Source organism: Pararhodobacter sp. CCB-MM2 (assembly GCF_001691415.1).
Lineage (GTDB): Bacteria > Pseudomonadota > Alphaproteobacteria > Rhodobacterales > Rhodobacteraceae > Pararhodobacter.
Genome location: NZ_LRRR01000007.1, coordinates 1 through 174,336 on the forward strand (window position 1 = coordinate 1; position 174,336 = coordinate 174,336).

Sequence of the window (174,336 nt, forward strand, 5' to 3'; positions counted from 1 at the left end):
CGATTTCGTCGAACGGGTTCATCGACATCTTCACGTTCGCAAGATCGACACCAGAACCGTCCGCCTTCACGCGAACCTTCACGTTGTAGTCGATCACCCGCTTCACGGGTACGAGCACTTTCATGGGAACCCCCTTGGCTGATCCAAATTTCACCACGACTACCTGACAGGGCGCGTCCGGACAGGCAAGAAATCATCGACAATCGAAAGCAATAGTTTTCTGTACGCCGCGCCTCTATGCGCCGATGCCTGAGGATTGCGCGGCGCGCGGACAGCGCCTAGCCTGCCACCATGCACCGCCTCCGCGCCAGCCTGCCTTCGGCCAATGTCCTCTTCACCTTCGAAGCCGCCGCGCGGCGACGCAGCTTCACCGCCGCGGCCGAAGAGTTGAACGTCTCGCAACCCGCCGTGTCGAAGATGATCCGCCAATTCGAGGCGTCCTTAGGCTTTCGCCTGTTCCACCGCGACACCCGCCCGCTGGAACTGACAGCCGAGGGCAAGCGCCTGTTTCAGGAGGTCGAGCGCAGTTTCGACAGCCTGCATGGCACGATCCAATCGATGCGGCAGGGCGTCCGGCGCGAGACGGTTCGCGCAGCGTTTTCGGCCTCGTTCATCCAGCTTTGGCTCTTGCCGCGCTTGCCGGACTTCCATGATCGGCACCCCGGTATCTCGCTGTCTCTGGAAGAGAGCAGTCAGGAAGATTTCGACCTGTATTCAGAGGGGTTGGACCTGTCCTCGCGCCTCGGTTTCGGGGAATGGCCCGACCTTGAGGCCCGGTTTCTGGTGCCCGAGGTGATCTTCCCCGTCGCCCATCCGTCGCGCGCGACGGAGGCGGAGCCGAGGCTTCTGCATTTCCGCGAACGGCACCGGGTTCGCTTCGGTTGGGGGGATTGGTTCGCGCAGGTTGGCGGGGCGCCGGTGCGGGACGAGGAGAAGGTGGTCTTCGCGGATGCGCTCGGGTCGCTGGGGGCTGCGGCCTCGGGGCACGGGATGGCGATCGGCTGGGCGCATCTGGTGCTGGATGCCATCCGGCAGGGGCGGCTGGCCCCGGTCGGCGAGCGGCGGATCACCACCGGCAAGGCGATCTGGCTGGTGAACCCGCGCAAGCGCCCGTTGGGCCCCGCCGCTCAAGCCTTCGCCGATTGGGTGGTGCAGCGGATGCAGGCGGATATGGCGCAGGATGCCGCGCTGTTCCAGACCGAAGCCTGAGGAACCAACCGGCCTGCACCATGACTTCAGGTTATGCTCCGCGGCATATTTTCGAGACTTCCCACAGCCCCGCCGCCGGTCGCACACTGTTGGGCAAAGGAGAGCCTCATGGAAAAGCAGTGCAGGGTGGTGGTGATCGGCGGCGGTTGCGTGGGGGCGGGGATCCTCTATGGCCTTGCCAAGCGCGGTTGGACCGATGTGGTGATGCTGGAGCGCACGCAGCTCACCGCGGGATCGACCTGGCATGCGGCGGGTCTTATCCCCAGCTATGCCCGCCACCGGCCCATCGGCACGATGATCCAGAAATCCATCGAGATCTATGAGGGCTTGGAGGCAGAGACCGGCCTTTCGGTCGGTTGGCACAAATGCGGGCAGCTGCGGATCGCCAAGACGCAGGATCGGCTGGACGAGTTCCGCAGCTACCTCGATACGGCGGATACGCAGGGCATCCGGGCCTCGCTGCTGGACAAGGCCGGGGTGCATGCGCTCTGGCCGCTGCTGCGCGCGGATGAGGAGATGCTCGGCGCGCTCTATCATCCGGACGACGGGCATATCGCGCCGGCGGATGTGACCATGGCCATGGCCAAGGGCGCGCGGGATCTGGGCGCGCGGATCTACCAGCAGACCGAGGTGCGCTCGGTGCGCCGCTCTCCCTCGGGCGAGTGGGTGCTGGAGACCAACCGCGGCGAGATCACCTGCGAGCATGTCGTCTCGGCCACCGGGAATTACGCGCGTCAGACCGGGGCGATGTTCGGGCTGGACCTGCCGGCGATCCCGATCCTGCACCAATATTGGATCACCGAAGCCGTCCCGGCCATCCGCGCGCGCAAGGAGGCCGGCCTGCCCGAGATGCCGATCCTGCGCGACGAGGCCTTCGAGGGCTACATCCGCGAGGAAGGCGACGGGCTGATGTTCGGCCCCTACGAGCGGACGGAAAAGCTGAAGTTGTTCGCCGAGAACGGCGTGCCCGACTGGTTCGGGGCCGATCTGGTTGAGGAAGATTTCGACGCGGTCGAATGGAACTGGGAAGCAGCGATCGAGTCGGTGCCGGTGCTGGGCGAGGTCGGCATCAAGGCCAATGTCCGCGGCCCGTTCCAGATGACGCCCGATGAGCTGCCGCTGATGGGCAAGGCCTGGGGCGCGCCGAACCTCTGGCTGGCCGAGGGCGTACCGGGCGGCATCCTGTGGGGCGGCGCGATCGGCCATTACCTGTCCGAACAGATCGTCGAGGGCGGCAACGCGCTGGATACCTCGGCGCTGGACCCGCGTCGCTATGGCGATCACGCCAACAAGAACTGGCTGAAGCCGAAGATCCTGGAAAGCTGGGGCACGCATGGCCAGCAGCATTATCCCGGCGAAGAGCGTGAGGCCTCGCGTCCTGCGAAGACCGCGCCGTCCTATGATTTCCTCGATGCCAAGGGTGCGGTCTGGGGGGTGTTGAACGGTTGGGAACATCCGAACTGGTTCGCGCCCGAAGGGATGCCCAAGGTCAATCAGGCCGGCTGGCGCTGGACCGAGAAGGGCGTGCAGGTCGGGCGCGAAGTGAAGACCGTGCGCGAGGCTGCCGGGCTGATCGAGATGAGCTTCATGGCGAAGTTCGAGGTCTCGGGCCCCGGGGCGGGGGCGTGGCTGGACGGCATTCTGGCCAACCGGCTGCCGCGTCCGGGGCGCGCGAACCTCAGCCACATGCTGTCGCCGCGCGGGACGGTGATTGCGGAATACACGGTGTCCTGCCTTGGAGAGGACCATTATTTCCTGATCGGCACGCCCTCGGCCGAGCGGCTCTATTTCGACGAGCTGGAGCGGGTGAAGCCCGACGGGGTGAGCCTGCGCAATGTCTCGGGGCAATGGGCGGGAATGACCGTCGTCGGCCCGCAGGCGCGTGCGATACTGCAGGGCCTGACCGAGACTTCGCTGGAGACGGCGGATTTCCCGTGGTTCGGCGTGAAGGAGGTCAACCTCGGGCTGGCCAGCGCGGTCCGGATGCTGCGTCTGAACTATTCCGGCGAGCTTGGTTGGGAGCTGTATTGCCCGATGGAGTACCAGCGCGGCCTCATCGCCCAGATCTTCGCGGCGGGCGAGCCCTTGGGGCTGAAACCGGTCGGAACGCAGGCGCTCGAGAGCCTTCGGTTGGAGAAGAGCTACCGCGCGATGTACCGCGATATGGGGCCCGAGCTGACGGCGTGGGAAAGCAGCCTCGACCGGTTCATCGCGCTGGACAAGGGGCCGTTCACCGGGCGCGAGGCGCTGATGGCCGCCAAGCCGACGCACCGCAGCGTGACGCTGTCGATCCCGACGGACGGCGTCAGCGTGATCGGCGGCGAGGCGCTGTATCGCGAGGGGCAGATGGTCGGGCGCGTGCTGTCGGGCAGCTATAGCTATACCCTCGGCCACGACATCGCCATCGCGCTGCTGCCGGTGGGCACGGCGACCGGCGACACGGTGACGCTGACGCTGCTGGGCCAGCCGCTGGAAGGAACGGTGATCGCCGAGTCGCCCTATGATCCGACATCGGCCCGCGCGCGGGTTTGATGCCTCCCCGGACTGCGGCGGGATTATTCAACGGTTTTATACAATCCGATGCACGTTGATGGGCGACTGTCCTGCCGGGATAGTCGCCCTCAGACCGTCACATCTGGTTTTGGGAGGAACCGCATGACCATCCTGTCGCTTTCCCGTCGTCACTTCGCCGCGCTCGGTGCCTCGGCCGCCGTTCTGGCTGCGCTGCCGCTCGCCGGCCATGCGCAGAGCTGGCCCAATGGCTCCGTCCAGCTGATCGTGCCCGCGCGCGCCGGCGGCGGTACCGATGCCATCGCCCGTGTCGTCGGCGCGGCCATGCAGGAGGCCCTCGGCGCCCCGGTGGTGGTGGTGAACAACGCGGGCGGCTCGGGCGCCGTCGCGGCCGAGCAGGTGCGCACCGCGCGGCCCGATGGCCAGACGCTGTTCTTCGGCAATTCGGGCCTGTTCGCGGTCTATCAGACCGGCGGCTATCAATTCGACCCGACCGGCGATTTCACCTCGATCGCCGCGCTGACCTCGCCCGTGACCTATTCCGTCGTGGTCGCGGCGGATAGCGAATACCAGAGTGTCGCCGATGTCGTCGCCGATGCCGAGGCGCGGCCCAATCAGGTGGTGTTCGGCATCCAGCCGCGCGGCACCACGCATTTCATGGCAGGCCTGCTGCAGCAGGATACCGGCGTGCAGTTCCGTCTGGTCGATGCCGGCACCGATGCCGACAAATGGGTGCAGCTGCAGGGCGGGCAGATCGACGTGACGCTCACGAACAGCCCCGGCACGATCCAATATGTCGACGCTGGCGCGGTGCGCATCCTCGGCACCATCGGCGGCGAGCCGGGCCGCGATCCGATCCTGCCCGATGTGCCCTCGCTGGTCGAGGCGGGCTATCCGAACGCGACGCTGCCGGTCGACCTGATCGTGCTGGGGCCCGAGGGCATGGACCCGGCGGTGGTCACGGCGATCAACGCCGCACTGGCCGAGGCCGCGCAGGATCCGACCGTGATCGAGCGTCTGACGCAGATGAACACCTCGGTCACCGCCCTGTCGGTCGCCGACAGCACCACCCGCATGACTGAAACCAACGCCCGCATCGGCGAGACCGCGACCGCACTGGGTCTGCGCTGACCTGCCGGGGCGCGGCTGCGGCGGCGCCCCCCTCACCCGGACATCCCATGACTATCGATTGCACCCTGACGGCCGGCGCCCGCGTCGCGCTGGCCGAGGAGATGCGCGCAACGCCCGTGCCGCCGCTCGCGCCCGAGGCCGAGGCGCTGATCGCCCGCTGCCAGCGCACCGAGTTGGCCGTGCCCACCCGCCACGGCCCGGCCCGCGTCTACCGGCTGGACCCGCCCGGCCCGGCGCGCCAGCGTCCGGTCTATGTCAATGTCCACGGCGGCGGCTTCGTGCGGCCGCACCGCATCCACGACACCGCCTTCTGCGCCGAGATCGCGCTGGCGCTGGACTGCACTGTCTTCGACCTCGATTACCGACTGGCGCCCGAGCACCCTTTCCCCGTGGCGATCGAAGAGGCGCATGACCTGCTGGGCTGGCTCACGCAGGAGGCCGAGGCGCTGGGAATCGACGCCACGCGCATCGTCCTCGGCGGCCACAGCGCCGGGGGCAATGTCGCCACCGTCGTCTGCGGGATGCTGGCACAATCCGCCGCGGCGCGGGTGATCGGGCAGCTCTTGGACTATCCGTTTCTCGATGCCGTGACGCCGATGGCCGACAAGGTCGAGCCCGGCAGCACGCTGCCTCTGCGCCGGATGGAGGCCTACAACGTCCTCTATGCCGCCACAGAAGACCGGCTCTCGGATCCGAGGATCTCGGCCGTGCTGACCCCGCCCGCGCTGCTGGCACTGATGCCGCCGGCGCTGGTGATCATCGCGGGCCTCGACCCGCTGCGGCACGAGGCGCGGCGCTATGCCGGGCAGCTGATCGACGCGGCGGTGGATTGCGAGGTGCGGCAATTCGCGGCCTCGGACCACGGGTTCACCAATCTGGGACAAGCCGAACACGCGGAGGCCCGCGCGGCGATCCGCGACTGGCTGTCCCGCCGTTTCAAGGGAGAGCGCGCATGACCCGCGACCGTATCCTGGGCCTCGGCCTGATCGTGCTGGGCGGGATCGGCGTTGCCCTGTCGCTCGGCATCCACGCGATGACCTTCAACAATGACCCCGGCCCGCAACTGTTCCCGATCTTCGCCTGCACGATCCTGGGATTCTGCGGGCTGATGATGCTGCTCACCGGCAAGAGCACCCCTAACACCGGCCCCGCCTTCACCGCCGAAACCGCCCGCGCCGGCATCATGGCGGCGTTGATGGTGGCCTATGGCGTGGGGCTCTGGCTTCTGGGTTTCGCCCCCGCCACGGCGCTGATGGCCTTCGCGGTCTATTGGGTCATCGCCGGCCCTAAACGCCACGAGGCCTGGATCGGCGCGCTCTATGCCCTGCTCGTCACCGGCGCGATTTGGCTGCTGTTCGCCAAGCTTCTCAACGCCTTCCTGCCGCAAGGCATCCTGTTCTGAGGTCCCGCGATGAGTGACATCCTGACCGCCCTGACCACGCTCCTGGCACCGGGCACCTTCCTGATCATCCTCGTGTCCTCGGCCCTCGGCATCGTGTTGGGCGCGATCCCCGGCCTGTCCGGCGCGCTGGGGGTGGCCCTGCTGCTGCCCCTGACCTTCGGCATGCCGCCCGAGATCGGCCTCGCCATGCTGGTGTCGATCTGGGTCGGCGGGGTTTCGGGCGGCATGGTCGGTTCGATCCTGCTGGGCATCCCCGGCGCGCCGTCCTCCATCGCGACGACCTTCGATGGCTACCCGATGACCCGCAACGGGCAGGCGGTGAAGGCCCTCGGCGCTGCCATCGTTGCCAGCTTCATCGGCACCTTCCTGTCGATCCTGATCGCCATGGTCGCCTCGCCGCTGATGGCCCGCGCGGCGCTGCTGCTGGGTCCGTGGGAATATTTCGGCCTCGGCATCTGCGCGATCTCGCTGGTGGCGGCCCTGTCGCGCGAGAAGGTGTTCCACGGCCTCGCCGCGGCGGCGATCGGCCTGATGCTGGCGACCGTGGGTTTCGCGCCGATCGACGGCTCGCCGCGCTTCACCTTCGGCTTCGTGCAGCTGTCCAGTGGCTTCGACCTGATCCCGGTGATGCTGGGTCTGTTTGCGATCAAGCAGATCGTGCAGGATTTCGGCCGCGGCGAACAGCAGGTACCCAAGATCGACGTCAAGGATATCAAGGGCTTCGGCGTCACCATGCGCGAATACCGCGACAACGCCTGGAACATCACCCGGTCCTTCCTGATCGGCCTCTGGATCGGCTTCCTGCCCGGCATGGGCGCGGCATTGTCCAACATGGTCGCCTATGCGCAGGCGAAATCGGCCTCCAAACACCCCGAGCAATTCGGCAAGGGCTGCGTCGACGGCGTCTTCGCCTCCGAGACCTCGAACAACGCGGCCGTGGGCGGCGCGCTGATCCCGATGATCGCGCTGGGGATCCCCGGCGATGGCACCACGGCGATCCTGCTCGGCGGGTTGATGATCCACGGCATTCAGGCCGGCCCCCTCCTGTTCACCAACAACGCCGAGGTGGTCTACGCCCTGTTCCTGACCGCGCTCATCGCCTCGGTCGTCGTGCTGGCGCTGCAATTCTTCGGCATGCGGCTGTTCCCGGCGATCCTGAAGGTGCCCTATCACTTCCTCTATCCCGCGATCGTCGCGCTGGCCTTCATCGGCGTCTTCGTCGCCAACGCCTCGCCCTTCAACTTCGCGCTGATCCTCGGCTTCGCGGGCCTCGGCCTCGTGATGGACAAGGTGGGACTACCGACCAGCCCCTTCATCCTCGCCTTCATCCTCGGCCCGATGCTGGAGCTGAACCTGCGCCGGGGCATCACCTACACCGACGAGGGGCTTCTGCCTTTCGTGACCCGCCCGATCTCGGGTCTGCTTCTGGCCTTCGCCGTGCTCAGCATCGCCTGGCCCTATCTGAAACCCCTGTTCCGCCGGACTGCCCGATGATCATCACCCGTATCGCCACCCGTGAGGCCGGCCCCTATCTGTTCACCGAAGTCGAGACCGCCGACGGAAGCATCGGCATCGGCGAGGCCGGCGATTGGGCGCATCTCGACGCGGTGAAGACCGAGATCGGCAAGCTGGCCGCGTATTTCATCGGCAAGGACGCAAGCCGGATCGAGCATCACTGGCAATATATCCAGCGCGCGACCTTCTTCCGTTCCTCGGTGCTGCTGAGCGCGCTGGCCTCGATCGACATCGCCTTGTGGGATCTAAAGGCCCGCGCGCTGGGGGTCTCGGTGGCGGACCTCCTGGGCGGACGGACCCGCGACCGGGTGCGGACCTATGCCGTCGCCCATGGCGAAACGCCCGAGGAACTGGCCGCCGCCTGTCTGCGCGTGCAGGCTCTGGGCTTTGATGCGGTGCGGGTGATCCTGCCCTCGATGCGTCATCCCGGCATGAAGGCCGAGGAGCATATCCATGCCCGGCGAGTGGGAAGCGCCATCGACAAGGTTCTGGCCTGCCGTGACGCCGTCGGCCCCGATTTCGACCTCTGTGTCGAGGCGCATCGGGCGTTTTCCGTCACCGAGGCCGTCGCCATCGGTCGCGGCATCGAGGAAGCCCGCCCGCTGTTCTTCGAGGATCCGATCCCGCCCGAAAGCCCCGAGGCCATGGCCGAGGTCGTCCGCCGCGTGCCCGTACCGATTGCCACCGGTGAACGCGCGGTGTCGCTTCAGGAATTCGCCACGCTTCTGCGCATCGGCGTTCAGGTGCTGCGCCCAGATGTCTGCGCCATCGGCGGGCTCACCCCCTCGATCAAGGCCGCGCATCTGGCCGAGGCCGCAGGCGCGACCATCGCCCCGCACAACCCGCTGGGGCCGGTGTCGACGGCGGCGTGTCTGCAGCTCGATCTGATGTCCTCGGCCTTCCTCATTCAGGAATTCCCCAGCTTCAACATCGACGGCTCCGAGAATTCGATGCTGACCGAGCCCCTGTCCCTGTCTCGCGGATACCTTGAGGCGCCGACCGGCCCCGGTCTGGGCATCGCCCTTGCCCCCGACATGGAGGCACGGTTCCCGGCCAAGCAGCGCGCGCTGTATCCCGCGATCGGCTACGACGGCTCGGTCGTCGGCCGCTAAGCCGTCGCGGCAATCGCATCGAGATGGCGGTCCAGCACCGCCATCACCGTATCCCGGCGCGGATCGCGGGTGCCGCGGGGCCAGACGGCGGTGATCACGCTCTGCGGCCATTCCGCGCTTTTCGCCGGGTCCAGCGGCAGGAAGATCACCCCCGGCGCGGCCATCCGCTCGGTCCAGCGCGGCAGGATGGCGAGGCCGGTGCCGGTGCTGACCAGTCCGACGATCGTGTGCTTCTCGGCCGCGTATTGCATGATCTTCGGCTGCATCCCGGCATCCGCGAACAGCTTGATCGTCAGGTCATGCGAATAGCGGCGCGAGCGGCGGTCGGGCAGGATCATCGGCTGGTCCCGCAAATCGCCCAACTCCAACCGCGCGCGGCCGGCAAGCGGATGGGTGACGGGCAGGGCGACGACCATCGTCTCGTAGAACAACGTGCGGAAATAGAGCTTCGGATCGCGCACTTCGGGCGGGCGGCAGAAGGCCAGATCCAGCCCGCCGCTGAGCAGCTTCGGCAGCAGGATGTTGGTCTTGTTCTCGATGAGTTCGATCTCGTAATCTGGCGCCTCGGCGCGCAAAAGCGGCAGCAGCTGCGGGATCAGCCCAGTCGCGGCGCTGTCGATGGCCCCGATCCGCAGCACCTGCGATTCCGCGCGTCTCAGGCCCTGAAGCCGCGCCTCGAAGGCGTCGAAATGGCCGACCAGCGCGCGCGCCTCCTCAAGGATCTCGCCCCCCGCCTCGGTCAGCGCGACCTGCCGGGTGGTGCGGTCAAACAGCCGCCGGTCGAGCTGTTCCTCCAGCAATCTTATGTGCCGCCCCAACGAGGCCGGCAGCATGTCGAGCGACTGGGCGGCCTGCCCGAAATGTAGCGTGTCGGCGACGGCAAGGAAGGCGCGGAGCTGGATGATGTCCATGTCTGACAAGGGCTTGAGGGGCAGGGGGCCAGCATAGCGTCTGGCCCCCTTTTGCCAAGCGCCTAGCGGTAGGTGGCGACGCGGATGTTGTTGGTGCTGCCCGATTGGCCGAAGGGGACGCCGGCGAGGATGACGAAGCTGTCGCCCGGCTCGGGGCCGATCAGCCGCGCGCTTTCCTCGCGCGCCATCGAGACCATGCTGTCATAGTCCAGCGCGGCGCTTTCCAGCACCGAGCGCGCGCCCCAGACCAGTGCCATCCGGCGCGAGACGCGGGCGTCGCGGGTCAGCACGATCAGGGGCAGGGCCGGGCGGCGGGCGGCGACCCGTTGCGCCGTGGCCCCGCTCATCGAATAGGCGACGAGGCAGCGCGCGCCGATCGCGCAGGCCAGGACCGCGCCGCTGTCGGCGATGGACAGGGCCGTGCCCTCGGCGTGCGAGCGGGTGGCGGCGATGGTGCGCGCATAGGCGCCGTGACCCTCGGTGCGGCGGATGATGCGGTCCATGACTTCGACCGCCTCGGCCGGATAGGCGCCGGTCGCGCTTTCGGCGGACAGCATCACCGCATCTGCGCCGTCATAGATCGCGGTCGCCACGTCCGAGGCCTCGGCCCGGGTCGGCGCCGGGGCCGAGGTCATCGATTCCAGCATCTGCGTCGCCACGATCACCGGGCGGCCGAGGTTGCGGCACAGCGCGATGATCTCCTTCTGCCGGGCGGGCACATCCTCGGGCGGGATCTCCACCCCCAGATCGCCCCGCGCGATCATCACCGCATCCGAGCGCGCGGCGATGGCGTCGATTTCCTCCAGCGCCGAGGGTTTCTCGATCTTCGACACAAGGCCCGCACGGCCGTCGATCAGCCTCAGGATCTCGTCCAGATCGGCGGCCCGTTGCACGAAGGACAGCGCGACCCAATCGACGCCCTCGGCCAGCCCGAAGGCCAGATCGGCGCGGTCCTTTTCCGTCAGCACCGGGAGGTCCAGCACCGTATCGGGCAGGTTCACGCCCTTGCGGTTGCTGAGCATGCCGCCCTCGGTGACCTCGGCCTCGATCCGCTCACCGACCGAGACAACCCGCAGCCGCACCCGCCCGTCATCGATGAACAGCCGGTGGCCGGGGGCGATGGCGGCGAAGATCTCGGGATGGGGCAGGGGAAGGAGGGCCGGATCTTCGCTGCGATCGGCCTGCACGAAAGTGACGCGCTCATGCCGGTCGACGGGGCGGGCGCCGCCGGGCAGCCGGCCGAGGCGGATCTTCGGGCCCTGCAGGTCCTGCAGGATGCCGATCGGCACGCCGACCTCGGCCTCCAGCGCGCGGATGGCCCGGAGGACGGCGGCATGGGTCGCGTGGTCGCCATGGCTGAAGTTCAGCCGGAAGGTATCGACGCCCGCGTTGAACAATTTGCGCAGCATGAAGGGCGCGGCCGAGGCCGGGCCGACGGTGGCGATGATCTTCGCCCGCCGGGTGCGGATCATGGGATGTTCCTTGGCTCAGCGGACCAATATGGCCCGGAAATCGTTGACATTCGTCAGCGTCGGGCCGGTCTTCACCAGCGCGTCCAACTGGTCGAACAAAGTGTAGCTGTCGTGGGTTTGCAGGGCATAGGCGGGGTTGAGGCCGGCCCGGCGCGCGTTCTTCAACGTGTCCGGGCCGATGATCGCGCCGGCGGCGTCCTCGGTCCCGTCGATCCCGTCGGTGTCGCCGGCGAGTGCATGGATTCCGGGATGACCGTCCAGGGCCAGCGCCAGCGACAACAGGAATTCGGTGTTCCGCCCGCCCCGACCCGGCGCGGTCTGGCCGATGCTGACGGTGGTTTCCCCGCCCGAGAGCAGCACGGCGGGTGCCTTCACCGGCGTGCCCTGCGCGGCCGTAGCGCGGGCGATGCCGGCCATGAGGATGCCCGCCTCGCGCGCCTCGCCCTCCAGCGCGTCGCCGAGGATCAGGGGGGTGAGGCCGGCCTTCAAGGCGAGTTCGGCTGCGGCCAGCAAAGACATCTGCGGCGTGGCGATCAGGCGGAAATCGGGGGTGAAATCCTGCGCCGGAGAGGGTGTTTCGATCAAGCGACGGGCTGCATCGGGCAGGTCGGGGAGCTTTGCCAGCAGTGGCGTCAGATCGTCCGAGGACGAGGGGTCCGGCACCGTGGGCCCCGAGGCGATGGCAGCGGGATCATCCCCCGGCACGTCGGAAATCGCCAAGGTGACCAGCCGGGCAGGGGCCGCCGCCAAGGCCAATCGCCCGCCCTTCACCGCCGACAACCGCCGCCGGATGCGGTTCATGTCGTCGATGGCGAGGCCGGATTTGAGCAGCGCCTTGTTCACCGCGATCTTGTCGGCGAGCGTCAGCCCCTCGGCGGGCAAGGCCAGCAAGGACGAGCCCCCGCCCGAGATCAGCGCCAGTACCAGATCCTCGGGGCCGGCGGACTGAGCCAGCGACAGGATCTCGCGCGCCGCTGCCTCGCCCGCCGCATCGGGGACTGGATGCGCGGCCTCGCGGATGGTGATCCGTTCGCAGGGGACGGCATGGCCGTAGCGGGTGACGACCACGCCCGACAGATCGACATCGGGCCAGGCCCGCTCCACCGCCCGCGCCATCGCCGCCGAGGCCTTGCCCGCGCCGATGACCAGACAGCGGCCCTTGGGTTTTTCGGGCAGATGGCGGGCCAGCACAACGGCGGGATCGGCCGCCGCGATGGCCGCGTCGAACAGGGCCCGCAACAGGGCCGCCTCGCCCGCCATGTCAGATGTTCTCGCCACGGATCGCGTCGCAGACGGCCTCGGTCACCTGCACCGTCGTCGCCTTGCCGCCCACATCCGGGGTCATCACGCCATCGGCGCAGACCTTCTCGACCGCGCGCATCAGACGCTCGGCCGCCGCCGGTTCGCCCAGATGCTCCAGCATCTGCGCCGCGGTCCAGAAGGTGGCGACCGGGTTGGCGATGCCCTTGCCGGTGATGTCGAAGGCCGAGCCATGGATCGGCTCGAACATCGAAGGATAGCGCCGCTCAGGGTCGATATTGCCGGTCGGCGCGACGCCGAGGCTGCCCGCCAGCGCGCCGGCCAGATCCGACAGGATGTCGGCATGCAGGTTGGTGGCAACGATGGTGTCGAGGCTGCGCGGGTTCTTCACCATCCGCACGGTCATCGCGTCGACCAGCATCTTGTCCCAGGTCACATCGGGGAATTCCTTCGACACTTCGGCGGCAATCTCGTCCCACATCACCATGCCGAACCGCTGAGCGTTGGATTTCGTCACCACCGTCAACAGCTTGCGCGGACGCGACTGGGCCAGCCGGAAGGCGTAGCGCATGATCCGCGTGACGCCGACGCGGGTGAAGATGGCGACCTCGGTGCCGACTTCCTCGGGCAGCCCCTTGTGCGCGCGGCCGCCGTGGCCCGAGTACTCACCCTCGGAATTCTCGCGCACGATGACCCAGTCGAGATCCCCCGGACCGACGCCAGCCAGCGGCGACTGGATGCCCGGCAGAATGCGGGTGGGGCGGACGTTGGCGTATTGGTCGAAGCCTTGGCAGATCGGCAGGCGCAGGCCCCAGAGGGTGATGTGATCGGGCACATCGGGCGCGCCGACTGCGCCGAAGAAGATCGCGTCGAAGGCACGCAGCTGCGCCGGGCCGTCCTCGGGCATCATCGCGCCGGTGGCCTTGTAGCGGGCCGAGCCCCAGTCGAATTCCGTCACATCAACGGAGAAACCTCCGTCACGGCGGGCGGTCGCCTCCAGCGCCTGAAGCCCGGCGGCGATGACCTCGGGGCCGATGCCGTCGGCGGGAATGGCGGCGATCTTGTAGTGTTTCATGGCGCTGTGATCCTCCTCGATCCCCGCCCGGACGGGGCAGGGTGCCTTGCATGGGCCCACGCTATCCGCGCCGCTCTGGACGGGGCAACGCGCCGATGATTATATACAATTCCGCAATGAAAGGGTCCGGCATGGATATCGCGCAGCTCAGGTGCTTTCTGGCCGTGGCCGAGGCGATGCATTTCGGCCGGGCCGCGCAGTCGCTGGACATGCTGCCCGCGTCCTTGGGGCGGCAGATCCGCAGCCTTGAGGATCGGCTGGAGGTGAAGCTGTTCCTGCGCACCACCCGCAGCGTGTCGCTGACCGAGGCCGGCTCGGCGATCCTCGAGGACGCGCGCGCGCTGGTCGCGCAATCCGACCGGCTGGAGGAGAAGCTGCGCGGCATCCGCAAGACCGAGATGCCGGTGCTGCGCGTGGGCGCCATCGACAGCGCGGCGGCCGGGCTGATGCCGCAGCTGTTGCAGCATCTGCGGGCCGAGCATCCGGATATCGAGGTGCAGCTGATCGAGCAGAAGACCATCCACCTGCTGCCCAAGGTGCTCAGCGGCTCGATCGACGTGGCCTTCTGCCGTCCGCCCGATGTGCGTGACCCTCGGATCGCGTTCCGTACGCTGTTCTTCGAATCTGCCGTGGTCGCGCTGCCGACCGATCATCCCTTGGCCGGACGGGCCGAGCTGGACATCGCCGATCTGGTCGATGCGCCGCTGATCGTGCCGGACCGACGCTCGCGCCCGCATTCGCATGACCTGACGATCAAGCTGTTTACCGAGGCCGGGCTGACTGCCCGCGTCGCGCAGGTGGCCGAAGAGAAGCACACGATCGTCAACCTCGTCGCCACCGGCACCGGCCTTGCCATCGTGCCGCGCTGGACCAGCCGCATCGCCATTCCCGGCGTCGCCTATGTGCCGCTGGCGATCCCGCCGGGGGCGACGCGCTCGAAGCTGATCCTCGCCGCTGCTTGGGCTCGGGGCACGCGGGACGCACAACGCGACGCGCTGCTGGAGGTGCTGGAGGCGCATCTGGAGGGCATCGAGGCCTCTGCCTGACTATATCGACATAGAATATAATGTCTGGCGCATTGAGCCGCGCCGTCCTTGCCGACACTCTCCCCCTTCATGGGAGCCCGCATCGCCGGGTTCGGAGGTTCTTTTGGAGGAGAGACCATGAAACTGACGCTTCTGGCCACCCTGGCCGCCACCGCGCTGGCCGTGACCCCCCTGGCCGCTCAGGACCGCGCCGGCTGGCCGGACAATCTGCGCATCTCGACCGGCTCGCAGGGCGGGGCGTATTTCGTCTGGGGCTCGGGCCTCGCGACGCTGATCGGCGAGGCGCTGGGGCAGGCGGCCTCGGTCGAGATCACCGGCGGCCCGGTGCAGAACGTGGCGCTGGTCGAGGCCGGCGAGACGATGATGGGCTTCACCACCACCGGCCCGGCGCAGGAGGCGATGCAGGGCGAGAGCGAACTCATGCCGGGCGTCGAATTCACCCAGCTGCGCGCGCTCTTCCCGATGTACCAGACGCCGCTGCAGGCCGTGGTTCTGGCCAACAGCGGCATCGAGACGATCGAGGGGCTGGACGGCCACCGGGTCAACATGGGCCCGGCGACCGGAACCTCGGCGACCTATTGGCGGCGCTATTTCGCGGCCAATGACATGAACGTCACCGAAAGCTACGCGGGCGCCTCGGACGGCGCGGGCCAGCTGGCCGACGGTCTGATCGACGCCTTCGTCTATGCCGCGGGCCTGCCGACCGGCGCCTTCAGCCAGCTCGCCATCGAGAACGAGGTGACCTTCCTGCCGCTGAGCGAGGCGAACATCCAGTCCTTCCTCGATGCCGTGCCGTCGATGCAGCGCTTCACCATCCCGGCCGGCACCTACAACGGGCAGGATCAGGATGTGGCCAGCGTGGCAATGTGGAACTTCGCCATCGCCAATGCCGAGATGCCCGAGACGCTGGCCTACGAGATCACCAAGCTGGTGCTGGAGAACAACGAGCGGATGCGGCAGGTCCATGCCTCGGCCATCGAGGCTTTGGCCGAGAATTGGGACACCAACAATTTCGTGCCCTTCCACCCGGGTGCCGTGCGCTACTACGCCGAGATCGGCATCGAGATCCCGGCCGAGCTGCAGTAACCGCCGCTCCTCCCCCGGCGCCCGCGTGTCCTGCTCCCGACGCGCGGGCGTTTTTCATCCGCTGACCAGCCCGGTGACCCGAATGTCCGACACTCTCGATCCCGACCGCGCCGCCCCCGACCATGCCAGCGACGCGCCGATCCTTGCCACCGAGGCCGTGGACGAGGATCCGCCCTCGTCCAACCAGCGCCGCTTCCTGTCGGCGGGGCATTGGGCCTTCGCCTCGGCCTGCGTCGCCTATTCGCTGTTCCATCTCTTCGTGATGAACGTCTACCCGCTGGAAACCTGGACCTACCGGCTGCTGCATCTGGGCGGCGGATTGATCCTCGGCTTCCTGCTGTACGCGGCGCATGGCGTCGACGAGGCCGCCCCGGCCCCGCGCCGGTCGCTGGCGAGCGTGGCCTTGCTGGCGCTGGCCGCGGCGGGGGTGCTCTATGGCGGGATCGCCATCGGCGCGGTCTGGGTCAACGGCGTGGTTCTGGGCAATGCCCGCCCGCTGGGCTGGGCGGTGAGCAGCTTCGGAGTGCCGCTGACGATCGGCACGGCGGCGGCGGTCGCGCATGGCTGGATCTTCGCCGATCATCGCATCGGAAGGGTCACGCTGTCGGATCTGCTGCTGGTCGTGGCGACCCTCGCCTCGGTCGGCTACACGATCTTCTTCTCGCGCCAGCTGCAGATGCGGGCCGGCATGCCGATGGCACAGCCCGGCGACATGTGGGCGGCGGTGGCCGGGGTGATCCTGATCCTCGAGGCCGTGCGGCGGATGGCGGGGCTGGCGCTGGTGATCATCGCCGGCGTCTTCGTGCTCTATGCCTTCGCGGGGCCGTGGCTGCCGGGGATCTTCGCCCATGCCGGCTACGCGCCGCTGCGCTTCTTCTCATATATCTTCACCGACAACGGCATCCTGTCCGCGCCGATCGCGATCTCGTCGACCTATATCATCCTGTTCGTGATCTTCGCGGCCTTCCTGCAAGCCACCCATGTCGGCGCCTATTTCGTCAACGTGGCCTTCGCCGCGGCGGGTCACAAACGCGGCGGTCCGGCCAAGGTGGCGGTCTTCGCCTCGGGGCTGATGGGCATGATCAACGGGACCTCGGCGGGCAACGTGGTCGCCACCGGGTCGCTGACCATCCCTCTGATGAAGAAGGTCGGCTACAAGGGCCAGACTGCCGCCGCGGTCGAGGCCGCCGCCTCCTCGGGCGGGCAGATCATGCCGCCGATCATGGGTGCCGGCGCCTTCATCATGGCCGAGATCACCGGCATTCCCTACACCGAGATTGTCTGGGCGGCGGTGATCCCGGCGGTGCTGTATTTCGCCTCGGTGTTCTTCATGGTCGACCTGATGGCGCAGCGTTTCGCCATGGTGGGCCTGCCGCGCTCGGCCCTGCCGAAATTCGGCGCGCTGATGAAACAGGCCTATCTGTTCGCGCCGATCGTCGTACTCGTCTGGGCGCTGTATTCGGGCTATTCGGTGATCCGCTGCGGCACGCTGGCGATGATCACCGCGGCCGTCGTCTCGTGGCTGACGCCGAACCGCATGGGCCCGCGCGCGCTGTTCCACGCGCTGGATCTCGGCGCGCGGATGGCGCTGCAGCTGGTCGCGGTCTGCGCAGCGGCGGGCATCATCGTCGGCGTCATCGCGCTGACCGGGATCGGCACGCGCTTCTCGGCCCTGCTTTTGGGCATCGCCGATCAGTCGCAGCTGCTGGCGATGGCCTTCTCGATGCTGGTGGCGGTGGTGCTGGGCATGGGGATGCCGACGACGGCGGCCTATGCCGTGGCGGCTTCGGTCATCGCGCCGGGCCTTGTGAACCTCGGGATCGAGCCGCTGACCGCGCATTTCTTCATCTTCTACTTCGCTGTGATGTCCGCGATCACGCCGCCCGTGGCCTTGGCCGCCTATGCCGGCGCGGCCTTGGCGGGGTCCGATCCGATGAAGACTTCGGTCGAGAGTTTCCGCATCGGCCTCGCCGCCTTCGTGGTGCCCTACATGTTCTTCTTCTCGGATTCGCTGCTGATGCAGGGGGACTGGCTGGACACGGCGCACGTCCTCGCCTCGGCCCTTCTGGGGATCTACCTGCTGTCGGCGGGGATCATCGGCTGGTACTTCGGGCGGATCGGCTGGGCGGCGCGGGTGCTGCTGATCGGGGGCGCCTTGGCGATGCTGGACGCAGGGCTGGTGACGGACCTCGTGGGCTTGGCTATCGGCGCCGGTCTGTTCGCGGTGCAGCGGCGGCTGGTCCGGCCTCAGGACGTAGCGCGCGGTGCGGATTGAGGGACCGCCACCGAATTGCGCAGGCCATCGCTGATCCGAGCGATGGCCCCTATCCAGCAGCCGGTGTTATCGCTTAGAAATCCTCCAGCCCCTGTGCCTGAGCTGGAGGATTTCGCGTGCTCGACAACAAACCCAACGACCTTTCGGCCTTCTGGATGCCGTTCACGGCGAACCGGCAGTTCAAGCAGAACCCGCGCATGCTGGTCGGCGCGAAGGACATGCACTACACCTCGGCCGACGGTCGTCAGATCCTCGACGGCACCGCGGGCCTGTGGTGCTGCAACGCCGGCCATTGCCGCCCGAAGATCGTCGAGGCGATCCAGAACTCGGCCGCCGAGCTGGATTATGCCCCCGCCTTCCAGATGGGCCATCCGGCCGCTTTCGAGCTGGCCAACCGGCTGGTCGAGATGTCGCCCGAGGGCTTCAACCATGTCTTCTTCACCAACTCGGGCTCGGAATCCGTCGATACCGCGCTGAAGATCGCGCTGGCTTATCACCGCGCTCGCGGCGACGGCGCTCGCACCCGTCTGATCGGGCGCGAGAAGGGCTATCACGGCGTCGGCTTCGGCGGCATCTCGGTCGGCGGTCTGGTCAACAACCGCCGCGTCTTCGGCTCGCTGCTGAACGGCGTCGACCACATGCAGCACACCTATCTGCCCGACGAGAACCGCTGGGCCAAGGGCCTGCCGGACCATGGCGCCAACCTCGCCGATGAGCTGGAGCGCATCGTCGCCCTGCACGGCGCGGATACCATCGCCGCGGTGATCGTCGAGCCGGTCGCGGGCTCGGCGGGTGTGATCCTGCCGCCGAGGGGCTATCTGCAGAAGCTTCGGGAAATCACGAAGAAACACGGCATCCTGCTGATCTTTGATGAGGTCATCACCGGCTTCGGTCGCCTCGGTACCGCCTTTGCCGCCGATTATTTCGGGGTGATGCCGGACCTGATGACGACGGCGAAGGGCCTGACCTCGGGCACGGTGCCGATGGGCGCGGTGTTCACGACCTCCGAGGTGCACGACACCTTCATGAACGGCCCCGAGCATATGATCGAGCTGTTCCACGGCTATACCTATTCGGGCTCGCCCATCGCCTGTGCGGCGGGTCTGGCGACGCAGGCTCTGTACAAGGAAGAGGGCCTGTTCGAGCGCGCGGCCGAGATCGCGCCCTATTGGGAAGAGGCGCTGCACTCGCTCAAGGGCGTGAAGCATGTGATCGACATCCGCAACCTCGGCCTGATCGGTGCGATCGAGCTGGAGCCCATTCCGGGCGAGCCGACGAAGCGGGCGTTCTCGGCCTTCCTGAAGGCCTTCGAGAAGGGGATCATGGTGCGCACGACGGGCGACATCATCGCCATGTCACCGCCGCTGATCATCGAGAAATCCCATGTCGACCAGCTGGTCGGCACGATCAAGGACGTGCTCGAGACGCTCGACTGACCAACAATCCGGCGCGCGGGGACTGCCCGCGCGCCGATACACTTCTAGGCGATTAAGCGCCCTGGAACTTCGGGTCGCGCTTGCCGGTGAAGGCGGCCACCCCTTCGGCGAAATCCGCCGTGGCGGTGGTGCGGATGAAGGCGGCGCGTTCGGCCTCCAGATGCTCGGCGAGGCCCATGTCGCTGTCCATCAGCGCCTTGAAATGCCCGTAGGCCTGCGTCGGACCCGAGGCCACGCGCAGCGCCAGCGCCTCCAGCTCGGTGTCGAACGCCTCGGCATGGGCGGTGCGGTCGACGAGCCGGCAGGCGAGGGCCTCGGGCGCGGTGATGACCCGGCCGGTGAGCATCATTTCGAAGGCCATGCCGCGCCCGACGCGCCGGGGCAGGAACCAGCTCATGCCGCAATCGGGCGGGGCGCCGACGCGGTCATAGGCGACGACGAAGCGGGCCTTCTCCTCGGCGAGGATCAGGTCGCCCGACAGCGCCAGCGACAGGCCAGCCCCCGCCGCGACGCCCTTCACCGCAGTGATCACCGGCGCCGGGTGCTGGCGCAGCGCGATGATCGCGGTGTTCAGCGGGTCCAGCAGGGCATGGATGACCTCGGGCGCGCGCTCGATGCCGTTGGCGGTGAAGGTCGCAACATCGCCGCCCGCCGCGAAGGCCCGGCCCGCGCCGGTCAGCACGATGCAGCGCAGGCCGGGTTTGGTGGTCAGCGCGCGCACGGCCGTCAGGAAGTCCTGCGCGGTCGCGGCGTCGAGGGCATTGAGCACCTCAGGGCGGTTGAGGGTCAAGCGGCCGATGCCGGTCGCCGGGTCGAAATCGGTCAGGACGTTGGACATCTCAGGCCTCCAGCAATTCGACGCCGACAGCGGTGGCTTCCCCGCCGCCGATGCAGACCGCCGCGACGCCGCGGGTCTTGCCGGCGCGCCGCAGGGCGTTGAGCAGGGTCACCACGATCCGCGCGCCCGAGGCGCCGATCGGATGCCCCAGCGCGCAGGCGCCGCCCAGCACGTTCATCTTCTCATGCGGGATCGACAGGTCGCGCATCGCCACCATGGGCACGACGGCGAAGGCCTCGTTCACCTCCCACAGGTCGACATCGGCGACGGTCCAGCCGGTGTTCGTCAGCAGCCGGTTGATGGCCGAGACGGGCGCCGTGGTGAACAGCCCCGGCTCATGCGCGTAGGAGGCGTGGCCGGTGATCCGGGCGAGGGGTTTGAGGCCCCGTTTTGCCGCTTCCGATTCCGTCATCAGCACCAGAGCCGCCGCGCCGTCCGAGATCGACGAGGAATTCGCCGCCGTCACCGTGCCGTCCTTGCGGAAGGCGGGTTTCAGCGTCGGGATCTTGTCGGGGCGGGCGCTTTTCGGCTGCTGGTCCTCGGCCAACGTCACCGTCGCGCGGCCCGAGGGCGCCTCGACCGGCACGATCTCGGCCGCCGCGACGCCATTGGCCGAGGCCTCCAGCGCGCGTGACAGCGAGGCGAGGGCATAGGCATCCTGCTCCTCGCGCGTGAAGGCATAGGAGCCCGCGCAATCCTCGGCGAAGGTGCCCATCAGGCGGCCGCCCCCGTTTTCACCGCGGTCATAGGCGTCTTCCAGCCCGTCGAAGAACATGTGGTCGATGACCTGCTGATGGCCTAGACGGGCGCCCGCGCGCATCTTCGGCAGCAGGTAGGGCGCGTTGGTCATGCTCTCCATCCCGCCCGCGATGGCGACGGTGGCAGAGCCCGCGCGCAGCTGGTCATGGGCCAGCATCAAGGCCTGCATGCCCGAGCCGCACATCTTGTTCAGCGTGGTGCAGACGGTGCCGAGCGTGAGCCCGGCCTTCAGCGCCGCCTGCCTCGCCGGGGCCTGCCCCTGACCCGCGCCCAGCACGTTGCCCATGAGCACGGTGTCGATATCGGCGGGTTGAAGTCCGGCCTGATCGACCGCGCCCCGGATCGCGGCGGCGCCGAGGTCGCTAGCGGGAAGGGACGCGAAATCGCCGAGCATCCCGCCCAAGGCGGTGCGTTTGGCGGCGACGATGACGATGGTTTCACTCATGGCAGCACTCATTGGGCAAGAGATCGGGCGATGACGAGGCGCTGGATGTCGCTGGTGCCCTCGTAGATCTGGCAGACGCGGACATCGCGCCAGATGCGCTCGACCGGGAAATCGCGGGTATAGCCGTAGCCGCCGAAGGTCTGGATTGCGGCCGAGGCGACGCGCTCGGCCATCTCCGACGCGAACAGCTTCGCCATCGAGGCGGCCTCCAGCGCGGGTTGCCCCGCATCCTTCAGGGCGGCGGCGTGCAGGACCATCTGGCGACCGGCCTCGACCTGCGTGGCCATGTCGGCCAGACGGAAGGCGACGGCCTGATGATCCATCAGTTTCTTGCCCATGCTCTCGCGCTCCATCGCATAGGCGACGGCGGCCTCCAGCGCCGCGCGGGCCATGCCGACGGATTGCGCGGCGATGCCGATGCGCCCGCCTTCGAGGTTCGACAGCGCGATGCGGTAGCCCTGACCCTCCTCGCCCAGCAGCGCCTCGGCCGGCAGCTTCAGATCCTCCAGAGCGATCTGCGCGGTGTCGGACAGATGCTGGCCGGTCTTCTTCTCGATCGAGGCAACGCGCCAGCCCGGGGTCTTGGTCGGCACGATGAAGGCCGAGATGCCCTTCTTTCCCGCCGCCGGATCGGTCACGGCAAAGACGATGGCGATGTCGGCGTTCTTGCCCGAGGTGATGAACTGCTTCACGCCGTTCAGCACCCAGCCGTCATTCGTGCGCACCGCACGGGTCTTCAGCGCCGAGGCGTCCGAGCCGGCATGCGGTTCGGTCAGACAGAAGGCGCCGAGCAGCGCGCCCTCGGCCATCGGCTGGAGGTATTCCTGCTTCTGAGCTTCCGTCCCGAAACGCAGGATCGGCACGCAGCCGACCGAATTGTGCACCGACATGATCGTCGAGATCGCGCCGTTGCCGGCGGCGATTTCCTCCAGCGCGCAGGCATAGGCGACGGCATCGGTCATCGCGCCGCCCAATTCCTCGGGCACCAGCATTCCCATCAGCCCCAGCGCACCCATCTCGGCGATGACCTCGCGCGGGAACTCGCCCGTCTCGTCCCAGCGGGCGGAATTGGGCGCCAGTCGCTCGGCCGCGAAGCGACGCGCCATGTCGCGCACCATCGTCTGGTCTTCGTTCAGGATCATCGGGCTCCTCCTCCAGTCGCCTTCGCATCGGTAAAAATACGTCTTGCTGGTAATCTCTATACTCGCTAGTAAACAAAAGACGCAACAGTAATCCTTCGAGTCGCATGCCCCGCAAAGCCGCCCAGATCGACGCCTCGCCCTGGTCCCAGCCGGGGGATCGCGAGCGTGAGCGGGCGGCGAAGCGTGAGGCGGTGCTGCGCACGGCGGCGCGGTTCTTCAATCAGAAGGGCTTTCACGCGACCTCGCTCGATGATGTGGCGACGGCGCTGAACGTGACGAAGCCGACGATCTACCATTACTTCGCGAACAAGGATGAGATCCTGTTCGAATGCACCCGCCGGGGTCTGAGCGCGATCATCGATGCCTCGCGTGAGGCGGCGGCGCAGGGTGGCACCGGGGCCTCGCGGCTGCGCAGCGTGCTCATGGCCTATGCGATGGTGATGCTGGATGACTACGGCATCTGTGTCGCCCGCACGCAGGATTACAACCTGACCGAGGCGAGCCGGAAGCAGTTCCGCGCCCTCAAGCGCGACATCGACGCACTGATCCGGCAGGTGGTGGCCGAAGGGGCCGAGGATGGCTCGCTGAAAGTGCGCGACGTGCGCATCGCCACCTTCACCGCCGCGCAGGCGCTGAACGGGATGGGCAATTGGTATAATTCGGACGGGCCGGTGGGCAAGGAAGACACCGCGCGTCAGGTCGTCGAGACACTGATGGACGGGTTGTCGGGCTAAACGTGGCGTGCGCCGGGGCGAGGAGGCCTTGGGTGCCGCGCCGGGACTGAAAAGGGGAGGAGCCGTCATGGCCACCGGATCGATTGACACGCTGGACGCGCTGCCGGTCATCGCCGCGACCGCGCAGGCGAGCCTGTTGGACCTCGGCGACGGCGTCGCGCTGTTCCGTGCGCGGAGCAAGATGAACACCTTCGCGCCCGAGGTGCTGGACCTTCTGGAAGAGACCATCGCCCGCGCCGGCAAGGATTTCTCGGCGCTGGTTCTGGGCAATGATGACCCGCGGGCCTTCTCGGCCGGAGCGGATCTGGCGTTCTTCTGCGCCATGCTGGACGGCCCCGACGGCCCCGCGCGCATCAACGCCTACGGCGGCCGGGGGCAAGCCTTGTTCGTCGCGATGCGGCAGGCGCCGGTGCCGGTCGTCGCGGCGGTGCACGGCTTCGCGCTTGGTGGCGGCTGTGAGTTCCAGATGCACGCGGACGCCACGGTGGCGCTGGACACGGCCGCCATCGGCGTGCCGGAAACCGCCGTGGGTTTGTTGCCCGGCTGGGGCGGCTGCACTCGCTTGCTGGCCCGTGCGTTGGAGCAAAGTAGCGACCCGATTGCCGCCGCACAGCAGGCTTTCGCGACGGTGCTGGCGGGGCGGATCTACCCCTCCGCCGCCGAGGCACAGGCGGCCGGCCTTCTTCGCGCCACGGATGGCATTGAAGCCAACCGCGCCGCGCTGATCCCTGCCGCCAAGACCCAAGCCTTGGCCCTTGTTCCGGGCTACGCCGCGCCCGCTGCCCGCACCTTGCAGATCACCGGGGCCGAGGGGCTTGCCGCGCTCATGGCGGCCCCCGATGCCGACCACGCTGCCGGGCGCATCAGTGAGGTCGATCACCATCTGGCGCAGACCATCGCCTCGGTCCTCACCGGCGGTGGCGAGGGTCCGGCCCGCGCCCTGCCCGAGGCCGAGATCATGGTGCTGGAGCGCGAGGCGCTGACCATGCTGGTGCAGCGTCCGACCACGCGGGCGCGCATCGACCACATGCTCGCTACCGGCAAACGCCTGCCCAACTGAACCCTTGCGGGCCCCTTTCCCAAGGGGCCTCGTGCCGTCACGTCAAAAATTAGGTCACTGTATGATTTTCTTGGAACCTGAGCGCGAAGCATGGCAGGGTGGGCCCCGGAGCGTGGCAGCAAGCCATGAGGGAGGACCCCGCGATGGGCTTTGACTACCAGCGCCGCGACGATGGAATCGTCGTGGTGACGATGGATATGGACGGCCAGTCCGCCAATACGATGAGCCAGGTTTACCATGACCTGATGGGCGCCACGGTGGCGCGGCTGGAGGGCGAGGCCGGGCTGAAAGGCGTGGTCATCGCCTCGGCCAAGAAGACGTTCTTCGCGGGCGGCGATCTTCATGCGCTTCTGGCCAATGAGGGGGCGGATGCCGCCTACCGGGCGTGGTTGAACGAGGACAAGGGCTTCCTGCGTCGGTTGGAGCAATTGGGTGCGCCGGTCGTCGCCGCGATCAACGGTGCGGCCTTGGGTGGCGGGTTGGAGATCTGTCTCGCCTGTCACCACCGGGTGATCGTCGAGGACCGCGCCGCCGTGACGGGCTTACCCGAGGTCACGCTGGGGCTGTTGCCCGGTGCCGGTGGCTGCGCGCGTCTGCCGTGGCTCACCGGCTTGGCCCCGGCGTTGGACCTGCTGCTGAGCGGCCGGATGATGGCCCCGGCCGAGGCGCTGGACTTGGGCGTCATCGATGAACTCGTGCCCTCCCGCGAGGAGTTGCTCCCGGCCGCGTTGGCGTGGATCCATGCGCAGACCGAACCGCCAGTGCAGCCGTGGGATCGCCCGGTCGCACCCCGCTCGGAAGTCGAAATGGCCAAGGCGCGGACGCTGCTGGCCGAAACCCGCGCCCGGATCATGGCCGAGACCCGTGGCCTGTTGCCCGGCCCGTTGAAGATCGTCGAGCTGGTCGAGGCGGGCTTGGTGATGGAGGTCGATACGGTTCTGGCACTGGAGTCGCGGCTGTTCTGCGACCTGCTCGGCCTGCCCGAGACCCGTGCGGCCATCACGCTGAACTTCTTCGCGGCCAATGCCCTGCGTTCGGGCAAGCTGCGCCCGGACGGCCCACGCCACCGGATCGAGGCGCTGGAGATCACCGGCGACGGGGCCGACGCCCTGACGGCGCTCGCCCACAAACGCCGGATCACCGTCGGCCCCGCGCCGCTGAAAGCGCAGGTCGCGGGGGACGAGATCCTGCTGGGTGAGGCCGGTAAAGACCCGCTGCGCCTGCACCGCTCGGGTCCCGTGGTCGAGATCCACGCCGGCGCACCCGCTGCCACGGCACGGGCCTATGACCTCGTGCAGCAACTCGGCCTTATGCCGTTGGTCGTCCGGGGCGCCTTCCTCGACCGGCTCCGCGCCGCGCTGCAAGACGAGGTCCAGCATCTGCTGACCGAAGGCAACGCACCCGGAGCCTTGGCCGCGCGAGCCCATGCCGCGGGGCTGGACCTGACACTGCCCGAGGGCGATGGCCCCGTGGCCGACGACGCCACTGACCGGCTGCTCACCCGCCTCAGCCTCGCGGCGCTGACCTGCCTCGCCGAAGGCGTCCTGCAGCATGAGGCCGAAGCGGATCTGGCAACGGTCCAAGCCGCAGGCTTTCCACGCCACCTTGGCGGGGCGGTGCAATACGCGCGGGAGCAGGGGCCTGACGCCTTCCTCGCCCGTTGCGACGCGCTGGCCGACCGGCTGGGCGACCGCTTCCGCCCCTCCTCCGCCCTGCGCGCGTATCTGCGTGACGCCAAGTCCTACGCCGCCTGACAGGAGCCGCCATGATCCGCCGCCGCCTTTTCGAGCCCGAACACGAGATGTTCCGCGACACGGTCCGCCGCTGGGCCGAGGCCGAGGTCTATCCCCATGCCGAGCGTTTCCGCGAACAGGGCATGGTCGACCGCGCGGTCTGGCTCAGCGCCGGCGCGCAGGGGTTCCTCGCCATGTATGCCGATGAGGAATACGGCGGGCTGGGGCTCGATGATTTCCGCTATGACATGGTCCTGTCCGAGGAGCTGTCGGCGCGCGAGAACGGCCTCTATATCCCGCTGCACAACCGCATCGTCGCGCCCTATCTGCACAAGTTCGGCACTGATGAGCAACGCGCGCGCTTCATGCCCGGCATCACCTCGGGCGAGACGGTGCTGGCCATCGCCATGACCGAGCCTGACACTGGCTCGGACCTCTCGGGCATCCGCACGCGGGCCGAGGACAAGGGCGATCATTGGCTGATCAACGGCGCGAAGACCTATATTTCCAACGGCATCCTCTGCGGACTGGTGCTGGTCGCCGCGCGCACCGGACCGAACCGGCACGACATCGGCCTGTTCTGGGTCGAGGCCGACCGGCCCGGTTTCTCGCGCGGGCGGAAGTTGGCGAAGATCGGCTTGAAGTCTCAGGACACGGCCGAGCTGAACTTCGACAACGTGCAGATTCCCAAGGAGAACGTGCTGGGTGATCCCTTGGGCGGGTTCCGGATGATGATCCACAACCTCGCCGAAGAACGCCTGATGGGCGCGGTGCAATTCCTGTCGCATGCCCAACGCGCCTTCGCCATCACGCTCGATTTCGTGCGCGAGCGGAAGGTGTTCGGCAAGCCTGTCGGCACCTACCAGAACGCCCGCTTCAAGCTGGCCGAGATGCGCACCAAACTCGATGCCGCGCAGGCCTTCGTCGACCATTGCGCGCAGGAGCATCTGGAGGGGCTGCTGACCCCGGAATTGGCGGCTGAGGCGAAGCTTCTGGCCTCCGAGACCGAGGGGTTCGTCGTTGATGAATGCGTACAGCTGCACGGTGGGGCCGGTTTCATGGAGGAATATGAGATCGCCCGCATGTACACCGCCGCGCGCGTCAGCCGGATCTATGCCGGATCATCGGAAATCATGAAGGAAATCATCGGTCGGGGCCTTGGCCTCGACGACCGGAAACCGCCAGCGGCCCGTTGACGGGTCGCCTTGCGAGGAGGAGCGCATGAAACACCTGTCGTCTTTCGCGACCATCACCCCCGACAAGCCCGCCTATCGCATGGCGCGCTCGGGCGAGGTGATGACTTACCGGCAGCTTGACCGGATCTCGAACCAGGGCGCGCAGGCCTTTCGCGCGCTGGGGGTGGAGCAGGGCGGCAATGTCGCGCTGATCTTCGAGAACCGTCTGGATTTCCTCGGCCTGTGCTGGTCCGGGCAGCGCGCGGGCGTGTTCTACACCGCGATCAGCCACCATCTGAAATCGGCCGAGATCGCCTATATCGTCACCGATTGCGAGGCGAGCGTCTGCATCATCTCGGATACCTACGCCTGCCTCCTGCCCGAGCTTCAGGCCGCCTGCCCGGACTGTCGGTTCTTCATCGCCGGCAAGGTTGACGATCCGGCGCTGGATTGGAACGCCTTTCAGGCCGGGATGCCCGCGGAACCCATCGCCGATCAGGCGGCCGGGGCGGACCTGCTCTATTCCTCGGGTACCACGGGGCGGCCCAAGGGGATCGTGCGCAAGTTCACGCCGCAGCCCGTCGACACGGTGATCCCCGCGCTGATGACCGTGCTGTGCGAGACGATGGCGGGGATGGGGCCGGATACGGTGCTGATCACGCCCGCGCCGCTCTACCATGCGGCCCCGCTGCGGTTTGCGATGATGGCGGTGATGTTCGGCGGCACGGCCCTCATCAGCGAGAAGTTCGACGCCGAGGAAACGCTCGCCTTGATCGAGCGATGGGGCGTGACGCATGGCCAATTCGTGCCGACGCATTTCGTCCGCCTGCTGAAACTGCCGGATGACGTGCGCGCCAGGTACCGCCACGACAGCCTGCGCGTCGTCTTCCATGCCGCCGCCCCCTGTCCGCGCGACGTGAAGCAGGCGATGATCGACTGGTGGGGCCCGATCCTGTGCGAGTTCTACGCAGGCTCGGAGGCGAATGGCGTGACCTTCTCGACCTCGCAGGATTGGCTGCGTTTCCCCGGCACCGTCGGCAAGTCGCTGACCGGCCCGATCGTCATCGCCGACGAGGACGGGAACGAGCTGCCCGCGGGCCAGATCGGCGGGGTCTATTTCGACAGCGGTGTCGAATTCGCCTATCGCAACGATCCCGAAAAGACCGCCGCCGCCTATCTGCGCCCCGGCTGCGCGACCTTCGGTGACATCGGTTATCTGAATGACGAAGGGTTTCTCTTCCTCTCGGACCGGAAGGCCTACACGATCATCTCGGGTGGCGTGAACATCTACCCGCAGGAGACCGAGGACCTGCTGATCACCCATCCCGCCGTCGCGGATGCCGCCGTGTTCGGCGTCCCGAACGAGGAAATGGGCGAGGAGGTCAAGGCGGTGATCCAGCTGGAGCCGGGCATCGCCCCGAACCCCGAGACCGCGCGCGAGATCATCGACTGGTGCCGCGAGCGTCTGTCGAACCTGAAGGTCCCGCGCAGCATCGACTTCCGCGAGACCCTGCCGCGCACGCCCACCGGCAAACTGATCAAGCGCAGCCTGCGCGATGAATACTGGCCCAAGGCCAGCTGACCTGAAGGAGAAAGACATGGATATCAAAGGACATGCGGCGATCGTGACCGGCGGGGCCTCGGGCCTTGGCGGGGCGACGGCCGAGATGCTGGCCAAGGCCGGCGCGAAAGTGGCGATCTTCGACATGAACGAGGATCTGGGCCGCAAGCACGCCGAAGCGATCGGCGGCGCCTTCTTCAAGGTCAACGTCACCGATGAATCCCAGGTTGAGGAAGCCGTCGCCGCCGCCGAGGGCCTGCATGGCAAGGCGCGGATCCTCGTGAACTGCGCCGGCATCGGGCCGCCCGCCAAGGTCATCGACCGCGAGGGCAAATCGATCCCGCTGGCCTCGTTCGCGACGATCATCAACGTGAACCTGCTGGGCTCGTTCAACGTGCTGTCGAAATTCGCAGCCGCCCTGCACACCGCCGATCTGGTCGGCGAGGAGCGCGGCGTGGTCATCAACACGGCCTCGGTCGCGGCCTATGACGGGCAGATCGGGCAGGCGGCCTATGCCGCGTCCAAAGGCGGCATCGTCGGCATGACCCTGCCCATCGCCCGCGAGTTCGCGCGTTACGGCATCCGCGTCATGACCATCGCGCCGGGCCTGTTCCTGACCCCGCTGATGGCGACCCTGCCGCAAGAGGCGCAAGACAGCCTCGGTCGTCAGGTGCCCTTCCCGCCGCGTCTGGGCGATCCCAACGAATTCGCCCGCATGGTCGCTGCCATCGTCGACAATACCATGCTGAACGGCGAGGTCATTCGTCTCGACGGAGCAATCCGGATGGCGCCGAAATGAGCATCCTGAACCGCACCGGCATCAGCGACCGCGCGCTGGCCCTCGCCGACCGGGTCGAGGCCTTCGTGCGCGAGACCGTCGCGCCCTATGAGAAAGACCCGCGCCGCACCTCGCATGGTCCGACCGATGAGTTGGCGATGGAGCTGAAACAGAAGGCGCGCGAGGCGGGCCTTCTGACCCCGCATATCCTCGGGGGTGGCGACCACCTGACCCAGCGCGAAACGGCCGCCGTGCTGATCCGCTCAGGGCTGTCGCCTCTGGGCCCCATCGCCTGCAACACCGCCGCGCCCGACGAGGGGAACATGTACCTTCTCGGCAAGGTGGCGAGCGCGGATCTGAAGACGCGGTTCCTCGATCCGCTGGTGAAGGGCGAGAAACGCTCGGCTTTCTTCATGACCGAACCGGCCGAGGATGGCGGCGCGGGTTCGGACCCGTCGATGATGCTGACCACTTGCCGGCCTGATGGCAACCACTGGGTGATCAACGGTCGCAAGACCTATATCACGGGGGCCGAGGGCGCGGGCGTGGGCATCGTCATGGCCAAGTCCGAGGACGGCGCCTGCATGTTCCTTGTGGACCTGCCGGACCCGGCGATCCGCATCGAGCGGGTGATGGACACGATCGACAGCTCGATGCCCGGCGGCCATGCGGTCGTCACCATCGACAATCTGCGCGTGCCGGCGGATCAGATGCTGGGCGACAGCGGTGAGGGCTTCCGTTACGCGCAGGTCCGCCTGTCGCCCGCGCGGCTGTCGCATTGCATGCGCTGGCTCGGCGCCTGCGTCCGCGCGAACGAGATCGCCACGGATTATGCCAACCGCCGCATGGCCTTCGGCAAGCAACTGGTGGATCACGAGGGCGTCGGCTTCATGCTGGCCGAGAACCTGATCGATCTGAAGCAGGCCGAGCTCATGACCTATTGGTGCGCCGATGTCTTGGACACGGGCGCGCAGGGCACGGCGGAAAGTTCGATGGCCAAGGTCGCGGTGTCCGAGGCGCTGATGCGCGTGGCCGACCGCTGCGTGCAGGTGATGGGCGGGCAGGGCGTGACCGGCGATACGATCGTCGAGCAGGTGTTCCGCGAGCTGCGCGCCTTCCGGATCTACGACGGCCCGACCGAGGTGCACAAATGGTCGCTGGCAAAGAAGATCAAGCGCGACTGGAAGAAGGCTCAGGAGGCATGAGCGAGGCCACCGACGCCAGCCTTAATGCCGGTGCCGAGCCGGTGCGCGAGGGGTTTCACTTTGACGAAGCCGCCCTCGCGCGCTGGATGGCGGAGCATGTCGAGGGGTTCGCGGGCCCTCTGACGGTGATGCAGTTCAAGGGCGGCCAATCGAACCCGACCTACAAGCTGCTGACGCCCACCCGCGCCTATGTCCTGCGGCGCAAGCCCCCCGGCCCCCTCGCTGCCGGGGCCCATGCCGTCGACCGCGAGTTCCGGGTGCTGAAGGCGCTGGGGCAGGCCGGGTTCCCGGTCGCGCGGGTGCACGGGCTTTGCACCGATGACAGCGTGATCGGCAGCTGGTTCTTCGTCATGGACATGGTCGAAGGGCGGATCTTCTGGGACGCGAGTTTCTCGGATCTGCCGAAGGAACAGCGCGGGGATTACTTCGCCGCGATGAACCGGACCCTGGCGCAACTGCATGCGATCGACCCGGATAGCGTGGGTCTGGGCGATTACGGCAAGGCCGGGAATTACTTCCAGCGCCAGATCGGCCGCTGGACGAAATCCTACCTCGCCGACACCGACGCGGGCCGCGATCCCGGCATGGACCGGCTGATCGACTGGCTGCCCGGCGCGATCCCCGAGGGCGACGAGACCTCGATCGTGCATGGCGATTTTCGCTGCGACAACATGATCTTCCACCCGACCGAGCCGCGCGTGCTGGCGGTGCTGGATTGGGAGTTGTCGACGCTGGGCCATCCTTTGGCCGACTTCGCCTATCACGCGATGATGTACCGCATGCCGCCCGACATCGTGGCGGGGTGGGGGGGAATGGACCCGCGCGCATTGGGGCTGCCCAGCGAGGCCGAGTCCCTCGCGCAATATTGCGCCAACACCGGCCGCGCGGGCCTGCCGCATTACGACTTCTACCTCGCGTTCAACTTCTTCCGCATGGCCGCGATCTTTCACGGGATCAAGGGGCGGGTGGCGCGTGGACAGGCGGCCTCGGCCCATGCGGCGGAGCGGGCGAAGGCCTTTCCGCGGCTGGTGGCCTTGGCGCTTGAGGCGATGGAGGCCTGCCGCTGACAGGCGGCGGGCAGGGAAATTCAGGGCCCGAAGCGGGCCGCACAGGAGGATGACATGGCCGAGGCCTATCTCGTGGAACTGGTCCGCACGGCGGGCGGCAAACGCAATGGCGCGCTGGCGGCCTGGCACCCGGCCGATCTGGGCGCCGAGGTGATCGACGCGCTGATCGCGCGCTCGGGCATTGATGGCGCGGTGGTTGACGACGTGATCGTCGGCTGCGTGACGCAGGCCGGCGAGCAGGCCTTCGCCTTTGGCCGCAACTGCGTGCTGGCGTCGAAACTGCCCGACAGCGTGCCGGCGGTGACCATCGACCGGCAATGCGGCTCGTCGCAGCAGGCGGTGCAATTCGCGGCGCAGGCGGTGATGTCGGGCACGCAGGACGTGGTGATCGCCATGGGCGTCGAAAGCATGACGCGCGTGCCGATGTTCTCGAACATCAAGTACCACCTGAAGGAGGGCCTCGGGATCGGGCCGTTCTCGGACCGGATCGAGGCGCGCTTCGGCACCCGCGATTTCAGCCAGTTCAAAGGCGCGGAGATGATCGCCCGTAAGCATGGCTTTCACCGCGACACGCTTGACCGTTTCGCGCTGGAGAGCCACCGCCGCGCGCAGGCCGCCAGCGACGCAGGCGCGTTCGACGCCGAGATCGTGCCGCTGGCCATCGACGGCGGCTTCCACACCCGCGACGAGGGCATCCGGGGCGATGCCTCGTTGGAGGGTATCGGCGGGGTGAAGCTGCTCGAGGAAGGCGGAATGATCTCGGCCGCCAATGCCTCGCAGATCTGCGACGGCGCGGCGGGGGTGCTGGTCGTGTCCGAGGCCGCGCTGAAGAAATACAACCTCACGCCCAAGGCGCGGATCGTGAACCTGACCGTCACGGCCGGCGATCCGGTGATCATGCTGGAAGAGCCGTTGCCCGCCACCGTCAAGGCGCTGGCGCGCGCAGGCATGAGCATCGACGACATCGACCTCTATGAAGTCAACGAGGCCTTCGCTCCGGTTCCGCTGGCTTGGGCAAAGCACCTAGGCGCCGATCCGGCCAAGCTGAACGTCAACGGCGGCGCGATTGCGCTGGGGCATCCCTTGGGCGCCTCGGGCGCGCGGCTGATGACGACGCTGGTGCATGCCCTGCACACGCGCGGCAAACGCTACGGGCTGCAGACCATGTGCGAAGGCGGCGGCATCGCCAACGTCACCATCGTGGAGGCGCTGTAAATGGCCCTGAAGACGCGGATCACCGAGATGCTCGGCATCGAGCATCCGATCGTGCAGGGCGGGATGATGTGGGTGGGCACGGCCGAGATGGCCGCCGCCGTCTCGAACGCGGGCGGGCTTGGGATCCTCACCGGCCTGACCCAGCCCACGCCGGACGCCCTGCGCGCCGAGATCGACCGCTGCCGGGCCATGACCGACAAGCCCTTCGGCGTGAACCTGACGATCCTGCCCTCGGTCAGCCCGCCACCCTATGCCGAATACCGCCGCGCGATCATCGAGAGCGGCGTGAAGATCGTCGAGACCGCCGGCGGTAAACCGCAGGAGCATGTCGAGGATTTCAAGGCGCATGGCTTGATCGTGCTGCACAAATGCACCTCGGTCCGGCATGCGCTGTCGGCCGAGAAGATGGGCGCGGATATCATTTCGATCGACGGGTTCGAATGCGCGGGCCATCCCGGCGAGGATGACGTGCCGGGGCTGGTGCTGATCCCGGCGGCGGCGGATCAGGTCACGGTGCCGATGCTGGCCTCGGGCGGGATCGGGGACGCGCGCGGGCTGGTCGCCGCGCTGGCTTTGGGGGCCGAGGGCGTGAACATGGGCACGCGCTTTTGCGCCACCAAGGAAGCGCCGATCCATGACAGCGTGAAGCAGTTCCTCGTGGCGAATTCCGAGCGCGATACCAAGCTGATCTTCCGGGGCTTCAAGAACACCGGCCGCGTGGCGAGGAATTCCGTGTCGGAACAGGTGGTCGAGATCGGCACCCGCCCCGGCGCGGTGTTCGAGGATGTGCGCCCGCTTGTCTCTGGCGCAAACGGGCGGCAGGCGCTGAGCACGGGCGATCTGGATGCCGGGTTGATCTGGGCCGGGCAGGTGCAGGGGCTGATCCACGACATCCCGACCTGCGCCGAGCTGATCGGCACCATGGTGGCCGAGGCGGAAGCGATCATCGCCAGCCGCCTGCGCGGGCTGGTTGCCTGAACACGACGCGACGCCGGGCGGGGGGCGGGGGGCTTGACGCGCCCTCCGCCCTGATCCACGGTTCTCCCATTGTCTCATCCCTGAAAGATGAAGCTCTCGCGGATCGGTCGTGTCACCGACGGGGAATGTCCTTCTTCAGCTCCCTGAAAGAGGACCCCTCATGAGTATTCAACTGACCATCCTCGTCGTTCCCGGCCGCTATGCCGTCTGTCGTCTGCAGGCCGAGGCCGCCATCCCCGACTGGCTGCAGGGCCCGGGATTCAAGGCCGTTGTCTATGCGGATGACGAAGTGACCCTGGTCTGCCTTGACGAGCGGGTGCCCCTCGGCACCCCGTCGGAACCGGGCTGGGCCTGTCTGCGCACGGTGGGTCCGTTTCCGTTCGACGCAGCGGGGATCGTCAAATCCCTGATCGATCCTTTGTCCGGCAATGGTATCGGTGTCTTTGTCCTCTGCACCTTCGATGGCGAGCACGTCTTGATCCCGGCAGACCAACTCGATGCGGCGCGACAGCATCTGGAAGCCGCCGGGCATGAAGTGCTCGCGTAGGCGGGCGATCACACCTGCCGCTCGGCCCCTTGCCAGAACCGGGCGCGCAGGGCCTTCTTGTCGATCTTCCCCAGCGCGGTCATCGGCAGGGTCTCGACCACCTCCAGCCGCTTGGGCTTGCTGATCGAGCCTTTCGCCGCCTGCACCGCCGCCAGCAGCACGGCTGTATCCGGCACCCGGCCGGGGCGCGGGACGACGAAACCCACGACCGCCTCGCCCCATTTCGCGTCCGGCACACCGATCACCGCCGCGGCCGAGACGCTGTCGTCGGCGGTCAGCACGTCCTCGATCTCCTTCGGATAGACGTTAAAGCCGCCGGTGACGATCATGTCCTTCAGCCGGTCGACGATGGTCAGCCGTCCCTCGGCATCGCGGATCGCCACATCGCCCGTGTGCAGCCAGCCGCCCGCCAGAGCCTGCGCCGTTTCCTCGGGCCGGTCCATGTAGCCGCTCATCACCATCGGCGCGCGCACGCAGATCTCGCCGGGCTCGCCCCCCGGCGCTTCGCTGCCATCCGCGCGCATGAGAACCACCTGCGCCGAGGACACCACCCGCCCGCAGGAGGCCAGCGTCCGGGGTTGCGTCGGGTCGTGATCCGCCCGGTCGAGCAGCGCGATCGGATAGCATTCGGTCTGGCCATAGAGCTGGGCGAAGATCGGGCCCAGCCGAGCGATCCCCTCGGCCAGCCGCGCAGGCGACATGGGCGCCGCGCCATAGAGCAGGAGCTGCAACGACGACAGATCCTGCGCCGCCCCCTCCAGCCGGTCAAGCAGCGCGTAGATCATCGTCGGCACCATCAGGGTCATGGTGATCCGCTCGCGCGCGATGGTGGCGAGGACCGCGTCGGGGTCGAAGCTGGTCATCAGATGGACCGTGCCGCCCTTCAGCAGCACCGGCACGATCTTGGTGCCGCCGACATGGCTGATTGGCGCGACGGCGAGGTATCGGGGGGCCTCGGGCAGGCCGAAATCGGACAGGATGGTGCGGGTGATCGCCGCGAGCGCCCCCGCGCTGCGCGAGACGGGCTTCGGCCGGCCGGTCGTGCCGCCGGTGAAGTTCAGCGTGCCGGGCAGGTCGGGCTGAGACAGGTCCAAGGGGTCGGTGGCGGTCTCGCGCGCGGCCAGCGCCAGCAGGTCGTCGCCCCCGCCGCCCAGCCGCAGATGCCGTGCGCCGGGGCAGGCAAGCGCCAGTTCTTCGGCCCGCGTGGCATGGGACAGGCCGCAGACGATGACAAAGGCGGGGCAGAGCTCATCTACCTGCAACGCCTGATCGGCCAACGCGCCCAAGGGGTGCAGGTTGCACACCCCGCCGCCCAAGGCCTGCACGGCGATCACCAGGCACCATGCTTCGGCCCGGTTCGACGACAGAAGCGCCACGCGGTCGCCTCTCCCAAAGCCCTCGACCTGCAGCACCGCCTGCATCCGGGCGATGAGGGCCAGACCTTCGGCCCGGGTCATTGCGCCGCCGTCCCAGCGGAAGGCTTCACGGTCGGGCCAGGCCCTCAGCGCGCGCAGGGCGAGGGTGGCGTCGGTCGGGCCATCGTGAACCGCGTTCATCATCCGATTGCCCCTCCGTCACGCAGAGCTTGCAGTCGGTCGGTAGTGAAACCGAACCGCGCCAGCACCGCGTCGGTGTGCATCCCGTCGTGCATCGCCGGCGCCACGGTCGGGCTGTGCGAATAGCGGGGCGCGGGGGCGGGTTGGGTGATGCCACCCGCCACCGGGAAAGCCGCGCGCGAGAGGCCGTGGGCGTGGCGCGTCGCCTCCTCCAGCGACAGGACCGGGGCGTAGCAGGCGTCCGAGCCGAGCAATACCGCGTCCCAATCGTCGCGCGGGCGGGTCAGGAACAGCGCGGTCAGGCGTTCGTGCATCCGGGGCCAGCGCGCGCGGTCCATCTGGGCGACGAAATCCGGGTCGCCCGTCAGGCCCAGCCGGTCCAGCAGGACGGCGTAGAATTGCGGCTCCAGCGCGCCGATGGTGACGTATTTGCCATCCGCCGTCTGGTAGCTGTCATAGAAGGGCGCGCCTCCGTCCAGCAGGTTCACCCCTCGCTCATCGCGCCACAGGCCGATCTGGCGGAAGGTCTGGATCATCGACGACAGCAGCGCCGCGCCCTCGGTCATCGCGGCATCGACGACCTGTCCCTGTCCGGTGGCGCGGGCATGGTGAAGCGCGGCCAACATCCCGAAAGCCAGAAGCATCCCGCCGCCGCCGAAATCGCCGAACAGGTTCAAGGGTACGACGGGCTTGTCGCCGGCACGGCCGACCGCATGCAGCGTGCCCGACAGCGCGATGTAGTTGAGGTCATGCCCGGCCATCTGCGCCATCGGCCCGGTCTGGCCCCAGCCGGTCATCCGCCCGATCACCAGCGCGGGATTGGCCTGATGCAGCACCTCGGGCGACAGACCAAGGCGCTCCAGCACGCCAGGGCGATAGCCCTCGATCAGCCCGTCGGCTTTGGTGACGAGATCCAGCAGCACCGCACGCCCCTCGGCGCTCTTCAGGTTCAGCTCGATCGTCCGGCGCGAGCGGAGCAGGATGTCCTTCTCCGCCGGGATCTCGGGCCCGGCCTTGCCGGCGCCGATGCGCTCGATGCGGATCACCTCGGCGCCATGGTCGGCCAGCATCATGCCGGCGAAGGGGCCGGGGCCGATGCCGGCGAGTTCGAGGATCGTCAGGCCGTGCAGGGGGGGCTGGGTCATGCGGGGGCTCCCTCATGGACGGTGACGACGATCTTGCCCACGGCCTTGCGCGAGGCCAAGAGTTGCAGCGCCTCGATCCCGCGCTCCAGCGGGAAGCGCGCCTGGATACGGGGGCGGATCCGGCCTTCAGCATGCAGCGCACAAAGGGCGGAGACGACGCGCTGATGGGCCTCGGGCTCGCGCAGGATCCATTGCGCCCAATAGACGCCGCGGATGTCGGCGCTTTTTAGCAGCGGCAGGTTCATCCGCAGGCGAGCGATCCCGGCGGCAAAGCCGATCACCAAGTAACGCCCGCCCCAACCCAAGGACCGGAACGCCGGCTCGACCAGAGCACCGCCCACCGGGTCGAGGATCACAGACACGCCGTCGGGCCCCGCCAAGCGTTTGAGGTCGCTGGTGAACGCGCGCTGTTGGTCGCGGGTCAGCGGCGCGCCGGAGGGGTAGGGCAGCGTCTCGTCCGCGCCAGCCTCACGCGCGATGGCCAGCTTGTCGTCGCTCGACGCCGCCGCGATCACCCGCGCGCCGAGGGCCTTGCCCAGCTCGATCCCGGCCAAGCCGATCCCGCCTGAGGCGCCGGTCACCAGCAGGGTCTCGCCCTCGGCCAGCCCGCCGCGTTCGGTCAGGGCGTAATAGGTCGTGGCATAGGTCACCAGCAGCGCCGAGGCCTCGTCGAACGGAATGCCGTCGGGCAGGTGCGAGACCTTCCCGGCCGGGCAGAGCGCGTATTCCGCCAGCCCGCCCGAGCTGGTCACGGCGATCACCCGCTGGCCCGGCGCGAAACCGGTCACGCCGGCGCCGACGGCATCGACGATCCCCGCCACTTCCGAACCGGGGGCGAAGGGACGGGTCGGGCGATCTTGGTATTTGTCCTCGATCATCAACAGGTCGGGCAGGTTCAGCGCCGCGGCATGGACGCGGATGCGGATCTCGCCGGCGGCGGGCTCGGGGATCGGCGCATCGGTGCGATAGACCAGCGTTTCGGGCCCGCCGGTGGCGGTGCTCAACAGGGTGCGCATGGCGCGATCCTCCTCCCAAAGGGCTCCATTCCCGTCTTGGGTAGGGGGCGTGGCGGGGTCTGTCAACAAAATTAAGCCAGTGACCTAAAAAGCTGGAAAGGGCGCGGCGAGGCTGTTATCCCGGTGCCGAGGATTGGAGGACATCATGCATCAACCCCGCCCCTTGCCGGCCCCGCTGGACCGTTTGCGCCTGCCGGTGATCGTGGCGCCGATGTTTCTGACCTCGACCCCGGACATGGTGGTTGAGGCCTGTCGCAATGGCCTGCTCGGCGCGATTCCGGCGCTGAACCAGCGCAGCAGCGAGGGGTTCGAGGCGTGGCTGACCGAGATCGATGCGCGGCTCACCGCATACCCTGACGCCGCGCCGCATGCGGTGAACCTGATCGTCCATGCCTCGAACCCGCGGCTGGAGGCGGATCTGGAGATCGTCATCCGCCACCGCGTGCCGGTCGTCATCACCGCCTTCGGCGCGCGGCCCGAGGTGATTGACGCGGTGCATTCTTACGGCGGGTTGGTGTTCCATGATGTCGCCACGCGTCGCCATGCCGAGAAGCTGGCTGACTCAGGTGTCGACGGGCTGATTGCTCTGGCCTCGGGCGCGGGCGGGCATACCGGGCATCTGTCGCCTTTCGCCGTGCTGGCGGAGATCCGGCAGGTCTATGACGGGCTGCTGATTCTGGCGGGTGGCGTGACCAACGGGGCCGAGATCGTGGCGGCGCGGGCGATGGGGGCGGATCTGGTGAGCATGGGCACCCGTTTCATCGCGACGCAGGAGGCCGCGGTGCCTGAGGCGCAGAAGCAGATGATGCTGCAGGCCGGCGCGGGCGATGTTCTGGTTACGCCGAACCTGACCGGCGCGGCGGCATCGTTCCTGATCCCCTCGATCCGCGCGGCGGGGTTGGATCCTGCGGCCTTGCCGGCTGTCGGAGCCCCAGACGCCAAGCGCGAGAGCAAGGCCTGGCGCGACATCTGGTCGGCGGGGCAGGGGGTGGGCGGCATCCAAGACCTGCCGACAATCGCCGAGCTGACCGAGCGGCTGTCGCAGGACTACCGCGCGGCGGTGGCGCGGATCGCCGCCGATCCCTTCGCAGGCTGAGAGTTAGCCGGCGCGGTCGCGGTCCACGGCGGCGCGGGTTTCCTCGGTCACCGGGGCGGTGATCATGCCGGCCATCACGTCGGCAAGGTTGCTCTTGGCCGATTGCTGGCCCCAGAGCCGCGCCCAGTTGCGATGATCCTCCTTGCCGGATTCCATCGAGGCCCCCGCGGACAGCGCGAACAACAGCATCAGCTGCAGACGCTGACGGATGATCTCGCGTGGCATTTCCGGCGCGAGGCGGACGATGTGCTGGAAGCAGCGCCGCGTCGCCCGGTCGGCGCCCTCGGTCGCTTCGAACAAGAGGTCGCGGCGGGTGATCAGCACCGAGGTGAAGAACTGAAGCTGATACTGACCCTCGGTCGTATCCTCGCCCTCGCGGTCGACGATGGGGAGCAGGATCTCGGCCACTTCCCGCACCGAGGCCGGGCCGCCCCGCGCTTCCAAAGCATCGAGGCGCCGGTTGTTGTCGGCATCGAGGACCGCGGCGACATCGCCGACGATCTCGCGGATCAGGGCATCGCGGGACGAGAAGTAATAGGTGATCGAGCCGTTGTTCTTCTGACCGGCCGCCGCCTGAATGTCGCGGACCGAGACATTCTCGATGCCGCGCTGCGCGAAGAGCTTCAGCGCGGTCTTCTTCAGCCGCAGCCGCGTCCGCTCACCCTTGCGAAGCTGGTCGTTCTCCGTCGCCGTCATGCGGCCTCGCTCTCTGTCCGAGATTTTCAGCGGTTGTAGAAATTGCCGCGCGCTCGCGCAAGCGGGAGTGACGGCGAATCCCTGCGGGACGGCGGGGCGTTGCGGAAGGAAATCGCAATGGCCTTGGGGGGCGCCAATGCCGGCAGTTCGTCAACGCATTGAAAATATGAACATAAATCCAAGATTCCAAAAAATAGTGCATCGCCCTAAAAATGTTGATCGGTCCCGATGCTTTTGCTACGTTGTCCTAGATCCGGCTCGGGAGCAGTCCGCTGCGGCCGCCGGAACGGGAGGATACCGATCGACCGAAGGCCCCATGCCGTCGCCCCGCTGGCGACGTCCGGAGGCGTTTGGCCGACGCAAGGACAAGCGGGCCGCGGGAGCATTCCGTCGGCGCGGGGAGGGGACAGACATGCAACACCGCGAACCCGAAAACGGGGCGGCGCAATGAAGCGCGCAAGGGACTGGCTGGGCCGGTTGCTGACCTTCTGCGGCGGCGCGGCGCTGATCGTGATGATGCTGCATATCACCGCCGAGATGCTGCTGCGCTCGGCCTTCAGCTACACCATCCCCGGCACCATCGAATTCGTGTCCTTCTACTACATGGTCTGCGCGGTCTTCGCCGGGCTGGCGATGGTGGTGCTGGTCAATGAGCAGGTGATCGTCGAGATCTTTCTCAACTGGATGTCGCCGCGCGCGCTGATGGTCGTCGATGGCCTCGCCGCCCTGCTGACTGCGGCTTATGCGGCGGTCATCGCCTATGGCGCGTGGCTGGAGGCCAAATCCTCGACCCGCTACGGCGAGATGGTGCCGGTGCATGGCTTCGACATGCCCACCTGGCCCAGCCGCTGGGTCGCCTTCGCCGCCCTCTCGTTCATCGTGCTGGCCTCGTTGGGCCATGCCATCGCCTATCTGCGCGGCAAGAAAGTCGACCCGTCATGAGCAATCTGGAAATCGGCTTCGCGGCCATGGGCGTCCTCTTGGCGCTGCTGGCCTTCCGCGTGCCCATCGGCGTCGTGCTGGGCGGCGTCTCGCTGGGCGGGATCTATGCCATCATGGGCGAGCGCGCGACGATCGGTGTGGCCAAGACCATGGTCTTCGAATTCGTCGCGAAATGGGAGCTATCGGCCATCCCGATGTTCCTGCTGATGGGGGCGGTCGCCTTCCGCTCGGGCCTGACCAAAGGTCTGTTCGACTGCGCGCGCCTGTGGCTGAGCCGCCTGCCGGGCGGTCTTGCTGTGGCGACGAACTATGCCTCCGCCGGCTTTTCGGCCGCGTCGGGTTCCAGCCTTGCGACGGCGGCGGCGATGGCCCGGCTGGCCGTGCCCGAGATGCTGCGCTACCGCTATGACCCGGGTCTCGCCACGGCGGTCGTCGCGGCCTCGGGGACCATCGGCACGATGATCCCGCCGAGCATCCTGTTCGTGCTCTATGGCATGTTCACCGGCCAATCCATCGGCCTGCTGCTGATGGCCGGTATCCTGCCCGGCCTGCTGACCGCCTTCGTCTATGGCGCGATGATCATCATCCGCTGCTGGCTGAACCCGCGTCTGGCCCCGGCCATCGACGAACAGGTCACATGGGCCGACCGGCTGGCCGCGCTGAAGGATATCGCGCCGCTGCCGCTGCTGATCCTTGCGGTGATCGGCTCGATGTATTCGGGCCTTGCCACCGCGACCGAGGCCGCCGGGTTCGGCGCCTTCGCCTCGATGGTGATCGCCGCGGCGCGGGGCGGGATGAGCCTGCGCGTTCTGGCCGACAGCATCAACGATACCCTGCGCTCGACGGGTTCGATCTTCTTCATCGCCATCGGCGCCACGCTGTTCTCGCGCTTCCTGACCTTCGCGGGCGTGCCCCAGTTCATGAGCCAGCTGGCCGAGAACTTCGCCTATGACCCGATGCTGCTGCTGGCGGTGATCGCCGGGGGCTATCTGGTGCTGGGGATGTTCCTCGATCCGATGGGCCTGCTGCTGCTGACGATCCCGATCTTCCTGCCCTTCTTCGAGGCGGCCGAGCTGGACCTGATCTGGATCGGCGTGCTGGTGGTGAAGATGATCGAGATCAGCCTGATCACGCCGCCTGTGGGCCTCAATGCCTTCGTTGTGCGGGGCGTGATCGGCAACGCGGTGACGCTGGGGACGATCTTCAAGGGGCTGGTGTGGTTCCTTGCGGCCGAGGTGCTGATCGTCGGCCTGCTGGTGGCCTTTCCGCAGATCAGCCTGTGGATCCCGATGTCCATGCAATGAGAAAGGCGCAACCGCGCCGCCCCATCACTTCGATCATGTCTTAGGGAGGAAACCATGACGACGATCATCAAGACGACCGCTGGCGTTCTGGCGCTGAGCCTGCTGCCGCAACTCGCCGCAGCCCAGACCGAGATCAGCTATTCCAGCTGGTTCCCGGGCTCCAGCACCCTGCACACCCGCGTGCTGACCCCGTTCTTCGAGCGCGTCACCGCCGAGACCGACGGTGCGCTGACCTTCAACGTCTTCACCGACGGCACCGTCGCGGGCGGCCGGACCACCCTGCCGGCGATCCGCGATGGCGTGGCGGACATGGGTCTGCTGGCCACCAGCTATCACCCCGGCGAGCTGCGCACGGCGGCGTGGTTGTCCGAAGCCTCGATCCTCGTGAGGGACGCGCTGGTCGGCGCGGGCGCCTATAACGAGATGATCTTCCTCAACTGCGACGCCTGCATGGCCGAGATGGCCGAGCAGAACATCGTCCCGATCGCCTATCACGCGACCCCGCCCTACGAGATGATGTGCAACCGCCCGCTGGAATCGGCGGCGGACATGCAGGGTTTGCGCGTGCGGACCATCGGCAGTTGGGCCAGCTGGGTCGATGCCGCGGGCGGTGTCGCCGTCAACATGACCGTGCCCGAGGCCTATGAGGGGCTGGAGCGCGGGCAGCTCGATTGCGTCGCCGGCAGCCCCGCTTGGCTGATCCAGATGTCGCTCTATGACGTCGTCACCCATGTCAGCACCATGGGCATCGGCACCTTCGCCGGCGGCATCCCGATCAACATGAACGCCGACACCTGGGCCGAGCTGACCCCGGAACAGCAGCAGGTTCTCTACCGCGAGGGTGCCTATGCCGCCGTTGACGTGGCGCTGGAATTCGCCGCCGAGGACGAACAGGCGCTGGCCGAAGCCGGCGAGCATGACGTCACCCTCGTCGATCCGGCCGAGGATCTGAGCAGCGCCTTCGCCGCCTTCTCGGCCGAGGAGCGCACGCGCATTCTGGCGATGGCCGAGCAGCGTGGGATCGAGAATGCCGAGGCCCTGTTCGACCGCTACATGGAGCTGCTGGCGAAATGGGAAGGCATCGTCGACGAGGCCGGCGGCGACCGTGAGACGATCGCCGAGCGTCTGTACACCGACGTGACCTCTCAGATGCACTAAGGCGCCAAGACGCGCCACCGGGCCCCTAGCGGGCCGGGATCGAGGTTGCTCCCGCCTCGAATCGAAGGGCTCCGCGATGATCGCGGGGCCCTTTTCCGTATTCAGTTTCGATTGAAACTCATCCGGATGGTCGAAAATCGGGGCGGAAAGCGGCGCCCGAGGTGAACTAATGGGCGACTTTGGGCGCATTTCGCCTGCAATTTGGGCAAAAACTTTTACTTGTTTTATGACGCTTCAAGCTTAAAGAATACAGTTGTGTCGAATTTCGGCTTCGTCTTAGCTCGATCTCACGGATTCCGGCACCACGACTCCGGCCTACCGAACCCAGTCCAGCCATGGAGACCCTGATGACCTTTTCCCGCAGCCTGATCGCCGCCAGCCTCGGCTTGTTGACGGCGTTTCCGGCCCTCGGCCAGCAGGCCGACAACGCCGTCCGTTTCGCCTATGGCCAGGCGCTCGAGAACCCGAACCCCTATTACACGACCCTGCGTCTGGGCGTGATCCTGGGTCGCAACGTCTGGGATACGCTGGTCACGCGCGACCTCGATACCGGCGAGTTTGCGCCGCTTTTGGCCACAGAATGGACCTGGATCGACGATACAACGCTGGAAATGACGCTGCGCGAGGGGGTGACCTTCCATGACGGCACCAGCTTCGAGGCCGATGACGTGGTCGCCACGCTGACCTATGTGTCGAACCCCGACAACCGCATCGTGTCGCAGCAGGTGGCCTCGTGGATTGCCTCGGTCGAGAAGACCGGCGAGCACACGATCCGCATCCACACCAACGGCCCGGCCCCCTCGGCGATGGAGTTCCTGTCGACCCAGCTGGCGATCTTCCCGGCCGAGTATTTCACCGGCCCGGCCGGCGAATCCGCCGCCGCGCTGCCGGTCGGAACAGGCCCGTTTCAGTATACTGAATACAGTCCGGGCGGTGTTATCGTCCTGTCGCGCTTTGCCGACTACACCGCGACGGACGCCAAAGGGGCCGCGTCGCTGGACCGTGTGACCATCCGCACGATCCCCGATATCCAGACGCAGGTGGCCGGCATGCTCTCGGGCGAGCTGGACTTCCTGATGGGTCTGCCGCGCGATCAGGCCGACCAGCTGGGCACCCTGCCGATGGTCCATGTGGAAAGCGGCGAGACGATGCGCATCGTCTTCCTGCAGATCAACACCACCGAGACCAGCCCGAACGAAGCGCTTCGCGATGTCCGCGTCCGTCAGGCTCTCAACTTCGCCATCGACAAGGAAGCGATCTCGACGAACCTCGTGGGCGAGGGCTCGACCCCCATCAACGCCGTGTGCTTCATCGACCAGTTCGGCTGCACCGAGGAAGGCATTACCGCCTATCCCTACAACCCCGAGCGCGCCCGCGAATTGCTGGCCGAGGCGGGCTATGCCGACGGGCTGACCATCGAGCTCGCTGCCTACCGGGATCGCAACCTGTCGGAAGCGATCATCAACTACCTGAACGAAGTCGGCGTGACGGTGACGCTGAACTACATGCAGCCGGCCGCGCTGCGGGACGGGATGCGCGCCCATACGACCGAATTGGTGCAGATGGCTTGGGGCTCGTATTCGATCTACGATCTCTCGGCGTCGACCCCGGTGTATTACGGTGGCCAGCCCGACGACAACAACAACGACCCCGAGCTGATGGCGATCCTTGATCAGACCGCGCAGACCGTCGATGCCGAGGAGCGCGCCGCGCTGTTCCAGCAGGCGCTGGCCCGGATCTCGGAGCAGGCCTATGCCGTGCCGATGTTCTCGCTGCCGATCTACTACGCCGGCGCCGAGGGTCTGAGCTACCAGACCTATCCAGACGAAATCCTGCGCTTCTGGGAATACAGCTGGCAGTAACCGCCTGACTTTGCGGGCCGGCTCACGGGCCGGCCCGCCCCCTCCTGTGACGGAGCCCCCATGCTCATCTATCTTGCGAAACGCCTCGGCCTCTCGGTTCTGGTTGCGCTCTTCGCCTCGATCCTCGCCTTCTCGCTGCTGCGCCTGCAGGGCAATGCCGCCACCGCTTTGGCGGGCGAGGGTGCCCGGGCCGAGGATATCGCGTTGATCATCCAGACCTACGGCCTCGACCGGCCCATCGTGCTGCAATACCTGTCGTGGCTGGGCGATGTGCTGCAGGGGGATTTCGGCACCTCGTATTTCTTCCGCACCCCGGTGGCCGAGCTGATTGCCTCGAAGGTCGGCAACACCGTCATTCTGGCGATGCTGTCACTGGCCATCGCGCTGGCGCTGTCGATCCCGCTGGGCGTCTTGGCCGCGGTCTATTCCGGCACCTGGATCGACCGGCTTTGCGCCACGATCTCCTTGCTGGGACAGGCGCTGCCGTCCTTCTTCCTCGCGCTCTGCATGGTCATGCTGTTCGCGATCAAGCTGCGCTGGCTGCCGGCCTCGGGCGATGCGACGTGGCGGCATTTCGTGCTGCCCGCGCTGACCCTGGGCTATTACATCACGCCGCCCTTCATGCGGCTGGTGCGCGCGGGCATGATCGACGCGCTCGGCAATGATTACGTCCGCACCGCCCGCGCCAAGGGGCTGCCGGCAAGCCGCGTCGTGCTGAAACACGCGCTGCGCAATGCGCTGGTGCCGGTCGTCGGCCTCGTCGCGGTGCAGCTGGGGCTGCTCATCGGCGGCTCGGTGGTGATCGAGAGCATCTTCGCCCTCGATGGCCTGGGCTACCTTGCCTACCAATCGATCGGCTATCGCGACTTCCCGGTGCTGCAGGCCGTCGTGCTGCTGCTCGCCGTCGTCTATGTCGTCCTCACCCTCGTGGCCGACCTCGTCAATGCCTGGCTCGACCCGCGGCTGCGGGTGAGCTGAGGAGATCCCATGACCGACCTCGCCCCTCCCGCCGCGCCCGGCCGCTATTCCTGGACCCGCCTGAAGGAGCATCCCTCGCTTCTGCTGGGCGGAGGCATTGTCCTCGTGATGGTGCTGATGGCGATCTTCGCACCGCTGATCGCGCCGCATGACCCGCTGACGCAGAACATCACCGCCCGCACGATCCCGCCCGTCTGGTACGAGAACGGGACCTGGGAGCATATCCTCGGCACCGATCAGCTGGGGCGGGATTACCTGTCGCGGCTGATCTACGGCGCGCGGATCTCGCTGTTCATCGGATTTGCCGCCGTCGCCATCGCCGGGGTGATCGGCACGGTGCTGGGCCTGTTGGGCGGCTATTTCGGCGGCCGGATCGACATGTTCGTGACCTTCGTCACCACGATCCGCTTGTCGCTGCCGGTGATCCTGGTGGCGCTGGCCGTGGTCGCGGTGTTCGGCGGCTCGATCACCATCGTCGTCATCGTGCTGGGCCTGTTGAAATGGGACCGTTTCGCCGTGGTGATCCGGGCCACGACCTCGCAGATCGCGCGGCTGGATTATGTGCTCTCGGCGCAGGCGGCGGGGGCTTCGACCTTCTACATCCTCACTCGCGAAGTGCTGCCGAACCTGATCCCGCAGCTCATCGTCATCGCCACGATCGAGATCGCCTCGGCGATCCTGATGGAAGCGGCGCTGTCGTTCCTCGGGCTCGGGGTGCAGCCGCCGACGCCCAGCTGGGGGCTGATGATCTCGGAGGCCAAGGCCTACATGTTCTTCTCGTTCTGGCTGATCGCCATTCCGGGGCTGGCACTGGCGCTGCTGGTCTTTGCCATCAACATGGCGGGGGACGGTCTGCGCGACCTCGTCTCGCCCGAGCGGAGGGGCTGAGCATGACGCTTCTGACCGTGGACAATCTGAGCGTCGATTTCGGCCGGGGCGCCAAGGCGCTGCATGCCGTGCGGGGATTGTCGTTCAGCGTGGCCGAGGGCGAGACCCTGTGCATCGTCGGCGAATCCGGTTGCGGCAAGTCGATGACGTCGCTGGCGATCATGGACCTGCTGCCGCGCATCGCCCGACGCTCGGTCGACCGGCTGACGATGGGCGAGACGGATCTGACCCGCGCCGCCGGCATCCGTGCCGTCCGGGGCAACCAGATGGCGATGATCTTTCAGGAGCCGATGACGGCGCTGAACCCGGCCTTTCCGATCGGCGATCAGATGACCGAAGCCTACATCCACCACACCGGCGCCAGTGCCGGCGTGGCCCGCGCCCGCGCGATCGAGATGCTGGCCGAGGTCGGCATCGCCTCGCCGGAGAAGCGGCTGGGTCAATATCCGCACCAGCTGTCAGGTGGCCTGCGCCAGCGGGTGATGATCGCCATGGCGCTGATGACCTCGCCCAAGCTGCTGATTGCCGACGAGCCGACGACCGCGCTCGATGTGACCATTCAGGCGCAGATCCTGCGACTGCTCCGCGATCTGCAGAAGCGGCTGGGGATTGCCATCATCTTCATCACCCATGATCTGGGCCTCGTGTCGCGGATCGCCGACCGGGTGGTGGTGATGTACGCGGGCACCCGCGTCGAAGAGGGCACGGCGGCCGAGATCTTCGACAAACCCCGCCACCCCTATACCCGCGCGCTGATCGACTGCATCCCGCAGCCCGGCAAGACCGAGCGCGGGGCGATGCTGGGCACGATCCCCGGTGTTGTCCCGGCCATGGTCGGCGAGGTCCGGGGCTGCGCCTTCCGCACCCGCTGCGCCGTGGCCACGCCCCTCTGTGACGGCGCGATCCCGAAGCGCAGGGCGGGCAGCCACAGCTGGGTCTGCATCCACGAAACCTCTCCGGTGGAGGCCTCGGCATGAGCCAACCGATCCTTGAGACCGTCGCCCTGCGCCGCCGCTTTCAGGTGAGCCAAGGGGTGTTCAAACCCAAGGCCACGCTCAACGCGGTCAACGGCGTCGATCTGCGGGTCCATCGCGGCGAGACGCTGGGCATCGTCGGCGAATCCGGCTGCGGCAAGTCCACGCTGGCGCAGATGCTGCTGAACCTGCTGCCGCCCTCGGACGGCGAGGTGATCTTTGACGGCAAGCCGGTGTCGCAGACCAGCCGCGCGGCCTTTGCCCGCCGGGTGCAGCCGGTGTTTCAGGACCCGTTCTCGTCGCTCAATCCGCGCAAGACGATCCTCGATATTGTCAGCGTGCCGCTGCGCGTCCACGGCATCGGCTCGCGGGCCGAGCAGGACAAGGCCGCCCGTGCGATGATGGACCGGGTAGGCCTGCCCGCGCGCTTTGCCGACCGCTATCCGAAGGAGCTGTCGGGCGGTCAGCGGCAGCGGGTGGCGATCGCCCGTGCCTTGGTGATGCGGCCCGAGGTGGTGATCTGCGACGAGCCGACCTCGGCGCTGGATGCCTCGGTCCAGAGCCAGATCCTGAACCTGCTGATGGAGCTGAAGGCCGAGTTCAACCTCACTTATGTCTTCATCTCGCACAACCTCTCGGTCGTCGAACACATCGCCGACCGGGTGGCGGTGATGTACCTCGGCCGTGTCGTCGAGATGAACGCGACCGACCGCATCTTCGACGCGCCGCAGCACCCCTATACCCGCGCATTGCTGGAGTCCGTCCTGACCGTCGCGCCGGGGCAGGGGGTGCCGGACCTCGCGCTGGGGGCGGGCTTCCCCGATCCGCTGCATCCCGCGCCCGGCTGCACCTTCCATCCGCGCTGCCCGCTGGCCTTCGACGCCTGCCGCAGCCGCGTGCCCGAGGCCGTCAACGTCGTCACCGGCGGCGCGGCCTGCCATCTGACCGAACGTGAGACTGCCCATGCTTGAGCCCACCCGCGACCAAGCCATCGCCGCCGCCCTGTCGCATCTGGAAACCGGCCGGTTCGAGGCGGATCTGCGTCGCCGTGTGGCGATGCCGACGGAATCGCGCAACCCGGCCCGCAAGGCGGAGCTGGAGGCCTATCAGACCACCGAGATGATCCCGCTCTATGAAAAGCTGGGCTTCACCTGCCGTCTGCTGCCGCATGACAGGGCTCCGGGCCCCTTCCTGCTGGCCGGGCGGATCGAAGACCCCGCGCGCCCGACCGTCTTGATGTACGCCCATGGCGACGTGGTCACCGGCATCCCCGAGCAATGGTCGCCCGGCCTTTCGCCCTTCGAGATGACCGAGCGCGACGGCCGTTGGTACGGGCGCGGCACGGCGGACAACAAGGGCCAGCATTCGGTCAACCTCGCCGCGCTGGAGGCGGTGCTGGCATTGCGCGGGTCGCTGGGCTTCAACCTGAAGTACCTCGTGGAGATGGGCGAGGAATCCGGCTCGCCCGCCTTGGACGCAATCTGCGAGACCTATCGGGACGAGCTTTCCGCCGATCTGCTGATCGCCTCGGACGGGCCGCGCATGACGCTGAAGGACCCGACGATCTTCCTCGGCTCGCGCGGCGGGATCGACATCCATATCGAGCTGACCGCGCGCGAAGGCTACCACCATTCCGGCAATTGGGGCGGGCTTCTGGCCAACCCCGGCGTGGAGCTGGCCCATGCCATCACCGCGCTGATCGGGCCCAAGGGCGAGTGTCTGGTGCCCGAGCTGACGCCCGGCGTGATCCCCGATAACGTGCGGGCGGCATTGAAGGATTTCGTCATCGAGACCGCGCCGGGCGATCCCGATCTGGATCCGTGGTGGGGCGCGCCGGGTCTCACGCAGCCGGAACGCGTCTATGCCTGGTCGACGCTGGAGGTGATGGAGATCGAGGTCGGCAATATCCCGAACCCGCTCTATGCCATCCCGCCCAAGGCCCGCGCGCGGCTGCAATTGCGCCATCCGGTCGGTGTCGATCAGTCCCGCGTGAAGCCCGCGATCCAAGAGGCGCTCGATGCCGCCGGCCATGGCCGCGTGCGCGTGGTAATGGATGACACGCCGGGTTTCCCGGCGAGCCGTTCCGATCTGGACGGGCCCTGGGTGCGGTTCGTCGCCGCCTCGATGCAGCAGACGGCGGGACGGGCGCCGGTGATCCTGCCGAACCTCGGGGGTTCCTTGCCGAACGCGCTGTTCACCGATGTGCTGGGCCTGCCGACGATCTGGGTGCCGCATTCCTATCCCGGCTGTCGTCAGCATGGCGCGGATGAACACCTGCCGATCTCGATCGTGCGCGAGGGGCTGGCGCTGATGGCGGGGATCTTCTGGGATCTGGGCGCGGCTTAAGCCTTGTCGATGTTCTGCGCGCGGTAGCTGGCTTCGCCCGCAAAGACATAGCGCAGGGTGCAGTTCGCGGCCTCCAGCGCATCCTTGCGGGTGATCGCGTCCAGCAGCGCCTTCTGGCCGGCGATCACAGCGCGATGGGCGGCCGGGTCGCGCATCGTCATCAGCCGGACGGTCTGCACCTGACCCGACAGCCGATGGATCGCCGCGCGCAGCTCGGGGTTCGGGACCTCGCCGAGCCAGAGGTTGCGGTAGAGTTCCGAGGCGCGGAGGAAAGGCTCGAACTCGCCGTTCTCCAGCGTCGAGGCCGAGGCGGCGACGGCCTCCTGCATCTGCGCCAGTGCCTCCTCGCTGCGGGCCTGCGCGGCGCTGGCGGCGGCATGGGGTTCGAGGAGGCGGCGCAAGAGATAGATGTCCAGCACCCGCTCATGCGAGAGGCTGGGCAGCGAAAACCCGCGTGAGGTGCCCTCGAGGTAGCCCTCGCTCACCAGCTGCATCAGCGCCTCGCGCACTGGCATGCGCGAGACGCCCATCTCGGCGGCGATGACGGTATCGACCAGCCGGTCCTCGGGTCCGATCTCGGCGCTGAGGATGCGCGCGCGGATGGTGTCGTGGATGCGTTGACGGTGGCTGGTGCGGGACATTCAGAGGCTTTCTGCGGTCAGATCGGGCGCTTAGAAGTATACTGTTGATCTATGGCTTTGGTCGAAGATCGTGCATTTCGCGCCAGCAATCAAGCCATTGCCGTAAAAATCCTTTGAGTTTGAAAGATTATCCGTTGACAAAAGAATACAGTTTTCTAGCCTCATGGTCAGACCACAAGGGAGTCGCCGCAGGGAAGGAAGCCCCGGCACCCCCTCTGGCGCCTCGCCCCGATCGGGGCCGCGCAACGAGAAGGACAGGGCATGACCCGCAATACCAAGGCCGCCGGCTATTTCCTATATCACTCCATCGGGCTCTATCCCGGCAAGGAGGAAGATATGGCGCAGGCGATGGCCGAGTTTTCCTCCGTCTGGGCCGCCCCCGATGACAAGCAATGGGGCTATGTCCTGCGCAAGCGGCAGGATTTCTGCGAGGCCTGGGGCCGGCTGATCAACGCGCCGAAGGGCTCGGTCACCCATGTCGACAACGTCACCGAGGCACTGCACAAGCTGGTGCGCGCGCTGCCCGAGGGCTGGCTGAAAGGGCGCAAGATTCTCGTCGGCGCCGATTGCTTCCCGTCGTTGCATTTCATGCTGGCGGGGCTCGCGCCGAAGATCGGCTTCACGCTGGTCACGGTGCCCCTGTCCGACGGCAAGGCCTGGGTCGAGACCGAGGATTTCCTCGCCCATTGGGACCGCGACGTGGCGCTGTCCCTGCTGACCTGGGTGACTTCGACCGCCTCGGCCAGGATGGATTACCCGGCGCTGGTGGCGCATGGGCGGGCGATGGGCAGCCTGATGGTCGCCGACATCACGCAGGCCGCGGGGCTTCTGCCCTTCGACGTGACGGAACCGCGGGTGGATTTCGTCATCTCGACCAGCCTGAAATGGCTCTGCGGCACGCCGGGCGCGGGCATTCTATACGTCGATAAGGGCATCGTCGCCGAGTTGCAGCCCGAGGCGCGGGGATGGTTCAGCCAGAACAACCCGTTCTCGTGGGATCTCGACAAGTTCGAATACGCCCCCGATGTGCGTCGCTTCGACAGCGGCACGCCGGGATCGGTGGCGGCGATCGCCTCGTTGCCCGCCTTGCGCTGGTTCACGGCGCAGGATCAGGCACAGATCGCCGCGCGCAACCGGGCGATGGTCGATCAGATCATCACCCATGCCGATGACCTCGGTCTGCCGCTCCTTTCCCCGCGCGAGGTCGATCGGCGCGGCGGCGCGGTGATGCTGCGGATGCCGTCCAAGGCCGAGGCCGCCGCCATCGTCGGCGCGCTGGGGGTCGAAGGCTATTCCGTGGATTTCCGAAATACGATCCTGCGCCTGTCGCCGGGCATCGTGACGGAAGACAGCGCGATTGAAACGGTGTTCGATATCACCCGGGCCACGATGAACCGCCGCAAGGCGCGCTTCGCGGGGCAGGGGGTCAATCTGGAACGAAAGGGGCAGGCGATGGACGGAACGCTTCTGGGGAACCTCGGGCAGGCGCTGCTGACGGGCGCGGTGCGCATCGTCGATTGCACCGCCGTGCTGGGGCCGGACACGCCGCTTCTGCGTCTGCCGAAAGATGTGGCGAAGAACACGCCGCAGGTGAAGATCCACAAGATCAGCGAATACGACATCGACGGGCCCTATTGGGCGTGGAACTGGATGGAGCTAGGCGAGCATTCCGGCACCCATTTCGACGCGCCACATCATTGGCTCAGCGGCAAGGATTTTCCCGACGGCTTTACCGATACGCTGGACGTCCAACGCCTGATGGCCCCGGTCAACGTGATCGACTGCACCGCCGAGGCCCAGGCCGATCCCGATTTCCTGCTGACCGCGCAGCGGGTCAAGGAATGGGAGGCTCAACATGGCGAGATCGGGCCGGGCGAATGGGTCGTCATGCGTACCGATTGGGACAAGCGCAGCCATGATGTGGAGCTGTTCCTCAACGAGGATCCCGACCCGCTTGAGGACGGCTCGCATTCGCCGGGGCCCTCGACCGATTGCATGGATTACCTGTTGTCCAAGGGCATCGTCGGCTGGGGTACGCAATGCGTGGGCACCGACGCGGGCATGGCCGGCAAGTTCAGCCCGCCCTATCCCGCGCATAACTTCCTGCACCGCGACAATTGCTTCGGCCTCGCCAGCCTGTGCAACCTTGACCAATTGCCGCCCAAGGGCGCGATCCTGATCGCCACGCCGTTGAAGATCCAGAACGGCACGGGCTCGCCCATCCGCGCGCTGGCCTTGGTGCCGCAAGCCTGACCCTTCATCCCTGTTGTATCGAGACATTCCATGACCGAGCCAAAGATCCTCGCCGAGATGGTCCTGCCGACGCAGGAGCTGCGCGACGACATTCCCTTCTTCACCAAGACCCTCGGCATGCGGCTGGAGAATATCTATCCCGCCGACAGCCCGGCGGTGGCCAGTTTCTCAGGCCACGGGCTGCGGGTCCGCGTCGAGAAGGGCGCACAGACCTCGCCGGGCCTGATCCGCATCCTGACCGATGATCCGGGCAGCTTCGCCGGCGGCCAGCGCCACCTGACCGCGCCCAATGGCACGCAGGTCGAGGTCGTCCCCCTGACCCCGCAGGTCGAGACCTTCACCACCGAACACAGCTACACCGTCCGCCGCCTGCGCGACGGCGCGCCTTGGGTGATCGGTCGGGCGGGGATGCATTACCGCGACCTGATCCCGACCCGTTTGGGCGGCTCGGTCATCGCCAGCCACATCCGCATCCCGGACGGCGGGCCGGTGCCGGACATGGTCCATTACCACACGGTCGGCTTCCAGCTGATCTTCTGCTATCGCGGCTGGGTCGATGTCCTCTACGAGGATCAGGGCGAGATGATCCGCCTGCATGCGGGCGATTGCGTCAACCAGCCGCCGGGCATCCGCCACCGCGTCGTCCATGCCTCGCCCAATATCGAGGTGATCGAGATCGGCGTGCCGGCCGAGCATGTGACGACGATCGACCATGCGATGACCCTGCCCAACGGCAAGGGCGATCCCGACCGCGAATGGGACGGGCAGAAATTCGTCCATCACCAGAAGGACAAGGCCCATTGGGCGCCGTTCCGCGTGCCGGGCTTCACCGCCCGCGACACCGGCATGAGCACGGGCACCAAGGGCGTCGCCGGCATTCAGGTCATCCGCAAGGGCGAGGGGCAGCCGGTGGCTCATGCGCATGACGCCGACATCCATTTCACCTTCGTCATGGACGGCACGATGCGGCTGGAGGCCGAGGGTGAGGCGCCGCGCGATCTGGAGGCGGGCGATGCCTTCGTCATCCCGCCCGGCATGAAGGTCCGCTACGAGGCCGCGTCCGAGGATCTGGAGCTGCTGGAAGTCGCCTTGCGCGGCGATTTCACCACCACGCTGGAAGCCTGACGCCGGCTTTCTGCCGATCGAGGGGCGAAAACGGTGGCAGCCGGGGACGGATGCGCTATGTCAGCCGAAGGTGGCCGGGGCCTGCGCGTGTGACGCCAACCCCTTGGCCAGCATGAATCCGGGACGTCGCCGTCGGGTGGCGTCCCGTTCCCATGCTCGCCCCGCCCAACGGATTTTGGAAACGAACGTGGTGACATGACCTTCCTACGCACCCGGATCGCCCTGATGCTGATCCTTGCCCTGGCGTCGCTTGGCGTCCTGCCCCCCGCGAGCCTTCAGGCGCAGACCGGCCTGCTGCCCTCCTCCTCGACCACCAGCGAGACTGATGCGACGCCGGCCACGGAAACGGCCGCGCCGAGCAGCCTCGATCTGCTGCTGAACGTCATTGAGGACGATCAGGCCCGCGCCGCCCTCATCGACGAGTTGCGCGCCGCGCAAGGTGCCGCGGCACAGACGCCGGCCGATCAGGTTGTCGAAACCCTCGCCGGTGACAATGCCGTGCCGCCGGAAAGCCTGTCGTTCAGCCGCCGCGTCGCGCTGATCACCCAGCAGGCGGTCGAGGATATCTCGACCCGCGCGGCGACCCTCTGGACCCAGCTGACCCGCACGCAAGACGCCCTCGACGGCCTCAGCGGGCGCGAAGCCGGGGTGCTTTGGACCGCCTTGCAGGAACTGGCGCTGATCATCGTCAGCACCGTGGCCGTGTTCCTCGTGCTGCGCCGGATCGGCAAGACGATCTACGCGCGTATGGGCGCGAAGGCGGCGGAGAGCGGCTTCATCCGCACCGTGGCGCTGTTCCTCGGCTCGGCGCTGATTGATGCCTTCATCGTCATCATCGCCTGGGCCGTCGGCTATCTGATCGCCACGCTGTTCATCGGGCAGGTCGGCACGATCGGCATCCGTCAGACGCTGTATCTGAACGCTTTCCTGCTGGTGGAGCTGGCCAAGGTCGTGGTGCGCATGGTGCTGTCGCCCTCGACCCCCAGCCTGCGGCTGATCCGGATGTCGGACGATGCCGCGCGCTACACGACGGCACGGCTGAACCTGATGGTCGGTCTCATCGGCTATGGGCAGCTGCTGGTGGTGCCGATCATCAACCAGAATGTCTCGTATGCGGCGGGCAGTGCCGTGTCGGTCCTGATCGCCCTGTTGGTGATGGGGCTCGCCTTCTGGCTGGTGCTGCGCAACCGCAAGCCGGTCGCCGAATGGCTGGAGCGCGGTGGTCAGAGCGAGGCCGACTACCAGCGCACGCAGGAGATGGCCGCTCAGGCAGAGCGCGAAGCCGCCGAGGAAGAGGCCGCCCAAGCCGCCGCCGCGCAGGAAGCGGCCCGTGCCTTGGCCGAGCGTCAGGCAGAAGCCGGCGGTGCGCCCAACGAGTTCACCATGAGCGATACCGCCGCCGAGGAAGCGGCCGAGGAGCAGGCGTTGGTGGCCGAACAGGCCGCTGCCGATGAGCGCGCCGCCCGCGAAGCCGCCGCCGAGCAGGAAGCCGCGCGGATCGCGGCCGGCCCGGCAGTGGTCGAGGGGCCCGAGAAGAAGCGCGGCCCGCTCGCCTTCCTTGCGCGCAACTGGCACTGGCCGGCGATGCTGTACCTGTTCTCGATGACGGTGATCGTGCTGTCGCAGCCCGGCAACGCGGCCTTCCGCGCCATGGCGAACTCGGGGCAGATGCTGCTGGCGGTGCTGATCGGCCTGATGCTGTCGGGCGTCCTGACCCGCGCCATGGTGCGCGGCGTGCAACTGCCGGACAACGTCACCGCGCGTCTGCCGCTGCTGGAAAAGCGCCTGAACACCTTCGTGCCCAAGGCATTGTTCGTGCTGCGGATGGTGATCTTCGTGCTGGTGGTGGCCTTCGCACTGAATGCCATCAGCCTGATCGACCTGCGCGGTTGGTTGGCCAGCCAGATCGGCCTGCGACTGACCAGCACGCTGTTCTCGGTCGCGGCGGTGCTGCTGGTGTCCTTCGTGGTCTGGGTCGCGCTGACCTCGTGGGTGGATTACCGCCTGAACCCCGAATTCGGCACGGTTGCCACGGCCCGCGAACGCACCTTGCTGACGCTGCTGCGCAACGCGGCGACCATCGCGCTGATCATCATCACGCTGATGTTCGTGCTGTCCGAAGTGGGCCTCGACATCGCACCGCTGCTGGCTTCAGCCGGGGTGCTGGGTCTGGCCATCGGTTTCGGTGCGCAGAAGATGGTGCAGGACATCATTACCGGCATTTTCATCCAGTTCGAGAACGCGATGAACGTGGGCGACGTGGTGACCGTCAGCGGCACCACCGGCGTCGTCGAGCGTCTGACCATCCGCTCGGTCAGCCTGCGCGACGTGACCGGGGCGTTCCATGTGATCCCCTTCTCGTCGGTCGACATGGTGACGAACTTCATGCGCGATTTCGGCTATTTCGTCTGCGACATGGGCGTCGCCTACCGCGAGAATATCGCCGAGGTGAAGCAAGCCATGCTCGACGGCTTCGAAGAGCTGCGCCGCGATGCGGATCACCGGGGCAACATCCTTGGCGATCTGGAATGGTTCGGGATCAACAGCTTCGGCGACAGCGCCATCGTCTGCCGCGCGCGCATCAAATGCGTGCCGGGGACGCAATGGGGCGTGGGCCGGGCCTATAACGGCGTGCTGAAAGAGATCTTCGACGCCCGTGGCATCGAGATCCCCTTCCCGCACCAGACCCTCTATCTGGGCGAGTCGAAGAAGGGCGAGACGCAGCCCTTCCGCCTGCTGGTGGAAAAGGACGAGGCTGGCCTGACGGGCTGATCGTCGCTGTACGAACACGGGAAGGGGGCTGGACCGAGGGGTCCGGCCCCCTTTGCCTTTGCGCTCGGGCGGTTGCGGCAGACCGACGCCACGACTATCCCTCAAGGGGGACGCGCCGGGGGATGACATGCGGTTTCGACAGCTCGACCTGAACCTGCTGGTGGCACTGGATGCGCTGTTGGACAGCCGCAGCGTCACCGCCGCCGCGCAGCAGATGAACCTGTCGCAAGCGGCTATGTCGAATGCTCTGGCCCGTCTGCGCCGCCATTTCGACGACCCGCTGCTGGTCCGGGCCGGGCGCGAGATGGTGATGACCGCCCGCGCCCAATCCCTGCGCGGCGAGGTGCGCGAGCTGCTCGACCGGATCGAGGCCAGCGTCTTTACTCCGGCGCCCTTCGACCCGGCACAGCGGGCGCGTAACATCACCTTGCATGCCGCCGATGCCGCCGCCATCGGTGTGATCGCGCGGCTGGGTCGCCACCTGCATCGCCACGCACCGGGGATCACCCTCTCGCTGCGGCCCCTCTCGGATGACAGCTGGCGCGCGCTGGACCGGGGCGAGGCCGATCTGCTGCTGGTCCCGCGCCAATATGCCGCCACTGACCAACCGATGGCGCAGCTCTATACCGAGCCCTTCCGCGTCCTCGCCTGTCGCGAGGGAGCCTATGCCGAGGGGCCGTTGACGCAGGCGGCTTACCTCACGGCCGAGCATGTCACGGTCGAGCTGGGCGGTGACCGCAAGGTGCCCGTTGACCGCGCGATCATCGAGCATGGCCATGGCCGCCTGCGCGCCGGGATCACCGTCTCCAGCCAGGCGATGGTGGCCTGGCATGTGACCGGCACCGACCGTCTGGGTACGGTTCCCGCGAGCCTCGCCGCGGAGCAATGCGCGGTGCTGCCCTTGGTCTCGCACCCCCTGCCGCTGGAGGTGCCGCCGTTGCAGATGGTGCTGCAATGGCGCCGTTTGGCCGAGGGCGATCCGACGCTGGAATGGCTGCGTGGAGTGTTGACCGGGTTGCTGGATCATTCACCAGACTGATGCGGGCCCTTCCGAACAATCAATTTCCCTTGTGACTGCGCCGGGCGCATGATGCCGGCAAGACGACCGCTGCCGGGAGGGCGGTGGCTCTGTAGACGGGGGGATTCCCAGCGATGGACTTCAATATTCTGCCGGGTCAGCCCGGTGCCTATGGCATTCGCAACGGGCAGGGGCCACGGCACCTGTTGGGCGGCATGGTGGCCTCGGCCTATGCCACGGGGGCGGAGACGGACGGCAGCTTCGGGCTGACCATGCTCACCGGCGGGGCCGAGGCGGGCCTGCCGATGCTGCGCCACGCCGAGGCACACGCCGGGCTCTATGTTCTGGACGGTGTGGTGGCGCTGACGCTGAATGGTCAGCGGTATGAACTGGTGCGCGGCGATTATGCTTCGATCCCGGCGGGGACCGATTGGGGCCTGTCGATGCAGCGCCTGCGCAATGTGGCGATGCTGTTCCAGACCGGCGGCGCGGCTTGCGGGGTGTTCCCGACGCTGGGCCGCCCGTTCGACGGCCATGTCCAGCCGGACAAGGCCCCCGGCAGCTGGCGCGATCTGGCCTCCGGCCCCGTGCCGGGATGCGACACGACGATCCTCGGGCCGCTGCCCAAGGGGCTGCCGCTGGCTCAAGGGCGGCGCGATCTGCCCGAGGGGACCGAGCCCTTCGTCATCCGCGCGGGCGAGGGCGATCATGTCATCGTCGGCGAGCAGCTGTTCACCTATACCTCGCGCAACCGCAACACCGGGGGCGAGTTCTTCACCCTGCTGACCGAGGGCCCGGAAGGTCCGATGATCCCCCCGCACAAGCATCTGCGCCATGACGAGATGTTCTTCTGCGTCGATGGTGCGGTGCGGATGAAGGCCGCGGACGAGATCCTTGAACTGGCGCCCGGCGACTTCCTGTTTGTGCCGCGCGGCACACCGCATGCCTTCCAATTCCTGCGCCCCTACACGCGGCTGATGGGCTGGCTGAAGCCCGGCATCTTCGAGCCCTTCTTCGAGATCCTCGGCGATGCGGCCGAGGCGACGGTCTATCCCGAGCAGCCGCTGCCCTTCCGCTTCGACCGGGTGTTGGCGCGGTTGGGCGAGCTGGACATCGTCCCCCTCGGCGCGCCTCCGGGGGCGGGCAAGCCGTGAGCCAGATGCGCGTCCTTCCCGATCAGGTCTATTCGCACGCCGGGGGCATCGACCGGCTGGCCGATGTCCATCTGCCGGCGGGCGAGGGGCCCTTCCCGGTGCTGATCTTCCTGCATGGCGGGGGCTGGCGCTTCGGCGACCGGCGGCTGGGGCCGGACCTGTCGCGCCATTTCGCGGCGAAGGGCTTCGCGATGGTCTCCATCGACTACCGCCTGTCGGGCGAGGCGATCTTCCCGGCGCCGGTCCTCGATACCGTGGACGCCGTGCATTGGGTCCGGGCCGAGGCCGCGCGCTATGGTTTCGACGCGGGGCGCATTGGCCTGTGGGGCTCCTCCGCCGGGGGGCATCTGGCGGCTCTGGCGGGATTGGCGCCAGAGGGAGAGTACGGCGCCGGCGCTCCGGCGCAGGCGATCTGCGCGGGCTATCCGCCGGTGGCCTTTCTGGCGATGGACGACCAGCGCGACCCGATGATCCAGCCGGGCGACGACCCGGAATCGGCGCATCTGCCGACGCCCCGCCCGGTCTCGGACCCCGAGGCGTTGGAGAGCCTGTTCCTCGGCGGGCCGGTGCCTGACCGCGCGGATGTGGCGGCCGAGGCCGATCCGCGCCGCTTCGCCCGCGCCGAGGCACCGCCGATGCTGCTGATGCACGGCACCCGCGACGCGGCCGTTCCGTCAGCGCAAAGCCGGATGCTGTTCGACGCCTTGGCCAGCAAAGGGGCCGAGGTGATGCTGATCGAGGCAGAGGGTCTGGGCCACGGCTTCTTCAACCGGACGGATCTCGATGACCGCGGCGCGCTGCCGCTGACCGAGATCCGTCCGGGCGCCGCGGCGATCCGGCGCGAGGGTTTTATCTTCGAGACGGTGGCTGCGTTCTTCGCGCATCATCTGGGCTGAAGCGCCGCGTTACCGCCGGGGAGGGCGGTGCGGCACAGGGAGGATATCATGGACAGAAGATTGGGAGCGCTGGCCCTCGCCGCGCTGGTGATGGGGCATGTCGTCGGCATGGTGGACCTTGTGGCCCTACCGGTCTGGGTCGGCGCGCTGGTCGACCGCTACGGGTTTCAACCGCAGCAGGCGGGCGCGTTGGTGACGCTGTTCCTGCTGGGCGCGGTGGCCGCCAGCGTAACCTTGGCCCGCCGCTTTGGCCGGGGGAACGGGCGGGCCGTGGCCTCGGGCGGGTTTGCGGTGGCGGCGTTGGCGTTTCTCGCGGCCACGACCCAGACGGACTTCGTGCCGCTGGCGCTGTGTCACGCGCTGGCAGGGGTCGCGGTCGGCAGCGGGTTGTCGATGGTGCATGGCGCGATCGGGCGCAGCGCCAGGCCGCATCGCAACTTCGCGCTGGCCAACGTCATGCTGGGCTTCTTCGCCATCGCCTTCCTCGGCGGGGTGCCGCAGCTGATGCTGGCGCAGGGGCCGCAGGCCTTGTTTCAGGTCTATGCCGCGGTCATGGCCCTCGCCGCACTGGCGTTGCTTTTGTTCTTCCGCGATCCGGGCGCGGGTCAGGCCGCTGCTGTGGGCGGTCCCCTGCCGCGGCCAGTGAAGCTGCTGGTCGCCGGGGTCTGCCTGATGACCTTCAACCAAGCGATGATCTTTTCCTTCGTCGAGGTGATCGGCGCCGCGCGGGGCTTTGCGCATGAGGCCGTCTTGGGCGCGCTACTGGCACTTGGGCTGGTGAATGCCCTGCTGGCCGGACCGGGTGCTGCGCTGCTGGAACACCGCTTGCCCGCCTTCACCGTGATCCGCGCAGGCGCCGTGGTGCAGGCGCTGTTGGCGCTGGTGATGGCGACGACGGGCGCCTTCCCGCTCTGGGCCGGGGTGACGGCGGTGTTCGTGGGGGTGCAGATCTTCACCCATCCCTTCGCCTTTGGGCTGTTGGCGGGCATGGACCGCTCGGGCCGGGTGGTGGCGGCTACGCCGGCGATGCTGATGATCGGCTCGGCCTTGGGGCCGGTAGTCGGCGGGGCGCTGGGGCAATCCTTGGGCTTCGGCGCGCTGGGTGTCGCGGCCTTGGCGCTGGGGGCGCTGGCCTTCACCTGCTTCACGCTGGCCCGCCGCGCGGCGCCCGAGGCGGTTCCGGCCTGAAGGGTCAGGACAGCGCGGCCAGTTCGGCGGCGCTGTCCGGCATCCGCGATAGGCTGGCCTCGATCCGCTCGCGCCAGCGCGGTCCGCGTGAAAGGGCGTCGGCATGGGCCTCGGCCAGATCGTCGGGCCGGTCCTGCGCCAGAATGCGGATCAACAGCGCCGCCTGCGCGCGGTCCTTCTCTGCCTTCAGCTGGTCGGGGCCGCCGATCCGCCGGTCGGCCACAATCAGCTTGTGGATCGCGTAACGCTCGGGCCGCGGGATCTGCACCAACACGCCCGAGCGGTAGAGGGCCACGGCATGGATCGGTTCGGCCAGCAGGAAGTTCAGATAGTTCAACGCCTGCGCGCTGACGCCGAGGGCGGGCAGGGGCTTCACCCGCTCGTCACCGAAGGCGGGCGTGAGGAATTCGACCATCGCCGTGCCCCGGTTCTGACGCCATTTCCAGACCTGCCGGTCCTGCAACCCCGGCACTGGGTCGAATTTCAGCGCCTGCAGGATGTCGCCGGGATCTTCCTCGACCCGGTCGCCCAGAGCGACGGAAAGACGTTCAAAACTGGCGAAGTCGATGTCGCCGGTCTGCGCGAGGTCATCGGCGCCGAAGCGGACACCCAGTTCGCCCTGATACAGCGCGAAGGCGCCGGTGCCGATCAGCGTGCCGCCCAGTCGGAACAGCCCCGCGCGGGCAAAGGCATAAAGCAGCGAGCCGGTATCCCGGTCGGTCGCGACATAGCCCTCGGCCCGCAGGATGCGCGCCAGCCGGGTCATCGCGGCGCGACGTTCCTCGGCCCCGGCGCGGATCTCGGCGGCACGGGCAAGGCGGGCGCGCAGCTCGGGCGTGGCCTCGCCGAGGTACCGGCTGCGCATCTCGGTGCCGAGCCGGAACTTGTCATAGAGATAGACCCGCCCGTTGCGCGCCCGTTCCTCGAGGCTGCCCAGAAGCGCCGAGGCCTGTTCATCCAGATGCAGGCGCAGCAGGTCGGCATAGGCCACCTGCGCGATGCGGGAATGCGAGACGGGGGTCGGGGTCATAGGTGGCTCACGGCTGTGTGCAGCAAGTATATCCTTGCTGCACATCGACGCAAGTGCAGCAAGAAATCATTTGCTGCACATAAGGGCAAGCACCTGGTTTCAGGCCGAAAAATGCTGCCGGACCAGCTCCAGCGTCTCGCGCAGTTCGACCTCGACCGTTTCGCGCATCGACAGGAAGCGCGGGGTCGGCACGGGCACGGAAATCGCGTGGATCTCGCCGTTGCGATCCCGGAACGCGCCGCCAAGGGCAGAGATCCCGATCGTATGCTCGTCGGCATCCTCGGCGATGCCGCGCGCCCGGATCTCGGCCAGCAGCGCCGCGAAGGCGGGCCAGTCCGCCTTGTGGTGCGCGCGCTTCCATTCGGCCTCGACCAGCGGGCGGGCCTCGGCATCGGGCAGCAGGGCCAGAGCAGCGCGACCGTTGGCGCTGGTGGTCAGCGGGAAGACATCGCCCACGGCCGAAATGGTGCGCAGCCGATGCGTGCCCGGCACCTGATCGAGGAAGATCATCCCCGCGCCGCGCAGCACCGACAGATCCGCCGTCTCGCCCAGACGACGCGAGAGTTCGGACAGGTGCAGCCGGCATTCCTCGACGACGTTATAGCGCGTGGCTTCGGACAGCGCGGTGATCTCGGGCCCCAGACGGATCGAGCCGCCGGTCGAGGTGGCGATCACCAGCCGCTCGGCCTGCAGGGCGCCGACGATGCGCTGTACCGTAGAGCGAGGCAGATCGACCCGTTCGGCGATCTGGCCGAGGCTCATCCCCTCGGTGTTGTCGCGCAGCACGCGCAGGATCGCCGCGGCGCGCGCGATGACCTGGATGCCCGATCGTCCCTGATCGCTGTCGCTCATGCCGTCCTCCCGTTCCTTGCCCGCATAGCAATACAGCAGAACAGGGCTGATCTGCAATGCGATACAGGTGTCCCAGAATCTTGTTGACGAGTCGCGACTTGCGTGTGTACCGTCTGGCGAACCGAACGCACCATATTGCGGTGCAGCATCGGGGAAACGCATCGGAAGGGAGGAGCCGATATGGTCAAGGTCCGCGGCATCGAATTCGAGGGGAACCTCGACAACAGCATGGGTCTGGAATTCTACAACCTGAGCCACCGCTTCGGTTTCCAGAACCCGAACTGGCCGTATTTCGAGGATACGAAGATCGAGCGTATCCACTACATGGCGAAGTCGGGGGTGTTGTCGCAGCGTATCACGACGACCATGCATGCGACGACTCATATCGACGCGCCGGCGCATGTGGTGCAGGGCACGCCCTTCATCGACGAAGTGCCGCTGCCGCATTTCTTCGGCTCGGGCATCGTCGTGTCGATGCCGAAGAAGAAATGGGAGCCGATCACCTATGACGATCTGGAAGCGGCCTGCGGCAAGTCGATCCGCAAGGGCGACGTGCTGATCATCAACACCGGCTGGCACAAGCAATACGAGGACGGCGATTACTTCGCCTATTGCCCGGGCTTCGTGAAATCGGCCGGCGAATGGATGGTCGAGAAGGGCGTGAAGGTCGTGGGCCATGACACGCAAGCGAACGACCACCCGCTGGCGACCGCGATCGGCCCGCAGCGCAATGGTCCGCTGCTGCCGCACCTCGCCGAGGAGTACAAGGAATGGTCCGGCGGCGTGGACTGGAAAGACGCCTTCCCTGAGTGGGAGCCGGTGCACAACATCCTGTTCAAGAACGGGATCATGGGCATCGAGAACGTCGGCGGCGATCTGGATGCCGTGACCGGCAAACGCTGCACCTTCGCCTTCTTCCCCTGGAACTGGGATCGCGGTGACGGCTGCATCGTCCGCCTCGTGGCGATGATCGACAAGAGCCAGAACTTCCGCATCGAGCGCGGCGACGCGATCTGACTTGGGAACCGGGGGCTTCGCGCCCCCGGACCCCCGCGGAGTATTTCTGACAAGGTGAAGCACAGCCGGAAGGGGAGGTCTGGCCGATGTTGATCAAGCGTTTTCAGGACGCCCAGCCCTATGAGGCGCCCAATCATTGGGGGGTCTCGGGCCTGCGCCTGCAGGGTTTCGAGGCGGGCGGGCCGACCAACCAGTGGATCGGCTACAGCCAATTCCTGCCGGGGGGCGGCGCGGGGCCGGATTCCACGCCCTTTGAGAAGGTCTATGTCGTGCTGGAGGGGGAGATGACCCTCGAGTGGGACGGCCGCACCGAGGTCCTGCGGGCGATGGACAGCTGCACCATCCCGCCGGGACAGGTGCGCCGCATCGAGAACCGCGCGAACCACGTCTGCAAGATGCTGGTCGTCATCCCCTATCCGCCAAAGCCGAAAAGCGAGTGAGGCCATGAGCCTGATGAATCCCCTGTCGATGTTCGACGTGAAGGGCAAGGTCGCGGTGATCACCGGGGCCTCGGGCGCCTTCGGCATGGTTGCGGCCCGGGTGCTGGCCGGTGCCGGTTGCCGTCTGGTGCTGGCCGCGGGCAACGCGAGCGCGCTGAACGAGATCGCCGAGGAATGCCGCGCGGGCGGTGCCGAGGTGCATGAGGCGAATGTCCGCCCCGATAGTGAGGCGGCGTGTGAGGGACTGATCGCCTCGGCCGTTGAGGCCTTCGGTGCCTGCGATATCCTAGTGGTCGCGTCCGGCATGAACAAGGTCGCCAAGATCGACGAGATGACGCCCGACACCTTCCTGTCGGTGATGGACGCCAACGTCACGCAGAGCTGGCTGATGGCCCGCGCCGCAACGAAGCAGATGAAGGCGCAGGAGACGGGGGGCAAGATCGTGCTGGTGTCCTCGGCCCGCGGGCTTCTCGGGCATCCGGCGGGCTACACCGCCTATTGCGCGTCGAAAGCGGCGGTCGATGGCATCACCAAGGCCTTGGGTTGCGAGTTGGGGCCGACCGGGATCACCGTCAACGCCATCGCGCCGACGGTCTTCCGCTCGCCGCTGACCGCATGGATGTTCGGCGAGGACGACAACGCCAAGACCGTGCGCGCGGGCTTCCTCGCGCGGGTGCCGAAGGGGCGTCTGGGCGAGCCCGAGGATCTGGCGGGGCCGCTCCTGTTCCTGTCGTCGAAGGCGTCGGATTTCTACACCGGCCACATCCTCTACGCCGATGGCGGCTATACGGCGGGCTGATCCATGACGCAGGACCGTATCATCGGGGTGATCGGCGCGGGGCTCATGGGCCATGGCATCGCCCTGGTCATGGCGCGCGCGGGGCTGCGCGTCGCGATCACCGATCCCATGGCCGAGGCGCGGGCCGCCTTGCCCGCCCGCGTGCGCGAGTCGATGACGCTCATGGGTCATGACGAGGCCACCATCGCCGCCGCCCTGTCGAGGATCGAGGTGCATGAAACCCTCGCCTCGACCGTGGCGAAGGCGCATGCGGTCTTCGAGGCCGCGCCCGAGAAGATGGCGCTGAAACAGTCGATCTTCGCCGAGATCGAGGCTCATGCGCCGCGCGATTGCATTCTGGCGTCGAACACCTCGGTCATGCCGATCACCGAGATCATGCAGGGCCTGAAGCACCGCGACCGCGCGCTGGGGACGCATTGGTGGAACCCGCCGCACATGATCCCGCTCGTTGAGGTCATCCGCACCGAATGGACGGCCGAGCCCGCCATGGCCACGATGATGGCGCTGCTGGCCGAGGCCGGAAAGACCCCGGTGCGCGTCGACAAGGACGTGCCGGGCTTCATTGGCAACCGCTTGCAGCATGCGCTCTGGCGCGAGGCGGTGAGCCTTGTCGAGCGCGGGATCTGCGACGCGGAATCCGTGGATACCGTGGTGAAATCCTGCTTCGGGCGGCGGCTGTCGGTGCTGGGCCCGCTGGAGAACGCCGATCTGGTGGGCACGGATCTGACGCTCGCCATCCACGAAACGGTTCTGGCCGACCTCGAGAACCGCCAGGGCCCCTCGCCCTACCTTCAGCAACTCGTAGCCGACGGCAAGCTCGGCATGAAGTCGGGCGAGGGGTTCCGTACCTGGACACCCGAGCAGGCCGCCAAGGTCCGCAACCGGGTCACCACGCATCTGAAGAAACTGGACACGATTCTGGACGACTGACGCTTTTCAACATCTCGAACTGGGGAGGACGAGACGATGAAGACCCTGAACAGACGCAACTTTCTGACCGGAACCTCGGCGCTGCTGGCGGCCCCCGCGATCCTGCGGGCGACCCGCGCCTATGCGCAGACGCCGACGATCAAGGTGGGGCACGTGAGCCCCCGCACCGGCCCGCTCGCGGGTTTCGCCGAAGCCGATGACTATATCCTGCAGGCGATCACCGAGCGTTTCGGCGCGGGGATCGAGAACAACGGGCGCAGCTGGCAGATCGAGATCATCTCGAAGGACAGCCAGTCGAACCCGAACCGCGCGGCGGAAGTCGCCAGCGAGCTGATCCTGTCCGACGAAGTCGACATCATCGTCGCCGCCTCGACCCCCGACACCGTGAACCCGGTCTCGGATCAGGCCGAGATCAACGAGGTGCCCTGCATCACCACTGACTGTCCGTGGCAGCCGTATTTCTTCGGCCGCGGCGGCAATCCGGCCGAAGGCTTCCTGAGCACCTACCACTTCTTCTGGGGGCTGGAGGACGTGATCGGCGCCTTCCTCGCGATGTGGGACGGCTCGGGCGTGGCGAAGAAGGTGGGCGGGCTGTTCCCGAACGACGCCGACGGCAACGCTTGGGGCCATCCCGAACTGGGCCTGCCGACGCCGCTGGCCGCCGCGGGATACGATCTGGTCGATCCCGGTCGCTACCAGCCGATGACCGATGATTTCTCGAACTACATCAACGCCTTCAAGGAAGCGGGTTGCGAGATCGTCACCGGCAACATGATCCCGCCCGACTTCGGTACCTTCTGGAGCCAGGCCGCGCAGCAGGGCTTCAATCCGAAGATCGTCACCATCGGCAAGGCGCTTTTGTTCCCCTCGGTCATTCAGGGGCTCGGCGACCGGGGCATTGGCCTGTCGTCCGAGGTCTGGTGGTCGCCCTCGCATCCTTTCTCGTCCTCGCTGACCGGGGCCTCGGCTGGCGATCTGGCCGGTGGCTACAGCCAGGCGACGGGGCGGCCCTGGACCCAACCCATCGGCTTCAAACACGCGCTGTTCGAGGTCGTGGCCGACGTCATCGCCCGGGCCGAGGATCTGGAAGACCCCGAGGCGATCATCGCCGCCATCGCCGCCACCGACATGAACACCATCGTCGGGCCGGTGAACTGGGCGAACGGGCCGGTGCCGAATGTCACCAAGACCCCGCTGGTCGCCGGTCAGTGGCAGCGCGAGGGCGACGGCATCGATCTGAAGATCGTCGCCAATGCCACCGCGCCCGAAATCCCCACGACCGGCGAGCTGATGCTGCTGGCGTGAGATCAGTGGGGGCTGCCGGTTGGCGGCGGCCCCGAACCTGCGGGAGAGACCATGTCTCCGATCCTTGAACTTCAGGGCGTGAAGAAGGCTTTCGGCGCCGTCGTGGTGGCGGACGACCAGTCGTGGTCGCTGCAGCCCGGCGAGGCGCTGGGGGTGCTCGGGCCCAATGGCGCGGGCAAGACCTCGATGTTCAACCTCGTGACCGGCACTTTGTCGACGGATGCGGGGTCCATCCGCCTGGACGGGCAGGACATCACCGGCTGGTCGGCGGCGAAACGCTGCCGCGCCGGCATCGCCCGCAGCTTTCAGGTGCCGCAGCCCTTCGCGCATATGACGGTGTTCGAGAATGCCTATGTTGCCGCGACGCAGGGCGCGGGCCTTTCCGGTCGTGCGGCCGAGGCGCATTGCCTCGATGTGCTCGATCGCACCGGGCTCGTCGCCAAGTCCAACGTGCAGGCGGGCGGGCTGACGCTTCTGGAGCGCAAGCGGCTGGAACTCAGCCGTGCGCTCTGTGCGAAGCCCCGGGTGATCCTGCTCGACGAGATCGCCGGGGGTCTCACGGAGCACGAATGCCAATCGCTGATCCAGACCATCCGCGATGTGCATGCGACCGGCGTGTCGATCGTCTGGATCGAGCATGTCGTGCACGCGCTGCTGGCCGTGGTCAGCCGCCTGATGGTCATCGATTTCGGCCGCAAGATCGCCGAGGGCGAGCCCCATGCGATCATGCAATCGCGCGAAGTGAAGGAAATCTATCTGGGGATCGAAGCCGATGCCTGACGCCCTTCTGAGCCTTCAGGCGCTGAACGCGCATTACGGGGATTTTCAGGCGCTCTATGGCGTGAACCTGAAAGTCGAACCCGGCGAGGTCGTGGCCGTGATCGGCGCGAATGGCGCGGGCAAGACGACCATGCTGCGCTCCATCGCCGGCCTTTTGCGCAACGCCCCCGAGGCGATCCGCTGGAAAGGCCAAGCCATCGGCGCGCTGCGGGCCGATCAGGTCGCGGCCCTCGGGATCGCGCTGGTGCCCGAGGGGCGGCTCCTGTTCCCCTCGCTCAGCGTCGAGGAAAACCTGATCATCGGCGGGCAGTTGGGGCGCAAGGGGCCGTGGTCCTTGCCGCGCGTCTACGAGCTGTTCCCGATCCTCAAGGAACGCCGCCACCAGCAATCGACCTCGCTGTCCGGGGGCCAGCAGCAGATGGTCGCCATCGGCCGGGCGCTGATGGCGAACCCGGAACTGGTGCTGATGGACGAGATCAGCCTCGGCCTCGCCCCGGTCATCATCCGCCAGATCTACGAGGCCCTGCCGGGCATCGTCGGCGAGGGGCTGACGGCGATGATCGTCGAGCAGGACATCGCCAAGGCGCTCTCGGTCTCGCAGCGGGTCTATTGCCTGCAGGAGGGCCGGGTCTCGCTGGAAGGCCAATCGCAATCCGTCCCGCGCGAGGAGATTACCCGCGCCTATTTCGGAGTCTGACGCATGGATTGGCTCAACGCCATTCTTCAGGGGACGCTGCTGGGCGGGCTTTATGCCCTGTTCGCGGCGGGGCTGTCCCTGATCTTCGGGGTGATGCGCCTCGTCAACATCGCGCATGGCGATCTGATCGTGCTGTCGGCCTATGTCGCTCTCAGCTTCGGGGTCAGTCTAGGGCTGAACCCGCTGGTCGCCCTGCTGCTGGTGGTGCCGAGCATGGCGCTCATCGGCTATGCGCTGCAGCGGCTCATCCTGAACCGCACGATGGGCGAGGACCTGCTGCCGCCGCTCTTGGTCACCTTCGGCCTTTCGGTGATCCTGCAGAACGTGCTGCTGATGGGCTATTCCGCCGATCCGCAGAACCTGCAGGCCGGCACGATCGAGACGGCATCGGTCAACCTCGGGCCCGTCGCGGTCGGGGTGATGCCGGTGCTGGTCTTCATCACCGCCGTCGTGGTGATCGCCGCGCTGCAATGGATGTTCTACCGCACCGCCTTGGGGCGGGCCTTCCGGGCGACCTCGGACCGGCAAGACGTGGCGCAGCTGATGGGGCTCAATCGCGCGCATGTCTTTGGACTGGCGATGGCCCTGTCGCTGGCGGTCACGGCACTCGCCGGCGTGTTCCTCGGCATCCGCACGGCCTTCGACCCGGCGGCGGGCGGCGCGCGGCTGATCTTCGGCTTCGAGGCGGTGATCATCGGCGGGCTCGGCAACCTCTGGGGCACGCTGGCGGGCGGGGTGATCCTCGGCGTCGCGCAAACACTCGGGGCGAAGATCGACCCAGGCTACCAGATCCTCGCCGGACATATCGTCTTCCTGATCATTCTGGCCCTGCGTCCGCGCGGCCTGTTCCCGAGGATCGACGGATGACCCTCATCGTCACACGCCGCACCCGCCTCTCGACCGCCTGGCTGATCCTGCTGGTGCCCATTGTCCTGCTGCTGATCGCCGCGCCCTGGTGGGCGGGACGGGCCGATCTGCGGCTGATGGGCGAGATCGCGCTCTACATGTCGCTGGCCGTGCTGTGGAACCTGCTCGCGGGCTATGCCGGCCTCGTCTCGGTGGGCCAGCAGGCCTATGTCGGTTTCGGCGGCTATCTGTTCTTCGCGCTGACCATGCTGGCGGGGCTGCATCCCTATGCCGCGCTGCCCTTGGTGGTGCTGGCGGGCTTCGTGATCTCGGCCCCGGTCGCGGTGCTGATCTTCCGCCTGCGGGGCGCCTATTTCGCCATCGGCACCTGGGTCGTGGCCGAGGTCTTCCGGCTGTCCTTCGCGCAGGTCTCCGCGCTCGGCGGCGGCTCTGGCACCTCGCTCTCGCCCAATATCGTCCGCTCGCTTGCCGATGGCCGCGACGCGCGCGAGGCCGTGGCCTGGTGGCTGGCGCTGGGGGCGGTGTCGCTGGTGATCGGCGCGGTGGTCTGGCTTCTGCGCTCGCGCCAAGGCGTCGCGCTGACCGCGATCCGCGACAACGAGCTCGCGGCGCGCTCGCTCGGCATCGACATCTGGCGCACCAAGTTCACCGTCTATGTCCTGGTCTCGGGCCTGACGGCACTGATCGGCGCGCTGATCTTCCTGCAGAAGCTGCGCATCTCGCCCGATGCGGCCTTCAGCGCCAATGACTGGACCGCCTTCGTCATCTTCATCGTCGTGATCGGCGGGATCGGCACGCTGGAGGGCCCGATCCTCGGGACGCTGGTGTTCTTCGCCCTGCGCGAGACGCTGGCCGATCTCGGCACGGTTTACCTGATCGCGCTCGGCATCGTGGCGATCGTCATCATGCTCTTTGCCCCGCGCGGCCTCTGGGGGTTCCTGCGCGACCGCTGGGGTGTCGAACTCTTCCCGCTCAGCCGACGCGTGAGCGGCCTTGCCAAGAAGGAGGCCTGAGTTGGCCCGCAAACCCAAGACCATCATCACCTGCGCCGTCACCGGGGCGATCCACACGCCCACCATGTCGGACGCGCTGCCCTATACCTACGACCAGATCGCCGAACAGGCGATCGCGGCGGCCGAGGCCGGGGCCTCGATCCTGCACCTGCACGCCCGCAACCCTCAGACCGGCGCGCCCTCGATCAACCCGGACGATTTCGCGCCCTTCCTTCAGCGCATCAAGCAGGCCACGAATGCCGTGGTGAACATCTCGACCGGCGGTTCGCTGACGGCTTCGATCCAGCAGCGCATCGCGCCGGCGAAGACCTTCTCGCCCGAGATGTGCTCGATGAACATGGGCTCGTTGAACTTCAGCTTCCACGGTTTGGCCGCGCGCTACACCGATTGGAAATTCGACTGGGAGAAGGACTATGTCGCCGGCTCCGAGGGCAACATTTTCCGCAATACCTTCAAAGATATCAAGGAAGCGGCCGAAACGCTGGCCCCGCACAAGATCAAGTTCGAGCACGAGATCTACGATGTGGGCCACCTCTATAACCTGAAGTTCATGATGGATCAGGGCCACTTCAAAGCGCCGATCTTCCTGCAGTTCGTGCTGGGGATCCTCGGCGGGATCGGCGCGGATGTCGAAAACCTCGTGTTCCTGAAGCGCACCGCCGACAAGCTGTTCGGCGATCAATACCGCTGGTCGGTGCTGGCCGCGGGGGCGGCGCAGATCCCGCTGGCGGTCACGGCCAGTCAGATGGGCGGGCATGTGCGCGTCGGTCTGGAAGACAGCCTCTTCATTTCGCGCGGCGAGCTGGCGGAGTCGAACGCCCAGCAGGTCGCCAAGGTGCGCCGTCTGGTCGAAGACCTCGGCCACGCCATCGCGACGCCCGACGAGGCGCGCGAGATCCTCGCGCTGAAAGGCGGAGATCAGGTCGCGTTCTGAGGCGCGGCCTTGAGGGAGAATGACAGGGCGACCGGCGGCGGGAACCGGCGGCGCCACACCCAGACCATGTCAAACAGGGGAGTGACGACATGAGACTGATGACCACCACGCTGGCCGCGATTGCGGCGCTGTCGACGGGATGGAGCGGCATGGCCTCGGCCGAGACCCTGCGCGTTTCCAGCTTCCTGCCACCCAACCACACCTTCAACCGCGCCATCGAAGCCTGGGGCGAGGAACTCAGCGAAGCCACCAATGGCGAGCTGCAGGTCGAGATCTTCCCGGCCGGGCAGCTTGGGCCGCCCCCGCGCCAGTTCGACCTCGTACGCTCGGGCGGTGCGGATATCGCCATCATCCTGCACGGCGCGACGCCGGGCCGGTTCCCGATGACCGAACTCGCGGGCCTGCCGCTGACCCACCCGTCCGCCGGTTTGGACAGCGCGATCACCTCGCGTCGGCTGACCGAACTCGCGCCCGACTACCTCGCGGCCGAGCATGAGGGCACGCATATCCTGTGGATGGCCGTCACGCCGCCCCTGAAGATCCACCTGACCAGCGCCGACCCGTCCGATCTGTCGAACCTGAGCGGCCTGCGCATCCGTTACGCGGGCACGATCTGGCAGCAAATCATCGAGGCCATGGGCGCCTCGCCCGTGCCGGTGCCGCCGGCGGAATCGGCGGATGCGATGAGCCGCGGCATCGTCGACGGCGCATCCTTCCCCTTCGAGGCGACGCAGGCCTTCGACCTCGCGCCGGTGACGCAATACTCGATGGAGCCCGGCCTCGCCTCGGCCACCTTCGCGCTGGTGATGGGCGACGCGGCCTATGACCGCCTGACGCCCGAGCAGCAGGCCGCCGTCGATGCCACCACCGGCCCGGACCGTGCCCAATGGTACGGCGCGCGCTGGGACGAGGGCGAGACCGCCGGCCGTCAGTACATGGTCGATGCGGGCGTCAATATCGTCACGCTGTCCGACGAACAGGTCGGCAGCCTGACCGAGGCCTTCTCGGGGATCGTGTCGCAGGCGGTCGAAACCGTCGGCGGCCAGGCGCAGGCCTTCGTCGACGCCTATACCGAGTAAGAGGGTAGCGGCCCGCTCAGGCGCGGGCGGGCCGCTATTCGCCATCCTTCGAGGAATTTCGAATGAACAGCCCCTCCGGGTCCAGACCCACCTCACGCCTGAGCCAGCTCTTCCTGTGGATCGCCTCGGGCGCGCTGGTCCTGATGATGCTGGTGGTGACCGGCGACGTGATCCTGCGCGCCGCTTTCAACACGCCGGTGCGGGGCGCCTATGACGCCGTGTCGATCCTTTTGCTGATCATGGTCGCCTTCGGCTTTGCGCCGGTACTGGCCAACCGCGGCGAGATCGTCATCGACATCCTCGACGAAATCCTCGGCCGCCGCGCGGTCCGGGTCCTCGCCTCGCTCGCGGCCCTGCTGACGATGGCCGTCATGCTGTTCTTCGCCTGGTCCGCCGTCGACCCCGCCCGCAACGCCTGGCGCTATGGCGACCGCTCGCTGGAGCTGGGCATCCCGCAATGGGCTATGTGGGCGGTGCTGGCCTTGGGGGTGCTGGGCATCCTCTGGGCCGCCTTCGTGCAGGTCCTCTCCTATTGGCGGGAGGGCTCGGAATGAGCGCCTTCGCCCTCGGGCTTTCGGGCATCGGCGTGATGTTCGTAATGCTGTTCCTGCGCCAACCCGTCTGGCTGGCGCTGGCGATCACCGGGATTGTCGGGAACATCCTGCTGAACAGCCTCGGCATGGCGCAATACGTGGCAGGGACGGTGTTCTTCGACACGGCGTCCAACTACAACCTCTCGGTCATCCCGCTCTTCGTGCTGATGGGCGAGGTCGCGTCCAATTCCCGCATGTCGGCCGAGCTGTTCCGCGCCGCCCGCGTCATGCTCTCGGGCGTGAGGGGCGGGCTGGCGGTGGCCTCGCTCGCGGCCTCGGGGGCCTTCGGGGCGATCTGCGGCTCGTCGGTGGCAACCGCCGCCTCGATGACCCGCATCGCGCTGCCCGAGATGCGCAAAGCTGGCTATGACGACGGCTTCGCCGCGGGCTCCATCGCCGCCGGCGGCTCGCTGGGCATTCTGATCCCGCCCTCGATCATCCTCGTGATCTACGCCTCCATCGCCGAGCAATCGGTGGCCCGCCTTTTCGCCGCCGCCTTGTTCCCCGGCATCGTGCTGATGCTGATCTATATCGCCGTCGCCCTTATCGTCGCCCGCCGCGACGGCTCGACCCCGCGCGAAGCGGCGGCGTCCTTCATGGAGCGCCTCCTCGCCCTGCGCCACGCCTGGCAATTCGCGCTGCTCTTCGGCCTGACCATCGGCGGCATCTATGCGGGCATTTTCAGCCCCAACGAGGCCGCCAGCATCGGCGCTTTCGGGGCCATCGTGCTGGGCACATTGCGCCGCTCGCTCAGCCTGCAGGGGCTGGTCAAGGCAGTGCAGACCTCGGTCATCGTCAGCTGCGCGCTGTTCATGATCATCCTCGGCGCCACGCTGTTCTCGCAATTCATCGTCCAGACCCGCCTGCCGGTGACCCTGCTCGCGCTGGCGCAAGAGGCGAACCTCTCGCCCGCGCTAGTCATGGCGCTGATCATCGTGATCTACATCGTCATGGGCTGCTTCCTCGAGGGCATCGGCATGGTCCTGATCACTGTCCCCGTCTTCCTGCCGGTGCTCACGGGCTACGGCTTCGACCCGATCCTGTTCGGGGTGCTGGTGGCGATCCTTGTGGAACTCGGCCTGATCACGCCCCCCGTCGGCATGAACCTGTTCATCATCCGCGCGCAGGTGCCCGACATGCCGATGGCCGCGCTCTACCGGGGTATCCTGCCCTATCTGATCGCACCGCTGATCCTCGTGGTGCTGATCCTCGCCTTCCCGCCCCTGACGCTCTGGCTGCCCGAGGTCCTGTATTGATGAAACCCAAGGTTCTGATCTTCGACAGCGAGGCGCCGTTCTACGCGCGCGAATTGGCGGCCCGGCTGCCGGAGGCCGAGTATCTCGCCACCAACGACCCCGCCGAGGCGGTTGCTCTGGCGCCCGAGGCGAAGGTGATCATCGGCCTCGCGCCCTTCATCCCGGCGCCGGCGATTGCCGCGGCCAAGGGGCTCGACTGGGTGCAGGCGTTGACCACGGGCATCGACAACCTTCTGACGAACCCCGGCCTTAAAGGCGTCGCGCTGACCAATTGCGGCGGCATCCACGGGCCGCAGATGTCCGAACTGGCGATCCTGTCGATGATGGCTCTGGCGCGCGATTTCCCGGCTATGCTGGCGAACCAGAAGGCGGGTGTCTGGGACCGGCGCAAGCAGTCGCTCTTGATGGGCAAGACGCTCTGCATCATCGGCCTCGGCGCGATTGCCGAGACCTTGGCCAAGGTCGCGCGCCCCTTCGGGATGCGGGTCACCGGCGTCTCGGACGGTCGGGCCGAGGTGGCGGGCTTCGACCGCATCCACCGCCGCGCCGATCTGCCGACAGCGATGGCCGAGGCCGATTTCACCGTGGTTCTGGTGCCTTACAGCCCCGCGACCCATCACATCATCGGCCCCGAGGCGATCGGCGCGATGAAGCCCACGGGCTATCTGGTCAACCTCTCGCGCGGGGGCTGCGTCGATGAGCAGGCGCTTCTGGCCGCGCTGACCGAGGGGCGGATCGGCGGTGCCTCGCTCGATGTCTTCGCGCAGGAGCCTTTGCCCAAGGACAGCCCGTTCTGGCACGCCCCGCGCTGCATCGTCACGCCGCATATCGGCGGCTTTTCCGACACCTACCACGAACAGGCCCTGCCGGTCGTCGCGGCGCATATGGCCGAGTATCTCTCGGGCGGGGTCGCGGCGCTCACGCATCGTCTGGACCGGGAGTAACCCATGCAGACCAATTCCCCGATTTCCGACGCCGAGATGGAGCGCCGCTGGGCCATCGCCCGCCGCGTCATGGCCGAGCTGGGGCTCGATGCGCTGGTGATGCAGGCACGCGAGGATTGGATCGGCGGCTATGTCCGCTGGTTCACCGATGTGCCCGCCAACAACGGCTATCCGCGCACGGTCGTGTTCTTCGCCGACCGGCCCATGACCGTGATCGAGATGGGCGCCTTCGGCACCGACCGCGCGCCCGAGGCCGGCGATCCCGCGTGGCGCGGCGTGGGCCGGGTTCTGGGCACGCCCTCCTTCCATTCCATCGTCTACACCGTCGATTACGACACGGCGCTGCTGCTCGACGCGCTGAAAGGCTGCAAGCGGATCGGCGCGCTGGTGCCTTCCGCGATGCCCCACGGCATGATCAAGGCGCTGTCCGAGGGCTTCGATCTGGTCGATGCGACCGACACGCTCGATCCGCTGAAGGCGGTCAAAAGCCCCGAGGAAATCGCCCTCATCCGCCAGATCGCCCATCTGCAGGATCAGGTCTTCGCCGAGGTCTGCGACTTCATCCGCCCCGGCGTCACCGACCGCGAGGTTTCGAACCATGCCGAGGCCGTGGGCCGCAGGCTGGGCTCGGATCAGGGGATCACTTTGGGCCTCTCGGCTCCGGTCGGGCAATCGAGCCGCTTCCTCAACCGCCCGTTCCAGACGCGCGAGATGCAGAAGGGCGACCACCGCGCCATCCTGATCGAGATCAACGGGCCGGGGGGGCTGTATCTGGAGATCGCGCGCACCATGGTGCTGGGGACGGCCGACGATCACCTGCTGTCGACCTTCGCGCTTATGAAGGAGGCGCAGGATCACACCCTCTCGCTGATGAAGCCCGGCGCGAAGCCGGCCGAGATCGCCGCCGCGCATGACGCATGGATGCAGGCCCATGACCTGCCGCCCGAGACCCGCCTCTACGCCCATGGCCAAGGTTGCGAGATGGTCGAGCGCCCGCTCATCCGGCGCGACGAGACGATGCCCTTGGCCGAGGGCATGTGCCTCGCCGTGCATCCCGGCTTTGATGATGGCCGCGTCTTCGCGGTCATCTGTGACAATTACCTGATCGGTGCGCAGGGGGCGTCCGCCTGCCTGCACGCGACCGAGAAGAAGATCTTCGAACTCTGACGGAGCCAGACCCATGACCCATACCCCCAAGATCGCTCTCGAAGAGCATTTCATGCACCCCGACTTCTTCGAATACTTCGGGAAGACCGCCGGCAATATCTCGCCCTCGCTGTTCGGCAAGGCGCGCGAGGCGCTGCTGGATTTCGGCGACCGGCGGCTTGAATCCATGGATGTGATCGGCGTCGAGAAATCGATCCTGTCGCTCGCCGGTCCCGGTGTTCAGGCCGAGAAATCCGTGGCGACCGCCACGAAGAAAGCCCGTCAGGTCAATGACTTCCTCGCCGAGGAAATGCAGAAGCGTCCGACCCGTTACGGCGGTTTCGCCCATCTCGCCGTGCAGGACCCGAAGGCCGCCGCGGACGAGCTCGAGCGTTGCGTGCGTGACCTCGGGATGCAGGGCGCGATGATCAACGGTCAGACCGGCGGCACCTATCTCGATGACGCCCGCTATGCGCCGCTGTGGGAGCGGGTCAGCGATCTGGGCGTGCCGATCTACATCCATCCCAACAACCCGCCCGAGCAGGTGGCGATGTATCACGACCACCCCGAGCTCTGGGGCCCGGTCTGGTCCTGGACCGTCGAGACCGCGACCCATGCGCTGCGGCTGGTGTTCGCGGGCACCTTCGACCGCTTCCCCAACGCCAAGCTGATCCTCGGCCATATGGGCGAGACGCTGCCCTATCTGCTGTGGCGTCTGGACAGCCGGTGGGAGATCTCGAACCGCGGCGCGATGACACTGTCGATGGCCCCATCGGCCTATTTCCAGCGCAATGTCTGGGCCACGACCTCGGGCGTCTGCGCCGATGCGCCTTTGCGCTGTGCCTTGGACACCTTGGGCAAGGATCGCGTGCTGTTTGCCGTCGATTACCCGTTCGAGACGCCGCAGGAAGCGGGCGAATGGATCGAGGCCGCACCGGTCTCGGACGCGGAACGTCTCGCCGTCTGCAAGGGGAACGCGGCGGCGCTTTTGAAGCTGTAAGTCGTTTCACTCAGGGAGGATGACATGAAACGAATGATCCTTGCGGCGGCCCTCGGGCTCGCCGCGCCGATGGTGCATGCCCAGATCGCCAACACGCCCGAGATCGCGGCGGCGCTGCCGGGGCTGGGCAATGAGCTGACGCGCGAGATGGTCGGCGGCACGATGCAGCTCTACGGCCCGCTGCACGCCGCTGAGACGAATGATGGCCTCACTGTCACCGCCGATCAGGCTTACGGCGAGCACGAGCGTCAGCGACTCGACGTCTATGCGCCCGAGGGGGCGACGGGTCTGCCGGTCCTGCTGTTCGTCCATGGCGGCGGCTTCGTGCGGGGCGACAAGGCGGGGGCCGCGAATATCGGCCGCTGGTTCGCCCGGCACGGCGTGGTCGCGGTGGCGATGAACTACCGCTATGCGCCCGAAAGCACCTTCCCCATGGGGGCCGAGGACGTGGCCGGCGCGCTGGCGTGGATCCACGAGAACATCGCGGCCTCGGGCGGCGATCCTGCGCGGATCGTCATCGCCGGCAATTCGGCGGGTTCGGTCCATGTCGGCGATTATGCCTTCCATGAGGAGCTGCAGGCCGAGAATGACGGCGTGGTCGGCGCGATCCTGATCTCGATGCCCTCGGCGAACCTGTCGGACCACGACCTCGATCCGATGCGCGATCTGCTCTATTTCGGCGAGAACGGTGACCGCGCGGCGCAATCGATGCTGAACGCGCTGGACGGTCGCCCGATGCCGGTGATGGTGGCCTGGGCGCAGAATGAACCGGCGTTGATCGCCTCGCAAACGCGTCAGCTGGTCGAGGGGCTGATTGCCCGCGACGGCGCCCTGCCGGCGATGGCGACGGCGATGGGCCATAACCACATCTCGATCGTCGAGCATATCGGCACGGCGGACGAGACGCTGGCTCCCGACATGCTGGAATTCATCCAAGCGGTCAGCCGCTAAGACAAAGGGCGGGCCGATCCACCGGCGCGCCCCGATCTCATGTCCTTTCCCGATGGCAGGTCAGTGGGCCATCCAGCTCTGATCGTACCAATCCGAAATATCGCCTGGCCATGCCAGCGCCGCGCCATCCGCTCCGCGCAGGACACCGCTGTCGAACAGGAACTGCGCCATGCGCGCGATCCGCGCGGGGTCGATCTGTCCGACCGGGGTGTCGCCGTCGCGCAGATAACCGCCCTCGACGATCGCTTGCATCGAGCCTTCGACCAGCGCGGGGTTGGGGAAATCACCGGCGGCGAGCATCAGCGCGGCGGCCTCTTGCGGGTGGTCGGCAGCCCAGGCGTAACCCTCCTGCGTGGCGCGCATGAAACGCTCGATCAGCGCGGGGTTGGTCTCCAACAGCGCGGATTGCGCACCGATATAGCCGCTTTGCTGGTCCGGGATGCCGTAATCCGCAAAGGCAAAGGCCGATTGGCGGCGGCCCAGAAGCTCGCTGTTCACACCCTCCCAAGTGACGACCTCCAGCGTGAAATCGACGGCACCGGTGGCGAGAGCCTCGTAGGCGCCGGTGCCCAAGGTCACGGTGTCCCATTCCGGGGTGCCGCCGTCCGTCTCGATCATCGTCGAGATCAGCGCCTGTTCCCATTGGCTGCCGAAGCCGGCGTAGACCTTGCCGGTCAGATCGGCCGGGCGGGTGATCTCGGCATTGTCGCTGTTGTAGACCAGCCGCCCGGTCTCGTGCTGCATGGTGACCCAAAGGGCGGTGATTTCCGCACCGCCGGCCCGCGCGCTGAGGAAGCCCAGCGAGGTCATGTAGGCGAAGTCCACCGCCCCCGCGGCCAGAAGGGCGGTGGAGCTGGTCTCGGAATAGGGCAGCAGCTCGACCTCAAGCCCGGCGGCCTCGTAAAGACCGCGATCCTGGGCGACGACCATGCCGACGTGGTTGGTGTTCAGCGTCCAGTCCAGCGCCACGGCGACATGGTCCTGAGCAAGGGCAGTGGTGGTGAGGCCGGGCAGCAGCAGGGCGGCAGCCATCAGGTTACGCATGGGGATCTTCCTCCAGTAGCAGGGATTTCAGGGTTTGACGGATCGGGGCCAGCGCCGGGTCACGACGCAGGTGTCGGGGGGTGTCGAGCGTCAGATCGGCGAGGATCCGGCCCGGCCGCGCCGACATCACGAGGATCCGGTCGGCCATCTGCGTCGCTTCGAAGAGGTCGTGGGTGACCATCAAGACGCCGCGCGGGGCCTCAGCCAGACGGGCGCAGAGCCAATCCTGCATCCGCATCCGTGTCACCGCATCGAGGGCCGAGAAGGGCTCATCCAGCAGAACGAAGCGGGTGTCCTGCACCATGGTGCGCAGGAAGGCCGCGCGTTGGCGCATCCCGCCGGACAGCTGGTCGGGGAACAGATCCTCGCAGCCTGACAGGCCGAAGGTGGCGAAATAGGGCCGGACCTGCGCGCGGGCCGCCCGGTCGGAGAGCCCGCGCAGGCTGAGACCCAGCGCGGCATTCTCCGCCACGGTCAGCCAGGGGAACAGCGCGTCCTGCTGCGGCTGATAGGCCAGCGCGGGGGCGGGGCGGGGCATCGCCGCGCCGTCCAGCAGGACCAAGCCCTCGGCTTGCAGGCCCGGCGCCAAGACCCCGGCCAGCCATTTCACCACCGAACTTTTCCCGCAGCCGGAGGGGCCGATCAGGCAGGTCACCTGCCCGTCGTGCAGCTCCAACGACAGGTCGTCGACCAGCAGGCTGTCCCCTGTGCGGACAGTCAGGCCCTCAAGCGCCAGCATGGGTCACATCCATGCGAAAGCGGCGGGCAGTGAGGCGCTGGACCAACGCAATCAGGGCCAGCAGACCCAAGGTCAGCAGGGCCGAGGCGACGACCCCGGCCAGCACCAGATCGGCGCGGAACGAGTTCTTGGCGGTCAGAATGAAGATGCCGATCCCGCTGCGGGCGCCCGCGTATTCGGCAAAGATCGTCGCGACGATGGCATAGGTGGCCGAGATCCGCAGACCGGTGAAGAACGACGCCCGCGCCGAGGGCAGGCGCACCCGCCGGAACCGGGCCCATTGTCCCGCGCCCATCGAGGCCAGCAGGTCCAGATGCGCGGCCTCCGCCGCCCTGTAACCCGACAGCAGGCTCAGCAGGATGGGGAAGAAGGTCACCAGAATGACCAGCAGCACCTTGGGCAGCAGGCCGAAGCCGAACCACAGGATCATCAGCGGCGCGAGGGCGACGAGGGGGATGGTCTGGCTGGCCACCAGCAAGGGCATCAACCCGCGCTGCAGCCACGGAACGAAATGCAGTGCCAGCGAGGTGGCGAAGGCAAAGGCGATGGACAGCGAGAACCCCAGCGCCGTGACTTGCAGCGTGCTGAGGGCGTGCCGTCCGAGGCTCTCGCGTTCGGTCAGCAACGCGCGCAGCACCCCGCTGGGGGGCGGCAGGATCAGCGCCGGCACCTCGGCAAGGCGGCAATAGGCCTCCCATCCGGCCAGCAAGAGCGCGGCCAGCAGAAGGGCAGGGGCAAGGCGGAAGAAAGCGGACATGGCTCCTCAGTCCGCGCCCGAGGGGGACGCGGTTTCAGATCAGGCGATCAGCAGGGGATCAGCGTTTGCTGGGCGAGTTGGCCGAGGCGGTCAGGTCGATGGTGACATGCCCCTCGGCGGGGCCGAAGCGCAGGAAAGCCTGACGCAGGGTTTCGAACACGGCGCCTGCATCGCCCCGAAGCCGGGTGCAGAAGTTCTTCGATTTCAAGAAGGTGCCGGATTCCTTGAGGAAATCGATGCAGCCGTAGATCTCGTCCATATGCCGGTCCTGACCCAGCACATAGAGCGAGAATTGCACGTCGATCTCCACCCCCAGAACGGGCGCGCCCTTGACCGCCTCGCGCGCCTCCGCCCCGCGGACGGCAAGCGATTGGTCCTGCGCGCGGGTCAGCGTCTCGCAGCGGCAGGAGGGGTCGTCAGGCTCGCCGGGGCAACCGCGCGAGAGGGTGACATGCATCGTCACATGCTCGGGCCGGCGGGCGGCCGAGGCGAACAGGTCGCGGATCGCGTCCAGAAGCGGGCCGGGCGCGCCGACCATCAGGGTCGACATGTCGTCGGTCTCGATCCGCAGCTGGTCGCGATAGGGATCGAGGCCCTTGAGCCCGGCAAAGATAACCTCCACGAAATCGGACGTCATCGGATACAGCGACACTTGCGCGCCTATGAACATGAGAAACCTCGCTCCGCTGGCATGACCCAGATCAGCTGTGAAGGGTTCGCGCCACCTGCGCATCTCAGCCCCTTGCGGGACACCCCTGGTGATATGCGCGGAACATCCGGGTTTCCGCGCGGGGTGTCAATGGGGATCGGCGGGGATTTCTGACGGCGCGCCCGCCAGCGCCAGTCGGGCCAGTGCGGCGATCAGATCGGTGCGGGTGACGATGCCGATCAGCCGGGTTCCGTGCAGGACCGGAACGGCATCGGTCGCGCCTTCGGCCATCATCGTCAGCAGCACCGGGATCGGCGTCTGAGCCTGCGCGCGAGGCCCGGCGACGGCCATCAAATCGGCGGCCACCGGTGGCTTCTCGCGGCTTGGGTCGATCAGCCGGCGCAGCGCGGGCAGGAAGCCGCGCCCCAGCCGCTGCGCATCCTCGGCGGCGCGGCCGATCAGGTGGCGCTGGAAGATCACGCCGAGGAAGCGCCCCTCGCCCTCGACCACGGGGATCGAGGTGAAGCCGTGGCGGCGGAACAGATCGGCCAGCGCGGCGGCGTCCGTTTGCGGCTCGACCGTGGTCAGATCGCGCGACATGATCGCCCCGGCGCTCAGATCGTCCAGCGCGGGACGGTGGGTCGCGGCTTGACGCTCGGCCGCGCCGACCAGCCGGGCCAGATCCGCCGCACCAAGGTTGAACGATTGCTGATACCGCTCGAGGATCGATGTCAGCTCGTCAGAACTGAGGCCCAGACCGTCGGGCGCGGGCTCATCGCGGGCGGGTAGCTGGCGGAACGGGTAATGCCGGCCGGTCAGCCGGGCATAGAGAGCCGCGACCGCGACCAACAGCACCGTGACGCTCATCACCGGGGTCAGCACGAACCAGACGCCCAGCCGGTCGATTGCCTCGGGGCTCATCACCGCGACCATCGCCACCGCGCCAGCCGGGGGATGGACCGCCCGGCAGAGCAGTGTGAGCAGGATCGCCAGCCCCACCGCTAGCGGGATATGCAGGGCGGCCTCGGGGACCAGCCGGTAGACCGCGACGCCGACCAGCGCGGCCAGGCCGTTGCCGGCAATCGCCGAGAAGGGCTGCGCGAGCGGGCTGTTGGGAACAGCGAACAACAGGACCGAGGTCGCCCCGAAGGGCGCGATCAGGAACAGGCCTGCCTCCGTCGGCACCAGTGGCGAGGCGATCAGCAGTGCCGCGACGCCCAATCCGACAAAGGCACCCAGCCCGGCGCGAATCGCCTCCGTCGGTGCGGCGGCGGGCATGGCGGGTCGCAGCGCCTGCCAAAGGGCCTGAAATGCCGACATTTGCGCCTCTCCCGTCCGCGATTTGCGCAATCTTTCAGCGTCTCGCTGAATGCGCAAGCAGTCAGGGGCTCACGCGCCGTGCTGACGCTGCCTCTCGGCCTCGAACAGATCGACCAGCAGGTTCACGGCGGGCGGGGCATCGTGGCGGGCCTTGTAGAGGTAGTAATTGACCATTGGCAGCGGCGGCAGGCCCCGTTCCTCGCCCAGAATTCGGACGGGGAAGGTGAAGGCGCTTTGCGTCCGCGCCGTGATCCCGAGGCCCGAGGCCACGGCCAGTCGCACCCCCGCCAGCGACGGCGTGGTGACGCGCTCGACATAGGACAATCCGTTCACATCCAGCGCTGCAAGGGCGATGCGGCGGAACATGCTGGGCTCGTCGGCAAGGATTAACGGCACCGGCAGGTTGCGGTCCCAGTCGAAATTCGGCGCGGCGATCCAGCAGGCCTTGAGCGAGGCGATCAGCCGGCTGTCCAGCACATCCGAGCGCCGGGTGGATATGGTCGCATCCAGCCGCCCCTCCTGCACCATGGTCATCAGCTCAGGGCTGCGGCCAACGTTGAGGATCAGCCGGACCGAGGGCATGGCCTCGGCGAACCGGGCCAGAACGGGGGGCAGAAGACCATCGGCCACCTCGGGCGGGGCGCCGAGACGCAGGACCCCGCGCTCGTCGGCCTGTTCCATCGCGGCAAGGGCGTAGCGCGACATCGACAGGATCTCGCGGGCATAGACCACCAGCGTTTCCCCGGCCGGAGTCAGCAGCCGGCGCCGCCCGTCCGTGCGGAACAGGCTGGTGCCGCTTTGGGCCTCAAGCTTTTGCATTTGCTGGGTAACAGCGGATTGCGTGCGGCCCACACGCTCGGCTGCGGCCTCGAAACTGCCGGTGTCGGCAATGGCCAGAAGGGTGCGCAGATTGGCGAGGGTAAAGTCAGGTGTCATACGGCGTTCACATTAGAGAATATGAAGGATATATGAAAACTTCTAAATAGACCTAATGTTTTTTGCTGGCTAGCGTCGCCTCACAAGCAAAAACCCGGTGCCCCAAGGGCCCCCGACACAACCGACGACAGGAGACCCGATCCATGACCCCCATCCTTTCCCCGCTGAAGCCCGCTGCCCTGGGTGTCACCCTGTCGCTGGCCGCGCTGGCCCCGGCTTTCGCACAGGATTACCCGACGCAGAACATCGACCTCGTGGTGCCCTTCGCGCCGGGCGGGGCCGTGGACACCACCGCGCGGCTGATCGCCGATGCGGCGAATGCCCATCTCGACGGTGTCGAGATCCAGGTCTCCAACCGCGCTGGTGGCGGCGGCATCGTCGGCCAGAACTATGTCGCCCAAGCCGAGCCCGATGGCTACACCGTGCTGGCGATCACCAGCTCGGTCGTGACCAACCCGCGCCTGTCGGGCGCGCCCTATGCGATCACCGATTTCACCCCGGTCGCGGCCTATAACCTCGACCCGCAGGTCATCGCCGTGCCGGCCGACTCGCGCTTCGCCTCGATCGAGGATTTCGTCGCCGCCGCCACCGAAGCCCCGCTGACCATGTCGGTCGCCGGCATCGGCACCTCGCACCACATGTCGGGCCTCGCGCTGGAAGCGGCGGGCGACATGCAGTTCACCTACCTGCCGTCCAACGGTTTCGGCCAGCAGCTGCAGATGGTGCTGGGTGGCCATGTCGACGGCGCCTTCTGGCCGCTGGGTGAGGCTGCGAGCCATGCACAAGGCGGCACCGTTCGCCTGCTGGCCGTCGCCGCCGAGGAACGCGATCCGAACTTCCCGGATGTCCCGACCTTCGAGGAAGCCGGCCTCGGCCTGCCGCTGTGGGCCACCTTCCGCGGTCTGGCCGTGCCCGCCGGCACCCCGGACGAGGTCGTGGCCTTCCTGTCGGACCTGATGCAGACCGTGGCCGAGGACGAGGGCTTCCAGCAGCGCTTCACCGAGGCGGGCTACACCGTCAGCTTCCGCCCGGCCGCCCGTTTCGCGGAAATCATCAACGCCTATGACGCCACCTCCTCGGCGATCATTGAAGAGCACGGTCTGGGCCAGTAACCGGACCGCGACGCCCCGGCCCCCTGCTCCCGGGCCGGGGCGCTCGCCTTTCTCGACTTGCTGACCCATTCCGGAACGACCATGTCCTCCTCTCCCTCCGCGCGCTGGCGCAACATTGATCTCTGGACCGCCCTCGCGCTGATCGGCGTGGCCGCCTATGCCGCCCTGCAAGCGCTGTCCTTCGACGCGGGCTCGCGCCCCTTCCCGCTGGTCGTGGCTTCGGTTCTGGGCCTTGCCGCCGTGATGCAGCTGGTGCTGTCGCTGCGCGAGGACCCGAAGGCCCCGCTGGGATCCGCCGACCTTCTGCCCGCCGGCGCCTGCGTCGCCCTGATGGCCGGATGGGCCACGGCGCTGTCGATGGGTCTGGGCTTCGGCCTGTCGACCTTCGTCGCGCAGCTGGGCTTCCTCGCCCTCGCCGGGATGCGCCAACCGGTGAAGATCGCGGGCGTCGCCCTGCTGATCACTGCCGTCAGCTACACCATCTTCGTCCTGCTGCTGGAAGTGCGTCTGCCGCGCTCGATGCTGCAGGCCATCGCTCCGGGGCTGTGAGACCATGGACCTGATCCTTCTCGGCTTTTCCGTCCTGCTGCAGCCCTCGGTGCTGATGATGCTGGTGCTGGGCGTGTTCGTCGGCCTCGTCGTCGGCTCGATCCCCGGCATCAACGACAACATCGCCTTTGCCGTCTTTATCCCCTTCTCGTTCAGCCTGCCCGTCGAACAGGCGCTGGCGCTGATGGTCGGCGTCTATTGCGCGGCCGCCACGGGTGGGGCCATTCCTGCCATCATGCTGCGCGTCCCCGGCACCGCCGCCGCGCTGCTGACCACGCTTGACGGCAACGCCATGGCCCGCCGCGGTCACGCCGGTCGCGCGCTGTCCATCGCAATGACCTCGTCCGTGGTGGGCGGCATCCTCAGCGCGCTGGTGCTGCTGATCTGCGCCCCGTTGCTGGCGCAAGTTGCCCTGCGCTTCGGCTATGTCGAGAACGCGGCGCTGACCGTTCTGGGCCTGTCCTGTGTCGTAGGCCTGCTGAAGAACAACATCCTCAAGGGCGTCATCTCGGCGGCTCTGGGTCTGTTGGTGGCCATGGTCGGCTTCAGCCAGTCCACCGGCTTCCCGCGCTATACCTTCGGCAACGTCAACCTGATCGAGGGCATCCCCTTCGTGCCGCTGCTGGTCGGCCTGTTCGGCGTCGCCGCCGCGCTGGAACTGATGCGCGACATCGTCAAGGAACGCGGCGATGAGAGCGCCCAGACCGGCCTGCCGAAGATCGGCTCGATGCGGCTGGAGGGCAGCCTGCTGCGCCGCCTGATGCCGACCTGGCTGACCGCTTCGGCTATCGGTAACTTCATCGGCGTCCTGCCCGGTGCGGGTATGCTGATGGCAATCTACCTTGCCTATGACCAAGCCGCGCGTCGCTTCCGCCGCCGCTTTGCCGGCCAGCCCGGCGAGCCGGAATGGGGCCAGGGCACGCCCGAGGGCATCGCCGCGCCCGAGGCCGCCAACAACTCGGTCACCGCCTCGTCGATGGTGCCGCTGCTGTCGCTGGGAATCCCCGGCAACTCGACCTCGGCGCTGTTCATCGGCGCGATGGCCCTGCACGGGCTGGTCCCGGGCCCCCTGCTGTTCACGCAAAACAGCGGCATCGCCTGGATGATCATCGTGGCCTTCCTTGCCTGCAATCTGGTGATGTGGCCGCTGGCCTTCGTGGTGATCCGCCTCGTCTCGGGCACGGTCTTCGCCATCCCGCGCAGCGTGATGGTGGGGGTGATCCTGCTGCTCTGCGTGCTGGGCGCCTATTCGGACGGGAACAACCTGTTCAACGTCTGGGTCGCACTGGTCGCCGGGGTCGTCGCCTATGTGATGAACCGGGCTGGCATCCCGCTGGGGCCGGCCATCCTCGGCCTCGTGCTGGGCGCGCAGATGGAAGCCTCGTTCGCCAATTCGCTGCTGATTGCCCGTGGTGACTGGCTGGTCTTCATCGACCCGGTCGCCCACCCGATCTCGGCCGCGATGATCGCCGTCTCCGCCCTAATGTGGCTGGCCCCGATGCTGGGAAGCCTCGGCCGCCGCATCGCCAAGGCCCGCTGATCCGGGCCCCCGACATACCGTCGCGCGGGGCAGGGGCCCCGCCGACCCAAGACCTTAAGTGAGTGAAAGGAAACCCCATGTCCGCCAATGATGCCGTCGCCGCGCGCCGCGCCGAGATCGTCTCGCGCCTGATCGCCGACACCCGTGGCCGCCTCGATGCGGCCGCGCTGGACCGCGACGTGCTGGACCGGATCCGCCAGGATGTGCAGGTGCTGGCCGAGGATGCGAGCCTCTGGGCCGAAGCCGATTTCCCGCCGCCCGACGCCGACGAGAAGCAGGCGCGCTACCGGATCGGTGGCGAGGGCCCCGAGGGGATCACGCTGTATCTGAACGTCATGCGCTCGGGCAAGAAGATCCCGCCGCATGACCACACGACCTGGGCCTGCATCGCCGCTGTCTCGGGCTCCGAGCACAACACCGTCTACCGCCGCGAGGATGACGGCCAGACCGAGGGCGTCGCCCGTCTGGGCGTGGACCGCGTCGTCGAGATCGCGCCGGGCCAATCGCTGGGCCTGATGCCCGACGACATCCACAGCGTCGAGATCCGGGGTGACCAGATCATCCGCCACCTGCATTTCTACGGCCGCCCGCTGGAGACCCTGACCGAGCGCAAGGCCTTCGACACCACGGCCAATACCTACAAAATCATGTCGGTCGGCGTGAAAACGCGGACCTGATCGGAAGGACCTTCGATGAAACGGATCGATGCGAACGCGCTCAAGCAACTCTTGAGCGCGAACGGGGAAATTGCATTCCTCGACATCCGCGAACATGGCCAATACGGCGAGGGGCATCCCTTCTTCTGCGTGAACCTGCCCTACAGCGTGATCGAGACCCGCGCCCCGGTTCTGGTGCCGCGCAAGGCCACGACCTGTGTGCTGATGGATGACGGCGACCGCGTGGCCGATCTGGCCGCCGCCCGGCTGGAGGCCATCGGCTATACCGACGTGCAGGTTCTGGACGGCGGCGCGCCGGCCTGGGTTGCCGCAGGCTATACGCTGTTCAAGGGCGTGAACGTGCCGTCGAAGACCTTCGGCGAGCTGGTCGAGCATGCCTTTGACACACCCTCCATCTCTGCCGAGGAGCTGAAGGCCTGGCAGGAGGACGGCACCGAGATGGTGGTGCTGGACGGACGTTCGCCGGCCGAGTTCCACAAGATGGCGCTGCCGGGCGCGCAGTCCTGCCCCAATGCCGAGCTGGGCTACCGCTTGCCGACGCTGGTGGCCGATGCGCAGACGCCGATCGTCGTGAACTGCGCCGGCCGCACCCGGTCGATCATCGGCGCGCAATCCCTGCGCAACCTCGGCCTCCCGAACCCGGTCTATGCGCTGCGCAACGGCACGCAAGGCTGGCGTCTGGCCGGGTTCGAGCTGCGCTACGGCGCCGAGCCGGGCCAGCTGGCGGCGCTGGACGCGAAGGGCGAAGCCATGGCCAGCGAGCGCGCTGCCGAGCTGATCGTGGCGACCGGCCAATCCGTCGTCTCGCCCGAGACGGTCGCGGAGTGGCTGCGCGATGACAGCCGCACGACCTATCTGTTCGACGTCCGCACCCGCGAGGAATACGAGGCCGCGCATTGGGCCGGGGCCCGTCACGCCGCCGGCGGCCAGCTGGTGCAGGCGACGGATGAATACCTCGCCACCCGCCGCGCGCGGATCGTGCTGTCCGACGATCTGGGCCTTCGGGCGATGACCACCGCCATCTGGCTGCGCGGCATGGGCCATGAGGTGCATTTGCTCAACGCCGATGCGCGCAAGGGCCGTGAACAGGGCCAGCCGGTCGCGGCGGAACCCAACCTCTGCCCCCGCGTGCCGCCGTCGGCGCTGGCCGGGGCCACGCTGCTCGACGCCTCGCGCGGGCTGGACTACCGCGCCGGCCATGTCGACGGCGCGCGCTGGGTCACCCGTGCCCGCCTGACCGAGGCGGACGCGCAGGGGCGGATCGTCGTGCTGGGTCGCTCGGCCGCGCTGATCGCAGGCGTGATGCAGCGCCTGAAAGAGCTGGGGGCCGAGGATGTGGTCGCCGCTCCGGGCGGTCCGGCCGATTGGGCCGAGGCCGGTCTGACCGTGGTCGAGACGCCTGACACGCCTGTACAGGAAGATTGCATCGACTATCTGTTCTTCGTACATGATCGTCATGACGGCAATCTCGAGGCCGCGCGGCAATACCTGAGCTGGGAAATGGGCCTGCTGGAGCAGCTCGATGCTCAGGAACGCGCCGTGTTGCAGCCCCTCCCCCTGAACGCGGCGGAGTAAGTCATGCATCGCGACACCAAGCTGTGCCATTACGGACAGGCGCAGCGCCCCGGCCCGGCGAACCCGCCGGTGGTGCGGGCCTCGACCATCCTGCATGACACGGTCGAAAGCTACAAAGCCGTCAAGGCCGCACGCGAGAGCGACGAGTACATCCTCTCCTACGGCCGTCGCGGCACGACCACGGCGCATGCGCTGATGCAGGCGATTGCCGATTTGGAAGGCGGCGAGGGGGCATGGCTGTTCCCCTCGGGCGTCGCGGCGATCTCGGCGACGTTGATGGCCTTCCTGCGGCCGGGCGATCACCTGCTGCTGGTCGACACCGTGTTCGGCGCGACCCGCACGTTTTGCGACGAGGTGCTGGCACCGCTGGGCATCACCTACGACTTGTTCCCCTCGGACGCGGTGGACCTGTCGGCCTATGTGACGCCGAAGACCAAGCTGGTCTGGGTCGAAAGCCCCGGCTCGCAAACCTACGAGGTCATGGACCTGCCCGCGCTGACCCAATGGGCACGCGGCGCGGGCTTGGTGACGATTGCCGACAACACCTATGCCTCGGGCTGGCTGTACCGCCCGCTGGAGCTGGGTTGCGACGTTTCGGTCGTGGCGGGCACCAAGTACCTCGGCGGCCATGCCGATGTGATGATGGGGGCCGCTGCGGCCAAGGGCGAGGCGGCCGCCGTGCTGCGCCGCGCCGTGCATCTGACCGGCCAGACGCTGGCCCCGGACGAGGCCTATGCCACCCTGCGCGGCATCCGCACGCTGGGTCTGCGGCTGGAGCGTCACGGCCAGAACAGCCTTGCCCTGACCGAGTGGTTTGCCACCCGGCCCGAGGTGCTGCGCGTGCTCCATCCGGGGCTGCAGGACCATCCCGGCCACGCCCTGTGGCAGCGCGACGGGCAGGGGGACAACGGCCTTCTGACCGTGGTGTTCAAGCCCGGCTTCGACACCACCGCCTATCTGAATGCGCTGCAGCTGTTCGGGATCGGCAGCAGCTGGGGCGGATTCGAGAGCCTCGCCATGCCGATCGAGCCCGAACGGACCCGCGCCTCCCTGCAAGGCCTGCCCGAGGAGGCGCCGATGGTGCGTTTCCACGCCGGTCTGGAGCATGCCGACGACCTGATCGCCGACCTGTCCGCCGGGTTCGAGAGCCTGTCATGACGGCGGGCGGGCTGGTGGGATCCCTGCGCGGTCTGATCGCGACACAGGGGCGGGGGCTGATGGTCGTGGCGCTGGTGGCGTTGGCGGCGAAGTTCCTGTCGCTGACCTATGGCGCGCCGGCGATGCTGATGGCGCTGCTTCTGGGCATCGCCGTCAACTTCCTGTCCGAAGACCCCCGCTGCGCCCCCGGCATTCAGGTCGGCGCGCGGGCGATCCTGCGCATCGGCGTGGCGCTTCTGGGTGTGCGGATCAGCGTCGACATGCTGCGCGACCTCGGGGCCGGGGTGATCGGTCTGGTGATCGCCGGCGTGCTGGCGACCATCGCCTTCGGGGTGCTGCTGGGCTGGATCTTCCGCCGCGACACGCAGTTCGGGCTTCTGTCCGGCGGGTCGGTGGCGATCTGCGGCGCCTCGGCCGCCATGGCCTTGAGCGCGATCCTGCCCGACCGCGACAAGGCCGAGCGCGACCTCGGGGTGACGATCCTCGGCGTGACGATCATGAGCACGCTGGCGATGGTCCTCTATCCGGTGCTGGCGCGGCATCTGTCCCTTGATGACATGACCAGCGGCATCTTCCTCGGGGCGTCGATCCATGATGTGGCGCAGGTGGTCGGCGCGGGCTTCTCGCTGTCGGAGCCGGCAGGCGAGGTGGCCGTGCTGGTCAAGCTGATCCGCGTGGCAATGCTGGCCCCGGTGGTGGTGATCCTGTCGCTGTGGTTCCGCCGCCGTCGTACCACCTCGGCGGGCGAGCATCCCCCGGCAGTGCCCGGCTTCCTGCTGGCCTTCGCGGTTCTCGCCATCATCAACTCCTTCGGCCTGATCCCCGAGCTTCTGCGCAGCTTCCTCGTGCAGCTGTCGGGCTGGGCACTGCTGTTGTCGATGGCTTCGGTCGGTATCCGCACGGCACCGGGCGCGATGATCCGCATCGGCGGCTGGCCGCTGTTGATGATCCTTGCGCAGACGCTGTTCCTGCTGCTGTTCGTGCTGGGCGGGCTGCATTTCGTCACCGCCTGACCAAGGCGCTGGCGGGGTCTATCCCGCCAGCACCCGACGCAACAACTGGATGCAGTCGCGGATCAGCCCGTGATTGCGGTCGCCGGGACGGTGCACGGCCCAGACCGGAAAGCTCAACGCCGGTTCGATCGGGATCACCCGACAATCGCCCAGACGCCGATCCCCGACCGAGAAATTGTCGAGGATATGCGGAATGCCCAGATGCGCCGCAATCGGCAGCGCCAGTTGCAGATTGCGCAGGATTACCGTGTCGCGCCCATCCTCGGCAAAGGCCGGGAAAGCCGTGACCACCGGCAGCGTCATCGGGCTGTTCTGTGGCAGCGAGGCCAACTCGTGCCGCGCCTCCAGCAACGCCTCCCATGTGAGCGAGGCCTCGGCGTGAAAACGGTGGCCGGGCCCGGTGACCAGTACGTAATGGCCTTGGCCGACCTTCACCTTGGTCAGGTCGTTGCAGCTGACCTCGCCGATCATCACCCCAAGGTCGATCACGGATTCGCGGATCTTGCGGATCTGCTCGGCCGCGCCGGCGACGGCGATGTCAAAGCGCTCGTCCGGGAATTTCTGGATGCGCGCGGCGATAACGCCCGAGAGGACCTGCTCGGCCAGACCCGCCACACAACACAGGGACAAGGGACGGTGACTGCCCCGGCGGATCGCCTGAAGCGTCTTCTCCACCCGGTCGGCGCCTTCTCGCAACAGATCGCTTTCGCGGTACAGAACCCGCCCGGCCGAGGTGGGTTGCATGCGGCCATCGATGAACACGAAGAACTCCGTATCCATCGCCGCCTGAAAATCCTTGAGGTGACGGCTGACCGTCGGCTGTGACAACCCCAAACGCCGCGCTGCGCCCGAGATGCTCTCGGTCTCGAAGATCGCCCGGAAGACTTCCATCCGCTGAAGGGTCACGCTGCGCATGCGATGGGCATAGAAATATGCTATGCAGAACGCAAATAGTTTCTGTTTCCCGATACCCATCGTCGCGCTTACCGTCACGGAAACGATAAGAACGACAGGGTCGCCCTTCATGTATCTCTTCTTGCTGCCCTTTCTGGGCATCGCCTTGGCTGCGGGGGCGGCGATCGCCTTCGTCATCGGGGCGGGCGCGGTGCTCAGCTTCGTGGCTTCGGACAACCTGCGCTATCTGGCGGTGCTGCCGCAGCGCATGTTCAGCCAGCTCGATGTCTTCGCCTTTCTGGCGATGCCGCTGTTCATCCTTGCGGGCGACCTGATGAACCGGGGCGGGATCACCAAGGCGCTGACCGATCTGTCGATGCTTCTGGTGGGCTGGCTGCGCGGAGGGCTGGGGCATGTGAACGTGCTGACCTCGGTGTTCTTCGCCGGTGTCTCGGGCTCGGCCATCTCGGACGCGGCGGCGCTTGGCAGCGGCTTGGTCCCCGAGATGGAGCGGCGCGGCTATACCCGCGATTATGCGGCGGCAATCACCGCGGCCTCGTCGATCATCGGGCCGATCATCCCGCCCTCGTCGATCCTGATTTTCTACGGCGCGCTGATGAACACCTCGGTCGCGGCGCTGTTCGCGGCGGGGATCGTGCCGGGGTTGTTGCTCGCGGCGATGCTGATGGGCATGAACGCCTTCTACGCCCACCGCGACAACCACCCGCGCGGCATCGATCCCACCGCCCCGCGAGAGCCCGCCGCCCGCGTCGTCCTGCGTGCCCTTCCGGCCCTGCTGATGCCGCTGATCATCCTGGGCGGCACGGTTCTGGGCGTCGCCACCCCGGCCGAGGCGGCGGCGCTGGCGGTGATCGTCGCGCTGGTGGTCGGCGTGTCGACCCGGCACCTGAACGCCGCCGCGATCCGCGAGAGCCTGATCCGTTCGGGCACGCTGCTGGGCGCGATCTTCCTGATCCTCTGCGCGATTTCGACCTTCAGCTACCTCGCCGCGCTGCTGCACTGGCCCGAGGCGGTTCTGGCCGTGGTCGAAGGCTGGGGCCTGTCGCAGACCGGCTATCTGCTGCTGATCAACGTGATCTTCCTCGTCGCCGGGATGGTGATGGACGTGAAGGCCGCCGTGGCCCTGCTGGCCCCGATCTTCGTGCCCGCCGCCGTGGCGCTGGGGGTCGATCCGGTGCAGCTGGGGATGATCATCTGCCTCAACATCACCGTGGGCCTTTTGTCGCCGCCGGTCGGCGGGGTGCTGCTGATCCTCGGCACCACGGTGCAGCTGGATTACTGGCGCCTCGTGCGGGCCACGCTGCCCTTCCTGATCGCCGAGATCATCCTGCTTTTCGTCATCACCTATGTGCCGGCCCTCAGCCTCGCGCTGCCGCAATGGCTGGGCCTGATCTGACCCGAAACAACAACAAACCAACAGGAGTAACCCCATGACCCGTCCTTTCCGTACCCCCCTTGCCGCGCTGCTTCTCTGCTCGACCGCGCTCGCCGCGCAGGCGGCCGAGATCAAGCTGGCGATGAATGGCGTCAATGATCCCGTCCTGAACGCCGAGGCCGCCTTCGTCGCAGGCTTTGCCGAGGCGCTGGAAGGCACCGAGTTCACCGTCACCGTCTTTCCCAACGGCACGCTCGGCGGTGAAAGCGAGGCCTTCGATCAGGTGAGCCAGGGCCTTCTGGAAATCGACCTCGCGGCCTCGCCGACGCTGTTTCGCGTCTCGGATTACGCCAAGGGGATCTTCCTGCCCTTCCTGTTCGACGACGAGGCCCATTTCGACCGCGCCTTCGCCGGCTCCGACCTGCGCGGCCAGATCAATGCCGAGCTGGAGCGCACGGGCGTGGTGCTGGCCGGGTTCAACATGATCGGCGTGGGCGTCGGTATCCACACCACCGACCGCGCCGTCACCCGGATGGAGGATTTCGGCGGCCTGCGCATCCGCGCCCTGAACCCCGAGCAGCTGGAGCAAATCGAAGCCATGGGCGCGACGGGCACCATCATCGCCTGGTCCGAGGTGGCGAATGCCATCCAGACGGGTGTGGCAGACGGCTATCTGAACGCGCCGAATTCTGCCTTGCGGACGGGCCACACCGAATTCCTGCACAACTTCACACAGCTCGACATGTCGCCCTCGGCCCGCAGCATCGTGCTGTCCCTCGATTGGTACGAGGGCCTGTCGGACGATGAGCGCGCCCAGATCGACGCAGCGCTGGAGGCCGGGATCGCCGCCAACCGCGCTTGGGTCGACGCCTGGCGTCCCGAGGTCCGCAGCCGTCAGGAAGCGGCCGGCGTCACCGTCAGCGAACTGGCCGAGGGCGAGCGGGACCGTCTGGTCGGCGCCATCGCCACCGTGCTGCCCGATCTGGCCGCGCCGCAGGTGATCGAGGCCTATACCGCCGCCGCAGAAGCCGCCCGCGATGAGTGAGACGCGGCATCCGCTGGTCCGGTTCAGCGACGGGCTGGACCGGGTGGCGAGCCTCGCCTGCCAATTGGCGCTGGCGCTTCTGGTGTCGGTGGTCTTCCTGCAGGTCGTGGCGCGCTACGTCTTCGCCAGCCCGCCGCCCTGGACCGAGGAACTGGCGCGTTACTGCATGATCTGGGCGGGCCTCATGGGGGCGACGCTCAGCTTCAAACGGCGGTTCGACCCGGCGCTGATGACGGCCAGCCTGTCGTCGCCGGTTCTGGCGCTGCTGGCGGGCCTCGTGCGGGGGGCGGTGGTGCTGATCTACCTGCTGCCGATCCTGTGGTTCAGCGTCTTCGGGCCGAACCTGCGCGTCGAGCGCGGCTACCTGATGCGCAACTGGTACGCCGCGGCCGACACTCTGCCGTTCTCTCTGGTCTGGGTCGCGGTGGCGGTGCCGCTGATGATCCTGATCCTGCTGGCCCACCTCGCCGCGCGCGCCGCGGGCGACAGGGGACCGGCCAAGACGGCCTCCGGCGACGATGCCGGGGGCACCCCCCTCAAGGAAACGACCTGATGCACGCCGATACGATCCTCCGCAACGCCCTTCTCATCGACGGAACGGGCGCGCCCCGCCGTGCCGGCGACCTCGCCATCCGCGATGACCGTATCGCGGCGATCGGCGACCTCTCGGGCTGGGCGGCCGGGGTCGAACACGACGCGGGCGGCAAGGTTCTGGCGCCCGGCTTCATCGACGTGCATGTGCATTACGACGAGGCCGTGCTGGTCAATCCGCAGCTGGAATCCGCCCTGAGCCAAGGCGTGACCACGGTGGTGAACGGCAATTGCGGCTTCTCCATCGCGCCTTTGACCACGGATGCGCCGCTGCCGATGCCCTTGGGCGCGGTGGTCAACGACGCCTTCCCGCGGTTTCGCACCTATGCCGCCTATGACCGCTTCCTGCGCGACAACCCGGCCTCGGTGAATGCGGCCTGTCTGATCGGCCATTCGAACCTGCGGGTGAACATGATGGCCGACCTGTCGCGTCCCGCCGACCGGGCCGAGCTGAAGGCTATGTGCGCGCAGCTGGATCAGGCGCTGGCCGAGGGCGGCAAGGGTCTGTCGACCGGCCCGTTCTACCCGCCCGCGCGCGGCTCGGATACCGACGAGTTGATCGAGGTCACCCGCGTCCTGCGCAACCATCCGGGCAAGATGTACGTCACCCATATGCGGGACGAGGGCGACCGGGTGATCGAGGGTCTGCAAGAGGCCATCGACATCGGCCATGCGACCGAGGTGCCGATCCATATCTCGCACCACAAATGCGCGGGGTTGGCGAACCATGGCAAGTCCTGCCAGACCCTGCCGATGATCGACGCGGCCCGCGCCAGCCTCTCGATGGGGCTGGACACGACGCCCTATATTGCCTCGTCGACGATGCTCAACTCGGGCCGGCACAAGCAGGCCAGCCGGGTGATCGTCGCGGGATCGAAGCCGTACCCGGAGATGTCGGGCCGGGATCTGGAAGACGTGGCGCGCGAATGGGGCGTCGATCTGGACGCCGCGATGGAGCGGCTGCTGCCGGCCATGGGCGTGTTCTTCATCATGGGCGAGGACGATGTGCAGCGCATCCTGACCCATGACCTGACGCTGATCTGCTCGGATGCCATCGCCGAGGGCAACCATCCCCACCCGCGTGTCTGGGGCACCTTCCCGCGCGTTCTGGGCCATTACGCCCGCGACAAGGGCCTGTTCCCACTGGAAAATGCCGTGGCGCGCATGACCGGCATGTCTGCAGACCGCTTCGGCCTGACCGATCGTGGCGTCCTGCGCGAGGGGGCCTTCGCCGACCTGGTGCTCTTCGATCCCGAGACGATCATCGACCGCGCGACCTATGAGGTTCCCAAGCAGACCGCCGCCGGGATCGAGAAGGTCTGGGTCAACGGCCGCCTGACATGGCAGGACGGCGCCCATACCGGCGCGCGCGCGGGCCACACGCTGTAACCCCGATCACGCGACCTTGCAGCCGGCGGCGATTGACCTTGCCGCCGGTCCCAAGCGATGATCCGCACACGGAGGTTCCTCGTTGCGCGTCATCTGGCTGTTCACCTTGTTTGTCTGGCTCTCAATCGGCCTTGCCCCGCAACTGGCGGTGCCGGCGGAGGAAATGCCGCATGCGCAAATGAGCTGCCACGACGATGCCTCGATCACTTGCCACGATCCGGCCCCCTGCGACGGGCAGGATTGCGCCGGTAGCGCCGGCTGTTGCGCTCCGCTGGCGCTGATGTCCCCGGTGTCGTTGCACGGGACCGCCCCGACCCGCGCGGCTCCACGGCCCACGATCCTCAACCGGATGGCCCGCAGCCAGCCGATGGCGGACCCCCCTCCACCCCGCGCCTGACAGATCCGCATTCCTTCAAAGGCCCGCCCGACGGCGGGTCCGGCTGATCTTATTGTCAGGACAAACCTATGAAATTCCGCCGTCTTCCCTCCCTCGCCCCCGTGGCTGCGCTGGGGATCGGGGCCAGTTTTCTGATCCCGCGCGCCCCCATCTCGCAAACCGCCGAGCCCGAGGGCGACGCCATCGTCGCCGTCACGCCGCTGGAGACCCTCAGCGACCGCGAGCAACTGGGCCAACAGGCCTTCAACGCTGTCTGTGCCGAATGTCACGGTGCAAATGCCGCCGGGCGCGAGGGCTTCGGCCCGCCGCTGATCCACCGCATCTACGAACCCTCGCACCATGGCGACATGGCCTTCCTGATGGCCGTCGCGCAGGGCGTGCGCGCGCATCATTGGCCGTTCGGCGACATGCCGCCGCAGCCGCATGTGACCCGCGGCGATGTGGTGGCCATCGTCACCTATGTCCGCGCCCTGCAGCGCGCGAACGGGATCGAGTGAGATGCCCCGCACCCGCCTCTTTCTGATTGCCCTACCCCTGACCCTCGCGCTTGTCGCGGGGGGATGGTGGGTGGCGAGCCGGCTTCAAGCGCAGGTGCGGATCGGAGAGGGGCGGGTGCTCTACGCCGAGACTTGCGCCGCGTGTCATGGGGCGCAATTGCAGGGCCAGCCGGATTGGCAACGGCCCGGCCCGGACGGACGCCTGCCCGCCCCGCCACATGATGCGAGCGGCCACACATGGCACCATGACGACGCCCTGCTGTTCCGCATCACGCGCGAGGGCAGCGCCGCCGTCATCGGCAATGGCTACGAGAGCAACATGCCCGGTTTCGCCGGCGTCTTGACGGATGATCAGATCCGGGCGGTGCTGGCCTATATCCGCTCGACCTGGCCCGCGCAGGAGAGGGCCTATCAACGCGCCCTGAACACGCAATAGGGGCGACCTTTCAGTCGCCCCTCTGCTCACTTGCGTCCGGTGCCTGCCGGGGTCACGAGGCCTCGCCGTTGCGGGCGGCCTTGCGAGCCTTCAGCCAAGGCGAGAGATAGGGCCAGGCGATGCTCAGCAGCGCCACCAGCAGCAGCAGGGCCGAGATCGGGCGGGTGAAGAACGGCACGATCCCCTCGTCGGTGTAGGTGATGCCGCGGCGCAGGTTCAGCTCCAGCATCGGGCCGAGGATGAAGGCCAGAATGAAGGGGCCGACCGGCAGTTTCACCCGGTCCATCAGCAGGCCCAAGGCCGCAAATCCCAGCAACAGCAGGTAATTGAACGCGGTGGAGGAGCCGACGAAGACGCCGATGAAGCCCAGAACCACGATCGCCGGATAGAGGTAATGGTACGGGATCTTCAGGATCGCCGGGAACAGGCGCATGCCGAAATACTGCAGGAACAGCACCAGCACGGCAGCCAGTAGCGCGGTCAGGAACAGCGCATAGACGATGTCCGGGTTGTTGGCGAACAGCAGCGGCCCGGCCTGAATGCCGTGGATCATCAACCCACCCAGCAGGATCGCCGTGGTGCCATCGCCGGGGATCCCCAGCGCCACCATCGGGATCAGCGACCCGCCGACCGAGGCGTTGTTCGAGGTCTCGGAGGCGAAGACCCCGTCGACACAGCCCTTGCCGAATTTCTCCGGGTGTTTGGAGGCGGATTTCGCCTGCGCATAGGCCACCATGTTCGACAAAGCCGCGCCCATGCCGGGCAGGAAGCCGATCCACAGCCCGATCAGGAACGAGCGCGCGATGTTCCACGCATTGTCGATGTATTCACGCAGACTGACGCCGAAGCCCTTGATGTCGCGCACGTCGACTTCGGGGATCTGCTGCTCGCCGCGGGCATGGTCCTGCACAATCTGTTTGAGGGCAAACAGGCCCAGCATCAGCGCCACAAGGTCAATCCCGCCCGACAGGTAGATCGAGCCGAAGGTGAAGCGCGCATTGCCGTCGATGGGCGCGAAGCCCACGCAGGACAGCAGCAGCCCCAAGGCGGCGGCGGCCATGCCGTGGAAGATCGACCCGCGCGACAGGGCGGCGACCAGCGCGATGGCGCAGAAGCCCAGCGAGAAGTATTCCCACGGCCCCAGCCGCAGCGAGAGGCGGGCCATCACCGGCGACAGGAACATCGCGATCAGGATCGAGAAGGCGGTGCCGATGAAGCTGGCGACGATGGCCGCGCCGAGCGCCTTCACCGCTTCGCCGTTGCGGGTCATCGGGTAGCCGTCGAAGGTCGTGGCAATGGAGGAGGGCGAGCCGGGGATGCCCAGCAGGATCGAGCCGATCATCCCGCCCGAGACGCCGCCGACCCAGATCGACACCAGCATCGCCAGACCCACATGCGGGTCCATGCCGAAGGTGATCGGCAGCAGGAGCGCGACGCCAAGGCCGCCCGACAGGCCGGGAATGGCGCCGAGGATGATCCCGAGGGTCGTCGAGAGCAGGATCACCAGAAAGGTGGTCGGCTCGAACAGGGCGAGGAGAGAATCCAGCATGTCAGGCCTCAGAACAGGATGCCGCGGGGCAGGAAGGCCCCCAGCGCGGTGGCGAACAACAGGTGGACTCCGACCGTGGTGGCGACTGCGTAAACGATTCCGCGCCACCAGACCCGGCGCTCAGGCCCGGCGATGATCCAGTAAAGGCCGAACACGGCGACAAGGCTGGCCGCATGGAAACCGACGAGCCACAGCGCCAGCGCGAAGACGCCCAGCATGGCGGCCATACTGGCGCCACGCAGCAGGGCGTCGCGGTCCATGGGGCGCTGGTCGTCGGCCGGGCGCTGCAGGATCAGGCCCAGCCCGCAGATCACGAGGATCACGCAGGCGAAGATCGGGAACAGCTTGGGTCCGGGGTCGTTGTTGAAAGTACGTACGCTCAGCGTCGAGGCCAGCGCGATCCCGCCTGCGCCAAGCGCCAGAAGCGCGGCTCCGAGGGGGCGGTCGGTGTTCATGATCTCTCTCCTGCCGGGAAAGGGGGCACCCGTGGGCGCCCCCGGTCTGGGTCAGTTAGCCGCGAGGCCGAGGTGTTGGGCAAGGGCCGCGATATGCGCGTCCTCGTCCTGGACGATGGTGTTGGCCTCTTCCAGCGAGTGCGGCACGAAGCTGCTGTCCGCCGTGGCCAGCGCATTCGCGACCTGTTCATCCTCGCCCATCGCCTGAATGACGGCGTTGATCTCGGTCGCGACCTCAGGGTCGATACCCGCCGGGCCCAGCACCAGAAGCGGCGCGATCCACGAGACATCGACGCCCTGATCGAGGCAGGTCTGGAACTCGGGATAGTCGGGGTCCGGGGTCGGATCGACCATGCACAGCACGCGCATGTCGCCCGCCGTCACGAACTGCCGGGCCGAGGCCGCACCAAGATTGCCCAGCGTGATGTGGCCGCCCTGAATGCCCGCGACCTTGTCCACCTCGGCCGAGGCTTCGACCAGACGCAGGTTCACGTCCTCGTTCATCATGATGGTGCCGGCGATGAAATGCGTGGCCTGACCCATCGAGACGCCGACCGTGTATTGGCCGGGGTTGGCGCGGGCATCATCGATGAACTCGCGCATGTTCTGCCACGGCGCATCGGGGGCCACGGCATAGACCTGCGGCGGATAGGATTGCGCGATGCCCAGCACGCGGAATTCGTCGATGCCGTGGTTGTAGCGGCCGGTCTGGATGCCGACCAGCATGCCGGTGTGCTGGAACAGCAGCGTCTGGCCATCGGGATCGGCGGTGCGGACGGTCTCTTGCGCGACGACGCCACCGCCCTCGGGTTGGTTGATCACCGCGACAGCCGCGCCGGTCGAACGCTGCAGGTAATCGGCGAAGATCCGGCCCATGATGTCGGTGCCGCCGCCCGGACGGGACGGGATGATCAGCTGGATCGGGCCGTTGGGCCAATCGGCCGCCTGCGCGCCGGTGGCGGCAAGGGCAAGGGACAGCGCAAGGCCGAGGGTCTTGGTCGTGTTCATGGGGTCTCCTCCCTGATGAAAGTCAGCGTTCGTAGAGCGCAGCCAGCCAGCGCACGATCTCGGCGCGGGCTTCGGCAAAGCGGGTGTGGCAGGCGATGAGGAAGCCGTGATCGGCATCGGCGTATTGGCGCACGGTCACGTCATTGCCGCGCATGATGAGGCGGCCTGCGTATTTCTGCGCCTCAAACCGCAGCGGATCGAGGCCCGCGGTGATGATCAGCGCGGGCGGCAGATCGGTCAGCGCCTCATCGGTCGCCAGAAGCGGCGAGAGCAGCGGGTTGTACAGGTTCTCCTCGACGCCGGCATAGAGCGCGCTGAAGGCGCGGATGCGGGCGGCGGGGAAGATCGAATGCGGCTCCAGCTTGTCCTCGGCCGGGGTGACGGCATCGACCATCGGATAGGTGATCAGTTGCCCGAGCGGGGTGAAATCGCCGCTTTCCTTGGCCATCAGGCAGATCGCGGCTGTCAGGTTGCCACCGGCGGAATGGCCTCCCAGCGCGAAACGCTCGGGGTCCGCGCCCAGCGATTTCGCATTGGCGATGGCCCAGCGGGCGATGTCATAGCCCTCGTGCAGCGCGGTCGGGAAGGGGAATTCCGGCGCGAGGCGGTAGTCGAGATCGACCACCACCGCATCGAGCTGCGTCGCCAGATGGGCGCAGAATACCGTGTCGCGGTGCTGATAGGGCCGCACGAAACCGCCGCCGTGGATGTTGAGGAACAGCGGCCGCGGCCCCGTGGCGGGGGCCTTCGGCGTGACGATGACGATCCGCGTCTCGCCGGCGCGGGTGGGGATGAAGCGTTCCTCGGCGGTGCAGAGGTCGAGATCGGCCTCCAGCTCGGGCGTCAGGTTGGTCTCGACAAGGTTCGTCCCGCGCAATTGGGCGGCCAGCTCGAGGCGTTGCGCCTGATCAAAGGCGAACTCGGGCAGGGCGGTGCTCATGCGGCTTTCTCCAGAATCTTGCGGATGCCCGCGATGCGTTGGTCCATCAGACGTGGCCAGACGGCGGGGTCGTGGAAGGGGTTGTGGCCGTCGCGGATGTCGTCGACGCGGTCCATCATGCCAACCTGCGCGGGATGCGAGCCGAGCGTGATGTCCACGTTCATCGCCCTGAGCCGCACGAGAGAATCGTGGAAGTCCTGCTGCAGCGAGAAGGGCAGGTTGTGCTCGGACAGCCATTCGTCGGTGACGGTGATCAGGCCGATGCCGCCATGCATGCCGACCTGAAGGGTCTCCCCGTTCTCCTCGACCTCGAAGAAGAAGCTGGTGGTGCCCGGCGTGTGGCCCGGGGTGAGGACGGTGCGGATCACGCGGTCGCCGAACACGACGGGCTGGTTGTCGGAATAGAACTCATCAGGCTCGAACGGGCCCCAGGGATAGCCGTCGTTCAGAAGCTGATCGGGACGGTCGCAGAGGAATTGCCAATCCTCGCGGCTCATCATCACCTTGGCGCCCGAGGCCTCGACCAGCGGACGCACGCCGCCCAGATGGTCGTAATGCATGTGGCTGACGAGGATCAGCTTCAGATCCGTGATGTCGAAGCCCAGCTTCCGGATCGCCTCGAACACCAGATAGACCTGCGGTTGCATGGTGGTGTCGATCAGGATCAGCCCCTCGGTCGATTGCAGCAGATAGGCGCCGACCCAGTTGTTGCCGACATACCAGGTGCGCGGCGCGACGGGGAAGGGATCGACGGCCACTTCCCAAGGGCGCTCGCAGCCCTGCTTCAGGCAGTCCTGCGGATCGGTGGGAAGGGGCGGCAAGGGCTTGCGAGCGGGGCGGGAGGCCATTGGGTCATTCCTGAAACTTGGGTATGCGGGATCGGGCGGGGCGCCGGGGCGCCCCGCTCCAGGCTCGTCGGGAGGGAAGTCCTCAGTTCAGGCCAAGCAGCTCGGCCGTCTGCGCAACGCGGGCATCCGTCGATTCCAGCCGGGCGCGCGTCTGATCGGCCGGGACCATCGTCAGCGGCATGTGCATGGTCTCGAACTGCGCCGAGATCTCAGGGGCCGAGACCACGCCCGCGAAGGCATCGTGGATCGCCTGCGTCGTCGCCTCATCCATGCCGGCCGGGCCCATGATCAGGAAGTCGAGGCCGTAGACCACGTTCTCATAGCCCTGCTCGGCCACCGTCGGGATTTCCGGCGCGGAGGGGTCGCGCACCGGCTCACCGGCAATTGTGCCAAGGATCCGCAGCGCGCCGGATTCGACATATTGCAGCGTCCCGGCGGTGTTGATCATCGCCGCATCGATCTGATGGCCCTGCAGCTGCACCAGCTTGTCCGCGTCCGATCCTGCATCGACAACCCGGAACTCGGCGCCCGAATCCATCATCAGCAGGCCGGCCATGAAATGCGTCGAGCCGCGGATCTGCACGCCCATCGAGATCGCGTTCGGGTTCTCCTCGGCCGCGGCGACCAGATCGGCGACGTTCTGCCACGGCGAGTCCGCGGCAACGACGACCGAATAGGTGCCCCCCACGGCCAGCGAGGCGGCGGTGGTGAAATCTTCCAGCGGGTTGGCCTCGATCGCGCCGGTGTGGTGCATGGCCAGAATGCCCGAGTGGAAGAACAGAAGCGTCTGCCCGTCCGGCGCGGCATTGCGCACGGTTTCGGCAGCGACGACGCCGCCACCGCCCGGATTGTTCACCACGACGAAGGGCTGGCCGGTCTGCTCCTGCAGGGCCGCGGCGATGAGGCGCGCGGCGCCGTCCGTGCCGCCACCGGCGCGGGCCGGGACCACCAGCTGCACCGAGCCATCGGGCCAGCCGTCTGCCAGCGCGGGCATCGCCGTCAGCATCGCCACGCCGGTGCCGAGTGCCAGAAGGGCGCGGCGCGACAGGATGGGGTGATTCGTCATCTTTGTTCCTCCCAGAACTCTCCTCTGGCATCGAGAGTATTGACACAGACCCCATTCCGGAAATTGGATATCAGCGCCAGCCATAAGGATTGCTTTTACCATGGCCCTCAATGCGCAGACCCTTCTGACCCGCCTGACCACCCGCGCGCGGCTGCGCCACATGCAGGCCTTGGTGATGCTTGACGACCTGCGGTCGATGACCCGCGCGGCACAGGCGATGGGCATGACGCAGCCGGCCATGACGCAGCTGGTGGCAGAGCTGGAGCAACTGCTGGAGGCGACCTTGTTCCTGCGCCATTCGCGCGGCGTCGACCCCACACCGGTGGCGCAGGATCTGCTGCCCGTGGCCCGCCGGATTCTGGGCGCAATGGAGGAGGGGGCCGAGGCCGTGGCGAACCGCATCCGCCGCGATTCCGGTCCTCTTCGCGTGGCGGCAACGGTGGCGGGGGTAGGGGCGCTGCTGGACCGCGCCTTGCCCGATCTTGTGCGCCGTCACCCCGACTTTCAGCTTCAGGTGGAGAGTGTCGTCGGGCAGGCGCTCGCCGCGTCCTTCAACGACGATGACACCGACGTGGTGCTCTGCCGCAAACAGCGCGCCGTGCCCGAGGGCTGGGTATTCGAGGAATGCTGCCCCGACGCCGCGGTCATCGTCGCTGGCGCGCGCCATCCGCTGGCCGGAAGGGCACAAGTCACCGCGGCCGATCTGGGGCAATGCGCTTGGTTGCAGAACCACGTGGCCAGCATTGCCCGCCACGCTCTCGATGATCTACGTGAGCGTCATGGATGGGACAATATTCAGGAAATACACGTTATTTCTCGCATCCCCGAGCTGGTTTGGTCCATGTTCCGGGATGGCACTCTGGTCGGCTTGCTGCCCCGCAGCGTGGCCCGTCCGAGGCTGGCCGACGGCAGTCTGATCGAGCTGCCCTTCGATACCGAAAGCCAGATGGAACCCGTCGGTTTCTATTGGCGGCCCGAGGGGGCGACGCCGTCCATGCGCCTCCTCGCGCAGGCGCTGATGGCGCTGCGCGAGGAGGGCTGAAGCCTCACGCCAGGTCGGCGGGGAGCAGGGCTTCGGGCAGGTTCTGGTAGCAGACCGGCCGCAAGAAACGGCGGATCGACAGGGTGCCGACCGAGGTCGCGCCGAAATTGGTTGAGGCCGGGTAGGGCCCGCCGTGCACCATGGTGTCGCAGACCTCGACGCCGGTGGGGAAGCCGTTGGCCAGAAGCCGGCCGGCCTTGCGTTCCAGCACCGGCATCAGCTGACGGGCCAGCGCGGTGTCGCCCTCATCGAGATGCAGGGTGCAGGTCAATTGCCCCTCCAGCGCGCGGGCGATCTCACGCATCTGATCGGCGTCGCGGGCGCGGACGATCACACCCAGCGGGCCGAAGACTTCCTCGCCCAGTTCGTGGTTCGCCAGCCAATCATCGCCCGAGACTTCGTACAGATACGGCGTCGCGTTGCGCAGGTCGCAGACCGAGGTCAGCACCTCGCGCACGCCCACCGAGCCCCGCACGCGGTCGCGCCCCTTGCGATAAGCATCGGCTATGCCATCCGTCAGCATGACCTGTGGCCCGACAGCCCCCAGCGCGGCGCTGGCGGTGGCGGCGAACGCCTCGGCCTCGGGGCCGTCGATCACCACGGCGATGCCGGGATTGGTGCAGAACTGGCCCGCGCCCATGCTGAGGCTTCCGGCCCAACCCTGCGCCAGTGCCGCCCCCCGCGCCGCCATGGCCGAGGGCAGCAGGAACATCGGGTTGACCGAGCCCAATTCGCCGAAGAACGGGATCGGATCAGGCCGGCGTGCGCAGAGGTCAAACAGCGCGCGACCGCCGCCGAGCGAGCCGGTGAAGCCGACCGCCCGGATGCGCGGGTCTTGGACCAAGGCCTCGCCCACGTCGCGCTTGCCACCTTGGACGAGGCTGAAGATGCCCGCGTCCATGCCCTGCGCCGCGATAGCCTCGGCGATGGCTTCGGCGACGATCTCGCCGGTGCCGGGATGGGCGGAATGGCCCTTCACGACGACCGGGCAGCCTGCCGCCAACGCCGCTGCCGTGTCCCCACCAGCGACCGAGAAGGCCAGCGGGAAGTTCGACGCGCCGAACACCGCGACCGGGCCGATCGGGCGCTGCATCATCCGCAGCTCGGGGCGCGGGGCGGGTTTGCGATCGGGCAGGGCCGCGTCGAAGCGGCGGTCGAGGTAATCGCCCTTCAGGATATGCTCGGCGAAGAGGCGCAGCTGGCCGGTGGTACGGCCGCGCTCGCCCTCAAGACGGGCGGCGGGCAGGCCGGACTCCTGACAGCCGATCTCGGTGATCTGCGGGCCACGGGCCTCGATGGCGTCGGCGATGGCGTGCAGCAGGGCCGCCCGCTCCGCGCGTGAGGAGTAGCCGAAGGTCCAGAAGGCGCGCTCGGCGGCCTCGCAGGCTTGGGCGACCAGCGCGGGGTTGCCGGTCGAGAAGCTGTGAGAGGGGCCGGACGAGGGCGAGGATTGCCACTTCGGCTCGGTCGCGACGCGCTCACCGGCGATCAGATGCTGGCCGTGGGGTTGATAGCTCATCGGCCGGTCCTTTCGCGCCACGCCTGATACTTGGCGAGGTTCTCTTCCTTGGTGGCGGGGTAGAGGCCGATCACGCCGGCGCCTTCGTTGAGCTGCTCCAGCACGAAATCTTCAAACGATTCCATGCCGGTGCATTCGTCCGCGATCTCATCGGCAAGATGCGCGGGGATCACCATCACGCCATCGTTGTCGCCCAGAAGGACGTCGCCCGGGAACACTGCAGCGTCGCCGCAAGCGATCGGGCCATTGATCTCGATGGCTTCGTGCAGGGTCAGGTTCGTCGGTGCCGAAGGGCCCGCGCAATAGGAGGGCATGTCCAGCGCGCCGATGCCGGTCACGTCGCGGAAGCCGCCGTCCGACACCACGCCCGCAGCGCCCCGCAGCGCCAGCCGGGTGATGAGGATCGAGCCTGCGGTCGCTGCGCGGGCGTCCTTGCGGGCGTCCATCACCAGAACCCAGCCCGGCGGGCAGGTCTCGATGGCGACGCGCTGCTTGTGCTCGGGGTCGCGGAAGATGGTGATCGGGTTGCGGTCCTCGCGCGCGGGGATGTAGCGCAGGGTGAAGGCCTGGCCGACCATCGTCGGCTTGCCGGGCTGAACCGGGCGCGCGCCCTGGATGAACTGGTTGCGCAGGCCGCGCTTGTAGAGCGCCGTCGCGACCGAGGCGGTGGAGACCTTCCTCAGTTTCTCGCGCGTGGCGTCGGAGAGAATGTATTCGGTCATAATCTGCCTCAGATCAGTCGGTTATCAGTCAGGAACCCGGCCATGCGGGCGCTTTGGTCGGCGGTCAGCGGCCAGGCCGAGGGGGCGCGGGTCGGGCCGCAATCGAGCCCTTGGGCGATCAGCGCGGATTTCACGCCGGTGACGTTGGTGCCGCCCATTTCCTCGGCCCGGATGTCCTCGAACACGCGCATGTCGGCGATGAGGGCGTTGGCCTTGGCGTAGTCGCCGGCCTCGAGCGCGGCGTGGATCGCCAGCGAGCGTTCCGGCCAGACATTGATCAGGCCCGAGGTGAAGCCCCGCGCGCCGACCGCGTAGAACGAGGGCGCCCAGACCTCGGCCAGACCGCCGACCCAGACGATCGACGGATCACAGGCCGCCTTGGCCTCGGCCAGTTTCATCGGGTTGGTCGTCGCCCATTTCACGCCCTTGACGCCCGGCAGGGCGCAGAGAGCGGCGATGTTCTTGGTGCCGATCGCGTCGTTGCGCAGATAGAGCATCATCGGCAGCCCGCCCGAGGCATCCGACACCGCGTTCAGGTAGTCGAGGATGCCGCGCGGGCTGACGAAGGGATCGGGCGGCTGGTGGATCATCAGCGCAGCGGCCCCGGCCTCGGCCGAGGCTTTCGCCAGACGCTGGGCATCGCGCAGTCCGCGCCCAACCCCGGCCAACAGGGGCGCGCGGCCGGCGACCAGCGCAGCGACTTCCTGCACCATGGTGACGGCCTCGTCGGTCGTCAGCGCGTAGAACTCGCCAGTGTTGCCGTTGACGACGGGCATGTGCAGCCCGGCCCCCAGCGCGCGGTCGAGGATCGGGGCGAGGCGGGCAGGGGCCACGTCGCCTTTCTCGTCGAACGGGGTGACGAGGATTCCGGAAATGCCGGTCAGGGCTTGGTCGAGGGTCAGACTCATCAGTAGATATCCGGTTCGCCGGCGGCTTTGCCGAAGCCGCGCTCAAGGAAGTCGAAGTCGCAGCCCTTGTCGGCCTGCGTCACGTGTTTGGAGAACATCCAGCCCCAGCCGCGTTCGAACTTGGGCTCGGGCGCGCGCCAGGCGGCGGCGCGGGCTTTCAGCTCGTCCTCAGGGACCAGCATGTCGAGGCGCCGCGCAGCAAGGTCGAGGCGGATGATGTCGCCGTTCTTCAACAGCGCCAGCGGCCCGCCGATGTAGCTTTCGGGCGCGACGTGGAGGACGCAGGCGCCGTACGAAGTGCCCGACATCCGCGCGTCGGAAATGCGCAGCATGTCGCGATGGCCCTGCTTGATCAGGGCCTTGGGGATCGGCAGCATGCCCCATTCCGGGAAGCCGGGACCGCCCAGCGGGCCTGCATTGCGCAGGACCATGACGTGTTCCGGGGTGACCTCGGCATTCTCGTCATCGACGAATTTCTTCATCTCGGGATAGCTGTCGAACACCAGCGCCGGGCCTTCGTGCACATGGTACTTCGGGTCGCAGGCGGCGGGCTTGATGACTGCGCCGTCAGGGCAAAGGTTGCCGCGCAGAACGGCGAGCGAGCCCTCCTTGTAGACCGGGTTCGACAGCGGGCGGATGACGTCGTCGTTGAAGACCTTCGCGCCTTCGAGATTCTCGCCCATCGACTTGCCGGTGACGGTGAGAGCGCTGAGATCCAGCCGCTCCTTGATCTGCGCCATCAGCGCGCGCAGGCCGCCGGCGTAGAAGAAGTCCTCCATCAGATAGTCCTTGCCCGAGGGGCGGACGTTGGCGATGAGCGGCGTGACCCGGCCGAGGGCATCGAGATCGTCGAGCGTCAGGTTGACGCCGGCGCGGCGGGCCATGGCGATCAGGTGGACGACGGCGTTGGTCGAACAGCCGGTGGCCATGGCGACGATCGCGGCATTCTTCACGGCGCCTTCGGTGACAATCAGGTCGGGGGTCAGATCCTCCCAGACCATGTCGACGATGCGGCGGCCGCAATCGGCGGCCATGCGCTGGTGGCCACTGTCCACCGCCGGCACCGAGGACGCGCCGGGCAGCGTGAGGCCCATCGCATCGGCGATCGCCGTCATGGTCGAGGCCGTGCCCATCGTCATGCAGACGCCCGGCGAACGGGCGATGCCACCCTGCAGGCCCTGCCATTCCGCGTCCGAGATGTTGCCCGCGCGGCGCTCGTCCCAGTATTTCCACGCGTCCGAGCCCGAGCCCAGCTTCTGGCCCGCATAATTCCCGCGCAGCATCGGCCCGGCGGGCAGGTAGATCATCGGCACGCCCGCGGTGATCGCGCCCATCACCAGACCCGGCGTGGTCTTGTCGCAGCCGCCCATCAGCACCACGCCATCCAGCGGGTGCGAGCGGATGTTCTCCTCGGCCTCCATCGCCAGCATGTTGCGGTACAGCATCGAGGTCGGCTTGGTGAAACTCTCGTCAACCGACAGCGAGGGCAGCTCCACCGGGAAGCCGCCCGCCGCCAGCACACCGCGTTTCACATCCTGCGCGCGCTCGCGGAAATGGGCGTGGCACGAGTTCAGCTCGGACCAGGTGTTGAGAATGCCGATGATCGGTTTCCCCATGAAATCGGCTTCGGAATAGCCCAGCTGCATCATCCGCGAGCGGTGACCGAAGCTGCGCAGGTCGTCGGGTGCGAACCACCGGGCAGAGCGCAGTTGCGCAGGCGATTTGCGGGGTCTTGCAGTCATGGGGATCCTCCTCGATCCCAAGTATGTATGCGCATACATTCGAACCTGTCAACGCCCGAAAATGCCCTGCCATTGCTGCGATAAATTGATCAAATACGCACATATCCCTGCAATACCTGGAGTGTTTGCGAAAACATCAAGGCCGAATTTCTCAGCGCATGAAACCGCAATCATCACGAATCGGGATTGCCTTCGCGACCAATCGCCGGAAAGAATGCCGCCATGAGCCAGAGCGACGACCCCACCCCGATTTCCCGCAAGCGCAACCCGCGCGGCGTGACGATGGAGGCCGTGGGGCGCATGGCCGGGGTCAGTCAGGTGACCGTCTCGCGCGCGCTGTCGGACCCGTCGAAAGTCTCGCCCGAGACGATGGCGCGAATCCGCGAGGCAATTGCCGTCACGGGCTTCGTGCCCAACGCGCTGGCCGGAGCATTGGCGTCGCGCAAGAGCATGATGGTCTCGGCGCTGGTGCCGTCGATCACCAATATCGTCTACGCCAGCATGCTCGCGCCGTTCAGCGAGGAGCTGAAAAGCCGGGGCTACCAGATCCTGCTGTCGGAAACCGGCTTTGACCCGGAGGAAGAGGCGGCGACCGTTGAGGCCCACCTGTCGCGCCGGCCGGACGCCATCCTGCTGACCGGCGTGCACCATGCCCCGCGCACCCGCCGCATGTTGCTGGGTGCCGACGTCCCGGTGGTCGAGGTCTGGGACATGACCGAGACGCCTATCGACCTGTGCGTCGGCTTCTCGCATGCGGCCTCGGGCCGGGCGGTGGCGGATTTCGCGCGCGAGGCGGGCTATCGCCGCGCCGCCGGCATCTGCGCAGGCGACGAGCGCGCGCAGCGCCGCCTCGCCGCCTTTGCAGAGAGTTTCGGCCAGAGCAGCGGCACCGAGGTGCCGGTAGCGCGCACCACCCGCGGCAATCTCGCCGCCGGCCGGGCGCTGTTGGCGGAGCTGATCGACGAGAGGGGCTTCACCGGCGGGCTGGTCGCCTGCAGCTCGGACGTGCTGGCGCAGGGCGTGTTGATCGAGGCCGCGGCGAGGGGCCTCTCGGTGCCCGGCGATCTGGCGGTCGTGGGCTTCGGCGATCAGGAATTGGCCGCGGCGGTGGAGCCGGGCCTGACCACCATTCGCGTCAACCGCGAGGCCCTTGGCCGGGCGGCCGCACAGGCGTTGCTGGCGCGGATCGACGGCGGCAACCCGTCGCAAGACCTGATCGATGTCGGGTTCACACTGATCCGTCGGGCCTCGGCCTGACGCAAGGAGATTGCATGCTAACTGACGCTCAAGCCACGGAAGTCCTGTCTGAATTCCCGCCTGAAACCCTCGGCGCCGAGCTGTTGTGGGAGGCGGTCGTCGACATCGCCGACCGTGAGGATCTGGGGATGGGTCCGCGCGGCGCGCGGGGTATCGTTCCGATCCTCGGCGGTTCGTTCCGGGGTGGTCCGGGCATGGGCGCGGATCAGGCGGAGTTCCATGGCGGCATCGAACCCGGCGGCGCGGACCGGCAATTGCTGCGTCCTGACGGCGCCAAGGAACTCGATGCCTTCTACGAGATGCGGGTCGCGGATGGCACGCTGCTGACGATCCGCAACCGCGTGATTATCGACGAAACGGTGGACGGCCCCCGCTATGCCCTGTCGCGGATCGAGGTCACCGCCCCGCAAGGCCGCTGGGACTGGCTAAACCGCCGGCTGATCGTGGGCACGCTGCAAGGGCTGCGCCCGCGTCATCCGGCGGTCCTGATCCGGGGATGGGTGCTGAAGTCGCTCTGACCCCGTGACCCGTCACACCAGACGGATCACGGTGCCCCAATCGTCCTGATGCTCGGCCTGCGGGCCGGGCGTCGCGCGACGCAGCTCGACGAAGTCGAGGCCCGTGCGCCCCTCACCCCGGCGCCCGACACCCTGGCTCTGCCATTCGTTCACCGCGATATGGTGGTGGTAGCCGCCGGTGGACAGGAAGACCGCGCCGTCGCGCTGGCGCACCGGATCGAAGCCCATCGTGTCGACCCACCAACGCCCGGCCTGCGCGGCATCGCCGACCTTCAGATGGACATGGCCGACCATCGTGCCCGACGGCGCACCGGTCCAGGGCAGGGGCATGCCACCCACGCTGTCCATGATCGCCGGCACATCAAGCCGGGTGGAACCCATGGCGACCTGCCCGTCTTCCCAATGCCAGCTGTCCTGCGGGGTGTCGGCATAGATCTCGATCCCGTTGCCCTCAGGGTCCGAGAGGTAGATCGCCTCGCTGACCCCGTGGTTCGAGGCCCCGTCGACCGGCAACCGGTTCATCGAGGCCATTCCGATCCACCGCGCCAGATCCGCGCGCGTGGGCAGCAGGAAGGCGGTGTGATAGAGCCCGGCCTCTCGGGGCGGCGCGATGGCGAGGTCGTCTTGCTGGGTCAGGGCCAGCAGCCGCTCGCCGCCCGCGCCCAGCCAGATGGTGGCGCCGTCGCGCTCGATCTCGGCAAGGCCGACGGCGTCTTGGTAGTAGCGGCTCATGCGTTCGGCATCGAGGACCTTCAGCCCGACAGTGCCGACATGGATCGGCGCCTGCCGGGGCAGGGTGTTGGCTTGGGACATGCGGGGGGCCTCCGTTTGGGCGTGGGCCATCGCGGGCACCATTCCGGCCAACGTAAAGCCTGCCGAGGAGGCAAGGAAGTGACGTCGTTGCATCGTCTGAATTCCCGATAGGGGGCGAGGGGGCACGGGTGTGCCGGCCCGCCTCGCCATTCCGGTCAAAGGTTGCGCGGCAGCAGCAGGCGGTCAAGGGACAGCCGGCCCCCGCCCACACCGACGAAGAACAGGGTGACGGCCGACCAGATCAGCGACAGCTCGGCTCCGCCATAGCCTTGGCCCAGCTGAACCCAGTGGAAATAGACGGTGACCAGCAGGATCACCGTGCAGCCCGCGGCGGCAAGGCGGGTCAGCAGGCCCAGAACCAGCAGCAGGCCGCCACCGAATTCGGTCACGGCCAGCGCCACGGCCCAGAAGGCGGCGGGCTGGAAGCCGATGCCGGCGACCATGTCGACCGTGCCCAGCGGGTTCGAGATTTTGGGCCAGCCATGCACCATGAGGGCCGTGCCGCAGATCACCCGCAGCCAGGTGAATGCCAGCGGGATCAGCAGGTCATACAGGGCGCCAAGCGTCGGGAAGACCAGCGGGCGGCCGGTCGTGAAGGTAGAGGTTTTCATGTCATGTCTCCTGTGGCGCGCAGGGGATTGGCGCGCCGGAATCGGGGGTCGAGGCCGCAGCCTCGAGGTTGGATTGGGGTCAGGAGATCAGGCGCGCGGCGGGCGGCGGGGCGGGCTGTCCGCGCGCGAGGGGAGGGGAGCCTGCCCCTCGGCAAAGGTGAGGACCTGCGCCTGCGGGTGGAACCGCGGCAGGGTCAAGTCGCTCGGCAGCATGCAGGTGGCGCAGAAACCGCCGGGCCGCTCCACCGGGCCCGAGCCGGACAGGCCCGCGCCGGGGGCCGGGCACTGGTCCAGCGCGCTGACCGATCCCCCGCAGGCCGAAGCCTGTGACGACACCGAGGGCGGCACCGCAAGGGTCACCACCAGCAGTATCACGGCAAGGGCAAGGGTCAGGAAACGCACATCGGGTCCGGGTTGGTCTCGGCGCCAAGATCCGCATCCCCGCGCGGGGCACAAGGGGAAAGGGCGAAGCCTCACGCCCTTGTCAGCCACCCCGGCCGCCTTTTCAGGCAGGCCGGGGCAGGGGAGCGCTCATCTGCCGAAGCCGGCGGCATAGGGCAACCAGGTCGCAAGGCCCGGCACCAACAGCAGGATCGCCAGCCCCAGCACCATCAGCGCCACATAGGGGGCCGAGCCGCGGACAACGTCGGACAGGGGCGCGTCGGTGATGCCCTTGATGACGAACAGGTTCATCCCCACCGGCGGGGTGATCATCGCCAGCTCCAGATTGACCATGAGCAGCACGCCGTACCAAACGAGATCGATGTCCAGCGCCACCAGTGTCGGCAGCAGGATCGGTGTGGTGATCAGGATGATGGCGATGGATTCGAAGAACATCCCCATCACGAAGATCATCGCCATGACCGCCAGCAGGAAGGCGTATTTTCCCAGACCCAACGCGGTGACGGCCTCGGTCACGCCGACGGGCAGGCGGATGATGGTGATCGCATGACCGAACATTGCGGCGCCGGCGATGATCATGAAGACCATGAGCGAGGTGCGCAGCGTGGCCGTGGTGCAGTCCCACAGATCCTTCAGGCCGAAATTGCGGTAGACCAGCGTCGCGACCAGCAGCGCGTAGAGCGTGCCGAAAGCGGCAGCCTCGCCCGCCGTGAACACGCCCAGATAGATGCCCCCCATCACCAAGGGGGGCGCCATCACCGCCCAGATCGACCGGCGGAACGCGCCGCCGACCTTGTCCCAGCCGGCCCAGGCCGGGCGCGGCGTGCTTCCGGCGCGGATCATGCACCAGATCGCGAAGATCGCGGCCAGCATCAGCCCCGGCAGGATCCCCGCGAGGAACAGCGCGCCGATCGAGGCCTGACTGACGATTGCATACAGGATCATCGGCCCCGAGGGCGGGATCAGGATCCCCAGCGTGCCGCCCGCCGCGATGACGCCCAGGGCGTCGCGCTCAGGATAGCCGAAGCGCTTCATCTGGGGGATGGCGCTCGATCCGATGGACAGGGCCGTGGCCACGGACGAGCCCGAGATCGCGGCGAAGATCGTGCAGGACAGCACCGTCGCCACGCCCAGGCCGCCGCGCACATGGCCGACGACGGTATTGGCGAGGTCATAGAGGTCGTCGATCACCTTCGCCCGGATCAGGATCTGCGCCATCAGCACGAAGAGCGGCACGGTCATCAGGATCGGCTTGTTGAGATGCGCGAAGACGGTATCGGCGACCGAAGACGTCCGGCCCTCGAAGATCCACAGGATGCCGCTGGCGGTGAGGCCCAGGGCCGCGAAGATCGGCATGCCGGTCAGCAGAAGCACGATCAGCGCCGAGAAGACGAGGAAGGCGGTCATCCGTCATTCCTTGCAAACAGGTGGTCGATGATGCGGCCCAAGGCCACCAATCCCAGCAGCACCGGCCCGATGATCAGCGGGATCTGCACCAGCCAGAGCGGGATCTGCACATTGCCGGGGGTATAGGCCATGAAATCGCGGTTGAAGGCGACCGAATGCCAGGCGCTGAGGCCAAGGATCGTGGACAGCGCCAGCACAGAGAGATCCGCCCAGAGGCGTTGCAGCCGCCGTCCGTTCCCGCTCAGGCGGCCGACCAGCAGGTCGATGGCAATATGGTCGCCACGCCGGTAGGTCTCGGCCACGCCGGCCATGATCATGGCGACCAGCATCCAGCCGATGGTCTCGTCCGGCCAATGCAGGGGCGCGCGCAGGACGTAGCGGTAGAAGACGGCGATCAGGGTGATGGCAAAGGCCGCGAGGATCATCAGGCCGCTGACGACGGCCATCAGCCGCGCCAGCGCCCCGGTCAGTTTCGCGGGCCAGAGCGCAGCCCCATCGGCGGGGCCGCCTTTGTCATGAGGCTGCGCCATGGCTCAGTTCGCGCTGCGCAGCTGGTCGATGAGGCCCAGCAATTCCGCCGCGCCCTCGACTTCCGAACCGAAGGCCGCGTCGAAGGCCGGACGCATCACCGCCTCCAGCGCCGCGTTCTGTTCGTCAGTCAGCACTTCGACCGTGACGTCATGCGCGCGCAGGTCGTCCACGGCTTGCGCCATGCCGGCCTCGGCGGCCTCGACGGCCCAACCGGCAGCGGCGCTCCCCGCTTCATCCAAGGCGGCGCGGGCGGTGTCCGAGAGGCCCGCATAGAAGCCCGGATTGACGTAGCCGTGGAAGAAAACCGAGATCACCGGCACGACGGTGAAATAGTCCTGCACCTCGTAATACCGGCGCGAGACGGCGGCGTCGGTGCCCGTAATGGCCCCGTCCAGCGTGCCGGTGGCCAAGGCCTGATAGACCTCGGAGCCCGGCATCGCGGTGGGGGCCGCGCCAAGGGCTGCCAACGAGGCGTCGAAGGCCGGGGTCAGGCCCCGCAGGCGCATGCCGGCGAAATCTTCGGGCGCGGCCAGCAGGTGGTCGTTCGAGGTGAAGACGGAATCGTTGGTCTGGAACAGCCAGACGACATTCTCGACACCCCGCTCGCGCAGCCGATCCTCAAGGAAATTCGCCGCCGCCGAGCCGTCCCAGTTGCGCCAGATATTCATGTCGGCGAAGGCATAGGGCGCGGTCGTCACGGTCATGATCGGCAGGGTGCGGCCCCATTGGAACTGCACCGAGAAGGCGCATTCTATATCCCCGCGCGCAACCGAGGTGATGTTCTCACCCGCCCCCACGAGGCTGTCCGCGCCGAAGATCTGCACGTCGATCTCGCCGTCCGACAGGCGCTCGACCTCGGCGGCCCAGCGGTCGATGACCTGCGCCACGGCATGTGCGGGCGGCAGCTGGTGGCTGCAGCGCATGTCGACGGCTTGGGCGGCGCCGGTGGTCAGGGCCAGCGTCGCGGCCAGCGAAAGGGTCTTGGTCAGGATCGTCATGGGAAGCTCCTCCAACTTCATGTGACTGTGTTTCAGGGTCAGGCGGCTTGCCAAGCCATCGCCGGCGCACCGGCCTTGGCCAGCGTGCCGTGCAGCGCCTCGCCGGGCAGGGCCTCGGCCAGCAGGCGGCGGGTGTCGATCAGGGCGGACAGGTCAATGCCGGTGGCAAAGCCCTGCCGTTCGGCGAGGAAGACGAGGTCCTCCATCACCACATTGCCGGTCGCACCGGGCGCGAAGGGGCAGCCACCCAGCCCGGCCAGCGAGGCGTCGAAGACCCGGCACCCCTCGGCCATGGCGGCGGCGGCATTGGCGATGCCCATGCCGCGCGTGTCATGCAGGTGGATGACATAGGGCAGGCCAGGATAGGCGCGCTCCATCCGCCGGCAGAGCGAGGCGATCTGGCGCGGCCCGGCATAGCCCACGGTATCGGCGAGGCCGACGAGGTCGACGCCGGCCTCGAAACACCGCTCGACCATGCGCATTACCTCGTCCTCGGCTACGGCGCCGGAGAGGGAGCAACCGAAGGCCATGGCGATGCCCGCGTTGATCAGGGCCGTGCCGCCGGTCTCATGGCGCAGGGCGCTGACTTCGGCGATCTCGGCCAGCGACTGGTCGCGCGGGCGGCGGACATTGGCCATGTTATGCGCCTCGGTCGCCGAGACAACGACGGTGATCTCGCCGACGCCGGTCGCCAGCGCATCCGTCGCGCCGCGCTTGTTCAGGGCCAAGGCGACGCCATGCGCGCCGGCATGATCGACGGCCGCGATCACCTCGCGCACATCGGCAAAGCGCGGGACCTTGTCGGCGGGCAGGAAGGAGCCGACCTCGAAATGCTTCACCCCCGCGGCGGCTTCCCGCGCGACCCACTCGCGTTTCTGCCCGGTCGAGGGCCAACTCTTCGTCAGCTGCAACCCGTCCCGCAGCCCCACTTCGCGCAGACTGAGACGGCCGGCGGGGTAGATCTGTTCCGGCGCGGGTCTCATCGCGCACCTGCTTTCAGGCTGGCGAGGACGGCCTGCGTATCCGCACCGATCTCGGGCACATCGACCGAGGCGCCGACCACCGGACGTCCATCGATCTCCAAGGGCAGCGCCGGCGCGCGGAAATCGCCTTTCGAGGCGTAATGCGAGGTGAAAAGCCCCCCCTCGCGGTTCACATGCGGGTCGTCATACATCTCGGCCGGACGGGCGACGGGGGCGAAGAGCAGGTCGTTCGCCTCCATGATCTGCACCATCTCGGCATAGGGGCGGCTGGCGACCACGGCGGCGATCTGCGGCAGGGTGCGATCGCGCCCCTCGATCTGCTGCGGGCGGGTCTGCAGGGCCGGATCGTCCAGAAGATGCTCCAGCCCCAGCCCGCGGCACAGCTTGGCCCATTGGCCATCGGTGGCCGCGCCAACGAAGATCTGGCGCCCATCCGCCGTGGGGAACAGGTCATAGACCGGCCACGAGAAGACGCGCTCGGGCATCGGCGGGGATTCCGTGCCCTCGATATCGAACTGCACCATGTGCTGCGCGACGAGCAGCAGGCAGTTCTCGAACAGCCCCGAGCGCACCGCCGCGCCTTGACCCGATTTGCCGCGCGCGATGAGCGAGGCCAGCACGCCGAAGGCCGTGAACAGCCCGCCCATGATGTCATTGGCCGAGGACCCGATGCGCAACGGCCGCCCGGTCGGCCCGGTCATATAAGCCATGCCGGTCATCATCTGCACGACCTCGTCCATCGCCGCGCGATGCTCGTAGGGCCCCTTCAGGAACCCCTTGCACGAGGCGACGATCAGCTGCGGATAGACCGCGCGCAGCTGGTCAGAGGCGAGACCCATCTTGGTCAAGGTCTCGTCCCGGAAGTTCTCGACGAAGACATCGGCGGTCGCCAGCAGCGCATGCAGGGTCTTCAGATCGCCCGCATCCTTCACGTCCAGCACCACGGATTTCTTGCCCCGGTTGAAGGTCGGGAAGAAGCCCGCGCCCATGCCGGTCAGGTTGCGCGTCTTGTCGCCCTGCGGCGGCTCGATCTTGATCACCTCGGCGCCCAGGAAGCCCAGAAACATCCCCGTCGAGGGGCCCATGACCATATGGCTCATCTCGACCACGCGGATGCCGCTGAGCGGTAGATCTGTCTGCATCGGGCCGTCCTTCTCGTCCTTGCAGGGACGATGGCAAAGATGCAGGATGAAGAAAATTATATCCTTCTGAACCTACCATTCTGAAAACCAGAACGATGGACACACGACAGCTGCGCTACTTCACCGCCGTCTGCGAATTCCGGAACCTCTCGCATGCAGCCGACCATTGCCACACGGCGGCCTCGGCACTGAGCCATCACATCGCCGCGCTGGAGGAGGAGCTGGGCACGCCGCTCTTCACCCGCAAGCCGCGCGGGATGGAGCCGACGGCGGCGGGGTTGCGCCTGCTGGACCACGCGCGCCGGATCCTCGACGCCTTCGAGACCGCGGCCACGGATGTGCGCACGGGGCAGGCCGAGATCTCGGGCCAGATCGCCGTGGGCATGCCGTTTTCAGTGATCAACGTGATCGGCGCCGACCTGATGCGCAGCGTGATCGAGGACATGCCCCGCGTGCGGCTCCTGATCCGCGAGGGGCTGTCGGGGCTGACCTATACGACGCTGCGGCAGGGCGAGGTCGAGGCCGCGCTGATCTTCAACCCGCCGCCCGACACGCTGACCCGCCGCCAGCCGCTGCTGGAGGAGGCGCTGTTCTGCATCGGCCATCCGCAGCTGCTGGGCACCCAGCCCGCGCCGATCACCATCGACGAGATGGCGCAGCTGCCGCTGTCGATGCTGCAAAGCGGGAACCTGTTGCGCGCGCTCAGCGACCGGCCGGGGCAATTGGCTCGGCTGGAGGCCGGGGCGCAGATCCAGCTGGCCTCGGTCGCGGGGACGCTGGCGGCGCTCAGGGCCGGGCTGGCCTGCACGCTGGCGCCGAAGGTGCTGGTCTCCGATGATCTGAAGCGCGGCACGCTGGTCGCGCGCCCGGTAATCGAGCCGCAACCGATGCGCACGCTCTATCTGGTCACGGATCAGGACCTTGTGCCGACGCCGTTGAACGAATGGATGCAGGCGCGCATCACCACCTTGGTGACGGAGGCCGTGCGCGACGGCCGTTGGGACGGGGCGCGCCTGCCCACGGGCGGTTAGAGCGGCACGAAATCCGCGGCGAAACGGGCGGCGTTGGCCACGTAATTGTCAGCGGATTGGCGGATCGCGTCTTCCGCCTCAGGTCCCAATTGCCGGATGGCCTTGGCCGGCGCGCCGACGATCAGGCTGTTGTCGGGGAAGTCCTTGCCTTCGGTGACCAAGGCATTGGCGCCGACGATGCAATTCTTGCCGATCCGCGCATTATTGAGGATCGTCGCCCCCATCCCGATCAGGCAATTGTCGCCGATGGTGCAGCCGTGAACGATGGCGCCATGACCGATCGTCACGCCCGCGCCGATCGTCAACGGCGCGCCGGGATCGGAATGCAGCACGGCATTCTCCTGAACATTGGTCCGGGCGCCGATGCGGATCGGTTCGTTATCGCCCCGGATCGTCGCGCCGAACCAGACGCCGGTCTGGTCGCCCAGCGTCACCGCGCCGATGACATGGGCATTGGGCGCGACCCAGCAGGCGCCCTCGGTAACCGGGGCCTGCAATCCCAGCGAGCATAACGGCATGATGGTCTCCTCCTTACGAATGGGACCGGCATAGCAGGCGGCACGGCTTCGGAAAATCATGCGTTGCCGAAAGCAGCCTTCTACGTTCCAGAAGGCTGGCGGAGGCCGCGCCGCGCTGTCATCATCTACCCATTGATCACCGCTATTTTCACCGGAGTTTCCCTTGCCCCCTTTCCGTTTCGCCCTGACCGCAACTCTCGCCCTGGTGGCGCCGCCGGTCCTCGCCCAGTCCGTCACCCTCACCCCCGCGCCCGAGGTTTCGGCCCTGATGGCCGCCTGCACGCCGACCGATGCCTCGGGCCCGGCGGTGCGCGATGACATGCTGACGCGCGGATGGAGTGTTCCCGCGGACGAGGCTTGGGCCGAGGGCGTCGCCGTCCTCAGCGCCGCGCATCTGTGGTCCTTCCTGCCCGAGATGATCCGCGAGGATCAGGTCGCCGCGCTGCCCCGCCTGATCGAGGCCGTCGACGAAGGCACACGTCGCGAGACCTCTGCCTTCCTGACCCGCGAGGGTGAATGGGCCCTGCTGATGTGGTCCGGGGACAATCTGTCGTGCCTCTGGGCCGGGCCGGAAACGCAAACGCTGAACATCCTCGCCACCCAGCTGGGGGGCTTCCCGCCGAGCGAGGGCGTGGCCACGGCCGAACTGATGCAGCGGCTGGAGGCCGGCGGCCGCAACTGGGTCCGCCGCATGGCCGTCGGCCGCACCCCGCCTGCGGACCTGCCGCCCGAGGTCGCCGCCCAAGCCGTGACCGATGCCGCGCGGCTGGACCGCTCCCCGGACGAAGGTTGATCCGCTCCGTCCCCGGCACCGTATCTGGAGAAACGGCGGGGCATCATCGCCCCGTCCGATCCGGAGCCTGACATGATCCTCTATGCCGTGACCGCGCTGATCTTCCTGGCGCTTGACGCCGTGATGCTGACGCTGGTGATGAAACCCTTGTTCACGCGCCATCTGGGCGAGGCCATGCGCGACTCGCCGATGCTGGGCGCGGCTGGGGTGTTCTACCTCGCCTATGTCGCGGGGCTGGTGATCCTCGTGTCGCTGCCGGCGCTGAATGACGGCGATCCGTGGCGCGCGGCGTGGCAGGGCGCGCTGATCGGCGCGATGGCCTATGGCACCTACGAGTTCACGTCGATGTCCATCATGCGCGACTGGTCGTGGCAGATGGTCGCCACCGACACCCTGTGGGGCTGCGTGCTGACCGGTTTCTCGGCCTGGGCCGGGGTGGCCTTGTTGATGCGCTGGCAGGGCTGACACCAAGGCGAAACCCTGCCCCGACGGCGCGGCGAATGCGCAACACTCTTCGCCGCGTTTAGCGCCGTCCATTGCGACGACAACACCTTGCGCGTATCCGCGACACCAGCAAGGTACCTCCAAGACACCCCGCCAGCCTGTCAATTCTCAGCTGTCGGGGGACATCTTGCGACAAATTACCAAACCACCGTTCCTTTCGGTCTCGATCCTGGCCCTGACTGCGGGCCTTGGCCTGCCGGCGGCCGCACAATCGACCGAGGCGGCGGCCTCGACCTTCCTCGGCACGATCCGCATCGACAGTCACGCCGCGCAGGCCGTGCTCGGCAATGACGAGATCACCGAAGAAGAAATCGACCAGCGCAACCCCTCGTCCATTCGCGACGTCTTCGCGGGTGTGTCGTCGGTGCAGGCCTCGGGCGGGGCCTCGATGGCGACCAATGTCTTCGTGAACGGGCTGGAGGAAAGCCTGCTCGCCGTCACCATCGACGGCGCGCGGCAGAACAAGTCGCCCTTCCATCACACCGGCAACGTCCTGCTGGACCCGGCCTTGCTGCGCCGCGTCGAAATCAGCGCGGGCCTTGCCCCGGCGGATGCGGGCGCCAATGCCACGGGCGGCGTCATCGCCTATGAATACGCCGATGCCATCGACCTGTTGCAACCCGGCCAGACCTTCGGCGGCCGCTTCACGCTGGCCACCGGCACCAACGGCTACGGCGTGCGCACGGGGATGGCGGTCTATGGCCTTGTCGGGCAGCTTGATTACCTGCTCAACATCTCCGGCCAGTCGGGCGACCATTACGAAGACGGCTCCGGCACGACGATGTTGGGCACCGAGCCCGAGCTGCGCAACTACATGGCGCGGGTCGGCTACACGATGGACGACGGCAGCCGCCTCCGCTTTGCCGCCTCGCGCACCGAGGACACCGGCGAGCGTCTGGCGCAGGCGGGACCCGGAGGCCTGCTGTTCATCCGCCCCGATTTCGCCGGCGTGGTGGGGCGCGACAGCGTGCTGGTTACGCCGTATTCCGGCCGGACCTCGTACACGCTGACCTGGCAGGGGGCCGAGACCGAGGCCACCGATCTGGAAGCCCAGCTGACCTACAACGAGCAGGAACTGGACGGCATCGGCATCTGGGGTGAGAACACCTCGTTCAGCGGCTATCTGGAGAATGTCTTCCACCTGAGCAACGGCACCGTGACCGCCGGGATCGACGGCTTCCGCGAGCGGGCCCATGGCTTTGGCCGCGGCACCGGGGCCTATGGCGACAGCGGCACCGAGCGGTTGAGCAGCGTCGGTCTCTATGCCCAAGCGCGGCAGGATCTGACCGAGCGTCTGTCCGTCTCGTATGGCGGTCGCTACGACTGGCAACATTTCACCGCTGCCACCGGCGAAGACTTCCGCGACAGCGGCGCCAGCGTGAATGCCTCGCTGGACTATATCCTGACCGATACGCTGACGCTGAACGCCGGCGCGGCCTCGACCTGGGGCGGGTTCGAGCTGGGCGAGGCGGCGCTGATCAACTTCGGGACCACCTGGGATTACACCGGCTTTCGCGCCTCGCAATCGCGCGCGGCCCGGATCGGTTTGCGCTATGCGCAGGGGCCGTGGGAAGTGTCCGGCGCCCTGTTCTACACCGCGGTTGACGACATCGCCGCTGTCCTGCCGACCGCCGGCGCGCGTGGTACGCTGACCGACGTCGTCAGTCAGGGCTTCGATGGCTCGGTCGCCTATCAGGGCGCGCGCGGCTATGCCCGTGTCAACCTGACCTGGGCCGATGTGCAGGCCAACGGCAGCGACATCGCGACCACTGCCTATTACCTCGGCCGCCCCGTCGGCAGCACCGCCGCGCTGGAGCTGGGGGTCGATGTGACCCCGGAATGGACGCTGGGCGGCTCGGCCCAGATTGCCTTCGAGAACGAGCTGGAGACGGTCACCCTGCCGTCCTACGAGGTGCTGAACCTCTTCGCCACCTGGCGTCCGGTCCGATACGACGGCCTCCAGGTCCGCTTCGATGTCGATAACGTCTTCGACACGACCTATGCCAGCCGCAGCTCGGACGGGATCGGGCTGAGCAACGTGGTCGCGCTGAACGAAGCCGGGCGGACCTTCCGTGTCTCGGCCGTGGTTGAGTTCTAAGACCGTCAGGGCAGGGCCGGCGAACGTCCGGCCCTGCCCGACATTCAGACCCCCGAATCCACATATTTTGCTTAACATGCAATTGCATGTTTGTGACACTCATGCTATCTGCGCCCCAGCCAAGACGTTGTCCGAGCCATCCAACCCGATGCCGGAGGCCCCGATGACGTACCCGCTTTCCCTTTCCCGTCCCGCTCGTGCCCGGCTGATGGCCGGCGTTGCCGCACTGGCCCTTGCCTCAGGCGCGCCGCAAAGCGCAGGGGCGCAGGAAGACGGCGGGTTGGTGCAATTCCTCGGCACGATCCTGTTGGACCCGGCGCATGCCCGCGCCCGCGACCCCGAGGGGACGGCCGCCGACCGGGGCAACAGCCATTACGTCGCCGATGCCGAGCTGGAGCGGGCGCGGATGGGCGATCTGCGCGACCTCTTCGCGGGTATTGCGTCGGTGTCGGTCGGCGGGGCGATCCCGATCGCGCAGAAGATCTTCGTCAACGGCATCGACATGCTGAACCTCGCCGTGACGCTGGACGGCGTGTCGCAGAACAACCGGCTGTTCCACCACATCTCGGCCAACGCCTTTGATCCGGGGCTGCTGCGCTTCGTGCGGGTGGATGCAGGCGCCGCCCCTGCCGACGCGGGCCCCCATGCCATGGCCGGGGCCGTGGTGATGGAGACGGTCGATGTCGGCGACATCCTTGAACCCGGTCAGCAATACGGCGGCAACGCGCGGCTGAGCTTCGGCTCGAATGGCGAAACCTTCGGGCGCTCGGCGACGGCGGCGGGGCGGATCGGCATGCTGGAATGGCTGGCCTATGCCCGCACCGTCACTGGCGAGGATTACCGCGCCGGCGACGGCAGCGTGGTCGAGGGCAGCGCCGCCGATCTGTCGACCCGGCTGCTGAAGCTGGCCTTTGAGAGCGACGACGGCCACCGGCTGGAATTCTCGGCGCAGGAGATGCAGGACGACGCCCTGCGCCCCTACCGCGCCAACATCGGCAGCGTCGGCCGCCCCTTCCCGCTGCGCCGGCATGAGACCACGCGCAGCAGCTATGCCCTCAGCTACGAACGGCTGGACGCCGAGGGGTGGTGGGACCCGCATCTGGTGATCGGCCGCTCCGAGGTCGAGGTCGGCGTGGACCAACCCTATTACCCGGCGCTCGGCGTCAGCCGCGGCGTGACCAGCACCACCTCCGCCACCTTCGAGAACCGCTTCCATTTCTCGCCCGACAGCACGCTGACCGCGGGTCTGGATTTCTACGACCGGCACAGCACCTACAGCGACGATGCCACCGCCGCGATGAGCGAGACGGCCCGCAACTGGGGGATCTTCGCACAGATGCGCATGGACCCCAGCGATGCGCTGTCGCTTTCCTTCGGCGCGCGTTGGGACCAGCAGGACTTCACCGGCACGAACGGCTGGCAGGAGCCGTTCTCAGGCTTCAGCGGCAATGCCTCGGTCTCGTACCGGGTGACGGATGCGCTGCGCCTGCGGGCCGGGATCTCGTCGGTGTTCGGCGGCATGACCATCGAGGACAACTTCATCTTCAACCCCGGCTGGGACTACACCGGGATGCGCGCCTCGCGCTCCGAGAACCTGACGCTGGGCTTCGACTGGGAAGCCGGCGACCTGACGCTGGACGGCGAGGTCTTCATCACCCGGCTGAGCGACGTGCGACTGGCCTCCTATGCCGCGAACGCGATGGGGGACGCCGAAAGCCGCGGCTTCAACCTGGGTCTGGGCTATGGTTGGGACAACGGCTACCTGCGGGCGTCCTATGCCTGGAGCCAGGTCGATGTGAACGGCGCGCTCTCGGACAGCTACAGCGCGCTGGATTTGGGCGCACCCTTGGGCGGCGTCGTGTCGCTGGAACTGCAACACCGCCCTGACGGCAGCAATTTCACCTTGGGGGGCAGCATCGACGCGGCCTTGGCCTATGACGACGTGGCGGCGGGCTCGGATCAGGGGCTGCCGGGCTATGCGGTGCTGAACCTCTTCGCCGAATACCACTCGCCGACGATCCGCGGGCTGACCTTGCGGGCCGAGGTCAACAACGTGTTCGACCGCCATTACGCCGACCGGGCGACGTATGGGGGCGACTTCGCCTCGGTCACGCCGCTCTATGAACCCGGCCGCAACGTGCAGCTGACGGCGACCATGCGGTTCTGACCTCAGCCATAGAGACGGTTCAGCAGACGGACGAGGTCATAGGCCTCGTCCGTCGACAGCCGCGGAGCCATGGCTTGCTGGATGCGGTCCATGTAGACCGCCCAGACCTTCTTTTGCAGCCCCTCCGCAGCCTCGGTCAGGAACAGGCGCTGGCCCCGGCCCGCGCCCGGCGTCGCCTCGCGCCGGATCAGCCCGGCCTTCTCGATCCGGGCGACATGGCGCGACAGGGCATATTGCGGGACATTGAGGCGCCTTTGCAGATCCAGCATCGGCACGCCCTCGGCCCCGGCTTCCTCAGTCGCGAAAAGGATCTCGTACCAGATGGGGTCGGCAATCCCGAGGTCGCGCAACGCCGCCGAGATATCCGGCACCAGCGAGCGTTCGACCCGCAACAGCGCGAAGAACGCGCGGTTATAGGCGATGCGGGCGTCGGCATCGCCGAATTGCGGAGCGGAAGGGGCAGGGCGGTCGTCGCTCATGGCGTCCAAGGGCTAGAGAAAGAGCGGCAAGACCCGCCCCCCTCTGTATCCCCCACGCCGAATGATCGCTACCCTTGCCAAGTCTCATTGAGCGACGGGCAAGTTGAGCCTGCGCTGACGACCGCCAGATACCGGAACCTACGCCAGTCGCCGAGAGCCATCGGCCGGCGTCGGCACGCCACCACGCGCCTTCGCGCCGACGGCGACCCATTGCGCCACGGCGTCGCGCAGCTGTGCCAGACGGACGGGCTTTGACAAAACGCTGTCCATGCCCGCCTCGGTGCATCGCTGGGTTTCGTCATTCAGGGCATTGGCGGTGATCGCGACAATGGCGCTGCGGGGCAGACCTTCGGCCGCTTCGATCTCCCGGATGCGGGCGGTCATCTCGAAGCCGTCCATGCGGGGCATGTGGCAATCGGTCAGCACCATTGCAACGTCCTGACTGCGCCATTTCTGCAGCCCTTCCTCACCGTCCGAGGCCAGCACCACGCCATACCCAAGCGCGCGAAGCTGGCGCGACATGACCTCGCGGTTGATCTCGTTGTCCTCGACGACCAACACGCGCGGCATTTCCGCCACCTCGGCATTCGCAGCCACAGCGGCCTCGGCGCTGGAGACCTCGGGCGCGGGGCGTTGCTGACGGGCGGAAACGGCGATGGCCTCCCAGAATTCCGACAGTTTCACCGGGCTCCATTGCACCCGCATCATGGTCGCCGAAATCGCCCCGAACCGATCCGAGGGCTGGGCGGAGAAGGTGATGAACGGCGCCGTCGGGAAAGCGGTTTCGAACCGATCCACCAGTGCGTCGTCCACGACGCGCGGCGCGGTCTCAGGGGCGATGATGTAGACCGCGTTCGCCCCATGCTCCTGCGCCAGACGGTGGAGGTTCTCCTCGTCCCGCGCCTGAAACAGGGTCGCTCCCGTGGGCTCAACATAGGTGCTGGCGATCTGTTGTTTGAAGGCCGAGGTGAACAGCATCACCACCGGGCGGCCCGCCAGCGCCGGAGGCAGCAGACGGCCCTGCGGCTGCACCAATGGCAGCTTGACCGAGATCGTCGTCCCCTCACCCAACTGGCTGTTGACAGCGATGGAGCCCGACATGTGCTTCACCAGCTGATGGACGATGGCCAACCCCAGACCCGTTCCGCCAAAGCGCCGGGTGTTGACGGCATTCGACTGAATGTACCGCTCGAACGCATGGGCGAGGGTCTCTTCGTCCATGCCGATGCCGTTGTCAGTGACCGTGAAGGCAATCATCCCGTCGTCGACCTCGACCCGCAAGGTCACCAAAGACTCGCGCCGGTCACCCGACGGCCGTTCGGAGAATTTGATCGCGTTGCCAAGGAGGTTCACGAGGATCTGCCGCACCCGGTCCCCGTCCAGCGACACCCGCCGGGGCAGGGCGGGATCGAAGACCTGGTTCAGCCAGATACCCCGTTTGCGGGCGAGCGGCACCAAGGTGTCGCTGATCCCCTCGACCAACGCCAACAGGTCCAGCGGCTCGGGGTTGATCTGCAGTTTCCCGGCCTCGGCCTTGGAGACATCCAGAATGTCGTCGATGATCCGCAACAGTGCGAACGAAGATTCCCGCACCGTGGCCAGCATCCGCTTCTGTTCCTGCGACAGCGGGCTGGTCTCCAGCAGTTCGATCATGCCGACGACGCCATTCATGGGCGTGCGGATCTCATGGCTCATCGCGGCCAGAAGATCGCCCTTCGCGCGCGTGGCGCTCAACACGTCTTCGCTGGCCTGCGTCAGGCGGCGGCCATAGGCTTGGAAGGTCGCGTCGAAATAGGCGATCTCCAGGATCAGCACCACAAACGACGTCGCCCCCGCGGGGAGGGCGTAATAGCGCAAAGCCTCCTCCGCGCCGACGGCGGGAGGGCCGAAGTAATCCGCCCCCAGCACCCATTGCGTGAACCAGGCCAGGACGTTCAGCGCCACCATGGCATAGAGCCACGGCCCCTCGGTCCGGCGCGAGAACACCAGAAAGGGTGCCGCGACCATCGCCGCATACATGAAGCCGATGTTGCCCAGCGGGTGGATGAGGAATCCGCCCATGAAGACGCTGGACGTGCCCCCAAGGAACCAGACAACGCGGCCAAGCAAGGAATAGCCAAGGTCTATCAAGAGGATACACAGAATGGAGGCAATCACCGCCACCAGCGCCGAGATCGCCACCGAGGGATGGCCGGTCAGATAGGCAAGCCCTACCCAGCCGATGCCCATGGCCATCACGCTCCAGGCGGTGACACGGACCATGCCGATGCGACGGCCGCCCAGAACGCGCCCCTCGCTGAGGCCCTTGCCTGCCTGACTGTTGTTCCGTGCCATTCCGACCAAGTCCCCGGAGCCGCGCGACAGCCACGCCATCGCCGGGGCGCGATTCGCCCAACCTCCGGTTTTGACGCCTTCGGGTTAAGGAATCGCTGCCCCCCGTCGCATCAGGGACCGGCTGCGCGCTTACCAGCCGAAGCTTTCGGGCGAGAGGTAGCGCCCGGTGCGCGTGGGTACCCGGCTGTCACGACGCGCCACGCCCTGGGCGTCCAGCGCGCCAAGGCAACAGGCCATCCGCAGCAGTCCCATGAGGATCGTGGTCATCGTGTGCTTCCTTTCCGAGTGGATCAAACCCGCACTCACGCCGAATCCGGCGAGGCGAGCTTGTGGAAGGGATAGGCCGAAGAGCCTTTTCACGACAGACACAGTCCAGTACAATAGCGCCAAACTGTATGGGTTCATGAAGCCATACAAACCCGGACCAAGAGGGGGCCGTGATGTCTGACGCCGCGCTGACCAAGACCGAGAGCCTGATGCAAAGCCTGCGCGACCGGATCGCCGCGCGCAGCCTTGGCCCCGGTGATCGCATGCCCTCGATCCGGCAACTGGCGGGGCAGGCGGGCGTCTCGCCCTCGACCGTGGTCGAGGCCTATGACCGGCTGGCGGCGGAGGGCGTGATCCGGGCCCGTCGAGGCGCGGGGTTCTTCGTCACCGGCACCAAACTGCCGCCGATGGAGGTGGCGCGGATGGGCCAGAAACGGGCGCCCAACATCGACCCGTTCTGGGTCTCGCGCCAATCCCTGGACCTGCCGCCGGGGGCCCTGCAGCCAGGCTGCGGCTGGCTGCCTGAGGACTGGATGCCCCATCAAGCCCTGCGCAAGGGCTTGCGCGCGCTGGCAAAAACCGAGGATTCCGTCCTGACCAACTATGCTTCCGCACGCGGATCCGTGGCGTTGCGGCGCTACCTGTTGAACCGTTTCGCGGATGAAGGCCTGCCCATCGGGCCTGAGCAATTGATGCTCACCGGCTCGGCCTCGCAAGCGGTGGATCTGATCTGCCGCCTGATGCTGCGTCCCGGCGACACGGTGCTGGTGGACGATCCCGGTTACTTCAATTTCCACACGCTGCTGCGCGCCCATCGGGTACAACTGCGCGGCGTGCGCTGGACCCCGGAAGGGCCGGATCTGGCGGACTTCGAAGCCGCGCTGGCCGAGAAGCCGCGCCTCTACATCACCAACTCCGCGCTGCACAATCCGACCGGCGCGACCCTTTCGGCGCAGGTCGCGCATCGGCTTCTGGTGCTGGCCGCGCAGCACGATCTGGTTGTGGTGGAGGACGACACCTTCGTCGATCTGGAGTCCGAACCGTCGCCTCGCCTTGCCTTGCTCGATGGCCTGAACCGGGTGCTGCGGATCGGCGGCTTCTCCAAGACGCTCTCGGCCTCGGTGCGCTGCGGCTATATCGCCGGGCGCAGCGATTGGATGGAATCGCTGCTGGACCTGCAGATCGCCACCCGCTTTGCCGGCCCCAGCCCTGTCGCAACCGAACTTCTGTCCGGCGTGCTGATCGGCGGTCACTACCGCAAACACCTGTCCGAGCTGCATCGGCGCCTCGCCGTGGCCCGGAAGCGCGTGACGACGCAGCTGTCGACGCTGGGGATCGAGCCCTGGGTCCAGCCGCGCGGCGGCTTCAATCTCTGGGGCCGCTTCCCTGACGGCGTCGACACCGGGGCGCTAGCGCTGGAAGGCGCGGAACAGGGCGTGATCTTCTCGCCCGGCAACGTGTTCAGCCCCTCGCAGACGGCCGGGCGCTTCATGCGCTTCAACGTCACGCAGATGAACGACCCGCGCATTTTCGAGGTGCTGAAAGGCGCGCTTGCCTGACCTGTTGGCGCCCGTTCACCCCGTCCGCCGGACGGAGGGCGCGGCCTCGTCGCGCAGGATCGCCTTGATCCGACCGATCAGCCAGACCAGCGCCGGATCCTCGGCGTTGCGCCGGTGCCAGGTCATCTGGAAGCTCTGGTTGAACTCCGGCAGCGGCATGGCAAAGACCTGCAGCTGGTCGCGGTAGGGCGAGGCCTCGACCTGCGCGGGATGAGCGAGGCCAATCAGATCGCTCTGCGCCACCAGCTCGATCACGCTTCCGGGGCGCGAGACCTGCACCACGTCGTGGCGCTCGATCCGGCTGGCCGGACGCAGATTACCCGCATTGGCCAGCACGCCCGGCGTCATGTCGATGGTGACGTGACCGATGCGCCTGAACTGCTCTTGCGTCAGGCCGCCGTTAATCTCGGGGTGGCCGACACGGGCGATGGCGACGACCTCGATCGGCAGAAGGCTTTGCCATGACAACGCGGGGTCGTTGGGTGGCGGCATGCCGATGGCCAAATCTGCCTCACCGCTCTCCAACGCGTCGCGGATCGGTGTGCGCGAGGCCGTCAGCAGCCGATAGGTCACGCCGGGAAAGGCCGCGGCATCGCGCAACAGGCCGGGCATCACGAGGGTCTCGAACAAGTCGAGGATGTGCAGCTTGAATTCCCGGCTGTCGCTGGTCGGATCGAAACTGGCCAGCGGATCGGTAATCGCGCCCACCTCCTGCAATATCCGGCGCACGCCCCCAATCAGTTTGTCCGCCCGCGGCGTCGGAGCCATTTCTCCGCCACGCCGCTGGAAAAGCGGATCCTCCAGAACGTCGCGAAGACGTGCCAGAAGGTTCGACATCGTGGGCTGCGCGAACCCCACCATTTTTGCCGCCCGAGAAAGATTACGCGTCGAATAAATCGCCTCGAATGCAACCAAGTGCTTGATATCAAGCTGCAACAGACGATTGGTGAGATCCCGGCGCGGCGTCGGATTATCCGTCATTCTGCATTCCGATAGTTCGGTATTTTTATTATTGATATTTAATACAGATAATCTCTCGGCTAATTCCGGAATGCAACGAGTACTTGCATCGCGCAAATCATTCCACGCGGAAGATGTAAAAACACCCGCGCGCGTCGCCCCGTTTCTTGATGACTTTGCCTTACGGCCGGCCCGCCTCGAGCCCCGCAATCAGGCTGTCGATCAGCCGATCATAGGCCTTGCCCATCGGCTGATGCTGCCCGTTCTGCCAGCGCAGGACAAAGCTGCGCCCCAACAGCGCTTCGGCATTCTGGGTGAGCAGGGGGTGCCGCAGCGGATCGGCCCGGCGCGCCAACTCGGTGACCCGATCGCGCAGGGACGGGTCCGCGGCTTCGGGCGGGCGCGCGAATTCCTGCGTGACGAAACCGACCAGCGCGCCCATCACCATGTTGTATCCCTGCACCAGTTCCTCGCCCGTGAGCCCGGCTCGGGACAGTGCCCCCAGCAGCCCCTCGATCACCTCTAGGTCACCGGCCGCGTTCGACACCAACTGCCCCCCGATCAGCGGCGCGACATTGGGATGGCGGACAATCGCCGCGCGCAAGTTGGCGGCAAAGGTCCGAAGCCACGGCTGCCACGCCAAATCCGACGCCGGAGCGATCCCCGCCATGACGTGCTGTGCCACAGCTTCGAGAATGTCGTTTCGCGCCGGGAAATACCAATACAGCGCGGTCGGAAAGACCGAGAGCGCCTCGGCCAACCGTCGCATCGACAGCGCCTCCAGCCCCTGATTGTCGATGATCTGCAAGGCCGCTGCCGTGATCTCAAGGCGCGAGACGGATTTCCGGGGCTTGCGTTTCTCAGCCATAAGGCGCCTCAAGGAATCATTGTACAGTGTTATTATCACTGTTACGCAAGAGGTCGACAACGGTAAAGAGGGCCCTGCCATGACCAAACTCGACGACGCCTTGGCTGCTGCCATTGGCCGTTACCGGCAGGCCCATCCGCGCAGCGAGGCCGCCTTGACGCGCGCGCGCGCTGTCTTGCCGGGCGGCAACACCCGGTCCTCTCTATGGAACGCGCCCTTCCCGCTCTGCGTCGTCGGCGGTCATGGCTGCCGGATCCGCGACGTTGACGAGCACGAATACATTGACTCCCTTGGGGAATTCACCGCCGGCATCTTTGGCCATTCTTCGCCCGTTCTGGCCGCGGCCGTAGCGGATGCGCATGCGCGCGGGATCAACCTGTCCTCACATACGCCCTATGAGGTGGCGCTGGCCGAACGTCTGGTCGAGCGTTTCCCGTCGATTGACCGGGTGCGCTTTGCCAATTCCGGCACCGAAGCGAACCTGATGGCGATCAACGCGGCGCGACTGGCGACCGGGCGCGAGCGCGTGATCGTGTTCGAGAATGGATACCACGGCGGGGTCGCGACCTTCATCCCCGGCGCCGACCGGGTCAACGCCCCCTACGCCTTCGACGTCCTGCCCTTCGACGATATCGACGCCGCCGTCGTGGCCTTCGCAAAAGGGCCCGAGGTTGCCGCCGTGCTGGTCGAGCCCATGCAGGGCGCCGGTGGTTGCCGGGTTGCCAGCCCGGCGTTCCTGCAAAGCCTGCGTGATCTGACACGCAAGTCCGGCACCGTTCTCATCTTTGATGAGATCCAGACCGCGCGCATGGCATTCGGCGGACTGCAAGAACGCCTCGGCATCGTGCCGGACATGACCACCTTGGGCAAATTCTTCGGTGGCGGCATGGCCTTCGGGGCGTTCGGCGGCAAGGCCGAGATCATGGATCTTTTCGATCCCTCCCGCCCCGGCGCCTTGCCTCATGCCGGGACCTTCAACAACAACAGCCTCACCATGGCCGCCGGCATCGCCGCCATCGACCATTACCTGAGCGCCGACACCCTCAATGCGCTGTTCGACCGGGGCGAGGCCTTCCGGAACCGGCTGAACGCGGCCTTCATCGCCAATGCCGCGCCATTTGAGGCGACCGGGATCGGCTCCATCCTGAACATCCACGCTTGTCTTGATGCTCCCCAAGACGCAGTCGCCGCCCGGCGCCTCCTGCAATTCGAGGTTCTTGCCGAGGGATGCTATTTCGCCCCACGCGGGCTGATCGCCCTCTCGCTAGCCATTACCGAGGCCGAGATCGAGACGTTCTTCGCGGCGCTGGATCGCGCGCTAGGGCGCCTCATGCCCGTGCTATCAGAGGTGCACTAGCCCGCCAGAACCCCATTTCTCTGGCGATATTGCTCGAACGGAGACATCGCGCGCGGGCTTTGCATGGCAGCGACCGCCCGCCGCGCCGCCCGCGCGGCCGCAGCATCGGGCGTCACCACCAACCCCTCCAGCGGCGCGATTGCCGCGGAGTCCGGGAACACGGTCTGTGCCAACAAGTCCGGCTCGACCCCCAGATGGGTCGAGAGCACGCCTTTGAAAACGCTGCGGATATCCATGACGGGGCGCAGGTCGTGGCCGTCGATCAGACCGGCCTCTGAAAGGCCCGGCCAATCGCCATGAATGCCCCCCTGAACTGCGCCGCCCACCATCAGAACCGGCATACCGACCCCGTGGTCCGTCCCATGGGTGCCATTCGACACGGCGGTTCGGCCGAACTCGGTCGCGCAAACCACGACCGTGTTCTCCCATTGCGCCCCCATTGCCCCCCGGAACGCCTGCAAGGCCTGATCCAGCGCACCGAGTTGCGTCGGCAGGGTCCCCGTCAAGGCGCCCTGATAGGCATGCGTGTCCCACCCGTCGACCGAGAGAACCGCCACCCGTGGTCCGCCGACCGAACACAGCAAGCGCCCGGCGCCGAGGAAGCCGTTGACGAGCGAGCCGAGGCTAGGGTCCTCTTCGGCACCTTGCCCGCCGGCGCGGATATCGATCTCGCGACCCAGAGCAAAATTCTCGGCCATGACACGGTCACGGGCGGCATAGATATCGCTGAGATTGGTGACCAGCCCATCGAAAGCGCGGGTGAACCAGGTGCTGGACCAATTCAGCACGGGCTCGGACCCGCGGACGATCAAGGGGTTGCTTTGCAAGGCGAGGATTCGGCCGTCACGGATCGCCTCGCCGCGGGGCATCACCGACAGCAAGCGGTTGATCCAGCCGCTGGCGCCGCGATCGTTCCCGGCGAGGCCGTTTTCCAAATTCTCCTGACATTCGAAATGCGAGCGGACCTGCAAGGGCAAGCCCACCGACGGCACGAAGGCCGCTTGTCCAGCCTGGTAGAGGGCGTGGAGGTTAGGCATCGCGGGGTGCAGTCGGAAGCCGCCGCTCAGGTCCAGCGTCGCCTCGACCGGGAGGGCCAGATCGCGGCGGACACGCTCGTAATCCGGGTCAAAACTGGGCACCAGCATCGACAGCCCGTCGAGGCCGCCGCGCAAGACCACGACCAGCAGCCGCGCCTCGCCCAAGGTGTTGGCGCGCGCTAGGTTGGGCATGAAGGCCGTCGAAAACAGTCCCGCGGTCATGCCCAACATCTGGCGCCGATCCATCAGCAGACGGCCCTCGGAGCAGGTCGTGTCGACAGGGGAAGACAAGGAACGGGTCATCGGCGCTGGAACTCCGGGGAGAGGAACAGGATCGAGAAGGCTTCAAGCTCGTTGCGGGTGTCGCGGATGCGGGTGCGGGTGATCCGGCTCATGCGCGGGCCGAGCACGGAATTGGCAAGGCGGATCGGCGTCTTCCCCGGCTCTTGCCGCTGCATCAGGGCCCAAGTGGTCATCTGGATCGCGTCGGCCCGCACGCGCATGCCGTTGGGCGAGAGCCAATGATCGGTCTCATCGGGATAGCCGTCAGGCGTCCACCAATGCCACGGGTAATGCCCCAAGGCCTTGAGGAATTCCTGCACCCGCCAGAGGTCGTCTTCCAACCACTCCTGACCCAAGGCCCGCGCCTGAGCGATCAACAGCTCCTGCGGGGTGCGGAACTTGGCCATCGGTAGGGTCCAGGCCTCTGGCAGCATGACCAGAGCGCGGGCGGTTTCCTTCAGGTCGCCTTCGCTGTCGAGGAAGGCACGGGCGACCGGATCGACCAGCTCGGGTGTCGGATCGTCGGTCAGGAAATGCGCCACCAGCTTGTAGGCGATGTGTTGCGCCGTTTGCGGCAAGGTCGCCAGATGGTCCAACATGCGCGGCAATTGCCGGCTGTTGTTGGCCGGCCGATAGCCGAGGACGCGGTGGCGCCCCGGCTCGTGCCAGGTTTCGTGGAATTGGTACTGGCCACGCTTGCTTTCAGGCTCATAGCCGTTGTCGACCTCCCACCCGCGCACATAGGAGTGGCCGCTGAGGACCTTGGCCAGATTGCCCACGTCCTGTTCGGTGTAGCCGCCACCGACACCAACAGTGTGCAATTCCATCAATTCGCGTGCGAGGTTCTCATTCAGCCCGGCATGCCAATACTGGCCGGCGGGCGAGTTCGGACCGATGGAATCCGCGTTATCGAGATAGCAGATCATCGCCGGGTGGGTCACCGTCCGGCGCAGCATGGTGCTGAAACGCCCGGTCAGTCCAGCGCGGATCACGTCGCGCTCATACTGCCCGACCATGGCGCGGATCTGGCCCTTCTTCTCGACGGACATGTTGAAGTGGTTGGACCAGAACATGACCAACCGCTCCAGAAACCCGATCGGGGTCCGCAGCTGCAGCGAGAGCTTCGCGGTCTGCTCGGCCAGAAACACCTCCTGCTGCTGGGGAAACAGCTGGGTGCCGATGGCGCCGGCTTCCTCATAGCTGGGCAGCGCGCGGACACGGATCCGCGCGCGCGCGGGGCGGTCAAGTTCCTCCAGCAGGGCGCCGCGCGCATCATCAGCGATGGCACGCAAACCGGCACGCTTGGGACCGAGGCCGAAGCGCTGAAACGCAACGGCCGCCTGTAGCAGCTGTTCTTCACTGGGCATGGTTGCTCGTCGGATTGCCTGGGCCCCACGGATCCGGACCCTTCCGGTCCTGCACCTGACTTCGGGGCACGTCCTGTGTTTCCGATCATAGCGAAATCACCGTTTTTCTCAACGATTGCTGACGGATGCAGGGCCCCTATCTACCTAGGGTTTTAGTCAATTCAGGCTCAACCACTCAAACCTCTGACGCAGAACGAAAAAGCAACGTCAGCGGCGGATCCGATCAACGCGTGCCATCGGACTTCTCCGATTGCGCCAGCCGATAGGCCATCTGCGGGCGCGTCAGACCCATCAGCCGCGCCGCGGCCGCAACATTGCCATCGGCATGGTGCAGCGCCGCCCGCACGAGCCCTGCGTTCAACGCATCCAACGTCATCGCACCCGACACGAAGGCAGGCGCCAGCATGTCCCAAGGCGTGCCGTCAACGCCCGCGGGCGGCGGCGCCTCCATCTCGGCGGCCCTGCGAAGATCCTCGACGTCAATCATCCCGGGCGCCTCGGCCAGAAGAGCCGCGCGATGGATGAGCGTGCGAAGCTGCGGAATATTACCGGGCAGCGCCAAGCCCGAGAGGAAGGTCTGCGTCGCGGCGGAGAGGGTAGGGCTGATCTGCCCCTCTGCCGTGGCCGTGCCGGGCAAAAGCGCCGCTGCGAGGGCGGGAATGTCCTCCGGGCGCGCGGACAGGGCGGGCATATGGATCGGCAGCACGCTCAAGGCATGGGCCAGTTCCGGCAGGAAGCCGGGGAGGGCGTGCAGCGCCATAGCCTCCACCCCGGACAATGCGATGATCTGCGGCGCGCGGGCCCGCTCGGTCGTCATCAGCTCCAGCAGCATCCATTGCCGATCCGGCGAAAGCGTCTCGATGGCCGAGATCGCCAGCACGGGCACGGTCGGACGCTGCGCCCCTGCCGGCAAGGCGAGGGCGGACAACCGTTCGCCCAGCTCCGGCGCCTGCGCGTGCAAGATGGCGAAACTGCCCTCCGCCATGCGCTGGCGCGACAGCCATCGCGCCGCCGCGCGCAGTCCGGCACCCGAAGGCCCGGTGATCAGCGCCGGCGTCCCGCTGCGGGCCAAGACCTGCAACCGGGGCATGACGGGCGCCACGATCAGCGCATCGAGGTCGCGCACCGGAGTCGGGCGTTGGGGTTGCGCGGGGCCGCGATGCGGCTCGACCGAGTTGCCAAGCACTTCTTCGAGGAACATGCGGACAAAGGGATCGTCCCGGCCCCAGCCATCGACGGTCTTGCCAACCACACGGCAGGATTTGTGGCCCATCGCCGAGCAGCTGGTCTCCTTGTAGATCACCAGCTTGCGGAAAAAGACGCTGGCATAGCCCGCAGCATAGCCCGTCTGCAGCCAGCAAACCGGCCGCGTCGCCCGCCCGTGGCGGCGATGATAGGCGGCGGCCTCAACGGATTCATGCCAGAGGAAATCGCCCGAGAAGCGGTCGTTGTCGAAGTCGAAATCGTTGGACAATGTCTCGACTTTGACCGAGCCCGTGACCATGTGCAGCCGCGTGCCAGCGGTGAAGGCATCGCCCGGGTCCAGCGCGGGCCACGACTGGCGGATGAATTCGGCATCCTCCCGACCCGAGCGGAACCCAAGGCGCAGCATCAGCACCATCGCCTCATGCTCGGAATAGCGGCGGACCAGTTGATCGCGCAGATCGCCACCGAAGCTGGCGCGGGTCAGCAGCATGCGCTCGCCATTGAGGGTGATCGACCCCTTGGCCGGGTTGAATTCCAGCCGGTCGAGCAGGTCGCGCAGGGTCGGGCGACCGCCGCGGGTGAGAAGGTCGTTCTGGGCGCTATCCGTCTTCATGGGCGCCACATCATCATATCGTAATGCCCCTGTCACCAAATGATGAAGCCGCAACGCAGCGATACTTGCCGTTGCGGAAGGTCCGCCAAGGGGCCCGCCTCGAAATTTCGCCCCTTGAGCCCCCGGTTTCCTTAGCAACTTGCCGCAACCGGGCGCTTTTCCGCAGCGCAGAGAGGTTTTTTCCGTTTGACGGATTTCGCAGCCGGCCTGTCCGATGAAGGCATCAAATCGGCAAGGTCAGAGGAGGACCAGATGCCCAAGCCCGAATTCATCACCGCCCTGCCACCAGAGCCGCATGAGGCGATGATCAACCGCTTCGGCAAGGAGGGGGCCTTCATCCCCGGCGACGACGCCAACAACCCCTGGGTGCCGTTCGGCGATCAGGCAGCGATCAAGCATCTGGCCTTCGACGTGCGCTCGAACACGGCGGCCAACATCCTGTGGGTGAAGGGCGGCGGGCGGATCGGCACGCACAAGCATCGCGGCGTCGTCTCGGCAGTGACCCTGGAGGGCTCGTGGGGCTACTACGAATACGATTGGGTCGCCCGTCCCGGCGATTTCGTCTACGAGCTGCCGGGCACCGCGCACACGCTCTATTCGGACGATCCCAACGGCATGAAGGCGCTGTTCTGGCTCAACGGCGCGATCGAATTCTTCGACGACAACGGCAAGTACGACTTCACCGCCGACGTCTTCTGGTTCATCGATCATTACGTCAGCTACTGCGAGGCCAATGGCATCGCCGTCAACAAGGACATGTTCATCTGAGCCCGGCTCGGATGGATGCGGGGAGGAGAACGCGCATGTCCCTTGAGACGATGTTCGATGTGGCAGGCAAGTCGGTGATCGTGACCGGCGGGGCCTCGGGCATTGGACGGGCCTATGCCGAGATCATGGTCGAGATGGGCGCACATGTCTGCGTGCTGGATCTCAATGCGGAGGGGCTGGGACGCACCGTGGCCGAGATCGCCGCGATGGGCTGGCCCGGCACAGTCTGGGGGCATCCGCTCGATGTCAGCGACCGGCCAGCGCTTGCCGCTGCCTTCGACGCGGTGGCCGAAAGGCACGGGCGCATCGACGTGGTCTTCGCCAATGCCGGCGTCGATGCCGGTCCGGGCTTCCTGACGCCCGAAGGCGAGCGCGATCCCCACGGCCAGATCGACGCGATGCCCGAGGATCATTGGGACCGGGTGATCGACGTCAATCTGAACGCTGTCTTCTCGACCATCCGCCATGCGGCGCGGCACATGAAGCAGACGGGGGGCGGGCGGATCATCGTCACCTCCTCGGTCGCGGCACGGGTGAACGAGAGTTTCGTCGGCACGCCCTACATGCCCGCCAAGGCCGGCGTGGACCATCTGGTCCGCAACGCGGCGATGGAACTTGGCGCCTTCGGGATTCTGGTCAACTGCATCTCCCCCGGGCCCTTCGTCACCAATATCGGCGGCGGGCGGCTGAAGAACCCCGCCGACCGCGCCGCGTTCGAGGCGCAGTCGCTGCTGGGCCGCATCGCCGATCCCGACGAGATCAAGGGATTGGCGCTCTATCTCGCCTCACCCGCTTCGGGCTACGTGACCGGGGCGCAGATGACGATCGACGGCGGGTCCTCCCTCAGGGGGTGATCCGCGACCACCGCACGGGGCGGAGAGGACCCGTGCATTGCCAAGGCAATTGCTTTTTCCCAGGGAGGAAATGGAATGAGCAAGCAGAAGATCTGGACGCCCTCGCGGCGCACCATTTTGCAGGGCATGGGGGCCAGCGTGGCCGCCCTGTCCGCCCCCTCGATCGTCCGTGCGCAAAGCGCCGGCACGGTGAAGGTGGGTTTCATCACGCCAGCCACCGGCCCGCTCGCGCTGTTCGGCGAGACCGACGGCTTCACCGTCGATCAGATCCGCGACGCGCTCGGCGGTCGGATCGAAACGGCCGCCGGCACCTATGATCTGGAGATCCTGGTGCGCGATGGCCAATCGGACCCGAACCGGGCAGCCGAAGTCGCCGCGGATCTGATCCTGAACGACGAGGTGCACATGCTGCTGCCCGCGTCGACCACCGACATCATCAATCCCGCCGCCGATCAGGCCGAGCTGTTCGGCGTGCCCTGTCTGTCGACGGCGGCCCCTTGGCAGGCGATCGTCTTCCCGCGCGGCGGGGCGGAACAGCCGTTCCAGTGGACCTACCACTTCTTCTGGGGTCTCGACGAGGCGCTGAACACCTTCGTGGGCCTGTGGAACAGCCTCGAGACCAACCGCAACGTCGGCATGCTGTTCCCGCAGAACGCCGATGGCGAGACCTGGGGCAATACCGATTACGGCCTGCCCTCGCCGACGCAAGCGGCCGGTTTCCAGACCAACATGCCGGGCTTCTTCCAGCCGCGCACCAACGATTTCTCGTCGATCATCTCGTCGTTCAAATCGTTCAACGCGGATATCGTCGGCGGTATCACTTATGTGGACGACCTGACCACCTTCGTGAACCAATGCGCGCAGCAGGGCTTCCACCCCAAGGCGATCACCGTCGCCGCCGCGCTGCTGTTCCCCTCGGGGATCGAGGCGCTGGGGGATCTGGGCGTCGGCATGTCGTCCGAGGTCTGGTGGACGCCCGCCTTCCCGTTCCAATCGTCGATCACCGGCCAGAACAGCCGCGCCGTCGCCGACGCATGGGAGGCCGAAACCGGTCGCCAGTGGACGCAGCCTCTGGGCTACAGCCATGCGATCTGGGAAGTGGCGATCGACGCGCTGAAACGCTCGACCAACCCGCTGGACCGCGAAGCCAACCGCGACGCCCTGCGCGCCACCTCGATGCAGACGCTGATCGGGCCGGTGGATTTCGGCACCGGGCCGCATCCCAACGTCTCCACCACGCCGATCTTCGGCGGCCAGTGGGTGCGCGGAGAACGCTGGCCGTTCGAGCTGAAGATCGTGGACAACACCGTCAATCCCCTGTTCGAACCGGAACAGGCGATGGTGCCGCTGCCCTGGTCGGTCTGAGGTCATAAGACGATGGAAAGAAACGGAGACAGCGCGCCGCTTTTGGTGGCGCGCGGGCTGGGCAAGTCCTTCGGGGCGGTCCGGGTTCTGCACGATCTCGATTTCGAGGTCCGGCAGGGCGAGGTTCTGGGCATCCTGGGCCCCAATGGGGCAGGCAAGACCACGCTGTTCAACCTCGTCAGCGGCGATATCCGCGACCATGCGGGAGAGATCCGTTTCCGGGGTCGGCCTTTGGCCGGCCCCCCGTTCCGCCGCGCGCGGGCCGGCATCGGGCGTACCTATCAGATCCCGCGTCCCTATGCGGGCATGACCACGTTTGAAAACCTGCTCGTCGCCGCGACCTTCGGCGGCGGCATGACCGAGGCGCAGGCCTATGCCCATTGCGCGCAGATCCTCGAGGAGTGCGAATTGGCCCCCCGCGCCAATACCGAGGCCGGCTCGCTGACGCTTCTGGACCGCAAGCGGCTGGAACTGGCGCGGGCGCTGGCCTCGAAACCGGATCTGCTGCTGCTCGATGAGATCGCCGGGGGCCTGACGGATGACGAGGGCAAGGCGCTGGTCGCCCTGATCCGCCGCATCCGTGATGGCGGCACCACGATCGTCTGGATCGAACACGTCCTGCACGCCCTTTTCGCCGTGGCCGACAGGCTGATGGTCTTGAACTTCGGCGAGAAGATCGCCGAGGGCCTGCCCGCCGCCGTGATCGAGGACCCGGACGTCAAGCGCGTCTATATGGGAGTCGAGGCATGACGCCCCTTCTGTCCACCCACGGGTTGATCGCCGGCTATGGCGATATGCGCGCCCTGCACGGGATCGACCTCAGTGTGAATGCCGGCGAGACGGTTGCGCTGATCGGCGCGAACGGCGCGGGCAAGTCCACCCTTCTGCGCGCGATCATGGGCCTTCTGCCCGTCGCGCCCGAGATGATCCGGCTCGACGGCCAGCCGGTCGGCGGCCGCGCCCCGCATCGCATGGTGCGCGAGGGGCTGGCCATCGTGCCCGAAGGACGTCGCCTGTTCACCGGCATGAGCGTCGAGGAGAACCTACGCGTCGCCAGCGAACACGCGGCCAAACCCGTGGCCGAGCCCTGGACGCTGGAGCGCGTCTATACGCTCTTCCCGATCCTGAAGGAGAAATCCCGCACGCCCGTCGAGAACCTGTCCGGCGGACAGCAGCAGATGGTCTCCATCGGGCGAGGATTGCTGGCCCAGCCGCGCATCCTTCTGTGCGATGAGATCAGTCTGGGCCTCGCGCCCAAGGTGGTGCGCGAGATTTACGCGGCCCTGCCGGAAATCACCGCGAATGGCACCGCGCTGGTCTTGGTCGAACAGGATGTCGGCCTCGCGCAGCGCGCCTCGCATCGTCTGTACTGTCTGCTGGAAGGGCGCGTGACCCTGCACGGCAGTTCGGCCGAGATCAGCCGTGACGCGATCTCGACCGCCTATTTCGGAGCCAGCCATGCACTGGATTGACGGCATCGTCCAAGGCGTCCTTCTGGGCGGCCTTTACGCGCAATACGCGCTCGGCATGGCGCTGATGTTCGGCGTGATGAAGATCGTCAACGTCACGCATGGCGATCTGGTCGTGCTGCTGGCGCTGATCGGCATTTCGCTGGCCAATGTCGCGGGGCTGGGCCCCTGGGCCGTGCTGGCGACGCTGGTGCCGATCGGCGCGGCGCTTGGCTGGCTGCTGCAGCGCGCGCTCTTGAACCGGGTGGTGGGGGATGACCCGCTGCCCTCGCTCATCGCCACTTTCGGGCTGTCCATCGCCCTGCAGAACGCCATGTTGGTGATCTGGTCAGCGGATACGCGCTCGCTCTCGGGCGGGGGGATCCAGCAGGCCTCGATCGCGCTGGGGCCGATCTTCGTGGGCGTGCTGCCGCTGATCGTGCTGATCTGCGCGACCGTTTTGACCGGGGGGCTGGACGCCGTGATGCGATACACCCGCTTCGGCCGGTCCCTGCGCGCGGCCTCCGCGGATGTCGAGGCCGCGGCGATGGTCGGCGTCAACCCGCGCAACGTCTATGCCGCCGCGACCGCGATTGCCGTCGGCATCCTCGGCTTTGCGGCGACTTTTCAGGCCATGCGGTCCACCGTGGCGCCGGCCGATGGCCCGTTCCAGCTGATCTATGCCTTCGAGGCGGTCATCATCGGCGGTTTGGGCTCGATCTGGGGCGCCTTCGCCGGGGCGATGATCCTCGGGATCAGTCAGGCGATCGGGTTCCGCATCTCTCCGGGTTTCGGCATCCTTGCCGGGCACCTCGTGTTTCTGGCCGTGCTGGCGATCCGCCCGCAAGGCATCTTCCAGCGCAAAGCCTGAGGGGGCCGTCATGAGCAACTATCGAGTCGCGCGCATGACCCTCTCGGGTCGGGTGGCGCTGATCATCTTCGCGGCGGCCCTCTTGGGGATCTGCGCCATGCCGTGGTGGGCCTCGCAGGGGTTGATCCGGGACGTGGTGACGCTGGCCTGCTATATCGCCGTCGCGCAGATGTGGAACATGCTGGCGGGCTATGGCGGGGTCGTCTCGGTCGGGCAGCAATCCTTTGTCGGCGTCGCCGCCTATGCGATGTTCGTCCTCGCCCAGACCTTCGGTGTAAACCCGTTCCTTGCCGTGTTCCTCAGCCTGATCGCCCCCGCGATCCTGGCCGTGCCGATCTATGGCCTCTTGCACCGGCTGGAGGGCGCGTATTTCGCCATCGGCACCTGGGTCGTGGCCGAGGCCCTGCGCCTCATCGCCACCAACATGCCGATGCTGAACGGCGGCGCGGGCATGAGCCTGCGGGTGATGACGCAATTCTCGGCGCATGAGCGGGCGGTGGCCTCGTCCCTGCTGGCGGCGGCGCTGCTGCTGGTGACCTTGGGCGGCAGCTACCTGCTCCTGCGCTCGCGCTACGGGATCGCGCTGACGGCGATGCGCGACAACCCGATCGCGGCGGCCAGTCAGGGCGTCGATGTGGGGCGGCTGAAACTCTTGATCTTCATCGCCACGGCAGTGGGCACGGGCTTCGCGGGCGCCGTCTATTTCATGGCCCAGCTGCGCATCACCCCGCCGTCCGCCTTTGACGCGAACTGGGCGAACCTTGCGATCTTCATCGTCATGGTCGGCGGCATCGGCAGCCTCGAGGGGGTCATCATCGGCGCGGTGATCTACTTCTTCGCCGACCGCTGGTTCGGCGAATACGGCGCAAGCTACCTGATCGTGCTGGGCCTGCTGACCCTCACCTGCGCGCTGTATTTCCGGGGCGGCATCTGGGGGATGTGGTCGAAATGGGTCGAGGCCCCATGGTTCCCGACACGGCGGCGCCTGATCCGGCTTGAGGGAGAAAAGGCATGAAGGCGCTGGTGTTCGATGCCTTCGGGCAACCGCTGCGGAAGGCGGATGTGGCCGATCCGACCTGTGGTGCGGATGAGGTGGTGCTGAAGATCTGCCGCTGCGGCATCTGCGGCAGCGACCTGCACATGACCGAGGATCAGACCTTCGGCCTGCAGGGCGGCGAGGTGATCGGCCATGAATTCGCGGGCGAGGTGCTGGAGGTCGGGCGCGAGGTCACGACGCTGAAGCCCGGCGATCTGGTCGCCGCCGCGCCGATCCGGGGGTGCGGCCATTGCCCCGCCTGCCGGGCCGGTCAGCCCGCGTGGTGCGAGAACGGCATGACGCTGATCGGCGGTGGCTATGGCGAGTTCACGGCCCTGGCGCATCATCAGCTGCGCAAGATGCCGGTGGATGTCTCGCTGGCCGATGGCGCGCTGGCCGAGCCCTTGGCCGTGGCGCTGCACGGGGTCATGCGGTCCGGCATGAAGCCGGGCGACCGGGTGCTGGTGGTGGGCGCGGGAGCGATTGGCCTCGCCGTGGTTTACTGGGCACGCAGGCTTGGGGCGCAGGCCGTGGTTGCGGCGGATTTGCACCGCCATCAGGAGGAGCGCGCCGGCAGCCTCGGCGCCACGGCCTTCGTGCAATCGGGGCCGGAGATGGCGCAGCGCGTAGCCGAGGCCTGCGGCGGCCCGCCGGACATCGTGTTCGAATGCGTGGGCAAGGTGGGGCTGATCGATCATTGCATCGACCTCGTGCGGCCGCGCGGCACGGTCTGCGTGCTGGGACTTTGCACGGGCACCGACCGGCTGGACAGCTTCCGCGCGATCTCGAAAGAGGTGGTGATCATCATGTCGGTGTTCTTCGACATGCACGAATTCCGCACCTCGATCGACGCGCTGGACAAGGGACGCTTCGCGCCGCAGCACCTCGTGTCGGATGTAGTCGGGCTCGATACGGCGCCTGAGGCCTTCGAGGCCCTCCGCCAGCGCACCACCCAATGCAAGGTGCTGATCGACCCCTTCGGCTGAGGCCCGCGGACCCACGGTCAGATCGGCAACCGCTCAGAACGTGTTGATCGAGAAGCCGATGAAGGCCTCTTGCGCGTTGAAGCGATAGCCCGCGCGCAGCCGGAACGGGCTGTCACCCAAACGGTAGCTGCCCGCCAGTGTCGTCTCGCGGAAGCCCTGATCGTTGCCCTGGTAGCTGAGCTCTGCCGCCAGACCGGTCGGGATATGCCCCAGTTGGCCAAGGATCTGGAACTCGTGCTGGATGGTATTGGCATCGGCCAGCAGGAACAGGGTGCGCGTGTCGGTCATCGTGAACCGCTCCAACGCCATGCGCACACCGGCTTCGGTGACCCCGGCCTGATCGACGCGCAGGGACGGGCCCAGCCGGAACCACGTCGGGCCATCGACCTGAAAGCCGTAGTTCACCCACAGGGCCGTCGCATGGCCGCCGACATAGCCGGACCAGCCCAGCGACGCCGTCACCCGGTCGCGCTGGATCGTCGCGGTGATCGATTGCGCCTCGTCGCCGTAATCCGCCTGAACGAACTCGCCATCCGCATGGGCCGGCGCGCCCGTCAAAGCCGCCATCGCCGCAAGGGCGAGCAGGGCAGGGCGCAGGGCGCGGGGCGTCGAAGGGGTCACGGCTGTCTCCAAAGGCCGGCGCGGCCCTCCCGGCAAATCTCGCCTGACCGGCCGCCGGGCGCAACGGGTTTTCGACCTAAAGGCGAGCAACCGCCGATCCGCCCCCCTTTCGCGGCCCTGCGCGGCATGGCAGGATCAAGGCTGCCCAAGCCATGACACGTCCCTGAATGTCCCGTCTCTCCCGCCGCTGTGTTCTTGCCGGCCTCGTGCTGGCGGGGCCGATGGCGCAGGCGCAGGTCCCGTCGGTCCTGCTGAGCCGGTGGGATCAATGGAAAGCGCGGTTTCTGCGGTCCAACGGGCGTGTGGTCGATCCGGGGCAGGGCGGCATCACCCATTCCGAGGGGCAGGCCTATGCCCTGCTGCTGGCGCAAGCCTTCGGCGACCGCGACGCCTTCGAGGCGATCGAGCTTTGGACCCTCCGCCACCTCGCCACCCGGCAGGATGCCTTGATGGCCTGGCGCTGGCAGGACGGCGAGGTTCGGGATTGGCGCAATGCAACCGATGGCGATCTGCTGCGTGGCTGGGCCCTGCTGCGCGCGTCCCGCGATTCCGATTGGGCGGGTCATGCTGCCAAGGCGCAGGCGATTGCCGGGGCACTGGTGACCATCTGCCTCGCCCCCGATCCGCGCGCGCCGGGCGAGGACCTGCTGAACCCCGCCGATCAAAGCCCCGCGTCGCCCACGGCAGTGCTGGTGAACCCGTCCTACTACCTGCCGCGCGCCTTGCGGGAACTGAGCGCCGCCTTCGACCAACCGCGCCTGATCCGGACGGCCGACCACGGCGAGACGCTTTTTCGCGACCCGCTGGCCCTGCGCGACTGGATCACCGTGACCCCTGAGGGCGTAACCCCGCCCGAGGGCCATGACGACCGCTTCGGCTGGGACGGGCTGCGCATCCCGCTCTATCTCGTGTGGTCCGGGCGGGCAGACCACCCCGCGGTCCGGCAGGCCGCCGCGCGCTTCGCCTTGGCCAATGCGCCCGGCCACGTCGCCGGCGTCACCGATGCGGCAGGCCGGGTCCTGTCGGAAAGTGACCTCGCGGGCTTCCGGGCCGTGGCCGCGCTGGCGCAAGACGGGGCGGAGGGTCGCCTGCCAGCACACGCTCTGGTTGACGACGCAACCCGGAGCGGCGAGTATTATCCCGACACTTTGGCCCTGCTGGCCGCACTGGCCCGGGCGGAGGGCGGCGCGGATTAGCCCTAACGCCGCGACATATTGCCGAAATGCTCGTCAGGAACGACGGGACTGGCCGGCAGCGGCCCGATCCTGATCCGGCTCACACGGAGATCTTCATGAAGTCCTTTCGCCTGCTCCTTAGCGTGGTGCTCATCGTCGCGGCCCTGTGGGTCATCATCGGCGAGCAGATGTCAGGCGCCAGTGCCGATGCCGTGCTGAACGCCCCGGTCATCACCGTGCGCGCCGGTACCGCAGGCGACCTGACCCTGACCGAGCGCCCCTTTGGCGCACGGGTACAGGCGGGGGAGGTTCTGGGCTCGATCACCGATCCGCGCGTCGATCAGATCCGCCTGAACGACCTGCAGATGGAGCTGGCACTGGCGCAGGCCGAAACCGCCCGGATCGCGGCCGATCTGACCGCGACCGAGGCGGTTCACGCGGCCCTGCTGGACCGCACGGCCATCTTCCATACCGAACGACTGGCCGAGATCCGCACCCGGCTGGACCACGCCCGCCTGCGTCTGGCCTTGCTGGAAGGCGGCGAGGTGCCGGACGCGCTGCAGCAACGTCTGGCCGATCTGCTGGACGATGCCGGCGACCGCCTGCCGCAGGAGCCGCTGATCACGCCCCTCGTCATCGATCATGCGCGCGAACGGGTGGCGGTTCTGGAAATCGCCCTGCGCGCGGCGGAGCAGGGGGTCTTCCTTGGCGATGGCTACAATGATTCCCCCAATGCCGAACAGCGCGCGACCGAGCTGGAGAGCGTCCTCTCCGGCCTGCGCAACGCTCTGGTCGAGGCGCAGGCGCGCGAGGCCGCCTATACGCAGCGCCTCAACCGTGAGCGGGTGCGCGTCAACGGGCTGACCGGCGGAGAGATCGTGGCCCCCGTGACCGGCGCGTATTGGGAGATCCTCGAAGCCAGCGGCGTCAATGTCCAGCGCGGCGACCCCTTGCTGCGTCTGGTCGATTGCGGCTCCAGCATCGTCACCCTTTCGGTGACCGAGCGGATCTACAACAGCCTGCGGGTGGGGCAGGGCGCGACCTTCAGGCTGGCGGGCAACAACGATGTCTACCGCGGCACCGTGGCCCGGCTGGCGGGCAGCGGGGCGGCAACGATCTACAACCACCTCGCCGTGGCCCCCAGCGAACGGCATCTCGAACGCTTCGACGTCACCCTGCTGGTGCCGGCCCTGACGGCCGATCCGCAACTCGGCTGTGCCATCGGGCGTACCGGGCGGGTGTTCTTCGATGACCGCCCGCTGGACTGGCTGCGCGGCCTGTTCGACTGACATGCTGCCCTTTCCCCATCTCACCGAGCTGGGCTCCGCGATCGTGCAGGTGCTTCTGGTGATCGGCATCGCCGGCCTGTTGCCGGTGCTGATGGACAAGCGGCGCACGCTGCACCGGGCCTTGCTGCTGGGCGTCGCCGCCCTGTTGGCGCTGCGCTATATCTGGTGGCGCGCGACCGAGACCCTCGCGCCCGCCGGGCTGACCCTGGACGCGCTGGCCAGCTGGTCATTGTTCGGGCTGGAGGCGCTGTCGATGATCGGCTCGCTCAGCGCCTTCCTGATCTTGTCACGCGTCAGCCTCCGCAGCGCCGAGGCCAACAGCCATGCCCGCTGGTGGGGCCATGAAGAACCTCGTGTCGCCATCCTGATCGCCACCTATAACGAGGATCGCGACGTGCTGGAGCGCACGATCGTCGGCTCCAAATCCCTGCGCCACGCCAACAAGGAGATCGTCGTCTGCGACGACAGCCGCCGCGACTGGCTGCGCGATTTCTGCGCGGAGCAGGGCGTGCGCTACCTGCGGCGTCCCGACAACAAGGGTCAGAAGGCGGGCAACATCAACCACGCGCTGGACCGGCTGGCCGAGGATGCCGTGCCGCCCGATTACATCGCAGTTCTGGATGCCGATTTCGTGCCGCACCGGGGCTTCATCTCGCGGTCGCTGGCGCTGTTCCATGACCCGCAGGTCGGGCTGGTGCAGACCCCGCAGCATTTCTTCAACCCCGACCCGATCCAGCATAATTTCGGCCTCGGTTCCTCCTATCCCGACGAGCAGCGCTTCTTCTTCGACTATATGCAGCCCTCCCGCGATGGCTGGGGGATTTCGTTCTGCTGCGGCACCTCCTCCATCTGCCGCTGGCAGGCGCTGCGCGATGTCGGCGGCTTCAACACCGAGAGCGTGACCGAGGATTTCATGCTCACGCTGGTCTTGCAGAACAAGGGCTGGAAAACCGTCTATCTGGCCGAACCGCTGACCGAGGGCCTCGCGCCCGAAGGGCTGAAGGAATACGTCACCCAGCGCGCCCGCTGGTGTCTGGGGCTGATGCAGATTGCGCGCTCGTCAATGGGCCCGTTCGCCAAGAACACCCTGCGCCTGCGCGACCGCTGGTCGGTGGTCGACTCGGTCCTGTATTGGAGCACGACCTTCCCGTTCCGGCTGGCCGCGATCTTCTTCCCGCTGCTCTATTGGTTCTTCAACGTCACCGTGGTGAATGCCGCGCTGACCGACGTGATCTCGTATTTCGCGGTCTATTACGCCTGGGTGCTGATGTCGCTGAACCTGCTCAGCCGCGGCATGGTGGTGCCGATCCTCAACGACGTGAGCCAGCTTCTGGGCGCGATCCCCATCACCCGCGCGGTCTTTGCCGGCCTGTTCCGGCCGCATGGTCAGCCGTTCTCGGTCACGGCCAAGGGCGGCGACCGGTCGAAGGTGGTGATCCAGTGGCGGCTGATGATGCCCTTCCTCATCGGCTTTGCCCTGACGCTTCTGGGCCTGTGCATGGGCATCTTCTCGGACAATTTCGCCTTCTACGATGCGGGCGACGGCAAATGGGTGATCCTGTTCTGGACGGTCTACAACCTGCTGGTGCTGGCCGTGACCTGCCTTGCCTGCGTGGAGCTGCCGCGGCGCGAGATCCATGTCGCCGACAAGCCCGAGATGGTGGCGCTGCAGGTCGACAACACCGAATTCAAGGTCTGGATCACCTCGTTGACGATGGACACGGTGCGCGTGCGGGGCGCGGCCTTCCCGCCGCAGACGCGGGGCGCGCTGGCGATCCCCGAGGTGCCGGGGCTGGTGGCGATGCATGTCATCTCCCGCGGGAAGGATGCGATGCGCCTGCAGCTGTTGCCCGATCCGGCGCAGCGTGATGCCCTGTTCGTCCGCTTCTATGCCGAAGGTGACGAGCCGGGCGTGGGTGCCGTCAGCGCCAGCGCCCTGATCGGCGACCTCATGCGTCGCTTCCTGCCGATCCGTTCGGGCCGCGATTAGACGCGGTTGGACTGGCCGGCCTGCAAGCGCGCCAAGGCGCCCGAGATCTGTTCGGCCTCCAGTGTCAGCGCCTGCTCTTCCGGGAAGATCTGCTCCCCCTCGGCGATGCGCCCGGCCTGCCATGCCAAATGGCTGATCGGCCGCATGAACAGGCGCACGAAGATCACCGTCAGCACCAGCAGGATCGCCAAGGCCACGCCGCCCGCTAGGATCGCGCCACGTTGCAGGCTGGCAAAGCCCGGCCGGAAGGCGGATGGCTCGATGCGGCCCGCCATGCGCCAGCCGAAGCCCGGAAGGTCGCGATAGCCGACATCGGGCACCAGCGCGGTGAAGTAATCCTGCCCGTCCGGCCAGACCTCACGCCCGGAGCTGACGCTTCCTGTACGGGCCGCGCCAAAGACCGACAGGCCGGACAGGTCCGGGCGGTCGTCGCCGGGCGCCATGACGACATTGCCGCCGGGCCCCAGAAGGAACAGCTCCATCTCCAGCACCGCGCCCGTCTCGCGCAGCATCTGTGCCACCCATTCCGCGTTCAGATGGATGCCGAGGACGCCGACCACATCGCCCTCCGCGTTGGTGACCGGTGTCGCCAGATCGACGAAGCGCAGCGGCTCGTCGCCCTCATTGGGCAAGAGATTGGCCAACAGCACCGCCTCGTGCAGATCGCCGCCGAATCCGCCGCGCAAGCCATTGGTGAACCATGGCCGGCTGGAGACATCGGCCCCCTCCAGCATGCCCTCCGTCGCATCAACGACGACGCCGCTGACATCCGCGAAACCGATCCACGACAGCCGGCTGCCATCGCCGCGCAGCCCGTCCATCATCGCCTGCAACGGCGCCCGGTCCAGCCCGCCCGCTGTCTCGGCCAGATGGTGCAGGTCGGTCCAGTCGTCGTGCAAGCGCCGGGCGAACAGCTGCGCCGCGGCCACCGTGCGCACCCGCACGACGCTGTCGAGCGTGTCGTCGATGACGCCTTGCGAGCGGGTGAAGACCACGAAGGCGCCACCCGCGCTCATGGCCAGAAGCGAGATCAGCACGAAGGCATAGACCGCCCAGGGCAAGGTCAGCCGGGGGCCCGAGGATCTGGCGCGCGCCATGGGGAACTCCTGTTCTGGAACGAGCCTTGCAACCCGCGATGCTGACCGGGCCGACCTCATTCTGCGCCGGCCCCGGATCGACCGGTAATCCCCTAATTTCTTCAGGGCCTTGGTCCATCCGTCACGCCGGGAGTATCCCTGCCTTGCGCGGGGGACTCAACCCTGAATTGCGCGCCCTGCGCGAGGGTCAGCCGATCGCCCGCGCCAGAAAACGTCGCGCCGCGTCATGGACACGCTTGAGCACGGCCTCCGATCCCTGATCCGCCGCCAGTGCCAGCATCGGCACCTCCAGCCCGACCGGCACGTCGGATGGCATCGCGCGCAGGATCGCCGCAAGGTCGATCTGGCCGTCGCCGGGCGGCAGACGCTCGGCCCGCGCGGTGTGCAGAAGCTGGTCTTCCGAATAGGGCGCGGCGACGGGGGCGTCGCAGAGGTGCAGGAATGGCAGGCGGGCCGGATCGGTCACCTTCAACTGCGCCAGAGACGAGGCCGAGCGGTCGAAATGCAGGCTGTCCACCAAGACACCGGCCCCGGTGCCCTCGGTCACCGTCAGCGCCGTCGCGAGATCGGGCACCACGGTCCACGGGAAGAACTCCAGCACCGTCCCCAGCCCGCGCTGACGGGCGCGGGCGCTGAAATCGGCTAGGGATTCGGCCAGTCGGGACAGATCGGGATCATAGGGCGCGCAGATCACCTGCGTGGCACCCAGCTCCGCCCCGGCATCGAGGAAGCCTTCCAGCGCCGACTGGTCCATGCCGGGCGTGATCTTCACGAATTCAATGTCCTGCACGCCGATCCCGGTCACCCGCAACGCGTCCTTCGTCGCCCGCATCATCGCCGCGTCGCGGTCCAGCGCATAGCCCGGCGTGGTCGGCGTGACCTGAATCAACCGCAAGCCCACCGCGTCGAAACCCACCCGCGCCGCGGCCTCGATCAAGGCGGGCGGCGGCAGGTCCAGCGCGGTCAGATGCGCGACAGAGACGCGGCGGGTCATGCGCGCACCCCCGCGGCGGTTTCGGCCGCGATGAAGCCGAAGGGCAGCGCCGGCCCGAGGGTGGTGCCCCCGGCCGGATAGAAGCCTCCGAAGGGGCTGGCGTTGTCGGTCCCCGCTGCGAACAGTCCGTCGATCACCGAACCATCGGCGCGCAAGACCTGCGCCCGACCATTGCAGCGCAGACCCGCGAAGGTGCCGAAGCTGCCCGGCTGGACCTCGACGGCGTAGAACGGCCCCTGCGCCAAGGGGGCAACGTTGGGGTTGGGCGAGACCTCAGGATCGCCCTGCAGCCGCATGTAGGCGCTGGTGCCACGCCCGAACGCCGGGTCCTCGCCCCGCGCGGCGTGGCGGTTCCACTCGGTGACGGTGGCGCTCAGCCCCTCGGGATCGATGCCGCAGGCCCGCGCCAGCTCGGCCACCGTCCCGCCGTGCTTCAGATAGCCCGAGCGCAACCATGCCCCGAACGGCACCGGCGCCGGACGTACGATCCCGAGGCCATAGCGCCGCAAGAAGCGGTGATCGCAGACCAGCCATGAGCGCGCCGGCTCCCCCTCGGGCACTGCGCGCAGCAGGGCGTCAACATAATCGTGGTAGCCCAAGCCTTCGTTACAGAAGCGTTTTCCGTCAGCCAGAACGCCGATCACGCCGGGTTTGCCGCGGTCTATGATATGCGGGAACACGCCTTCGGACCCATCGGGCCAGCGCACGCGCGACACCGGACAGAAGGCAGCGGGACGCGCGAGATCGTCCTGCATCGCCGCGCCCAATGCCTCGGCCAAGGCGAGACCCTCGCCACGGGCGGAGGGGACGGCAAGCGACAGATGCTCGCCATCGCGGGGGAAAGTCGCGGCGCGGCGGCTGGCGTCGTGGCCATAACCGCCGGTCGCCAGCACGACGCCATGACGGGCGGTCAGCACGGCGCCCTCGGCCAGCCGGACGCCGGTCACGCGGCCATCCTGCTCGATCAGTGCTGCCACCTCGGCCTCGGTCCGCAAGGCCACGCCAAGGTCCAGCGCCGAGCGCAAAAGCCGCGCGATCAGCGCATTGCCGTTGCGCAGGTCCATGCCGCGCCCGTGCAGCAGCATGTCCCGCTGGTGGCGCAGGACGCGCTTCGTCGCATGGGCAAAGGACCGGGCCGAGCGGGTCATGGTCATGAAGGCGCGCAGATCGGGGCCAGCCTGAATGGTCATCCCGTTGAAGCTGGTCTCGCGCAGGGGTTTCCGCAGCAGTGCCAAGGCCTTGCCCAGCCCTCGGCCGTCAAAGGGCTTGGCGATGACCGAGCGTCCGCCCATCCCCGCGCCGGGCTGGTGGCCATAGGTATCCGGGATCGCCGCGCCGGGGTCGAACTGCAGCGCGGTGCGGCCCTCGAAGAAGCCGACCATGCGTGGCGCGGCCTCAAGAAAGGCATCGACCTTCTCGGCGTTGAAATGGTTGCCGGTGACGGCCTGCAGATAGCTGCGCGGCCCCTCGGGGCCCTCAACGATGCCGGCCCGCTGGCAAACCGGGTTGCCGGGCGCCCAGATCCAGCCGCCGGACCACGCGGTGGTGCCGCCCAACACGCGCTCCTTCTCCAGCAGGCAGACGCGCAGGCCCAGAGCCGCCGCCGTCACCGCCGCCGACATCCCGCCGGCGCCCGAGCCGATCACCAACAGGTCGAACGCATCCTCATCGCTACCCATAACGCCCCCAAACGCAGGCCGGACTCCTCCCGGCTTTGCCCAAGGGTTCCAAACCGCCAAGCTAACGTCAAATGCCCTGATCGCCGGTGGCGTAACATGACGTTATCCCACCAGATCTCGGACCATCATAACATCACGTTACGGTGGATGACCTTTGGGCATTTGACGTTACTGTCCCGGACGGGGAAACTTTTGCCATGACGGGGCCTGGAGAGGTGATTCCCCGGTCATGTGACATCGTCTGGGAGGACAGCATGCGTACTATCGTCTTTGGCGCCATGACGGCGCTGGCTTTCGGAGCAACCGCCGTTTCGGCGCAGGATTACCCGAGCCGCGAGATTCAGGGCATCATCCAGTGGGGGGCCGGTGGCTCGACCGACACGGTGATGCGGTCGGTCACGCCCCATGCCGAGGAAGTGCTCGGCGGCACCGTGGTGATGCAGAACATGACCGGCGCCGTGGGCGCCATCGCCCTGAACTACGTCGCCGATGCCGAGGCTGACGGCTACACCGTGCTGATGGGCGCCGAGAACCCGATGCTCTATCGCACCATGGGTCTGGGTGAGCGCGATTATTCGGAATTCGTGCCGATCAACCTGCTGGCCCGCGGCACGCCGATCCTCGTCGCCGGTCCCGACGCGCCCTATTCGACCTATGCCGAGCTGATGGCCTATATCGCCGAGCATCCGGGCGAGGTACGCTTCGGCTCGACCGGTCCGGGCGGCCTGCCGTCGGTCATCACCGCGATGATGCAGTCGGTCGAGGGTGAGCTCGACGTGATCTTCGTCCCCTATGACGGCGACGGCCCCGCGCTGACCGCCCTGCAGGGCGGCGCCATCGACGTGATGCCCGCCGTTCTGGGCGCCGCGATCGAGAACATCCGCGCCGGCACCATGAAGCCGCTGGCGATCTTCGACACCGAGCGCAACGAGCGTCTGCCCGACGTCGCCACTGCCGTCGAAGGCAACGAGGGCTATTCGACCTATCTGCCCTGGGGCCCGTTCTTCGGCGTCTTCGTGCATGAGGGCACCCCGGACGAGGCCGTGACCGCCCTGACCGCCGCCTATGCCCAAGCCGCCGAGGCCGAGGATTTCCGCGCCCTGATGGATACCCGCGGCTTCACGATGATGAACATCTCGGGCGATGAGGCCCGCGAGTTCCTCGCCGCCTGGCAGTCGACCACCGCCTGGCTGATGCAGGAAGCCGGTCTCGCCGTGAACAACCCGGCTGATCTGGGCATCCCGCGTCCGGGCGAGTGATCCGCTGATCCGACAATGATCCGGCGCGGCCCCGCTGTCGCGCCGGATCCCTCCTTGGACGCACGGTCGACCGCCCCGCGCCTTTGCGCGCCCGCCGGTCCCGCGTCCCCCCTTCACCGTCAGGGAAGCGCCGATGTCTGTCCAACCCGATCCCGAATCCGACCGCGCCCGCGAGGGCTCGTCCGACGCGACGCCCGGCGGTCTGCCCGAATTCCGCCGCCCCGGCGAGCTGGCCTTCGCCGTCTTCCTCGCGCTGGCCTCGGCGGGGCTGTTGTTCAGCGCCCATGACATCGCGGGTTTCCGCGCCCTGTCCTCACCGGGCGCGATCCCGATGGCGACCACGGCGGCGATGCTGGTCACGGCCCTGCTGGTCCTGTGGAAGACCGCCCGCCAGCCGAAAACCGGGGACGAGACGCTGCGCATCGCCGTCTTCCCGGCCTCGGTCATCGCCATGGCCGTGCTGCTGATCGGCTACGCCTTGTTGTTGAAACCGCTGGGTTTCCTGCCGACCTCGGCGCTGTTCCTGTTCATTGCGATCAAGCTCCTGTCGGGCCGGTCGATTGTTTTCACCGGCGTGGTCACACTGGCCAGCGTGATCGGCATCTGGCTGATCTTCCGCATCGTCTTCACCGTGCTGATGCCCGCCGGCATCGTGCCTGAGGCCGAGATCATTCAGATCTTCCGCGACCTGTTCAACGGAGGCGCCTGACATGTCCGCGCTGATGGATTTCCTCACCGTCTTCACCCAGCCGCAGCTTCTGTTGCTGGTGGGTCTGGGCACCTTCGCCGGCGTCTATGTCGGCGCGATCCCGGGTCTGTCGGTCACCATGGCCGTGTCGATCCTGATCTCCTTCACCTTCGCTTGGGACGTCTATCCGGCGATCTCGCTGATGATCGGCATCTATATGGGCGGGGTCTATGGCGGCTCGCGCACGGCGATCCTGCTGAATATCCCCGGCGCCCCTTCGGCCATCGCCACGGCCTTAGACGGCTACCCGATGGCGCAGAAGGGCGAGGCCGGGACGGCCATCGGCGTGACCACGGTCATGTCCTTCTTCGGCGGCTTCATCGGTATCCTCGTCTTGGCCGCTGCCGCGCCCGCCGTGTCGGGCTTCGCTTTGCGCTTCCAGCCGCGCGACTACATGCTGCTGGCGGTGCTGGGGATCCTGCTGGTGGGCTCGCTGTCGTCCGGGTCGCTCCTGAAAGGCATCTTCGCGGGTGCCTTCGGCATTGCCATCGGCTCTGTCGGCATGGACCCGCTGACCTTCACCCCGCGCTTCACCTTCGACCAGCCGATGCTGCGCGGCGGGATCAACTTCATCGCGGTGATGATCGGCATGTTCGGCGTCTCGGAGGTGCTTCTGCAGCTCCATCACGTCAACACCCCGGCCGTCCGGCAGAAGATCAGCCGGATCGTGCCCTCGTTCGGGACGATCAAGCGCTACCTGCCGCTGTCGCTGCAAACCTCGTTCATCGGCGTGATCATCGGCGCGCTGCCCGGCACTGGCGGCGACATCGCCGCGCTGATGTCCTACGACCACGCGAAGCGCATCACCAAGAACCCCGAGACCCCCTTCGGGGAGGGCGCGATGGAGGGGCTCGTGGCGCCCGAATCCGCCAACAATGCCGCGGTGGGCGGGGCCTTCATCCCGATGATGACGCTGGGCATTCCCGGCGACGCGGTGACCGCGATCATGATCGGCGCGCTGTTCATCCACGGCCTCAACCCCGGCCCGATGCTGATGATCGACCACCCGGACATGTTCTGGTTCATCGTCGGCGCGCTGGTGACCGCCAACTTCTTCATGCTGATCTTCGGCCTGACCGGCATCCGGCTTTTCGTGAAGATCGTCGAGATCCCGCGCGCCGTGCTGATCCCGCTGATCATGCTGCTGTCGATCGTCGGCGCCTATGCGGTGAACAACTCGATCACCGATGTCTACTGGATGCTCGGCTTCGGCGTGTTCGGCTATTTCATGCGGCTCTACGGCTACCCGCTGGGGCCGGTGATCCTCGGCGTGATCCTGTCGCGACTGCTCGATGACAACTGGCGCCGGGCGATCATCTCGGAACGCGAGGATCTGGGGCGCTTCTTCTCGGGCATCTTCCACTCGCCGCTCTCGACGGTGCTGCTGCTGGCCGTGGTGCTGATCTTCGTCAGCCAGACCCCGCTCTGGCGCCTGATCCGCCGCCGGAAGGCCTGAGCATGTCCCGCCTGCCCATCGCCGTGGTCGGGGCCGGAGCCATCGGCCGCAAGCATGCGGCGGCTCTGGCACAAAGCGACAAGGCCCGCCTCGCCGCCATCGTCGATCCCGCGCCGGGCGCGGCGGCGCTGGCCTCGGCGCAGGGGGTGGCGCATGTCACCTCGCTGGCCGATCTGCCGCCTGAGACACGCGGTGTGATCCTTGCCACGCCGACCGGGCTGCACCTGCCGCAGGCCTTGGGCTGCATCGCGCGCGGCCTGCCGGTGCTGGTGGAGAAGCCGGTGACCGCCACCGCCGCCGAGGCCGCCGAACTGGTCGCCGCCGCCGGGGCCGAGGGGGTGCCGGTCCTCGTCGGCCACCACCGTCGCCACAACCCCCGCATCGCCGCCGCGAAACAGGCGCTGGCCGAGGGGCTGCTGGGCCGGGTGATTGCCGCCCATGTCTCGGTGCTGCTGTGCAAGCCCGACGATTACTTCCTGCCCGACTGGCGGCGTCAGGCCGGAGCCGGGCCGATCCTGACCAACCTGATACACGAGGTCGACACCCTGCGTCACCTGCTGGGCGAGGTGGCCGAGGTTCAGGCGCTCTCCTCCAACGCCGTGCGTGGCCATGCCGTCGAGGACAGCGCCGCCGCCTTGTTGCGGATGGAGAGCGGGGCCTTGGTGACCATCTCCGTTTCGGACGCGGCAGCGGCACCCTGGTCGTGGGAGCTGACGGCGGGCGAGAACCCGGATTACCCGGTGACCGGCCAATCCTGCCTGACCCTCTCCGGCACGCGGGCGTCGATGGAGCTGCCGTCCCTGCGGATCTGGCGCCCCGATGGCCCGTTGAGCTGGTTCACCCCCATGGCGACCGAGACGCTGCCGGTCACGCAAATCGACCCGCTGGTCGCGCAGATCGACCATTTCACCGCGGTGATCCGCGGGCAGGCGGTGCCTTTGGTGACGGCCTCGGATGCGGCGGCCTCGCTGGGCGTGGTCGAGGCTATCGCCCGCGCCGCGCAGGTCGAGAGATTTCAAACGGAAGGAATGGCCTCATGAGCCTCAAACTGGGCCTCATCGGCGACAATATCGCACGCTCGCGCTCGCCCCTGCTGCACCGCCTCGCCGGGGAGCAGAACGGCCTCTCGGTGCAATACGACCGGCTGATCCCGCGCGACATGGGCGAGGATTTCGACACCGTCTTCGACAGCTGCGCCGGGCGTGGCTATCGCGGCATCAACGTCACCTATCCCTACAAGGAGCTGGCGGCGAAGAAGGTCCGCATCGACGATCCGATGGTCCGGGCGATCGGCGCGGTGAATACCGTCCTGTTCGACGCGGGCGGCCCGGTCGGACAAAGCACGGATTATACGGGCTTTCTGGCGGCCTACCGGCAGGTCCGGGGCGCGGCGCTGCCGGGCATCTGCTGCCTGATCGGCACCGGCGGCGTCGGGCGCGCGCTGGCCTTCGGTCTGGTCGAGCTGGGCGCGACCGAGGTCCGGCTCGTGGACCGCGACGCCGCCAAGGCACAGGCGCTGGCCGAGGATCTGGCGGGCTTGGGCAAATCGGTGACCATCCGCGTCGACACCGATGCCACCAAGGCCGCCGAGGGCGCGCAGGGTCTTCTCAACGGCACCCCGGTCGGCATGGTCGGCTATGGTGGCACACCGCTGCCGGCCTCGGCCATGGCGGGTGCGGAATGGGCCTTTGACGCCGTCTACACCCCCGTCGACACCCAATTCCTGCATGACGCCGAGGCCGCCGGTCTGCAGACCATCTCAGGCTACGAGCTGTTCTTCTACCAAGGCGTGCAGGCCTGGACGCTGTTCTCGGGCCTGTCCACGGATGAGACAGCGATGCGCGAAGGCTTGGCGGCAAGCGGCGACTGACCTTTCGCCCGATCACCCTCGGCTTTCCCGGCGATCCGCCCTATATCCCCCTTGTCCGGCGCGGGAGAGAGGTGCCGGATGCGCCGGGCCCGTCCGGCCCCCACAGGAATTGACCGAGGAAGACCATGTCCGATTTCACCCCCCCGTTCCGCGCCGACCATGTCGGCAGCCTGCTGCGCCCGGCCGCGATTGCCGAGGCCCGCAAGGCCGGACTGACCGGCGCGGCCCTGCGCGAGATCGAGGACCGGGAAATCCCCGCGCTGATCAAGATGCAGGAGGAGGTCGGCCTCAAGGTCGTCACCGACGGCGAGGCGCGCCGGGCCTTCTGGCACTACGACTTCATGGGCATGCTCGACGGGCTGGACATCATCGAGACCGGCTCGGACACGCTGGGCTTCAAGGGCGCCACGGTCACGCAGATCGCGCAGGTCAACGGCCCGCTCGACTTCCCGGCCGATCACCCGATGCTGGAGCATTTCCAGTTCGTGGCCCAGAACACCAAGGTCTGCCCGAAGATCTCGATCCCCGGCCCCTCGGCCGTGCATTTCCGCGTGACGCCCTCGACTAACAAGCACGCGCCCTATGCCGATCAAGACCTGTTCATGGCCGATATTGCCAAGACCTACCGCAAGGCGGTGCAGGCCTTCTACGATGCCGGCTGCCGCTATCTGCAGCTCGATGACATCTTCTTTGCCTATCTCGGCGATGAGAACCAGCGCGAGATCCGCCGCCAGATGGGGCAGGCCCCCGACCGCCTGATCAAGCAATATGCCTGGATGCTGGAAGAGGCGATCAAGGACCGCCCCGCCGACATGCTGATCGGCATGCATATGTGCCGCGGCAACTTCCGTTCGACCTTCGTGGCGACGGGTGGCTATGACGCGGCGGCGGATGCGATCTTCAACCAGACCAGCGTCGATGTCTATTTCATGGAATACGACAGCGAACGCGCCGGGGGGCTGGAGCCGCTGCGCCTGCTGCCGAAGGGCAACAAACGCGTTCTGCCGGGCTTCATCACCACCAAGACCCCGCAGCTGGAAAGCCTCGACGATCTGAAGCGCCAATTCGACGCGGCGTCGAAATTCGTCGACATGGACCAGCTGGGCATCGCCCCGCAATGCGGCTTTGCCTCGACCGAGGAAGGCAATGACCTGACCGTCGACGATCAGCGCCGCAAGCTGGAGCTGGTGGTGAAAACCGCCGAGGCGCTGTGGGGCGAGGCCTGATCCACAGGCCGCCCGAAAAGGGCCGGATCTAATAAACGGGGGCGGGGCCGACATGCGGCTCCGCCCCCTTTTCGTTTCGCAGGTGCCGGTTACTCGGCCACGCAATCCGCGAAGTGATGGATCTGCCCGTCGGCGCCCTTCTCCTGCACGAGGCCGTGGATATCAGTCTCGAAGCCCGGACATTCGCGCGCGAATTCGCGGTTGAAGCGCAGGTAGTCCACGATCTTCGCGTTGAAGACCTCGCCCGGAATGAGCAGCGGGATGCCCGGCGGGTAGGGCGTCACGAGGCTGGTGGTCACGCGCCCTTCCAGCTCGTCGATCGGCACGCGCTGGGTCTTGCGCTGCGCGATGCGGGCGAAGGCATCCGACGGCGTCATCGCCGGCGTGTGGTCGGTCAGGTAGATCTCGGTCGTCAGCCGCGCCACGTCGTATTTGGCATAAAGCGCATGCACATGCTGGCTGAGATCGCGCAGGCCCATGCCCTCGTAGCGCGGGAACTTGGCGCAGAACTCGGGCATTACGCGCCACAGCGGCTGGTTCTTGTCGAGGTCGTCCTTGAACTGCTGCAAGGCGGCCAGCAGCGTGTTCCAACGGCCCTTGGTGATGCCGATGGTGAACATGATGAAGAAGGAATAGAGCCCGGTCTTCTCGACCACCACGCCATGTTCGGCCAGATATTTGGTGACGATCGAAGCCGGGATGCCCCAATCCTCGAACCGGCCGTCGATGTTCAGGCCCGGCGTGATGATCGTCGCCTTGATCGGGTCCAGCATGTTGAAGCCCGGCGCCATGTCACCAAAGCCGTGCCAGCTGTCCTCGCCATCGGCCAGTTGCACGCCGTCCTCGTCGGTACGGCGCAGGACCCAGTCCTTGTTGCGGCCGATGCCTTCCTCTTCCAGCGTCTCGGGGCCCCAGACCTTGAACCACCAATCGTCGTCGCCGAATTCCTCGTCCGTCTTGCGCATGGCGCGGCGGAAATCGAGGCATTCGAGGATCGATTCCTCCACCAGCGCGGTGCCGCCCGGCGGCTCCATCATCGCCGCCGCCACGTCGCAGGACGCGATGATCGAATATTGCGGGCTGGTCGAGGTGTGCATCAGATACGCCTCGTTGAAGAGGTGGCGGTCGAGCTTCACCTCCTCGGCGTCCTGCACCAGAACGTGGCTGGCCTGACTGATGCCGGCCAGCAGCTTGTGCACCGATTGCGTGGCGTAGGTCACCGATTTCTGCGTCCGCCCCCGCTTGCGGCCCATCGCGTGATAGGTGCCGTAGAACGGGTGGAAGGCGGCGTGGGGCAGCCAGGCCTCGTCGAAGTGCAGGTTCTCGACCCAGCCGTCCAAGAGGCCCTTGATGACCTCGGTGTTGTAGAGAACGCCGTCATAGGTCGATTGCGTCAGGGTCATGATCCGGGGCTTCACGGCCTCGGCGTCGTAATCCTTGAGCAGCGGGTTCGCGCGGATCTTGGCCTTGATCGCCTCGGGCTCGAATTCCGATTTCTGGATCGGCCCGATGATGCCCCAATGGTTGCGCGTGGGCTTCAGGAACACCGGGATCGCGCCGGTCATGATGATCGAATGCAGGATCGACTTGTGGCAGTTGCGGTCGACGACCACCACGTCACCCGGCGCGACGGTGTGGTGCCAGACCATCTTGTTCGAGGTCGAGGTGCCGTTCGTCACAAAGAAGCAATGGTCGGCATTGAAGATCCGCGCGGCATTGCGCTCGGACGCGCCAATCGCGCCGTTATGGTCCAGAAGCTGGCCCAGTTCTTCGACCGCGTTGCAGACGTCGGCGCGCAGCATGTTCTCACCGTAGAACTGGTGATACATCTGGCCGATCGGCGATTTCAGGAAGGCGACGCCCCCCGAATGCCCCGGGCAGTGCCACGAATAGGAACCGTCCTCGGCATAATCCAAGAGCGCCTTGAAGAACGGCGGCTGGATCGCTTCCAGATAGGTCTTGGCCTCGCGGATGATGTGCTTGGCGACGAAATCCGGCGTATCCTCGAACATGTGGATGAAGCCGTGCAGCTCGCGCAGGATGTCGTTGGGCAGGTGGCGCGAGGTCTTGGTCTCGCCATGCAGGAAGATCGGCACGTCGGCGTTCTTCCAGCGCACTTCCTCGATGAAGTCACGCAGGTGCTGCACGGCGGGGTCCAGTTCGGGCCCCGGCGTGAATTCCTCGTCGTCGATCGACAGCACGAAGGCCGAGGCGCGGCTCTGCTGCTGGGCGAATTGCGACAGGTCGCCGTAGCTGGTGACGCCGAGGACCTCGAAGCCTTCGCTCTCGATGGCCGAGGCCAGCGCGCGGATACCCAGACCCGAGGTGTTCTCCGAGCGGAAATCCTCGTCGATGATGATGATGGGAAAACGGAACTTCATCGATCTTCCTTTCGATCGGCGTCGCGTGAGCCCCGTTCTTTCCGATGCCGGGGCCGCTGCGTCAAGGGCGGCTGCGGGCGGAAACTGGCGCCCGCGGGAAACAACAACGTGACAGTCTTGGCCGGCCCCGATTACCGGGACAGGCGCGTCAGAATGCGGTCGCGCAACTGCGCCAGCGCGGCCCCATGCGCCGCCGCCAGCGCCGGCGCGGTCACGGGGTCGGCGGCAATCGGCACGGCGATGTCGAAGCGTTCGATGAACTCACGCATCACCAGATCCGGCGAGGAGACGGCGAATTGCCCGCCCAGCTGCAACTGCCCGTCCGCCCCGGCCAGCATCCGGTCTATGCGCACGGACAGCCGGACCTGCGCCGGTTCGGACAGCGGCCAGGGCTCTGCCGCGACACTGGCGGTCGAGCCCAGATCCAGCCCCCGCGCCAGTTCGGCGGTGATCGCCTGCGCGGTGGGGGCGGCCCATTGCGCGCCCTCGACCGCGACCAGCGCGCCGTCGGCGTTGCGCAGCTGCATCTGGCTGTCCTCGGCATAGGCGGGCAGCACCACGTCGCGCAGCTCGATGGTCGAGACCCGCAGCCGCATCGGCACGCTGGTGCTGCTGGCGGGCGCGGTTTCGACCGGATAGCGCAGCCCGTCACCCGAGCAGGCGGCGAGGGCGGTCAGGGCAAGGATCGGCAGGAAACGGGTCATCATCAGCGTCCGAACAGGATGGAATTGGGCGAACGCTCCAGCGTCCGGGCGAGTTGCGCGAAGGCGCGGGCGGCATCGCGGGCCTCACGCAGGGTGGCGAGCGCTTCCTCGTTCACCGGCGAGCGTGCGCCATAGGCGGCGACCAGCCCCTCGGCTTGCGTGACGAGGGCGTTGAGCCGCTCGGCCAGCGCCGGAAGGTCCTGCGTTGCCGTGGCAATGGAATCAGCGGCCGAGCGGGCCGAGGTCAGCGTCTGGTTCACGCCCTCGACGATACCCGACTGTCTGAGTTCGGCCAAGGCAGCCTGCACCTCGTCCAGGGCGCGGGTCAGCGCAGGCGGCAGCGAGCGTGTCCCCTCCAGTCCGAGGAACTCGTCGGTGGTCTGCATCAGCTCCGTCGCAGCCGTCACCAGCCCCTCGGCATCCAGATCGCCGACACGGCCGACGACCCGGCGGATTTCCGAGATCAGCGCGGGCACTTCGGTCGTGGCGGCGTCGACATTGGCGGTGAGGGTCTGCACCGAGGTCATGGTGTCGACCAGCGTCTCGATGGCGCGTTGCTGCTGGAAGTCCTGCAGGATGGCGCGGAACTCGGCGACGGTCGACTGAACCTCGCCCGGCAGGGCCTGCATCTGGTCCGACCCGACCAGCGCGCCGATGTCATCCACCAGCGCCACTACGGCCCCCGGTGCGGCGCGGGTGCTTTCGTCGGCCAGCAACGTCTCGGCGGCCTCCATCAGCGACACGGCCTGATCGAGAACCTGTTCGATCGGCAGATCGGTCACGCGGCGGATCAACCCCTGCGCAGAGGTCGTCAGATCGCTCAGATCCGACGGGGCCGAGGGGATGACGGAGGGGCCATCCTCAGGGTGCAGGATGCGGTCGGGATCGGCATTCTCAACCTCGACCAATTCGACCACCAGCGATGTCGAGAACACACCCTGCGCCGCCAGTCGCGCCCGCAGGCCCGAGGCGACGAGGGTTTCGAGGTAATTCTCCAGCTGTTCGGGCGTGGTCGCCTCGCGCAAGCCGAAGGCCGCGGGATCGAGCGACAGCACCGCCTGCATCCGCACCAAAGGCGCCGGGCCCATGTCCACCTGCCGCGCGGCGATGCCCGCGACCTCGCCGACCCGAACGCCGCGATAACGCACGACGGCGCCCGAAGTCAGGCCCTGCACCGAGCCATCGAATTCGGCGGCGATGCGCAACCGGTCCGGCGCCACGACGGAAGTCGAGGCCGCGCGGGCGGTGTCTTCGTCGGAATAGAGCTCGAAGACGGTCTCGCGACTGATGGCTTCACCGTCGGTGCCGACGGAGTCAAAAGCGATGCCCCCGGTCAGGATCGAGGCGAGGTTGCCCACGCTCAACCGCAGCCCGCTGGTGTTCAGCGACACCGAAAAGCCCGAGGTATCCCAGAACCGCGCGGCGGTGCTCAGGCGCTGGTCGTGCGGCGCCTCGATGAAGGCATCGACGGCGACACCCTCGGCACCCGGCAGGAGGCGCGGCTCTTCGATCTGGCCGACCTGCACACCGCGAAACAGCACCGGCGCGCCGGGTGTCAGGCGGTTGCCATCGGGCGCGTGCAGGGTGATCAGCGTGCCGCGACGGCCCGGCATCAACAGCGGCGCACGGTCCTGCCCGACGAAGCTGCGGCTGCCATCGGGCTGGGCGTCCGGGTTCAGCGCGGCCTCGATATAGACGCCCGAGAGCACGGTGTTCAGCCCCGAGATCCCCTGCGCCGAGACCTGCGGTCGCACGACCCAGAACTGCGCTTCAGAGGACAGCGCTTCGGCCGCGGTGTTGTCGATCCGGGCCGAGACGATGACCTGCGACAGATCGGCGGTGAAGGCGACGCTCTCGGCCACACCGATGGAGACGTCGCGATAGCGGATCTCGGTCTCGCCGGCACTGACGCCCGCCGCATTCTCGAAGGCGATGGTGATCAGCGTGCCGCGCTCGGCATAGCTGCGCCACGCGATGCCCACGGACACCGCGACGGCCAGCACCGGCACCAGCCAGACGGGCGAGAGGTTGCGCCAGAAGCTGGGGCGGCCCGGGGTGATCTCCATCTCGGCAGGGTCGGGGAGGCGTGGGGTGTCGTCAGCGTCGCTCATGCGGTGTCTTTGTCAGCGGCGCGCCAGATCAGGCGCGGGTCGAAACTGAGCGCAGCCAGCATGGTGAAGACCACCGACAGCGCGAAGGAGATGGCGGCAATGCCCGGCGCAATACTGGCCGCGAGGTTGAAGCGGACCAAGGCCGCAAGGATCGCCACGACGAAGACGTCGATCATGGACCAGCGCCCGATGAATTCGACGGCTTCGTAGAGATGAAAGCGCGTGCGTCCCTGCAGCGGCCAGCCGCGATGCACGGCCAGCGCCAGATAGCCGATCACCGCGAACTTCGCCACGGGGATCAGGATAGAGGCCACGAAGACGATAGCCGCCACGCCCCACGAGCCGTGATGCGCGAGGTCGATGGCGCCGCCGAGGATCGTGCTCTCGGTCGTGTGGCCCAGCAGCGAGGTGCGCAGCATCGGATAGGTGTTGGCGGGGATATAGACGACCAGCCCGGCGAACAGCCATGCCAGCACGCCTTGCAGACCCGACGGCCCGGACAACGCGCCGCCGCAGCGCGCGCAATGATGCGCGTCGCCGGGATTGGCGCGTCCACAGACCCGACAGCCGAGCAACCCGGCCGCACGGGCGGTCAGGACCGGCTGCGATGTTCGAGCGTGCGCCATAGGGTCAGCTTGCACATGAAGGTGTCGTTGAGGATGTTGACGAGGACCAGAAGCACCAGCGCCCAGAACGCCGTGCCGAGGCCGACGGTCGCAAGGCCTGCGACCTTCACCAGCGCCACGGCCACGCCGATGACGAAGATCTCGGCCATGGCCCAGGGTTTCAGGGTCTCGGCCAGTCGGAAGGCCCTTTTCGCATAGGGCGCGGCGTGCCAGCCGAAGGACATCGGCGCCAGCGCATAGACGATGGCCGCCAGCCGGATCATCGGCAGCACAACGATGAAGGCCGCAACAGCCAGCGCCAGCGGCACCGTGATCCCCTGTGAGAAGGTCAGCGCCGCATCGAGCACCGAGGAGCGTCGCGTCATCCCGCCGGCGGAGAGTTCGATGAAGGGAAAGAAGATAGCCGCCGTCATCAGCACCAGTGAGGTCGATGCCAGCATGACGATCCGGGCCATGGCGTTCTTGCGCGGCGCGGCCAGCGAATGCCCGCAGCGACCGCAGCGACCCCGCCCGCCGATGGGGACATCCGGCACCCGGTACAACGCATCGCAGGCCGGGCAGACGATCAGGTCCTCCAGCGCGGCGTCGGTCAGGTCTTGGTGGGCGTGCTGCGTCAAATCATTCCGTTTCGGCAGTCCTTCCGGCGCCGAAGCGCGCCATGGAATCGGGGGATACCATGACGGAAACGCACGGAAACGGCCAGCGGTTCCCGTGCGTTCGCCGTTTTTGCGGCCTCAGCCGCCGATCATCGCGTGGATCTCGGCCTCGGTGCCGAAACCGAGCTCGACCGCCGTGGCGACCACCGTCTGATCCTTGGCCAGCGCCGTCTTCGCCACCTTGGCCGCCTTCGTGTAGCCGATATGCGGCACCAGCATCGTCGCCAGCACCAGGCTGTTCTCCAGCGCGCCCTCGCATTGCGCGACATTGGCACGGATGCCCGACACACACCGCTCGGCCAGCGTGTCCATCGCTTGCATAAGAATGCGCATCGACTGCAGCACGTTCAGCACGATGATCGGCTCCATGGCGTTCAGTTGCAGCTGCCCGGCCTCGGCCGCCAGCGTCACCGTCAGTTCGTTGCCGATCACCTGGAACGCAACCTGATTGACCACCTCGGGGATCACCGGGTTGATCTTGCCCGGCATGATCGACGAGCCGGCCTGAACCGGCGGCAGATGGATCTCGTTGAAGCCCGAGCGCGGCCCCGAGGACAGCAGCCGCAGGTCGTTGCAGATCTTCGACAGCTTGACCGAGATCCTCTTCAGCACACCCGAGAAGGTGACATAGGCGCCGGTGTCCGACGAGGCCTCGATCAGGTTCGCGGCCAGAGTCGCCGGCAGGCCCGAGATCTGCGCCAGTTCTGCCACCGCGCGCTCGGGATAGCCGTCGGGCGTGTTGACCCGCGTGCCGATCGCGGTGCCGCCGAGGTTCACCTCGGTCAGCAATTGCGACAGGCGGCCGATGATGGCGATGTCCTCGTCGATGGTCGCCGCGAAGCCCGCGAATTCCTGCCCCAGCGTCATCGGAACCGCATCCTGCAGCTGGGTGCGGCCGATCTTGCGCACCTCGGCAAAGGCCCGCGCGCGCTCGGGAAAGGCAGCCGACAGGCGCTGCTGCGCCTCCTGGAACGGGGCGCATTGGCTGACCATCGCAAGGCGCATGGCAGTCGGATAGACATCGTTCGTCGATTGCGAGCGGTTGACGTCATCGTTGGGATGCAGATGGGCATAATCGCCGGGCAGATGGCCCATGCGGATCAGCCCGAGGTTGGCGATCACCTCGTTGGCATTCATGTTCGTCGAGGTGCCGGCCCCGCCTTGGATCATGTCCACACGGAAGGCCTGCAGATGCTCGCCGGCGATGATCTCGTCGCAGACGGCGTCGATCACCGCAGCCTTGGCGGGCTCGAGCACGCCCAGATCGCGGTTCGCGCGGGCGGCGGCCTTCTTCACCCAGGCCAGCGAGCGGACGAATTCGGGGAAATGCGACAGCGGAATGCCCGAGATCGGGAAATTCTCGATCGCGCGCTGGGTGTGGATGCCCCAGAGGCAATCGGCGGGCAGGGTCATCGTGCCCAGGCTGTCTTCTTCGATGCGCGTCTCGGGACGGCGCAGGTCGGCGCTCATGGATCTCTCCGTGGAGAAGTTGGTTGGTCTGAAAAGGGCCGCCCCGAAGGGCGGCCCGATGTGTCACTTCCAGCGACCGGGGTTCCAGGCCTCGTGATCGATATCCAGATCCGAGAACTTGGCAGGGTCGAAGATCGGGCGCTCGACGCCGGCCTTCAGCTGGGCGCGGAAGTCGGTGACCACGCGCATCGCCGTCGGGAACAGCATCAAGATCGCCACGAGGTTCACCACGGCCAGAATGCCCATCATCGGGTCCGAGAAGAAGAACACCGAGGTGGCCTCCGGCGCGACGGCCCCCAGGAACACCAGACCCAGGATCAGCAGGCGCAGCACGATGGTCGCGACCTTGGATTCGGTGATCGCGGCCAACGCGTTCTCGCCGAGGTAGGTGTTGTAGATGATCGACGAGAAGGCAAACAGCAGGATCGCCAGCGTCAGCGCATAGCGCGACCAGTCGCCGAAGTGGCTGGCCAGCGACTGCTGGGTCAGGACCACGCCGTCGACACCCTCGGCGCCCGGCACATAGACGTCACCCAACAGGATGATGAAGGCCGTGCACGAGCAGATGATGATCGTGTCGATGAACACCGAGAAGCTCTGCGTGATGCCTTGGCTGACCGGGTGACGCACCAGCGCGGTGGCCGCAACGTTCGGGGCCGAACCCAGGCCCGCCTCGTTTGAGAACAGACCGCGACGCAGACCCTGCGCGATGGCCGCACCCATGCCGCCGGCAATCGCTTCCTCATAGCCGAAGGCGCTGGAAACGATGCGCGAGATGATCGCCGGGATCTCGGTGATGTTCATGACGATCACCAGGAAGGCGAGGGCGAGATACCCCAGCGCCATGACCGGCACGACCACGTCGGCGGCCTTGGCGATGCGCTTGATGCCCCCGAAGATCACGAGGCCGGTGATGATCACCAGCGCCACGCCGGTGATGGTGCGGTCAAGGCCCAGCGAGTCCTGAACGGCGCCCGCAACGGTGTTGCCCTGGAAGGCGTTGAAGCCCAGACCGAAGGCCGCCAGCAGACAGATCGCATAGACGATGGCCAGCCAGTTGTACTGATGACCCAGACCGCGGCGGATGTAGTCCGCAGGGCCGCCCCGGAAGCTGTGCTCGCCGTCCTTGCGCTTGTAGATCTGCGCCAGCGTGCATTCGACAAGGCTGGTAGCCATGCCGACCAGCGCGATGCACCACATCCAGAACACGGCACCCGGCCCGCCCAGCGTGATCGCCACGGCGACACCGGCGATGTTGCCGCCGCCGACGCGACCGCCGACCGAGACCAGCAGCGCCTCACGCGCGCTGATCGCATTGGGGTCCTGGTTCTGGTTCTTGCCCGACAGCACGCGGAACATGCGGCCGAAGAAGCGGAGTTGCACGAAGCCCGACATGATCGTGATGAACACGCCGAAGACCACGAGGATGGGGATCAGTGCCCAGCCCCAGGTCAGGCTGTCGACATAGCCGAACAGCGTTTGCAGGAATTCCATGGGTTCCTCCATGTTGGCGGCCACAGCCGCGGTCCCGTTTCTTGGTTCTGCGACCCGGTTGTCCCGGGCCGGTCGTGCAGCAGGATACAACCCTGCCGAGTATCAGATCGTCCGAGGGATCAATCCGACAAGTCCAGCCAGAGACGCGCCAGCGCCGCCTCCGGTGTTTCTCCGCCGCCGTTCTCAACGCCCGCGCGCCACAGCGCGGCCCCGGCGGCATAGGTTCCGGGCACCAGCCCGCCGTTCTCACATTGGCTGACCGCACGCAGGCGGCAGCCCCGCGCGACGGCCTCGGCCAGCGTGTCGGCAAGGGCGGGGTCCGACATCACGGTGCCGGTGCCGAACACCCGCAGTACCGCGCCATCCAGCTCGGCCAGCGCGGCGCGCAGGGCAGGGACGGGCAGGCCGGGGGTGATGGTCAGCACGGCAACGCGACGCTCGGCAAAGCGGCGGGGACGGAAGGGGCCACCGGGGGCCGGAAGGTCCACGCTGCGGAAGGCGTCGTCTTCCTGCGAATCCTGCTTCACCAGCCCCGCCGCCGGCAGAAGCGCACCGGCGAAGGCCAGCCAGACGCCCGCCGCCCCGGTCTGCGCAGTCTCCAGCGCCAGTTGCAGATTGCCCTCGGCATCGCCCCCGGTGCCCAAGGGATGCATCGCCCCGCACAGCACCACCGGCCGGTCGATGCCCGCCAGCGCCTGCGCCAGCGCCGCGCCGGTATAGGACATCGTATCGGTGCCATGGGTGACGATGACCCCGCCGTCATGGGCCAGCACCGCGTCGACAAGCCGGTTCCAGTGGCGCGGCCCGACCTCGGCGCTGTCGACCAGCGGATCAAAGGTCTCGACACGCACCGACAGACCGGCAGGCGTCAGCCGCGCCACCGCCGCCTCGACGAGACCCTGCGCCGGCAACAGGCCGTCGGGGCCGGGCTGCATGCCGATCGTGCCACCGGTGTGCAGGATCAACAGGCTCATGCCGTCACCTCGCCATGGACGCGGGCGACCATCGCTTCGGCCACCAGATCAGTCACGTCGACCAGCTGCTTGGCGCTGTCGAAACGGGCGATCAGCGGCAGCTCGGTGCAGGCCAGCAGCACCACATCGGCCTCCAGCCCCTCGACCAGCGCCTGCAGCCGCAGGGGCAGCGAGGGATCATCGCCGCCGAGGCGCTTTACATCATGGATCAGCGCGTGCAGGGCAGCGGGGTCGGCGGGCAGCTCGACCTCGACCAGCTCGCGCAAGAAGCGGTAGGCGGACCATTCGCCCATCTCGGTCACCGGGCCGGCGCCCAGAAGCGCCAGCTTCGTCACCCCCTGCGCGGTGATCCAGTCGGTTAGGACAGATTGGAACGACAGCAGCCGGGCGGGCAGGGCCAGCGCCTCGATCCGCGGGGCGTACCAGTTCAGCGTGTTGCAGGCGATGGCATAGGCGTCGACCTGCGGCGCCAGCACCGCCAGCGCGCGCTGCATGGCTGCCCAGACCTCGGCGTCATTGGCGCGCAGGTCCATGGAGAGACCCAGCTCGGGCTCGGAGACGACGATCACCCGCGGCGCATCCAGATCGCCGCGAAAGGCATCGCCCATCGCCGCCTTGTTGGCACGCAGGACCTTGGCCCACAGGTCAATCCCCGCCTCGGGCCCCGAGCCCGTGACGATGCCCAGCGTGGTGCCGGTTTTCGACTGTCCTGACTGGCTCATGTGGTCCTCTCCCCCGAGGGTCATTTGAGTTGGCGCACCATCTTGACGAAGCCGTGAACAGGCAAGTATGCACTCTGGCGCCATGTGGTGCATTTCGGTGCAGATAGAGGGTCAAACCGCATCATGGACGATTTCGGCGCCAACCTGAGGCTTCTGTGCGGCTACCGGCCGACAATAACACGGGTCGCCCAGGATCTGGGCATCAACCGCAGCCAGTTGAACCGATACATGGCGGGCAGCAGTTTCCCGCGCGGACCGTTGATGCGCCGGATCTGCGACTACTTCGGCGTCGACGCGCATGAGATCCTGCTGCCCGAGGCCGAATTCGCCCGCATCGTCCGCCTGCGCGGGCTGGAGAGCGACGGCATGGCGCAGCAGATGCGCCAGCATCTGGACCGGATCCGGCTGCGTGCCGATCGCAGGGTAGGGGCCCTGAGTGGCCAGTTCTTCGAATACTACTACTCGATGTCGCAACGCGGCCGGATCGTTCGCGCGCTGGTGGTGTTCGACGGCGAGGGCGATCAGATGTTCTATCGCCGGCTGGAGCGGATGGGCCCGCGCGACCGGCCGGGCCACCGCCACTATCGCTATCAAGGCGCGGCGATGCTGCTGGGTGACCGGATCTTCCTCAACGACTACGAGTATGACACCGGGATCGAGCTGACGCAGAGCGTCCTCTATCCCGATTATGCGCACCGCTGGACCCGGCTGCATGGCGTGAAGGTCGGCGTCTCCGCCAACCGCGATCACACACCCTGCTGCGTCCGATCATATCTGGAGCGCACGCCCCCCGGCCTGTCGCTGATCGGCGCCCTGCGCCGCTGCGGCTTGTTCGAGGCCAAGGACCCCGAGGTCCCGTCCCACGTGCGGCCCTTGATCGACAACATCCCATCGGGGCCCCACGTGTTCGAGGCTTGGTCCGGATCCCGCGTTTGAACGAAGCAACAGCCGGGCCGCCTCCTCAATTCTGTCGTGGCTGAAGACTGACCTGATGAACCACGACGCCTATGCCCGGTGTGCCAAGCAAGTCGAACGGACCCTGCGGGCCGGCCAATCCAACCTCGGCGAGGCGCGGAAGCACCGCGACAAACGGATGCGGGACCTTGAGCGAGTGAAGAGAAACCTGCTGAACATCCTCAAGCTGGGTGTTGGGTCAGAGGCAGTCGTGATCGAGCTGAACCGGCTCGATGCCGACCACAAGGCTCTTAGCGCGGGCCGGGACAAACTGGTCCCGGTGCCCCTCGAGCTGCCGGCCGATCTGCCGCAGATGTATCGCGTCTATGTCGAAGATCTGACGACGATTCTCATGGACGAGGTTGTCGTGGGCGCTGGCGGCGACGAGCTGCATCGCCTGATCGACCGGATCGCGGTGACCTGGTGACCTGCCCCCCGCGAAATCCCTCGCTGTTGATTTCCACCCAGAACTGACCCGGGTTTTCCATCGAGAAGTGACCCACCTTGGATTATGCTGAGCGGGTCATGTTTGGGTCAAGACATGGCTTCCCTCCCTCTTTTTCCGCGTTGCTGCAGCG

General features: G+C 67.3%; 160 protein-coding genes, 1 pseudogene and 1 riboswitch. Of the genes and pseudogenes, 99 read left to right on the forward strand and 62 right to left on the reverse strand.

Annotated features, from left to right (window positions below; all coding sequences use genetic code 11):
• A pseudogene (locus tag BCY78_RS25210) lies at window positions 1-124 on the reverse strand (electron transfer flavoprotein subunit beta/FixA family protein); the annotation flags it as partial.
• 167 nt (window positions 125-291) lie between these two features.
• Between BCY78_RS25210 and BCY78_RS09475 the strand changes: the two are divergent.
• The 7 genes from BCY78_RS09475 to BCY78_RS09505 all read left to right on the forward strand — a co-directional run bounded on the left by BCY78_RS09475 (window position 292) and on the right by BCY78_RS09505 (window position 8,880).
• Window positions 292-1,209, forward strand: coding sequence for a LysR substrate-binding domain-containing protein (locus BCY78_RS09475; protein ID WP_068300726.1), 918 nt, complete (start codon window positions 292-294; stop codon window positions 1,207-1,209).
• Between the two features lie 108 nt (window positions 1,210-1,317).
• Window positions 1,318-3,741, forward strand: a complete 2,424-nt coding sequence (locus BCY78_RS09480) for an FAD-dependent oxidoreductase (protein ID WP_068300727.1) — start codon at window positions 1,318-1,320, stop codon at window positions 3,739-3,741.
• A 123-nt stretch (window positions 3,742-3,864) separates the two neighbouring features.
• Window positions 3,865-4,851, forward strand: a complete 987-nt coding sequence (locus tag BCY78_RS09485; protein WP_068300729.1) for a tripartite tricarboxylate transporter substrate binding protein — start codon at window positions 3,865-3,867, stop codon at window positions 4,849-4,851.
• Between the two features lie 47 nt (window positions 4,852-4,898).
• Window positions 4,899-5,807 carry an alpha/beta hydrolase gene (locus BCY78_RS09490; RefSeq protein WP_068300731.1) on the forward strand — a complete coding sequence of 303 codons (909 nt, stop codon included), beginning with the start codon at window positions 4,899-4,901 and terminating at the stop codon, window positions 5,805-5,807.
• The gene (locus tag BCY78_RS09495) at window positions 5,804-6,253 is read left to right on the forward strand and encodes a tripartite tricarboxylate transporter TctB family protein (RefSeq protein WP_068300733.1); all 450 of its coding nucleotides are present in this window, start codon (window positions 5,804-5,806) and stop codon (window positions 6,251-6,253) included. The genes BCY78_RS09490 and BCY78_RS09495 overlap by 4 nt, the downstream gene beginning before the upstream one ends.
• 9 nt (window positions 6,254-6,262) lie before the next feature.
• A complete protein-coding gene (locus BCY78_RS09500; protein WP_068300735.1) occupies window positions 6,263-7,747 on the forward strand; it encodes a tripartite tricarboxylate transporter permease in 1,485 nt (494 codons plus the stop codon).
• On the forward strand, window positions 7,744-8,880 hold the full coding sequence (locus BCY78_RS09505; protein ID WP_068300737.1) for a mandelate racemase/muconate lactonizing enzyme family protein: 1,137 nt from the start codon (window positions 7,744-7,746) through the stop codon (window positions 8,878-8,880). The genes BCY78_RS09500 and BCY78_RS09505 overlap by 4 nt, the downstream gene beginning before the upstream one ends.
• Here BCY78_RS09505 and BCY78_RS09510 read toward each other — a convergent pair.
• The 4 genes from BCY78_RS09510 to BCY78_RS09525 all read right to left on the reverse strand — a co-directional run bounded on the left by BCY78_RS09510 (window position 8,877) and on the right by BCY78_RS09525 (window position 13,598).
• The gene (locus tag BCY78_RS09510; RefSeq protein ID WP_068300739.1) at window positions 8,877-9,791 is read right to left on the reverse strand and encodes a LysR family transcriptional regulator; all 915 of its coding nucleotides are present in this window, start codon (window positions 9,789-9,791) and stop codon (window positions 8,877-8,879) included. The two genes, BCY78_RS09505 and BCY78_RS09510, sit on opposite strands and share 4 nt — an antisense overlap.
• Before the next feature lie 62 nt (window positions 9,792-9,853).
• Window positions 9,854-11,263 (reverse strand): pyruvate kinase, encoded by a 1,410-nt coding sequence (gene pyk, locus BCY78_RS09515; protein WP_068300741.1) that lies wholly within the window; start codon window positions 11,261-11,263, stop codon window positions 9,854-9,856.
• Between the two features lie 15 nt (window positions 11,264-11,278).
• Window positions 11,279-12,523, reverse strand: a complete 1,245-nt coding sequence (locus BCY78_RS09520; RefSeq protein ID WP_068300742.1) for a glycerate kinase — start codon at window positions 12,521-12,523, stop codon at window positions 11,279-11,281.
• 1 nt (window position 12,524) lies between these two features.
• The gene (locus tag BCY78_RS09525) at window positions 12,525-13,598 is read right to left on the reverse strand and encodes a tartrate dehydrogenase (RefSeq protein WP_068300743.1); all 1,074 of its coding nucleotides are present in this window, start codon (window positions 13,596-13,598) and stop codon (window positions 12,525-12,527) included.
• A 131-nt stretch (window positions 13,599-13,729) separates the two neighbouring features.
• Here BCY78_RS09525 and BCY78_RS09530 point away from each other — a divergent pair, with 131 nt between their 5' ends.
• From BCY78_RS09530 to BCY78_RS09545, 4 genes are all read left to right on the forward strand, one after another.
• On the forward strand, window positions 13,730-14,644 hold the full coding sequence (locus tag BCY78_RS09530; protein ID WP_068300745.1) for a LysR family transcriptional regulator: 915 nt from the start codon (window positions 13,730-13,732) through the stop codon (window positions 14,642-14,644).
• Window positions 14,645-14,761: 117 nt separating this feature from the next.
• Window positions 14,762-15,730, forward strand: a complete 969-nt coding sequence (locus tag BCY78_RS09535) for a TAXI family TRAP transporter solute-binding subunit (RefSeq protein ID WP_068300747.1) — start codon at window positions 14,762-14,764, stop codon at window positions 15,728-15,730.
• An 82-nt stretch (window positions 15,731-15,812) separates the two neighbouring features.
• Window positions 15,813-18,005 (forward strand): TRAP transporter permease, encoded by a 2,193-nt coding sequence (locus BCY78_RS09540; RefSeq protein ID WP_068300749.1) that lies wholly within the window; start codon window positions 15,813-15,815, stop codon window positions 18,003-18,005.
• Window positions 18,006-18,160: 155 nt separating this feature from the next.
• Window positions 18,161-19,441, forward strand: coding sequence for an aspartate aminotransferase family protein (locus BCY78_RS09545; RefSeq protein WP_068301029.1), 1,281 nt, complete (start codon window positions 18,161-18,163; stop codon window positions 19,439-19,441).
• A 52-nt stretch (window positions 19,442-19,493) separates the two neighbouring features.
• Here BCY78_RS09545 and BCY78_RS09550 read toward each other — a convergent pair whose 3' ends face one another.
• The 3 genes from BCY78_RS09550 to BCY78_RS09560 are packed head-to-tail and all read right to left on the reverse strand — an operon-like array spanning window position 19,494 to window position 22,625.
• A complete protein-coding gene (locus BCY78_RS09550) occupies window positions 19,494-20,279 on the reverse strand; it encodes an enoyl-CoA hydratase/isomerase family protein (RefSeq protein ID WP_068300751.1) in 786 nt (261 codons plus the stop codon).
• Window position 20,280: 1 nt separating this feature from the next.
• A complete protein-coding gene (locus BCY78_RS09555; RefSeq protein ID WP_068300753.1) occupies window positions 20,281-21,483 on the reverse strand; it encodes an acetyl-CoA C-acyltransferase in 1,203 nt (400 codons plus the stop codon).
• An 8-nt stretch (window positions 21,484-21,491) separates the two neighbouring features.
• Entirely contained in the window at window positions 21,492-22,625 is a 1,134-nt protein-coding gene (locus BCY78_RS09560; RefSeq protein WP_068300755.1) for an acyl-CoA dehydrogenase family protein, read from the reverse strand.
• 104 nt (window positions 22,626-22,729) lie between these two features.
• On the opposite strand from BCY78_RS09560, the gene BCY78_RS09565 reads away from it, so the two are divergent.
• The 11 genes from BCY78_RS09565 (at window position 22,730) to BCY78_RS09615 (ending at window position 34,678) form a co-directional block, all read left to right on the forward strand.
• Complete coding sequence (locus BCY78_RS09565) at window positions 22,730-23,359, forward strand: TetR/AcrR family transcriptional regulator (RefSeq protein WP_068300756.1); 630 nt, start codon at window positions 22,730-22,732, stop codon at window positions 23,357-23,359.
• Window positions 23,360-23,426: 67 nt separating this feature from the next.
• Window positions 23,427-24,419: an enoyl-CoA hydratase/isomerase family protein gene (locus BCY78_RS09570; RefSeq protein ID WP_068300757.1), complete on the forward strand. Its 993-nt coding sequence runs from the start codon at window positions 23,427-23,429 to the stop codon at window positions 24,417-24,419.
• Between the two features lie 125 nt (window positions 24,420-24,544).
• Complete coding sequence (locus tag BCY78_RS09575) at window positions 24,545-26,173, forward strand: enoyl-CoA hydratase-related protein (protein ID WP_083194934.1); 1,629 nt, start codon at window positions 24,545-24,547, stop codon at window positions 26,171-26,173.
• An 11-nt stretch (window positions 26,174-26,184) separates the two neighbouring features.
• A complete protein-coding gene (locus BCY78_RS09580; protein ID WP_233499377.1) occupies window positions 26,185-27,348 on the forward strand; it encodes an acyl-CoA dehydrogenase family protein in 1,164 nt (387 codons plus the stop codon).
• A gap of 25 nt (window positions 27,349-27,373) precedes the next feature.
• On the forward strand, window positions 27,374-28,909 hold the full coding sequence (locus tag BCY78_RS09585; protein WP_068300761.1) for an acyl-CoA synthetase: 1,536 nt from the start codon (window positions 27,374-27,376) through the stop codon (window positions 28,907-28,909).
• A gap of 16 nt (window positions 28,910-28,925) precedes the next feature.
• Window positions 28,926-29,687, forward strand: coding sequence for an SDR family NAD(P)-dependent oxidoreductase (locus tag BCY78_RS09590; RefSeq protein ID WP_068300763.1), 762 nt, complete (start codon window positions 28,926-28,928; stop codon window positions 29,685-29,687).
• Window positions 29,684-30,871 (forward strand): acyl-CoA dehydrogenase family protein, encoded by a 1,188-nt coding sequence (locus BCY78_RS09595; protein ID WP_068300765.1) that lies wholly within the window; start codon window positions 29,684-29,686, stop codon window positions 30,869-30,871. The genes BCY78_RS09590 and BCY78_RS09595 overlap by 4 nt, the downstream gene beginning before the upstream one ends.
• A complete protein-coding gene (locus BCY78_RS09600; protein WP_068300767.1) occupies window positions 30,868-31,938 on the forward strand; it encodes a phosphotransferase in 1,071 nt (356 codons plus the stop codon). Before BCY78_RS09595 ends, BCY78_RS09600 begins: the two co-directional genes overlap by 4 nt.
• Before the next feature lie 54 nt (window positions 31,939-31,992).
• Complete coding sequence (locus BCY78_RS09605) at window positions 31,993-33,153, forward strand: acetyl-CoA C-acetyltransferase (RefSeq protein ID WP_068300769.1); 1,161 nt, start codon at window positions 31,993-31,995, stop codon at window positions 33,151-33,153.
• On the forward strand, window positions 33,154-34,131 hold the full coding sequence (locus BCY78_RS09610; protein WP_068300771.1) for a nitronate monooxygenase family protein: 978 nt from the start codon (window positions 33,154-33,156) through the stop codon (window positions 34,129-34,131).
• 160 nt (window positions 34,132-34,291) lie between these two features.
• Window positions 34,292-34,678, forward strand: a complete 387-nt coding sequence (locus BCY78_RS09615; RefSeq protein WP_068300773.1) for an ACT domain-containing protein — start codon at window positions 34,292-34,294, stop codon at window positions 34,676-34,678.
• Between the two features lie 8 nt (window positions 34,679-34,686).
• On the opposite strand, the gene BCY78_RS09620 is transcribed toward BCY78_RS09615, so the two are convergent.
• From BCY78_RS09620 to BCY78_RS09630, 3 genes are read right to left on the reverse strand one after another with little or no spacing between them, the layout of a single operon-like run.
• Entirely contained in the window at window positions 34,687-36,234 is a 1,548-nt protein-coding gene (locus BCY78_RS09620; protein WP_199523136.1) for an AMP-binding protein, read from the reverse strand.
• The gene (locus BCY78_RS09625) at window positions 36,234-37,379 is read right to left on the reverse strand and encodes a CaiB/BaiF CoA-transferase family protein (protein ID WP_068300777.1); all 1,146 of its coding nucleotides are present in this window, start codon (window positions 37,377-37,379) and stop codon (window positions 36,234-36,236) included. Before BCY78_RS09625 ends, BCY78_RS09620 begins: the two co-directional genes overlap by 1 nt.
• Entirely contained in the window at window positions 37,376-38,395 is a 1,020-nt protein-coding gene (locus BCY78_RS09630; protein ID WP_068300779.1) for an NADPH:quinone oxidoreductase family protein, read from the reverse strand. The genes BCY78_RS09625 and BCY78_RS09630 overlap by 4 nt, the downstream gene beginning before the upstream one ends.
• Before the next feature lie 145 nt (window positions 38,396-38,540).
• On the opposite strand from BCY78_RS09630, the gene BCY78_RS09635 reads away from it, so the two are divergent.
• A complete protein-coding gene (locus BCY78_RS09635; protein ID WP_068300781.1) occupies window positions 38,541-39,491 on the forward strand; it encodes a nitronate monooxygenase family protein in 951 nt (316 codons plus the stop codon).
• Between the two features lie 3 nt (window positions 39,492-39,494).
• On the opposite strand, the gene BCY78_RS09640 is transcribed toward BCY78_RS09635, so the two are convergent.
• Window positions 39,495-40,187 carry a helix-turn-helix domain-containing protein gene (locus tag BCY78_RS09640; RefSeq protein WP_068300784.1) on the reverse strand — a complete coding sequence of 231 codons (693 nt, stop codon included), beginning with the start codon at window positions 40,185-40,187 and terminating at the stop codon, window positions 39,495-39,497.
• 447 nt (window positions 40,188-40,634) lie between these two features.
• Between BCY78_RS09640 and BCY78_RS09645 the strand changes: the two genes are divergently transcribed.
• The 9 genes from BCY78_RS09645 to BCY78_RS09685 all read left to right on the forward strand — a co-directional run bounded on the left by BCY78_RS09645 (window position 40,635) and on the right by BCY78_RS09685 (window position 50,639).
• Window positions 40,635-41,129 (forward strand): TRAP transporter small permease, encoded by a 495-nt coding sequence (locus BCY78_RS09645; RefSeq protein WP_068300786.1) that lies wholly within the window; start codon window positions 40,635-40,637, stop codon window positions 41,127-41,129.
• Window positions 41,126-42,433, forward strand: coding sequence for a TRAP transporter large permease (locus BCY78_RS09650; protein ID WP_068300788.1), 1,308 nt, complete (start codon window positions 41,126-41,128; stop codon window positions 42,431-42,433). The genes BCY78_RS09645 and BCY78_RS09650 overlap by 4 nt, the downstream gene beginning before the upstream one ends.
• Window positions 42,434-42,487: 54 nt before the next feature.
• The gene (locus BCY78_RS09655) at window positions 42,488-43,591 is read left to right on the forward strand and encodes a C4-dicarboxylate TRAP transporter substrate-binding protein (protein ID WP_068300790.1); all 1,104 of its coding nucleotides are present in this window, start codon (window positions 42,488-42,490) and stop codon (window positions 43,589-43,591) included.
• Between the two features lie 347 nt (window positions 43,592-43,938).
• Window positions 43,939-45,453, forward strand: a complete 1,515-nt coding sequence (locus BCY78_RS09660) for an ABC transporter substrate-binding protein (protein WP_158515913.1) — start codon at window positions 43,939-43,941, stop codon at window positions 45,451-45,453.
• 60 nt (window positions 45,454-45,513) lie between these two features.
• Window positions 45,514-46,431: an ABC transporter permease gene (locus BCY78_RS09665; protein WP_068300793.1), complete on the forward strand. Its 918-nt coding sequence runs from the start codon at window positions 45,514-45,516 to the stop codon at window positions 46,429-46,431.
• Between the two features lie 9 nt (window positions 46,432-46,440).
• Complete coding sequence (locus BCY78_RS09670) at window positions 46,441-47,319, forward strand: ABC transporter permease (RefSeq protein ID WP_068300795.1); 879 nt, start codon at window positions 46,441-46,443, stop codon at window positions 47,317-47,319.
• Window positions 47,316-48,296 carry an ABC transporter ATP-binding protein gene (locus tag BCY78_RS09675; protein ID WP_068301034.1) on the forward strand — a complete coding sequence of 327 codons (981 nt, stop codon included), beginning with the start codon at window positions 47,316-47,318 and terminating at the stop codon, window positions 48,294-48,296. The genes BCY78_RS09670 and BCY78_RS09675 overlap by 4 nt, the downstream gene beginning before the upstream one ends.
• Window positions 48,293-49,264: an ABC transporter ATP-binding protein gene (locus BCY78_RS09680; protein ID WP_068300796.1), complete on the forward strand. Its 972-nt coding sequence runs from the start codon at window positions 48,293-48,295 to the stop codon at window positions 49,262-49,264. Before BCY78_RS09675 ends, BCY78_RS09680 begins: the two co-directional genes overlap by 4 nt.
• Window positions 49,257-50,639 carry a M20/M25/M40 family metallo-hydrolase gene (locus BCY78_RS09685; protein ID WP_068300798.1) on the forward strand — a complete coding sequence of 461 codons (1,383 nt, stop codon included), beginning with the start codon at window positions 49,257-49,259 and terminating at the stop codon, window positions 50,637-50,639. Before BCY78_RS09680 ends, BCY78_RS09685 begins: the two co-directional genes overlap by 8 nt.
• Here the strand turns inward: BCY78_RS09685 and BCY78_RS09690 are convergent.
• Window positions 50,636-51,280: a GntR family transcriptional regulator gene (locus tag BCY78_RS09690; protein ID WP_068300800.1), complete on the reverse strand. Its 645-nt coding sequence runs from the start codon at window positions 51,278-51,280 to the stop codon at window positions 50,636-50,638. The two genes, BCY78_RS09685 and BCY78_RS09690, sit on opposite strands and share 4 nt — an antisense overlap.
• A 261-nt stretch (window positions 51,281-51,541) precedes the next feature.
• Between BCY78_RS09690 and BCY78_RS26305 the strand changes: the two genes are divergently transcribed.
• From BCY78_RS26305 to BCY78_RS09725, 7 genes are all read left to right on the forward strand, one after another.
• Window positions 51,542-53,533 (forward strand): aminotransferase class V-fold PLP-dependent enzyme, encoded by a 1,992-nt coding sequence (locus BCY78_RS26305; RefSeq protein ID WP_369808699.1) that lies wholly within the window; start codon window positions 51,542-51,544, stop codon window positions 53,531-53,533.
• A gap of 30 nt (window positions 53,534-53,563) precedes the next feature.
• Complete coding sequence (locus BCY78_RS09700; protein ID WP_068300801.1) at window positions 53,564-54,658, forward strand: cupin domain-containing protein; 1,095 nt, start codon at window positions 53,564-53,566, stop codon at window positions 54,656-54,658.
• Between the two features lie 195 nt (window positions 54,659-54,853).
• Window positions 54,854-57,430, forward strand: a complete 2,577-nt coding sequence (locus BCY78_RS09705; protein WP_068300802.1) for a mechanosensitive ion channel domain-containing protein — start codon at window positions 54,854-54,856, stop codon at window positions 57,428-57,430.
• 127 nt (window positions 57,431-57,557) lie between these two features.
• Window positions 57,558-58,469 (forward strand): LysR family transcriptional regulator, encoded by a 912-nt coding sequence (locus BCY78_RS09710; RefSeq protein ID WP_068300804.1) that lies wholly within the window; start codon window positions 57,558-57,560, stop codon window positions 58,467-58,469.
• A gap of 113 nt (window positions 58,470-58,582) precedes the next feature.
• The gene (locus BCY78_RS09715; RefSeq protein ID WP_068300805.1) at window positions 58,583-59,602 is read left to right on the forward strand and encodes a cupin domain-containing protein; all 1,020 of its coding nucleotides are present in this window, start codon (window positions 58,583-58,585) and stop codon (window positions 59,600-59,602) included.
• Between the two features lie 5 nt (window positions 59,603-59,607).
• Window positions 59,608-60,498 carry an alpha/beta hydrolase gene (locus BCY78_RS09720; RefSeq protein ID WP_068300808.1) on the forward strand — a complete coding sequence of 297 codons (891 nt, stop codon included), beginning with the start codon at window positions 59,608-59,610 and terminating at the stop codon, window positions 60,496-60,498.
• Between the two features lie 48 nt (window positions 60,499-60,546).
• Window positions 60,547-61,686 carry an MFS transporter gene (locus BCY78_RS09725; protein ID WP_068300810.1) on the forward strand — a complete coding sequence of 380 codons (1,140 nt, stop codon included), beginning with the start codon at window positions 60,547-60,549 and terminating at the stop codon, window positions 61,684-61,686.
• A gap of 4 nt (window positions 61,687-61,690) precedes the next feature.
• Here BCY78_RS09725 and BCY78_RS09730 read toward each other — a convergent pair whose 3' ends face one another.
• Both BCY78_RS09730 and BCY78_RS09735 read right to left on the reverse strand, forming a co-directional pair.
• Window positions 61,691-62,716 carry a GSU2403 family nucleotidyltransferase fold protein gene (locus BCY78_RS09730; protein ID WP_068300811.1) on the reverse strand — a complete coding sequence of 342 codons (1,026 nt, stop codon included), beginning with the start codon at window positions 62,714-62,716 and terminating at the stop codon, window positions 61,691-61,693.
• A gap of 99 nt (window positions 62,717-62,815) precedes the next feature.
• Entirely contained in the window at window positions 62,816-63,568 is a 753-nt protein-coding gene (locus tag BCY78_RS09735; protein ID WP_068301040.1) for an IclR family transcriptional regulator, read from the reverse strand.
• Window positions 63,569-63,748: 180 nt separating this feature from the next.
• Between BCY78_RS09735 and BCY78_RS09740 the strand changes: the two genes are divergently transcribed.
• From BCY78_RS09740 to BCY78_RS09820, 17 genes are all read left to right on the forward strand, one after another.
• A complete protein-coding gene (locus tag BCY78_RS09740; RefSeq protein WP_068300812.1) occupies window positions 63,749-64,585 on the forward strand; it encodes a cyclase family protein in 837 nt (278 codons plus the stop codon).
• 86 nt (window positions 64,586-64,671) lie between these two features.
• A complete protein-coding gene (locus BCY78_RS09745) occupies window positions 64,672-65,025 on the forward strand; it encodes a cupin domain-containing protein (RefSeq protein WP_068300814.1) in 354 nt (117 codons plus the stop codon).
• Between the two features lie 4 nt (window positions 65,026-65,029).
• Window positions 65,030-65,824, forward strand: coding sequence for an SDR family NAD(P)-dependent oxidoreductase (locus BCY78_RS09750; protein WP_068300816.1), 795 nt, complete (start codon window positions 65,030-65,032; stop codon window positions 65,822-65,824).
• 3 nt (window positions 65,825-65,827) lie between these two features.
• On the forward strand, window positions 65,828-66,754 hold the full coding sequence (locus tag BCY78_RS09755) for a 3-hydroxyacyl-CoA dehydrogenase family protein (RefSeq protein WP_068300818.1): 927 nt from the start codon (window positions 65,828-65,830) through the stop codon (window positions 66,752-66,754).
• A gap of 36 nt (window positions 66,755-66,790) precedes the next feature.
• On the forward strand, window positions 66,791-68,059 hold the full coding sequence (locus BCY78_RS09760; RefSeq protein ID WP_068300820.1) for an ABC transporter substrate-binding protein: 1,269 nt from the start codon (window positions 66,791-66,793) through the stop codon (window positions 68,057-68,059).
• A gap of 51 nt (window positions 68,060-68,110) precedes the next feature.
• Window positions 68,111-68,839 (forward strand): ABC transporter ATP-binding protein, encoded by a 729-nt coding sequence (locus BCY78_RS09765; RefSeq protein ID WP_068300822.1) that lies wholly within the window; start codon window positions 68,111-68,113, stop codon window positions 68,837-68,839.
• Complete coding sequence (locus tag BCY78_RS09770) at window positions 68,832-69,536, forward strand: ABC transporter ATP-binding protein (protein ID WP_068300823.1); 705 nt, start codon at window positions 68,832-68,834, stop codon at window positions 69,534-69,536. The genes BCY78_RS09765 and BCY78_RS09770 overlap by 8 nt, the downstream gene beginning before the upstream one ends.
• 3 nt (window positions 69,537-69,539) lie before the next feature.
• A complete protein-coding gene (locus BCY78_RS09775; protein WP_068300825.1) occupies window positions 69,540-70,403 on the forward strand; it encodes a branched-chain amino acid ABC transporter permease in 864 nt (287 codons plus the stop codon).
• Complete coding sequence (locus BCY78_RS09780; protein WP_068300827.1) at window positions 70,400-71,416, forward strand: branched-chain amino acid ABC transporter permease; 1,017 nt, start codon at window positions 70,400-70,402, stop codon at window positions 71,414-71,416. The genes BCY78_RS09775 and BCY78_RS09780 overlap by 4 nt, the downstream gene beginning before the upstream one ends.
• A gap of 1 nt (window position 71,417) precedes the next feature.
• Window positions 71,418-72,350: a 3-keto-5-aminohexanoate cleavage protein gene (locus BCY78_RS09785; protein WP_068300829.1), complete on the forward strand. Its 933-nt coding sequence runs from the start codon at window positions 71,418-71,420 to the stop codon at window positions 72,348-72,350.
• Window positions 72,351-72,439: 89 nt separating this feature from the next.
• On the forward strand, window positions 72,440-73,429 hold the full coding sequence (locus BCY78_RS09790; protein WP_083194937.1) for a TRAP transporter substrate-binding protein: 990 nt from the start codon (window positions 72,440-72,442) through the stop codon (window positions 73,427-73,429).
• A 62-nt stretch (window positions 73,430-73,491) separates the two neighbouring features.
• Window positions 73,492-73,983 carry a TRAP transporter small permease gene (locus tag BCY78_RS09795; protein ID WP_068300831.1) on the forward strand — a complete coding sequence of 164 codons (492 nt, stop codon included), beginning with the start codon at window positions 73,492-73,494 and terminating at the stop codon, window positions 73,981-73,983.
• Window positions 73,980-75,278, forward strand: coding sequence for a TRAP transporter large permease (locus BCY78_RS09800; protein WP_068300833.1), 1,299 nt, complete (start codon window positions 73,980-73,982; stop codon window positions 75,276-75,278). The genes BCY78_RS09795 and BCY78_RS09800 overlap by 4 nt, the downstream gene beginning before the upstream one ends.
• Entirely contained in the window at window positions 75,278-76,222 is a 945-nt protein-coding gene (locus BCY78_RS09805; protein WP_068300835.1) for a D-2-hydroxyacid dehydrogenase, read from the forward strand. The genes BCY78_RS09800 and BCY78_RS09805 overlap by 1 nt, the downstream gene beginning before the upstream one ends.
• A 3-nt stretch (window positions 76,223-76,225) precedes the next feature.
• Window positions 76,226-77,389 carry a M24 family metallopeptidase gene (locus BCY78_RS09810; protein WP_068300836.1) on the forward strand — a complete coding sequence of 388 codons (1,164 nt, stop codon included), beginning with the start codon at window positions 76,226-76,228 and terminating at the stop codon, window positions 77,387-77,389.
• Window positions 77,390-77,402: 13 nt separating this feature from the next.
• Window positions 77,403-78,368: an amidohydrolase family protein gene (locus BCY78_RS09815; protein ID WP_068300837.1), complete on the forward strand. Its 966-nt coding sequence runs from the start codon at window positions 77,403-77,405 to the stop codon at window positions 78,366-78,368.
• Between the two features lie 24 nt (window positions 78,369-78,392).
• On the forward strand, window positions 78,393-79,319 hold the full coding sequence (locus tag BCY78_RS09820; RefSeq protein WP_083194938.1) for an alpha/beta hydrolase: 927 nt from the start codon (window positions 78,393-78,395) through the stop codon (window positions 79,317-79,319).
• Between the two features lie 60 nt (window positions 79,320-79,379).
• Here the strand turns inward: BCY78_RS09820 and BCY78_RS09825 are convergent, their stop codons facing one another.
• The 6 genes from BCY78_RS09825 to BCY78_RS09850 all read right to left on the reverse strand — a co-directional run bounded on the left by BCY78_RS09825 (window position 79,380) and on the right by BCY78_RS09850 (window position 84,764).
• Entirely contained in the window at window positions 79,380-80,363 is a 984-nt protein-coding gene (locus BCY78_RS09825) for an ABC transporter substrate-binding protein (protein ID WP_068300841.1), read from the reverse strand.
• The gene (locus tag BCY78_RS09830) at window positions 80,356-81,102 is read right to left on the reverse strand and encodes an ABC transporter ATP-binding protein (protein ID WP_068300844.1); all 747 of its coding nucleotides are present in this window, start codon (window positions 81,100-81,102) and stop codon (window positions 80,356-80,358) included. Before BCY78_RS09830 ends, BCY78_RS09825 begins: the two co-directional genes overlap by 8 nt.
• Window positions 81,089-81,859: an ABC transporter permease gene (locus BCY78_RS09835; protein WP_068300845.1), complete on the reverse strand. Its 771-nt coding sequence runs from the start codon at window positions 81,857-81,859 to the stop codon at window positions 81,089-81,091. Before BCY78_RS09835 ends, BCY78_RS09830 begins: the two co-directional genes overlap by 14 nt.
• Window positions 81,860-81,917: 58 nt before the next feature.
• The gene (locus tag BCY78_RS09840; protein WP_068300847.1) at window positions 81,918-82,529 is read right to left on the reverse strand and encodes a YkoF family thiamine/hydroxymethylpyrimidine-binding protein; all 612 of its coding nucleotides are present in this window, start codon (window positions 82,527-82,529) and stop codon (window positions 81,918-81,920) included.
• A riboswitch (TPP riboswitch) is annotated at window positions 82,521-82,626 on the reverse strand. (Overlaps the previous gene by 9 nt.)
• 29 nt (window positions 82,627-82,655) lie before the next feature.
• Window positions 82,656-83,828, reverse strand: a complete 1,173-nt coding sequence (locus tag BCY78_RS09845; RefSeq protein WP_068300849.1) for an HPP family protein — start codon at window positions 83,826-83,828, stop codon at window positions 82,656-82,658.
• 69 nt (window positions 83,829-83,897) lie between these two features.
• Window positions 83,898-84,764, reverse strand: a complete 867-nt coding sequence (locus BCY78_RS09850) for a LysR substrate-binding domain-containing protein (protein WP_068300852.1) — start codon at window positions 84,762-84,764, stop codon at window positions 83,898-83,900.
• Window positions 84,765-84,907: 143 nt separating this feature from the next.
• Here BCY78_RS09850 and BCY78_RS09855 point away from each other — a divergent pair, with 143 nt between their 5' ends.
• From BCY78_RS09855 to BCY78_RS09885, 7 genes are all read left to right on the forward strand, one after another.
• Window positions 84,908-85,876 carry a tripartite tricarboxylate transporter substrate binding protein gene (locus BCY78_RS09855; RefSeq protein ID WP_068300854.1) on the forward strand — a complete coding sequence of 323 codons (969 nt, stop codon included), beginning with the start codon at window positions 84,908-84,910 and terminating at the stop codon, window positions 85,874-85,876.
• 81 nt (window positions 85,877-85,957) lie between these two features.
• The gene (locus BCY78_RS09860; protein ID WP_068300856.1) at window positions 85,958-86,425 is read left to right on the forward strand and encodes a tripartite tricarboxylate transporter TctB family protein; all 468 of its coding nucleotides are present in this window, start codon (window positions 85,958-85,960) and stop codon (window positions 86,423-86,425) included.
• Window positions 86,426-86,429: 4 nt separating this feature from the next.
• A complete protein-coding gene (locus BCY78_RS09865) occupies window positions 86,430-87,965 on the forward strand; it encodes a tripartite tricarboxylate transporter permease (RefSeq protein ID WP_068300858.1) in 1,536 nt (511 codons plus the stop codon).
• A gap of 77 nt (window positions 87,966-88,042) precedes the next feature.
• Window positions 88,043-88,642, forward strand: a complete 600-nt coding sequence (locus BCY78_RS25215) for a cysteine dioxygenase family protein (RefSeq protein ID WP_068300859.1) — start codon at window positions 88,043-88,045, stop codon at window positions 88,640-88,642.
• A gap of 15 nt (window positions 88,643-88,657) precedes the next feature.
• The gene (locus tag BCY78_RS09875; protein ID WP_068300860.1) at window positions 88,658-90,217 is read left to right on the forward strand and encodes a rhodanese-like domain-containing protein; all 1,560 of its coding nucleotides are present in this window, start codon (window positions 88,658-88,660) and stop codon (window positions 90,215-90,217) included.
• A 3-nt stretch (window positions 90,218-90,220) separates the two neighbouring features.
• A complete protein-coding gene (gene metC / locus BCY78_RS09880) occupies window positions 90,221-91,375 on the forward strand; it encodes a cystathionine beta-lyase (RefSeq protein WP_068300862.1) in 1,155 nt (384 codons plus the stop codon).
• Complete coding sequence (locus tag BCY78_RS09885) at window positions 91,372-92,388, forward strand: YeiH family protein (protein ID WP_068300863.1); 1,017 nt, start codon at window positions 91,372-91,374, stop codon at window positions 92,386-92,388. The genes metC and BCY78_RS09885 overlap by 4 nt, the downstream gene beginning before the upstream one ends.
• Before the next feature lie 18 nt (window positions 92,389-92,406).
• On the opposite strand, the gene BCY78_RS09890 is transcribed toward BCY78_RS09885, so the two are convergent.
• On the reverse strand, window positions 92,407-93,303 hold the full coding sequence (locus BCY78_RS09890) for a LysR family transcriptional regulator (protein WP_158515914.1): 897 nt from the start codon (window positions 93,301-93,303) through the stop codon (window positions 92,407-92,409).
• 109 nt (window positions 93,304-93,412) lie between these two features.
• Here BCY78_RS09890 and BCY78_RS09895 point away from each other — a divergent pair, with 109 nt between their 5' ends.
• The 7 genes from BCY78_RS09895 to BCY78_RS09925 all read left to right on the forward strand — a co-directional run bounded on the left by BCY78_RS09895 (window position 93,413) and on the right by BCY78_RS09925 (window position 99,033).
• On the forward strand, window positions 93,413-94,699 hold the full coding sequence (locus BCY78_RS09895) for a TRAP transporter large permease (RefSeq protein ID WP_068300866.1): 1,287 nt from the start codon (window positions 93,413-93,415) through the stop codon (window positions 94,697-94,699).
• 34 nt (window positions 94,700-94,733) lie between these two features.
• Entirely contained in the window at window positions 94,734-95,723 is a 990-nt protein-coding gene (locus BCY78_RS09900; protein ID WP_068300868.1) for a TRAP transporter substrate-binding protein, read from the forward strand.
• A complete protein-coding gene (locus tag BCY78_RS09905) occupies window positions 95,716-96,276 on the forward strand; it encodes a TRAP transporter small permease (protein ID WP_068300871.1) in 561 nt (186 codons plus the stop codon). The genes BCY78_RS09900 and BCY78_RS09905 overlap by 8 nt, the downstream gene beginning before the upstream one ends.
• Window positions 96,276-97,703 (forward strand): amidohydrolase family protein, encoded by a 1,428-nt coding sequence (locus BCY78_RS09910; protein WP_068300873.1) that lies wholly within the window; start codon window positions 96,276-96,278, stop codon window positions 97,701-97,703. Before BCY78_RS09905 ends, BCY78_RS09910 begins: the two co-directional genes overlap by 1 nt.
• 82 nt (window positions 97,704-97,785) lie before the next feature.
• Window positions 97,786-98,100, forward strand: coding sequence for a hypothetical protein (locus tag BCY78_RS09915; RefSeq protein ID WP_068300876.1), 315 nt, complete (start codon window positions 97,786-97,788; stop codon window positions 98,098-98,100).
• 68 nt (window positions 98,101-98,168) lie between these two features.
• Window positions 98,169-98,597 carry a cytochrome c gene (locus BCY78_RS09920; RefSeq protein WP_068300879.1) on the forward strand — a complete coding sequence of 143 codons (429 nt, stop codon included), beginning with the start codon at window positions 98,169-98,171 and terminating at the stop codon, window positions 98,595-98,597.
• A 1-nt stretch (window position 98,598) separates the two neighbouring features.
• Window positions 98,599-99,033: a cytochrome c gene (locus tag BCY78_RS09925; RefSeq protein ID WP_068300882.1), complete on the forward strand. Its 435-nt coding sequence runs from the start codon at window positions 98,599-98,601 to the stop codon at window positions 99,031-99,033.
• Between the two features lie 52 nt (window positions 99,034-99,085).
• Here BCY78_RS09925 and BCY78_RS09930 read toward each other — a convergent pair whose 3' ends face one another.
• The 6 genes from BCY78_RS09930 to BCY78_RS09955 form a co-directional block, all read right to left on the reverse strand.
• Window positions 99,086-100,582, reverse strand: a complete 1,497-nt coding sequence (locus tag BCY78_RS09930) for a tripartite tricarboxylate transporter permease (RefSeq protein ID WP_068300885.1) — start codon at window positions 100,580-100,582, stop codon at window positions 99,086-99,088.
• An 8-nt stretch (window positions 100,583-100,590) separates the two neighbouring features.
• Window positions 100,591-101,037 (reverse strand): tripartite tricarboxylate transporter TctB family protein, encoded by a 447-nt coding sequence (locus BCY78_RS09935; RefSeq protein ID WP_068300888.1) that lies wholly within the window; start codon window positions 101,035-101,037, stop codon window positions 100,591-100,593.
• A gap of 51 nt (window positions 101,038-101,088) precedes the next feature.
• On the reverse strand, window positions 101,089-102,045 hold the full coding sequence (locus tag BCY78_RS09940; protein ID WP_068300891.1) for a tripartite tricarboxylate transporter substrate binding protein: 957 nt from the start codon (window positions 102,043-102,045) through the stop codon (window positions 101,089-101,091).
• A gap of 22 nt (window positions 102,046-102,067) precedes the next feature.
• A complete protein-coding gene (locus BCY78_RS09945) occupies window positions 102,068-102,985 on the reverse strand; it encodes an alpha/beta hydrolase (protein ID WP_068300895.1) in 918 nt (305 codons plus the stop codon).
• Entirely contained in the window at window positions 102,982-103,806 is an 825-nt protein-coding gene (locus tag BCY78_RS09950) for an MBL fold metallo-hydrolase (RefSeq protein WP_158515915.1), read from the reverse strand. The genes BCY78_RS09945 and BCY78_RS09950 overlap by 4 nt, the downstream gene beginning before the upstream one ends.
• Window positions 103,807-103,915: 109 nt before the next feature.
• On the reverse strand, window positions 103,916-104,899 hold the full coding sequence (locus BCY78_RS09955) for a tripartite tricarboxylate transporter substrate binding protein (protein ID WP_068300897.1): 984 nt from the start codon (window positions 104,897-104,899) through the stop codon (window positions 103,916-103,918).
• A gap of 100 nt (window positions 104,900-104,999) precedes the next feature.
• Between BCY78_RS09955 and BCY78_RS09960 the strand changes: the two genes are divergently transcribed.
• The gene (locus BCY78_RS09960; RefSeq protein ID WP_068300899.1) at window positions 105,000-105,941 is read left to right on the forward strand and encodes a LysR family transcriptional regulator; all 942 of its coding nucleotides are present in this window, start codon (window positions 105,000-105,002) and stop codon (window positions 105,939-105,941) included.
• 4 nt (window positions 105,942-105,945) lie between these two features.
• Here the strand turns inward: BCY78_RS09960 and BCY78_RS09965 are convergent, their stop codons facing one another.
• The 4 genes from BCY78_RS09965 to araD are packed head-to-tail and all read right to left on the reverse strand — an operon-like array spanning window position 105,946 to window position 110,832.
• On the reverse strand, window positions 105,946-107,460 hold the full coding sequence (locus BCY78_RS09965; protein ID WP_068300900.1) for an aldehyde dehydrogenase (NADP(+)): 1,515 nt from the start codon (window positions 107,458-107,460) through the stop codon (window positions 105,946-105,948).
• Entirely contained in the window at window positions 107,457-108,182 is a 726-nt protein-coding gene (locus BCY78_RS09970; RefSeq protein WP_068300901.1) for a ribonuclease activity regulator RraA, read from the reverse strand. The genes BCY78_RS09965 and BCY78_RS09970 overlap by 4 nt, the downstream gene beginning before the upstream one ends.
• Window positions 108,183-108,190: 8 nt before the next feature.
• Window positions 108,191-109,090, reverse strand: coding sequence for a dihydrodipicolinate synthase family protein (locus BCY78_RS09975; RefSeq protein WP_068300905.1), 900 nt, complete (start codon window positions 109,088-109,090; stop codon window positions 108,191-108,193).
• On the reverse strand, window positions 109,090-110,832 hold the full coding sequence (araD, locus tag BCY78_RS09980) for an L-arabinonate dehydratase (RefSeq protein ID WP_068300906.1): 1,743 nt from the start codon (window positions 110,830-110,832) through the stop codon (window positions 109,090-109,092). Before araD ends, BCY78_RS09975 begins: the two co-directional genes overlap by 1 nt.
• A 222-nt stretch (window positions 110,833-111,054) precedes the next feature.
• On the opposite strand from araD, the gene BCY78_RS09985 reads away from it, so the two are divergent.
• A complete protein-coding gene (locus BCY78_RS09985; RefSeq protein ID WP_083194943.1) occupies window positions 111,055-112,089 on the forward strand; it encodes a LacI family DNA-binding transcriptional regulator in 1,035 nt (344 codons plus the stop codon).
• 14 nt (window positions 112,090-112,103) lie between these two features.
• Complete coding sequence (locus BCY78_RS09990) at window positions 112,104-112,607, forward strand: DUF3237 domain-containing protein (RefSeq protein ID WP_068300909.1); 504 nt, start codon at window positions 112,104-112,106, stop codon at window positions 112,605-112,607.
• Between the two features lie 12 nt (window positions 112,608-112,619).
• Here the strand turns inward: BCY78_RS09990 and BCY78_RS09995 are convergent, their stop codons facing one another.
• The 8 genes from BCY78_RS09995 to BCY78_RS10030 all read right to left on the reverse strand — a co-directional run bounded on the left by BCY78_RS09995 (window position 112,620) and on the right by BCY78_RS10030 (window position 119,494).
• Entirely contained in the window at window positions 112,620-113,420 is an 801-nt protein-coding gene (locus BCY78_RS09995; protein WP_139103128.1) for a VOC family protein, read from the reverse strand.
• 155 nt (window positions 113,421-113,575) lie between these two features.
• Window positions 113,576-114,031, reverse strand: a complete 456-nt coding sequence (locus tag BCY78_RS10000) for a DoxX family protein (RefSeq protein WP_068300912.1) — start codon at window positions 114,029-114,031, stop codon at window positions 113,576-113,578.
• Between the two features lie 87 nt (window positions 114,032-114,118).
• A complete protein-coding gene (locus BCY78_RS10005; RefSeq protein WP_068300913.1) occupies window positions 114,119-114,433 on the reverse strand; it encodes a hypothetical protein in 315 nt (104 codons plus the stop codon).
• Window positions 114,434-114,562: 129 nt separating this feature from the next.
• Window positions 114,563-115,840 carry a TRAP transporter large permease gene (locus BCY78_RS10010; protein ID WP_068300915.1) on the reverse strand — a complete coding sequence of 426 codons (1,278 nt, stop codon included), beginning with the start codon at window positions 115,838-115,840 and terminating at the stop codon, window positions 114,563-114,565.
• Window positions 115,837-116,370, reverse strand: coding sequence for a TRAP transporter small permease (locus tag BCY78_RS10015; protein ID WP_068300917.1), 534 nt, complete (start codon window positions 116,368-116,370; stop codon window positions 115,837-115,839). Before BCY78_RS10015 ends, BCY78_RS10010 begins: the two co-directional genes overlap by 4 nt.
• A gap of 3 nt (window positions 116,371-116,373) precedes the next feature.
• A complete protein-coding gene (gene dctP / locus BCY78_RS10020) occupies window positions 116,374-117,369 on the reverse strand; it encodes a TRAP transporter substrate-binding protein DctP (protein WP_068300920.1) in 996 nt (331 codons plus the stop codon).
• 38 nt (window positions 117,370-117,407) lie between these two features.
• The gene (locus BCY78_RS10025) at window positions 117,408-118,352 is read right to left on the reverse strand and encodes a hydroxymethylglutaryl-CoA lyase (protein ID WP_068300922.1); all 945 of its coding nucleotides are present in this window, start codon (window positions 118,350-118,352) and stop codon (window positions 117,408-117,410) included.
• A complete protein-coding gene (locus BCY78_RS10030) occupies window positions 118,349-119,494 on the reverse strand; it encodes a CaiB/BaiF CoA-transferase family protein (protein WP_068300924.1) in 1,146 nt (381 codons plus the stop codon). The genes BCY78_RS10025 and BCY78_RS10030 overlap by 4 nt, the downstream gene beginning before the upstream one ends.
• A 95-nt stretch (window positions 119,495-119,589) precedes the next feature.
• Between BCY78_RS10030 and BCY78_RS10035 the strand changes: the two genes are divergently transcribed.
• A complete protein-coding gene (locus BCY78_RS10035; protein WP_068300926.1) occupies window positions 119,590-120,525 on the forward strand; it encodes a LysR family transcriptional regulator in 936 nt (311 codons plus the stop codon).
• On the opposite strand, the gene BCY78_RS10040 is transcribed toward BCY78_RS10035, so the two are convergent.
• The gene (locus BCY78_RS10040; RefSeq protein WP_068300928.1) at window positions 120,522-121,043 is read right to left on the reverse strand and encodes a gamma carbonic anhydrase family protein; all 522 of its coding nucleotides are present in this window, start codon (window positions 121,041-121,043) and stop codon (window positions 120,522-120,524) included. The genes BCY78_RS10035 and BCY78_RS10040 overlap by 4 nt on opposite strands.
• A gap of 163 nt (window positions 121,044-121,206) precedes the next feature.
• On the opposite strand from BCY78_RS10040, the gene BCY78_RS10045 reads away from it, so the two are divergent.
• The 4 genes from BCY78_RS10045 (at window position 121,207) to BCY78_RS10060 (ending at window position 126,605) form a co-directional block, all read left to right on the forward strand.
• On the forward strand, window positions 121,207-121,836 hold the full coding sequence (locus BCY78_RS10045; RefSeq protein ID WP_068300929.1) for a hypothetical protein: 630 nt from the start codon (window positions 121,207-121,209) through the stop codon (window positions 121,834-121,836).
• A 72-nt stretch (window positions 121,837-121,908) separates the two neighbouring features.
• Window positions 121,909-122,301: a DUF2177 family protein gene (locus tag BCY78_RS10050; protein ID WP_068300931.1), complete on the forward strand. Its 393-nt coding sequence runs from the start codon at window positions 121,909-121,911 to the stop codon at window positions 122,299-122,301.
• 166 nt (window positions 122,302-122,467) lie between these two features.
• A complete protein-coding gene (locus BCY78_RS10055) occupies window positions 122,468-124,438 on the forward strand; it encodes a TonB-dependent receptor domain-containing protein (RefSeq protein WP_233499379.1) in 1,971 nt (656 codons plus the stop codon).
• Window positions 124,439-124,601: 163 nt separating this feature from the next.
• Window positions 124,602-126,605, forward strand: coding sequence for a TonB-dependent receptor domain-containing protein (locus tag BCY78_RS10060; RefSeq protein ID WP_068300934.1), 2,004 nt, complete (start codon window positions 124,602-124,604; stop codon window positions 126,603-126,605).
• Window positions 126,606-126,607: 2 nt separating this feature from the next.
• On the opposite strand, the gene BCY78_RS10065 is transcribed toward BCY78_RS10060, so the two are convergent.
• The 3 genes from BCY78_RS10065 to BCY78_RS25550 form a co-directional block, all read right to left on the reverse strand.
• Complete coding sequence (locus BCY78_RS10065) at window positions 126,608-127,084, reverse strand: MarR family winged helix-turn-helix transcriptional regulator (RefSeq protein ID WP_068301048.1); 477 nt, start codon at window positions 127,082-127,084, stop codon at window positions 126,608-126,610.
• Between the two features lie 138 nt (window positions 127,085-127,222).
• Window positions 127,223-129,418, reverse strand: a complete 2,196-nt coding sequence (locus BCY78_RS10070) for an ATP-binding protein (protein ID WP_158515916.1) — start codon at window positions 129,416-129,418, stop codon at window positions 127,223-127,225.
• 129 nt (window positions 129,419-129,547) lie between these two features.
• Window positions 129,548-129,685 carry a hypothetical protein gene (locus BCY78_RS25550; protein ID WP_158515917.1) on the reverse strand — a complete coding sequence of 46 codons (138 nt, stop codon included), beginning with the start codon at window positions 129,683-129,685 and terminating at the stop codon, window positions 129,548-129,550.
• Between the two features lie 173 nt (window positions 129,686-129,858).
• Between BCY78_RS25550 and BCY78_RS10075 the strand changes: the two genes are divergently transcribed.
• Window positions 129,859-131,244, forward strand: coding sequence for a PLP-dependent aminotransferase family protein (locus BCY78_RS10075; protein WP_139103129.1), 1,386 nt, complete (start codon window positions 129,859-129,861; stop codon window positions 131,242-131,244).
• 15 nt (window positions 131,245-131,259) lie between these two features.
• On the opposite strand, the gene BCY78_RS10080 is transcribed toward BCY78_RS10075, so the two are convergent.
• Complete coding sequence (locus tag BCY78_RS10080) at window positions 131,260-132,321, reverse strand: LysR family transcriptional regulator (protein WP_139103130.1); 1,062 nt, start codon at window positions 132,319-132,321, stop codon at window positions 131,260-131,262.
• A 64-nt stretch (window positions 132,322-132,385) separates the two neighbouring features.
• The gene (locus tag BCY78_RS10085) at window positions 132,386-133,072 is read right to left on the reverse strand and encodes a TetR/AcrR family transcriptional regulator (RefSeq protein ID WP_068300943.1); all 687 of its coding nucleotides are present in this window, start codon (window positions 133,070-133,072) and stop codon (window positions 132,386-132,388) included.
• 79 nt (window positions 133,073-133,151) lie between these two features.
• Here BCY78_RS10085 and BCY78_RS10090 point away from each other — a divergent pair, with 79 nt between their 5' ends.
• Window positions 133,152-134,429, forward strand: coding sequence for an aspartate aminotransferase family protein (locus BCY78_RS10090; RefSeq protein ID WP_068300947.1), 1,278 nt, complete (start codon window positions 133,152-133,154; stop codon window positions 134,427-134,429).
• Here BCY78_RS10090 and BCY78_RS10095 read toward each other — a convergent pair.
• The 3 genes from BCY78_RS10095 to BCY78_RS10105 all read right to left on the reverse strand — a co-directional run bounded on the left by BCY78_RS10095 (window position 134,426) and on the right by BCY78_RS10105 (window position 138,934).
• Window positions 134,426-135,769, reverse strand: coding sequence for a DUF1501 domain-containing protein (locus BCY78_RS10095; protein WP_068300950.1), 1,344 nt, complete (start codon window positions 135,767-135,769; stop codon window positions 134,426-134,428). The two genes, BCY78_RS10090 and BCY78_RS10095, sit on opposite strands and share 4 nt — an antisense overlap.
• Window positions 135,766-137,115 (reverse strand): DUF1800 family protein, encoded by a 1,350-nt coding sequence (locus tag BCY78_RS10100; RefSeq protein ID WP_068300954.1) that lies wholly within the window; start codon window positions 137,113-137,115, stop codon window positions 135,766-135,768. Before BCY78_RS10100 ends, BCY78_RS10095 begins: the two co-directional genes overlap by 4 nt.
• A gap of 223 nt (window positions 137,116-137,338) precedes the next feature.
• Window positions 137,339-138,934 carry a XylR N-terminal domain-containing protein gene (locus BCY78_RS10105; protein WP_068300956.1) on the reverse strand — a complete coding sequence of 532 codons (1,596 nt, stop codon included), beginning with the start codon at window positions 138,932-138,934 and terminating at the stop codon, window positions 137,339-137,341.
• Between the two features lie 252 nt (window positions 138,935-139,186).
• Between BCY78_RS10105 and BCY78_RS10110 the strand changes: the two genes are divergently transcribed.
• From BCY78_RS10110 to BCY78_RS10145, 8 genes are all read left to right on the forward strand, one after another.
• A complete protein-coding gene (locus BCY78_RS10110; protein WP_068300959.1) occupies window positions 139,187-139,702 on the forward strand; it encodes a 2,4'-dihydroxyacetophenone dioxygenase family protein in 516 nt (171 codons plus the stop codon).
• 35 nt (window positions 139,703-139,737) lie between these two features.
• Entirely contained in the window at window positions 139,738-140,556 is an 819-nt protein-coding gene (locus BCY78_RS10115) for an SDR family NAD(P)-dependent oxidoreductase (protein ID WP_068300961.1), read from the forward strand.
• Between the two features lie 75 nt (window positions 140,557-140,631).
• A complete protein-coding gene (locus BCY78_RS10120; RefSeq protein ID WP_068300967.1) occupies window positions 140,632-141,921 on the forward strand; it encodes an ABC transporter substrate-binding protein in 1,290 nt (429 codons plus the stop codon).
• 12 nt (window positions 141,922-141,933) lie between these two features.
• The gene (locus tag BCY78_RS10125; RefSeq protein WP_068300969.1) at window positions 141,934-142,671 is read left to right on the forward strand and encodes an ABC transporter ATP-binding protein; all 738 of its coding nucleotides are present in this window, start codon (window positions 141,934-141,936) and stop codon (window positions 142,669-142,671) included.
• Window positions 142,668-143,393, forward strand: coding sequence for an ABC transporter ATP-binding protein (locus tag BCY78_RS10130; protein WP_068300970.1), 726 nt, complete (start codon window positions 142,668-142,670; stop codon window positions 143,391-143,393). Before BCY78_RS10125 ends, BCY78_RS10130 begins: the two co-directional genes overlap by 4 nt.
• Complete coding sequence (locus BCY78_RS10135; protein WP_068300971.1) at window positions 143,380-144,240, forward strand: branched-chain amino acid ABC transporter permease; 861 nt, start codon at window positions 143,380-143,382, stop codon at window positions 144,238-144,240. Before BCY78_RS10130 ends, BCY78_RS10135 begins: the two co-directional genes overlap by 14 nt.
• A 10-nt stretch (window positions 144,241-144,250) precedes the next feature.
• Window positions 144,251-145,255, forward strand: a complete 1,005-nt coding sequence (locus BCY78_RS10140; RefSeq protein ID WP_068300973.1) for a branched-chain amino acid ABC transporter permease — start codon at window positions 144,251-144,253, stop codon at window positions 145,253-145,255.
• The gene (locus tag BCY78_RS10145; RefSeq protein WP_068300975.1) at window positions 145,252-146,262 is read left to right on the forward strand and encodes a zinc-binding dehydrogenase; all 1,011 of its coding nucleotides are present in this window, start codon (window positions 145,252-145,254) and stop codon (window positions 146,260-146,262) included. The genes BCY78_RS10140 and BCY78_RS10145 overlap by 4 nt, the downstream gene beginning before the upstream one ends.
• A gap of 33 nt (window positions 146,263-146,295) precedes the next feature.
• Here BCY78_RS10145 and BCY78_RS10150 read toward each other — a convergent pair whose 3' ends face one another.
• The gene (locus BCY78_RS10150) at window positions 146,296-146,883 is read right to left on the reverse strand and encodes a hypothetical protein (protein WP_068300978.1); all 588 of its coding nucleotides are present in this window, start codon (window positions 146,881-146,883) and stop codon (window positions 146,296-146,298) included.
• 167 nt (window positions 146,884-147,050) lie between these two features.
• Between BCY78_RS10150 and BCY78_RS10155 the strand changes: the two genes are divergently transcribed.
• From BCY78_RS10155 to BCY78_RS10165, 3 genes are all read left to right on the forward strand, one after another.
• On the forward strand, window positions 147,051-148,079 hold the full coding sequence (locus tag BCY78_RS10155) for a glycosyl hydrolase family 8 (protein WP_083194945.1): 1,029 nt from the start codon (window positions 147,051-147,053) through the stop codon (window positions 148,077-148,079).
• A gap of 95 nt (window positions 148,080-148,174) precedes the next feature.
• Window positions 148,175-149,347, forward strand: a complete 1,173-nt coding sequence (locus BCY78_RS10160; RefSeq protein ID WP_068300981.1) for an HlyD family secretion protein — start codon at window positions 148,175-148,177, stop codon at window positions 149,345-149,347.
• Complete coding sequence (locus BCY78_RS10165) at window positions 149,307-151,337, forward strand: glycosyltransferase (RefSeq protein WP_233499380.1); 2,031 nt, start codon at window positions 149,307-149,309, stop codon at window positions 151,335-151,337. The genes BCY78_RS10160 and BCY78_RS10165 overlap by 41 nt, the downstream gene beginning before the upstream one ends.
• On the opposite strand, the gene BCY78_RS10170 is transcribed toward BCY78_RS10165, so the two are convergent.
• The 3 genes from BCY78_RS10170 to BCY78_RS10180 form a co-directional block, all read right to left on the reverse strand.
• Window positions 151,334-152,434 (reverse strand): cache domain-containing protein, encoded by a 1,101-nt coding sequence (locus BCY78_RS10170; RefSeq protein WP_068300987.1) that lies wholly within the window; start codon window positions 152,432-152,434, stop codon window positions 151,334-151,336. The two genes, BCY78_RS10165 and BCY78_RS10170, sit on opposite strands and share 4 nt — an antisense overlap.
• A 187-nt stretch (window positions 152,435-152,621) precedes the next feature.
• Window positions 152,622-153,428, reverse strand: a complete 807-nt coding sequence (locus BCY78_RS10175; protein WP_068300989.1) for a sugar phosphate isomerase/epimerase — start codon at window positions 153,426-153,428, stop codon at window positions 152,622-152,624.
• On the reverse strand, window positions 153,425-155,107 hold the full coding sequence (locus BCY78_RS10180; RefSeq protein ID WP_068300992.1) for an FAD-dependent oxidoreductase: 1,683 nt from the start codon (window positions 155,105-155,107) through the stop codon (window positions 153,425-153,427). Before BCY78_RS10180 ends, BCY78_RS10175 begins: the two co-directional genes overlap by 4 nt.
• Window positions 155,108-155,361: 254 nt before the next feature.
• Between BCY78_RS10180 and BCY78_RS10185 the strand changes: the two genes are divergently transcribed.
• From BCY78_RS10185 to BCY78_RS10210, 6 genes are all read left to right on the forward strand, one after another.
• Complete coding sequence (locus BCY78_RS10185; protein WP_068300994.1) at window positions 155,362-156,366, forward strand: tripartite tricarboxylate transporter substrate binding protein; 1,005 nt, start codon at window positions 155,362-155,364, stop codon at window positions 156,364-156,366.
• Between the two features lie 133 nt (window positions 156,367-156,499).
• Window positions 156,500-157,075 (forward strand): tripartite tricarboxylate transporter TctB family protein, encoded by a 576-nt coding sequence (locus BCY78_RS10190; RefSeq protein WP_068300997.1) that lies wholly within the window; start codon window positions 156,500-156,502, stop codon window positions 157,073-157,075.
• Window position 157,076: 1 nt separating this feature from the next.
• A complete protein-coding gene (locus BCY78_RS10195) occupies window positions 157,077-158,570 on the forward strand; it encodes a tripartite tricarboxylate transporter permease (RefSeq protein WP_068300998.1) in 1,494 nt (497 codons plus the stop codon).
• Between the two features lie 2 nt (window positions 158,571-158,572).
• Window positions 158,573-159,610, forward strand: coding sequence for a Gfo/Idh/MocA family protein (locus BCY78_RS10200; RefSeq protein WP_068300999.1), 1,038 nt, complete (start codon window positions 158,573-158,575; stop codon window positions 159,608-159,610).
• Window positions 159,607-160,440, forward strand: coding sequence for a shikimate dehydrogenase (locus tag BCY78_RS10205; RefSeq protein ID WP_068301002.1), 834 nt, complete (start codon window positions 159,607-159,609; stop codon window positions 160,438-160,440). Before BCY78_RS10200 ends, BCY78_RS10205 begins: the two co-directional genes overlap by 4 nt.
• A 125-nt stretch (window positions 160,441-160,565) precedes the next feature.
• Window positions 160,566-161,666 carry a 5-methyltetrahydropteroyltriglutamate--homocysteine S-methyltransferase gene (locus BCY78_RS10210; RefSeq protein WP_068301004.1) on the forward strand — a complete coding sequence of 367 codons (1,101 nt, stop codon included), beginning with the start codon at window positions 160,566-160,568 and terminating at the stop codon, window positions 161,664-161,666.
• A gap of 89 nt (window positions 161,667-161,755) precedes the next feature.
• Here BCY78_RS10210 and BCY78_RS10215 read toward each other — a convergent pair whose 3' ends face one another.
• The 9 genes from BCY78_RS10215 to BCY78_RS10255 all read right to left on the reverse strand — a co-directional run bounded on the left by BCY78_RS10215 (window position 161,756) and on the right by BCY78_RS10255 (window position 172,804).
• Window positions 161,756-164,047, reverse strand: a complete 2,292-nt coding sequence (locus BCY78_RS10215; protein WP_068301005.1) for an arginine/lysine/ornithine decarboxylase — start codon at window positions 164,045-164,047, stop codon at window positions 161,756-161,758.
• 131 nt (window positions 164,048-164,178) lie between these two features.
• Window positions 164,179-164,751 (reverse strand): membrane integrity-associated transporter subunit PqiC, encoded by a 573-nt coding sequence (locus BCY78_RS10220; RefSeq protein ID WP_068301058.1) that lies wholly within the window; start codon window positions 164,749-164,751, stop codon window positions 164,179-164,181.
• Between the two features lie 2 nt (window positions 164,752-164,753).
• Complete coding sequence (locus tag BCY78_RS10225; protein WP_083194946.1) at window positions 164,754-166,862, reverse strand: intermembrane transport protein PqiB; 2,109 nt, start codon at window positions 166,860-166,862, stop codon at window positions 164,754-164,756.
• Window positions 166,859-167,488: a paraquat-inducible protein A gene (locus BCY78_RS10230; protein ID WP_083194947.1), complete on the reverse strand. Its 630-nt coding sequence runs from the start codon at window positions 167,486-167,488 to the stop codon at window positions 166,859-166,861. Before BCY78_RS10230 ends, BCY78_RS10225 begins: the two co-directional genes overlap by 4 nt.
• Window positions 167,455-168,105, reverse strand: coding sequence for a paraquat-inducible protein A (locus BCY78_RS10235; protein ID WP_068301011.1), 651 nt, complete (start codon window positions 168,103-168,105; stop codon window positions 167,455-167,457). The genes BCY78_RS10230 and BCY78_RS10235 overlap by 34 nt, the downstream gene beginning before the upstream one ends.
• Window positions 168,106-168,222: 117 nt before the next feature.
• The gene (locus BCY78_RS10240) at window positions 168,223-169,614 is read right to left on the reverse strand and encodes an aspartate ammonia-lyase (protein WP_068301013.1); all 1,392 of its coding nucleotides are present in this window, start codon (window positions 169,612-169,614) and stop codon (window positions 168,223-168,225) included.
• 63 nt (window positions 169,615-169,677) lie between these two features.
• Window positions 169,678-171,108, reverse strand: coding sequence for a sodium:alanine symporter family protein (locus tag BCY78_RS10245; protein ID WP_068301015.1), 1,431 nt, complete (start codon window positions 171,106-171,108; stop codon window positions 169,678-169,680).
• Window positions 171,109-171,227: 119 nt separating this feature from the next.
• Entirely contained in the window at window positions 171,228-172,082 is an 855-nt protein-coding gene (locus BCY78_RS10250) for an asparaginase domain-containing protein (RefSeq protein WP_068301018.1), read from the reverse strand.
• On the reverse strand, window positions 172,079-172,804 hold the full coding sequence (locus BCY78_RS10255) for an aspartate/glutamate racemase family protein (protein ID WP_068301022.1): 726 nt from the start codon (window positions 172,802-172,804) through the stop codon (window positions 172,079-172,081). The genes BCY78_RS10250 and BCY78_RS10255 overlap by 4 nt, the downstream gene beginning before the upstream one ends.
• Window positions 172,805-172,927: 123 nt before the next feature.
• On the opposite strand from BCY78_RS10255, the gene BCY78_RS10260 reads away from it, so the two are divergent.
• Together BCY78_RS10260 and BCY78_RS10265 are read left to right on the forward strand one after the other, a co-directional pair.
• Window positions 172,928-173,740 carry a helix-turn-helix transcriptional regulator gene (locus BCY78_RS10260; protein WP_068301024.1) on the forward strand — a complete coding sequence of 271 codons (813 nt, stop codon included), beginning with the start codon at window positions 172,928-172,930 and terminating at the stop codon, window positions 173,738-173,740.
• Between the two features lie 55 nt (window positions 173,741-173,795).
• Window positions 173,796-174,185 carry a hypothetical protein gene (locus BCY78_RS10265; RefSeq protein WP_068301027.1) on the forward strand — a complete coding sequence of 130 codons (390 nt, stop codon included), beginning with the start codon at window positions 173,796-173,798 and terminating at the stop codon, window positions 174,183-174,185.
• Window positions 174,186-174,336: the final 151 nt, after the last annotated feature.

Coding starts and splice junctions, on each gene's coding strand:
- BCY78_RS09475 (WP_068300726.1), top strand. CDS start 292: ATGCACCGCCTCCGCGCCAGCCTGCCTTCGGCCAATGTCCTCTTCACC.
- BCY78_RS09480 (WP_068300727.1), top strand. CDS start 1,318: ATGGAAAAGCAGTGCAGGGTGGTGGTGATCGGCGGCGGTTGCGTGGGG.
- BCY78_RS09485 (WP_068300729.1), top strand. CDS start 3,865: ATGACCATCCTGTCGCTTTCCCGTCGTCACTTCGCCGCGCTCGGTGCC.
- BCY78_RS09490 (WP_068300731.1), top strand. CDS start 4,899: ATGACTATCGATTGCACCCTGACGGCCGGCGCCCGCGTCGCGCTGGCC.
- BCY78_RS09495 (WP_068300733.1), top strand. CDS start 5,804: ATGACCCGCGACCGTATCCTGGGCCTCGGCCTGATCGTGCTGGGCGGG.
- BCY78_RS09500 (WP_068300735.1), top strand. CDS start 6,263: ATGAGTGACATCCTGACCGCCCTGACCACGCTCCTGGCACCGGGCACC.
- BCY78_RS09505 (WP_068300737.1), top strand. CDS start 7,744: ATGATCATCACCCGTATCGCCACCCGTGAGGCCGGCCCCTATCTGTTC.
- BCY78_RS09510 (WP_068300739.1), bottom strand. CDS start 9,791: ATGGACATCATCCAGCTCCGCGCCTTCCTTGCCGTCGCCGACACGCTA.
- pyk (WP_068300741.1), bottom strand. CDS start 11,263: ATGATCCGCACCCGGCGGGCGAAGATCATCGCCACCGTCGGCCCGGCC.
- BCY78_RS09520 (WP_068300742.1), bottom strand. CDS start 12,523: ATGGCGGGCGAGGCGGCCCTGTTGCGGGCCCTGTTCGACGCGGCCATC.
- BCY78_RS09525 (WP_068300743.1), bottom strand. CDS start 13,598: ATGAAACACTACAAGATCGCCGCCATTCCCGCCGACGGCATCGGCCCC.
- BCY78_RS09530 (WP_068300745.1), top strand. CDS start 13,730: ATGGATATCGCGCAGCTCAGGTGCTTTCTGGCCGTGGCCGAGGCGATG.
- BCY78_RS09535 (WP_068300747.1), top strand. CDS start 14,762: ATGAAACTGACGCTTCTGGCCACCCTGGCCGCCACCGCGCTGGCCGTG.
- BCY78_RS09540 (WP_068300749.1), top strand. CDS start 15,813: ATGTCCGACACTCTCGATCCCGACCGCGCCGCCCCCGACCATGCCAGC.
- BCY78_RS09545 (WP_068301029.1), top strand. CDS start 18,161: ATGCCGTTCACGGCGAACCGGCAGTTCAAGCAGAACCCGCGCATGCTG.
- BCY78_RS09550 (WP_068300751.1), bottom strand. CDS start 20,279: ATGTCCAACGTCCTGACCGATTTCGACCCGGCGACCGGCATCGGCCGC.
- BCY78_RS09555 (WP_068300753.1), bottom strand. CDS start 21,483: ATGAGTGAAACCATCGTCATCGTCGCCGCCAAACGCACCGCCTTGGGC.
- BCY78_RS09560 (WP_068300755.1), bottom strand. CDS start 22,625: ATGATCCTGAACGAAGACCAGACGATGGTGCGCGACATGGCGCGTCGC.
- BCY78_RS09565 (WP_068300756.1), top strand. CDS start 22,730: ATGCCCCGCAAAGCCGCCCAGATCGACGCCTCGCCCTGGTCCCAGCCG.
- BCY78_RS09570 (WP_068300757.1), top strand. CDS start 23,427: ATGGCCACCGGATCGATTGACACGCTGGACGCGCTGCCGGTCATCGCC.
- BCY78_RS09575 (WP_083194934.1), top strand. CDS start 24,545: ATGAGGGAGGACCCCGCGATGGGCTTTGACTACCAGCGCCGCGACGAT.
- BCY78_RS09580 (WP_233499377.1), top strand. CDS start 26,185: ATGATCCGCCGCCGCCTTTTCGAGCCCGAACACGAGATGTTCCGCGAC.
- BCY78_RS09585 (WP_068300761.1), top strand. CDS start 27,374: ATGAAACACCTGTCGTCTTTCGCGACCATCACCCCCGACAAGCCCGCC.
- BCY78_RS09590 (WP_068300763.1), top strand. CDS start 28,926: ATGGATATCAAAGGACATGCGGCGATCGTGACCGGCGGGGCCTCGGGC.
- BCY78_RS09595 (WP_068300765.1), top strand. CDS start 29,684: ATGAGCATCCTGAACCGCACCGGCATCAGCGACCGCGCGCTGGCCCTC.
- BCY78_RS09600 (WP_068300767.1), top strand. CDS start 30,868: ATGAGCGAGGCCACCGACGCCAGCCTTAATGCCGGTGCCGAGCCGGTG.
- BCY78_RS09605 (WP_068300769.1), top strand. CDS start 31,993: ATGGCCGAGGCCTATCTCGTGGAACTGGTCCGCACGGCGGGCGGCAAA.
- BCY78_RS09610 (WP_068300771.1), top strand. CDS start 33,154: ATGGCCCTGAAGACGCGGATCACCGAGATGCTCGGCATCGAGCATCCG.
- BCY78_RS09615 (WP_068300773.1), top strand. CDS start 34,292: ATGAGTATTCAACTGACCATCCTCGTCGTTCCCGGCCGCTATGCCGTC.
- BCY78_RS09620 (WP_199523136.1), bottom strand. CDS start 36,234: ATGAACGCGGTTCACGATGGCCCGACCGACGCCACCCTCGCCCTGCGC.
- BCY78_RS09625 (WP_068300777.1), bottom strand. CDS start 37,379: ATGACCCAGCCCCCCCTGCACGGCCTGACGATCCTCGAACTCGCCGGC.
- BCY78_RS09630 (WP_068300779.1), bottom strand. CDS start 38,395: ATGCGCACCCTGTTGAGCACCGCCACCGGCGGGCCCGAAACGCTGGTC.
- BCY78_RS09635 (WP_068300781.1), top strand. CDS start 38,541: ATGCATCAACCCCGCCCCTTGCCGGCCCCGCTGGACCGTTTGCGCCTG.
- BCY78_RS09640 (WP_068300784.1), bottom strand. CDS start 40,187: ATGACGGCGACGGAGAACGACCAGCTTCGCAAGGGTGAGCGGACGCGG.
- BCY78_RS09645 (WP_068300786.1), top strand. CDS start 40,635: ATGAAGCGCGCAAGGGACTGGCTGGGCCGGTTGCTGACCTTCTGCGGC.
- BCY78_RS09650 (WP_068300788.1), top strand. CDS start 41,126: ATGAGCAATCTGGAAATCGGCTTCGCGGCCATGGGCGTCCTCTTGGCG.
- BCY78_RS09655 (WP_068300790.1), top strand. CDS start 42,488: ATGACGACGATCATCAAGACGACCGCTGGCGTTCTGGCGCTGAGCCTG.
- BCY78_RS09660 (WP_158515913.1), top strand. CDS start 43,939: ATGACCTTTTCCCGCAGCCTGATCGCCGCCAGCCTCGGCTTGTTGACG.
- BCY78_RS09665 (WP_068300793.1), top strand. CDS start 45,514: ATGCTCATCTATCTTGCGAAACGCCTCGGCCTCTCGGTTCTGGTTGCG.
- BCY78_RS09670 (WP_068300795.1), top strand. CDS start 46,441: ATGACCGACCTCGCCCCTCCCGCCGCGCCCGGCCGCTATTCCTGGACC.
- BCY78_RS09680 (WP_068300796.1), top strand. CDS start 48,293: ATGAGCCAACCGATCCTTGAGACCGTCGCCCTGCGCCGCCGCTTTCAG.
- BCY78_RS09685 (WP_068300798.1), top strand. CDS start 49,257: ATGCTTGAGCCCACCCGCGACCAAGCCATCGCCGCCGCCCTGTCGCAT.
- BCY78_RS09690 (WP_068300800.1), bottom strand. CDS start 51,280: ATGTCCCGCACCAGCCACCGTCAACGCATCCACGACACCATCCGCGCG.
- BCY78_RS26305 (WP_369808699.1), top strand. CDS start 51,542: ATGACCCGCAATACCAAGGCCGCCGGCTATTTCCTATATCACTCCATC.
- BCY78_RS09700 (WP_068300801.1), top strand. CDS start 53,564: ATGACCGAGCCAAAGATCCTCGCCGAGATGGTCCTGCCGACGCAGGAG.
- BCY78_RS09705 (WP_068300802.1), top strand. CDS start 54,854: ATGACCTTCCTACGCACCCGGATCGCCCTGATGCTGATCCTTGCCCTG.
- BCY78_RS09710 (WP_068300804.1), top strand. CDS start 57,558: ATGCGGTTTCGACAGCTCGACCTGAACCTGCTGGTGGCACTGGATGCG.
- BCY78_RS09715 (WP_068300805.1), top strand. CDS start 58,583: ATGGACTTCAATATTCTGCCGGGTCAGCCCGGTGCCTATGGCATTCGC.
- BCY78_RS09720 (WP_068300808.1), top strand. CDS start 59,608: ATGCGCGTCCTTCCCGATCAGGTCTATTCGCACGCCGGGGGCATCGAC.
- BCY78_RS09725 (WP_068300810.1), top strand. CDS start 60,547: ATGGACAGAAGATTGGGAGCGCTGGCCCTCGCCGCGCTGGTGATGGGG.
- BCY78_RS09730 (WP_068300811.1), bottom strand. CDS start 62,716: ATGACCCCGACCCCCGTCTCGCATTCCCGCATCGCGCAGGTGGCCTAT.
- BCY78_RS09735 (WP_068301040.1), bottom strand. CDS start 63,568: ATGAGCGACAGCGATCAGGGACGATCGGGCATCCAGGTCATCGCGCGC.
- BCY78_RS09740 (WP_068300812.1), top strand. CDS start 63,749: ATGGTCAAGGTCCGCGGCATCGAATTCGAGGGGAACCTCGACAACAGC.
- BCY78_RS09745 (WP_068300814.1), top strand. CDS start 64,672: ATGTTGATCAAGCGTTTTCAGGACGCCCAGCCCTATGAGGCGCCCAAT.
- BCY78_RS09750 (WP_068300816.1), top strand. CDS start 65,030: ATGAGCCTGATGAATCCCCTGTCGATGTTCGACGTGAAGGGCAAGGTC.
- BCY78_RS09755 (WP_068300818.1), top strand. CDS start 65,828: ATGACGCAGGACCGTATCATCGGGGTGATCGGCGCGGGGCTCATGGGC.
- BCY78_RS09760 (WP_068300820.1), top strand. CDS start 66,791: ATGAAGACCCTGAACAGACGCAACTTTCTGACCGGAACCTCGGCGCTG.
- BCY78_RS09765 (WP_068300822.1), top strand. CDS start 68,111: ATGTCTCCGATCCTTGAACTTCAGGGCGTGAAGAAGGCTTTCGGCGCC.
- BCY78_RS09770 (WP_068300823.1), top strand. CDS start 68,832: ATGCCTGACGCCCTTCTGAGCCTTCAGGCGCTGAACGCGCATTACGGG.
- BCY78_RS09775 (WP_068300825.1), top strand. CDS start 69,540: ATGGATTGGCTCAACGCCATTCTTCAGGGGACGCTGCTGGGCGGGCTT.
- BCY78_RS09780 (WP_068300827.1), top strand. CDS start 70,400: ATGACCCTCATCGTCACACGCCGCACCCGCCTCTCGACCGCCTGGCTG.
- BCY78_RS09790 (WP_083194937.1), top strand. CDS start 72,440: ATGAGACTGATGACCACCACGCTGGCCGCGATTGCGGCGCTGTCGACG.
- BCY78_RS09795 (WP_068300831.1), top strand. CDS start 73,492: ATGAACAGCCCCTCCGGGTCCAGACCCACCTCACGCCTGAGCCAGCTC.
- BCY78_RS09800 (WP_068300833.1), top strand. CDS start 73,980: ATGAGCGCCTTCGCCCTCGGGCTTTCGGGCATCGGCGTGATGTTCGTA.
- BCY78_RS09805 (WP_068300835.1), top strand. CDS start 75,278: ATGAAACCCAAGGTTCTGATCTTCGACAGCGAGGCGCCGTTCTACGCG.
- BCY78_RS09810 (WP_068300836.1), top strand. CDS start 76,226: ATGCAGACCAATTCCCCGATTTCCGACGCCGAGATGGAGCGCCGCTGG.
- BCY78_RS09815 (WP_068300837.1), top strand. CDS start 77,403: ATGACCCATACCCCCAAGATCGCTCTCGAAGAGCATTTCATGCACCCC.
- BCY78_RS09820 (WP_083194938.1), top strand. CDS start 78,393: ATGAAACGAATGATCCTTGCGGCGGCCCTCGGGCTCGCCGCGCCGATG.
- BCY78_RS09825 (WP_068300841.1), bottom strand. CDS start 80,363: ATGCGTAACCTGATGGCTGCCGCCCTGCTGCTGCCCGGCCTCACCACC.
- BCY78_RS09830 (WP_068300844.1), bottom strand. CDS start 81,102: ATGCTGGCGCTTGAGGGCCTGACTGTCCGCACAGGGGACAGCCTGCTG.
- BCY78_RS09835 (WP_068300845.1), bottom strand. CDS start 81,859: ATGTCCGCTTTCTTCCGCCTTGCCCCTGCCCTTCTGCTGGCCGCGCTC.
- BCY78_RS09840 (WP_068300847.1), bottom strand. CDS start 82,529: ATGTTCATAGGCGCGCAAGTGTCGCTGTATCCGATGACGTCCGATTTC.
- BCY78_RS09845 (WP_068300849.1), bottom strand. CDS start 83,828: ATGTCGGCATTTCAGGCCCTTTGGCAGGCGCTGCGACCCGCCATGCCC.
- BCY78_RS09850 (WP_068300852.1), bottom strand. CDS start 84,764: ATGACACCTGACTTTACCCTCGCCAATCTGCGCACCCTTCTGGCCATT.
- BCY78_RS09855 (WP_068300854.1), top strand. CDS start 84,908: ATGACCCCCATCCTTTCCCCGCTGAAGCCCGCTGCCCTGGGTGTCACC.
- BCY78_RS09860 (WP_068300856.1), top strand. CDS start 85,958: ATGTCCTCCTCTCCCTCCGCGCGCTGGCGCAACATTGATCTCTGGACC.
- BCY78_RS09865 (WP_068300858.1), top strand. CDS start 86,430: ATGGACCTGATCCTTCTCGGCTTTTCCGTCCTGCTGCAGCCCTCGGTG.
- BCY78_RS25215 (WP_068300859.1), top strand. CDS start 88,043: ATGTCCGCCAATGATGCCGTCGCCGCGCGCCGCGCCGAGATCGTCTCG.
- BCY78_RS09875 (WP_068300860.1), top strand. CDS start 88,658: ATGAAACGGATCGATGCGAACGCGCTCAAGCAACTCTTGAGCGCGAAC.
- metC (WP_068300862.1), top strand. CDS start 90,221: ATGCATCGCGACACCAAGCTGTGCCATTACGGACAGGCGCAGCGCCCC.
- BCY78_RS09885 (WP_068300863.1), top strand. CDS start 91,372: ATGACGGCGGGCGGGCTGGTGGGATCCCTGCGCGGTCTGATCGCGACA.
- BCY78_RS09890 (WP_158515914.1), bottom strand. CDS start 93,303: ATGCGCAGCGTGACCCTTCAGCGGATGGAAGTCTTCCGGGCGATCTTC.
- BCY78_RS09895 (WP_068300866.1), top strand. CDS start 93,413: ATGTATCTCTTCTTGCTGCCCTTTCTGGGCATCGCCTTGGCTGCGGGG.
- BCY78_RS09900 (WP_068300868.1), top strand. CDS start 94,734: ATGACCCGTCCTTTCCGTACCCCCCTTGCCGCGCTGCTTCTCTGCTCG.
- BCY78_RS09905 (WP_068300871.1), top strand. CDS start 95,716: ATGAGTGAGACGCGGCATCCGCTGGTCCGGTTCAGCGACGGGCTGGAC.
- BCY78_RS09910 (WP_068300873.1), top strand. CDS start 96,276: ATGCACGCCGATACGATCCTCCGCAACGCCCTTCTCATCGACGGAACG.
- BCY78_RS09920 (WP_068300879.1), top strand. CDS start 98,169: ATGAAATTCCGCCGTCTTCCCTCCCTCGCCCCCGTGGCTGCGCTGGGG.
- BCY78_RS09925 (WP_068300882.1), top strand. CDS start 98,599: ATGCCCCGCACCCGCCTCTTTCTGATTGCCCTACCCCTGACCCTCGCG.
- BCY78_RS09930 (WP_068300885.1), bottom strand. CDS start 100,582: ATGCTGGATTCTCTCCTCGCCCTGTTCGAGCCGACCACCTTTCTGGTG.
- BCY78_RS09935 (WP_068300888.1), bottom strand. CDS start 101,037: ATGAACACCGACCGCCCCCTCGGAGCCGCGCTTCTGGCGCTTGGCGCA.
- BCY78_RS09940 (WP_068300891.1), bottom strand. CDS start 102,045: ATGAACACGACCAAGACCCTCGGCCTTGCGCTGTCCCTTGCCCTTGCC.
- BCY78_RS09945 (WP_068300895.1), bottom strand. CDS start 102,985: ATGAGCACCGCCCTGCCCGAGTTCGCCTTTGATCAGGCGCAACGCCTC.
- BCY78_RS09955 (WP_068300897.1), bottom strand. CDS start 104,899: ATGACGAATCACCCCATCCTGTCGCGCCGCGCCCTTCTGGCACTCGGC.
- BCY78_RS09960 (WP_068300899.1), top strand. CDS start 105,000: ATGGCCCTCAATGCGCAGACCCTTCTGACCCGCCTGACCACCCGCGCG.
- BCY78_RS09965 (WP_068300900.1), bottom strand. CDS start 107,460: ATGAGCTATCAACCCCACGGCCAGCATCTGATCGCCGGTGAGCGCGTC.
- BCY78_RS09970 (WP_068300901.1), bottom strand. CDS start 108,182: ATGACCGAATACATTCTCTCCGACGCCACGCGCGAGAAACTGAGGAAG.
- BCY78_RS09975 (WP_068300905.1), bottom strand. CDS start 109,090: ATGAGTCTGACCCTCGACCAAGCCCTGACCGGCATTTCCGGAATCCTC.
- araD (WP_068300906.1), bottom strand. CDS start 110,832: ATGACTGCAAGACCCCGCAAATCGCCTGCGCAACTGCGCTCTGCCCGG.
- BCY78_RS09985 (WP_083194943.1), top strand. CDS start 111,055: ATGAGCCAGAGCGACGACCCCACCCCGATTTCCCGCAAGCGCAACCCG.
- BCY78_RS09990 (WP_068300909.1), top strand. CDS start 112,104: ATGCTAACTGACGCTCAAGCCACGGAAGTCCTGTCTGAATTCCCGCCT.
- BCY78_RS09995 (WP_139103128.1), bottom strand. CDS start 113,420: ATGTCCCAAGCCAACACCCTGCCCCGGCAGGCGCCGATCCATGTCGGC.
- BCY78_RS10000 (WP_068300912.1), bottom strand. CDS start 114,031: ATGAAAACCTCTACCTTCACGACCGGCCGCCCGCTGGTCTTCCCGACG.
- BCY78_RS10010 (WP_068300915.1), bottom strand. CDS start 115,840: ATGACCGCCTTCCTCGTCTTCTCGGCGCTGATCGTGCTTCTGCTGACC.
- BCY78_RS10015 (WP_068300917.1), bottom strand. CDS start 116,370: ATGGCGCAGCCTCATGACAAAGGCGGCCCCGCCGATGGGGCTGCGCTC.
- dctP (WP_068300920.1), bottom strand. CDS start 117,369: ATGACGATCCTGACCAAGACCCTTTCGCTGGCCGCGACGCTGGCCCTG.
- BCY78_RS10025 (WP_068300922.1), bottom strand. CDS start 118,352: ATGAGACCCGCGCCGGAACAGATCTACCCCGCCGGCCGTCTCAGTCTG.
- BCY78_RS10030 (WP_068300924.1), bottom strand. CDS start 119,494: ATGCAGACAGATCTACCGCTCAGCGGCATCCGCGTGGTCGAGATGAGC.
- BCY78_RS10035 (WP_068300926.1), top strand. CDS start 119,590: ATGGACACACGACAGCTGCGCTACTTCACCGCCGTCTGCGAATTCCGG.
- BCY78_RS10040 (WP_068300928.1), bottom strand. CDS start 121,043: ATGCCGTTATGCTCGCTGGGATTGCAGGCCCCGGTTACCGAGGGCGCC.
- BCY78_RS10050 (WP_068300931.1), top strand. CDS start 121,909: ATGATCCTCTATGCCGTGACCGCGCTGATCTTCCTGGCGCTTGACGCC.
- BCY78_RS10060 (WP_068300934.1), top strand. CDS start 124,602: ATGACGTACCCGCTTTCCCTTTCCCGTCCCGCTCGTGCCCGGCTGATG.
- BCY78_RS10065 (WP_068301048.1), bottom strand. CDS start 127,084: ATGAGCGACGACCGCCCTGCCCCTTCCGCTCCGCAATTCGGCGATGCC.
- BCY78_RS10070 (WP_158515916.1), bottom strand. CDS start 129,418: ATGGCACGGAACAACAGTCAGGCAGGCAAGGGCCTCAGCGAGGGGCGC.
- BCY78_RS25550 (WP_158515917.1), bottom strand. CDS start 129,685: ATGACCACGATCCTCATGGGACTGCTGCGGATGGCCTGTTGCCTTGGC.
- BCY78_RS10075 (WP_139103129.1), top strand. CDS start 129,859: ATGTCTGACGCCGCGCTGACCAAGACCGAGAGCCTGATGCAAAGCCTG.
- BCY78_RS10085 (WP_068300943.1), bottom strand. CDS start 133,072: ATGGCTGAGAAACGCAAGCCCCGGAAATCCGTCTCGCGCCTTGAGATC.
- BCY78_RS10090 (WP_068300947.1), top strand. CDS start 133,152: ATGACCAAACTCGACGACGCCTTGGCTGCTGCCATTGGCCGTTACCGG.
- BCY78_RS10095 (WP_068300950.1), bottom strand. CDS start 135,769: ATGACCCGTTCCTTGTCTTCCCCTGTCGACACGACCTGCTCCGAGGGC.
- BCY78_RS10100 (WP_068300954.1), bottom strand. CDS start 137,115: ATGCCCAGTGAAGAACAGCTGCTACAGGCGGCCGTTGCGTTTCAGCGC.
- BCY78_RS10105 (WP_068300956.1), bottom strand. CDS start 138,934: ATGAAGACGGATAGCGCCCAGAACGACCTTCTCACCCGCGGCGGTCGC.
- BCY78_RS10110 (WP_068300959.1), top strand. CDS start 139,187: ATGCCCAAGCCCGAATTCATCACCGCCCTGCCACCAGAGCCGCATGAG.
- BCY78_RS10115 (WP_068300961.1), top strand. CDS start 139,738: ATGTCCCTTGAGACGATGTTCGATGTGGCAGGCAAGTCGGTGATCGTG.
- BCY78_RS10120 (WP_068300967.1), top strand. CDS start 140,632: ATGAGCAAGCAGAAGATCTGGACGCCCTCGCGGCGCACCATTTTGCAG.
- BCY78_RS10125 (WP_068300969.1), top strand. CDS start 141,934: ATGGAAAGAAACGGAGACAGCGCGCCGCTTTTGGTGGCGCGCGGGCTG.
- BCY78_RS10130 (WP_068300970.1), top strand. CDS start 142,668: ATGACGCCCCTTCTGTCCACCCACGGGTTGATCGCCGGCTATGGCGAT.
- BCY78_RS10135 (WP_068300971.1), top strand. CDS start 143,380: ATGCACTGGATTGACGGCATCGTCCAAGGCGTCCTTCTGGGCGGCCTT.
- BCY78_RS10140 (WP_068300973.1), top strand. CDS start 144,251: ATGAGCAACTATCGAGTCGCGCGCATGACCCTCTCGGGTCGGGTGGCG.
- BCY78_RS10145 (WP_068300975.1), top strand. CDS start 145,252: ATGAAGGCGCTGGTGTTCGATGCCTTCGGGCAACCGCTGCGGAAGGCG.
- BCY78_RS10155 (WP_083194945.1), top strand. CDS start 147,051: ATGTCCCGTCTCTCCCGCCGCTGTGTTCTTGCCGGCCTCGTGCTGGCG.
- BCY78_RS10160 (WP_068300981.1), top strand. CDS start 148,175: ATGAAGTCCTTTCGCCTGCTCCTTAGCGTGGTGCTCATCGTCGCGGCC.
- BCY78_RS10165 (WP_233499380.1), top strand. CDS start 149,307: ATGACCGCCCGCTGGACTGGCTGCGCGGCCTGTTCGACTGACATGCTG.
- BCY78_RS10170 (WP_068300987.1), bottom strand. CDS start 152,434: ATGGCGCGCGCCAGATCCTCGGGCCCCCGGCTGACCTTGCCCTGGGCG.
- BCY78_RS10175 (WP_068300989.1), bottom strand. CDS start 153,428: ATGACCCGCCGCGTCTCTGTCGCGCATCTGACCGCGCTGGACCTGCCG.
- BCY78_RS10180 (WP_068300992.1), bottom strand. CDS start 155,107: ATGGGTAGCGATGAGGATGCGTTCGACCTGTTGGTGATCGGCTCGGGC.
- BCY78_RS10185 (WP_068300994.1), top strand. CDS start 155,362: ATGCGTACTATCGTCTTTGGCGCCATGACGGCGCTGGCTTTCGGAGCA.
- BCY78_RS10190 (WP_068300997.1), top strand. CDS start 156,500: ATGTCTGTCCAACCCGATCCCGAATCCGACCGCGCCCGCGAGGGCTCG.
- BCY78_RS10195 (WP_068300998.1), top strand. CDS start 157,077: ATGTCCGCGCTGATGGATTTCCTCACCGTCTTCACCCAGCCGCAGCTT.
- BCY78_RS10200 (WP_068300999.1), top strand. CDS start 158,573: ATGTCCCGCCTGCCCATCGCCGTGGTCGGGGCCGGAGCCATCGGCCGC.
- BCY78_RS10205 (WP_068301002.1), top strand. CDS start 159,607: ATGAGCCTCAAACTGGGCCTCATCGGCGACAATATCGCACGCTCGCGC.
- BCY78_RS10210 (WP_068301004.1), top strand. CDS start 160,566: ATGTCCGATTTCACCCCCCCGTTCCGCGCCGACCATGTCGGCAGCCTG.
- BCY78_RS10215 (WP_068301005.1), bottom strand. CDS start 164,047: ATGAAGTTCCGTTTTCCCATCATCATCATCGACGAGGATTTCCGCTCG.
- BCY78_RS10220 (WP_068301058.1), bottom strand. CDS start 164,751: ATGACCCGTTTCCTGCCGATCCTTGCCCTGACCGCCCTCGCCGCCTGC.
- BCY78_RS10225 (WP_083194946.1), bottom strand. CDS start 166,862: ATGAGCGACGCTGACGACACCCCACGCCTCCCCGACCCTGCCGAGATG.
- BCY78_RS10230 (WP_083194947.1), bottom strand. CDS start 167,488: ATGGCGCACGCTCGAACATCGCAGCCGGTCCTGACCGCCCGTGCGGCC.
- BCY78_RS10240 (WP_068301013.1), bottom strand. CDS start 169,614: ATGAGCGCCGACCTGCGCCGTCCCGAGACGCGCATCGAAGAAGACAGC.
- BCY78_RS10245 (WP_068301015.1), bottom strand. CDS start 171,108: ATGGAATTCCTGCAAACGCTGTTCGGCTATGTCGACAGCCTGACCTGG.
- BCY78_RS10250 (WP_068301018.1), bottom strand. CDS start 172,082: ATGAGCCTGTTGATCCTGCACACCGGTGGCACGATCGGCATGCAGCCC.
- BCY78_RS10255 (WP_068301022.1), bottom strand. CDS start 172,804: ATGAGCCAGTCAGGACAGTCGAAAACCGGCACCACGCTGGGCATCGTC.
- BCY78_RS10260 (WP_068301024.1), top strand. CDS start 172,928: ATGGACGATTTCGGCGCCAACCTGAGGCTTCTGTGCGGCTACCGGCCG.
- BCY78_RS10265 (WP_068301027.1), top strand. CDS start 173,796: ATGAACCACGACGCCTATGCCCGGTGTGCCAAGCAAGTCGAACGGACC.